Here is a 227,688-nt window from a genome sequence, read left to right on the forward strand (position 1 = left end):
ACACCGGCGGCAACCATGCGCTTGATCCACTTCTTCATGCCACGCTCCTTGTAGGCCTGAGCATTCAGGCCCCGCCAGCATACCTGCCTGGCGAAACGGACGTGTCCGCTCAGGCCTTGACGCTGGAACGACCGACCGCGCGCACCAGTGCCTGGAACAGGTCGGCCGACAGATAGGGCTTGACCAGCAGCACGCCGCTGCGCATCGATTCGGGAATCTGCTCGGCCAGCATGCCGGTGGCCAGCACGAAGGGAACGCCGCATGCCAACAACGCAGCCGCCACCGGTTCGCTGGTTTCGTTGCGGGCCAGACGATAATCGAGCAGGGCCACGTCCGGGCGCGATTCCGACAACAGCTGCAGGGCTTCGGACACGCTTGCCGCCAGCCCGACCACGGTCGCACCAGCATGCACCAGCTGCATCTGCAGCAGGGCCGCACTCATCTCGTCATTCTCGACCACCAGCACCCTCAGGTCCTGCAACGCTGTCATCGGCTACCGCTCCTGGAGGTATTCAAGCCGCCGCAGTATAGCCACCATAGAGCCTATACCGACAGAAAGCGCCCTGATCGGCCTTCCCTCTATGAAAGCCCTGCCGACCTCGGTTACACTCGCACGCTGCCTGCCGGTGTGGCGGAATGGTATACGCAGCTGACTCAAAATCAGCCGGGGGTAACCCCATGAAGGTTCGAGTCCTTTCACCGGCACCACTGCATCAAAGGCCAGGTCCCCGACCTGGCCTTTTGCATATGCAGGGCCCGACGCCGCCCCCGGGCGCGATGCGGATGAACCGAACGCGTCATCCCGCTGAAATACCCGCCTTCTGCTGACAACGTTGCCAGTGAACGAAGTTCACACTTTTCTTGCCAGCCTCACCCGCATCTGCCTATCGTGACCGCAGCCGGAGCTGGGGGCGGGGGAATGCATGACGTTGCGTGCCGCATTGTTGTTCCTGGTTACGCACGCGCTTGTCATCGGCCTGATCGGCCCTGAAGACCCGGTCGGCTCCTACCTGATGCTGATGGCCGCTCCGCTGCTGGCGGCGCTGGCCTGCGCCGGGCGCGCGCGACGCAGCCAGGCCGCCTGCAAGTGGCGCCTGCTCGGCGTTGCCGTCAGTCTGTTCTCATTGGCCCTGCTGGCCCTGCTGTACCGCAGGATGGCCGGTCTGGGGCCTGCACAGATGATGCTGTCAACGCTGGTTCTGTACGTGTTCTACCGGGTCCCGCTGACCTATGTGGCGGCCAGCCCGGGTGGCGGCAACCGCTGCATCCGCGCGGTGGACCTTGCGATCATTGCTCTGCTTTGGCTGCTGTACTTCATGCATACGCGGGCGCTGGCGCACCTGAACACCGCGCTGTGGATGCAGAGCCTGAGCACCCTGAGCATGGTGCAGAACAGCCTGGTGTTCTGCTTCGCGCTCATCCGCTTCCTGGCTGAGGACAATCCCGACCGCCGCGACTTCTTCCGGACACTTTCGATCTACGCGCTGGGCTACTTTCTGCTGGCGCTGTACATCAACACGGTGCAGCCCCGGGCACCCGACGGAGGGTGGACCGACCTGCTGATCAGCGGCCTGTTCGTGCTGCTGGCGGTGATGGCCGGCAGCACCCGGCGCTGGCCGGCGGTGGCTGTGCCGCGCGATCTGCGCCGCGTCGTCGATGCCGGGGTCCCGCTGATGCTGCCGCTGCTGCTGATGATGGTGGCCCTGCTGGTCGCCCGCCTGCAGCCGGTCCTGGCGACGGTGGGCTTCATCGGTGCCATGCTCGGTTACGCCCTGCGCAGCGTGCTGACCCAGGTCGAGATCCAGCGCCAGCGCGATGAGCTGGAACTGCTGGCCCGGCGCGATCCCCTGACCGGGCTGGGCAACCGCCGCAGCTTCGATGAGTCACTGGCCGGCGCTCATCGCCGTGCGCGCCGTCAGGGCCTGGGACTGGCGGTGCTGATGATCGACATCGATCACTTCAAACGGCTCAACGACACCTACGGACATCCGGAAGGCGACCGGCGGCTGCGGGCCGTTGCGGCGATCCTCGAGGGCTGCCTGCAGCGTGGCGACGATCTGCTGGCCCGCTACGGCGGCGAGGAATTCGTCGCTGCCCTGCCCTCGCCCGACACTGCCCACGCAGAGCAGACAGGTGAGCGGCTGCGTGCCGCCGTGGCAGCCGCCGCGCTGCCGGCCGCCGAGGACAGCGTGACGATCAGCATCGGCGTGGCCTGGCAGCCCCCTGGCGCGGAGACCGCGCCGGGTGATCTGGTCGACCGCGCCGACCAGGCCCTTTACCGCGCCAAGCACGCTGGCCGCAACTGCGTGCGTACCGCCACGGCGGCCGCTGACGAACGCTCCGACCGTCGTGCCTAGACCGCGCGCAGGACGGCGCCGCCCTGCGGATGGGCGCTGCTGCCCTGCACGCGGAAACCGGCAACGGTCTGCAGCAGCTGTGCCGACTGCTCCTCCATGCTGCGTGCCGCCGCCGAGGCCTCTTCCACCAGCGCCGCATTCTGCTGGGTACCCTGGTCGATCAGATCGACCGCATGATTCATCTGCTGGATGTCGTCGCTCTGCTGCTGCGAGGCGGTACTGATCTCGCTCATCAGATCACTGACCCGGCGCACGTTGGTCACGATTTCGTCCATGGTGCGGCCAGCGCTTTCGACCTGGGCGGTGCCGGCCCCCACATTGGCGACCGACGCATCGATCAGCTGCTTGATCTCCTTGGCCGCGCTGGCCGAACGCTGCGACAGTTCGCGGATCTCGGTGGCGACCACGGCAAAGCCACGGCCGTGCTCGCCCGCGCGTGCCGCCTCCACTGCGGCATTCAGCGCCAGGATGTTGGTCTGGAAGGCGATGCCGTCGATCACCCCGATGATGTCGACGATGCGCCGCGAGGACGCATTGATCACCGCCATCGTCTCCACCACCTCGTGCACCACGCTGCCACCGCGCGCAGCGACCTCGGCGGCGCCACCGGCCAGCTGGCTGGCCTGGCGTGCGTTGGCGGCGGTGCGCTGCACGGTGTCGGCCAGGCCCTTCATCGACACGGCGGTCTCCTCCAGCGACGCCGCCTGCTGCTCGGTGCGCTGCGACAGGTCGCTGTTGCCCTGGGCAATTTCGGTCGCGCCCACGGCGATGGTGTCGGCGGCGAACTTGATCTGGCTGATGATCGCGGCCATCGCCTCCACCAGCGAATTCACGCCCTCGCACAGTTCACTGATCGGGCCCTGCGTGCCGGCCGTGGCCACGCGCCGGGTCAGATCGCCCTGCTTGGCCGCGGCCACCACTTCGCGGGTCTGCGCCACGGCACGCTGCATGGCCTGGTTTTCATGCACCTGCGCGGTGATGTCGGTGGCGTACTTGACGACCTTGAACGGCTTGCCGTTGAGGTCGAGGATCGGGTTGTACGAGGCCTGGATCCAGACTTCGCGACCGCCCTTGCCCAGCCGCCGGTACTGGCCGGCATCGTATTCGCCGCGCCCGAGCTTTTCCCAGAACTGGCGGTACTCGGCGCTGCTGCGAAATTCGGGTTCAACGAACAGCGAATGATGTTGGCCACGCACCTCGTCCAGGCTGTAACCGGTGGTGGCCAGGAAGTTGTCGTTGGCTGACAGGATGCGCCCGTCCAGGCTGAACTCGATCACCGCCTGCGACTTGCCGATCGCGGCCAGCTGCCCTGCCGAATCGGCCGCCTGCAGCTTCTGCGCGGTGATATCGGTAGCGAACTTGACCACCTTGTACGGGCGCCCCTGGCGATCCAGCACCGGGTTGTACGAGGCCTGGATCCAGATTTCGCGTTGGCCCTTGCCGAAGCGGCGGTACTGCCCGGCATCGAACTCGCCACGCCCCAGCCGCGTCCAGAAGTCGCGGTATTCGGCGCTGCGCGCCTGCTCCGGGTCGACAAACAGGGAATGATGCTTGCCCTGGATCTCCTCCAGCCGATAGCCCACCGCCTGCAGGAAATTGTCATTGGCCTGCAGAATGGTGCCGTCGAGCGCGAACTCGATGACCGCCTGCACCCGATGCAGGGCCGCCACCTGGGCTTCCAGTTCGGAGCGATCGTTCGCTGCCGACTCGGTGCTGGCGCGATGCGGCGGGGCCAAGGCGCCCAGCAGCGCGCGCCACGGCGACCAACGGGTATGCAGCTCGGCCGGCGCCTGCGCGCCCGCCGTGAAGCCTGGAATGAGCATTGTCTGATCCTCGGTGTCCGACAAAGGGTTGCGACCCGACGGGCGGGATGCCCGGCGGCAACTTCAGTTGCTAAGGACTACAGGTGCCGGATGGCACCCCTCGAGCGGCTGGCAAGAACGTCTGGTGCGGGTGCGATCGGCATCTGGAAGCGGCGGAACACACAGCGCGGGCCGCCCATCGGGGGCAGCCTGGGGTCCTGCAGCGGGCGACTGGAGCGGGATCCAGAGGGGATATCGGCGTTGTTGCGGGTGGCTTTAGCCGAATTAGGCGACGCCGGTCGCATCTTCCGGTGCTGCTGCGGGAATGCGGTAGACAACCGCGACATACTTCACAGCTTGCTCACGTGCGACCGGGGCGCCGCCGAGGGATTCGGCCAAGCGCCGGCTGCGCGTGTTCTGCTCGGCCACCGGGTAGCGGAACGCAGCACAGTGCAGCCGCCGGGACGCGTGCGCCCACACCGCCGCCACGGCTTCACGGCCGTAGCCCTGCCCATGCATCGCTTCGGCGATCCAGATGCCCAGCTCCGGTTCCGCATCACCGGTACGATGCAGACCCGCCAGGCCGAGAAACGCCTCATCCTCGTGCCGGCGGATCGCGAACGTGATGTCGCTCGCGTCGGCGATGGTGGGCAACCACGCCTGCCAGACGGCAGCAAAGGCCTGCTCCGATACCGGCGGTTCGAACGCCATGTAGCGGGTCAGCCCCGGCGTGATCGCGGCAAACGCCTGGTCGGCATCGGCCGGGGTGAACGGCCGAAGGCGCAGCCGCCGGCTGTTGATGATCCAGTCGTCAGTGGGCATGTCCAGCTTCGTCACGGTCAATACCCACAGCCTCGCCTGCAACGCCGATGCAGTTCAAGCACAAAAGGTTTGCATGACCAACGGGAGATTCCCCGGCACACGAAAGTGGCCAGCATGCAGCGGACTGCAGGACGTCCATTGACACGGAGATCGCATGTTCCCACGCCTGGCCAGCTTCCTGATCCTGGGCTTGTGCAGCACCGGCACGTTCGCTGCCGATGCCACCTATCGGCCAGACTTCCACCCCGACCAGCTGAAGGGGCCGCCCCCAGGCCGTCCCAACCAGGTGCTGGTGCTGGGCAGCCCGCATCTGTCCGGCCTGCCGAAAACCTTCACACCGGACATCCTGCAGCCGCTGCTGGAGCCTCTGCTCCAGCGCCTGCAGGCCTGGCAGCCCAATGCCATCGCCGTGGAGAACCTGTCCGGCCTGCAGTGCGATTTCATGCGGCGCAACCCGACCCGTTACGCCGAAAGCGTCGAGACCTACTGCATCGACCCGGCGCCTGCGCGGGCCGCTACCGGGCTGGATGTGCCCACAGCCAATGCCGAAATGGAGCGCCTGCTCGCGCAATGGCCGGATACGCCGACGCCGGCGCAGCGCCGCCGGCTGGCCGCCGTGTGCCTGGCCGCAGGCGAGCACGGGTCGGCGTTGGTGCAATGGCTGCGCCTGCCCCCGCAGGAGCGCCGCGCCGCCGACAGCCTGACCCCGGAACTGGTGCAGTTCCTCGACAAGCGCATGACACGCCGCGACGAGGCCGGCATGATCGCTGCTGTACTGGCCGCGCGCCTGGGCCTGGAGCGGCTGTGGCAGGTGGATGACCACACCGCCGATACGCCCACGGCCAAGGACAAGGAAAAGGCCTATGGTGCGGCCCTGCAGGCGGCCTGGGACAATCCGGCAACCACGGCACGCTTCGCCGCCGATGAGGTGCTGTACGCCAACCTGGCCAAGCCCGGCGGAATGCTCGCGCTCTATCGCGACTACAACGCCCCGGGAACGGCCATGACTGTCTACCGCAGCGACTTCGGCGCTGCCCTGGTCGAGCCGTCCACCGAAGGGTTCGGCCGCAGCTATGTCGGCTACTGGGAAACCCGCAACCTGCGCATGGTGGCCAACATGCGCGACGTGCTCGGCCAGCACCCCGGCAGCCGCATGCTGACCATCGTCGGCGCCTCGCACAAGGGCTACTACGAGGCCTACCTCAACCAGATGCACGATGTGCAGCTGGTCAGTGCGGACGCAGTATTGCAGTGAGTGGGATAGGTGCCGGCCGCGTGCCGGCACTATCCTGCAGGGCCCAAGCTGCAGGTGCCGACATGCTGAAAGTGATCGCCGAGGATTTCATCCATCCCGATGCCGTGGACACCGTGCTTCCCCTGTACCGCGAGCTGGTTGCGTGCACGCAGCGCGAGCCGCTCTGCCTCGGCTATGAACTGTTCGTCGACCAGAAGGATCCGGGGCACTTCGTCTTCATCGAACAATGGCCGGACCGCGCCGCGCTCGACCTCCACTGCGCCAGCGAACACTTCCTGCGCCTGGTGCCCCGGATCAACGCCTTCCAGCGTGCGCCGTGCCGGTTCGTGCTGATGGATGCCGCGCCGCTGTAGTGCCCGCATCGATGCCGTTGCGATCACGGTGGCCACCTCGCCACAGCAGCACGCTGGCCACCACCGTGCACGCCAGGGTGAGGACCAGCGAGGCCACCACGCCCTTGTGCAGCAGCGGCAGCATCGCCTGGGCGAGGCGATCGTCGCGCAGCTGTTCCAGGCGCAGGCCACTGGCCAGCGCCAGGCACCAGCCGACCATGGCCGGTGCGTAGGCGGCGACGGCATTCCGATTCCAGCTGATCATCCTGTGCTCTCTTGTCCGGGAAGATGCGGCGATTGTTCCGCCCCTCCCTCTCACAGGTTGAGACCGCCTCCGGCGGCTATCGCGACCAGCCACCGCCCAGCGCCGCCATCAGCGCGGCGCTGGCCTGCAGCTGCCGGCTCTGGATGTCCTGCAGGCCGAGTTGGGCCTGGCGCGCATCGGTCTGCGCACTGACCACGTCCAGGTAGCTGACCGCGCCACCGGCGTAGCGGTCACGCGCGATCTGCTCGGCACGCCGCGCCGCACTCACTGCCTCCTGCTCGTGGCCGTGCTGGGCGTCGAGCTGGCGCAACAGGGTCAACTGGTCTTCCACCTGACGGATCGCGGCCAGCACGGTCGCGCGATACTGCGCCGAAGCCGCATCGAACTCCGCATAGGCCTCGGCCTTGGCCGCCTTGCGCCGGCCGCCATCCAACACCGGCAGCGTCGCCAGTGGGCCCAATGCCCAGTAGCGGTTGCCTGCCTCGAGCAACGCGCTGCCACCGGAGGTCTGTCCCCCCAGCAGGCCGCTCAGGCTGAGCTGCGGGAACCACGCCGCACGGGCCACACCGATGCCGGCGTTGGCGGCAAACACCCGGCGTTCGGCGGCGGCGATATCCGGCCGGCGTTGCAGCAGGTGGCTGGGCAGATCGGCCGGCACCGCAGGCAACGCCGGCAGCGCGGCATCGGCCAGCGCGAATCCGCTCGCAGGTGCGCCGACCAGCTCGGCGATGGCGTGCCGCACCAGTTCGTTGCGTGCGTCAAGCGCGTCCAGGTCAGCCTGTGCGCTGGCCAGCTGATGACGCGCCCGGGACACGTCCAGTTCCGAGGCGATCTCGCCGCGGAAGCGATCCTCGGTCAGTGCCAGCGCCTGCCGGTAGTCCTCGATGCTGCCATGCAGGATCCCCTGCTGCGCCTGGGTACCCCTCAGCTGCAGGTACAACCCGGTCAACTGCTGCGAAAGGCTCAGGCGCGCGGCGGCCAGGTCATCGCCACTGGCCTCGGCGCGCGCCTTGCCCGCGGCGGCGGCGTTGCGCAGGCGTCCCCACAGATCGAGATCGAACGATAACGAGAATGTGGCCGTGTTGCTGTCATAGATGGCCGGCTGGGTGGCACTGCGCAGCGGCTTGTCATCGGATTGGCGCTGACGCACCGGCCCGGTGCTGAAGCCGACCTGCGGCAGGCGCGCCGCCGCCACTTCCCCGGCGGCGGCACGCGCCGCGTCGTAGTGCGCAACGGCCAACGCCAGCGTCGGATTGGCCTGCAGCAACTGCTGCTGCAACCGGTCCAGCAGCGGGTCCTGGAACGCTTGCCACCATGTCTGTGGCAGCGGCGCGGCAGCCGCCGGGGCTTGCACCTGCTCGTAGGCCGCCGGCATCGCCACCGAGGGCGGCTGATAGGTCGGCGCCAGCGAACAACCTGCAAGCGCGGCTGCCGCCATCAGCGCCGCTGTGCGCTCAACCGCGGGCATGCGCAGGCTCCGCGTTACCGGCGACCACGCGCACATGATCGCCCTCGCGCAATGCATCCGGCGGGTTGGGGATCACCCGGTCCCCCGCCTTCAGGCCACGGTCCACGCGCAGCGTGCTGCCCAGGTCACTGGCGATGTGGATATCGCGCAGGTGCACGATGTCCTTGCCATCAACCACCGCCACCTGGGTGCCCTTGGCCCGGAAGATCAGCACCTCGGCCGGCACGCTGACGCCGGCACCGCCGCCCTGCAGCGGCAACGATACTTCCGCGTAGCTGCCGGGCAGCAGTGCGCCATCGGTGTTGTCGACCACGAACTGCGCCAGCAGCGTGCCCGAGCTGCGGTCGATCGCGCTGGAATCACCCTGCAGGGTAGCTGTGAAATGCCCCCCGTCCTGGCCCGGCACCTGCAGCGTGGCCTGCAGTCCGGGCCGGATGCTGGCCGCGCTGTTCTGCGGCACCGGCACCATCAGGCGCAGGCGGCGGGTATCGGCGATGGTGAACAGCTCGCGGCCACTGTCATCGGCGCGGATCAACTGGCCGACGTCGGTCTGTCGCGACGTGACCGTGCCGTCGAATGGCGCCCGCAACGTGCGGTAACGGCCCAGCTCCTGCAGCCGCGCATAGTCGGCCTGTGCCGCTTCCACGCTGGCCTGCGCCGCCACCGCATTGGCCTGCTTCTCGTCCGCCTCCTGGCGCGATACCGAATGGCTGCCCAGCATGCCCTGCCAGCGCTCGGCACTGACCTTGGCCAGCGCCGCGTCGGCCTGCACCTGCAGCAGGTGGGCGTGGGCCTGGGCGATCTGCTGATCCAGCTCCGGATTATCGATCACCGCCAGCACCTGGCCAGCCTTCACCGGCTGGCCGATGTCGGCACTCCAGGATTTCAGGTAGCCGCCCACCCGGGCATGGATCGGCGCTTCGGTCCAGGCACTCAGGTGCGCCGGCAGGGTCAAGGTACCGGCAGCGCCCTGCTCTCCCGCAGTGACCACCTGCACCGAAGAAACCGCTTGGCGCTCGGTCCACTCGACCACCGCGTGTGCCTGCTGTGCGCGCAGGGCCAGACCGGCGGCCACCAGCACCAGCGCCACGGCGGCGGCCATGAGCAAAGGACGGCGCAGCGAACGCTGCGGCAGCGAAGACTCAGACATGCAGGGGTTCTCCGGCAGGAGCAGTACGGGTTTTACGGGAATGGGCCAGCGCGAACACCACGGGCACGAAGATCAGCGTGGCGCAGGTTGCCAGCAGCAGGCCACCGATCACCGCACGACCCAGCGGCGCGTTCTGCTCGGTGGACAGTGCGGTCGGCAACATGCCCAGGATCATCGCCAGCGCCGTCATGCAGACCGGGCGGAAGCGGGTGAAACCTGCCTCCAGTGCGGCCTTGGCGGCATCACCGTGTTCGGCCAGACGCTCACGGCAGAAGCTGACCACCAGGATCGAATTGGCCGTGGCCACGCCCATGCAGAGGATGGCGCCGGTCAGCGCCGGCACCGACAGCGTGGTGTGGGTCAGGAACAGCATCCAGACCACCCCGGCCAGCCCGGCCGGCAGCGCGGTGATGATCACGAACGGGTCGGTCCAGGACTGGAAGTTGATGACGATCAGCAGGTAGATAAGCACGATCGCGGCCAGCAGGCCGTAGCCGAGGCCGGTGAAGGCCACATGCAGCGCGTCGATCTGCCCGTGCAGGCCAACCTCGGTGCCGCGCGGACGCTGGCCGGCCATGCCGTCGATGACCTTCTGCACATCGGCCGCCACCGCGCCTAGGTCGCGGCCCTGCACGCTGGCAAACAGATCCAGCGTGGGCTGCACGTTGTAATGGGTCACCACCGCCGAGCTGGAACCGCGCTGGATGTCGGCCAGTCCGCCCAGCACCTGCGGCACGCCACCGCTGCCGGTCACCGGCAACGCCTGCAGCGCGGCCAGGCTGTCCATGCGGTACTGCGGCGTCGCCGCGACCACGCCGTAGGAGATGCCGTTCTTCGGGCTCAGCCAGAACGTGGGGGCCACCTGGCCACTGCCGGCCAGCGAGGCCACCATGCTGTTGGTGACGTCGCGTTCGGTGATGCCCAGGCCGTTGGCGCGCAGGCGATCAACGTCCACCTTCAAGGTGGGATAGCCGTCGGGCTGCTGCAGGCGCAGGTCGACCAGCCCCGGCACGTGGCGCAGGCGGCGCTGCAGTTCCTGCGCATAGGCACGGTTGCCGGCTGCGTCCGGCCCGGCAATGCGGATATCCAGCGGCGCCGGTGAACCGAAGTTGAGGATCTGGCTGCTGGTGTCGGCCGGCAGGAAGGCGAAGCTGGCACCCGGGAATGCGGCCGGCAGCACTTCGCGAAGGTGCTTCTCGTAGGCTGCCGCATCAGCATGACCCGGCTTCAGCGAGACCTGGATGTCACCATCCTGTGGACCGATGGTGCCACTGGCGCTGTAGGCCATGTTGATGCCGGTCATCGGCAGGCCAAGGTTGTCGACGATGGCATCGATCTCGTGCGGCGGGATCTCCTGGCGGATGCGTGCCTCGATGCGATCGAAGGCCGCAGCGGTTTCCTCGATGCGCGTGCCCAGCGGCAGGCGCACATGCAGCGACAGTGCGCTGGCTTCGGTGGCCGGGAAGAAGTCCTGGCCCAATGTCGGCAGAAGCGCGAAGGACAGCAGCACGCAGGCCATGAAGCCGACCAGGAAGCGCCCACGATGGGCCAGCGCCAGGCCCAGCAGCGCGTGGTACAGGTCACGGGTGGCGGAAAAACCGGCTTCGAAGCGCTGCTGCCAGCGCACCATGGTGGCGGTGAAGCGCGCGCGGCGGGGCTGCGGATGGTCACCTTCGTGATGGTTGAGGAAGGCATCTTCGGGATGATGACCGGCGCCTCGCTCCACCCGATGCGGTTTCAACAGATACAGCGCCATGGTCGGCACCAGCGTGCGCGACAGCACGAACGAGCTGGCCATGGCGAAGATCACCGCCAGTGCCATCGGCCGGAACAGGTAGCCGGCAATGCCATCGAGCAGGAACATCGGCACGAACACGATGCAGATGCACAGCAGCGACACGAATGCCGGGCCGACGATCTGCGCGGCGCCGTCCAGAATCGCCTCGCGTACGCCCTTGCCCTGCTCCAGGTGCCAGTTGACGTTCTCGATGGTGACCGTGGCATCGTCGACCAGGATGCCCACCGCCAGTGCCAGGCCGCCCAGCGTCATCACGTTGAGCGTCTGCCCGGCGGCCGACAGCAGCGCGATGGCCGACAGCACCGCCAGCGGAATCGACGCGGCGATGATCACTGTCGAGCGCCAGCTGCCGAGGAACACCAGGATCATCACGCTGGTCAGCAGCGCGGCGATGATGCCTTCGCGGGCGACGCTGCTGATCGATTCGCGCACGAAGGTGGAGGCATCCCCCAGCAGCGAGATCTTCAGCGACGGCGGCAGCGTTTCGCCGATCTGCGGCAGCATGCCGCGGATGCGGCTGACCAGGGTGAGCGTGGAGGCATCGCCGTTCTTCAGCGCGGCCATCAGCACCGAGTGCCCGCCGTTGACGCGCACGATGTTGGTCTGCGGCGGCGCGCCATCACGGACGTGGGCCACCTGGCCAATGGTGACCACCGCACCGTTGACGGTGCGGATCGGCAGATCGTTCAGCGCCTCGATCTCACTGGGGCTGTTGTTGAGCAGCACGGTGAACTCGCTGCTGCCCAGCTTGGCAGTGCCGACCGGGGTGATCTGGTTCTGCGCGGCCAGCGCATTGCCCACGTCCTGCGCCGACAATCCCTTGGCCGCCATCGCCTGCGGGTCCAGATCGAGGGTAATCTGGCGCTGCTTGCCGCCGTACGGCGCGGGAATGGCCAGCCCGGGAATCGAGGTGAGCGGCGGCCGCACGGTGTTCTGCGCCAGGTCACGGATCTGCGATTCGCCCAGGGTCGGGCTGGAGAACGCCATCTGCAGCACCGGCACGGTGGAGGCGCTGTAGTTGAGGATCAGCGGCGGCGTCATGCCGGCCGGCATCTGCTTGACGATGGTCTGCGAGATGGCGGTGATCTGCGCATTGGCGGTGCGGATGTCCACACCCGGCTGGAAGAACACCTTGACCACGCCCATGCCGGCCAGTGACTGCGACTCGATGTGCTCGATGTCATTGACGGTGGTGCTCAGCGCGCGCTCGTAAGGGGAGACCACCCGACCGGCCATCGCATCCGGCGACAGGCCGGTGTACTGCCAGACCACCGCGATGACCGGGATGCCGATATCGGGAAACACATCGGTGGGGGTGCGCAGTGCGCTGAGCGGACCGACGATGCAGATGAAAATGGCCATCACCACGAAGGTGTAAGGCTTGTTGAGCGCGGTCCTGACCAACCCGAGCATGCGGCTCTCCAGCGGTGCCACTGCCCACCGCGGGCAGCGCAGGCCGGCAAGTATCGGCGCTGGCAGCTGAAACAATGCCGTGCTACGGATGAAACATATTTCATGAAAGGGGTGGGTTCGGCAGGGTGGCGCCCTGCACCCGCCGAATCAACGTCAACATCAAAAGCCAGGGCGGTTTGCTGGAGGTTGGCGGGGCACTATGGGTTTGCGGGGACGGCGCAAGTACGTCCCTGTAGCCTTGGTCGCCGCATCCATGCGGCTCACACCCCGCAAACCCACAGTGCCCCGCCTTGGACAGTTGACCGGCGGCCACTAGATCCACGCCATGCGTGGATGAAATCCATCAGGTATCGACAATCAAGAATGGGGTCAGAGGCCGTTGCGCAGCAACGGGCTCTGACCCCAATCGATGTTCCGGCAGATCGCGGGAAATTGTCGGAGGCGGGGTGGGTCCGGTTGCGGGGGCGTGAGCCGCATGGATGCGGCGACCGAGCTTACATGGACGTCCTTGCAGCGTCCCCCGCAACCGGACCCACCCCGCCTACCCACAGGAATCCCGGCGTTTGACGTTGACGTGGACGTTGATTGCAGCAGGTGCAGGGCTGCAAGCCCTGCAAAAGACCACTCCCTACAGCACCTGCGGCCTGCACAGCAGGCTGAATCGAGCGCCGCCCAGCGTGGACTGCCCCACCTGCAGGCGGAATCCGTGCAGCCCGGCAATCGCCGCCACGATCGACAGCCCCAGCCCGAAGCCACCGCCCTTGCTGGCCTCCGCACGATGGAAACGCTGGAACACCAGGCTGCGCTCGGCCTCGGCAATGCCCGGCCCGGAGTCCTCCACCACGATGCAGGTAGCACCCTGCTCCACCCGCGCCGAAAGCTGCACACGGCCGCCTTCCGGTGCGAACCGGATCGCGTTGTCGAGCAGATTGCCGATCGCTTCGAACAACAGGCCGCGGTCACCGATCACGCCCGGCAGATCGGCGGCCAGCTCAAGCAGCAACAGCTGCCCCTTCTCCTCCGCCAGCGGCGCATAGAAGGCATGGATTTCCTGCAGCAGCGCGTTCGGCGCCAGCGTGCTGAAACCGGAACGGCGCTGATGGTCTTCCAGTTCGGAAATCCTCAGCAGCGCGCGGAAGCGCGCCATCAGGGTGTCGGTCTCCTCCAGCACCTGCTCCAGCGCCAGTGACTGCGGATCACCATCGGCCACCTGCTGGCGCATGCGATACAGCTGCGCACGAACGCGCGTCAGCGGCGTGCGCAGGTCATGGGCGATGTTGTCACACACGCCCTTGACCTCGGTCATCAGCTGTTCGATGCGGTCGAGCATCGCATTGACGATGGCCGCCAGCATGTCCAGCTCGTCGCGGCGGTTGGACAGCGGCAGACGCCGGCCCAGGTCACCGGCCACGATGCGGGCGGTGGCCTGCTCGATGGCCTGGATGCGCCGCAGCGGCCGCTGTCGCAGCAAGTGCCAGCCCAGCAGGCCGGGCAGCAGGGTCAGCGATACTCCCCACAACAGTGCATCGAGGATCAGATGGTTGACCTGGTTCAACGGCCCGCTGTAGCGCACCAGCACCAGGATGCGGCCGTCGCGGGTCGGCATGGCCACGCCGAAGCCGCGCTTGCCGCGGGCGTAGGCATCGTTGATCGGCAGCCCCGAAACCGGGTGCGCGCTGCCATCCGGCGGCAGCTGTGCGGGCAGCGACTTCAGCATGCCGGCAAGCGGCTTGCCCTCGGGCGTGAACAGCCCGTAGGCATCAATGCCATGCAGGTCGTAGCGTCGGTTCTCGCGCAGCGCCGCGGTCAACCCGTCACCGGTGAAATGCTCGAACAGGTGTGCGCGCTGCAGCACGGCAGACTGTGCCAGCTCGTCCAGGTACAGCGACACCCGCCAGTACAGCACGCCCAGCAAGGCGCAGGACCAGGCGACGAACAGCAGGCTGTACAGGCCCAGCAGGCGACTGCTGGACGAACGCCAGCCGTCAGACAGTTTCGCTGAGGACATAGCCGCTACCGCGCACGGTACGGATCAGCGCCGGGGCATCGGGGTGGTCCAGCTTGCGCCGCAGGCGACCAATATGGACATCGATCAGGTTGGTGCCGGGGTCGAAGTGATAGCCCCACACTTCCTCGAACAGCATCATCCGGGTCAGCACCTGGCCGGCGTTGCGCATCAGGTACTCCAGCAGCTTGAACTCGGTCGGCAGCAGGCTCAGGCTGCGCCCGCCGCGATGGGCGGTGCGCGCCAGCAGGTCCAGCTGCAGGTCGCCCACCCGCAGCACGGTCTCGTTGCCGGCCGGGCGCTGGCGGCGGCGCAGCAGCACTTCCACCCTCGCCGCCATCTCGTCGGAGGCGAACGGCTTGGTCAGGTAGTCGTCGCCACCGGCGCGCAGACCACGCACGCGTTCGTCGACGTCGGACAGCGCACTGAGCATCAACACCGGCGTATCGATGCCGATCCGGCGCAGCGTGGTGACGATGGCCAGGCCATCCAGGCCGGGCAGCATGCGGTCCAGCGTGATCGCGTCATAGTCACCGCTGGCCGCCCGCACCAGGCCTTCGCGGCCGTCGGCCACCCAGTCCACCTGCAGGCCATGACTGGCCAGTTCCGCCAGGATTTCCTGGGCGGTGATGGCGTCATCCTCGATGGTCAATACGCGCGACATGGGCACTTCGGAAGTCCAGGCTGGCCCATGCTCGCCAAATCGGCCGGTACGGGCAAATGAAACATCCTTCATCCGCACCGGCGGTGCAGGCCGGTTCAGCCGGCCTCACCGTCCTCGCCCGGCAGGTCGGACAGTTCGCCCTGCACCTGCACGTTGTTGCGGCCCATCGCCTTGGCCCGGTAGCACTGGGCATCGGCGGCGGCCACCGCCTGGTCCACGCTCATGCCGCCGGCCAACGGCGCAATGCCGATGCTGGCACCGACCCGCAGCCGGTGCTGGTCCCAGGGAATGGACAGCGACGCCAGCGTGTGCAGCAGTTCGCCACCGATGCGGGCAGCGCGGCGCGGCGTGCAGCCGGACAGGATCACCGCGAACTCATCGCCGCCCAGGCGTGCCACCACGTCCGAATCACGCACGCCGTGCCGCAGCACGCTGGCCACCGCCCACAACACGGCATCGCCGGCCAGGTGCCCCCAGGTGTCGTTCACCGGCTTGAAGCGGTCCAGGTCGATATACATCAGCGATGCGGCCTGCCCGGTCCGTTCAACGCGGGTGATCGCCTGCTGCAGATGCACCTCGAAGCCACGGCGGTTGCTCAGTTCGGTCAGCGGGTCGATCTCGGCCAGGTGGCGGGCCTCGCGCTGGCGTGCGCGCTGCTGGGTGTCATCGCGCAGCACCCACACCGCGCCGCGCACATGGCCTTCATCGTCGCGCAACCAGGCACGGGTCAGATCCGCCGGCACCGTGGCGCTGCCCAGGCGCAGCAGCAGATCGGCATGCAGGTCCACGGCGTTGCTTTCCGGGTCCAGCAGTACCGATACATCCAGCACCGAGCCGGGCGCATATTCGGTGGTCAGCGACAGCACGTCCTGCACCTTGTGCCCGGCCAGCGACAAGGCGCCATCGCCGGCCAGGGTGCGCACCGCCGCCGCATTGGCGTAATCGATGCGACCATCAAGGTTGACGCTGAGCACCAGGTCGGCCACCGCATCCAGGGTGATGCGGCTGCGCTGCTCGCTCTCGAACAAGCGCTGCTCGCTGCTGCGCTGGGCGGTGATGTCCTGGATCTGCGAGACGAAATGCAGCGGTTCGCCATGCTCGTTGCGCACCAGCGAGACCGACAGGCGCGCCCAGATGGTGTGGCCATCGCGGTCCAGGTAGCGCTTTTCCATATGGTAATGGCTGCGCCGGCCCGCCAGCAGGTCCTGCACCAGGGCCAGATCGGCCTGCAGGTCATCGGCATGGGTCAGGCGCTGGAAATCGACCTGCAGCAGTTCCTCGCGCGGATAGCCAAGGATCCGGCACAGCGCGTCGTTGACGTCCAGCCAGCGCCCTTCCAGCGACACCAGCGCCATGCCCAGTGCGGCGGAGGTGAACGCGCCGGCGAACTTCTCCGCCGACAGGCGCGCTTCGGCACGTGCCTGCAGGATCTCGGTGATGTCGATGGCCATGCCGACGTAGCCGATGCGCAGGCCGTCAGCCCCGTCCATGCGGCTGATCGACAGCCGCACCTGGCGCGACTGGCCATCCTTGCGCAGCAGGGTCCATTGTCGTGAATACGTCTGGCCGTCGGCGCGCGCGCTGAGCGCCTCGAACACGCCCGGAAGCGTGCCATCGGCCGCGGCCTGCGGTTGCAGCCAGGCCGTGAGCTCCTGCGGGTCGTGGAAGGCATCGAGCCTGCGCTGGCCGACCACCTCAGCGGCGCTGTAACCCAGCAACCGCTCTGCGCCGGTATTGAACAGGGTGATGGTGCCATCGGTATCGGTGGCGATCACCGCCACCTCGTCGGAGGCATCGACCACGGCCTGCAGGCGCTGGCGGGTCTCGGCCGCGTCATGCCGGGCCTGCTGCAGTTCGGTCACATCGGCATGCGCGCCGGCCATCCACAGCGGCCGCCCCTGCCCATCCCATTCGAACACCCTGCCCCGGTCCTGGATCCAGATCCATTGGCCATTGCGGTGGCGCATGCGCAGCAGGCAGGCATAGTTGTCGCTGCGCCCTTCGAAGTGGTCTTCCAGCGCCGCATCGGACAACGCGATGTCATCGGGATGGACCAGCTTCAGGAAGGTCTTCTGGCAGACCGGCTCCAGCTCGTCCAGGCGATAACCGACGATTTCGGCCCAGCGCGCGTTGACCCGCATCTGCCCGGTCTGCACGTTCCATTCCCAGGTGCCGGCCGCTGTGCCGTCGATGATCATCGCCAGCCGGCGGCGCTCCTCGGCCAGCTCGTGCAGGCGTCGCTCCAGCATCCCGTTGCCGTTGTTGCCCTGGCCCGCCATCAACGGGGCGCCTCGCAGGCGCAGGCAGGCGCGGGCCGCAGCGAAAGGCTGCAGCCGCCAATGAAGACGACGGGTCGTGCTGGCGTCATGGCCCTCCCCAGCGACAGCGGGGTGGCCAAACGCCGCCCCTGTTGCGCAAGTGTGCGCAATCACGGGGAAAACCGACAAGTCCCCCGCCACACATCAAGCGTGACGGGGGCCAGGAACCTCAGCTGCGCTTGGCGCGTGCGAACGCCTCGGCCAGGGCGTTGTTGGCCGGCGGCGCCGCCTGCCCGCCCCGGTTGCCGGCGCCCTGGCCGCGGCCGGGCCCACGGCCCTGTCCCGCCGCATCACGGCGTGCCGGCTGGCCCGGACCGCGTTCCTCGCGGCTGCCGGGACGGCTGGTGGCCTGGCCGGGGGTGTCGTCCAGGCGCCGGGTCAGGGCGATGCGCTTGCGCGCCACGTCCACCTCCAGCACCTTCACCTTGACGATATCGCCGGCCTTGACCACCTCGCGCGGGTCCTTCACGTAGGTGTCGGACAGGGCAGAAATGTGGATCAGGCCGTCCTGGTGCACGCCGATGTCGACGAAGGCACCGAACGCGGCCACGTTGCTGACCACCCCTTCCAGCACCATGCCCTCGCGCAGGTCCTTGATGTCCTCCACGCCCTCGGCGAAACGTGCGGCCTTGAATTCCGGACGCGGGTCGCGGCCGGGCTTCTCCAGCTCCTTCAGGATGTCGCGCACGGTCGGCACGCCAAAGGATTCATCGGTGAACTGCTCGGCCTTCAGACCGCGCAGGAAGCTGCCGTCGCCGATCAGCGCCTTGATCGGGCGTGCGGTGCTGGCCACGATGCGCTCGACCACCGGGTAGGCTTCGGGATGCACCGCCGAGGCATCCAGCGGCTGTTCACCGTCGGCGATGCGCAGGAAGCCGGCGCACTGCTCGAAGGTCTTTTCGCCCAGGCGCGCGACCTTGAGCAGGTCCTTGCGGCGTTTGAACGGGCCATTGTCATCGCGGTGGCGCACGATGTTCTCGGCCACCGTGGCCGACAGGCCGGACACGCGCGACAGCAGTGCGGCCGAGGCCGTGTTCACGTACACGCCCACCGCGTTCACGCAATCCTCCACGCGGGCGTCCAGCGCCCGCGCCAGGCGGTACTGGTCCACATCGTGCTGGTACTGGCCGACGCCAATCGCCTTGGGCTCGATCTTGACCAGCTCGGCCAGGGGATCCTGCAACCGGCGTGCGATCGACACTGCGCCGCGCAGCGACACGTCCAGGCCCGGAAATTCCTTGGCCGCGAACTCGGAGGCCGAGTACACCGAGGCACCGGCCTCGCTGACCACCACCTTCTGCAGCTTCGGGTTGGCCGCGGCCTTGATCGCTTCACCGGCCAGCTTGTCGGTCTCACGGCTGGCGGTGCCGTTGCCGATCGCGATCAGCTCCACGTTGTATTTCGCGCACAACTGCTTGAGGGTCTGCAGCGACTGGTCCCACTGGCGCCGCGGCTCGTGTGGGTAGATGGTATCGGTAGCCACCAGCTTGCCGGTGGCATCGACCACCGCGATCTTGCAGCCGGTGCGGATGCCCGGGTCCAACCCCAGCACGGTCTTCGGGCCCGCCGGCGCGGCCAGCAGCAGGTCCTTCAGGTTGTCGCCGAACACCGCGATGGCCTCGGCTTCGGCCTTTTCGCGGGCCTGGTTGAACAGGTCCAGCAGCAGGTGCGTGTGCAGCTTGGCGCGCCAGGTCAGGCGGCACGCGTCCAGCAGCCAACGGTCGCCCGCGCGGCCCTGGTCGGCGATGCCGGCCCGGCGCGCCACGCGCCCTTCGGCGTACTGGTGGCCGGCCTCGGCATCGCTGCCCGGATCCAGCTCCAGGAACAGGATCTCCTCGCGGCGCGCGCGGAACAGCGCCAGCAAGCGGTGCGAGGGAATCTTCGCCAGCGATTCGGCATGTTCGAAATAGTCGCGGTACTTGGCGCCTTCGGTTTCCTTGCCCTCGGCCACGCGCGCACGGATCACGCCGGTCTCGCCCAGCCAGGTGCGCAGTTCACCGACCAGCGCGGCATCTTCGCCCCAGCGCTCCATCAGGATCGCGCGCGCGCCTTCCAGCGCCGCCTTGGTATCGGCCACGCCCTTGTCGCTGTCGATGAAGGTGGCGCCGAAAACCTGCGGGTCCTGCGTCGGGTCGGCCAGCAGGCCATCGGCCAGCGGCTCCAGCCCGGCCTCGCGGGCAATCTGCGCGCGGGTGCGACGCTTGGGCTTGTACGGCAGGTACAGGTCTTCCAGCCGGCTCTTGGTATCGGCGGCCAGGATGTCGTTGCGCAGTTCGTCGCTCAGCTTGCCCTGCTCGCCGATGCTGGCCAGCACCGCCGCACGGCGGTCCTCCAGCTCGCGCAGGTAGGTCAGGCGCACTTCCAGGTTGCGCAGCTGGGTGTCATCCAGGCCACCGGTCACTTCCTTGCGGTAGCGCGCGATGAACGGAACGCTGGCGCCCTCGTCGAGCAGGCCGACGGCGGCACGTACCTGGGCGGACTGGGCACCGATCTCCTCGGCGATGGTCTGGGCGATCTGCTGGGCGAGCGCGCTCTGGGCGTTCTTGGCGTCGTGCATTGCTTCAGGTCTGTGCCGCGTTACGGGAAGGCCCCATTCTGGCAACCCGCGGCGCAGCCGAACAAGGCATTGACAGAGGGCGAGGTTCAGCGGCGCAACCGGTAGGGACGCCGGCATCCTGGCGAAGAGAGGGCTCGGACGGGCCCGGGGCTGGGATGCCGGCGCGGGCGCGCGATGGTGGGCGCGCCCTGCCGCGTGTTGCGAAGGTCAGCGGTAGTGGCGGGCGGCGCGCTGCATGACGATCTCGTCACGCATGCCTTCCAGGGCCATCAGGCGGACCTTGCCGACACCCTGCAGTTCCATGAACCGCTCGGTGTAGAACTCCGGCCCCAGCGCGGTGTCGGCGCGGGATTTGCTGAAGCCGTAGGGCACCACGCCCTTCTCGCCATCCTTGCTACCACCGACATAAAGAACGATTGCCATGTGATGTATTCCTCCAAATTGCTACTGCGTACTGCAATCGATGAGCGATGCTGCGAGCTCATCGAGGGAGAGCTTACCGCGTCGAACCTGACTGGAACGTCACGAAGGCTAATGACGATCGGTTGCATGCAGATGACTGCGGAATCGCAGCAGAATGCTTACGGATCTTTAACTTCCGGCTAACGAATCGTGGCGATTCCAGCCAACGGCGCAGCCCCTCGTGGGTGGTCGTGTAACGCGTTTCATGTGATTGGGCCGGGCGGGGTGGGTTCGCGGGACACGCCGTAAACCCGTCCCTGGGGGCTCGATGGCGCCATCCATGGCGCCAACGGTCCCGTGAACCCACCCCGCCCGGCCCCTGACAGTGTTTCGGGCACGTTCACCCACGGAAAAGAAGAAGAAGATCAAAAGCAAAAGCAGCCTGGCCGACCGCTTTTTGTAGAGCCGAAGGCAGCGGCAGGAGCCGCTGCCAACGTCGCGCATGGCGACGGCCCGAAGGGTGCCGGTCAGGACGACCGGCATAGCCCACGCTCGGCTGCCTTCAGGTCAGTCCACGAAGCCGAGCGCAGGCTCGGCTCTACACGAGCAAGCGAAGCGCGCGACCCGCTTCTGCTGTTCTTTTTCTTTTCCGTGGGTGGTACAGGTTTCAGCCATCTGTCAGAGGGCGGTCGGGGTGGGTTCGCGGGGGTGTCCGCGGCATGGATGCCGCGGCCAAGCCCCCATGGACGGGTTCACGGCGTCCCCCGCGAACCCACCCCGACCGACCAGCGCGAGGGTTTTGCATTTGGCGACCAGGCATCACCACCCACGAGGGGCTGCGCCGTTGGCTGGAAACTACGGCCACCAGCCGTGTCCGTACCGGGCGTAATGATCGGCCGCACGCTCGAACGGGTTGCGCGCGCTCACCCCGCCACACAGCAGATACACCGGCAGGTACAACGGCCCCAGCACCAGATACTGGTAGACGTGCGCCCGCTCATGGTCATCCAGGCGGATCAGCGGCTCCACCCCCCACCCTGCCTGGTGGGCGTAAGTCCGGCACGACATGCCGAGGTCGTGCCCGGTGTGCAGGATCACGTTGCCCAGGGTGATCGCACCGCCAGGACCCCATGGCCACCGGTCAAAAACGACGGCACAGTCGGCACCGCTCCAGCGCGGTCTCGCCCCGCCGAGCATGCCCACCACCCCACCCAGCAGTCCGGCCAGCGTGTTGGGCAGGGTCCAGGCCGCGCCCAGCACCTGCAGCGCGCGCAGCCAGACCGGCCACGGTCGTTGGGAGGCGTTCAATCGGCCTCGTTGGGGATCAACAGCCACAGGATCAGATAGACCAGAATGCCCGGGAACGCGGCCGAGGCCACCGATACCAGCACGTAGATCACCCGCAGCAGCGTGGGGCTCCAGCCGAAGCGGTGCGCGATGCCGCCGATCACGCCGGCAATCATGCGGTCGTTGAGCGATCGCGACAGCGTCCTGGGCGTGGTGTTCATGGCGGCGTCTCCTGGCTATCGGAAAGAGCATCGAGCAAGCTCGACTCTACATCGACCCGATGTCTACGGCGTGCGTTGGCGCAGGGCCTGCAGACGTGCGCCAAACCAGGCCGCTGCCGTCTGTTCAGGCTGCCCGGGGCACTGGATGCGGTAGGGCTTGCCACTCATGCTGCTCTGGCTGGCGGCACGCTCGATGAACTGCTCGGCGCTGTCCACCTGGTTCTTCTTCAGCAGGTAGTCGTACTTTCGCTGCAGGTGCGCGCGCGCATCGCTGCCGTCGTACCAGCTGCCATTGCGCTGGAACCGGCATTGCGAGCCGTCCAGGCTGCCGATCAGCTGGGCGATCTCGCGCTGCGCCTGTGGTCCGGGGGCGGCCTGGGCGAGTGGCGCGGCGAGCAGAATGGCCAGCATCAGGAGAGGGTTTCGGGACATTCTGGGTTCCATGAAGTCGAGCAAGCATGAAGTCGAGCAAGCTCGACTCTACCGGTCCCTGGCCTTCAGCCAGCCATCGATGGTGGCAGGGACTTCGCGCTGCGCGCGGCCTGACACGTAGATGCCGATGTGGCCGCCGCGGAAACTGGACTCGGTGTAGTCCTGCGTGCCCAGTCGACCGCGCATCGCGCGCGAGGCATCCGGCGGCACCAGGTGATCCTGCTCGGCGTAGATGTTCAGTACCGGCAGGGTCACCTGCAACAGATCCACCGTCTCCTCACCGATCCGCACCGTACCCTTCATCAAGCCGTTGCCCTGATAGAACTGCTTGATGAAGTCACGGAACGCCTCGCCTGCCAGGTCCGGTGAATCGAAGATCCACTTTTCCATGCGCAGAAAGTCCTCCAGCGCCGCCTTGTCATCGAGGATGTCGAGCAGGCCGACGTACTTTTGCACGTTCAAACGGAACGGCTTGAGCATCAGGTAGCTGGCGTTCATCAGGTCGGCCGGGATGTTGCCCAGCGTATCCACCAGCAGGTCCACATCCACCTGCTGTGCCCAGTGCGAGAGCATGTTGTCGGCGGTCTGGAAATCGACCGGGGTGACCATGGTGATCAGGTTGCCCAGCTTGTGCCGGCGCAGCGCGGCATAGCACAGCGCGAACACACCGCCCTGGCAGATGCCGAGCAGGTCCGCCGGCCCGCCACTGCGTGCGCACAAGGCGTCCACCGCGCCATCGATGTAGCGCAGCAGGTAATCCTCCAGGGTCTGGAAACGCTCGGAGCGGTCCGGGTAGCCCCAGTCCAGCACGTAGACGTCCTGGCCCAGCGCCAGCAGCTTCTGCACCAGCGAACGATCGGCCTGCAGGTCCACCATGTACGGCCGGTTGACCAGCGCGTAGACGATCAGCAGCGGCGTGCGCCGGGTCGGCGCCTGCTCACCGACAAAGCGGTACAGCACCACCTTGCGATCGCGCCAGACTTCCTCGCGGGCGGTCACGCCATAGTCGACGTCCTCCACCTGCGGCAGCAGCTTCAGCCCTTCCATCAGCTTGCGCTGCATGGCCAGGGTTTCCTGCATCAGATCATCGGCGTTGAAGCCCAACGGTCCTTTCATCAATTGCGCGCCCGAGCGGAAGCGCGAGGAGCGGCCGTCTTCGCAGATGTCTTCTTCGCAGGCGGCTTCTTTGCCGGCGCAGCCTTCTTCGCGGCCGTGCGCGCGGCTGGCTTCACCTTCGCCGGCGCCGGCTGCGCGACCGGATCGACCGCAGCGGTTCCGGCCAGCACCGCCACCTGCGCCTGCAGCCGGCGCAGGCTGCGCTCCAGCTCGGCGATGCGGCGATGGGCCGTGTCCATCTCGCTGCGGGTCGGCAGGCCGATGCGTTCACTCATCTGTTCAATCTCGCGCTGCAGGCCGGCGCGCAGGCGCATCTGGGCGTTGCCCAATGCGGCGTAGACCTGCTGGAACGGTTCGGAAAGGGCAACCTTGGCGTAGGCCTCTTCGGCCACCTCGATCCACAGATCGAACATCGCACGGGCGCTGGTCAGTTGGCTGCCGGGCTGCTCGTGCTGGGCCAGGCGCTGTTCGAACAGGGCAAAGGCCTGCTCCAGTACCTGCTTGATCTGTTCGACGTAGGCGCGCGAGTGCTGCTGGTAGTCCTCCTGCGCACGCAGCAGCGCCTGCCAGCGCGCCTGATGCTCGCGGCCGGGGCCGAATGCGGGGCTCTGCAGCCACGGGCCGGCCTGCAGCTGGAACTGCTGCAGCCACGCGGCGAATTCGGGCACGGCGGCACCGGCCTGGGTACTGCCGCGGGCGCCCTGCAGCATCCACTGCAGCAGGCCCTCGCCCTGCCCCTGCACCGCCTCACGCCAGGCCTGCGCCACCTCGGCACTGCTGGCATCGCGGCCGGCGAAGCGCGCGGCCACCTCCTGCATCGTGCCGTACCAGCTGCCGGCCTGCTCACGGAAGCGGCGCACCGCATCTTCCGGTGCGCCCTGCCCCTGTTCCGGCAACAACTGGGCCCAGCCGTCAAACAACCGCTGCCAGCTGCCGGGGTCGCCGCCGCCCGGCGCGCCGGGGGTGGTCGCATGCCGCAGCGCATCGCCCCAGGCACCGAAATACTGCCGGGCCAGGGTCTCGAAATCGCTGCTGCCGGCGTCGTGGGCCGAGCTGGTCATCGCAGGCCTCCGCAGAGCAGGTTCATGGCTTGGGAATACGCAGGGTCTTGCTGATCATCAGCGACCCGGACAGCGCGAACAGCAGCACCATCGGATGCAGCTGCCACGGCCCGATCTGCCACTGGCCGAACCAGATGTCCTGGCCGATGGCATCGGTACCGGCGGCGATGGCCAGCACGATCACCAGCACCAGGCTGGTCGGAATCGGCGTGCCCTCGAAGTACTTGACCTTGCCCTCCTCGCCGGCCAGTGCCTCGGCCGTGACGTTGTAGCGCGCCAGGCGGCTGACACCGCAGCAGACGAAGTAGCTCAGCACCAGCCAGTCCCAGCCGCCCTGCATGCCGCAGGCATAGGCCAGCGCTGCCGGAGCCACACCGAAGGAGATGACATCGGACAGCGAATCCAGCTCCCGCCCGAGGGTGGAACTGGACTTGCGCCAGCGTGCGATGCGCCCGTCCAGTGCATCGAAGATGAAGGCCAGCGGGATCAACGCCATGCCGAACAGCAGGTAGCCGCGCTCCCCGTCCTGCAGGAAGCGCATCGCGGCAAACACCGCACCGGTGCCGCAGAAGGCATTGGCCAGGGTGAACCAGTCCGCCAGCTGGAATTCGCGCAGCATCGAGAAGTGACGTTTCATGGGGTCTCACGGAGCATCAAGGCCCACAGGTTACCGCGAGCGCCGCCGCTGGCGACAGCACCGGCACGGCGCCGCCTTCACCGCGCCCTCACTCCTCATCACCAGCGGTGAATTTTTCGCCACCCATCTTGACAGCCTAGGGGGGTGGCGCCTGTCGCGGCTTATCCACAAAGTTGCCCACGCGTAATCCACACCCCCTGTGGACAACCAGATCTCACCGACTGCGACTCTGGACATTTCCTGATCACCCGGCAGCGGGGTTTACCTACTTCCCAAGCCGCCGGGACGGCGCTATGGTCGTCGGCGGACCCGCCGCCGCCACGTCCGATTCTTTGTGACGGACGATGATGATGCTGGATGCTTCCACCCTGGCCGCGCAGCTGCGACGGCCCCATGGCGACGCTGCACTGGCAGTGGCCGACTCGATGAACCGCAGCAACGGCGCGCTGAACCAGGCCGCGATCGGGCTGCTGGCGGTGGCGGCCGGCGAACGCATTCTGGAGATCGGCCCCGGCAATGCGGCCTTCGCGCCGCAACTGCTGCAGGCGCCAGCAAGCCAGTACCTGGGCATTGAACTGTCCGCCGCCATGGTCGAGGCCGGCAACCAGCGTCTGGCCAGTGCCGGCCTGGGCGGCCGGGCGGCGATGCGGCTTGGCGACGCCCATGCGCTGCCGGTGGACGAGGCATCCATGCGGTCAACACCCTGTACTTCTGGCCCCACCTGGCCCCGGTGCTGGACGAGCTGGCGCGCGTACTTCGCCGGGGAGGCCGGCTGTGCCTGGCGTTCGGCGATGCGGCCTTCATGCGCAGCCTGTCATTTTCCGCCGATTTCCAGTTGCATGAGCTGGATGCGGTGGAGCTGGCACTGCGCGTGTCGGGATTCAACGTCTCGGCCTGGCGCAGCCACCGGGAAACCGCGTCGAGCAATGACGGACAGATGCGCGACAAGCATTTCCACCTGCTGCTGGCACATCGGCGCTGAACCTGGCGGTGGTAGTGCCGGCCGCTGGCCGGCTGCCCCGGCAACGCGGCTTTGCCGGCCAGCGGCCGGCACTACCGGTCATACCCTCGCCAGGGATCGTCGCCGCCACCGGGCGAAACAGATCACCTGCATCACCAGCATTGCCATCAGCCCCAGCGGCCACGCCCACCACAGGCCGGTCAGCCCGTGCCGCGCCTGCAGCCACATCGCCAGCGGCAGCTCCAGAAGCAACACGGCAACCAAGCCCAGCAATGCCGGCAACAGCACCGTGCCACTGCCCCGCATCACGCCGACCAGCACCGCACTGCCTCCCATCGCCAACACCCCCCACACCACCGTGCGCAACTGCTGCGTGGCCAGTTCGCGCACGTCCGTGGCCGCCAGGATCAGGCCGCTCAGCCAGGGCGCCAGCGCCATCACCAGCAGCAGCACCACCGCCAGCATCGCGCTGCCGAGCAGCAGGCCGGTGCGGGCGATGGCCGGCAGCCGTGCCGTACCCCCCGCCCCCATCGCATGCGCAGCGAGGATGGTGGCGGTGATGCCCAGCGACATCGCCGGCAGCTGCACCCAGCTCATCAACTGGTTGACCGCACCGTAGGCCGCCGTGGCGGTATATCCGTAGCGATTGATCCAGCCCAGCAGCACGATCTCGGCCACGGCCAGACTGAGCATCTGCAGCGAAGACGGCACGCCGATACGCAGCATCGAACGGATCAGTACTCCATCGAAGCGGATCGCACGCAGCAGTTCGCGCCCCGGTGCCAACGGGTGCCCCGTCCGCTGCCAGCGCCACGTCAGCCAGACCAGGGCCAGCAGGGAGGCCAGCGCCGCCGAGACGGCCGCACTGGCCGGGCCCAGCCGCGGCAGACCGGCCTCGCCCAGGATCAGCAGCGGCGTGCACAGCAGGCCGACCAGCGTCGCCAGCAGCAGCGCATGCAGCGGCGTTTTCGCATCGCCCACCGCACGGCTGACCGCCGTGGCCAACCACAGCAGGAAGAACACCGGTGCCGCCAACAGCAGGACGCGCGCATAGACGACCGATTCGCCAAGGATCGGCGCTGGCGTGCCGAGGGCCGCCAGCAGCTGAGGCGCGAAGCCGCCACCCACGGCCATCACCAGCACCGACAGCGCCAGCACCAGAGCCACCGCACTACCGGCAATGGCGCGCGCCTGGTGCGGGCGGCCCGCACCCCAGGCTTGGCCGATCATCACCATCGCACCGGTCGCCAGCCCCATCACCAGGGCCAGCAGCAGGAAGAAGACCGGGAAGAACGCAGCGGCCGCCGCCACTGCCTGGGTACCCAGCAGATGGCCCAGGTAGATGTTGTCCAGCGTGCCGGCGGCCAGCTGCAATGCATTGGTCAGCAGCATCGGCAGCAGCAGGGTCAGATAGGTGCGCCACAGCGGTGGCGCGGCCGAGGCGGTGGCAGGTGCAGGCGTGTTCATGGGTTTTCTCGGGGCAAGGCGCTGCCCTGCCAGGCGTTTACGCCAGCAAAGCAAGCACAAGGGAAGCGGGCCTTGGCCCGCGATCAGAGCGCGCGGTCGCTCAACGACAGCGTGTTGGCTCAGCCGTCGGCGCTGTCTACAGGTTCGTCGAAGGCCAGACGCAGCGCGTGGCGGCGCACGTCCTCGGGCCAGCGGCGCAACGCCGCTTCCAGGCCTGCGCGGTCATGCGCGAACAGCAGGCGGATGGCCTCCTCGAAGCCCGGCAGGTCACCGGCGATGGTCTGCAGGAAGTGATAGGCACGCTCGGCATCGCGGCGCCGGCGGTCCTTGTCGGCACCGGCCCGGCTGGCCGCCTCCACCAGTTTTCGCAATGCCACCGAAGCCCCGCCGGGCTGCTCGGCCAGCCACGCCCAATGGCGCGGCAGCAAGGTCACTTCACGGGCCACCACGCCCAGCTTCGGGCGGCCACGGCCACGCGGGGCAACAGGCGCGTCTTCCGGAGCGATTCCGGCATCGGCCTCCGCGGCCGTTGCAAAGGTATCGGCCAGCCGCGCCAACAGTTCGGCATCGCTGCCGCGCGTGTCGAAATCACGGGTGCGGCCGGTGGCGTTGTCGAACACCAGCAGCGGACCGGCGGCGTGGTCGGCGCGCAGCTGCTTCAGTGCCAGCGCGGCCACTGCCGGGGTACCGGAGGCGACCAGGCGATGGCCGTCGAAACAGCTGAAGGGGGGAAGTGCGGACGCGGGCATGGCGATGGCATCGGGGGCGATGCGCAAATATTGCCCGGGTAATTTGTTCGCGTCAATATTGTCCGGGTATTAATCTGCCGGAAGAGCGCGCCAACCAAGGTTGGCACCCACCCGTTTCGTCGTTGGCACCCAGTCGATTCGTCGGGTCACAGCCGGCTGTAGGACCAGCTGACCATGCGGCCGTCCTTGTACGGCATCACCCCATGGAACGGGCGCGGGTCGGCGTCGAACACCAGCGGCAGGAAGTTGCGATCCCCCTCCCACATCGGCAGCGTGTCCAGCTTGTCCAGGTCCACCCACTCCAGCGTGCCTTCGTGGTTGCCACCGTGCGGGCTGCCCTCGAAGGTGTCGATGACGAACACGAAGCCCAGCCAGTCCTCGCCGTGCTTGCCGAAGCCCGGCCAGCTGAGGGTGCCGCGCAGGCGCATGCCGGTGCAGTCGATCCCGGCTTCTTCCTGGATCTCGCGGCGCATGCTGGCGGCCACGTCCTCGTCCGCCTCGATCTTGCCGCCCAGACCGTTGTACTTGCCCAGGTGATGGTCACCGGGGCGGGTGTTGCGGTGGATCATCAGCACCTGGCGACGATCGGGCGAGAGCACATAGCCCAGGGTGGCGACGATCGGGGTATACGGCATGGGGCAGCATCCAGCAGCAGGTCAGCCTTCGATTATGGCCGATCAGCGCACCAGCGACAGGCGGCGTTCGGCAGGTGTGCCTGCGCCATCAGGGTCACGGCGCAGGGTGGCCACGCCGTGGCCGCGCTCGGCCAGGTATTCCAGCCACTTGCCGAGGAAGGTGTTCATCCGCATGCGGTGGCTGATCAGCTCGGCCGGCGGCGGGTACAGGCCCATGGTGTCCTGCCAGCGGCGGCCCACATAGCAATGGGTGGTCTCGGCCTGGCGCGCGTCACGGTACAGCCGCACATAGGCCGAAGGATCCGGCTCGCCGGTGACCGGGTCGGCCAGGTCGTAGGTCAGGCGCAGTTCCACTGTGTAGCGATGGCATTCGATGACGTCCAGGCGCACGTCCAGACCGTCACCGATCGAGGAAATGTAGCTGCCCGCCACCAGTCCGGCCGGTTCGAACAGGCGCACCAAGTGCCGGTAGTTTTCCGCATACAGCCCCATGAGCCAGCTCAACCGGCTCAGGCGAGGAATGCGATTGGTACGGGGCAAGGCTCGGGCCATGGGTCGATCCTACACGTTGGTGCTTCAACGTGGGGGCGCCTCGAGCCACAGCCAACCCGTCGGTCGCTTTCATCGCGGTAGTGCCGGCCGCTGGCCGGCAGCCCCGCAGCGCCGGAAAGGATCAATACAGCTCGCGCTGCAGCCCCAGCGTGGCCAGCACCTTGCTGGAGATCTCCTCGATCGAGGTGTGGGTGGTGCTCAGGGTCGGGATCCGCTCCATCTGGAACATCACCTCGGCCGCGGCCACCTCGCGCTTGCAGGTGTCCAGGTTGGCGTAGCGCGAGTTCGGGCGGCGCTCCTGGCGGATCTGCTGCAGGCGGTCCGGGTCGATGGTCAGGCCGAACAGCTTGCGCCGGTAGTTGCGCAGGCGCGGCGGCAGGCGGTCGCTTTCCAGGTCCTCGTCGGTCAGCGGGTAGTTGGCCGCACGCACCCCGTAATGCAGGGCCAGGTAGATGCAGGTCGGCGTCTTGCCGGCGCGCGACACCGCCACCAGGATCACGTCGGCGTCGTCGTAGTTCACCGCGATGCCGTCATCGTGGGTCAGAGCGAAGTTCATCGCATTGATGCGGCGGTGGTAGGTGTCGAAATCGACCATGCCGTGAGCCTGGCCGACCCGGGCCAGGCGCGGGCTGGCCAGTTCACGCTCCAGCGGCTCGATGAACGGCGCGAACACATCCAGCATCAGCGCCCCGCTGTCGGCCAGGATCAGGCTCAGGCTCTGGTCCACGCAGGAGTTCACCACGATCGGCCGGACCTGGTAGCGCTCCCCCGCCGCCTGGATCCGGGCGCAGGCTTCACGCGCCTTTTCGGGGTCATCGACAAACGACATCCGGTCGGTAATGAAGCTGAACCCGGAGAACTGGGTCAGCAGGCTATGCCCAATGGTTTCAGCGGTGATACCGGTTCCATCGGAAACGTAGAACACCGGACGGATGGTCGACATGCGCGCTTTTACCCCCTACGAAGCTTAAAAAGGCCGCCAGCACAAGCTTGTGCCGACGGTGCTCTGCCCGGCATCATATCGGCTTCTTCCTACGGACGCGGCCACTCAGCCCGCCTCGGGCGATGGCCAAACGGAGCATCGCGCTTGAACGAGAACATCCTGTGGTTGCACGAACTGCGTCTGGCCGATCTGGCCCGCGTAGGCGGCAAGAATTCGTCGCTGGGCGAGATGATCGGCAACCTGGCCGGTCTGGGCGTTTCGGTGCCGGGCGGTTATGCCACCACCGCTGAAGCCTTCAAGGACTTCATCGCGCACAACGACCTGTCCAAGCGCATCTTCGACAAGCTGGCCACGCTGGACGTCGAGGACGTCACCGCGCTGACCGCCGCCGGCAAGGAAATCCGCACCTGGGTGATCGATGCGCCGCTGCAGCCGCAGCTGGACCAGGACATCCGCACCGCCTACGCCAAGCTGAGCGCCGACAACGGCGGCGGCGACGTGGCCGTGGCCGTGCGCTCGTCGGCCACCGCCGAGGATCTGCCGGACGCTTCCTTCGCCGGCCAGCAGGAAACCTTCCTCAATGTCACCGGTGCCGACGACGTCGTGCACAAGGTCAAGGAAGTGTTCGCCTCGCTGTACAACGACCGCGCCATCGCCTACCGCGTGCACCACGGCTTCAAGCATGAAGACGTGTTCCTGTCCGCCGGCGTGCAGCTGATGGTGCGTTCGGGCGTCGGCTCCTCCGGCGTGCTGTTCACCCTGGACACCGAATCCGGCTTCCGCGACGTGGTGTTCGTCACCTCCTCGTTCGGCCTGGGCGAAATGGTCGTGCAGGGTGCGGTGAACCCCGACGAGTACTACGTCTACAAGCCCACCCTGCAGGCCGGCAAGCCGGCGATCCTGCGCCGCTCGCTCGGCAGCAAGGCAATCCGCATGGTGTACTCGGATGTCCCCGGTGAGCGCGTAAAGATCGAGGACACCCCGGTCGAACTGCGCAGCACCTTCTCCATCAGCGACGAGGACGTGCAGGAACTGTCCAAGCAGGCGCTGGTCATCGAAAAGCACTACGGCCGCCCGATGGACATCGAGTGGGCCAAGGACGGTGTCAGCGGCAAGCTGTTCATCGTGCAGGCGCGCCCGGAAACGGTGAAGTCGCGCAGCCACGCCACCCAGATCGAGCGCTTCGCGCTGACCGAAAAGGGCGGCAAGGTGCTGGCCGAAGGCCGCGCCGTCGGCGCCAAGATCGGCTCGGGCGTGGCCCGCGTGGTCAAGACCCTGGACGACATGAACCGCGTGCAGCCGGGCGACGTGCTGATCGCCGACATGACCGACCCGGACTGGGAACCGGTGATGAAGCGCGCCTCGGCCATCGTCACCAACCGTGGTGGCCGCACCTGCCACGCCGCGATCATCGCGCGCGAGCTGGGCGTGCCGGCCGTGGTCGGTTCGGGCAACGCCACCAAGGTCATCGAAGATGGCCAGCTGGTCACCGTCAGCTGCGCTGAAGGCGATACCGGCTTCATCTACGAAGGCAAGCTCGGCTTCGAGCGCACCACCACCGATCTGGGCAACATGCCGCCGGCACCGCTGAAGATCATGATGAACGTGGCCAACCCGGAACGTGCCTTCGACTTCGGCCAGCTGCCGAACGCCGGCATCGGCCTGGCCCGCCTGGAAATGATCATCGCCAGCCACATCGGCATCCATCCGAATGCGCTGCTGGAATACGACCGCCAGGATGCGGCGACCAAGAAGAAGATCGACGAGAAGATCGCCGGCTACGGTGATCCGGTCAGCTTCTACGTGGACCGCCTGGCCGAAGGCATCGCCACCCTCACCGCCTCGGTCGCACCGAATGCGGTGATCGTGCGCCTGTCGGACTTCAAGTCCAACGAGTACGCCAACCTGATCGGCGGCAGCAACTACGAGCCGCACGAAGAGAACCCGATGATCGGCTTCCGCGGCGCCAGCCGTTACGTCGACCCGAGCTTCTCGGCCGCCTTCGCGCTGGAGTGCAAGGCCGTGCTGCGCGTGCGCAACGAAATGGGCCTGGACAACCTGTGGGTCATGATTCCGTTCGTGCGCACCCTGGAAGAAGGCCGCAAGGTCATCGAGGTGCTGGAACAGAACGGCCTGAAGCAGGGCGAGAACGGCCTGAAGATCATCATGATGTGCGAAGTGCCGTCCAACGCACTGCTCGCCGATGAGTTCCTGGAGATCTTCGACGGCTTCTCGATCGGCTCCAACGACCTGACCCAGCTCAGCCTGGGCCTGGATCGCGACTCGTCGATCGTTGCGCACCTGTTCGACGAACGGAACCCGGCAGTGAAGAAGCTGCTGTCGATGGCGATCAAGGCCGCGCGCGCCAAGGGCAAGTACGTTGGCATCTGCGGCCAGGGCCCGTCCGATCACCCGGATCTGGCCGAATGGCTGATGCAGGAAGGCATCGAGTCGGTGTCGCTGAACCCGGACACCGTGGTCGATACCTGGCTGCGCCTGGCCAAGCTGAAGGCCAACGGCTGATGCGCTGAAGGCCGCAGACTGACGTCGTGTTCATCGGCGTCAGCCCATACTGCTGCTGCACGCAAGCCCCGCCTCTGCGGGGCTTCGTGTTTCTGGCGTCCATGGACGCCCTGCCCTTCGCAGCAAAGGACGTCCGCATGATCGCCGCCGCAGCACCCGCCGCCCCCGCCACAATGCCCTGGTTCCACTCACTGGACTGGGAGCGCCTGCTGGAAACCTATGGCGTGCCGTTGCTGGCCGCGGTCGTCGTGCTGCTGATCGGACTGTGGATCGCTCGCCGCATCTCCAATGCAATGCCGCGTGCCACCTCACGCATGGGCGTGGATCCGATGCTGGGCAGTTTCCTGCGCAACGTGGTCTACGCCGCGGCGCTGGTGATCGTGGTGGTGCTGGCGATCGCCACACTCGGCGTGCCGATCTCGCCGCTGCTGGCCGTACTCGGTACCGCCGGCCTCGCCGTTGGCCTGGCCCTGAAGGATTCGCTGTCCAACATCGCCTCGGGCGTGATGCTGGTGACGCTGCGTCCGTTCCGTGTCGGCGACGTGGTCACCATCGCCGGGCAGACCGGCACGGTGCGCGAAGTGCGCATCTTCCAGACGGTGCTTACCGGCGCCGACAACCAGCACACCACCCTTCCGAACACCCTGATCACGGCCGCGCCGATCATCAACCTGACCGCCGAGCCGACCCGCCGCGTCGAACTGGTGATCGGCATCGGCTACGAGGACAACATCCAGCTGGCACGCGATACCGCGTTGGCACTGATGAAGGCCGACCCGCGCGTGTTGCAGACGCCAGCGCCGGACGTGGTGGTGTACGAACTGGGTGCACACGCGATCAACCTCGGCATCCGCTGCTACGTGAAGTCGCCCGACTGGTTCGGCACCAAGGTCACGCTGCTGGAGCAGCTGAAGCTGGGCTTCGACAAGGCCGGCATCAACATTCCGTATCCGCAGCAGGACATGCACCTGTACCTGCATGGCAAGGATGGCGGCGTAGTTGAGGCCGACGCGCTGGTGCGCGACAAGCCCTGAGCCATTCCGGTAGTGCCGGCCAACGGTCGGCCCCCACCCAACCTGATCCATTCCCGGGATGCCGGCCCGCGGCCGGCACTCCCCCTCCTCGTGGACCCTGGTAGTGCCGGCCGCTGGCCGGCATCGCCGTCAGGCCTCAGCAACTTCTTCCAGCACCGGATAATCGGTGAAGCCCTCGGCGCCTCCACCGAAGAACGTGGCACGATCCGGTGGATTCAGTTCTGCACCGGTACGCAGGCGCTCAGGCAGATCCGGGTTGGCGATGAACGGCCGGCCGAACCCGATCAGATCCGCCCAGCCTTCCGCCAACGCCTGCTCGGCGCGCTCGGCGGTGTACTTGCCGGCATAGATCAGCGTGCCCGGGTAGACCATGCGCAGCGCCTGCTTGAACGCCACCGGCATCAGCGGCGCATCCTCCCAGTCGGCTTCGGCAATGTGCAGATAGCCCACACCCAGCCCGCCCAGCAGATGCGCAGCGGCCAGATAGGTCGCCTGCGGCGTGTCGTCCACCGCGCCCTGCAGCGTGGTCAGCGGCGCCAGCCGCACACCCACACGTTCCCCCCCCATCACCGCCACCACCGCCTGCACGACCTCACGCAGGAAACGCAGGCGATTCTGCAGCGAGCCGCCATAGCCATCGGTACGCTGGTTGGCCTGCGAGTCGATGAACTGATTGATCAGGTAGCCATTGGCGCCGTGCAGCTCGACACCGTCGAAGCCCGCCTCCAGCGCGTTGCGCGCGGCCTGTGCGTAATCGGCAACGATGCCCGGAATCTCGTCCTCGCCCAGCGCGCGCGGCATCGAGTGCTGGATCATCTCGCCCACGCCCGCTTCCGGGCCGGCACCGGCCGGGTCAACGAACACCTTCACACCGTCGGCCAGCAATGCCGAGGACGATACCGGCGCGGCACCACCCGGCTGCAGCGCCACATGCGAAACGCGGCCGACATGCCACAGCTGCGCGCAGATGCGGCCGCCGGCGGCATGCACCGCATCGGTCACCTGGCGCCAGCCCCGCACCTGTTCGGGGCTGTGGATGCCCGGCGTCCAGGCGTAGCCCTGGCCCTGCGCACTGATCTGGGTGCCTTCGCTGACGATCAGGCCGGCGCCGGCACGCTGCGCGTAGTAGGTCGCCATTTCGGCGGTGGCGACGTTGCCGGTGGCCGCACGCGAGCGGGTCATCGGCGGCATCACGATGCGGTTGGGGAGGGTCAACCCGCCGAGGTGGTGAGGGGTGAACAGCATGGCGGCACTCTCTTGCGGGGGAAGTGCCGGCAAGAATGGGGATCGCCTGGGACACGCAACAGGCGTGCTGCGGCAAAACAGTTGTGCCCGGCAGGCAAGGATGGCTTGGCCGGGGGTCGGATCCCTTTGCAACGCAAAGGGCTCTGACCCCAAAGCGACCCCAACGCCGGTTACACCGTCGGCTCGATCAACACGCCACCATGTGCCACCCGGTCATAGCAGGTGCGCACCACGTCTTCGCCGTACTTCAGCTCCAGCCGGCGCACGATGAAGTGGCCACGCGCCATGTCCTGGTAGTAGTCGGTGAACATGGTATTGAGCGTTGCACCGGCGGCGGCACCGACGATCGGCACCGCCTGCGCGGCGAACTTCTCGGTGACCACCACGCCGAAGCGCGCCGCCACCTTCTCCACCAGCTTCGCCAGCAGCTTGCCGGCTTCCTTCGGTGCCACGCCCAGGGTCAGGTCGCGGCCGGTCACCACGCGCCCGGCGAGCTCGGCCGACAGATGCCGCATCACGTCGGTGGTGAAGCCACGGGCCAGGTAGTAGCCGGTCTCGCTGGCGTCATCGCGCGGCGAGTTGCCGCCCAGCGCGAACACCTCCAGGCAGGCCTGGCGGGTGCTGAACTCGGACAGATCGAAGCCTTCGCTGCGGGCCACGTCGGCCACCGCGCGCATCATGATGGTGGTCGACACCGGCAGTTCGATGAACAGCGCGGCGAAGCCGAACGCCCCACCCACCGCACCGGAGGTGGCGGCCGCCAGTTTGTGCCAGCGGGTGGAGGCGCCCTTGCCGGGCGTGTTGTCCATGCTCCACAACGCGGCCTGCGCCGATTTGGACAGCGCCGCCTGCACCGCGCCATGGATGCGGCCGGAGACTGCCTTGGGCAGCGCTTTCACCGCGAACTCCAGCGGCGTGCCGACCAGGTTGGCCATGCGCGCGGTCAGGGTCGGCGCTTCCAGCAGCGCCACCGCCCGTTGCAGGTCGGACCAGTCGCGGGCGTCATGGGCGATGTCGCGGGGAAGCAGGATGGGCTCGTTCATGGCGCCGATCTTAGCGCCGGGGAGTTGAACGGGAAGTAGTGCCGGCCGCTGGCCGGCAACCCGATACACCTCACGAAAGCGCCCGGATTGCCGGCCAGCGGCCAGCACTACCCGGTCGTGTGTCACCCGGCGGCGTCGTTCAGGCAGCCGGCAACCCCGACAGCGCCCCCATGAACCGGCGGTAGTGGCGCAGCTCGGCAATCGAGTCATGCACATCGCTCAGCGCGGTGTGGTTGCTGTTCTTGCCGACACCGGCAGCCACGGTCGGTGCCCAGCGCTTGGCCAGTTCCTTCACCGTGGACACGTCCAGGTTGCGGTAGTGGAAGTACTTCTCCAGCCGCGGCATCTGCCGGTGCAGGAAGCGGCGGTCCTGGCAGATCGAGTTGCCGCACATCGGCGACAGGCCTGAGGGAATCCATTGCGCCAGGAAGTTCACCGTCTGCGCCTCGGCCTGGCCCAGGGTGACGGTGCTGTCCACAACGCGCTGCCACAGGCCGGACCGGCGGTGCTGGTTGCGGTTCCACTCGTCCATCGCTTCCAGCGTTTCCAGCGGGTGGTGGATGGCGAACTCCGGACCCTCGGCCAGCACGTTGAGCTGCGCGTCGGTGACCACCGTGGCGATCTCGATGATCGAATCGTTGTCGGTATCCAACCCGGTCATTTCCAGGTCGATCCAGATCAGTCGCTCGTTGGCCGCGCCGTTTTCCGCCATGGTGTCGCCTCGTTGCTGGGCAGGCGCGCGGCCCACCGGGAAAGGAAAGAGGCGCCCATCATACCCCTTCGCCGTTCAGCCCTCGTCGGCGTGGTCTTCCAGCAGCAACGGCGGCTTGCCACGCTTGGCGCGGAAATAGTTGGTCAGGCGCGTACTGGCGTCCTTGGCCAGCACACCGCCATGGATCTCCACCCGGTGGTTATGGCGCGCGTCACCGAGCAGGTCGAACACGCTGCCGCAGGCGCCGGTCTTGGGGTCGCTGGCCCCGTAGACCAGGCGCGAGACACGCGCATGCACGATGGCCATCGCACACATCGCGCACGGCTCCAGGGTGACGTACAAGGTGCTGCCGAGCAGCCGGTGATTGGCCAGTCGCACACCGCCGGCACGCATCGCCACGATCTCGGCGTGCGCGCTGGGATCGTGCGAAGCGATGTTGAGGTTCCAGCCTTCGCCCAGCAGCTGGCCGTCGGCACCGACCAGCACCGCACCGACCGGGATCTCGTCGAACTCGCGCTGCGCGCGCTCGGCCAGCGCCAGCGCGTGGCGCATCCAGTGTTCATCGGCGTCGTGCACCGGTACACCCAGGGCATCGGTCATGGCGGTTCTCCGGTATCAACAGGGCCAGGCTGGCCGCCGGGGCGGTAGTGTACGCCGGCGGCCGTTCATGCGCTGCTAACGTGCGTCGAAGCGCTCGCGTGCCGCGTCCAGCACCGGAAAGTTGATTTCCGCCCAGCGGTCGAGGCTGGCCAGCGTAGCCACCAAACCCCGCGCGACCTCGGTCAACCGGTACTCCACGTGCAGCGGCTTGCGCCCCAGCTCGCAGCGCTCGACCAGACCGTGACGCTCCAGCTGCCGCAGGGTCTGGGTCAGCACCTTCTGCGAGATGCCCTCGATCTTCCGCAGCAGTGCGCCATTGCGCTGCGGGCCGTCAGCCAGCGCAGGCAACACCAGCATCACCCACTTGCCGGAGATCAGCGCCAGCGCATCGCGCGCCGAGCAGTCCGCCGCATAGACATCGCCGGGATGAGCCATGGTTACCTCAAGGTGCGTAATTGCCGGGGCGATCCGGCGTCGCGAGGATGGTCGCACATCCCTCGCCGAGCCCACCCCATGCGCGCGCTGATCGTGCTTGCCCATCCCGAACCGCGGTCCTTCAACGCCCATCTGGCCACGCAGGCCGCCGAACAGCTGCGTCGCGCCGGCATCAGCGTGGAGGTGGTTGATCTGTACGCGGAGGGCTTCGACCCCTGCGAGGCCGCCCACCACCATCGGCAGCGCCTGCAACCGGAGCGCTTCGATGCCCAGCGCGAGCAGCGGCACAGCGCCGAACTCGGCACCCTGCCTGCCGATATCCAGCGTCACCTGCAACAGCTGCACGCCGCCGATCTGCTGGTCCTGCAGTTTCCGCTGTGGTGGTTCGCCGCGCCCGCCATTCTCAAGGGCTGGCTGGATCGTGTGCTGGTCTATGGACCGATGTACAACAGTCGGCAGCGCCACGAACACGGGGTGATGCGGGGCAAACGTGCACTGCTCAGCGTCACCACCGGCTCGTCGGCTCGGGCCTGCGCGGTCGATGGGCGCGAAGGCGATACCGGGCTGCTGCTGTGGCCGTTGATGTACAGCCTGCGCTACATCGGCTTCGAGGTGATGCAGCCGCATCGGGTGCATGGCGTGCGCTCGGGGCTCGCGGCGCAACGCGTGCAGGCGCACGACGACGCACTCGTCGCCGCCGTCCAGGGTTACCGGGAACGGCTGGCGCACTGGCAGCACTGGCCGACCGTGCCCTTCAACGACAGCCAGGACTTTGAAGACGGCATCGTGCTGCGCGCGCAGGCGGCCGCGCACAGCCCGTTCATCCGCCACCGAAGCGGTGAGTGAAACCCGGCCTGTACAGACGCGTGCAAAGCCTCATACTTCGCCTTACTCCAAAGCACCTTGGTGACCCCATGACCACCCTGCGCCCCTCGCGCGCCGACGACGGCGCGGCCCTCGTCGATCTCTGGCGCCGCGCTGTCGACGCCACCCACGACTTCCTCAGCGCCGACGACCGCCAGGCCATCGATGCCGAAGTGGCCGGCTTCCTGCCACAGGCGCCCTTGACCGTCGCCGTCGATGCCCAGGACCGTCCGTTGGGCTTCATGCTGATCGATGGCACGCACATGGAAGCGCTGTTCATCGACCCGGAGGTGCGTGGCACCGGTATCGGCCGTCGGCTGCTGCAGCACGCACTGGCGCTGCATCCGCAGCTGAGCACCGACGTCAATGTGCAGAATGCGCAGGCAGTGGGGTTCTACCTGCGCATGGGCTTCGTCGAAACCGGCCGCTCAGCGCTGGATTCGCAGGGCCGTGCCTATCCGCTGATCCACCTTCGGCACGCGGGCTGAGCGCCTGCGGTCAGGCGGTCGCATCGAACGCCGGTGAGTAGCGCACCTGTCCCTGCGCCAGCGGCGGTTGCAGGCACAGCGCCTGGAAGTACCCGGCAGGCACGCCCGGCAGTACCAGCCCCGGTTCGGCGCGGAAGCCGAACCGGCCGTAGTACGCCGGCTCGCCCAGCAACACGCAGCCGCGCGCATGCTGCTGGCGAAGGGCGTCGATGGCCGCGCGCATCAACGCGGCCCCGATGCCCTGCCCCTGCCGCGCCGGCAGCACCGAGATCGGTCCCAGGCCATACCAGCCGCTGCTGCCATCGGAAACCGTCACCGGCGACACCGCCACATGGCCGAGCAGCAGCCCGTTGTCCACGGCCAGCAGCGAAACCGACAGTTCACCGCGTGCGCGCAGTGCGTCGACGATGAACTGCTCGGTGTGGCTGCTGTGTTCGGCCGTGGCGAAGGCCGCAGCCGTCAGCGCGTGGATGCCGTCGATGTCGGCCGGAGTTTCAGCGCGGATGATGAAATTCAAAAGGCACCTCGTTCAGTGCGGCGGACCCGGCCAGAGGGCCCGCGGGAAGGGAAAAGAGTCGATACGACGTGCATCAGCGATTGTCCAGCTGCGGGCGCACCGCGACCAGCCCGGCGCGGTTGATCCGGTAGGGTCGACCGTCCTGCGAACTGATCAGGCGCTTGTTCTTCAGCTTCTTGAAGACGGCCAGGGTGCAATCGCTCAGCAACAGGCCTTCACGGTTGAAGCATTCAACACTGCGGACACGGCCTGAGCCGTCACGGCTGAACGCAATGCAGCCGCCCTGGGCGAGGACGTGCAGCGTCCTCTGCTCCGCTCGGGAGATATTCATGGAAAAAGAGATCCTGCGTAATCGGAAATGCGGACGACGCGGGCGGCCAGCGGCGCCCGGTCACGGAACCACGCATTTGATAACCGCTCCCGGCAGACACACGGGAAGGGTTATCCGATGACGACAATCTCCAACATGAAAAACCACACTCGGCAGGCGCCTGCGTGCTGCAGGCACGCGCACGTTACCCAGCCCCCTGCGGCGGGTCAACCTCGGCAGCGCTGTGATTGGACGATAATTTATCTTCCAGCAGCAGGAGGCAACGATGGACTGGGTCGTACAGGCACGCACATTGGCAAACCAGGCCCATGCCGGGCAACAGGACAAGGCCGGACAGCCCTACATCGAACATGTCGCGCGCGTGGCGGCCGCGATCAATGACGATGACACCGCCAAAGCGGCGGCGTGGCTGCATGATGTCGTGGAGGATTGCCCGCGTACGCGCCGCAGCTGGCGGCCTTTCCGGCGCCGATCCGCGACATCGTGACCCTGCTCAACCGGCACAGCGCCGCCGATGCCCCGCATTACTACGCGGCGATCCGTCAGCATCCACGGGCATTGAAGGTGAAGCTGGCCGACATCGCCGACAACGCCCATCCACGCCGCTTTCTGCAGCTGCCGCCGGAGGTGGCCGACCGCCTGCGTGGCAAATACGCCGCCGCATTGGCCGCCCTCGGCACCCGCAGCGCATCCGCCACCGTGCCCGATCCGGCATCCACCCGCCTGCGCTCGCTGATGGAGGCGGCACGTACCCTGGTTCAGCTGGCCGACGAGGCCGGTGCACACGCCTCTGCCCGTGGCGAGGATCCCTCCACGCATGCGCAGGCGCTGATCAGGGTGCGTGACATCGTGCTGGCCGAGCTCGAAGCGCAGATGACGCCGGAAGCGTTCCTTCTCTGGAGCGACATGTACACGCTGGCCTGATCCGCCCTGGGGCGCGGTCGGCACCACCTGCCAAACGCTGATTCTTGGCAGCGGGCGCTGATCGCTGCTGCGCTGCAGCAGTACAATAGGCGGCTCCCCGCCCCATCGCGCCCCCGCATGAGCCCCAACTCTTCCCTGGCTGCGCGGCTGACGCCCCGCCAGCGCACCCTGATCATCCTCGCCCTGTCGCTGGGTGGCTTTGCCATCGGCACCAGTGAATTTGCCAGCATGGGTCTGATGCTGGAGATCAGCCGTGGCCTGGCGATCTCTGAGACCCAGGTCGGCCACCTGATCAGCGCCTATGCCATCGGCGTGGTGGTCGGCGCACCGGTCCTGGCCTTCGTCGGTGCCAGCTTCCCACGCCGCAAGCTGCTGCTGGCGCTGATGGGCTTCTATGCGGTGGGCAACCTGGCCAGCGCGCTGGCGCCGAACTACGCCACCATGCTGGCCGCGCGCTTCGTCGCTGGCCTGCCGCACGGTGCCTACTTCGGTGTGGCGATGCTGGTGGCCGCGGCGATCAGCCCGGCCGGGCAGCGTGGCCAGGCGATGTCGCGCGTACTGCTGGGCCTGTCGATCGCCATCCTGATCGGCAACCCGTTGACCACCTGGCTGGGCCAGCAGCTGAGCTGGCGCACCGCCTTCGCGCTGGTCAGCGTGCTGGCCATCGCCACCGTGGCGATGATCGCCCGCTTCCTGCTGCCCGACCCGGACGAGGTGCGTACCTCGCCGATGCGCGAACTGCGTGCATTCAATACCACCCAGGTGTGGCTGGCACTGGCGATCGGCGCGGTCGGTTTTGCCGGCATGTTCTGCGTGTTCACCTATCTGGCGCCGACCCTGGTGCAGGTCACCGGCGTGGCCGAATCGTGGATGCCGCTGGCGGTGGGCGTGTTCGGCATCGGCGCGATCATCGGCAACATCGCCGGCGGCTGGCTGGTGGACAAGTTCCACTTCAAGGCCGCCGCCGTAGTGCTGCTGTGGTCGATCGTGATGCTGCTGCTGTATCCGCTGGCCGCGCAGTCGGTGTGGACCATCGGCCCGATGATCATCACCGTGGGCACCATGGGCGCACTGGCGGCGGTGCTGCAGACGCGCCTGATGGACGTTGCCGGTGAAGCTCAGACGCTGGCGGCAGCCTCCAACCATGCCGCCTTCAATACCGCCAATGCGCTCGGTCCGTGGCTGGGCGGCATGGCCATCAGCGCCGGTTTCAGCCCGGCCAGCACCGGCTATGTGGGTGCCGCCACTGCCGTCGGCGGCCTGCTGCTGTGGGGTCTGGCGGTGATGCTGGACAGCAGGCGCAAGGGCGGCGTCGCCGGCAGCCGCTGAGCCTCGCGTCGGGGCATCAGCCATTGCCGGTGCGACGGCGATGCAGGGATCGGCAGCTACCGCGCGGGCAGGCTTCTCTTCGCCGCAGTGTTGGCCCACCATCTGCATGATCGGCGGCAGCCCCCCGTCGATTGCAGCATGCAGAAGGAACCGACGTGACAGCCGTACCGACCCGAAACCGTGAAAAGCTGCTCGATGACCTGCTCTCGCTGGGCCGCAACTGGGCGCTGGCGATCGCCATCGCAGGTGCCGGCGCCGCCGTCCACTACAGTGAATCGGTGTACGAAGCCGGTCTCTGGCGTGGCCTGCTGCCCACGCTGTGCTTCCTGGTCGCGATCATCTGGATCGTGCTCAGCATCATCCGCTTCGACCTGACCATCCAGCAGCACTTCGCGCGCAAGCGGTCACGCTGGCTCAGCCGCCTGTTGTATGTGGTGCTGCTTGGAACCGGTGTCACGGCCGTCTTCTTCGTCACCGAGCTGGCTGCCAGCAACCATATTGCGCGGATGTGCGACTCGGTGGCCAATGAGCCGTCCAGCCGTATCCACCGATCGGCCGAGTGCCAGCGGCTGTACCAGCATCGGGCGGCCTACCGGCAGCGGTTGGAGTCGGCCGAGGGCGAGTTCGACTGAATCATCGTCGTCGCCGAGGCATCCCGCCGATGAACACATTCCGTGGATATGGCGTTGGGCACAGTGTGGGTGACATCCCACGACCGGCCAGCACGGAGCCGCCATGCATCACCCCTCCGCCCCCGCCCGCCACGACGCCATCGCCCTGCAGGCGGGCGTGCTCGGTAGCGTGCTGGGTCTGGGGCTGTTCAAGGCCATTGCATTGTCGGCGCTTGCGAGTGGGTCGCTGCTGGTGATCGGCATTTGGCTGCTGACCTGCGCCGTGCTAGCGGCGTGGGCCCTTGCGGCGTGCCTGGCCTGCCTGGCGCTGAGCCGGCGCGTATTCGTGCTGATGCTGGTGCTGTGCAGCCTGCTGCTGATCTGCGTCGCCTGATGCGGGGCGCCGCAACAGTCGTCTTGGCTTGATCCGCCGCATGCACGCAGCTGACTGCGCCATCACCGCCCATGGGCAACGATGCGGCATTGTTTCCTGCCGAGCTGTCCATGCCTGACGCGATCCACCCTGTCATCAGCGCCTTTGAGGCCGTGTTCAACCTGTCCGGTGGAATCGAGCGCATTACCGCGCTGACCATCACCTGCCGCCATTGCGCGGAAACCACTTCTGCCGGCGAAGACAGCCTGCTGCATCTGCCCGGCGGCGCCCTGTTCCGCTGCGAGCGGTGTGGTTGCCATCAACAGGTAAGCCATGCACGGGTGGCCGATTGGCCTTTACCCACGTTGCTGGGCGTGTGATGCACTGAGGCCGCGTACGAGTGTGCAGGCCGTGCAGACATCCGCTCAGCTATGCTGCGTGACCTCCCCGCGCTGTCGGCCATGCATCCTTTTCCCCTTTCCGTCTCCACGCCCGACCAGCTGGCCTACCGCCTGCTGCAGGACAGCGACTGGGCGCGCTCTGCCGCCGCAGCCAGCGCCCCGCCCGAACTGCGTACGCTGCTGGCGATGATTCTCGACTCTCCCGAGCCGCTGTGGATTGCCTGGGGCCACCAGGACAAGACGTTCTTTTTCAACGATGCCTACCTGCCGCTGCTGGGCGGCAAGCTGCACGGGGCCATGGGCAATGGCCTGGAACAGGTGTGGGCCGATGTCTGGCAGGTGGTGGCACCGGCGATTGACGATGCGTTTGCCGGCACCAGCCGCAGCTTCAACAATCTGCCCCTGATGATGGACCGCGACGGCACGCTGCGGGAAACCTTCTGGACGTTTTCCTATTCGCCGCTGCGCGTTGGCAGTGGCGCAGTGGCCGGCATCATCTGCGTGGTCAGCGAACAGACCGAGCGGGTGATCGAGCGCGACCGGCACAACCGCCAGGTCGCGGCCATCACCGAACAGGCACGCGAGGCGCATCTGGAGCTGGTACGCGCGCGCGAACAGCTGCGGCAGTCGCAGAAGCTGGAGGCCATCGGCCAGCTCACCGGCGGCGTCGCCCACGACTTCAACAACCTGCTGCAGGTCATCACCGGTTCGGTGGACATGCTGCTGCACACCTGGCCTGGCGACGATCCGCGCCTGCGCTACATCCAGGCCATCGGCAGCGCCTCGGACAGGGCCACGCGGCTTACCGCGCAGCTGCTGGCATTCTCGCGCCGGCAGAGCCTGTCCCCGGAGGTTTTCGATCTGTGCGAGAGCGTGCAGGCACTATCGGACATCATCACCACCGTGCTCGGTGCGCGCATCACGATGCGGGTGAACCTGCCTGACACGCCGTTGCCGGTGCTGCTGGACCGCACGCAGCTGGATACCGCCCTGATCAACATCGCAGTCAACGCACGCGATGCCATCGATGGCCAGGGCAGCGTGACGATCCAGGTCGAACAGGTCACCGCAGTGCCATCGATCCGCTTTGCCGCACCAATGAAGGGCGTGTTCGCCGCCATCAGCGTGACCGACACCGGTAAGGGCATCGATCCCACCGTGGTCGACCGCATCTTCGAGCCGTTCTTCACCACCAAGGATGTCGGTGCAGGAACCGGGCTCGGCCTCAGCCAGGTGTTCGGCTTCGTCAAGCAGTCCGAGGGCGAGGTGGATGTGAGCAGCGAACCCGGCACCGGGACGCGTTTTACGCTCTACCTGCCGCTGGCCCAGTCCAGCGGCGCACTCCCGCGCCCGCTGTCACAGCCAGGCCTGGTGCATGGCCATGGGCTGTGCGTGCTGGTGGTGGAGGACAACGTGGACGTGGCCGAGTTCGCGGTCGGTGCGCTGCGCGAACTCGACTACACCGTGGTGCTGGCGCGCAATGCAGACCAAGCGCTGGCTGCGCTGGAACAGGATGCTGCGCGCTTCCATGTGATGTTCAGTGACGTGGTGATGCCCGGCACCAACGGACTGGACCTGGCCCGCAACGTCCGCAGCCGGTTCCCGGATCTGCCGATCATCCTCACCAGCGGCTACAGCGAACTGCTGGCGCGTGACCCGGGGCATGGCTTCACCCTGCTGCGCAAACCCTATTCGCTCAAGCAGCTGGCGGCGGTGATGACCGAGGCCGGGCGACAGCGTTCGCCTGTGCCGGTGCGGGTGTAGCGCCGCCTCTGCCGGGCACACCGAACCAGCGTTGCAGCGCCTCGGACAGCCCCGTCGCATCGCCACCGGCATCGCAGGCCCAGGCCACGATGCCGTCGGGCCGGACCAGCACCGCGCCCAGACCAAGTGTGTCGTGCACCGGCGAAGCCATGCAGGTGAGGCGATGCAACGCGCCGTCAATGCCCTCGCAGAGCGCGGAATCGGCGTCCAACACCAGCAGCACCCCGCTACCGGCGCGCAGCAGTTCGCCCATGCGACGGCCATCGCCCAACTGCAAGTCCGGCACGCTGCGGCCGACCAGCGGATGCCCTTCACCCAGGTCCAGCTGTTGCGCAACACCCCAGACCCGTTCGGCCAGGTAGGTCGCGCCATCGCCGGTGTCGGCCAGGTCGGCCATGACCGCCGCCAGCGCACGCGAGCCCGCACCGGGTCGCATCAGCGCCACCTGCGCGCGCGACCAGTCCAGCACCCGCGCGCCGATCGGATGCCGCTCGGCGCCATAGCTGTCCAGCAGCGTGCTGTCGGCCTCACCGTGCACCACGGCCGCCAGCTTCCAGCCAAGATTCATCGCATCGCCGATGCCCAGGTTCAGGCCCTGCCCGCCCAGCGGCGAATGCACATGCGCGGCATCACCGGCCAGCAGTACGCGCCCGTTGCGATAGTTCGTCGCCTGGCGCGCACCATCGGTCCAGGTGCTGTGCAGCTGCAGCGCGGTGAGGGTGGCCTCTCGCCCGGAAATGCGCCGCAGCAGGGCCTGCGCCGCCTCTCGATCAAGCAGCGTGCGATGGCCTGCGCCACCATCGAAATCAGCCAATGCCAGCACGCCGGGCGGATTGAAATTGCACATGCCGTGCGCGGTGTACTGGCGGCCCGGCGTCAGCACCGAAGGGTCGTCCAGTTCCACCAGCAACGAATGCCCGGTGAACTCCGGGTCGGTGCCGGCGAAGCTGAAGCCGCACTGCTTGCGCACGGTGCTGCGGCCGCCATCGCAGCCGACCAGCCAGGCGGCGCGCACCGGTCCAGCGGCGGTCTCGATGGACACTTCCGCGTCGCCCGCCTGCACGGCCTGCAGCGCGCAGCCACGTTCGATGCGCACCCCCAGCGCGACCGCGCGTTCGCTCAGTACGGCTTCCAGCGCTTGCAGTTCCACCGCCATCTGGGTGCCAACCGGTGTAGCGAGGCGATACGGCCAGCGCGCGCGGTCAACGTTGTCCAGAGCGAACGGGATGCCGGCAAAGTGACCGCCCAGCGGCCGCGACTGCGCCAACCAATGCGCGGTACCGGGTGGCGGTGCGCCCTTGTCGGGCTTGAGCACCTGGGTCGCGGCCACCGCCTCGAGCAGGCCACGCCGGTCCAGCGCCTCCAGGGTCGGCGCATTCAAGCCGCGCAGGCCGAACGGCAAGCGCTTCAGCGGCGACTGCGGCGATGCGGCCGCTTCCAGCACCAGCACCGAACAGCCGGCCAGGGCCAGCTCGCAGGACAGGAACAGGCCGACCGGACCCGCTCCGGCAATAACCACGTCGTACCGCATGAGGATTCCTCGTGAGCACCGGGCCGGCGCTCTGGCGGTCACAATGTTACACTCGGTGTACGTTTTCACAAGTGAGCCGCCGATGACCCCGCCCCCTGGCCGCCGTGAGCAGCGCAAAGCCGAGACCCGACAGGTGATTTCCGACGTCGCCACCGGGTTGATCATCGAGCGTGGCTTCGAAGCGGTGTCGATGTCGGACATTGCCGAGGCCGCCGGCGTCTCGCGCAAGACGGTGTTCAACTACTTCGCCAGCAAGGAAGACCTGGTCTTCGACCGCGACGAAGAGGCGCGCGCACTGCTGCGCGAAGGCATGGCCGAGCGCAGCAGCATGACGCCCCTGGCCGCGTTTCAGTCGCTGCTATGCAGCCTGCTGCACAGTGGCCACCCCCTGCTGCGGATCAACGCTGGGGCCGCAGCGTTCTGGGCCACGGTGGCCGACAGCCCGGTGCTGATCGCGCACGCGCGGCGCCTGCAGGCGCAGCTCACCGACGATCTGGCGCAGTTGATGGCCACCGCGGCCGGTCGCCCAGCCCAGGATGCCGAGGCCCGGCTGGGCGCGGCGATGCTGCTGGCCTCGGTGGTGGCCGCCTACGAAAGGGGCCTGGCCCGCCAGGCGCTGGGCGAGGATCCGCGCGAGGCGATGCTGCAGTTGATGGTGCGCGGCGCCACCGGCGTGCTGGTCGCGCTGGCCGGTACCCCCTACACCGACCCCGGCGCACGTCCATAGCGCATTCGGGGGATAGGTCACGAGGTGTTGCAAATGCTACTCTTTCTCATTTGCAGCCACCTCCCCGCACGCCATGCCCTCTCCCCTGCTCCGCCCGCACGCCCTGTACTTGGCGCTGATGCTACCCCTGGCCACTCTCTGCCAGGCAGCCGAACCCTCCCCTCCAGCCGCTACAGCGCTGGACAAGGTGGAAGTGCGTGGCCGTGCGCAGACCCTGTACCGGGTGGACGATGCCGCGGTCGGTACCCGCACCGACACGCCGCTGGAGCTCGTTCCGCAATCGATCCAGGTGGTACCACGCGAGCTGATCGACGATCAGGCGGCACGCCAGGTCACCGACCTGTACCGCAGCATCAGCGGCATCAGCTTCTTCAGCTATGCCGGCGTCACCCTGCGCGGCTTCCGCCAGGAGAACGTGCTGTACGACGGCCTGCGCGGCGACCCGTACGCCGGCTTCTCGGTGCCGCAGCTGTTCAACATCGAACGGGTGGAGGTCCTGAAGGGACCTGCCGGGGCGCTCTATGGTGGCGGTGATGCCGGCGGCGTCATCAACTACGTCACGCGCAAGCCGAAGGCCAGCGTCGAGCGCCGCATCGAAGTGCAGATGGGCAACAAGGATTTCCGCGCCGGCTCCATCGAAGGCACCGGCCCGTTGAACGCCGGTGGCAGCGTACGCTACCGCGCCGGGCTGTATGCCGATACCGAGCAGGGCGTGCGCTGGAACGCCGACAGCCAAAGCGTGATCGGTGATGCCTCGCTGGCCTTCGATGTCGGCCAGACCGGCGAGCTGGTGCTGCAGTTCACCGACATCACCCAGAACCTGGGCGGCAACCGCCTGCGCGGCGTGCCGGTGAACGATGCCGGCACCTTCCTGACCGACCGCCGCTGGAACCACAACGAGGCCAGCGACTTCCTCGACATGCGCGCGAAGGTGGCGTTGGCGCAGTACCGTTTCGCGCCGCGTGACAACCTGGATGTGGACCTCGCCGCACGCTGGTTCAGCAACAACGAGCACCAGATGTACCACGAGCCGATGGGTCTGATCGACCGCGACCGCGATGGCGTGGCCGAGTGGATGACCCGCCAGCTGCGCAACCAGGTCCGCGACAACGAGGCGTTCACCGCGAGCGGTAATGCCGTGTGGCGCCTTGACACCGGCCGAATCGGCCACAAGGTGCTGTTCGGCGCCGATGTGTACCAGCTCGACGCCGACTTCACTGCACAGACGGCCAACAGCGCTGACCTCGCGCGTGGCGCCGGCCCGGTGCGTGGCATCGACCTGTTCCACCCGGTGTACGGCGCCAACACCTGGCACGACTACAACCTGGCCGCCCTGCCCTGGCGCAGCACTTCAACCCGCAGCACACGCTACGGCGCCTACCTGCAGGACGAACTCGCACTGGGCCAGCGCTGGCACGTGCTGGCCGGGCTGCGCTGGGATGGCTTCAAGGATGAGGATCGTCTCGGCGCCAGCAGTGTCGATGGCAACGATCTGAGCTGGCGGCTCGGCAGCACGTTCACCGTTCGCCAGGGGCTGAACCTGTATGCCAACGTGGCCAGTGGCTTCGTTCCGCAGAGCGCGGCGAACCAGAACCCGGCCGCCGGCGGTCCGTTCGACGCCGAGCGCAGCAAGCAGTGGGAAATCGGCCTGAAATCGCTGCTGGCCGAGCGCGTGAGCGTGAACATGGCGGCCTACCGCATCGACCGCAGCAACATCGTGCAGGCCACCGGCGAGGTGATCGGCGGCGTGAACCAGCTGGCCGCGCTGGGCCTGGTGCGCAGCACCGGCATGGAGCTGGACCTGCTGGCCGACGTCACCGAGCGCTGGGTGCTGAACCTGACCTACGCCTACAACGATGCGCGGGTGAAGGACGCCGGCCCGGGCGGCATCACCAACGCCTCCGGCGACCGCTTCGCCAATGCGCCGCGCAACAAGGTGGGGTTGTGGACGCGCTACGACCTGCCGGCGATCAACTCCGCCATCGGCTTCGGCGCCGACCATGTCGGCGAGCGCGTCAGCCTCGACGGGCAGACGGTGAAGGCCTATACCGTGTTCGACATGAGCTGGAAGACCACCTGGAAGCAGTGGCAGTTCCAGGCCAACGTCAAGAACCTGTTCGACAAGGTGTATGCCGCCAGTGGCTTCATCGCACGCAACGGGCACTTCCCGGGCGAACCGCGACGGGTGTATGTGCAGGCCGCTTACACCTTCTGAGCGGCGGCCCTTGTCGGGCCGGGCCCAGACCCGGCTGCACCCGGCGTGATCTAATGGCCTCCCCATGGATGAGGCCTGATGCAATGACACGGATCCGTACCCTGCACCAGCGTGCATTGCCCTTTGCGCTGCTGCCCCTGCTTGCCGCGTGCCAGAACGAACAGGTCAGTGCATTCTTCAATCCTCCGCAGGACGTTCAGGCCAGCAGCGAATTCCGCATGAGTACCCCGCCGGGGCTGGTGCACAACAACCTGCTGTCCTCGGCAGCGGTGAACGACGGCCAGGCCCGGGTGGATTCGGACGGGCCGGGCTATCTCGATATCCGCTTTTTCCCCATCACCCATGCCGATGCGCTCGATACCATGGGCCCGCAGTGGCCGTCCTCGCAGCGCGACAGCGATCCCGATCTGGGCAACGTCGATTTCAGCAGCCACTTCGTGTTTCTGGTGGCGCACCCGGAACTGACCGGCTACGCCGCGATGCGCAGCGGTCAATACGCCACGTTCTTCAGTTCGGTGAAGGTTTCCTACCTGGACGACCGCGTGGTGGTGCATCTGGATGCGTCGCGGCTGGGCGACATCAGCCCGATGGCACTGCTCGGCAGCCCGTGGGCGGGCAAGCTTTACACGCTGGAACGGCGTGGCCGGAAGCAGCTGGAAGTGAAGCTGTACGACAACCGCTACCAGTTCACGTTGGTGCCGGAGGTGGTACCGGAAGTGGTGTCTGAGATTCCGCCGCCCAGGGTGAGGTGAGGCCCTCAGCGTGACACCGATGCGCCGGAGCCCGAGCCCCGGCGCAGACGGCAGCGGTTCACGGCACCAGACAACGCTCAACCTGCAGCGAAAGCGCTTCGCAGGCGTCGAACAGGCCATCAACCAGTGATGCGGACGGACAGCTACGCGGGTCATCGTTCTCACGCGCGACGTGTGCGGCATGCAGCACGGCGCTGAGTGCGGCAATGCCTGACGCACTGCGCGTGGCCAAAGCAAAGTCGAACGCACGCGCAGGCGTCAGCCGGGTTTCCGTCCACGCCTCGCCGTCGGCGCGACGTTGCTTGCCGTAGCGGTCCAGGAAGGCGAAGAACGCGGAGCGCGGAATGGACTCGGCCGCATCGCTGAGGGCATCTTCCATCTTCTCGGCCAACGCATTGGGAAGATCGCGCACGGCATCGCCGAGCAGAGCATGCAGGCGGGGATAGTCGGGGAGCAGGTCGGACATGACGGCAACCTCACGGGTATGGCCACCTGCAGGCGCAAGGTGGCGGACGGTGCGGGTTGGCGTGCCGGATACATGCCGCAAGAAGCCGGCGGATCAATGATCCCCACGCACCGTCCACCATGGGCTGGCAGAAGGTGCATTGTCACGATTGCAGCTTCCGCTACAACCGCGACGCCGCGCGACATGTAAGTTCGGGACGCCAATCCCGGCCAGGGCGGGTGCCTTGGCAGCGCCATCGTTGGCGCGTTGCTTCGCTGCTGAAAAGTAGGGAAATTCCGCACCGGACCGTTATCGCGCCGGGTGCGTCAAAAGATGGCGAATGGACATCGGATGGCGCTCGGCTCGATCGCCTCCTCTATCCGCCCCCGTTCTCGCAAGCAAGGCAAACGCGACACTTCACGGTTGCTCGCCATTTCCAGATGGGCCGCTGCGCGTTCCGTTGCAGGCATACGCGCATTGCTCAGGAACTGTCGCAACTGACAGAGCCGCACGTCGCAATCGAGCCGCTCGCGTCAAATTTCCTGACGCAGAAGCGTCGCGCTCTTCACGCGCCGAAAGCTGAAACACCTTGCCACAGCTGGTTTTTCCCGCATGCATGACCTTTGCACGGCCGCACGCGCCTCCGAACTGGATCGCATCCTGCATTTCGTTCTGGAACGGAAGCGAATCATGGCAAGGAACTGGATTGTGGTGGGTGACCCGACCTCCAGCGGCGGCCGCGTGATCACCGGCTCAAGCAGAACCGACATTGACGGCATGAGCGTTGCCCGCGTCGGTGACAAAGCGACCTGCCCGACGCTGCATCAGGGCGAGTTCGCCATCGTCGAAGGCGACATCACGACCACCATCGACGGCCAGCCTGTTGCACTGCATGGCAGCGCGCTGGCCTGTGGCTGCCGTGTCCTGTCTACCCAACAGACCCGGGTGTACGTCATCACCAACGGTGGCGACGGCCGGACGCTCGCAGGTAATGCCCGCCCAACAACCGAACTCACCTCCGCCCTGCAACCCGCAGCCTCGCCATCTCCCCGCACTTTCGACCAGGCAATCCGATTTGTCGGCAGCCGAGGGAACCCGCTGGCCGAACTGCCCTATACGTTGTATCTGGACGATGGCAGGGCATTCTCCGGCACCACCGATGCACAGGGCGGTACGGCGCGGATCTCGACCGCGCGGAGCCAAGCCGTGGTGCGCGCGGAACTACGTCCGCCTACGGTGCTGGCAGGGTGCTGTGTGCGCATGGCGCCCGGCACCGCTGATGCACCGGAGATATTCGATCTCGAGGGTGTGATCACCACGTCACAGGACATGGGAGTTTCGGTCGTGGAGGTGAGCGCCCCCGGCCATGAGCGGAGCCTTACGCTCGGCGAGATCGAGATGGCGCGACTGGTGTTTGGCGACTCGGTCGACTACAGCCGAGTGAAGGTTCACAACCATGGCTACTGGCTGTTGTTTGGATTCCAGCACGAGAAAACAGCGGTTACCCCTAATGGGGAGATGTACTTTCCAGAGAATATTTACTTCGACGACTACTCAGCTGTCGACATAGGATACCAGCAGCTCTTCATCCACGAGATGACGCATGTCTGGCAGTATCAGCTCGGCTACAACGTCAAGCTGGTTAGAGGACCGAGACCTGGCATGAGCTACGACTATATCCTCGACGAATCAAAACGCCTCCACAACTACAACATGGAAGCTCAGGGCGACATGCTGGCGGACTATTTCCTTGTCATCTTCCGCAGTTCGCAGGAGAAGATGAACAACCGCCGCTATCATACGACAGCTGGAATCAGCGCGCAGTTGGAGCGCGCCCTTTCAGGTTTCCTTGCCGACCGCAGCAATGAGGACAATCTACCGAGGACAACTCAATGATGAAGTTGCAACTGCCTGTAGCTCAATTGGCACTACTGCTCCCGATGATGGCCAGCTGCTCGTCTCCCAGTGGACGCTATCAGGAAGCAATAGTCCAAGAGCGCGATGGTGTACCGTGTTTTGGTGTCCCAGACACTCACGAAACGCGCTCCCGACCGCCGCTTGTCACCAGCGTTTCCGTCACAGAGCTTGGGAAAGGCAACTCGCCCGTATGGGAGCGCATCTTCATTGGCCCCGACTCTACCGAGCCCGCACTCTCACCGGAGCAGTGCATCCTCTATGGTGAAGGCGGAACGGCCGCATTGTCCCTGCAGTCAGGCGTGCGATACCAAGTGGTCATTTCGGGAGGCACACCCGACATGCCGGCGAATGAAGGTAGAGCACAGAAGCGCGTTTTCGGCACCTGCTTTCATGTAGTGGAGGACGCCAGCAAACACCTGATCAGACCCGTGCAGGAGGATTGTGCGACCACGCTCTCTTCCGTGCCTCAACGCTAACGCACAGGGGACAAGTAATGCACCTTCTGAAGAGCAACGTCCGATGACGCGAACGCAACTGCCGCTGGCTCTTCTGGGACTGCTCCTTACGATGCTGGCCAGCTGTTCGTCACCACCCGGGCGCAATCAGCAGGCGGCGATACATAATCGCGATGGTGTGCCGTGCTTCGGAGTACCCGACACCAAAGAAGCGCGCGCCAACCCGCCACTGATCACCGCGATTTCGGTGACCGAGATTGGCCGGCAGCGAGCCAGTATGGGAACGCGTCTTCCAGCGCCCTGGATCCACCGAACCGGCTTTACATCCGAATCAGGGCCTCACTTACGGCCAAGATGGAGAGCCTGCACCGGCCCCGCCGCTTCGAAGCGGCAAGCGCTACCAGGTTGTTATTTCGGGAGGAACGCCCGGCGAGCCAGGTCAGGAACAGGCGCGGGTTTTCATCGTTTGCTTCTATATGGTGGAAGCCGCTGATAGGAGCGCGATGAGAGCCGTTCTATCGGATTGTTCGACCGCGCGGTCTGCCGGGCCACCGCCTGTTCGGATGGAAGACAGATAGCGAAGGCCCCACAGAGAGAACTCCATGAAACGACTACAAGCATGGATGCTGTCAGCTCTGCTGTTGCCGATGATGGCCATCGGTTCAGCGCCCCCTGGCCGCTACCAGCAAGCAACGATTCGGGACCTCGATGGCATGCCATGCTTCGGCGTAGCCGACACGCGCGAGGCACGTTCCGACCCGCCTCTGATCGCGGGCATTACCGTGATGGAGGTGGGTTCGGGGAGCACGCCAATCTGGGAGCGCATCTTCCTGCGCGCCGGAACTACCGAGCCCGCGCTGGGTCCCGATCAGTGTATCGGCTACGGTTCGGGGGGAACGCCCGCCGGCCCCTTGCGCATGGGCGCGCACTATCAAGTGGAAATCTGGGGTAGAACGCCTGGCACACCAGGCAATAGTGGCGAAGCGCAATCACGCTGGTATCACGACTGCTTCCATGTAGCGGAAGTCATTGGCAAGAATGAAATAAGAATGGCGATATCCGATTGCTCGACCGCACGCTCGTCTGGACCACCAGCGACGCACTTGTACGGGAAGAATAGGATATCCGGTTGACTACCAGGTGGTCCTTTCCGGATATACGCCAGACAACCCAGAGAATGGAGCGGTGGGACAGAAGCGTGTATTCAGCGCCTGCTTCCACCTGCGTCAACCCGCCGATGGCCGCGAGTTGAAGCCTGTCGTGGTGAGCTGTGGGGAGGTGCCTCCATCTCCGCTGCCCCCGTCATGAGCGAAGGGCCAATGGTTTGCGCGGGACAGAGCACGATCGCATGAATCGCTGCGGCAGAAACTTCACCGCACTTCCGGCCTCACCGGCGCTCAGCCTTCAGCGTTCCCCACGCGCGCTCTGGTAGCCGCGATAGGTTTCACCCCACTCCCGCATCGCCAGCAGCACCGGCACCAGCGTGCGCCCGAATTCGGAAAGCTCGTATTCCACCTTGGGCGGCACCTCGGGATAGACATGGCGGATCACCACCCCGTCAGCCTCCAGCTCACGCAGCTGACTGGTCAGCATCGACTGCGTGGCGTTGGGCACCCGACGCGTCAGTTCCATGAAACGCCGCTTGCCCGTCATCAGGTGAAAAAGAATGATCGGCTTCCACACGCCACCCATCACCGACAGCGTGACTTCCACGGCACAACCGCTCTTGCCATCCCAACGCCTGCTACGCATGCATACTCCGGAAAACCATAGTACCTATGAAAAAACATCGTTCTTGTTGCGATAACGGTGCGAGCCTAGCATGGGCCCATCCACTGAACGTGAGGCCTTTCCATGAGTTTCAAGGCACTACTGACCCGTAAAACCGACGACGGCGTTTCCACGCAACTGGTCGATTTCGATGACGCGGACCTGATGGACGGCGACGTGCTGGTGCAGGTCGAGTACTCCACGCTCAACTACAAGGATGCGCTCGCCCTCACCGGCACGCGTCCAGTGATGCGGACGTTCCCGTTGATTCCGGGCATCGACCTGGCGGGCGTAGTACTGGAATCCGGCAACGCCGGTTTCCAGCCCGGTGACCGGGTCGTGTTGAACGGGTGGGATCTCAGCATGGGCCACCACGGTGGCCTGGCCCAGCGCGCCCGCGTGCGCGGCGAATGGCTGAACAGGATTCCCGGCAACCTCACCACCCGCGATGCCATGGCCATCGGCACTGCCGGCTACACCGCCATGCTATGCGTGCTGGCGCTGGAGGACGCGGGTGTGACCCCGGAAAAGGGCGATGTGCTGGTGACCGGTGCCAATGGCGGCGTGGGCTCGATTGCCGTGGCCATCCTTTCCCGGCTGGGCTACCGGGTGGTGGCCGCCACCGGGCGCCCGCAACACGCCGAGTATCTGCGCAGCCTGGGTGCAGCCGAAATCATCGACCGTGCACAGCTTTCAGAACCGCGCGACCGACCGGTCAGTGCCGAGCGCTGGGCGGGCGTGGTGGATGTGGCCGGCGGCCCGACGCTGGTCAATGCCATCGCCGAGACGAAGTACCGCGGCGCCGTGGCGGCCTGCGGCCTCGCCCAGAGCGATGCACTGCATGGCTCGGTGCTGCCCTTCATCCTGCGCAACGTGACCTTGGCCGGCGTGGATTCGGTGAACGCGCCGCAGCACGTTCGCCAGCGCGCCTGGGATCGCCTCGCCACCGATCTGGACCCGCAGAAACTGGAAAGCACGGTGCAGCAGATCGGGCTTGCCGAAGTGCTGGACGTCTATGAGCAGATCATTCCGGGCAAGGTGCGTGGGCGGATCGTGGTCGACGTGAACGCCTGACGCCTGTTACGCCACCGCTGGCAGCTGGCCTGCCCGGCCAGACGCCCTGCGCACGGCACCAAGCCCCCTTATTATGGGGCTGTAAGGGCGCTTTACGCCCAGTGACGTACGCAAGGCAGTATCTGGATGTCTATGGAATGGCGCCCCTCCGGCTGGGGCCAGCGTGTGACCCGCTCGCCGGACTGGCGACTGCGGCTGGATGGCGAGCATGTCGAGCTTCTGATTGGAGGCCGGCAGTACTCGCAGCGCGTGGATCACAACCAGCGCGTGCGGGTGCTTCCGGGCGTGTTGTGGGCCAAGGTGGCGCTGCAGACCGAGGACGGCCAAACGCTGTCCGTGGATGGCCTGCCGAACCGCCAGGCTTCCCACCTCTCGGCTGCTGTCCAGAACGTGCTCTTTGCGCGCACCACGCGCGGGCGCAAGGCGCTCTTTGAGGAGATCCTGGAGCAGATCCAGTCATGGCTGAGCGCGGCGGACGCGCTGACCGATCGGGGTCACGCCAGCCGCCGCTGGATCACCCACGAGCAGCAGCAGGCGCTGCTGGCTGAACGGCCTGCTCTGCCACTCTCCCCAGATGAGCTGGAGAGACTGTTTCTCGATGCGAACGTGCACGACGACCTGCGCTCCAGCCGCCATCTGGCCGCGCTGGAAGCGCTCAATGACTGGCATCGGGATTGGCCCGCTGCCTGGGCCGAGGCCAACGAGGCCATGACCCAGCGCGAGCTGGTGCTGGCCAAGGACCTGCTGGACCACGTCGAGAGCAGGCCACTGACCGAAGAGCAGGCGCGCGCGGCCATCTGCTTCGACAACCGGGTACAGGTGGTGGCCTCGGCCGGCTCCGGCAAGACCTCCACCCTGGTTGCCAAGGCCGCCTACGCGATTGATCGCGGCTTCGTCGAGCCCGAGCGCGTGCTGATGCTCGCCTTCAACAAGGACGCAGCCGAGGAACTGGAAGCGCGTGCGCAGCGCGCGTTCCAGCGGCTTGGCATGACCGACGCCGTGGTGGAAGCGCGGACCTTCCACGCGCTGGGCCTGGCCATCATCGCCAGGGCCACCGGTCGCAAGCCCGACATTCCAGAATGGGCCATCGACGCCACCTTGGGCTTCAACAAGCTCGCCGAACTCGTGGACGACCTGAAGGACCGTTCGAGCCACTTCCGCACCCAGTGGGACATGTTCCGGCTGGTGTTCGGCCGCGACCTTCCCCCGTTCGGCGCCGAGATGCTGGCCGACGGCTACGACCGCGATGGCATGCCCTACATCCGCACCCTGCAGGGTGAGCGGGTGAAGAGTCTGGAAGAATGCGTCATTGCCGACTGGCTGTTCTACAACGGCGTGGCCTACGACTACGAGCGGCGCTACGAGTTCGATACCGCGACCGACACCCACCGCCAGTATCGCCCGGACTTCTATTACCCCGACGCCGCGCTGTATCACGAGCACTTTGCGCTGGATGCCGACGGTCAGCCGCCGAAGCACTTTGCCAACTACAGTGAAGGCATGCACTGGAAGCGCCAGCAACATGCTGCGCGCGGCACCTCACTGGTCGAAACAACCTCGTTTGGCCTTCGTAGCGGCCATGCGCTGCAGCACCTGGCGCGGGCGCTTGGCGAGTCTGATGTCGAACTGGACCCGAACCCGGACCGCGCGCTTCCCGAACAGGGCGCAAAGCCGATGCCGGACGCTGACCTGATCGGGCTGATGCGCACGTTCATCGCCCATGCCAAGAGCAACTGCCTGACGCTGGAGGACATGGCCGGGCGCCTGCGGCAGATGCCCGAAGACCAGTTCAAGGAACGGCACCGGCGTTTCCTGGAGATCGCCGGGCCGGTCTTCCAGGCCTGGGACAACGCGCTGGCCGACGAGCGCGGCATCGACTTCGAAGACATGCTCAACATGGCCGCAGAGCTGCTGGAACAGGGCCGCTACGAGTCACCCTATGAGCTGGTAATGGCCGACGAATTCCAGGATGCCTCACGTGCCCGTGCCCGCCTCTGCCGCGCGTTGGTCAGCCAACCCGGCCGCCATCTGTTTGCCGTGGGCGACGACTGGCAGTCGATCAACCGCTTCGCCGGTGCCGATGTCTCAGTGATGACCGGGTTTCAGGAGTGGATGGGGCAAGGCCAGGTACTCAAGCTGGAACAGACCTTCCGCTGCCCGCAAGCGCTGTGCGATGTCTCCAGCCGCTTCATCCGCCGCAATCCAGCGCAGATGGCCAAGGCAGTTCGCTCCGCGACACCGGCGGTGGGCCCGGTGCTGCAGGCGTTCCAGCTGGCCCGCCGTGAGGAAGTGCAGGACGGGGTTCGCCAGTACCTGGCCACGCTGCACCAGCAACTGCTGTCCGGCGCATTGCCTCGCGGCCGCACCGGTCGCGTGACGGTGTTCATTCTGGGCCGCTACCGGAATGAGCGCAGTGCCTTGCCTGCGGACTGGAAGACCGTGTTTGGCAGCACGATGGAGGTCGAGTTCCTGACCGCGCATCGTTCGAAGGGGCGCGAGGCCGACTACGTGATTCTGCCGGGGATGGTGAATCGTGGCTTCCCGAGCCTGCGCTCCGATGATCCGGTACTTTCGCTGGCGATGCCCGAAGGCGATGCCTTCCCGCTGGGCGAGGAGCGACGGTTGTTCTATGTGGCGCTGACGCGTGCGCGGCGCTCGGTGGCGATGTTCACCCTGCAGGGCAAGCACTCGCCGTTCCTGGATGAGCTGGTGCAGGACGGCGTGGTGGAAGTGACGAGCCTTTCGGGTGTGGCGATCAATGAGGAACGCTGCCCGGTATGCAAGGTGGGGGTGTTCGTGGAGCGGAATGGGCCGCATGGGGCTTTCAGATCGTGCTCCAGCTATCCGTTGTGCCATAACAAGCCCAAGGGTGGCCGCCGCGCATGAGTGCCTCTTTCTGTCTCTTCGTGGCGATGCGTGTACTGGCCTCACGATCATTCTGAGCTTCGCCCACGCCGGAGATCGACCCTCCATTCCGGCTGCTAGACTTTGCCGACTTTCAAACGGACGACCCCATGGAACGGTGGTATCTGGCAACACTGCTGGCGTTGATCCTGCACCAGATCGATGCCGCGTTCTGGCAGGAGTGGGCCCTGTTCGGTGTTCCCGGCGGCGTCCAGGGATTTCTGGTTTTCAACCTTATCGCCGTCGGCGCGCTGCTGCATGGCTACCGCCAGGTGGTGCTGGCCAAGCCCTCGGCGCGGGCCTATGCCCGTCTGTGCGGAGCAGTGGGCGCCGGCACCGCCATGATCCATGTGGGTTTCGCTGCGGCCGGCCGTGACGAGTTCCTGCTTCCTCTCTCCGTCGCAACCCTGGCGGCATGCCTGGTGGCCGGTGTCGGCCTGCTCGTGCAAAGCCGCCGTGCTACGGCTCGCGTGCAGGTCGAGGGCTTGGACTGAAGAAACGAAAACGCCCCTGCATGCAGGGGCCTTTTGCAAAGACTGGCGGAGAGAGTGTCTGAATTTAGGGCGTTCCCTAGCTTCCGTGCGCCTTCGTGAAACCAGTCTCAGCCTTTGCGCCAGCTACGTTTCACCATCCGGTCTGGTTCGTACGCCTTCGCGGAAAGCCGCGCTCGCTGGGCGGGTACATGGATGGGTAGGAAATGGGATTGAAGATCAATCGCCTGACGGCGAGACGGGTGGCGACGATCGTCGAGCCAGGCTACCACCCGGACGGTGGCGGCCTATACCTCCAGGTGACCGCGTCTGGTGCCAAGAGCTGGGTGTTCAGGTATCGATTTGAGGGGAGGCGCCCGGAAATGGGCTTAGGCCCGCTGCACGTGATCGGCTTGGCCGAGGCGCGGGAGGCGGCAGGGGCCGCGAGGAAGATGGTGCGGTCCGGTCAGGACCCGCTCGCAGGCAGGCGCGCTGCGGCCCTGGCCACGGCCAGCATCCCAACGTTCTGGGAGGCCGCGACCGCATACATCGCAGAGCGCGAAGCAGGCTGGACCAATCCGAAGCACGCCGGTCAGTGGACCAGCACGCTAGAGACGTATGCCAAGCCTGTACTTGGAGACTTGCGGGTGAATCGCATCGAGACCGAGCATGTCCTGGCCGTGCTGCGGCCAATCTGGACCACCAAAACGGAGACTGCCAGCCGGGTTCGGCAACGAATGGAGGCTGTGCTTGATGCCGTGACCGTGCAGAAGAAGCGCAGCGGGGAGAATCCGGCGCGATGGCGCGGGCACTTGGCGGTGATCTTGCCGAAGCCCACCGCGGTGACCAAGGTGGAGAACTTCGCCGCCCTCCCCTATGCCGAACTCCCTTCTTTCATGGCCGCCCTGGGGTCCAGGCACGGCGAAGCTGCCCGTGCCCTCGAGTTCACTATCCTCACTGCGGCCCGGACGGGGATGACGCTGGGAGCCGTGCCAGGGGAGGTCGATCTGGCCGCCAGCACGTGGACCGTGCCGGGCGGCCGAATGAAGGCCAAGGTGGAGCATACGGTTCCGCTTTCTAAGCCTGCGCTGGCGATCGCGCGGACGCGCATGAACCGGGATCTGCTGTTCCCCAATGACCTCAGCAATGATCACCTCAGCGAGAACGCCATGCTCGCCCTACTGAAACGCATGGGCTATGGCCACATCACGGTTCATGGGTTCAGATCGACCTTCAAGGACTGGGCCAGCGAAACAACAGACTTCCCAGATGATCTTTCAGAAGCCGCCCTCGCACACAGGATCCGAGACAAAGCAAAAGCCGCTTACAAGCGCGGAACTATGCTCGAGAAACGGCGAATTCTGATGGAAAAGTGGGCAGCCTATGCCGTTAGCCTCGCCCGATGAAGGGCGAGGCCAAACTCGCGCAAGCGGAAAGATCTTCCCTAAACAGCTAAGATTTAGAACAATTTCTTTTTAATCTGGGCAAATGCATTTTTGCCGGTGCGATGATCACTGCTCGTCTTCGAGAGAATGAACGGGAAACGCTCTTCACCTCTAAATATAATCTTACAGTGTTTACCCTCCTGATCAACCTCAAAACCAAGCGACTCAAGCTCCCTGCGCACAACCGGACTCATTGATTCATACTGGCTCAAAATATCCTTGAGTTTCGCAGTAATAATATCCCGCTCACCTTCATTGCGATTTGATTCAATTATCGCAGCCAATATATGGCGCCTGCGGGAGTTGGCTTCCGCCGAATCGGCAGCGTGCTGGAGCGCGTCTAATACTGCCGAGAGCTGCTCCCCCTGATAGAGATCGCGCTCAGACGAAGCGAGCTCTATCGTAGACGCAACATCGCCTGCTGCTGATTCCGTAGTCCAGCCCGAGAACTTCCCCAAACTCAGCCGAGCCTGCAAGCGCCGTATTTCCTCGCCCTGCTCCGCCATTTTCTTGCGCTGCTCGGCAATTTCACTATCGAAATGTGCCATGTACTCGTCAAGGCTGCCAGCGCCAGACTTGCGCACCTCTTCAAACTTATCGTTTGCTACACACTGCTGAAGGTGAATCCAAGTGCACTCCTGACGAATGCGGTGGTAAAGCAGCGAACTCCTCACTTTGCGAGCAATCGCAGACTGGAGTTCGCCAGGCTCCTTCCACCGATCGGGAAGATAGAGCCAGCGTCCAATTCCATCAGGCCAATAGATAGCGACCGCCCCACCATATGGGTTCTCACCGAAAACCTCTCTGGAGAGTGCGGTTGAAAAAGAACGCGAGGGCTCGACCACCACATGTGCCATCGCCGATATCCACTCCGCCAGACGCTTGGGATCGACGGAAAGGCTGCCATCCCCATGTCTACTGACATACACAACCGGCATCGCACTTCCAGCGCGCGCGCAAATGATGTCCGCCGCCAGGTCCTGCTGCTCCTCAGACAAGAAGAGAGGCAGATCGTCGACGACAAGGCCGCCATCCTCCCCGCCCGAGAACCTCTGCATTAAAAGCTTAAGAATATATGGCCGACGGCCCTTATCCAGCTTTTCGACAGGAACTTCCGCGTCGACACTAAGCTGAACTGAAACAAGGAACTCGCCAGAAGTAGATTTACAGCCGACCACTTCAGTCGTCCAATGGATGCCCTCATTATCAGCCTTTTCGTATCTCACCCCCCCAAGCTGATAATCGGAACCGTCAGAGGCAAGAAATTCCGCCCTTTCACCGTCGACCTCGTGGATACCCACTGGACCAGCGTCTTTCAATCCACTAAGCAGGGTGTACGGACTACCAGTGATCCACTCCCTACAGCATTTCATAAAATCAGCCATTTCCACGTCGGAGCGAAGTGGAAACTGCGTTCTAAAAGTAAGCACTTAAATCCCCCTGATGATCCTTCAAATCCCATACTCCTGTATCACCGCCAACTGCCGGCTATATCGCTGTCAGTTGGTGACCGTAGCATCGCACCGGGCAATCGGTCTCGGCAAGGGTTTCAAGCCCCAGCGCGCCATTCGATTTCTATGAACGGCTGTACTGCCACCGGAGCCCCATCCGAGCACCTGTCGAATCCTTAGTCCAACCCCTCTTCACTGGCGGCACCAGGCGCGGCTCCAGCGCTTCCTTGACCCGCTCCAGCTCCTTCTTGCCCGCCTCAGCCAATCTGCCCAGCTCTCACTCTGGCCTTAGTCGGGACCTCGCCTTGGTCTTGCTCACCGCCGGCGGCCGGCGTGGCTGCTGAGTAGCTATCCCTAAGAGACAATGGCCAACACCAATGCCACGATCAGCGCTGAAGTCAGCATAAACGAGGCAAGTACGAAGCCAAACGCTGGCAGATGCCCTCCTCCGTTAAGCGCGACGAATGTCTTTGTCCGAGCCCACAAGTACCACGCCACTGCCGCGACCCCAATCGACGGCCCAAGAAGCTCCCACCCCTCCGCCCCTGCCGATGTCGCCGCCTGGGAAATGGCGAGCATGATGACGAAGGGACAGGCGATGAAGGCCTGAATGGAGAAAGGCTCCCTCAGCGTCTCTCTATTCACTGAGAGGCGCTGCCTCCATAGGGTGCTCAGCGCCGCACCCAGCGCATAGATGCAGAAGATGGCGGACCTGGTCAGCAGCAGGCCCTCCTCGCTGCCAAAGAGCAGCTTGCCGACAGGGCCGGAGACTGCCAGCGGAGCCATCCGCATCGCCATCTCAATGGCGTGGGCTATCGCCACAGACAGAATCAACATCAGGACGGGGCTGATCGCGTCCGCAAAGCGCTGCTCCTGATCCTTCGCGAACTCCCGGCGAGTGTACTTAGCGACCTCGCCAGGCCGAACCAGCACACGCCAAAGCGTTCGGGGATAGAACACGAGCCAGCCAACTAGCTCGTACAGAAACTCCTCAAGGGATCGGAGAAGTCGTATCAAGTCCATTGGATCGAGTACGCCGAGGAGTGGTTGGACCAAGCTTACAAGTTAAGCAGCCATGACATGGAAGGCCCGTGCATTCATCTACCCCCATCAACTGAGTGTCGCCTTGCCCGCTCTGATCCACGCCCTGATGGGACCCCTCGCCCTGGGCTTGGTCTCCGCCGGCGGGCGGCACAGCTCAAGCGCTTCCCTGATCCGCGCGATCTCTCCGGCCCCGGCCTCTACCAGCCGCCGGGCCTGTTGCTTCTGCTCGGGTGTCGGCGGTAGGCCGGGCAGCGGGTCGATCGAGTCGGATGGCGTGGTATCCAACAGCCGGGCCACAGCCGCGCGAAGACGCATCTCCGGGTATAGCCTAGCCGCGCACCAGCGTTCGGCGTAGCGCTTGCCCTGGGCGATGCTGGCGGCGCGCTCATCCTTGGCCTGCCACATCTTCCGGGCGTCGAGGCGCACACGCACGCCACGGTCCTTGGCCGACCTGACCTGGGCAATCTGTCGTCCACTCCACCACAGCACCCAAGCGTCGCCCATCTGGACCCAGCCAGAGGGTGGCGGTGGTGTGCGGAAGCCTTGGTAGCCATGCGAGGGAAGCATGGCCGGAAGGATACGACCGGCCGTCGCAGATCCTGCGAACGAGAGGGCGACCTGTCTGAATCGTTCGGGATGGCTACTGGCGTGGCGCAGTTCATCCGCTCCGGGTTGAGCTGCTTGCCGGCCAAGCATCCGTCGAAGAGAATATGTCCAGCACGAAGTTCTTAACGATTCATGCTGTATGGTCAACGCATCTGGCTCCTCTCAGGCGCGAAATCCTTTGCCCCCGTGTCTAGCCCCTCACAGGCACGACACATGACAACCCCGACCGCTTTCCTGATCCTTCGGATCCGCCCTTTATTGCGCCTAAATGGGACTATCGAGCGAGTCGAGACTCTTCAGGCTAAGTGCGGCGCATGCGGGGACGAATCGCGTATGTCCCGCGGCATGGGGCTTGTGGACGTGGAGGATGGTGTAAAGCTCACCTGTCCAGCCTGCAAGGTGACGGGGACGCTCACCACCGACCAGGCGTGGCTCCTCTGGGGCGAGCAGATGAGGAAGGATCGAATTTTGGCGTTAGCAGGGCTGGCGCCCGACGATCTATATCGGCCCTAGATCCTGGATCACCGCCTGCCCCTTGCGGAGGACGGCGGCCATAAAGCGCAACGAGATCCCTAACGACCAAGAAGAGGACGCAGAGACCTCGGGTCAGTTCCTATCCCATATCCACAACCACCAAGCCGTAGCTGCAAGCACCAATCCAACCGCGAGGGTGGTCCAAAGAAAGTATGGGGATCCCCAGTACAGGAACTGCTCAGCCATACCTCGAACAACGAAACTCTCAGGGGTAAGGGACGCCTTCTCTTGGACAGCAGGCCATAGAGCCCACCACACCCCTGGGAACGCGAACGGCCATGGCAAACCACGCCCCATACCCCAGGTAATCCACGATGCCGCGCCGAGCAGGATCGTGACCAGCACGAGGCGAAGGACGCACTGTCCCACACTCTCCATGCTCACTCCTGCTGCCCGGGAAATTGCCCATATGCAGGCCAGGGCCAGCCCCATCAGCACCAAAGTCAGCCCACCCACAACATCATTACGCATGTTGATCAACTCTCCAAGCCCATTCGTCCTGTTCTCGGCAGAAGCCTCAGAAACTTGAGAGCTGCGTGGTGACCGGCGGAAGGGCTAATAGCACCTGGGCACCAACTGGCCTAAGCCGGTAGTCGGACGAAGTGGCGCCTACAGGCCGCTCACGTCCACCACCATCACGTCCATTCCGTTGCCGACCGCCACTGGCGCGGGGTGGCCGAAAGCGGCATAGGTCCCCTCCCCGCTGTTCCAGCTCTCAATGTCGTATCCGTCGCCGCGGGAGTACACGAACCCGGCAGAGCACGCCCATTGCCAAGGTGCGGTAGGCGTGACCTGAACCCCATGCCATCGGTAAGCCGGGCGCGTGACGGCATAGGCGTACTGGCCACTACCCGCAATCCGCACCTGTGCGCTGGGGGACACACCTGGCGTAGTACGGAAGTCAGCCACGCGCATGTACTTTCGCGTCGAGTCGTAGACGATCCGCCCCTGCGCATCAAAGGTCTGCATGCCATACAGGCCAGTCGCATGCGGTCGGTCGAAGACGAACACCTCAATCGTGTCGCCCGGTGCCGCGCCGGCGCCGTGCCGGCTGATGAACCCAAACTCGAATCCGCCGACGACCGGACGGGCCCGGCAGACCGTGAATGGATGTGCGCAGCGCGCGGCGACTATTGGTGCATCACCCTGCACGGTCAAGAACGCCTGATTCCCGTAACCGCCAGTGACCGGTCCACCGGCATTCTGAAACACCAACGTGTGCTTGCTGATCAGCGCGTAGTTGAAGAACCTCGAATCGATGATGACGTGATTGTTGGTGTTGATGATCTCAAATCCGCCCTCTGCCATCAGTAGGTCCCATAGTAGAAATCGGATTCAAATCCCCAAGACACCGTGGTTCCGCTGAAGGTCACCTGCCCGAACTCTTTGGGGTACATCAACCCGTTCTGATCCAGGATCGGAAAGAAGAAGGGCTGCCCCTGCGCCAGCGCTGCGTCCTGCGTAGAGCCATTCTGCGAGGAAGTGACCCTCCCGAGAAGCCGCGTCATCCTTGAGTTGACAGAAACCTCAAGCTGCCCTTGCGGGCCGAATGCCTCAAATCCAGCGGGCATGTCTATACCTCCAAACCGATGAGGGGCGACCCCGCAAGGCCGCCCCATTCCAATCAACCCGAGTTTCCCCAGACACCGAAGCGCGCCCGCATAACCCCGTATTCGTCGTAGCAGCGCCAGTGCCCGTCGCTGTACTCGGTGCGCCGGCCACCGGACGGAGAGGAAACGCGGAACACTTCAGCGAGCACGTCGAAGGCGCTCACCTGCCCATTGACGCCCAGCTTGATCCCGCCAATCTTGGCTCCCGCCTGCACATCCACCCGCCACTCGGCGGAAGACTCCAAGCCGCCAGGCGAGTAAGGCGACGGCTGCGTTTGACCTTCCCTAGCCTCCTCAAGCATCACGTTCGTGTGCCAGAAAAAGCCATCGTTCGCCGTCTGCCCTTGCGTCCCGCCCCACAACTCCACCATGGCGAACACCGCGCCTGCCGGGGCCTGCATGATGACGAAGCCACGAGCCCAGCTCGCCAGCGACCTGCCGCCCTGTGCCGTAACAGGCTGCGAGTAGATTGCCGCCACCTGAGTGCCTGCGGCGTTGTAGAAGCCGAGACCGATGTGAGCACCGGCACGATGCGCAGCCATGTATGCCGAGAAGATATAGAACTTTCCAGCGACAATCGGTATGCGCTGCTGATTCCCATACACGCACCACTGGTCATTGCCAGGAGCACCCGCGCGCGTACCGCCAATCGACTTGCCGCCTTCCGGATCCCAGTCGGCGCCCGCAGGGGACACGGAGCCGCTCCATCCACCGGGATTCCAGGTGATGGCCCAGCCGGCCGAACCACTCCGGAAGGCGGAATTGGTCAGGAGGTTGCCACTACCGGCCTGCGAGGCCCGCATGGTCTGAACAACAGACGCGTCGGCCTTGCCATCCAGTGAAGTCCGCACTCCCTGAATCGCAGTGGCGTTCGTCTCAATGTTCTGGCCATCCTGGACAACTTGCGCCTTGAGCTGGTTGAACCCAGCTGCACTAACGTCCCCGACCTGGGTCTTGAGACTGGCCAGATTCTCCGCAGTCGCATCCAACTTGCCTCCCTGCTGGGTGACAGTGGCACTCAAGGCGGTGAGAGCCGAGGCGTTGGCCGAGATGGTGATCTCGTCCGTCACATCGTAGAACTCGATGCGATCAAACAACACCGTCGCGTCTGCGGTGCCCGCCCCCTTACCGACCCATACCTGGCACATGACTTCGGATCGGTCGTCGCCTACGGGGTGCTCCAGTTCAAAGCGCTGCCACGCCGCCGAAAGCGTGGTGATGGTCTGATCACTGCTGCCCTCGCCACTGCTACCGCGTATCCGGCAACGTGCGGTGATTGTCGGCGTGCCTGCGGCAGCCCGAGCCACGATCACGCTACGCAGCCTTCTGCCGCTTCGCCCCACCTTGAGCGGTATCCAGGCACCGTCGTTGGCGTAGATAGTCGGGGAAGCGGCTGATCCGACCTTGTTGGTGATGCTGGCCGCACTACCTGTCTGTCCGCCGCCGGATACCCACTCAACGAGCCCGTTCGTAGCGCTGGCGTTCGCCACGCGCCACGGGTAGAGAGACCCGTCGAACAGCGCATTGGTGTTGAGATTCTCCCCCCGGTTGAACGTCGCAGCGAGGCCCGAGCGCAGGTCAGTGATCTGCTGCGCCGTCGCGTCGATCCTCCCCTCCGTCGAGGTCAGGCGTGTGGTCAGATTGGAAATTGCCGCCGAGTTGGCGGTCGTTGCGCTGATGGCCTCCTGCCCACTCGGTCGGTACTCGCCCGCAACCAGCCCCCTCTGCAACATCACGTTGTCGAGTTCCAGGGCACAACCTCCGGGAGCACCACGCGCGAACATGCGCCCAACGAACACTCGCGCGGTCACGGCATCGGCCGGCGCCTTCATCGTGAGCACTGCGCGCTGCCACTGGGAGGTGAGGACCAGGTCCGGCATCGTGCTCGTGGCAGCGACGCTTCCGTCCACCTTCATCCACTGCACATACGTGCGCGCAATGTTCCCCTGCGTACCGCGCAGGTAGGTAGAAAGGACGTAGTCCTGTCCTCCTTGGATCGGAACGCGCTTGTCGCTCGCGTTCGGCGTTGCCAGACCTACGTACTGATCCACCGCGGTACTGGTAGCGCTGATGCGGAACGCACGGCCTCCACCTGGAAGAGACGACGGGACGTAGGAGTAGCTGACGGCCGTCATGGTCCCTTCGGTCTGCCAACCCGTCGGCACACTGGTGTCAGTCGGCGAAACCTCATAGCTGCTGTTTGACAGCAGATTGTCGCCGCCGATCCCGTCCAGCTGACTGCTCAACTTCGTCACGCTGGAACTGACGGTCTCAATCCTGCCTTCAGCACTCGTGACCCGATTGCCAAGCTGCTGCAACGCCTCCGCGTTAGCGTTGGTACGGCCACCCACGTCGGTTACATCGTTGCGCAGAGCAGTGATCAACGACGATTGGGAATCGACGGTCGATCCAAGCTGAGTGACGGTTGAAGTCATCCCTGACAGCGCCGAAGCAGTCGCGTTGATCGTGCCCTGCAGCTCATTGGTGCTCGCCGCCCACTGCGTTGCCACTTCACCCTGCTGGAACTGCACGTTGTCCCAGTCCATCTGGACGGTGATCGCAGCGCCGCTGTTGGGCAGGACCGTGCGGTAGTAGACGCGGGCAAATGCCGCGTTTGCCGGCGCGGCGCGCGGCGTGCTGACGATGCGCCTCCAAGTGTTCTCATTGTGGGTGAACAAATCCTGCGCAGCACTTCCAATCGTTGCCCCGTTGGCATCGAGGAACCAGATGATCAGCGTGGGCGACGCCGGGCCTCCGCCATTTCTAACGAAGGCACTGGCTACGTACTTCTGCCCTGGGGAGACCTTGAGGGCCTTATCCGGGGTACGCGTCTCGATGTACTGTCCCGCCGCGGCAGTGGCCACCGACGCGACGCGAAGCGCCTTCACCGAACCCGGCAGGTCGGAGTCGACGTAGCTGCGTGTGGTCGAAGGCGCGTTGCCGCCCCACACCCACCACGTCGGTGGAGAGGTGTCGTTCGGCCGATCCTCGAAGCTGCTGTTGGGCAGCAGGTTGTCCCCGCCAATGTTCTGGAGCGAGACGTTGATGCTGGTGATGGACTGCGCCAGCGCGTTGGTCGTGGTGGCAGTTGCCTCCTGCAGCCCCGTAACGGCGGCCGAGGTTGCCAGCGAGCCGGTTCCGGCCGGCATGCGGGCTTCCATCGTGCTGATGCGCTGCACCTGCGCCTGGTCAGCAGCCACACGGGCCTTCAGCTCCTCGTAGGCCAGCCCTGCAGTCAGCTGCAGCGGATCCGTTCCGGTGTAGTTGCCTCGCATCTGAACGGCCAGCGTGTTGCGCTGGAGAGCCTCGGCGGCGTCGGCAGTGATACGGGCCTGCGTCTCCTCCTGCACCAGCGCCACCGAGGCGCCGGGCTGAGGCCGCCCCACCGCGATGTAGTCGACCAGGTAGTAATCGGCCACGGTCTGCGCCGGGCCCAGCTGCAAGCGGATCGCGTCAACCGTCGCCGGCCACCAGGCAATGTCCTGCACATCAACGGTGGCTACGCCGTTCACGTCCCACGCCGGCTCGGCGATAGCGGCACGCTTCTGCGCGTTCCACGCCTGATCCGTCGTGGTGATCCACTGCAGGAAGCCACCCCATGCCGGCGCGCCCACCCTCTTCACGCGCAGCTTGACGAAACGGTAGGCGCTGCCATCAATGGCCAGCGCCACCGGAGACTGTACCCACGGCGCAGAGGCATGGTTGGCAGGCCGCAGCCAGCCATCCACGAGTGTCGGGGCACCATTGCCCGTCCACCCTTCTACGGTCTGATTGAACGGCCACAGCTTGATGCTGTCGAACTGTGTACCGCTGCCGGCGGCCACCTCCGAAACAGCGCGCGCCAATGACTCATCGGCACTCTGCCGCAGCTGCTCCTCCCGGGAAATGGACGCCTCGCGAGCCAGCTTCTCGTTCAGGATCGCGTCGATACGAGCCTGGGCCTCTGCGCTGATTGCCTGCAGGGCTTCGCTCACGCCCTGCTGCCGCAGCAGTGCCTCGGCTACCAGGTCCTGTGCCGCCTGCGCCAGCCCGGCGGCACGCGCCGCCGCCTCATCTGCAATAGCCTGGATGCGAGCGCTGATCTCGGCAGCCAGCTTGGACTGCTGCTCTGCGAGATCCGTGGACGTGGTCGGCGGGGTGACGCCCACCACGGTCCCCGCTCCGGTCTTTCCTCGCACGGTCGGGGTGATCTGGAACCACCAGGTGTTCCCGCTCCCGTCGTTGTAGACGTAGCGGGTCTCGGTGGTGCGGTGGATCTCCAGCCATGGCCCGTTCTGGCTCTCGCTCCGCGAGATAACGTAGATCACACCCTCCAGATCGACGGCATCCCATTCAAGGACGACGCCGTCGGCAACGGGGGTGGGATTGACCCCGTTGGCCGGCGGTACATCCGGCGCCTTGAACGGCACCGGAAACCATGTAGAGAACCGCGGCGCCACCGGAGACGCGGACGGCAGCCCGCCCACGCCGATTTCCACCAGCGTGAGTTTCCTTGCTTGCATTGCTGATTACCTCGCGTTGAGTGCTTCGCGCAGCGCTGAACTGCTGGCGTTGCGTACGCCCTGGGTAGTGGTAGACACGAGCTGGCGGAGCAGCTGGTTCTGCTCGGCGAGCAGAGCGTTGCCCTGCTGTACGGCGGCGGTGGTTTGCGTCTGGGCCTCGTTGTTCACAACCAGGTCGAACACGGCCCGGCTGAAGTTGTCCGGCAGCGCCTCGATGGCGTCTGCCAACGCCCCCATGCTGGTTCCGTCCGGCTGATTGAGATCTCCGACCTTCATGCCATCGATGAGGGCGGTGACTCGGCCATACAGGCTGTTGTAGTCCTGCCCGCTGGCGTACAGGTTCCGACCGAAGCCCAGCGCGGCCTGAGCTGCCGCCTGCGCGGCGCTGGTGTCGCCACCGGACACTGCCCGCTCCAGCTCCTTCATCGCCTCGCCTAGCTTCTCCTGGTCCGTCAGCGGCGACAGATCGCTGATCGACAGGCCGTACTGCATGGCCTTCTTGTCCTTGTCGATCTGCGCCTGCAGCTTGCCCATGTTCGTGGCGCGTAGTGCCTCGATCTTGGCCAAGTCCTCCGCGCGCGCGCCCGAGAGGCCGAGCGCCTTGGCGTAATCGTTGGCCGACTTCACCTGTTGCCGATACGTGCGCTCAATCGACAACGCCTGCGACTGGTACTGCGTCAAGTTGGCCGTCATCAGCTGCGTGCTCACGTCGGCCATGAGGCTGGCGTAGTTCCCCAGCAGCCCGGTCACCTTCTCGATCTGCGTGGCCAGGTCCGTGCCGGCAACGTTTGCCAGATCCTGGAAGTAGTCGACCGCCTTGTTGACCTTGTCGACCTCCAGTCCATTGAGCGCCCGTCCCAACTCGTCGGCGTTGCCAACGGCCAGCGCAATCGAAGCACTGAGCGCGGTGAACACGTCCGATGCCTGGAAGTAGCCGTCCAGCTGGCCATCAAACCCCGCCGCCTTGACCGCCTCGCTGTACAGTCGGTCGGTCATGTCGCCGAGGTAGGCTTCCAGCTGTGCCTTGGCCTCGGTGGAGTTGGCCGACAACTGGAGCTTGCCGAGATCGACGCGGACGGCACCCAGCTGCTTGGTAAGGTCCACGCCCAGTTGCTTGGCCAGATCGGTCGCAGCACCGCGCACCTGCCGCGCGGCCATATCGAAGGTCCGATCAATCCCCGGGTCCAGCGCGCCGTACTGCGTCCACTTCTTATCGCTACGGAACAGTCCTCCCTTGGCCTTGATATCGGCGTAGCTCTGCGCGTCCATTCCGCCGAAGCCGTAGCTGCCGACGATGCCCTGCCCCGTGACCTTGGGTGCCTGGCGGCCGAACAGCTTGGCGTGGATGCTGGACCCGGACAGGATAGAGGCGACTTTGTCGTTGAAGCCCAGACCACGGAACGCCTTGTCGGCCAATCCGACCGCGCCGGCCGTGGCGATCTTGCCGGCCCAGCTCTCACCGTTGGCGATGTTCCAGCCCTGGTCGAACAGCTGGGCGTTCTTCATCATGCCGGCCACGATCCAGCCGATGATCGGCACCGCCGCTGCGGCCGAGCTTGCAGCACCTGCTGCCCCAGCCCCCGCTCCTGCACCCCCACCACCGATCAGACCGGAGAAGCTGGAGCCGGTCATGCCGGCCATGCTCGTCACGTCGCCGAAGCCGGTCAGGGTTCCCGCCGCAGCGCCGGCCGAGCGGCCAAAACCGAACAGGCCCTGGCCCTTGGAAAGCAGACCGGCAACGGTGCTCACGTTCTGCCCACCGGCCGCCGAGCCGTTGCCGCCGAACAGGCCCATCAAACTCTGCAGGTTCAGGCCACCACCCTGTCCGTTGGCCGAATTCAGAATCTGCGTCTGGATGGGGATTACCAACTTCTGCTGCAGGAACTCGCGGGTCAGGTCCCGCAAGGCGCGCTTAGCTGTGTCCGCCAGGTCATCCCACAGGTTGTCGAAGTCGCGCAGGCCGCTAGCGGCAAAGTCGGCCAATGCATCGGCAGCGTCGCCCACGCCGTTGACGACCACGCCTGCCCAAGCCTCAACGTTGGCAGCAGCCTCCTCGACGTGTAGCGACAGATCAGCCGCGGCACTGGCCGCTGCAAGCATGGACTGCTCGTATGCCTCGTAGGAGGCAACCCCCTTCCTCCTGGCCAGCTCCTCCTTGCTGCCCGCCGCCTCCACGGCCCTCTGAAGCTCCTGCCGCATGTCGCGCTCGTTCATCATCTGCCGGCGCGACAGTTCCCGCGCGCGCCCGACCTTGCCGAGCATGGCGACCTCTGCGTCCATCGTCGCCAGCAGCGATTCCGGACTGGCCAGCGCCATCTCCACCTCGGCCGCCACTTTCGAGTACTCGATGGCGCTCTGAGCCATCAGTACATTGGCGTCAGCTTGCGCAATGTTTCCCTTGGCGAGCAGGCTGTTGTACTCGGACATGTTGCCAAGGTGCTTAGCCATGGCCTCGGCCAACGGCCCCTCCATAGCCCCAGCAGCTTCCTGCGCTTGGCTGCGATAGCGGGCAATCTCATCTGCGCGCCGCTTCGCCTCCGCGTCGGCCTTGTCCCGTGCGCCCTTGTCAATGTTCCCCGTTGGCCGGTAGCCCACGGCGTCAGGCTTCAGTGCAGATTCCGGCAACGGCTGCCCGTTGTCGATAACAACAACGGAGTCGGCCAAGTCCTTCATTCGTCGACGCTTCAGAGCAGCATCAACGCGTTCCAATTCTGCTTCTCGGTCACGGACATACTTGTCCCATGACTTGGCGTTAGCTTCGCTGTTCGTGTTCTGGAAAAGCCCTCCTTCCCACCATGATGCGTTCCCGGCGCGGGCCCGGGCAGCGACGTTCTTTGCGCCGGCAATCTGCTCCTCAATCCGCATTCGTTCCTGGATCAGGCCGTCATAACTTTTGTCGCCTACCGGCTTAAATCCCTGCGCCACCAAAACGGAGAGGTTCCCAATCATCGACGCAGCTTCTGCTGCCTTGGTCGTGACTGTGGCCAAACCCTGGACGATTACCCCGAATCCCTGCCGGAAATCAGGGTCATTCAAGAGTTCAGAGAAGTCCGACAGCGCCGGAATGATTTCCTCAGCTACGCTTACCTTCAGGCCCTTGAACGCCAGATCTGCCTCAAGTGTGACTTGGCGAAGACGCTCGGTTGCCTTGTTGGTTTTTCCATCGATGATGGCTCCCGCCGCTTGCGCGGCGTTACCCCATTGCTGGAATCCGGCGCTGTTATTGCGCAACAACGGAATCAGCGCCGATGCATCGTTGGCGATGGCCTCCATGTAGAAGGTCAACTCTGTCTGCGACAGGTTCGCCCTCTCCAGGCTTTTGAAGTAGAGGCCCAACGCATCCGGACCCGACAGCTTTCGCATTTGCTCGGCGGTAACACCAGTACGCTTGGCGATGTTGTCGAAGAAATCCGCCAGAGCACCGCCGCCGGTCTGGACATAGTCGCCAATCTTGTCCTGAACATCCTTGAAGATATCTGCCAACTTCTCGTGGCTCATCCCGACAGCGTTGGCACCGGCCGCCATACGTTGAAACTGTTCCGAGGTGGTCCCCGATAGCTTTCCGAGCTTGTCGTACTCCACGCCAAGATCGGCAACCTGTCGCGTCCACTGAACCATGGCGGCCGCACCAGCCGTGACACCAGCCGATATCGCCAAACCGGTCGCCGTACCTGCACGCCGGGCGGACGCCTGCATGCTCTGCATCCGCTGCTCAAACTGGCGGGCTGTCTTTCCGCCATCGCGCTCGAACGATCCGGTCTTGAGCAGAAGATCAACAGTGAGAGTGTAAAGGCTCATGGATTCCCCATAAAAAAAGCCCGCTCTGGGCGGGCTTCATAAACATGCATTTCACCGACAGCCGTAAGCGCTAGCGGGCGACGGCTGCCTTGCAGCTATCCAACTTCTCGGCCAGCCCTGAAAGATTGAACTCTCGAATCACCTCTGATTCATGCGGCCACTCGTAAGCACCAACAAGCAAGACATGCCCTCCAGACCTAATTTGTGCAACGAGAGCCTGGGCCCTCTGCTGTGTCAGGCCATCAACCTCGGAGATTGCACGATTCTTGTCCACTCTGAATGTTGTTCTCTTGCCAGGAAAGTTGCCGCCTACCACTTCGACTGAGAACCCCTGTATGGAGTGGTAGAAGAACATCGGATAGGGCATGCGATCGGTTTTAGGCGTGACATGGCACGACACAGCGTCCGTCATGCGGTCCTTTTCACTAGCCACTATCCAGCTCGTTGCTGGCGCCTGGGCAAAGTCGACACCATATGCCTTCGCGTCCTCTGCCTCGATTTCCCCAGTGCTACGCAGATAAGCGGCAGAGCAGTCCTCAACAAGGACCTCCCTGGCGTATGCCCCTGCCTCCCGACCGATCTTCCCCTTCTTTCCCGAGTATTCCTCAAACGGAAGACTCTCAAAACCATCCACAGTCTTTGAGAAGCTCTGGAAACCATACTTGCGATAGACCTCATCGCTAGAGAAGGTGAATTCCAAGCCATCGAACTGTGAGTAGTCGCAGTACTTCCCTGAATAGGGTGCAGGACTTGCTGCTTCCTCCAAAGCACGCTTCCAGACAGGCTGAAATTGACTCTCTTGCGCTTTCAGAGGAACCGCTTGCGCGAGCGCGCACGCAAGTAGGAAGCAAAGGCGATATGTCCTCATGGATCTTCCTTGATAGGCGATTCTGCCATTCCAGCATCATGCAGGGATTTCTTCAAACTCCATGTATCCGGTGAAGTACTGCCGGCTGATGTTCTCCGCCGACGGCAGCTGGGCCGGGAAGCCGTAGAGGGCGGACCGCGCCGCTAATGCTGGATCGAACGCCTTGGTCACCATATCCCGGTACTGGGGCACGACACAGGAGCGCCGACGGCCAGAGAGTGCGGCCCCGATCATCTCCCAGTCCATGCCACCGAGGCCGTTCCCGCGCACGACCGGTGTGGATCGGCCGGACAGCGTGCAGTTCAGGCGTCGGTACAGTGCGCCGGGAACCGTATTGACCTGGCTACCCTTTGTCCGAGCATGGACACTGGCGTCGATCATTGTCACGGCCCAGCCGTCCTTGATACCAACGTCAACTGCCCGGAAGATCGCAATCTCACCCACGTCCACGTTGGTGGCGGTGGTGACGATCTCCACCGACACCGTCGAGACCAACGCCGCAGCCTGCGGGAACAGCCAGGCGCATACGCTTCCGCCCGGCAGGCGCACGGTGGTCCCGGTCGCGCCGGCGGCGCTAACTTGCACGCCAGGCGGGATGTTGAGGCCGAGAACCGCAATGATGCCTGGGACGACAGCGTCGGCCAGGGTGACCGTGATCGCCAGTGAACCGGTGCGCCGGATCCGCGACGCGCGGCCCGGCTTCCCGTCGAAGAGTGCCGAGCCCTGATCAGCACTCAGCCAGGTGCCACCGGTGAGGGTCACTGTCGTGACTGCCGGCATGCCGTATCCAATCAACACGTGATCATCCCCACACCGTCAGCACCACGTCCCCCGTGGCAGGGTTGCGCTCTACACGGCGCACTAGCACCGCCTTGCCGTCTTCGAGGTCGTATCGTCCGTAGGTGATCCGGCCGATCTGTCCCGGCAGCGGCGCCAGATCCTGATCACCACGCACCGCCAGCTGGTAGAAGTTGCGCTGCACCTGGTACATGCCCAGCACGCGCTCTATCTCCTGCTGCGCGTCGGCCGCGTGCCAGAAGAGCGAGATTATGGGATCAGCAGCCTCTGCCCGCTGGTAGTGGGCGTGCAGCGGACCAGCGCCATACACCTGCCCTCGGTAGAGGCCAGTCAGTTCATCGCGCCGGGGCTGGGGCACATCGACAACGTCGGTGACCAGGTCCGATGCGCCCAGCGCCTGCCCATTGGGTCGGTAGGCCATGCGCCGAGTCAGGTTTGGAGCATCATCGGGCACCATGACCAGATCAGCCGCCAGATCATCCTCCGACAGGTCGAAGGCGAACGCGCCGGCATGGGCCTCGGGTGCGGTCACGCGGACGAAGCGCAGCACTCCAGATGGGTCCTGGTAGCAGCCGGCGCCATAGCTGGGCAGGAGCGCATTCAGCGCAGCGCGACCGGTGATGGCTGTTCCGGCGTAGTAGCCAATGCCCATGTAGCCCGTGGCTTGGTCAATAACCGCGCAGTCGCTGGCCGACCATGCAGCCCGCCCCAGCCGAGTCATCACGTCACCCACTGCCTGCTCCAACCGCGCCGGCATCATGCCCGCGCCGATACTGGATGCGTCAACCACCACCGGCGTCACCGGGGGCGACTTCAGGAGCAGCTGTTGCCCGTCAGGGGCCTCGTTGTAGGTGTTGATCTCCATCAAGTCGCCGCGGTCCAAGACAGCGTTGATGTAGACCCGGCTGTCAGCGACGAACATTGATGTTGCGTCCGAGTTGGCGCCCATGGCCGGGATGCTTGCCACCGCGCCAATCACCACCGGCTGAGGCTTCCACGCCAGTGACGCCACATTCGGAAGGAACACGCCCCGATTGATGGTCTCGTCCAGGTAGTCGTGCGCATCGCGCAGGTGCAGCGTCTTGGTGCCGTCGCCGTTGATCTCGATCTGCTCGATAGCGCACCGGAAGGCCGGGATCGCGTCGGCCCGCATCCCGGTCTCGGGCGCAAGCAGGATCTGCACCGAACTGCCTGAGACGCCAGTGCCTGCCATTGCGTCCAGCAGGCCATCCGCATCGACCACGATGCACTCGGCGGCCGCTGCCTGGGATACCGGATCACCGCCCCATGGCCAGAACGCCAGCTCTTGGATCAGGTTGACGCCCTCGGCCACCAATCCCTCGTAGCGAACGTTCGCCGGGCTGTCGCCGGGCGCCGACAGCCAGTCCACGTCGGCCAGCCGGGTCGGGCTGACGGATGCAGAGGGCAACCGCCAGCCTGCAGCTGCCGCTTCGCTGCGCGGCCCCCACTGCCCTGCGTTGACCGCAAGGCACAGCCCACCAGCCTTGGTGCCGGCAAGCGACGCGGCGAAGAAGAGCGGCCCGGACAGCTGCAGCTCACGCGCAAGGATCTGCGCGCCGTTGAGGTAGAGCCGCAGTTGGCGAGGGGTCGAGAACACGACCTGCAGCCCGACAATGTCGCCGTGGGTCACCGCCGGCAGGCCAGTGGCGATCGCTCCTCCAGCCTGCAGCAGGCGCCCGGCGGCGAGGTCCCAGCCGATGCTGGCGAGATCCGCACCCAGCGCATTATTCAGCGCTGCGGGGCCGGTGGCGAAGCCTACGAGGGCTCCAACAGCGTCATCGCCCCACACCGCGAACTCCACGCCCACCGTCCCGGCATCAAGGCTGAAATCGGAGCGCGCGTGGCTGGCCAGCGTGGTGGGCCCGGTGGTGGCCAGGGTAAGCCCGCCATCTCGCGCAGCGAGTACCGGGCCAATGGGTGTGGCGGCGAACCGCCCGAAGGTGTCGGTCATGGTCATCCCAGTCCGTCGAACCAGTCCTGCGCCTCGTCCTCATCGGACCGTGGCACCAGGGCGTCGAGGTAGTGCTGCAAGGAGCGCTTGTTCCCGCCCTGGCTGTGCGAGGCGGTGATGTATGCGGCGAAGGCAGCGGGCTTGATGTGCAGGCTCACGGGGTCGATGGGGTTCCGTTTGTGGAACTCCCACCATTCCAGGAACTCGCGGCGCGACATGGTGGCCCGCAAGTCCGACACCGGCCGGTGCAGGTGACCGGCGAGGACCTTCCAGAACCAGTCCTCGCCACGCTGCCTTAGCCGTTTCCCGCGTCGGCCTGAGCCTGCGCGGCATCGTCACCGAACCCGGAGTGCTTCATGGCCACGCGCTGCAGCTCAGCGGCCACCAGAGGCTTGAGCTGGGCGGCCTGCGTCACGTTCATGACCGGCTTGCCGTCTTCGTCGCAGATGGTTGCCGCGATCAGCTTGGCGCGGTCGCCCTCGCCCCACAGCTTGCGGAACTCCGCATCCGGCAGCTCGCGCACGTGGAACTGTGCCTTGGCGCCGTTCGGCAGGGTGATCGTATCGGCATGCGCGTCCCTGGACGCGAACATGCCCAGGTCGGTGAACGACTGCAGGATGCTCACGGGCTGCTGCGGCTGGGTTTCGGTGGTTTCGCTGGTCTTGCTCATTGGCCGTTTCCTTGAATGGCGACAGGGCGCGCGGGCCGCGCACGGCTAACGCGCGGAGGATCCGCGCGCCCTGTCAGAGAGATGGCCCGCCGTAGCGGGCCTGGGTGTGCGCCGTTGCCGCAGCCTTACTGCGTCGGGCGGTGCGTGGTGACGGCGCCGGAGCCGCGGATGGTGATCGTCGCCTTCCACACGTCGTTGTCCTGGCTGGTCACCGCGAAGTTCTGCACGAAGCCGTCGAACTGCTTGGACAGCACGGTGTCCGGCGGAGTGATCTTGCCGGCGACGGCGTTCGGCTTGGCCACGCCTTCGGTTTCCGACAGCGGCGCGGTCACCAGCCAGTTCACGACGGCACCGGTCTCGTGCAGCTCCTCCAGCTTCTCGTGGTCGACGCTGTCGTAGATGATCTCGATGCTTGTGCTGCCTGTCTGCTTGCGGCCGGCGACGAACTGGTCCCAGTCGTCGTCGTAGTCGGAGATATCGATCTCCGATGCCTGGCCATCGGGGAAGCCGACCGAACGCAGTCGGGTCACCTTGATGACCTCGGCCGCGGCGATGGCGACGAACAGCTGCGAGTGCTTCGACTTGATTACCTGTCCCATAGGGTTTTCCTTGCGTTGCGCCCGTCGCCGGGCATGAAAAAGGCCCCTTGCGGGGCCGGTGGGTTGCCGTTGTGTGGATCAGCGCAGCTGCAGGAGCCGCACGTCGAATGAAATGCCTACCGCATCCGTGCCGTCGCTGTCGGGGGTCGGGTTGTACGACTCGATGCTGCCCACGCGCTCCACCACATCGCGGATAGCGACGGCAACGCCGTTGGCTTGGCTCATGACCCCACCCCATACGGTCATGCGGACCCGCCAGCCGTCCGCCGGCGGCGGATCGGACAGCATCGCGGTTGGCGAGCCGTTGACCACCTCCCACGTCGCGTAGGGGAGCGGCGTGTTCTGAGGCGCGCTCCCCAAGAACAGACGGACCGGGTCGCCGAGCACTTGCCGGATGGTTGCGTCGTCTTCCAGCAGGGATTGGATCAGGGGAACCATCATTTCCAGCCATCCTTCTTCAGCTGCTTATCGAGCGCCGCCCAAGTCTCATTGATGATTACCTGCGCCGCCTCCGGCCCCTTGGCCTCGCCCGCTGGTGTGAGAAAGGGCGAAGCCCGCATCTTCTTGGTGCCGAACTCCACGAACCGCCAGTAGTAGGCCCAGCCCGCCTCTTCGTAGAGCTTCCCAACGCGACCACGGCGCCGGTTGCGCTTGGTGTTGGCGTACTTGCGGCGGCGTCCCGTCTTTACGCCTACGGTGAAGTACTCACCGCCTTGGCCTACAGCTGCGTGCTGTCGGCTCCTGGCGTTGGCCCGGCGGGTGACGATCTGCGAGGCCAGGAACCCCGATTCTTTCGGTGCGCGGCGCCTGGCGTCGTCCCGGATGACATTGCCGCCCTTGCGCATGCCGGCCTGGACCGCCCTCCCGTGGATGGCCTTCGAGGCCTCCCGCAGCGAGCGCAACAGGCCATCCAAACCCTGAATTGACACTTGCTCAGCCATTGCTCAACCCCGCTACGGCAATGATCGCGATCTCGCTACGGTCGTTGCTGGGTGCGATGCTCTTGATATCGAAGGAGCGGCCACGAAACACGATCCGCCACTGAGGATCAAGGTCACGTGGGCGGATATCGAACCGAACCTGCTCCCGGTAGCGTTCGGCACCGGCGGCGACCGCTTCCGTCGTTGCCGCAAGATTGTTGGTGGTCTTGGCCCACACGCTCACAACCTCGACCCACCCCGGCTTACCTGGGCCGCCCAGAGGGTCGCGCCCATCTGCTTTGCGCTCGAATCGGATACGGTGCTGCAGGTCGCCATCTAGAAGCGTCATGGCATCATCACCCTTCGGTATGGACGCAGAAGACTCTTGGCGCCGTTGGGAAGCTCTACCGCCTGAGCACCTACAATCACGTCCGTGCGGTTCGCGTAGAGATGACCGAGCGTCAGCAGGATGGCAGAGAAGATGCTGGGATTCGCAACAACGCCGTGGATGCAGGCATCCGCCTCTGCCGTCGCTTCGCGGTGGGCAACGCCTGCCAGTCGTATCGCGGCAGTGCGCTCGTCTCCATCCTCAATGAACATCGCGTCTGCCAGCGCCTGGCTTTTTGCAAGCGCAGCGGCCTTCATCGCAGCTGTGTAGCTGCTCCTTGCCAAAGCCAGCGCGGCGGCGTCTTGGTAGATCCGTCGATTGAGGTATCCCTGTGCAGCATCCTGCGCGCCGGCAATAGCTTCCTGCAGCTGCTCCTCGGGGTAGTCCGCCTCAACCCGCACATGCGAGCGGGCTTGTGCGAGTGAGACGATAGGCATATCAGTCCTTCTTCCCTTCAGCCAGTGCGGCGGCCAGCTTCTCGGCGCCCCAGCGCTTGTCGAATGGGATGCCAGCGGCTTCCAGCTGCGCAATCAATGCGGGCTTATCGCCAGCAGCGACCTGGCCCTGATCGTCATCGCCAGACAGCTTGTCGACGGTTTCGGCGATCAGCGCCTCGCGTGCACTGTCCTCGAGCGCATTCCAGTCCCCCACCGACAGACCCGAGGCTGCGTGTGCGCGGCCAACCACGTCGCCCAACGACAGGACACTGCCATCGGAAAGCTCGAAGCTCTCCGGCTGGACACTGGACCCCACCAGGAACGGGGTCGGTGTATCGGCCATCAGGCTGAGCGCACCGACAGAGAGTGCGCCGGCCTCCAGCTCGGGCGGGCAGTCATCGCCGGCAACGAATTGGACGGGATAGATCTCGCCTTCCGGCACACCACGGAAGGGCTTGATGAACTTTGCCATTGCGGCTCCTCGATCACAGGTTGGATGCCGGGCGGCACGAGGCCGCCCGACGGGTGGGTGATCAGGCCGAAGCCGCGATCTTGAGGGCGCGCATCGGCTCCGGGTTGTGCACACCGCCGCCCACGCGCTTGGTGGTGTAGAACATCACGTAGGGCTTGTTGGTGTACGGGTCGCGCAGCACGCGTACACCCTTGCGGTCGTACACGGTGTAGGTCTGCTTGAAGTCACCGAAAAGCGCGGCGATGGAGTTGGCCGCCACGTCCGGGATCGCGGCTACGTCCTGCACAGCGAAGCCCGCCAGGGTCGACGGCTGACCGGCCACCAGCGACGGCTGCCACAGATAGTTGCCCTGCGCATCCTTCAGCTTGCGGACGACGCCCTGGGTCTTCCGGTTCAGCGCAAACTTGGCGCCCGCGGTGAATGCCGATGGCAGGTCATAGACCATATCCAGAATGCTGTCACCGTTGATGCCGGCCGCCACCCCGCTGTTCACGACCTTGATCGCACCGAACGGATGCTTCGCGGCATTGGCGCCACCGTCCACGTAGGTCAGGATGCCGAACGGCTTGTTGACGCCGTTGCCGGAGAAGAACGCATCGCCCTCCTGCTTGGCGAACTCCAGCTCGACCTCGCCGGCCAGCCATGCCTCCAGGTCAATCTCGGCATCGTCCAGCAGCTGCTGGGTCGCCGCCGGATTGGCGTAGATCTCGCCCCAACCGAAGCTGAGCGGACGCAGCTTCGCTGTTGCGGTCTCCGGGCGGGGATCTTCTTCGCCCACCCAGCCCGACGAAGTGCCGCCGGTGTTGTAGAGCTTGGTCAGGCCCGCCCCGGAGCACGGCTGCACATTGGCCAGCTGGCGCATGTCCGAGACGATGACCAGACGGTCGGTGATCGAGCGGTCCCATTCGACCGGTGCCAGATAGCCGCCCTCATCCGCTGCGCCCTTGTTGAGGGCCGCCTGCACTTCACCCTTGCGGAAGTGTGCACGGAACGAATCGGTGTACTCGGCGTCGGCCACGCCGCTGCCGGCGCTGCCGCCGCCCATCTGGAACGCGGCCATCTGGGTGTTGGCCTGGTCGACCGCGGCCTGCAACCGGGTGATATCGGCGTTGATGTTGTCGACCTTCAGGGCCTGCAGTGCATCGCCGCTGCCCTTCTTGATCTCTTCCAGCTGCTTGGTGTGCTCGGCCTTGAACTCGGCAAACGCCTTGTTCAGCGACTCCACCAGCGCTTTCACGTCGGGCTGGCTGCCGCCATCGGCGTGCACGGAAACGAGGCCGCGCGGGACGCGGCCGTGGGTCATCTTGGTCATGTGTTGGCCTCTTAGGCTTTGATGTTGTCGAGAAGGCCCTGCAGCAGGGCCGAGGTTTCGTTGCCGCCAGCGCTCGGCGTAGCGGACCCGGCAGCGCTCGGCTTGCCGTTGAACAGCGATTTCAGGGTGTCGCGTCGCATGGATCGGGAGTGGCCTGCCTTGGCCATCGCCGCCTCGACCAAGGCCAGAGCCTTGCGACCACCCGATGCCTGCTTGGCATCCTTCGTGGCTGCAGCTCCGTCCAGCAGGCCATCGGCAAAGCCGTCCTCCACCGCCTGAGCCGCGCCGATCCAGGTCTCTTCGTCCATCATCCGGGCCGCCTCGGCCTCGGTGACGCCCGAGCGGGCCGCGTAGACCTTTGCCATGGCCGTGTCGAAGGGCTCCAGCAGCCTTGCCGCGTCGGCCATATCGTGCCGATTGCCGATGGCCACCGCCCAAGCGTTGTGGATCATCAGGAACGATCCGTCGCCCATCAGGATCTCGTCGCCCGCCATCGCGATCACGGACGCCGCCGACGCGGCCAAGCCCATGACTTGGACAGTCACCTTGCCCTGGTGCTGGCGCAGCAGGTTGTAGATCGCGACACCTTCGAAGAAGTCACCACCGGGCGAGTTGATATTCACCACCACGTCTTTCTCGCCGATGGCGCGAAGGGCGGCGCTGATCCGCTTGGCGGTGACGCCGGTTCCCTCCCAGTTTTCGCCGATGGAGTCATAGATCGAGATGCTGTTCGCGTCGTTGCCAGCGGCGCGGACTTCGGGCTCCCAGCGATCAAGAGCGTCGGGGCGCATGTCGAACTGGGCGGCGCCGAGCCGTCGCTCGGCACAGATCTCAGGCAGCTGCCGAAGGCTCATTGCTCTTTCCCTTCTGTGTCATGGGGTTGATCAGGTCGTTGGCCCCGGGCTGATCCGATTCGGGGTAATCCAGCAGGTCGCGGACCTCGTTCTGCGTATGGAACGGCGCTGTACCACCCGAGCCAAGGGCGGCCTTGAAGAAGTCGGCCTGATCCTTGAGCGTGCCGCGCATCAGCGCCCGCACGTTGAACTTGGGCTGGTAGCGCTCCAGGTCCCGCTCATCGATCAGTGATCGCGCGACCGCCTGCTCCCAGTTGGTGAAGTGCTCCAGCATCGTGTACTGCAGGAAGAAGATGCCCAGCTGCTCGATGCCGGTGCCCCAGCTGGTATCGCTCAGGAACAGCAGCGGGCGGGGAACACCGTAGAGCCTGGCCACCTCCTCCACCTGTGCGCTCCGGTTCTCGACATGCTGGGCCTCTTGGGCGGTGCTGCCGAACTTGTTGGCCTTGGCGTTCTCCTCCAGCAGCATCCAGCGCTGCGCCGCGGCTGCGCCCGCATATTCGGTGTCGAGGGACGTGCGCATGCGCTCGTAGGCCACGTCGCTAAGCGCATTGGGCACCTCGATGGCGCCACCGGCCATGTTGCCGGTCTCAAAGATCCGGCTGGCTGCCTGTTCCGCATCCAGCGCCAGGCGGATAGCCCGATCTGCCAGCTTCATCCTGGACAGGCTCGTCACACCGTCCACGGATAGGTCGCGGATGTGCAGCACTTCCTCCTGCTTGAGAATGACCTCTCCACGCTTCTTACTGTTGAACCGATAGAGCATGCGCCAGTCGTCGCCAAGCTCAGCCCTCACCGCTAGGGAATCCAGCGGGATCAGGTGGATTGGCCGACCTGCTGACCACACGATCCGCGCGTAGGCGTCCCCGTGCCGCTGCCGGGTCAGCTCCATCTGCCGCTTGAACTCCAGCGGCGTCTGCCATGGATTCGGCTTGATCTTCAGCAGACGATGCGCGGGATGCTCGTCGGCTATCCGCTTCTTCCTGCCCGACTCGACCAGGTTCAGGGGCAGCATGCCGATGGTTCCGCAGATCAGGGACAGGCAGCGGAGTACCGCCATATTGCGCAGCTGGTAGCCACCGCCGCCGTGCCCACCTTGCGATCGAATGAACTCCAATAGTGCCGGGTCGTCCATTCCAGTGAACTGGCCAGCTTGGGCCCGCGCAGCTTGTGGCGCAGGCGAATCGAGGACCGGCGGAGGGTTCCAGTACCGGTCCAGAGACGCCAGATCTTCGGCATTGAAACGAGACATGAGGTTCCTTATAGGAATCGGATGCCGTGGCTCTCGTAAACGGAGGTGCCGCGAGCAGTGGGATTGAGTGCCATCAACGAAACCGCGTTGAACAGCGCCATCAGCGGATCGATCTTTGCCGTTCCGCTGACCTGCTTGGTAATCGTGATGGCGTTACCGGCTGGAACCACCTTCGCATTGCCTACCGACCACGCCATCAGGGGTTGCCCGGCGTGGACCAGATCGCCACCGGCCAATGCGCGTTCGGTCGTCTTGATGGCGCCATTGAGCTTCCAGCCTTGGGAGACGGCCACGATCTGCTTGAGATCGATGCCTCGAGCCTCGGTGGTCAGCTCATCGACAATCGCCCCGATTCCTGCCGGGTCCACTCCGATGCCGTTCTCTTCAGGCAGCAGTCCCGCCTGCTTGATCCGGCAGATGGCATCGGCCACCTGATCCACATCCTGCCCAGGCAGCTTGACGATGGTGAGGTCACCTGCCCGCTCGAACTCACGAAGCTTGGTGACGATTTCCTTGCGCCGCTCCAGCACGATCTCGTGCGCCCAAGCGTGAACCCAGGCCAGCCACTTGCGTGTTTCCCGTTCACGCCCTACCGCTGCCAAGCCCAGCAGATCGTCCAGCCCACCACCATCGATCCCGGTGGTGATCACCTCGCAACGCTGCAGAAGATCATCCAGCGTCGCCACAAGCTCCGGACGGGCTTGCTGTTCCCAGAAGTCGGCGCCCGCCCAGCGATCCGAGCGCAAATTGAGCCCGACTTCGACATTTGCATGCTTGGCCAGAAAGCCCCTTAGCGAATGCTCGCCAGCCTGTTCGGCCTTCTCGTATTCCCGTCGCAGGAACTCCGAGTCCACCGACACCCCGAAGTTGGGATTGACCAGCGGCATGTTCTCCAGCTTCAGGTGATCGCCAGCGGCAACCATCTCAGGTGGGTGCTCATAGAGAACCGGCAACGACTGAGGGTCCACGATCTTGCCATCACGCACGTCCCGCATGCGCTGCAGGTCCTGCTTGAACACACCCGCCGGCGGCTCATCGGACTGGGTGGTCAGCTTGATGACGATCCCTTCCGGGCGCGACGCCAGGCCACCGACCGCTTCGCGGAACATCGCCTCGGCATTGGGACGCTTGCCGAACAGCCACTCCTCATCGATCAGAACCCAGCTGGCTTTCTTGCCACCGACTGTTTCGCTATCGGCCGCGACCACCTTCAAGGTGGCCCCCATCGTCCGATGGGTGATGGTGCGTACATGGTCCTGCACGTGGAACAGTTCGGACAGGTCGTCATCGACCTTGATCATGTCCCTGGCCGGCGCGAACGCGTTGTTGGCGATCTCCACGGTCGGCGCCAGGATGATCATCTCCGCTGACACACGCCAGTTCAGGATCAGGGCAGTCACCATGATCCCGGCTGCCAGCGTGGACTTGCTGTTCTTCTTCGGGATCAGCATCAGCACCTCACGAATCAGCCGTCGGCCGGTCTCCGCGTCGTAGGCGCCAAAGATGGCCGCCACAAAGTCGAACACCCATGGCTCGCAGGCTTCCCCAAAGGTCGGGCTACCTGGTGCATCCACGATCCGCAGCTGCTTGAAGACCTGCAGTGCCTCTTCCGCCTGACTTGGGTAGATCGGCGGCGGGATGATGCTCTTTCCCGCACGCAAGCGATCCACCCAGTCCAGGCAGGCAGTTGTGTATGCGATTCCCATCTCAGTTCATCCGAGGGCGGGGCGGAGCGGACGGGGCGAAGCGACCGGCCACGGCCTGGGCCTTCTGCTGCCGCTCCTCCTTCTTGCCGCCCTCGCCCTTCTTGGCGTGGGTGTAGGGCAACGCCGCCGAGGCCGCTTTCACCTGCAGTGCAGTCGCGACCACGCGCCCCAGCGCAATGTCCTGGAGAAGGGTCAGCATGTCCTTGTCCTCTTGCTCAACCGGCACTGACTTAGTGCGCTTGAGAGCGCCACCACCGGGTTGGGCTTCCAGAGAGACCTTCACCGCCGAGGCCTTGGTATTTGCTGATTCCTTCGCGGGAACCGGAACCGGTTGCTTGGGCTTTCGACCGGCGCCAGGCCTTGCGCCGCCTGCGTTCTTGCGCGGGCCGCCGCTCTTGCCTTTGACGCCTGCCATTTGCTGATTTCCTTTCCTGAGGGGAATTTTTTCCGTGCGTGGGAGGGTGCGCGGTCTAGGTCCGAATCGGCTCCATACTTTTGACACCCCCTCCGTACGCTGGCGCCGCGAGTCTGTGGAACACTGGCCGACTGTCTCTTGGTCAGGCTGGTTTCACGCTCATGAAATGGAGCGCTCAAGCCTCTGCTTGGCGCTGTCGTGGCAGGGCTTGCAGAGCGGCTGATGGTTCTTCGGATTCCAGAACAGGCGGTGATCACCCCGATGCGGCGTGATGTGATCTACGACCGACGCCGCCACTACCAGGCCCAGCGCCCCACACATAACGCACAGTGGATGCGCCTCAAGAAAGCGCGCTCGATATTTTTGCCACCGGTATCCGTAGCCACGCTTGGTGCTACTCGTCTCCGTGCCACGCCAGCTTCCTGGCGTCACACTCTTGAGCCGTGGAGATATCCCGCCGACGCGCGGAGGGACCGTGCGAAGGCGCGCCATCAGTAGGGCTTCCCGTCCATGTCGACTCGCTCCGGCTCGGCACCTTCGTCCTGCACAGGTGCACCGGCCTCCTCGCCCAGCAGCTGCGCCACCGCCTGCACCAGCAGGCCCACATGCATGGCCAGCTCGGCGATCTGCTTGCCCTGCTGTTCGATGATCCCGACCAGTCGGTCGATGCGACTGTCGGTGCTGCCCTCAATCAGCGCCGCCAGGGCAGCGACAGCAGCAGCGCGCGCCACCTCTTCAATCCGTGCAGCGTCCATCACCTACCCTCGTCGTTCGCAGCACCAGGCCGCGGCGTTTCCACCATTCGACCCGCTCCCAGTCCGGTTCCATGCCCGTGGCCTGGGCAAACCACACCACCGCAGCCAGATACCACCGAAGCCACCACCGCATGCGTATCGACGCCCGCACTGTCGCAGTCATCAGAATTCCTCCACTGCCCAGCCGCCGCCATCCCGTTTCGGCTTGGCCTTCACCGCAATGAAGCGGAATGGGTACATGGCTGCGGCAATCTTGATCTTGGCCCTGGCATCGTCCTGCCAGTGCCCTTTCACCTCGTGGCACTCCATGACGCCGTCGGCAGCCATGACTGCAAAGTCCGGGGTGTAGACGTGTTGTCCGCCAGGCGCAGCTTCATGCCCTCGAACCGGTGCCATAGGACCTTACCCACGGCCTGCAGCGCGCGCAGGTGCTCGGCATACGCTGCCTCTGTCCTGTTCATCTCCCCGGTCTTCAGGCGGCCAAGGGCCAGCATCCGGCGGTTCATTCCGTCACCGTTTGCCGGTCGGCCGCGATTACTGCTTGGCTGGCGTGGACGTGGTCGTCGGCGTCGCGGCCGATTTGAACAGCAGCTCCCGCAACCTCTGCTCGTAGTTCGGCGTGCGCATCACGTTCGACGGCGCCGGCGACGGCTTGGGACAGGAGGCTGGTGCTGCAGGTGGCGAGGTCGTCGCGCAGCTGGAGACGACCAGCGCGCAGGTCAGCCACAACAGCAGCAGGGAGGGTCGCGGCCGCAGTGCGGTCTTCTTCATGCTTTGCTCCAATGGTGGCCAGTGTCTCGGCCTGGGCGTGCTCGATGGCACGGGTCCGGTTGACCTGCTGCACCTGAGCGGATCTGGTGCTGGCCTGCTGACGAGCTTCGGCGCCCTCAGCGCGATCATCGCGCCAGGCCCAGCCAACGCCGACCATGGCACCGGACCACAGGACGAAAGCGGCGCCTGCGATGACTAAGCGGTTCACTCCGATCCTCCTGCCCTGATCGTGTCGCTGTCCGGATCGAACGGCGGTGGCTCCAACCCCGCCGCACGCATCAGCCCTTCGAGGCGGTAGATGTGGCGAATGAGCCGAAGCTCCCTGGCTTCCATGCGGCCAACCCGTTCGCCCAGCCGGGTCACTTCCTCGCGCATCAGCTGGATCACGTTGACCTCGGCCCCTTCCCTGGCTGTCTCTACGAACTGTTTGCGCCACCACAGCGCTACACCGCCGGCACCTACCATCAGGCCGCCAACCGCCGTGCCAATGGCCTGCCAGTCCACGTCGACCCCGATCATGGCGCCACCGTCCCGCCGGCCTTGCGGTACACGGCCAACTGGTCGGCAAGCTTCTGTTCGTGCTGGCCGTAGCCCGCGCCGGGCAGGCTCGCCCAGATCTTGCTGACGGCCTTGATAGCCTCCTCGATCTTGCCTGCCTGGATCAGCGGTAGCGCGCGGCGCTCTCGGATCTGCTGCAGCGCAATCAGGTCCTGGCTCAGCGGCGAGAAGTCCTTCAGGCCCAGCGTCTTCTTGTACGCGTCGAAGTAGCGGCGCAGCAGCTGGTAGCGGCCGGCGGCGGTGGACTGGATCCCGAGCTTGGGCAGGTCCACCAGCACACGCGGATGGTCCGCATAGCTCTTGAACAACTGGCCACCGACGATCACGTCATAGCCGCTGTCCTTGGTGGCCTGCTTGCCGTTATCCGTGCCTTCGGACCATGCCAGCATGTCGAGGAAGGCCACGACGTTCACGCCGCCAGCCTGTTGGGGAGTGATTTGCGCCATGACGTCTCCGTAAAAGAAAAGCCCCTGGCTTTCGCCAGGGGCTTCTATGTCATCGTGCCCTAAGAATGCCGCTATAGGTGTACACCTGTCAATAGGCAATAATTCCGAAATACATGGGGGGCACATGGATTCAGAGAACGCATGGTCAGTGATGACCTCACTGCTATCGGGCATCACGGTTTTGCTGGACTTTTTGAAGTCAGCGCTAGGCTCTTTGGCTTGGCCAGCGACCGTCATGACAGGCATGTGGCTCTTCCGAAAGGACATCGTATTGCTTCTTTCGAAGATCGCTGCAATCAAAGCGGGAGGCTTCGAGGCGTCGTTCGCGCATCAGATGCAAACGATGGAGCCTCTTGATACGGTCGAGCCGTCGCCTGCCGACGAATCCAATGCAGACACGGTCGAAGCGGCACACGCTGAACAGGCAAAAAGCAACGGGGAGGACGCGGAGAGTTCAGTCCGCCCCCCAGACCTATCACCGGACATTGATTTGGAACTGCGGCGTGCTACCGAATCGCTGCTTGAGCGCACGTTCCTTCGCCGCCGCGCGAGGGATTCGAGCGCGCTTGATTCGCTTTCGCCCCTGGCCAGACGCGACTTCAGGGAGGCTCGACTGGTTGCATCGAATTCTCCCAGCGCAGCGGTTCTCCTCGCTTGGCGAGCCGTCGATGGCATTCTTAGGGACATCGGCTTGTGCTTGGAGCTCGAAGAAGCCGTTTTTCCACGCGCAACCACTCCCTACTCACCGCGAGGGGTTATGAGAAGCCTCTACCGGAACGAGCACATTGATTCAGATGTCTTTGATCGTTACCACGACCTAGTCAAGCTTCGTAATGAAGTCGCCAATGCACAGAACTTTGCGCCAAAGCCAGATGACGTTGAAGAGTACATAGACCGGGCTCAAGAGCTCGGAGTTACACTAAGCAACGTTCTAAAGAAAATCGAACAGAGAACTACGCGGCAAGTGCCAAGCCCTCAAGGCGACCTCGCACTCTCTGATGGCCGAGCTCCACAAGAATGAAGTACTGACGCGCTGACACAGGTGCAACACCACAGTTCGCCATGAGCAAGTTCGCAATTTCGAAACGCTCTACCTTCTTTCGCCCTTTTCCACAGTGGTAGCCGCGAAGCGCGCAGACTATAGCGACATTGTCTATGGCGATACTTCGCACGATGTCCTCAATCGCCTGAGCTCTTTTATCCGAATTGATCGGCTTGTAGCCCTGCGCGTTGCTTGGCATGTCCCCTTTGTTCTCAATCAGGACCGCTAGTAGGTTCTTCGTTGAATATCCCAAATAGTCGCAATCCCTGTGCAGGGCATATTCCCTACCCCAGTGTTCCATCTCTGCACGTACATACGCACCAAACGTGTCAATCTGCATCCGATTGCCCCCATGCGACCACCAGGCGCTGCACTTGTCCACCGCGTGCCTCGAACTGCTCCACTGTCTCGGCCGGGCCGTCAGCGACCGCACGCGCCCTGACTCGCTTTGGCCGGGATATCGTGTTGTGGTCCATCCGCCGCTCGCGGGGCGCACGCTGGGGATTGATCCTCGGCACCATGGCCTTCGTCTTCTTCATGCTGCCGCCCTCAGTTCGTTGATGTAGGTCTGCTGTGCGATCAGGTCGTCGTCGGACCCGAACGCCTCGTGGAATCTCTTTGACCAGTGCAGAGGTGGGCCCCAGCGGGCCACCATTTGCTTTTGCGTCATGTGTTCGGTTCGGTAGCGCTGGTGATGCCACTGGCACAACGCGTAGCCGAAGAAATGGCCGCGCCGGATATTTCCCGACTTGGCGTGGTTGTATTCGCAGCCGTAGATCACGTGCTTCTTCGCCATCAGTCCCTGCGCGTAGCGAACGAGGCATGCCATGCACGGCCCGGTCTTCGCCAGTTCGATGCGTGCTGCCTCCGCCTCGGTCGGCGGCGGTGCGTTCGACCACATCAGCGCAGCTCCGGGATCGGGCCGGCATAGCGAGTGATAGGGATCCGCCGCATGCCGTCGCGCCAGACAGTCATCCCGCGCGTCGCGTAGACCACCAGCGGCTTGATCCCGTAACCGTAGGCCAGATACCAACCCGCCTCCGCAACCGGCTCGCTCACAAGGCGCACTTCGAAGTTGAAGTGATCTGGGCTCATGCCGCCTTGCCCTCCAGCAGCGCCACGATCTCGGCCAGGCGCGCACGGGTGCGGTCATCCGCTGTCGGCGATGCCTCAACCGTTCCGGCCAGCAGCGCTACCGGATTGAACGCCGGAGTAGCTGGCGGCAGTCCCAGGTAATCGGCCACCTGCGCCTCCAGCAGTTGGCCCGCAGCCACTGCTTCTCGCAGGATGCTATCCCGGCCGGACACGTCACCGCCAAGGGACAGCTGGTAGGTGGCGATCCGGTGCGCAGCGCGTGCCTCCTTCACCAACCGGGTGTAGACCTCCAGGAATGCCGGCCGAGCCGCGATCTTGTCGCCCGCCTGCACCAGCGGCAGGGCGGCGGCCCAGGCATTGCGCGTCTCCTCTGTCCAGACCACAGTTGCGCCTTCGTCGGCGGCGCGGATCGCGTTGGCCCATGCCTCGTTCGGCGCCGGGTGGCCGTCCTCGATGCGTTCGAGGATCGAGGCCAACGACAGCCGCGCCTTCAGTTCCCGTCGGCACGAAGCCAGCGCGCGCTCCAGCATCGGGAGTGGGTACTGCGCCAGGTCCGAAACCATGTAGGCGGCGGCGTTCGGGCTGAGCTGGTCGCCAATCACCTCGGCGGTGGCTACCAGCAGATCGACCAGCCGATCCTGCTCCTGATCACCCAGCATGTGCCGCCCTCCGCTGTGCCAGTAGAGCCTTGGCTGCGTCGGCCGCGCCAAGGTTCGTCTGCGTCTTGTCCGTCTGTCGGGCGGCTTCCTCGGTCACCTGCCGACCGGTGGCCCACTGCGTGCGGTATGCCTCGCACTTCGTCAGCAGCGCGCCCAGGTCGTGCATGTTCTGCACCACATAGCGCTCGTTGACGGTCAGGAACCACGCGGCGACCAGCGGCGCCTCGGTGTGTCCGAGTCGCTGCACAATCTGCCGGACGTTGCTGTTCACCTTTGCGTTGCGGACAGGCGCCACCCCGTGGCGGGTGCGGTAAGCGCTGGCGTACGCCGCCCAGGTAGCGCGGCACGCGGCCTGCAGGTCGGTCTCGGAATCCACCGCCAGCGGCGCGGCCGGCAGGCCCGCCGGAAATGACGGTTCTCCTGACGGTTCATTGAGGGTTATATGACGGTTAGGCGGCACGGGGCGCACCCCTAGACCTGCGCCCGGTGCATCCCCTCCTGCATGGGGCGCATCCCCTCCTGCAGCGGGCGCACCCCCTGCATGGGGCGCAGCCCCTGCGCCCGGTGCAGTACCTGCCTTTCCAGCCTTACGGCCAGCCTTCGACGGCGCGGCGGCCTTGTCGAAGTTGGCCGGAGTGACCTTGTAGACCGTGCTGCTGTTGAAGCGGCGGTCACGGGTCAGCAGACCGACGTCCTCCAGATGATCCATTGCCGTACGCACAGCGCGCGCAGACATACAGCAGCGCGCGGCGATGGTGCCCACCGCCGGCCAGCACACGCCGTCGTCGTTCGCCTGATCAGCCAACGAGATCAGCACCGCCTTCTGCGTGACGCTCAGGCCCTGCAGCGGCCAGCACTGCGACATGATGATGGTCGACATTTCAGAGCCCCAGCGTCAGGTTCTCGCCCGGCGCAACCGGCCACCAGGTGCATGCGGGCTTGCCGGTGGTTGCGCAAGGCGCGATGGGGCCGCGCCAAATGCGTCCCTCGCGGGCCAGCTCAGGCAGTCGGCGACCCAACATGTGGCGGTCAAGGCCAGTCAGTGTCGACAGGTGCAGGCTGCTCTGGCTAGGATGGCGGATCACCGCAGCCTCGGTCATGGCGTGCTGCACACGAAGTGCACCGCTTTCAGCAAGGGCGCCGGCGGCGATGTGACTGGACTGCGGATCAGTGGGGCGGGCCGGATGGTTCATTGGCGCGCCCTCCCCTTTGCCGCAGCGCGCGACACGTTGCGGATGAGGCGGTGGGCCATCGTGATCAGCGAGTTGGCCTCTTCCACCATCAGGCGTGCTTCGTCGCTGTCGATCTGGCGATCAGCAATCGCATCCACCGCAGTGCCCGACAGGCGCCCTACCCGCGTGGTGATTTCCAAGAGCTTCGTCTGGATGGCGCCAATTTCATCTGACCAACCACCCTCGGGCGGCGGCGGGACCGTGGCGACGGCCATGCCGAACTGCCCGGCCAGCGCCTGCATCCAGTCGAGGGCGTAGTCGTTGCCGCCGGCCTTCTCCTGCATCCACTCGGTCAGCAGTTCGGCAATTTCCAGCGTGACCGATTCACCCTCCAGCCCGCGCAACTTCGCGCGCAGCGTTTCAGGGTGCATGGACTTGCCGCGACGGTCGGCCAGGAAAGCGGCTGCGTCCACGACACCGCCGGGCGTTTTGCGCACGGAGTTGTAGAGAACGTCGAGCCAGTTGAGGGGTGAGGTGCGGCAGGTCATCGGGTCACCTTGGGAGGGACGGCTTTTCAGGGTTTCGGGCTGGGCCCGCGCGGCGCACGATGGGCGCCATGGACAAAGACAGATCAGGGACGAAGGCGAGGGATGGCCTTTCAGGCGGTGTCGACCGGGGCGATGCGGCCGGCGTCGGGATCGTCGTTTGCGGGCGCAGCAGCTGGCTGATGCGCAGCGCCGAGCAGGCGCTGGATCTGCGGCAATGCGGGCAGGACGCCCTCTTCCGGCCAAGCCTCTACTTCCTCGACGGGAAGCTGCAGCAGGGTGGCGAGGTGCTTGTCGCTGGCCATACCAAGCTTGGCGCGCAGCGCGCGCTTGCTCATACGGCTATCGATTTCTGCACGCAGCTGCGCGACTGCCTCGGTTTGAGATTCCGCAGGATCTGGTCCAAAAACGTCTGGGCGGAGCTGGTGGCGGGAGACGCCGGTGGCCAGCTCGATTGCGATGCAACGTTCTGCGGGAACGCGACAGCGGTCATACCAGCCGGATACCGACGGCGGTTTGATGCCGAGAAGCTGAGCAAGAGCCTGCTGGCTCCCTGCCGACTGAACTGCTCTATCTAGGGCTGACATGTTCATGGCATCCATTAGTCCACAGCTAACACCTTATTGCAAGCTGGCAGCTGCACGAATTGGATTAGTTACCAGCTAACCTGCCGCGATGGACATTCGAGAGATCCGCAGCCGCAACTTTCGCCACCTGATCGAGGCCCTTGAACTGAAGGGGATCAAGGGACGCCGAGACCAAGGCGCCCAACTGGGCGGGTTCTTGTCCGCGTCCTATGTCTCCCAGCTTCTAGGCGGGAAGTACATCGGCGACGACGTGGCCAAGAAGATCAGCATCGCATTGGGGAAGGACCACGGCTGGATGGACCGGCCCCAGTGGAGTGGAGACGGAGAGGTTTCTGTCTCACCAATCCCGGAGAATGAGACGCCTCCCGGCTATGTTCGCTTCGACTTGTTTGAAGGGGGTGCAGGGATGGGGGCAGGGATGGTCAACCAGGACTACCCAGAGGTGGTGAAGACCATCGAGGTCGCAGAATGGGAAGTCCGCAGGAAGCTCGGTTACCTACCTAAGCCAGGCAGGATCCAGATCATCACCGGCCGCGGGCCGTCCATGAAGCCAAAGCTCGAGGACGGCGACATTGTCTGGATCGACACCAGCTGCGACTACTTCGACGGTGACGACTACTACCTGATCAACATCGGCGGCGAGACGCAGATCAAGATGCTGCAGAAGCGCGGCGACGGTCTCTACGTCGTGAGCGTCAACACCGACTTCCCGGCATATAGGCCAGACCCTGGCGATGTGAGCATCCTGGGTAAGGCGCTTATCCATGCAGGCCTTCGAAAATTCTAGATAGAACCCGACCCGTAAAAATGAAAAAGCCCCACTGCAAAGTGGGGCTTTTTCTGATAAGCGCTTATCTAGATTACGTCGACGGGAGCCGGCGCGGAGGTGCTCGCAGGGGTTCCGATGACTGCGTCGATCTGGAGGACTTTGGATAGAACCATCCGAGCCCTGTCAATCTGCTGAAGGGCTTCGTTGTAGCTCAGTGTAGCCGCCAGTCGATAGTCAGCCACTTCACGTGTTTGACGCAAAGCACGAATGGCCATTGCCAATTGTCCGCCAGTGACTCTCATTGCCTGAAGCTTTGGAGATACTCCGCTGACATGCCACTCCTTAAGCCGACGCCCCATCTCACGATGGCTCAAATGAGTTGCGCCTACCTCCTGGATGCTAGACACGGGAAGCTTCTCTGCAAACGGTAGAACAGCATGATATGCCGCATAGTAAGCGCGACTAGCCGACGCTCTAAGGGTCGCCTCATCTGCGCCTTCAAGGCATGCTTTTTTTGCGAAATCCTGCAAATCCCTTGCATCAACCGGCATTTACGCCCCCTGTGGCAACCAGCGCAAAGCTGACATCTTCATTGTCCAGCACGTCGGGGAATTCCGACGTCAAATGGCCGAAGAGATCCCACTCAATCGCACTCCCGCTCTCAGCGTCAACATCGACAAAGAAGTTGACGATGATGCCTTGCCTCCCACCTTCTTGCGGCACTGGCGAAGGCCGAACGGCGATCACGTCCGTGTGTCGATCCAGCAAGAACCGCAATGAGGCGCCAACTCGTTCAGCGATCCACTCCTCAGATATGCCGGTGGCCTCCAATGCTCCATGCGACATATGCAAAGAACTCAGTGAAGCCGAAACGCCCGGCGCCGCTTCACTGTCGTGATGACTGGATTTCGGTGGCAACACCAGACCCTCAATCTCTGCACTAGAGGTCAAGGCCATGCCCGCCTCTTTCATTGCAAGACGAATCATCGTGGACTCGGCAGCCCAGCCGCTAAATCCCAGCGCAGACGCCACGTACTCCCGAGCATCGGGGTCCAGCTCCTCAATACAGACGTAGCGGCGATAAAAATCAGCTACGGAAGAGGATTGTCCAACGAGACCAAGAACCATCATTCCCCGGACGAGCACATCGAAACGACGACCGGAAGCTTCGATCGCCCTCTCGTACTCAGCAACTGCGGCGGGCATATCTCGTTTGATCAGCGAAACCATGGCTGAGATTTCGCGTGCTTCGACTGGGTCCGCGTTGCGCAGATCTTTCGCCTCTGAGGCAAGCCGCGCAATGTCGATCTGAAGTCCGCCCCGCCTCAAGAGCCGGTCAGCCTTCTCGTAAAGATCTCTAAACTTCGTTTGAGCAACAGCTCCGGTCACGTCAAGGCCCTCCTGAGCCGAGTATCGCAACACCACCCTATCAGCGACCCGCTGAATCAGGGTTCAAAATCAAAAAAGCCGCGCATTGTAGCTCAGCCTAGCTAGTTCGCAACAGCCCGCTTCCCTTGCCTAGCCACTTTCGCATGCCAACGGCTGCGGGGCAAGGCGCCCACGCCCTCATCCGGCAAACTGCGCTCCTAAAGCAGAATTGCAGTATCCCGGCCTGGCTCAGCCGTATCACTTGCAGGGGGGGCGCTCATCCGGCCCACGCAGCCCATGCATTAGGAACTCCGTTCATAAAATTGTTAGCTAATAGCTGTTGACTAACAATTAGTGCGCAGCTAACGTTATCTCCAGTCGCCCAACACCATCCCATCCCGGGGCCGGGCGCAGGAGATCACGCATGGCCACCCTTTCCCTGGGCGTCAGCAAGGCGCCCCCCACTGTCGTCGCAATGCCCACCCTCGGTGTGGTCGCCATCAAGGTGGGCGCTGCCAGCCTCTACATTGAACTCGGAGAGGCGGACCGCCTCTCGGTGGAGATCCAGCACGCCGCGCATCAGCTTCGCGGCGAATGCCAGGACGCCGCCGCATGAGCGCCGTCATCGCCCACCACTCCAACGCCCAGCGCGCGGCAGCCGCCGCCGGCATCGTCGCCCGCGCCGGGCGCCGATGGGGCCTCCTCCCCTACCAGGTCGTCGTCGCCGCCAGCATCGCCGCCAATGCCGTCCTGCGGCATGGCCAGAGCGCGGCAGGCGCCGTCGCCGCCGTTCGCCGCGCAGCGCACGCACAGGCGGGTGCTGCATGAGCTGCCCTGTCGATGTGCTAGCGGTGCTCGATGCCCTCTGCGAACGGGCGGCTTCCGGTGACCCGGCCGAGTATCGCGAGGTCAACTCGCTGCGCAACGCAGTCACCGAGCTCATCGCTGCCGATTCCGAATACGATCGCGCGCGCGACGCGTGGCTCGCAGCCCCCTCGAAGCACCACGAATTCCTTGCGGCACGCGCGGCATGGAAGCGTCGCGCTGCTGCCCTTGCCCGCGTCAAAGGCGGTGCCGCATGAACGACCACGACTTCTTCGCCGCCATGGCCGTCGGCATCCCGCCCATCACCCCGCCCGTCGGCCCGGTGACCGCGCCGGCCGAGTCCATCTCCAAACAGGAAGCCGAGTAATGCGCCACCTGGCCCTGCCCTTCTACTGCGCTTTCATCGTCGGCCTGATGCTGGCGCTGCTCGCGCGCGCCATCTACACCGGCGCCCATTCGTTCGTGTGGGTCGCCCTGGTTGGTATCGGCTACTTCGGCCCGGCATGTGTCATCGAAACCCACCGCTGCTGGCCGGCATTCCGCGCCGAAATTCAGCGGCGCTCGGCCGCACGACAGCGCGCGCCACTACATGCCGACGACACCCACTGACCCCCTGCCCTGCGCTCGCCCCCTGTAGCGCAGGGAACCCGCGCCGGCCGGGTTCCACCAGCCGGCAACCCATTCCAGGAGTCCAGCGTGCGTAACCAGCTCGACATCTTCGACGACGATCCAGCCCGCATGGCAGTGGCCAACCGCGCCGCCGCCGAGCGCGCATTGCTCGACGTGCAGCTCGCCGCCACCGTCCGACAGGAACGCCACGAATTCTACCTGCGCGAAGCCGAACGCTGGGAACACCTCGCCGCGCACAGCGTGCGCTCCACCACCAGCAAGGACATGCAGGCATGAGCAACCACAAGACGACCCAAGCGGACGTGTGGCTCGGTGGGACGGTCAGGCGGAAGCTTGTGCTGCCACCGCTACCGTGGACGACCTACAAGGCCTACAGCGACGCAAGCGACCTTTCTTCCGTATGGCTTCAATGGCTCTCACCAACGCCGCCATGGAGTCCACCACGGCCTCTTCTTAGGCCCCGCGAATATACGTGCGTTGATCTCTTCGAGGGCTTTCCCCAGCTCCGTGTCCGCAGTCTCCAGATGCGTGTCCAGGATGTTCAAAATCAGAATCCGATCTTCAGCGCCAGGTCGCAGCGCACTTCTAACTTGGTACTTCATTTTCCTGGCCGCGACAGCGCAGGCCACCGCGACCGCAAGTCCTTGGGCCGCTTTGTGCAGCTCGTGGATGCGATGGAGGTTTTCTCGTACGGAAGCCGGAGCTTGAAGAACGTCACCGCCCTCTGCCTCAAAGCTCTCATTAATCGCTTGGGCGTGATCGTGTTGGATGTGGCTCCGCAACTTCCGAATGCGCTCGTGCCATTCCTGAACGTCGGGTTCCAAGAGCGTGGACAGCCCAAGAGCGCGTTCCAGCGCTTCTTCCCTTCTGCGTCTTTGTTCTCGAAGCGATATTTGCAGCGCCAGAAATGCGGCAAAGAACGTCCCGATAGCCGACCATGCCTCCCAATCAACGAAACATTTATTGCTGAGCCACCAGCACTGACTTACGCCATCCAGCATGCTAATTCCCTGATCCCCCTGTGGACTCACCGGCATTCTGCCATGCCGTCGCGGCGGGCGGAGAACTGACATGGCTGACCAGATGCTCACCGCTGCACCATCGAAAGGCAAAGGCGTCATCGATCAAAATCTGGCGCTAAAGGTCGCCAACAGCATCGTTTCGCGGAGACTGGTCAATGGATGGTCGCGTCAAGCCATCCTATGCAGCATCGAGGGAGGTCCATCGCCATGCGGGCGTGCGTTCTATCTGATGCGCGGCGGCGTCATCGTCGTCGCCCTCTTCCCGATGACGCAGCTGAGCGATATGAACGGTCGCGGGTACTGGTACACAATCCGCGACCTGTTCCCGCCGCTTCCTTATCGCAGCCATGCAGGTACTGAAGATCTGCAGCCGTTCCAGGTCGGTGACAAGGTCTGGGCTTGGTACAAGGACGAGCCCAGGGCTGATTATGGCCAACCCGATCAGCCGGGCGACGACACAAACTGGAGTCGGTGCTTTCCGCTGTTCACCGTCAAGAGCGTGACGGGTCCACACCTTGAACCGGCAAAGTTCGCCGGTAGATCGCACTACCAAGTGCAGCTCAGGTATCGCGAAGGGCCACCGGCCACTCACTACGACGCGGGCTACCACGACGTTTGCCCGATCAAGGGGCGTCCCTGGCAGATGCGCGGAGACGGCGATTACCTGCAGTTAGTGCGCCGTGCACCGCCTACGGCAAAACCACGCCGTGCTGCTGCAGTGCCGGCGCCCACCTCCACCCTGCCGCCGCCATTGCCGGCCCAACTGGACCTGTTCGCATGACTGCACCACTGCCAGTATCCCCGGCCACCGTGGTCGAGGCCACCAAGGCATCCTCGCCCGTCGCCGCAGTCGTAACCACCATGCGCCGCCTGGGCGCCGCCGGCGCGCCAATCTCCGCCGACCAGGTTCGCGAGTGGAGCGACACCCTCCTGCAGGAGCTGTACTCGCAACCGCCCGTGCGCTGGGAGTACCGCAACAAGAACGACGTGGGGCCCGGGTGCTGGGTGACTGCCACCCCTGAGCACTTCTATCACGCCGCCAAGCGCGGCTGGGTCGTGCGCGCTCTGTGGGAAACTCCGCGCGTCGTCCAGCCGGAACGCGACCACCACTTCAAGGGCGGAACCTGCACCAGGTGCGGCGAATCCATGGACTGGTCCGGGCCCGACTGCATCCCGCGACTCAGACCCGTGGACCCGCGCGCAAAGCTGCCATTCGATCCCCGATGGCTGCTCCAGCCCCTGCGGTGGCTGCGTGACGCCAAACCCGGCGCCCTCAACCGCTACGACCGCGAACACCGCGCCAAGCAAGCCGCCTTCCTGATCGAGCGGCTTGAGGCCCAATACCCGGAGTGCCAGAAGCCATGACCCAGGAACATATCAGCCACCCGGAAGGGTTGCCGAACTGCGCCGCCGGCCACCGCGCGCGCCACATCCACGACAAGCGCTGTGCGGCCGCCGGCGGCGGCCACCTGGTCGAGTGCGCGTGCAGATCGACCAGCAAGCATGCCGACGCAGAGAGGGCCATCGCCTCATGGCGGCGACTCAATCGCCCCGCGCGCAGCGCGCGCCAGGCGCCGGCACCGACAGTCGGCGACAACGTTCTGCAGTTCCAGCTTGGGCTGGCCGACCGTCCTACGAAGGCTCGCCGCATCGGAGGACATCATGGGCGCGGCTGAAAGACTGGAAGAGCTGCTGTCGCTCGATCGAGTGCGCCAGATGACCGGCATGGGCACCACCTTCATCTACGGAGAGATCAAGGCTGGCCGCTTCCCGCGCTCTATCCGCATCGGTCGCCGCGCACTCTGGATACAATCCGAGGTGCAAGGCTGGGTTCGGCAGCAGATCGCGCAGAACCGACCTTTGCAGGTGGATGGGTAAGCGGGCGGGTAGCGAAGGCTGTAAAAACGAAAAAGCCCCTATTTCTAGGAGCTTTTTGCAAAGACTGGCGGAGAGAGTGGGATTCGAACCCACGGAAGGTTTAACCCTTCGCCGGTTTTCAAGACCGGTGCCTTAAACCGCTCGGCCATCTCTCCAATCGGGTCCCGGTCGCCCGGGCAGCGCCGTATTCTCGCACGTGAAGGCCATTTGCCCAAGACCACCCTTGCCCCCGCCCCTCGCATCCGGCACGGTGGAGGCTCGACTGCATCCGGAGCCCCCATGGCCCACCTCGACCTGGCCAACCTGCGCACCACCCTGCTGGACGACACCCAGTTGGCTGCGGTGGCCCTGCATCGCACTCTGGCCGGCCACCTGCCGGTCAGCAGCGGGCAGTTGGTGATCTGCGATCCGCTGGTCCAGGCCGAGGCGCCGGCGCTGGCCGACTACACCGCGCCGGCCGGCCGTCATCCGGTGGAGATCATCGTGCACAGCGGCCGCCCGGCGCTGGCCGTGGCCTGGTTCAAGCCTCGCCAGGCTCTCACTGCATCGGCCCTGCATTGGCAGATGGCGCGCTGGACCACGCAGGACCTGACCGGCCTGGATGAGGACAGCTTCATCGGCTATCCGGTCGACGCCGGCATCGGCTGCTTCATGGATACCGACACCCAGCAGGCGCTGCTGGCCCTGATCGAGCAGGCCGATGGCGAGGAAGGCGGTGCGTGGTCCAATGCACTGGTCGATCATGACGGCCTCGACGAAGGGGCCGAGTACCGCCCGTGGGGCGAGGATTCGCCGCATGGGCTGGTGGTATTCACCAGTGGCTGGGGCGACGGCGTGTATCCCAGCTATTGGGCGCTGGATACCTCGGGCCATCCGGTGGCGCTGGTCACTGATTTCCTGTGCATCCAGAACGGTGACGGACGCGACGAGCGTGAGATCGCCGACCAGGCCTATCGCGACAGCCTGCCACCGGAAGAAGCCGAGGCCCTGGCGCGACTGGTGGCCGCCGTCGAACGCGATGATGCCAACGCATTGCGTGTTCTGCTGAAGGACGCACCACAGCGCGCCAATCAGATCGAGCCCGGCTGCGGTGGCACCGCGCTGTTCGAGGCGATCCGCCTGGATCGACCGCAGGCGCTGCGGGTGCTGCTGCAGGGTGCTGCGCTGCCGGCGATGCCCGAGCGCCTGCACATGAGCAGGGTCACCAGCTATCTGGAGTACGCGCGTTTCCTGAAAAAGCCGCGCAGCGCCGAACTGATGGCGGTGTTGGAAGCGCCGGTCATCGCGGATCGGCCAGAACCGGTGGCAGCGCCGCGACGCAGCTTCTGGGTCCGGCTGTTCGGGCGGAAGTGATCGGCGCCGGATACAGCAACGCCGGGCATGGCCCGGCGTTACCGTTCATCCTTCTCAGCCGGCATCCACCGCCAGCGCGCCCAGCGCACTGGCCTTGATCCGCTCCTTGGCCTTCTCGCACGCACCATCGCAATGCAGGCGCGAGGCCTCCAGCTGCGGCGGCAGGTGCTCGGCCAGGAAGTCGATGAACACGCGCACCGCCGGCAGCAGGCCGCGACGCGAGGCGAACACGGCATGGCACACGCCCTGCGGCAGCGACCAGTCCGGCAACACCACTTCCAGTTCGCCATTGCGCACGGCATCGGCGCACACGGTTTCCGGCAGCATGGTGATGCCGAAGCCATCTTTGACCATGCTCTGCAGCAGCGGGAAATCGAAGCCGGCCACGCGCGGCTGCAGGTCGACCCGACGCACCTCGCCTTCCGGGCCATGCAGCTCCCAGCGCTGGCGCGCTTCGTCTTCGCTGATGCTGAGGGTGACGTGCTGGGCCAGCTCCTCCGGGTCCTTCGGGCGACCGGCGCGGTCCAGATACTTCGGGCTGGCCACCAGCAGTTCCTGCACCTGGCCGAAGCTGCGCATCACCAGGCTGCCGTCGTCGTCCAGCCGCGAGCGCACGCGCAGGGCCACGTCGTAGCCTTCATTGATGATGTCCACGCGGCGGTTGCTGATGTTCAGCTGCAGGCGCACCTTCGGGTACTGCTCAAGGAACTTGGGCAGCAGCTTGGGCAGCTGCATCTGCGCCAGCGACACCGGCACGCTGGCACGCACCACGCCACGCGGTTCCGCACTGAGGCGGTCCACCACTTCGCGCGCAGCCTGCGCCTCGGCCAGCATGGTCTGGGCGTGGCGGTGCACGCTGGTGCCGACGTCGGTGACCGCGAAGCGACGCGTGGAGCGCTGCAGCAGACGCACGCCCAGGTCGGTCTCCAGCTGGCTGATGCGGCGGCTCAGGCGCGACTTGGGGATGCCCAGGGCGCGCTCGGCGGCGGCGAATCCGCCGTGGTCGACCACCATCGCGAAGTAGTACAGATCATTAAGGTCATGCATGCCCGAGTTCCATATCTAGAACAATACGTGGCATTCAACCACCTTTATCCCGCCTTTGCAACAACCTATCGTTCTCTTCGTCGGCGGGACCTACCCGCTTCTTCCTTCCAGAACATAGGTGACTGCCATGAAGCTTCTGCATCTCGACGCCAGCGTGCTTGGCGAGAACTCCGTCTCCCGCCACCTGACCGCCGCCGTGGTGGCCCGGTTCAAGCAGCAGATCGAAGGCCTGCAGGTCGATTATCGCGATCTTGACGCCAATCCGGTACCGCATCTGCGCAGCAGCTCGCTGGCCAAGGCCGACGCGGCCGAAGCCGCCGATGCTGAACAGGTGCTCGAGCAGTTCCTGGCAGCAGACGTCGTGGTGATCGGTGCGCCGATGTACAACTTCAGCATTCCCTCCACCCTGAAGGCCTGGATCGACCGCGTGGCCGTGGCCGGCCGCACCTTCAAATACACCGAGAACGGCCCGGTCGGCTTGGCCGGCGGCAAGCGCGTGATCGTGGTCAGCAGCCGCGGCGGCATCTACACCGATTCGCCGGCCGACTTCCAGGAGCCGTTCCTGCGCCAGACGTTCGCCTTCTGGGGCATCAATGACATCGAGTTCGTGCGTGCCGAGGGCATCGCCTACTCGCCGCAGCACCGTGAAGACGCCATCGCCGGGGCGCTGGCGGCCCTGCCGTCGCATGAAGCGGCTGAAGCCGTCGCTGCATAAGCGTTCCAGCGTTCGGCGCCGCTCTCTCCTCGTCGAGGCGCTGAACGCGGGCCGGGATCCCCTCCCCCATCCCGGCCCACCCTGGCGGCCCCGCTCTGCGGGGCCGTTTTTCTGTGGACCGATTCCCGCCCGCCGGGCCATGGCCGGCGGGAACGGTACAGTGGGTCATGGACTACATCGTGACGGCTGCACACCGCAGCGAATTTCCGCACCCGATCACCCTGCGCCGAGGCCAGGCGCTGGTGGTGGGCGAGCGCTACGCAGGCCCGGAGGGCTGGGAGGATTGGTTCCTGTGCCAGACCGAGGGGCAGCAACCCGGGTTCGTGCCGGCACCGGTGATCGGTCGTGATGCGCAGGGTGACGCGTATGCCACCGAGGCTTACTGCGCCCGGGAGCTGGATGTGGATCCGGGGCAGAGGCTGCGCGGGCTGCGCACACTCAATGGTTGGGCGTGGTGCGTGCCCGAGGCGGGCGAACCTGGATGGGTGCCGCTGGAGAAGCTGCGGGTCGTGGGGTGATCGCGGGGTTCATCCACGCATGGCGTGGATGTAGCCCGCATTGTAGATCCATGTCATGCGTGGATTCGGTGCCATGCAAGCATGGCACCCACCCGAGCCGGTTGTCAGGCGATGGTTTCCAGGCCGCCCATGTACGGGCGCAGGGCCTCCGGCACGGTGATGCTGCCGTCGGCGTTCTGGTAGTTCTCCATCACCGCGATCATCGCGCGGCCGACCGCCACGCCCGAGCCGTTCAGGGTGTGAGCCAGTTCCGGCTTGCCGGTGGCCGGGTTACGCCAGCGCGCCTGCATGCGGCGGGCCTGGAAGTCACCACAGTTCGAGCACGAGGAGATCTCGCGGTAGGTTTCCTGCGACGGCAGCCAGACTTCCAGGTCGTAGGTCTTGATCGCCGAGAAGCCCATGTCGCCGGTGCACAGCAGCACCTTGCGGTACGGCAGGCCCAGCTTTTCCAGCACCACTTCGGCGCAGCGGGTCATGCGCTGGTGCTCGGCGTCGCTGTCTTCCGGGCGGCTGATCGACACCAGCTCGACCTTCTCGAACTGATGCTGGCGGATCATGCCGCGCACGTCGCGGCCGCCGCTGCCGGCCTCGGCACGGAAGCACATCGAATGGGCGGTCATGCGCAGCGGCAGCTGCTCGGCATCAACGATCTCGTCGCGCACGATGTTGGTCAGCGGCACTTCCGAGGTCGGAATCAGGTAGCGCGTGGAGTCACCCACCGCAGTCTTGAACAGGTCGTCCTCGAACTTCGGCAGCTGGCTGGTGCCACGCAGCGAATCGGCGTTGACCAGCAACGGCACGTTGGTTTCCTCGTAGCCGTGTTCGCCCGTGTGCAGGTCGACCATGAACTGGGCCAGGGCGCGGTGCAGGCGCGCGATCGGGCCGCGCAGCACGGTGAAACGCGAACCGGACAGCTTGGCCGCGGTCTCGCCGTCCAGCCAGCCGTTACGCGCGCCGAGCTCAACGTGGTCCAGCACCTTGAAATCGAACTGGCGCGGGGTGCCCCAGCGCGACTGCTCGACGTTGTCGTTCTCGTCGGCACCGGCCGGCACGTCATCGGCCGGCAGGTTCGGGATGCCCATCGAGATCGCTTCGATCTTCTCGCGCAGCTCGTCCAGCGCCACTTCCGAGGCCTTCAGCTCATCGGCAAAGGCGGCGACCTCGGCCATGATGGCCGAGACGTCCTCGCCCTTGGCCTTGGCCTGGCCGATCGCCTTTGAACGGCTGTTGCGCAGGCTCTGCAGCTCCTGGGTTCGCACCTGGATGCGCTTGCGATCAGCCTCCAGGGACTCCAGGGCAGACACGTCGAGCTCGAAGCCGCGGCTGGTGCGCAGGCGTTCGGCGAGGTCGGCGGGCTGGTGGCGGAGCAGGGCTGGATCAAGCATGGCAGGTGTCGTGGTGGGTATCAGGGATGGGATTATCGCCTGTTATACGGATTTCTGCCGCCCGGTTCATTCCCGGCGTGGCAGAATCGGGGCATTCCGTACTGGTCCGGTCCATGTCTGCACCCCGCTCGTCGTCCGCCAAGTCGTTCACTGTGCATATCCCGCGCAACGCGCTGAAGATCGCCGGCATCGCCTTCTGCGTCGGCGTGCTGCTGTTCGTGGTGGTCTGGCTGACCGGCCGCGACAAGGAATTCTTCCGCGCCGACCCGGCCGCTCAGACCCCACAGGAGACCGCCCAGGTGGAACCGCTGCCGGAACCGCTGGCCGCCGCCGCCGGGTCCAGCGACATGCCCGATGCCAAACCGGCGCCAGTGGAAGAAGAAGCGCCGAAGCTGGTGGAAACCGCCCCGCCGCCGCCGGCCCCCGTGGCCGAGGCAGCCCCGGCCGCTACGGGTCCGGCGCCTGCCGTGGCCGCCAGCAGCCAGCCGATGCCGATTGCCGGCCAGTCGCCACCGCCGACCTACCCTGCCGCTGCCCTGCGCGCCGGTGAGACGGGCAGCGTGGTGGTACGCGTGGATGTGGACGCCACCGGCTATCCCAACAACGCCACCGTCATCCAGCGCAGCGGTTCACGCGAGCTCGACCGTGCCGCCACCGATGCCGTGCGCCGCTGGCGCTTCACGCCGGCACACAGCAATGGCCAGCCCGTTCCGGGCAGCATTGAAGTGCCATTCGACTTCAAGACCCAGTAACTGAATGTAGCCCGGCAGGCAAACTGAACCCTGCCGGTGGTGTTGACGCAGCACTGACACTTCCGCACGGCGACTCGGGCAACACTCTGCACGTCGTCAATTGACGGAAGGAGTTTGCGATGACTGCCACCACCCACGAGAACCTTCATTCGACGCACGACAGCCACGCACAGCAGCGGCCGACCTCGCCCTGGATGTGGATCGCACTGATCGTGGCGATGTTCGCGGCTGCACTGCTGTGGCTGCGCCACGCCAATCAGGACGACGTGGCACCGGCGCCGGTGGGCGAGCGGATGCTGCCCGCTGCGGAGCAGCCGCTGGTCGATGCGGCCGTGCCTGCCAACGGGCAGGCGGCTCCGGCCGCTACCCAGCGTCGGGCAGCGCCGGCGGTGCGTAACCGCGAGGCGCGCCCGCTGGCCAGCAACAGCAAGCCGACCTACCCGGCCACGGCACTGCGCAATGGCGTGCAGGGCAGCGTGGTGGCCAGCCTCAATGTCGATACCCGCGGCCATGTGACCAATGCGGCGATTGTTTCGCGCAGTGGCGAACGCAGCCGTGATCTTGATCGTGCGGTGCTGAGCACCGTGCAGAACTGGAAGTTCCAGCCGGCCATCCATGAGGGCCGTGCGGTAGCGAGCGTGGTGCGGGTCCCGGTGGACTTCCGCACCGAGCAGCGTTGATCGCGGACGAGGGGTTCGTGATGTTTCGACGGAGGCTTCGGCCTCCGTCCTTTTATGCGGAGCATCGTGCCAACCAAGGTTGGCACCTACCGGGTGCGTCATTCGTGTCGACCCAGGTCGGCACCTGCCGGGCGATGCGGTGCAGCGCTTGAAGCGCCGGTCAGGCCAGATTGAACCCGGCGCTGCGGGCCAGGCCGTCGAAATCCGGGAACGAGGTGGCGACGTTGGCGATGTCGTTGATGCGCACTTCGCCATCGCTGATCTGGCCGGCAATGGCGAACGCCATGGCGATACGGTGGTCACCGTGGCTTTCGATGGTGCCGCTGCCCAGGCGCACACCGCCGTGCAGGGTGGCACCGTCTTCGGTTTCATCCACCTGCATGCCCAGCGCGCGCAGGCCGGTGGCCATCGCCGCAAGGCGATCGGATTCCTTCACCCGCAGTTCGGCCGCACCGGTCACCACGGTCTGGCCTTCGGCGGCCGCCGCCGCCACGAACAGCGCCGGGAACTCGTCGATCATGTCCGGCACCAGCGCTTCCGGAATGCGGGCGCCCTTCAGCGGCGCGTAGCGCACCACCAGATCGGCCACCGGCTCACCGCCCTGCTCGGCCGGATTCTCTTCGGTGATGTCCGCGCCCATCAGGCGCAGCGCGTGCAGCAGGCCGGTACGACGCGGGTTCAGGCCGACCTGCTTCAGGCGCAGCGCGGAACCGGGAATGATGCTGGCGGCCACCAGATAGAACGCCGCCGAGGAAAAATCAGCTGGCACCACGATATCGGTGGCGCGCAGGCGCTGGCCGCCGCGCAGGCGCGCCTTGCCCGGTGAGAATTCGATGTCCACGCCGAACGCCGACAGCATGCGTTCGGTGTAGTCACGGGTCGGGTGCGGCTCGGTCACCGTGGTTTCGCCCTGTGCGTACAGGCCAGCCAGCAGCACCGCCGACTTGATCTGCGCGCTGGCCACCGGCGAGGCGAAATCGATGCCGTGCAGCGACTGCCCACCATGCACGTGCAGCGGCGGCGTGCCATCACTCTCGGTGTCGATCTTTGCGCCCATCTGCGAGAGCGGGCCGGTGACGCGCCGCATCGGGCGGCCGGACAGCGATTCATCGCCGATCAGCGTGCAGTCGAAGGCCTGGCCGGCCAGCAGGCCGGCCAGCAGACGCATGCCGGTGCCGGCGTTGCCGCAGTCCAGCGCCGCATCCGGCGCCTGCAGGCCGTCGATGCCGACGCCGTGCACGATGCGCTGCGACGGGCTGGGCGTTTCGATGCGCACGCCGAGCTGGCTGAAGATACGTGCGGTGGCGCGGGTGTCTTCGCCTTCCAGGAAGCCGTCGATATGCGAGGTGCCATCGGCCAGCGCGGCAAACATCACCGAGCGGTGCGAGACCGACTTGTCGCCGGGAATGGTCAGGCTGCCCTGCAGCGGCTGGCCCTTGCGGGCAATCCAGTGTTGCGCGTTGCTCATCGTTCGATCATTCCGTAAACGCCGGCCGCGCCGGCGATGCATCAGGGGGCAGCGGCCACGGCCGCCGGGACAGCAGCGCTCAGGGCACAGCCACCGGATAGGAGCCGAGCACCTTGATCTGCGCCGAGTGCGCTTCCAGTTCGGCCAGCGCGGCCTGCATCGGGGCGTCGTCGATATGGCCGGCCAGGTCGATGAAGAAGCCGTATTCCCACTTGCCGTGGTGCGACGGGCGCGACTCGATGCGGTTCATGCTGATGCCGTGACGGGCAAACGGGCTGAGCACATCGAACAGCGCGCCGGGCTTGTCATGGATGAACACCAGCACCGAGGTGCGGTCGTGCCCGGAGGTCGGGAAGATGTTGCGGCCCACCACCAGGAAACGCGTGGTGTTGTCGGCATCGTTCTGGATCGGCTTGGTGACCACCTTCTTCAGGCCGTACACGTGGCCGGCGCTCTCACCACCGATGGCCGCCGCGTCGTCGGCATTGCGCGCACGGCGCGCGCCTTCGGCGTTGCTCGACACCGGGATCTTCTCGGCTTTGGGCAGGTTGGCGCGCAGCCAGGCCGAGGTCTGCATGAACGACTGCGGATGCGCATAGATGCGCTCGATATCCTCGATGCGACCGCTGCGCGACATCAGGTACTGCTGCACGCGCAGTTCCACTTCACCGCAGATCTTCAGGTTGGAGGTCAGGAACATGTCCAGGGTGATCTGGATGGTGCCCTGCCCCGAATTTTCCACCGGCACCACGCCGAAATCGGCGTTGCCGGCTTCCACTTCCTGGAACACTTCCTCGATGCTGGCCATCGGCAGGCCCAGCGCCGAGCGGCCGAAGTGCTTGAGCACGGCCTGCTGGCTGAAGGTACCTTCCGGACCGAGGTAGCCGATCTTCAGCGGCTCCTGCTGGGCCAGGCAGGCCGACATGATCTCGCGATAGACGTGCACCAGCAGCTCGTCGCTGAGCGGGCCTTCGTTGCGGTCGACCACCATGCGCAGCACCTGCGCTTCGCGCTCGGGGCGGTAGTAATCGACGGCGGCGGCCAGCTTGCCCTTGGCCTTGCCGACCTGGTGGGCGAAGCGCGCGCGCTCGGCGATCAGGTTCTGGATGTCACGGTCGATCTGGTCGATCTTCGAACGCACATCGGCCAGTGCCAGCGGCGCCAGCGTCGGCGCCGGGGTCGAGGCGGCCTTGGACTTCGCCTTGCTCTTGGGCGCTGCACTGCCCTTGGCCGGTTCGGCCTTGTTCGGCGCCTTCTTGCTGGATTTGCTGCTTCCCATCGGAATTCCTTGTTGCGGGGCACGCACCCGACGGTGCGCGCCGTTCATTGCTCAACCGTGACGCTGCTGGAAATCGGCCATGAAGGCGACCAGCGCCTCGGCCCCGGCCAGCGGCATGGCGTTGTACAGCGAGGCCCGGATGCCGCCGACCACCTTGTGCCCCTTCAGTGCCAGCAGGCCGGCGGCCTTGGCTTCGGCCACGAAACGGGTATCCAGATCGGCGTTGGGCAGGAAGAACGGGATGTTCATCCGCGAACGTGCGGCGTGCGCGACTTCGTTGCGATAGAAGCCACCGGAGCCATCGATGGCGCCGTACACCAGCGCGGCCTTGGCGGCGTTGCGCCTGGCGAACTCGACCACGCCACCTTCGGCCAGCATCCACTTGAACACCAGGCCGGCCAGGTACCAGTTCCAGGTCGGCGGGGTGTTGAGCATCGAGTCGCGGGCGACGTGCGAGCGGTAGTCGAAGATGTCCGCGCGCGGCTGACCGCTGCGCTCGAGCAGATCGCGGCGGATGATCATCACCGCGATGCCGACCGGGCCCAGGTTCTTCTGCGCGCCGGCGTAGATCACGCCGTAGCGGCGCACATCCAGCGGCTCGCTGGCGATGGACGAGCTGAAATCGGCGATCAGCGGGACGTTGCCGGTGTCGGGCACATCACGGAACTCGACACCGTGGATGGTCTCGTTGGCGGTGATGTGCACGTAGGCCGCATCGGGCGAAAGCTGCCAGTCCGCGCGCGGCGGCAGCGTGCGGTAGCCATCGGCCTCGCTGCTGGCGGCGATGTTGACGTCCACGTAGACCCCGGCCTGCTTGACCGCGGTCTTGCCCCAATGGCCACTGACCACGTAGTCGGCACGCTGGCCGGGGCTGGCGAAGTTGAGCGGGATCAGCGCCTGCTGGGTGGTGGCGCCACCGGACAGGAACAGCACCGCATAGTCGTCGGGGATATCGAGCAGGCGGCGCAGGTCGGCCTCGGCCTCGGCGGCCACGGACATGAATTCCGCGCCACGGTGGCTCATTTCCACGATCGAAGCGCCGGACCCGTGCCAGTCCAGCATTTCCGCCTGCGCCTGGCGCAGGACCGATTCCGGCAAGGTTGCAGGGCCGGCACTGAAGTTGAACGCGCGCGTCATGTCACACCTGTGGGGCAAGACCCCTAGTATGCCGCACTGCACCAGCCTTGCGGCCTTGTAGCGCAAGGGAAATTTGGTTGCATTCGTATCCATTGGCGACGCAGGTGCGGCCGATGCGGCCGTAGCGCGCGAGGGCGGATGACGCTCTGGTAGCTGCCGACCTTGGTCGGCCTGCGGAAAGCGTGCCGACCAAGGTCGGCACCCACCAAAGCCAAGCGTGCGTAGCGCCGGGCCAGACCCGGCGGACGCAGGGTTCAGCGTGCGCCGAACCAGAGCAGCAGACTGAGCAACGCCGCCAGCAGCAGCGCGCTGACCAGTAGCCACGGCCAACGCCGGACCCTGCGCGGCGCGACGGGCAGCACCGGCGCCTGCTCGATGTCCTGGCTGGCCTCATCCTCGTCCGGCAATGGGCGCCGGCGCGGGTCGTGCGGAACCTCCAGCACGAACCGGTGCTGGCCATCGAACACCACCTGATCGCCGGCCTGCAGCCAGCAGTGGCGAACGGCCACGCCGTTGACCCGGGTGCCATCGGCACTGCCCAGGTCGCGCAGCAGCACGCGCTCGCCATGCACTTCCACGCGAGCGTGCTGTTCGGCGAACGCGGGGTCGTCGATGGCGATGTCGGCGTCGTTGCCACGACCGATCAGGCGCGCCCGCGACAACGTGAAGCTGCGCCCATGATGCAGGCCACCGACGCCACGCAGCAGGCGCTGCTGTTCATCGCTGCCCTCGTCACTCTTCGGCGCAGGCGCCTGCAGCAAGCTCTCGACCTCGCCCTGCAGCACCATCTCCACGCCATCGACGTACACCGCGTCGCCTGCACGCAGCAGGGCCATCCGCCGTACCGGCCGTCCGTTCACATGGATGCTGCGGATGCCGTTGCCGACCTGCAACCACAGCCCCCGGTCATCCATGCAGAACTGCGCCAGCAGCAGGGCGCCATTGCCGCCCTCGCCCAGCCTGACGCTGCCGTTGGCCTGGCGCACGATACGCTGCACCCCGGGCCGCAGGGGCTGGTCGGGCTGTTGTTGTTGGCTGAAGTGGACAAGCAGGTTCTGCACGCGGCGCAGACTAGCAGGTTGCTCGCCAACGAAGAAGAACCGGTGATGAGTGCTTGGCGCGAAGGCCCCCGATGCGCACAATGCTCGCCCTCATTGATCATCCCCGCCCTGCGCCAGGAGCCTGCATGTCCACCATCGATGTCCGCCACGCCCACGCCCTGCCCGACGCACAGGCACGCGCGGCGATCGAACAGGTCGCCGCCAAGTTGTCCGAACGTTTCGGCCTGAAGTCGTCCTGGACCGCCGACGTACTGAATTTCTCCGGCAGCGGCGTGGACGGTGCGATCGAGCTGCAGCCGGGCGCCGTACGTGTCACCGCCAAGCTGGGCTTCCTGCTGTCGGCGATGAAAGGCATGGTGGAAGGCGAGATCCAGCGCGTGCTGAAGGAAAAGCTGGGCTGAATCCCTGCGGCGGCCGTCACGGTCGTGCAACGCCATCGCGCGCTACTCTCGGGGCAGGCCCAACTCCCACGGGAAGTGCGATGAACCGTTACGAAAACGATGACCGCCGCGACGACGACGCCTCGTTTGGCGACCAGGCCGAGCGCTTCTCGCGCAAGCTGAGCGATTCGGCCCAGCAGGTCTGGCTGGCCGGGCTGGGTGCCCTGGGCCGCGCCCAGGCCGAAGGCAGCCGCTTCTTCGATGGCCTGGTGAAAGAAGGCGAAGCCTGGGAAGCCCGCCGCCGCGAGCGCCAGGGCGACCAGGGCCCGGGCTGGCGCGACAACGTTGAATCGTCACTGGACGACGCGCGTGAAAAAGCCTCCGGCACATGGAACAGGGTCGAGAAGGCCTTCGACGACCAGGTGCAGGGGGTGCTCAAGCGCCTGCATGTGCCCACCGCCGACGAAGTGACCGCGCTGGAAGCCCGCATCGACGCCCTGCATGCGCGCCTGGCCAAGCTGGAGACCCGGGCCGCTTCGGGCAGCGACGCGCCCGCGCCAGGCAGCCACCAGTCGCCGGACAGCGTGCCCTGACCGACGATTGTTGCAATGCAATAAAATCTGGTTGACAATCGCGAGCAACCCGCCAATCGCTTCGGCTGCCGTTTGTTCCCTCCCCTCACGGCTTCAGGATTGGCGGGTTTTTCGTGCCTGCACTACGCCGATCTGAGCGTTTGATCACATTTGGTGTCAGGAACCTCCTGACCCAGCGGGGCGGCGCGCCGATTACACTGTCGTCTTCCGCATTCGCCCCTTCCGCGCACCTCCCGCATGCTCCCCTGGATCCTGGCCCTGCTGTCGGCCCTGCTTGTCTGTTCCCTGGCCGTTGTCTATCTGTGGTGGATCAAGCGACGCCAGAAGGAGATGCAGCTCGGCCTGCAGGCCCTGGCCGGCATGCACTGGCGTGAGTTCTCGGTACTGGTCAAGCGCATGCTGCGCGAGCAGCGCGGGCTGCGCGAACTGAACGATCCGGCCGAGGATGCGCGGGAGCCGAGCAGCGATTTCGTGCTCAGTGACGGCCCCAACCACTGGCTGGTGTCGTGCAAGCATGGCCTGGCCTATCGCATCGGCACCGCCGCGGTGAACGAACTGGGCGCCGCCGCACGCCTGGCCGGCGCCAAGGGCGGCATGCTGCTGACCGAAGGGCGGATCGAACGCGACGGCCGCGCCGCCGCCGAAAAGCAGGCCGTTGAAGTGCTGGACGGCCCGCGCCTGTGGCCCCTGTTGCAGCCTTATCTGCCAGGTGACATCGACACGCGCGTGCGTGCCGGTGCGCGCCACGAAGCGCTGCGCCGGATCGCCATCGCCGCGCTGGGCTCGGTGACGCTGGGCTTGCTGGTGGGCGTGGGTCTGCAGGGCCTGCATGTGGACCGCGCCGAGCCCGTTGCCGCGGCGCCGGTCACCCCGACCGTGGCCGCTGAAGCGGCCCGCGAACCCGCTCCGGTGGCCACGCAGGCCGCCCTGGCAGCGCTGCCCGCGCCGGCCCCCACGGCCGCGCCGGGAACCCTCGATGCGCGCAGCAATCCCAATCCGGATACGGCCACGCTGGACCGATTCCAGGCGGATCTGTCGCGCGCGCTGGCTGGCAAGCCCGGCATCGCCAGTGGCGTCTGGTTGACCCGCCAGACCCTGGCGATCAACCGCACCGGAGAATTGGATGCGGTATGGCCGCAGGTCTGCGAGGAAGTGCTGCACTACCCGGCCCTGCGCAATGTCCGCATCCAGCTTAATGCCCGCCCCGGCGTGGACGAGCCGGTGCGCTGGCGGCAGTGCGCCACGTATTGATGGGCACCGACATCCACGCATGGCGTGGATGCCCCTGTAGCGTCGAGCCAAGCTCGACTCATCGCACATCGCGCGAACAGCAGCCGAGCGTGGGCTCGGCTCTACATCGCGCCTGCTCAGCCCAAGGCAGCGAGATGGGCGATGTAGCTGGAGCGGGATTCACCCGCAGCTCTGGCCTGCGCATCCAGCCTCGCCAGGACTCGACGTGGCAGGCTGATGTTGACCCGCTCGATGGTGTCGTCTAGCAGCGCCGGATCAATGCAGATGTAGGCAAGAATCCAGGTCGTATCGCTGGAGGCCTCGGCAACGATCTTCTGCGGCGCAGAAGGATTGGGAATCGAGCGCCCCTCATCCAGGGCCGCGTCGATCCAGGCAAGCGCAGATTCCTCGGCCGCGCTGAGTGCATCGTCAAGCGTGTCGGCCGCCGAGAAGCACCCCGGCAGATCGGGAACGATGACATCCCACGCGGTGTGTTCATCGCCGGCCTCAATCAAGACTGGATAGCGCATGGGACCTCCTACCTCAGTCCTGCTTCCGCAATGCCTGAACCAGCCCTTGCCGCCTCCAGATCCCGGATGAGGTCCCTGCTCTTGATGCAGGGGCGATACACGTCGTACACACGCATCAACAGAGTTCAAGACGACAGCCGTTCCAGACCCGTTGATCCACGCCATGCGTGGAGGGAGCCCCTACCGCGCGCCGGGCGCGAAGCGTGCCACCAGGTCCCAGGCGTCTCCCAGGAACACCTGGCGCACGCGGGTGATCGGCTGTTCGCCGCGCCAGGTCAGGCGCTCGATCACCAGGCAGGCGGTGCCGGGCTTCACATCCAGCAGCCTGGCGCTGGCAGTGTCCGCGCCCCATGCGCTGATGCGGTGCTGCGCGCGCGTCCACGACACGTTCTGCAGCAGCCAGCTGCCCGGCGCGGTGGTATTGAAATCAACCTCCAGCACTTCGGGCACGCCCACCGGGCTGATCAGGCGGTGCTCCAGCGCCAGCGGACGGCCATCGGCCAGATGCAGGCAACGCATCGCCAGCAGCATTTCCTGGCCAGCCAGCTCGATCTCGCCGGCATTGCCGGCCTCGGCCCGGCGCAGCTCGCGTTGCAGCAGGTGATAACCGTACTGATGGCCGCGCGAGCCAACCTCCATCGCGATATCCGGAATTTCCAGCGCCACCTGCTCCAGATGCGGCGGCTGCCGCGCCACGAACGAGCCTGCACGGCGGCGGCGCTCGATCATGCCGCTCTCGGCCAGCGCGGTGAGTACCTTGTTCACCGTCATCCGCGAGCAGCCGTACTGCTCCATCAGCTCGTGCTCGTACGGGATGCGGAACCCCGGCGCCCACTCTCCACTGAGAATGCGGCTTTCCAGATCGCTGCGGATACGCTGGTTGAGCGTGGCGGACTTGCTGGCCTTCACGTGGTGGGGTCTCGGTGGCGGGAGGCGATCAGCCCAGCACGCCCTTCAGGGCGGCGGCGAAGGCGGTGGTGATCGCCTCGCGCTGCAGGTGGCGGCCTTCGGCCACGCACTGGCGGCCATGGCGCCAGACCGATCGCAGCGCGCCATTACGTGCGGCGAACACCCAGCTGTCAAGCCATGCGTCACCCTGTCGCGCCTGCAGTGCCGGGTGCGCGGCGTCCAGTTCAACCAGATCAGCACTGGCGCCGACCTGTAGGCCGGCGGCCACGCCCAGTGCCTGCGCACCACCGTGCAGTGCACCTTCGAACAGGAAGCGGCCGGTGCTGCGGGCGGCATCCGGGGCCAGCACGTTGCGCCCGCGCAGGGTCAAGCGCTGGCCGTATTCGAGCAGGCGCAGCTCTTCGGCCGCGTCGATCAGCACATTGGAATCGGAGCCGACGCCGAAGCGCCCGCCCTCGCGCGCGAACGCCTGCATCGGGAACAGGCCGTCGCCCAGGTTGGCTTCGGTGATCGGGCACAGCCCGGCCACGGCGCGGCTGGCCACGATGGCCGCGCGCTCGTCATCGGTGATATGGGTGGCATGCACCAGGCACCAGCGCGTATCCACCGGCGCATGGTCGTACAGCCACTGCACCGGGCGCTGGCCGCTCCAGGCCAGGCAGGCCTCGACTTCGCGCACCTGCTCGGCGATATGGATATGCACCGGGCCATCAGTCAGCGGCAGCAGCGCGCCCAGTTCCTCACCGGTGACTGCACGCAGGCTGTGCGGGGCGATGCCGAGCACAGCGTCAGGCAACGCGGCCAACGCCGGCTTGGCGGCATCCAGCAACTGCGCGAAGCCGTCCACATCGTGGATCAGGCGGCGCTGCGCCGGATTCGGCGGCGCGCCACCGAAATCGGCGTGGGCGTAGAACACCGGCAGCAGGGTCAGGCCGATGCCGGTCTGCGCGGCGGCAGCGGCGATGCGCGCGCTCATCTCGGCACGGTCGGCGTACGGCTGGCCGTCGGCATCGTGGTGCAGATAGTGGAATTCGCCGACGCGGGTGAAGCCGCTTTCCAGCATTTCCATGTAGGCCTGGGCGGCGATGGCCTGCACCGCGTCCGGGCGCAGACGGGCCAGGAAGCGGTACATCAGCTCGCGCCAGCTCCAGAAGCTGTCACCGTCACCGCCGCCGATCTCGGTCAGGCCGGCCATGCCGCGCTGGAACGCGTGGCTGTGCAGGTTGGGCAGGCCCGGCACCAGCAAGCCGACGCGGGTATCACCGTCCTGCGCGCCCTGCCCGGTGCTGATCGCGGCGATGCGGCCGTCCTGCACCTGCAGGCGGACATCACGGGCCCAGCCCTCGGCCAGCAGGGCGTGGGCGGCATGGAAGCAGTGCGGGGAACGAGAATCGGACATGGCTGGACAACCCGAAATGGACGCCTATATTGTATAGACATATAAGCACAGCCGCGTTGTGGATGCCATGCACGTCGATACCCTCTGGTCCAACGTCCACCTGATCACCCTCGATGGCGACGGCCTGGGTGTCATCCGCGATGGCGTACTGGCCTGCAGCGAGGGCCGCATCGTCCACGTCGGTGCCGCCGGCAGCGATGCGCACCTGCAGCCGACCACCCGCATCGACGGTGAAGGGCGCTGGATCTCGCCGGGCCTGATCGACTGCCACACCCACCTGGTCTACGCCGGCAACCGCGCCAACGAATTCGAGCAGCGCCTGCAGGGCGTCAGCTATGCCGAGATCGCCCGCGCCGGCGGCGGCATCGTCTCCACTGTGCGCGCCACCCGCGCCGCCACGCCCGAGCAGCTGGCCAGCGAGAGCCGCCCACGCCTGCTGGCGATGCGCGCCGAAGGCGTGACCACCCTCGAGATCAAGTCCGGCTACGGCCTGACCCTGGCCGACGAGCGCAAGCAGCTGCAGGTCGCACGCGCATTGGGCGAGGAATGCCGGGTCAACGTGGTGACCACCTTCCTCGGCGCGCACGCGATTCCGCCAGGCCGCGAGGCACAGGAATACACCGACGAGGTGTGCAACATGATGATTCCGGCCATCGCCGCCGAAGGGCTGGCCGAGGCGGTGGACGTGTTCTGCGAGAACATCGCCTTCTCGCCCGCGCAGGCGCGGCAGGTGTTCGAGGCCGCCCGCGCGAACGGACTGGCGGTGAAGATCCACGCCGAACAGCTGAGCAACCAGCACGGCGCCGAACTGGCCGCGGGTTTCGGCGCACTGTCGGCCGACCATATCGAACATCTGGATGACGCAGGCATCGCCGCGATGGCCGCCGCCGGCACCGTCGCCGTGCTGCTGCCGGGCGCGTTCTATTTCACCCGCGATACCACCCTGCCGCCGATTGCCGCGCTGCGTGCGGCCGGCGTGCCGTTGGCGCTGGCCACCGACAGCAACCCGGGCACCTCGCCGCTGACCAGCCCGCTGCTGGCGATGAACATGGGCGCCACCCTGTTCCGCCTGACCGTGGACGAATGCATCGCCGGCTTCACTCGTGAAGCGGCACGCGCACTCGGCCATGGCGAGCGCATCGGCCGCCTCGCCGCCGGCATGGACTGCGACCTGGCGATCTGGGACATCGACGCCCCCGCCGACCTGGTCTATCGCATTGGATTCAACCCGCTGCACGCGCGCGTGGTGCGCGGGCAGCCCGACCTGCCTGCCTCCTGGAGCAACACATGAGCAACACCCTGGTTCTTCGCCCCGGCCATGTCACTCTCGCCCAGTGGCGGCAGGTCTATCGCGGTGTGCCGCTGGCACTGGACCCGGCCGCATTGCCGGTGGTGCGCGCCAGTGCCGCCGCCGTGGCCGCCATCGTCGCCAAGGGTGCGCCGGTGTATGGCATCAACACCGGCTTCGGCAAGCTGGCCAGCGTGCGCATCGAGCGCGAGGACCTGGCCACCCTGCAGCGCAATATCGTGCTCTCGCATGCAGCCGGCGTGGGCGAACCGATGCCGGCCAGCGTGGTGCGCCTGATGATGGCGCTGAAGCTGGTCAGCCTGGCGCAGGGCGCTTCCGGCGTGCGCGAGGAAACCCTGCTGCTGCTCGAAGCAATGCTCATCAAGGGCGTGCTGCCGGTGGTGCCGGCGCAGGGCTCGGTGGGTGCATCGGGCGACCTGGCGCCGCTCTCGCATCTGGCCAGCATGATGCTGGGCGTCGGCGAAGCATTCATCGGTGATGAGCGTCTGCCGGCCACCGACGCACTCGCACGTGCCGGCCTGCAGCCGATCGAGCTGGGCGCAAAGGAAGGCCTGGCGCTGCTCAACGGCACCCAGTTCTCCACCGCCTATGCGCTGGCCGGCCTGTTCGAGATCGAGACCGTGTTCCAGGCCGCGCTGGTGACCGGAGCGCTGTCGGTGGAAGCGGCCAAGGGTTCGGACACCCCGTTCGATCCGCGCATCCATGCCATCCGTGGCCAGCGCGGGCAGATCGCCACCGCCGCGGCCCTGCGCACCCTGATGCAGGGCTCGGACATCCGCGAATCGCACCGTGACAACGACGTGCGCGTGCAGGACCCGTACTGCCTGCGCTGCCAGCCGCAGGTGATGGGCGCGGCGCTGGACATCCTGCGCCAGGCTGCGACTACGCTGGAAATCGAAGCCAACGGCGTGTCCGACAATCCGCTGGTGTTCACCGATACCGGCGAAGCGCTGTCCGGCGGCAACTTCCACGCCGAACCGGTGGCCTTCGCCGCCGACATGCTGGCGATGGCGGTGTGCGAGATCGGTTCGATCAGCGAGCGGCGGCTGGCGATGCTGGTGGACCCGGCGCTGTCCGGCCTGCCCGCCTTCCTGACCCCGCGCCCGGGCCTGAATTCCGGCTTCATGATTCCGCAGGTGACCGCCGCCGCACTTGTTTCGGAAAACAAGCAGCGCGCCTACCCGGCCAGCGTCGATTCGATCCCGACCTCGGCCAACCAGGAAGACCATGTGTCGATGGCCGCGCACGGCGCGCGCCGCCTGATGCAGATGGCCGAGAACGCCGCCAACGTGATCGGCATCGAGCTGCTGGCCGCCGCGCAGGGCTGTGATTTCCACGCGCCGCTACGCTCCAGCGCCGCGCTGGAATCCGTACGCGCCACCCTGCGTGCGCAGGTTCCAACGCTGGAAGAAGACCGCTACTTCCACCCGGACATGGTGACTGCCACCCACCTGGTGCGCAGTGGCGCGCTTGCACACGGTCTTGCCGACCTGCTGCCGACCGTGGAACCGCAGGCATGAATGCCCATCCCGAATGGCTGACGGTGCACGAGGGCGATGCCCCGTTGATCGTCAGCTTCCCGCATACCGGCAGCGAGCTGCCGCACGACCTGATCGGCCACTACCATTCGCCGTGGCTGGCGCGCCGCGATGCCGACTGGTGGGTGCACGAGCTGTACGATTTCGTGCGCGGCATGGGCGCGACCACGGTGCGTTCGGCGATCTCGCGTTCGGTGATCGACCTCAACCGCGATCCCAGCGGGGTCTCGCTGTATCCGGGCCAGAACACCACCGGCCTGTGCCCGCTGACCACCTTCGACAACCAGCCGCTGTACCACGCCGGGCGCGAACCGGATGACGCCGAAATCGCGCGTCGCCGCGATACGTACTTCCTGCCTTACCACGATGCACTGGCCGCGCAGATCACCCGCCTGCGTGCACGCCACGGCACCGTAGTGGTGTACGACGCGCATTCGATCCGTTCGCATATTCCACACCTGTTCGACGGCGAGCTGCCGCAGTTCAACCTCGGTACCGCCGGCCCGTCCGGCGCGCCAGACACCTCCTGCGACAACGCATTGAGTGATGTTGTGGAGAACCTGCTCAGGATCAGTGGCATGAGCCAGGTGCGCAACGGCCGCTTCAAGGGTGGCTGGATCACCCGCCACTACAGCAACGTCGCCGGCGGCGTGCACAGCCTGCAGATGGAACTGGCCTGCCGCGGCTACATGCACGAGCCGCTGCCCGACCAGGTGGACGAACACAGCTGGCCCACCCCGCTCGACCCTGACCACGCCGCACCGCTGCGCCACACCCTGGCGCAGGTGCTCAACGCCTGCCTTGAATTCGCTACGAACCGGAGCGCCGCATGACCCGCAACGACCCGTCCCGCACCATCGCCGCGCCGACCGGCACCACGCTCAACGCCAAGAGCTGGCTGACCGAAGCGCCGCTGCGCATGCTGATGAACAACCTGCACCCGGACGTGGCCGAGCGCCCGCAGGAACTGGTGGTGTACGGCGGCATCGGCCGCGCCGCGCGCGACTGGGAGAGCTTCGATGCCATCGTCGAAACGCTCAAGCGCCTGGACGACGATCAGACCCTGCTGGTGCAGTCAGGCAAGCCGGTGGGCGTGTTCCGCACCCACGCCGATGCACCGCGCGTGCTGATCGCCAATTCCAACCTGGTGCCGCGCTGGGCCAACTGGGACCACTTCAACGAGCTGGATAGGAAGGGCCTGGCCATGTACGGCCAGATGACCGCCGGCAGCTGGATCTACATCGGCGCACAGGGCATCGTGCAGGGCACCTACGAGACCTTCGTGGAAATGGGCCGCCAGCACTTCGGTGGCGACCTGACCGGCAAGTGGCTGTTCACCGGCGGCCTCGGTGGCATGGGCGGCGCACAGCCACTGGCCGCAGTGATGGCCGGTGCTTCCTGCCTGGCCGTCGAGTGCCGCAAGAGCAGCATCGACATGCGCCTGCGCACCGGCTACCTGGACACCTGGACCGACAACCTGGACGAAGCGCTGCGCCTGATCGACGAATCGTGCAAGGCCGGCACCCCGAAGTCGGTAGGCCTGCTGGGCAATGTGGCCGACGTGCTGGCCGAACTGCTCAAGCGCGGCGTGAAGCCGGACCTGCTGACCGACCAGACCTCCGCCCATGACCCGGTGAACGGCTACCTGCCGCAGGGCTGGACCGTCGAGCAATGGGACGACAAGCGCGTGTCCGCGCCGAAGGAAGTGGAGAAGGCTGCACGCGCCTCGATGGCCAACCACATCCGCGCCATGCTCGGCTTCCACGCACTGGGCGTTCCCACCGTGGACTACGGCAACAACCTGCGGCAGATGGCGCTGGAAGAAGGCGTGGCCAACGCGTTCGACTTCCCCGGCTTCGTGCCGGCCTATATCCGTCCGCTGTTCTGCCGCGGCATCGGCCCGTTCCGCTGGGCGGCGCTGAGTGGCGACCCGGAAGACATCGCCAAGACCGATGCCAAGGTGAAGGAGCTGATTCCGGACAACCCGCACCTGCACCGCTGGCTGGACATGGCCGCCGAGAAGATCAAGTTCCAGGGCCTGCCGGCGCGCATCTGCTGGGTCGGCCTTGGCGACCGTGATCGACTGGGCCTGGCCTTCAACGAGATGGTCGCCAACGGTGAACTGAAGGCGCCGGTGGTGATCGGCCGCGACCACCTGGACAGCGGCAGCGTGGCCTCGCCCAACCGCGAAACCGAGGCGATGGCTGACGGTTCCGATGCGGTGTCCGACTGGCCGCTGTTGAACGCCCTGCTCAACACCGCCAGCGGCGCGACCTGGGTGTCGCTGCATCACGGCGGCGGCGTCGGCATGGGCTTCTCGCAGCACGCCGGCATGGTCATCGTGTGCGACGGCACCGAGGCAGCGGCGAAGCGGATTGGCCGCGTGCTGTGGAACGACCCGGCCACCGGCGTGATGCGCCACGCCGACGCGGGTTATGAGATCGCGATTGAGTGCGCGAAGGAAAAGGGGCTGGATCTGCCGGGAATTCTGGGCTGATCCAGGGGTGCCGGCCAGCGGCCGGCACTACCAGAAACACCGGGTTCTGCCGGGCATTGTCGGCTGTTCCACGGTTGCCGGTCAGCGAATGCGTGGTAGTGCCGGCCGCTGGCCGGCATAGCACCCACCCACCGATGGCCCTTGACCGGGCCACGATGGGGTTTCCATAGTGCGGCCTCACCCTTGGGTTGATGCGCCATGAACCGACAGCTTCGCCATAGCGTTGCCCTGCTGTGCCTGCTTCCGGGCGTCGCGTTCTCAGCCCCGTCCGGCGTGGCCACCCGGTTGGACACGCAGTTGCAGACCAACCGCGAGCGCTACGGCATCGCCGGCCAAGCGGTACTGGTCGCACATAACGGCCAGGTGCTCTACCAGGGCGCCAGCGGCGAGCGTGACCCGGCCATCCATGCGCCGGCCACCGTCGATTCCATTTTCACGGCGCAGTCGATGGCCAAGCTTCTGACCAGCACGCTGGTGATGCAACTGGTGGACCAGGGCAAGGTGGATCTGGATGCACCGGCCAGCCGCTACGTGCCGGACCTGCCGGCCGCATGGCAGACGATCAGGGTGCGTGACCTTCTCAACCACAGTTCGGGCATCGCCGAGTACTACGACCGGGTCGACAATCGCTGGGTGAGCAAGGGCTACAGTGGCGTCGCGCCGGATCTTGCGGCCGCGCTGAAGGTGGCGGCCGCCGCGCCGATGCAGTTCGCCACCGGCAGCCGCGTGCAGTACACCCAGGCCAACTACCTGGTGCTGACGGCGTTGCTGGAAGCGCATTACCGCAAACCCTATCCGGCCATCGCGCGCGAGCGCATCCTGCAGCCGCTGAAGATGACCAGCACCTCGTGGGGCGTGGCCAGCGTGCCGGCCCAGCGCGCGGCGGTTCCGTACATCGGCAAGGACGGCGCATTGCAGCCCGCCAATGAAGACCCGTGGCCGAGCTACGGTTGGGGCCATGCCGACCTGCAGACCACCGTGGGCGACATGAACCGTTTCCTGCAGGCACTGGCCGCCGGCAAGCTGCTGCGCACGGCCACGCTGGAAACGCTCTGGCAGCCACAGACGCTGAGCGGCGGCGGCAGCAATTTCTTCTCCACCGGCTGGGACACCACCCGCAGCGATGGCTACACCCAGGTCGGCCACGATGGCGGCACCCGTGTGCGTGCGCGGCTGGCCTACAAGGGCACGCTGGCCGACGGCTACTGGGTGTTCGTGTACCTGACCAACGGCAGTGCGCGCAATGTGTGGTCGAGCACGTTGGTGGAAAGCACGATGGCGGTGGCCGCACCGGGGGAATTCCCGCATGCGGTGCTGTCCGAGCGATTGATCGCTTATGCGCTGGATGATGATGCAGGCGCTGCGCACGCCCTGCGCGCGTGGTTGCGCGACAGCAGCGGCATCGCGGCCAGCGAACTGGAGCGGGCGATCAACAGCGACGGCTACGCCATCCTCGCGAGCCTCGGCGCGCGCAGGGCGCTGAAGGTATTCACGCTCAACACCGAGCTGTATCCGCAGTCGGCCAATGTCTGGGACAGTCTGGCCGAGTGCCATGCCGCGCTGGGTGACAAGGAAACGGCAGAGCGGCTCTACGCGAAGTCGAAGGCGCTGGCGAAGCCTTCGCCGTAACCCTGCTGTAGAGCCGAGCCCATGCTCGGCTGCTCTTCATTGCAACAGCAGAAGACCCACGCTGCGGGCGACAGCCGAGCATGGGCTCGGCTCTACATGGATGCCGTGGGCGGCCATACGCTGCCGATGGGTGACGTGGCGCGCCCGACCTGTTAACTTGCGCGCCACTTTTGTGGTTTACAGCATTTCGCATGTCGCTCTCGTCTCACCGCCCCACCCCGTCGCTGCTGTTCCTGGCCGTTTCCTTCAGCCTGCCCGTCACTGCCCAGGCCGCCCCGCAGGCCACCACCCTCGATGCCGTACAGGTCACCGCCGCCGATGCCAGTGCGCAGGCACGCGCGGAACTGAAGCGCGTGCCGGGCGCCAGCAATGTCATCGACGTGGCCAAGGCCGACGGCCGCCTGTCCAGCAGCGCCGATGTGCTGGCCTACCAGCCCGGCATCAGCGCGCAGTCGCCAGGCAACGAGGGCACCAAGGTCTCGATCCGCGGCTCGGGCATCAATCGCGGCCCGGGTGCGCATGCCTCGGGCATTGCAGTGTCGATCGACGGCCTGCCGCTGACCGGTCCGGGTGGCACGCCCTACGAACTGTTGGAACCGCTGTGGCTGTCGCGCGTGGAGGTACTGCGCGGGGCCAACGGTTTCGAACGCGGCGCGATGGCGCTCGGCGGCGCCATCGATTACGTCAGCCGCAGCGGCCGTGATTGGGCGGGCGTGCAGTTGCATTACGAGGCCGGCAGCCGTGGCTACCAGAAGCGTGGCCTGAGCTGGGGCGGCGTCAGCGGTGATGTCGACTATTTCCTGGCCTACACCGATACCGAATTCGACGGCTACCAGCGCCACGCAAGCGGCGATGGCAAGGGCGCGATGGCGAACATCGGATGGCAGATCACGCCCGGCCTGCAGACGCGCTTCTTCGTGCGCTATCGCGAAACCAACCACGAAACACCCGGGCGCCTGACCCGTGACCAGATCCGCAACGATCCGCATGCGGCGAATCCGGCCAACCTGGCCATCGATGCGCGCCGCCCGCAGCCGGGCAGCACCTGGCTGGGCAATGTCACCACGCTGCAGATCGATGAGGATTCGTCGCTGCAGGCCGGGCTGGTCTATCACAAATATCCAATGGACCTGAACGAAAGCCTGTACCGCCAGCAGCTGGACTACGCCAACTTCAACGCCACGCTCGATTACCGCCATCACCACACGCTGTTCGGGCTGGACAGCGACACCACGATCGGCCTGCGCGTCACCCATGACCTCGACGCCGACGTGCGCGAGTCGCTGCGCTTTGCCAGCAACGGCTATGCCGCCGGCACGCGCACGCGTGACTTCCGCCACCACGGCACCGACAGCACGCTGCACGTCAGCAATACCCTCACCTTAAATGACCGCCTGCGCATGCAGACCGGGCTGGCACTGATCAACACTCGCCGCGACGTACAGGTGACCTGGCCCAGCAGCGGCGGCCGCCTGCGCGATCATGACTGGGACTATGCGCCGCGACTGGGCTTCACCTGGCAGCACAGCGCGCAGACACAGTGGTTCGGCAACCTCAGCCGCTCGGTGGAAGCGCCGCATCCGTGGTCGATGATCTGGGGTTCGAACCAGTATTTCGGGCCGGGCAATGGCCCATCCACGGGCCGCCAGCGCGCGCCGGTGCGGATGCAGAACCAGACCGCCACCACGCTGGAACTGGGTGCACGTGGCGACGCTGCGGTCGGTCGGTGGGAACTGACCGGCTACTACGCGCATGTGAACCACGAACTGCTGAGCGTGGAGCTGCAGCCGGTGCCGAACCTGTTCATCGCAGAGAACAACGCCAGCCCCACCGTGCACCGTGGCATCGAAGCCGGCCTGGACAGCACGCTGTGGCAGGCCGAGCCGGGACGCTTGTCGCTGCGTCAGGCGTACACCTTCAGCGATTTCCGTTACCGCCACGATGCACGCTTTGGCAGCAACCGCCTGCCGGGCCTGCCGCGCCACAGCTACCAGGCCGAGCTGCGCTTCGATCACGCGTCCGGTCTGTATGCCTCGCTGAACACCGAATATGCCTCACGCATCGCGGTGGACTATGCCAACAGCTACTGGGCCGACAGCCATGTGATCTTCGGCAGCCGCATCGGCTACGACGCACCCGATGGCCGCTGGCAGGCGTGGGCGGAGATGCGCAACCTCGGCAACCGTCACTACGCCGCCACGGTCACGCCGGGCTATGACGATGCGGGCAAGGATGTGGCGCGCTCGACGCCGGGCGAAGGCCGTGGCGTCTATGCGGGTGTGCGTTGGCGCTTCGATTGAGCCAGGCCACGGCGCGATCACAACCCGCGGAAAACTTCCAGCAGGCTGGCCGCGCCCGGTACCAGCTGCTGGGCCAGCCAGCCCACGATCGCAAAGAACAACAGCAGGCCCAACAGCGGCCAGATCGTGTGCGTCACGCATACCCGCCACCAGCCCTGCTCCTGCATGCCTTGCATGCGCCGGTACAGGCCACCGGCGATGGCCGCATCCACCAGCAGTTCGGCCATCAGCAGCGGCGCTGACCATACCACCCATGCGCTGACCAGCACGACCGCTGCGCCCACCGCGACGATGCCGAGGACGGCCAGCAATGGCAGCCCGGCTTCGTCTTCGGCCAGTCCGGCCAGCGGCACCTCGCTCACCTCAACCCCGCTCTGCGCTGCCGACTCATTCCACGAGGCAGACGCACCGCCACCACCGGAACGGCCGCCGACATCACTCCACGGCGATTGAGCGGCGCTGCCGTGTGCCGATGGGGTGCCTCCGCCCACCTCCGACGACAGCGCATCGAGCACGTTGTCCCAGCGCCAACGGATCCAGACCCACATCAGCAGCAGGAACACGCCGTAGGCCAGCAGTACCGCCAGCGGGTAGCGCAGCAGCATGGCCTCTACACCGGCCAGCCGCAGCAGATGTGAGACGAGGAACCCGGCGGCGCCGGTCAGCGCAACGATCAGGGCCATCTGCAGCCGCGGCCAACCACGCTGCTGCAGGTGCCGCCGCGCACGCACGACTTCGCTGCCACGGCTCCTGCGCAGCTTCAATGCAGTGGTGAAAGAATGGCGCGGGTTCTTCATGCCGCCCCTCGTAGGCGGGAGGCAACGCGGTCAGCGACCTCGGAAACCTGATGCTGCATGCGGACGTCCTTGCCGGGCACGCGTAGACGGTGATGGCTGGATTCTATCGCCACGCGCCGCGTCCAGAGCGCGCACAGCTTCATTGATCAGGCAGCACCGGGCGTTACGCGCTCATCCACGCGTGAGGTGGATCTACCGGATACGGCCGGATCAGGGCGGCGTAGCGGCTTTCAGCAGCTGCGCGGCCACCTGGTCGAACGGGGCGATATCCTGCAGCGCGCGGCTCATCGCCACCGCGCCTTCCACGCCGGCAATCACCAGGCTGGCCAGGCCGGCCGCGGCGTTCGCGTCGTGGCCATCGGCGACGAAGGCAGCTGCCAGGTGCCCCTGCCAGCGCACGAACACCTCGGCGGCGGCCACGCGTGGCTGGCTCGGTGCGGCATCCATCGGCTCTTCCACTGCGGCCGCCAGCACCGGGCAACCGGCACGGAACTGCGTGCGCAGCAGGCGTTCGCGCCACATCGCCAGGAACTGCTGCAGGCCTTGTGCCGCGCCGCCCTTCAGCAACTCCACCAGCAGCGCCTCCACCTTGTCGCCGGCCATGTGCGTGGCGCGTGCCAGCAGTTCCTGCTTGCCGCCCGGGAAATGATGGTAGGTGGAGCCCAGCGGCGCGTCGGCCAGCTTGGTCACCTCGCGGATGCTGGTCGCGTTGAGGCCGACCCGCGCCAGCATCTGTGCCGCAGCATCAATCACCCGTTGCGGGGCGTCAGAGGGTCGCGGGCTCACGGCGGGGTTCCTTGCCAGGACAGTTGTCATAGATTAGCGTACCGACCGTTCTATAACAGTCGTCATAAACATGAATCTCTGGTTCCGCCTGCTCCACCTGCTGCTGTGCAGCCTGTTCCGGCCGAAGCTGGAAGCCCCGTTCGGGGTCTCGCGGCTGCAGTTCCGGGTGCTGCCCAACGACCTGGACAGCAACCTGCACATGACCAACGGCCGCTACTGGAACATCTTCGATCTGGGCCGGCTGGACCTGATCCTGCGCATGGGCCTGGGCCGGGTGGCGCTGCGTGAGAAGTGGGCACCGATCGTCGGCGCCGGCACCATCCAGTTCCGTCGCGAACTGAAGCCGCTCCAGCGCTTCACCCTGGAAACCCGCCTGGTCGGCTGGGTCGGCTCGCGCGGCATCATGGAGCAGCGCGTGCTGATCGGCCCCGAGCAGAAGATCGCCACCCGTGCACTGCTGGTCACCGGCATCTACGACCGCCGCGCGCGCCGGTTCCTGGGCATGCCGACGATGATGGGAGCCATCGGCGTGGTCGCACCGCCGTCACCGCCGCTCAGTGCCGCCGCCGAAGCGCTGCTGGCAGCCGATGCGGCGCTGAAGCGGGATGACACCTGAGCCGCATCAGACCCTGGGCATGTTCTTGGTCACGCAGTGGATGCCGCCACCGCCGCCGGCAATCGCGTCGATATCCACCTGCTCGATCACGCGGCCGGGGTACAGATCCTCCAGCAGTTCGCGGCAGTAGCCATCGGCCGCATCGTCACCGAACTGCGGCGCCACCACCGCGCCGTTGATCGGTAGATAGTTGATGTAGCCCATCGCCAGATCGTCGTTGTCACGGGTATGCACGTTGTCGCGCCCGTCCAGCGGCGGCGGCAGCGTGTGCACCTGCAGGCGCCGGCCATCGGCGTCGGTCGCATCGCGCAGTATCTCAAGATGCTCGCGGGTCAGATCGTAGTCGTAGGACTCCGGATCATTGTCGAGGTTGGCGATCACCACGCCCGGGCGCACGAAGCGCGCATAGAAATCCACGTGCGCATCGGTGATGTCCTCGCCGGCGATGCCGGGCAACCAGATCACCTTGCGCAGGCCCAGGTGATGCTTCAGCTCGGCCTCGATATCCGCGCGCGACCACTCCGGATTGCGGTTGCGGTTCACCCAGCAGCTCTCGGTGAGAATGGCCGTGCCGTGGCCGTCGACTTCGATGCCACCGCCCTCGCCGACCAGATCGCTTTCCAACAGCGTCGCACCGGTCACCTGCGCCAGCCACGGCGCCACCGCGCCATCGTTGCGCGCGCTCTGCTTGCCGCCCCAACCGTTGAAGTTGAAATCGACCAGGCCCAGTCCGCCCTGGCCGTCGGTGACGAAACACCCGCCGTAGTCGCGCACCCAGATGTCATCCAGCGGCACCTCCAGGAATTCGATGTTGTCGCGACCGCAGCGGTCCTGCGCCTGCTTCCGCTGCGCCGGGCGGCACAGCACGCTGACCGGCTGGTGGCGGGCGATGGTACGGGCCAGCCGCGCCACAGCGCTGTTCACCGCATCGGCCTGCGCGCCCCACACCCGCGGCTGCGCCGCGAAGGACAGGAAAACGCGCTCCTGCGGGCCATGTTCATCGGGCATGCGCCAGACACCCGCGCTTGGGGCCGCTGCCGCAACGCGCCCCGGCAGGCCGGCCAGGCCCAGTGCCGCCAGGCCGCCAAGCCCGGCCGCACCGGCCAGCTGGGTAAGGAAGTGACGACGGGTAGACATGACGGGCTCCACGGGTTGGGGGTCAGACCATGCTGCGCTTGCCAATCCATAAGAACAAACGATAGATTCAGCTATCAATTGAACAGTTCTGCTTATCTGAAATGCTCAAGCACTGGCCCCCGCTGAACGCCCTGCGCGGCTTTGAAGCCGCCGCTCGGCTGGGCAGTTTCCAGGCCGCGGCCGAGGAACTGCACCTGACCCAGTCGGCGATCAGCCAGCAGATCCGCGGCCTGGAGGCCTCGTTGCAGCAGCCACTGTTTTTCCGTCAGGGCCGTAGCGTCACGCTGACCGACGCCGGCATCGACCTGCTGGAAACCACCCAGTCCCTGCTGCGGCAGCTGGCCAGTGGCATCCGCCGGCTTGATCAGTACCGCAAGCCCAATCAATTGATCGTCAACACCAGCCCGGCCTTCGCGCGGCATTGGCTGGTGCCACGCCTGGCACAGTTCCATCGCCTGCATCCCGATGCCGACCTGTGGCTGCTGACCAGCGAAGAAGCGCCCGACATGACCACGCAGACCCTGGACATCGCGGTACGCGATGACCTCGATTCACAGGCGCACTGCCAGCACCGCGTGCTGCTGCAGGACCGCCTCTATCCGGCCTGCCACCCGGCACTGCTGGCCACGCCGGTGCATGAGCGCCTCACCCTGCACGGCGAGCGTGAGATGGACTGGAGCCAATGGCAGGTGCAGGGTGGTGCCGACGTCGGCCAGCGCCGCGAGGGCATGAACTTCTCCGAGCCGGGGCAGCTGCTGGACGCCGCCTGCCAGGGGCTGGGCATTGCCCTGGTGAGCGAGCTGCTGGCCGCGCGTGCCTGCCAACAGGGACAGCTGCACGCACTGGATGACGCGCGCGTGCGCGGCCCGCGCTGGAGCTGGCTGGTGCATGAGGACAGCGCGGCCGATCCGCTGGTGATCGGCTTCTGCGCGTGGTTGCAGGCCAGCCTGTCCGCTTCTACTTCTGTTTCAGTGCGCGGCTGACGGCCGCTTCTGCCAACGGCGCCATGCGCGCATAGCCCTGCGCCGTCGGATGCACACCGTCCTCGGCCAGCTGCGGATCGAGGCCGCCGGCCGCATTGGCCATCGGCGTGTAGTAGTCCAGATAGACCAGCTGCTTCGCCTCGGCGTAGCGCTTCAACGCCGCGTTCAACGCACGCACCTTCGGTGCCGGCGTGATGCCCGGCATCCACGGGTACTCGCTGACCGGCAGCACCGAGGCCAGCACAACGCCGATGCCGTGCGCCCGCGCCAGATCCACCATCGCATGCAGGTTGTCTTCGATCATCGCCTGCGTGGATGGACCGGTATTGCCGGCGAGATCGTTGGTTCCGGCCAGGATCACCACCACCTGCGGCTTCAGCGCCAGCACGTCCTGCGGGAAACGCAGCAGCATCTGCGCCGTGGTCTGGCCACTGATACCGCGGTTGAGCCAGCCCTTGCCGGGAAAGAACGAGGCGCTGCCTTCCCTGCCCCAGCCTTCGGTGATGGAATCGCCGTAGAACACCACGCGTAGCTGCCCGGGCACAGCGGCAGGCAGCGCAGCGTTGGCGTCGCGATAGCGCTGCAGCTGCGGCCAATCGGCGAGCTGCTGCTGCATGAAGCGCACTTCGTCCGGGCGCAGCTGCTCGACCGGCTTCAGCAGCAGCGGATTGACCGCCGTAGGCTCGGCCGCCTTCAGCGGGGCGCTCAGCGCCATGGCAACGGTGATGGCAGCGGCAAACAGCATGGATCCACGCATGCGGGTCCTCCAGGAAACCAGACCCGCAGTCTAGCGCTGCCAGCCCGCTTCATCGCGAGGCCGAGCGCGCCGCCACACCGGTCACCTTGGCCGGCATCCACATGCCCGGCGTCCAGCCGCTGGCGGCCAGGATCGCCTTCGGGTCATCCTGCTGGACCAGCGCACGCACCGCCTCGCGCTTGTCCCTGGCCTGCAGGTAGTACGCCTTGGCGATGCGGTAACCCACCCAGTAACCCAGGTCGTAGGGTTCCTGCGAACCGGGCGTGTAGTTGTACAACCACGGCGACAGGTCGGTGCTGTCCAGGTCGAGTGCGAATGCGCTTTCGATATGCACTTCGCGGCCGCGCGTCCACGCCGCGTGGCGCCCATTGCCGACGTTGCCGGAGATCAGTTCGGTGATGAACTCGGCGATCCCTTCGCCCAGCGAAATGCGCAGCACCGTCGCGCGTGGATCACCCGGTTCGACATCGATCAGGCCGGTCTGCTGGATGTGCACGTACTCGTGCGCGATCACGTGCACGAAGCGATCCTGCACGTTGGCATTCATGAAATCGGCCGCACACAGCGCTTCCAGGCCGATGATCACGCCACTTTTCGAGGTCAGTCCGACCGGCCGGCCGCGGCCCACGGCGATGGTCACCGGAGGGAATGTGGTCCGCGGGTAGATCGCCTGCAGGTTGGCGAACACCTGCACCAGACGCTGCTTCACCGCCGGCAGCTCGGCCAGGCAGCTTCGTCCCTGCGCGTACAGCGCCGGCTGGTTGGCGATGGCCTCGGCGATGCGTTCAGCGGTGACCCGGCGCGCCTGGGCCAGCTCGGCCAGACCGCTTGACCCCTCGGCCAGGTAGCCGCGCAACTGGGCAACGCTGGGCTTGCCGCCCGCGTCATCGTAAATTGCATAGAAACGACCGACATCCTCGGTGAGGATCTGCGGCCCCGCCGGTGCAGCCGCCGCGGCCGCGCCTACCGCCCCGGCACAGGCCAGGGCCAGCAGGCCGCGCAGAATCATGTACATCGCTCCGTCCTTGGTGGTGTGCATGCAAGGCGCGCAATTTACCACTCTGCCCGAGCCGCCGCAGCAGGTGGATGCGGCGCCCCCTGGGCTATGCCAGACTCCCCCTGGGCAGCCAGCCACGGATGACGGAGCACGCACCATGATGATCGTTCCCGCCTACTGGGCCGAAGCCCGCGTACAGGCCCGCTTCCGTGGCCGCGCGCTGGTCGTGCGCCGCTTCGGCTGGTCCGATGAGGGCCCCGCCGAAGCCCAGGCACATGCCGATGCCCGCGCCAACGAGGCACTCAACGCCATCGTTGCCGGGCAGCCGCTGCCGCGCCGCGAGGTGCGCAGCAATTACGGCGTGGAAGGCGTGCCGATCCGCGAACAGATCGTGCAGCGCGATGGCGACGTGGTGATCACCCGGAACAGCTACGGCGCGTTGTGCCTCAACAGTGCGGATGTGTTGTTCGCCGACATCGACCACGCCCCTGCGCCGGGCGGTTGCGTGATGCCGGCCCTCATCGCCGCCTCGGTGCTGCTGGCCGGCGCCATCACCGGCACCCTGCTCTGGCATTGGCTGGTCGGACTGGTGCTGGGCGTGGTGGCACTGCTGCTGGTCAACGCGGCAGTGCTGGCACGCCGGCGGCAACGCCTCGCCGCCGCCGGCGGTGCCGAAGGCATCGCACTGCAGCGGGTGGCGGCCTTCAGCGAACAGCACCCGGACTGGCACCTGCGCGCCTACCGCACCCCGGCCGGCCTGCGTCTGCTGGCGATGCACGCGACATTCCTGCCCGAAGACGAGCAGCTGCAGGGGTTGTTCAAGGCCCTCGGCACCGATGCACTGTACGCACGCATGTGCCGGTTGCAGCACTGCTTCCGTGCGCGGCTGACCCCCAAGCCATGGCGGGTCGGCTTGAAGTACCGCATCCGGCCGCCGGTGGCGGCCTGGTCCGCCGAGCAGGCCAGCAACCCCGACCGCCTGGCCTGGATCGCCGAGTACGAGAAGAAGAGCGCCGGCTTCGCGGCCTGCGCCTATCTGCGCAGCTTCGGCGATACCACGCGGGTGCATGCCAAGGCCGAACATGTGCGCGAACTGCACGACCGGCTGTCGCACGCGCAGGACCGCCTGCCGCTGGCATGACGGCGGCGCAGGCTCAGTCGGCACCCTGCACGAACGGCTGCCCGGCCAGGGTCATGCCCACCCGCACCGCAATCTGCTGGCCGCTCTTTTCGAAGGTCGTCGCACACTGCGTGCCGCCCTTCTGGCATCGAACCTCCGGAAAGCCTTCCAGCGGTTCGGCAGCGCCCGCCGCCGCCGCGGGCTGCCACCCGGCAGCATCCAGCAGGCGCTTGGCCTTGGCGTAGGGCATGCCGGCGATGATGCCCAACTGCGCCAGTTCGGCGGGCAGCGGCTGGGCGTGAGCAGGCGCCTGCGCCACCATCAGTAATGCAGCAAGAACCACAACCTTCATCGGTGCGCCCCACAACGTGCGTTGGAGCTACAGGGTAGCCCAGTGGCGGCCGCTGTCGGCGCATGGATCACCCCTTGTTACGCGATCCAGGCAGGCCGATACCTGGCGTTACCGTTCGGTCAATGCTCTCCCCGCCGAAGCCCATCGCCCCAGCGCGCCCGCAACGGCCCCTGCTGCCGGAACCGTTGCGGGCAAGCCGCCTCATGCGCAGGCCGGATCAGCCCGGCACGAGCGTGGCGCGCGCCTCCTGGCGGTGCAGTGCCCCCGCCCACAGGGATGGATCGACACCGCCCAGCTGCGCAGGCGCATCGCCAGCGAGCCCCGTGTCAGCACCCGCCTGGAACGCGCCCATGGCCCCCACCAGATGCTGAAGTTCCGCCTCCAGTGACATGGCCTCCGGCGCGGACGCGGCGGCGGAGGTCATGCTGGTGCGCAGCGCGGTCATCGGCGTCAACTGACTGGCAATCTGATCTGCAGTGATGGCGTAGCCACCATCGCCAGGCTGCACGAAGGCAATGGCGTACTGTCCACCCTGGAAATGGCGGAGCACACGCATCTGCTGCCCGGCGCTGCCATCCACCCTGACGACCAGATCATCGCCATCACGGTGATAGCTCAGGCGGCTGCGATCGATGCCATCGAAGTACAACCAGTCGGTACCACCGCCGGTGTTGTCCACCGTATCGGCGCCCGACCCGGCCCGGTAGAAGTACGTGTCGTTGCCCACTCCGCCGATGAGCATGTCATCGCCATCTTCGCCTACCAGTTGGTCGTCGCCGGCGCCACCGATCAGGATGTCCTTCCCGGACCCGCTGAAGCTGCCGTTGCCACCGGACAGGTAATCGTTGCCATCACCGCCTTCCAGCTTGTCATCGCCCCCCATGCCAAACAACTTGTCGTCGCCGGCAAGACCCTTGATCAGGTCACGCCCACTGGTACCAACCAACTGCTCGGCGTTCGCCGTACCGTTGATCTTGGAGGGGTAATCGGCATCGTTTCCGGTCCCCGGCGTACCTCCGCCGTCGCCACCGCCATTGCTGACCAGCGCATTGATGGCCGCCGTGCTGAGCGCATTGCCGGTGGCAGCCTGCAGATAGTCGAGCGCCCAGTCACCGCCCAGGAAGTGATTGGTCACCGTGACGCGTTGGTTGGCATTTCCGTTCACAACGATCACCAGGTTGTCACCTTCGCGGGTGAAAGCCAGCTGTCCGGTGGTAATGCCGTTCTGGAAGAACAACCAGTCGACGCCTCCCCCTGTGTTGTCGATCACATCGTTCCCGCCGCCATGGATGTACTGGTCATCGCCGCTGCCACCCAGAAGCACGTTGTTACCGTCCTGGCCGCGCAGGGTATCGTTGCCTGCGCCTCCCTCAAGCCGGTCATTGCCCGAGCCCGCAGCGCTGCCATTGCCGCCCGCAAGCTGATCATTGCCATCGCCTCCGCGCAGCGTGTCGTCGCCTGCCATACCGAACAGCGTGTCATCGCCGCCCAGACCCTCGATCAGGTCCTTGCCCGCGGTGCCCACCAGCTGCTCTCCTGCCGACGTCCCGGTGACGGTCTTGTCGAACCCGCCCCCACTGCCGCCGCTGACCAGCTGGTTGATCTGGGCTGCGCTGAGTGAACTGCCTCCATCAGGCTGAACCTGATCGATGGCCCAGTCCCCACCGAGGAAGTGATTACGCACGCGTACCGCCGGCGTAGCTCCCTGGTCGATCCGGATCAACAGGTCATCCCCATCGCGGGAGAAGCTCAGCCGTTCCCGGGTGACCCCATTCTGGAAGAACACCGTATCGTTGCCGCCTCCGGTGTTGTCTACGACATCACTGCCTGAGTTCGCATCGACCAGATAGGCGTCGTTGCCAGCGCCGCCCAGCAGGGTATCGTTGCCCGCCCCACCACTGAGCGTGTCGTTGCCGCCTCCCCCATTGAGCGTGTTGCTGCCACTGTTGCCCGCCAGGTAGTTGGCCAACGCATTGCCGGTCCCGTTGATGTCGGCACTTCCGGTCAGGAACAGGTTCTCCAGATCCGCCGACAGCGTGTAGGAGGCCGAAGACTGCACCTGGTCCGTGCCCCCGCCGGCAAGCTCGATGATCGTGTCCGCCGTGTTGTCCACGATGTAGATGTCATTGCCTGCGCCACCACTCATCTGATCGGCACCGCTGCCGCCATCAAGATAGTCCGCACCATTGTCACCGCGCAGGACATCGTCACCGCTGCCACCCCAGAGCTGGTCATCACCGTCGCCGCCAACAAGGGTGTCGTTGCCGTCCATGCCGCTCAGCTTGTTTGCCGCGGCGTTGCCATTGATGACATTGTCCAACGCGTTGCCGTTGCCGGACACGATGCCGTTGGCCAGGATCAGGTTCTCGACATTGTCGGCCAGGATCAGGTTGGTCTCGAAGCGACGCTCGATGGTATCCAGACCGCCGTCTTCGTCCTCGAACACACGGTCCTGGGCCGATTCGATGATGTACAGATCGTCGCCCAGGCCACCGTACAGACGATCGGCACCGAGGCCGCCCTCGAGCCGGTTGTTGCCATCGTTGCCATACAGCTCGTTGTCCAGGCTGTTGCCAACTCCGCTCAGGTGGCCGGAGCCGGTCAGCACCAGATTCTCCAGATGGTCGCCCAGCTGCCAGTCCAGCGCCGCCTCGACCGTATCGACGCCTTCGCCGGCCACCTCGATGACAACATCGCCGGCGCTGTCGACCACGTAGGTATCATCGCCGGCACCGCCGACAAGGCGATCTTCGCCGGCCGCGCCATCAAGCCTGTTGTCGCCCTGGTTGCCTACCAGCGTGTTGTTGCCCTGGTTGCCGATGCCTTCGTATGCACCGTCGAGCAGCTCGAGCCGCTCGACGTGATCGCCCAGCACGTAGCGATGACTGCCACTGCGGACGGTGTCGTCGCCTCCGCCGGCCAGTTCGATCACCTGCTGGCTCGGATCATTCACCACATAGATGTCGTCGCCCTCGCCGCCATACAGGCGATCACCGGCGCCAGCGCCATTCAACACGTCATTACCTGCGCCGCCATGCAGATCGTCACGGAACTGGGTGCCGGCAAGCACATCCGCGCCATCGGTACCCCGCAGCACGTTGCGCACATTCACCGTCAGCCAGGCCGTGGTGCGCTGCCCCCAGCTGTCGGAAGCAATGATCTCCAGCGAAAGATCCGCACCGCCATTGGGCGGTGTGCCCGTCAGCTGCCCGGTAAGCGGGTCGATGACCAGCCAGGCCGGCGCATTCGCACTCAGTGAATAGGTCAGCGTGTCCTGGGCCTCGTCCTGGAACATGCCCGAGGGAATCTGTGCCGAGAAGGCCGCATCACCAATGGCCTCGAACTCGACGAACGGGATCAGCGTGATCGGAGGCTTGTTGGTGTACGGCAGCTGGTGAAGATCGCCGCGACGCACGGTGCCATCGGCGAACAGGAAGTGGTCGACCACCCCACGCACCACCAGACTGCCGCTTTCCTCATACCAGTAGTTGCTGACCGTGAGCTGATCATTCTGATCGCTGCCGACCTGCACGATCAGGTCCAGCCCACTGCGGCTGAAGGTGACGTCGTCCGGGTCGATGCCTGCGCCAAACACCACGCGGTCGCGCCCGGCACCCGGCTGCGAATCCACCGTATCGCGGCCATCGCCGATTCCGTAGTGGAAGTCGTCGTCGCCATAACCGCCCCTGAGCATGTCATCGCCGGTACCGCCATGCAGGTCCGCACCGCCCTGGCCTGCGATCAGCTGATCATTACCCTCTTCACCATAGAGGTAGTCCCGGCTGGCCTTGTAGACCGTGTTCGGCTCGCGATCGCCGCCCTTGAGGGTATCGTTGCCTCCGCCGCCGCGGATTTCGTTGCTGAATCCGTTTCCGGTCAGGACGTTGTCACCGGCATCGCCGCGCAGGTTGGCGTGGAACGCGCCCCCGTTGATGGTGCCCGCGCCGCGTCCGTCAGGCACCAGGTTGTTGCCCAGCTCCAGGTTCTCGACATTTGCGAAGTTTGCCACCTCGAACCACTGGTTCTGGGGCGCGCCATCTTCGAGAGCGTCGATCACCACGGTATCGTTGCCTTCCCCGGCCAACTCCACCACTGTGTCGTTGGCACTGATGATGTAGCGATCATCTCCCATACCACCGTACAGATGGTTGGCGCCGGTCGACGTGCGGCCGTTGAGCGTGTTGTCGCCCGCATTGCCCCAGCCCGACCAGTCGCCGCTTCCGACCAGTTCCAGGTTCTCGATGTTGACCAGGTTGGCGATCGAGTAGGACAGGCTGGCACGCACCGTGTCGATGGAGAAGCGGTTGTCCCAGCCCCAGTCACCCTCGATGATCACATCGCCGAGGCTGTCGACCACATAGGTTTCGTTGGCCTGGGTTCCGATCAGCGTGTCATTGCCGGCGCCACCATCAAGCACGTAGTAGCGTCCACTATGGCTGCCCATATAGGACGGCTTGCCAAACTGGATGATGTTGTCCAGGTCGTTGCCGACCAGGGTGCGGGGAATGTGCACGATCCAGCCAGGATAGGACGGGTTCTGCCAATGCCAGGTGTTGCTGTTGAAGACGCCCACCAGATTCTCGACATTGGCCGTCAGGGTGTATGAGAAGGACTCGGCAAAGACGGTGTCCACGCCTTCGCCTTCCAGTTCGATGACCGTGTCCGGGGAAGAGGCGTACTGGTAGCCGGTGCTGATGTAGTAGCGATCATTGCCAGCACCGCCCCGCAGGATGTCCGGGCTGCCATCACTGAATTCGTTCGCATACAGCATGTCATCGCCGGCACCGCCATCAAGCAGGTCCGCACCGCCATCGCCGTAGATCACATCATTGCCATCACCGCCGAAGAGCTGGTCATCGCCTTCGCCACCGAAGATTCGATCGTTGCCCCCCTTTCCATGGACGATATCGTTGCCGGCACCGGCGCGCAGGTTGTTGCCTTCGTCGGTCGCTTTGTACGTATCGTCAGCGTCGGTACCAGTCCAGCTTCGCGCCGTCTCGACAAAGTCCTCGGCGCTCATCCACGTGCCGTCGTCGAACTGGATGATGTGGCTGCGGTTGCTCCCGGCAAGGAATCCATCCAGGCTCAGCGACTGGAACCCGGCACCGGTGAAGAAGGCGAGCATCAGGTCATCGCCGGAGACCTGGATGTTGTTGATCATCGCCCGTGTCAGTCCAGGGCCGATACGGATGATGTCCGTGCCGGCAGCGGCGCTTCCCAGGTTGATGATGCGGTCATAACCATGACCAAAATCGTAGTGATAGATGTCATTGCCGGCGCCGCCGTCGAGCACGTCGTGGCCAAGACCGCCGATCAGCAGGTCATCGCCGGCGCCACCGAACAGCCGGTCGTTGCCCTCCAGGCCCATCAACGTATCGTTGCCGTCAGCGCCATACAGACTGTCGTCACCGCTGGTGCCCAGCATGCTGTCATCACCGCCTGTACCGAAGACAAGCGTCGGCACCTCCAGTTGTTCCTCCAGGCGTTCGCGATCGGTGACATCAATACCGCCCACCGCAATGCCACCGGAACCAGAGGATGCAAAATAGTTGTGCACCACCACGGTATCAGTCCCGTCGCGGTGGCGAATGATCAGATCCAGCCCGTACGCCTCGTAGTGCAGATCGGTCTGATTGATGCTGGTACCGAAGGTGATGCGATCACTGCCCGGATTGCCCTCCTGCAGGTAGACATGATCGATACCAAACCCCGCTTCGAAGTGGTACTGGTTGTTGCCGGTGCCACCGTAGAGCAGGTCATTGCCGCTGCCGCCATCGAGGAGGTCATCGCCGGCACCACCGGACAGCAGATCATTGCCTGCGCCACCGCGCAGCGTATCGTTGCCACCCGGGCCATTGTCTTCATCACCGTACAGCCTGTCATCGCCGGCACCACCATTGAGCTCGTCGTGCCCGCCCTGCCCGAACAGCACGTCGTTGCCGGCACCGCCGTCGAGATAATCATTCCCAGCCGCACCGGAACTGCCCGCGCCGCCATCGCCAGCCAGGACGTCATCACCGGCGCCGCCATACAGACTGTCGTTGCCATCCTCACCAAACAGACGGTCGGCGCCGCTGCCCCCGTTCAAGGAATCATTGCCGGCACCGCCCTGCAGCTCGTCGTCGCCATCGCCGCCGTCGAGGGTGTCGCGCCCATCACCTCCCATCAACAGGTCGTTGCCCGCACCACCGGCAAGCACATCGTCACCCGCTTCGCCACGCAGGGTGTCGGCCCCCTCACCACCGGACAGTGTGTCCTTGCCGGACCCACCCCACAGTTCATCGTCGCCCTGGCCGCCCATGAGCGTGTCATCGCCTTCGCCGCCAATCAGCACGTCCTTGCCGGCGCCGCCATCAAGATGATCGTTGCCATCGCCACCTTCCAGATGATCGGCGCCCTCGCCGCCCAGCAGAACATCATTGCCATCCTGCCCGAACAGCCGGTCGGTGCCATTGCCGCCGTCGAGAGTGTCGTCGCCATCTTCGCCCTGCAGCTCGTCGTCACCGTCTTCGCCCATGAGGCGATCGTTGCCGGTGCCGCCAACCAGAAGATCGTTTCCGATACCGCCTGACAGCAGATCATCGCCGGCCTGACCGGACAGCTGGTCGTTGCCGGCGCCACCACGCAGGATGTCATTGCCGCCCCCGACGATTCCGGACTGCGGGTAATAGTCCCCCCAGATCAGATCGTCACCGTCTCCGCCGTCGATCAGATCATTTCCACCTTCACCCCACATCTCGTCGTCGCCGGCGCCGCCGTCAATGCTGTCGTTGCCGTCTCCGCCTGCCACCTGGTCGTTGCCGGCTCCGGCCAGGATCACATCGTGGCCGCCTTCACCACTGATCGCATCGTTGCCATCCCCACCATCGAGGTAGTCGGCTGCACTGCTGCCACCGAGCTGGTCGTTGCCGTCTTCGCCAAACAGGCTCACACCGCTGGTATAGGTGATACCCGAGCCCTCCTCCGTGGTGATCCGTCCCTGGCCCAGCGCAATGCCATCCGGCTCGGTGGCGCTGCTATAGACAAGGGTGTAGGTATCATTGTCCAGACGACGGAATCTGAACGTCCAGCCCGGCGCCACCGAGGCGCCACTGAAATCGAACATCCCCGACAGGCCATAGTTGAAGCCGATGGCCAGGCTGCCATCATCGCGGCGCCCCAGACGCTGCATTGCAGTCCAGCTGAAGAAGGCCTCCACGTCGCGCCAGATGCCGGATTCGGTGATCGGCACACGTGAATTCGTGCGCACATCAAAGCCGAAGTTCCACTGCGCATTCAGGACATCATTGCCCTCTCCGCCATGCGCGATCGTCTCCGATCCCAGGCCAGAGATGAAGTCGTCGCCGACACCGCCGGTGATGATGTCGGCGCCACCGCGACCATTGATGATGTCACTGCCTTCACCGCCATCCAAGGTGTCACCGCTGCCGAACGCGGTTCCCCAGATCATGTCGCGGCCATTGCCACCGGACAGGTTGACCGCACCACTGGGCGCGCTGTTCACGAAGGGATTGAGGAAGTCGGCCAGCCCGGTTCCGCCCGTGCCTGCCTGGCCCGGCTTGAACTCCGGAAGCGTGATGCCCAGATGGCCCTGGCTCCAACCGTCGACCATCACACTGCCGGTGTCGGTGCCACTGCGGATGATCAGCTTCGACCCATTGGCGATCGAGTGGCTGACCTTGATCTGGCCATCGGCGCTCTCCCAGGTGGTGGCCGACGTTGCGATGAGCCCGTTGGCCCAGGCCCCGTTGCCATTGATGACCACGGTACCGTTGCCGTCGGTGTCAACGATCGTATCCAGATCGCCGGCCAGGCCCGTGCCGATGGTGTAGGTGTCAAAGCCCATCCCGCCGCGCAACGTGTCGCTGCCGATGCCGCCGTCGAGCGTATCGTTGCCGGCGCCACCGAACAGCGCGTCATTGCCGGCGCCGCCGTTCAGGGTGTCGTTGCCGCTACCGCCGTCGATCACATCGTTGCCGGCCAGACCAGACAGCACGTCCGCGCCTTCCTGGCCGAATATGACGTCGGCTTCATCGGTACCGTCGATGGCATCGCCCTGCAGCGAGCCATAGGCGGTCAGTCCGCTCCCTGGCTTCACCGACAGCTTCAGCACGTCCGGCAGGGCATTGAGGAACTCGCGGATCTGGTCCTTGTTGAACTCTCCGTCCTGGGCATCCAGCATCAGCGCGCCAGTGAAGAACAGGAAGGGATCCAACGGGCGGGCAGCCCCTCCGGTACCGTCCTCCAGCATTTCGGTGCTCAGCCGTGCCAGCCATGCCGAGTACACGTCATCGTTCATGCCCAGACGCCAGAACCATGAACCGGCTCCCATGGGATCGTTCTCTGCGTTCTTGACCACCTCGACCAGCAGTTCGATGCCGGCCTTGGTATCCCACGGCAGACGACCGTTGCTGTTGAGCATCGAGTCCCAGATGGCATCGCGTTGCTGCTGGTCCAGAAGTCTGAAGGGCGTATTCAACGTCCAGGAATCAACCGGCAGGTTCAGTTCGGTGAAAATGCGGTTATGGAAGGTCCAGGCTTCGTCGGCGGTGATCTCACGAACAACGTCGCCCGCCGCATCTGCGATCTGGTCGAGCATGTCCAGGAGGCCCCGGGCCATGCCCGCGCGCACCGCCTGGATCTTCGCATCGTCCACGGGAACGCCATGATCCTTTGCGGTTTCCTCCAGAAACTCCAGTGCAGTCAGACCGGAGAACATGTTGCCCACGGCCACGCCACTGGCCAACCGGGCATAGCGATGCCCGAAACCGGCGATGAACTGGTACACCTCCTCGATCTTGCCGCTGTCGAGCATCGCCCGCGCCAGTGCACGCTGTTCGGCTGTCATCGTTTCAACCACGTTCAATCTCCTTCACGTTCCGGTGTGTAGGGCAATGGGACCTGATGCGTTGCAGATAGGCCTGGACATCGGCCTGGATCTCCCGCCAATGCGGCAGCAGGTTCTGACGGTAAACAATGGTGGTGCGTACATTCAGCAGCCCAGGCTGCTCAAGCGAGGCCTCGCACAGGGGCGTCCACTGCGGAGGTGCGTATTGCGGTCCGGTCATGCAGCGGATCAGGACAGTGGGTACGCGTGCTGGGTCCAGGCTGTCGGTATAGGTGATCCGGTTCCAGTTGAAGCTTCGGCGCTCCGACAGCGCCGGTCGGGCCATCTCCAGTCCAAGCGCTGCGTCACGACCGAAATCGAATGTGACCTCGGCGGGCAGTTCCTGATGGTGCAGGCGATACAGTCCCCAGTCCCGTATCTGCTGCAGCGTGATGTTCTCGCCCTCGCCGGCCTGGTTCAGGCCGATGTCGATCCAGTTCGAATCGCCGTTACCCACCGAGTCACGCCGGTCGTAGTCCTGTCGGGTCTGCGCGTTGCGCGGCGCCATCTCCGGCCAACGCAGCTGGATGGAAACACTGCGCAATGTCACGCCGCAGGTGGACGCGGGCTCGGCCTGCGTGTCCCGATCCGTCTCCCATATCCACACATCCTGCCTGGGCACCTCCAGCGCGACACCACCGATGCGCCCCTGCAGTCGTGCAGCTTCTGGTCCTTTCCTGTCGGACCCGCATCCCACCAGCACGAACGACAACGACAACCACAGCAGCACGCCGAACCGCAGCCGGCACACGCTCGCCAACCATCTGCCAGCCGCCGCTGGATCGGCCTCAGCGTTCACGCAGCGCCTCCTGCGCGTGCTGCTGCAGAGGGCTGAGCAGATAGTCGATGACCCGTCGTCGCCCCGTCTTGATCTCTGCGGACAAGCTCATGCCAGCACTCATCCTCACCTTGACGCCGCCGATGTCCAGCTCGGGACGGTCCAGGCGGATCCGTGCCGGAAACACCAGGCCCAGCTGCTCATCCTGTGCGGCATCATGGGAGACGCTCACGACGGTACCGGTGAGATAGCCATAGCGGGTGTAGGGGAAACTGTCGATCTTGATCGTGACCGCCTGGCCCGGCCGCACGAAGCCGATGTCCTTGTTGAGCAGCGTCGCTTCCACTTCCATGCCATCGCCACTGGGCACCACCACCAGCAGCGGTTGTGCCGGCGTCACCACGCCGCCCACGGTGTGCACGGCCAGCTGCTGCACGGTCCCGTCCACCGGTGCGCGCAACGTCATCTGTCGATTGCGCTGACCGGTCTTGGTCACTTCCGGCCCCATCTGCCCGATCTGCTCCTGGGCCTTGCGCAGTTCATCAAGGGCCTGTTGCCGGGTGTCGGTGAGCAGCACGCGCAGTTCTTCCCGTGCCGCCAGCAGCGCCGAGCGCAGCTCCTGCACCCGATTGCGCTGCGTGGCCAGGTCGCGCTCGGCGGCGATGCGTTCCTGTTCGCGCAACAGATAGTCGTGGCGCCCAACGTAGTTGCCTTCCACCAGGCGTGCATAGTCCGCCGCGCGGGTGCGCGCGATCTGCGCCGAATCACTCAACGGCTGGATCAGGCCCTCGGTGGTGTGAAGCTCTGCCTGGCGCTGCTGGATGCCGGCCTGCAGGCCATTGCGCCGTGCCCGGAAAGCATCGAACTGACTGCGCACGAGCACCTGCTCGTCCGCCAGCCGCTGCGCGGGAAGGCCGCTGTCCAATGGCAACTGCGGCTGGCTGCCCGTGTCGAAGGCCACCAGCAGAGCATCCAGTCTCAGTGCCGCCAGCCGGGCGTTGGTCAAGGCTTCGCCGGCCTGGGCGAGCTCTGCCCCGGCGCCCGCCCCCTCCAGCTCGATCAGCAGCTCACCGGCTTTGACCGCCTGCCCGTCGCGCACCAGGATGCGGCGGACCACAGCGGTCTCGGCTGGCTGCACCACCTTGGTACGCGAGTTGACGACGGTCTTGCCGGGCGCCACCGCTACGATGTCGAGCTGGCCGATGCATGCCCAAAGCAGTGCCACGCAGAACAACGCGATGATGATCCGCATGCTCCAGCGCGACGTTGGCGAAACCGGCGTCTCGATCAGCTCCAGGTGGGCAGGCAGGAAATCGCGCTCATCGGCTGTTCGCTGCGGCGATTCCATCTGCGCACGGGCCTTCCACGCCGCACTCGCCACCCGTGCGTACCGACCCAGAAAATCGCCTGCGGCCTGGAATCGATGCTTCATGCGACCCCCGCCTGCAACCGCTGCAGGTGGGCATAGAAACCATCGGGCAGGCGCATCAGTTCCTCATGTGCGCCGGCCTCGACGATCCTTCCCTTCTCCACCACCACGATGCGGTTCGCATGGCGCACCGTAGACAGCCTGTGCGCGATGATAAGAACCGTGCGGCCCTTGCATATCGCGCGCATGTTGGACATCACCGCATGCTCGGACTCGTAGTCCAGCGCACTGGTTGCCTCGTCGAAGATCAGGATGCGCGGATCGGTGATCAGCGCCCGGGCGATGGCGATGCGCTGGCGTTGGCCACCGGAGAGTCCTGCACCGTGTTCACCCACCTTGGTGTCATAGCCCTCGGGCAGCTCGACGATGAACTCATGCGCGCCGGCAAGCATGGCGGCCTGGATCACCCGTTCCAGCGGCATGCCGGGTTCGCCCAGCGCGATGTTCTCGCGCACCGAGCGGTTGAACAGGAAATTCTCCTGCAGGACTACGCCGAGCTGACGACGCAACCACGCCGGATCAGCCAGTGCCAGATCGTGGCCATCGATCAGTACCCTGCCATGCTCAGGCGAATAGAGGCGCTGCACCAGCTTGGTCAGCGTGCTCTTGCCCGAACCTGAGCGGCCGACGATGCCGATCACCTCGCCCGGTCGAACATCCAGCTCGATGTCATTCAGCACGGCGGCGGCGTCGGGACGATAACGGAACCCAACGCGCTCGAACGTGATCCGGCCCTGGATTGGCGGCAATGCCATCCGGCTTCCCGGCAGCTCGGTGCGCGTATTGAGGATATCGCCCAGCCGTTCGACCGAGATCCCGACCTGCTGGAAGTCCTGCCACAACTGCGCCAGACGGATGATGGGCGCTGCCACCTGGCCGGACAGCATGTTGAAGGCAATCAGCTGACCCAGAGTCAACTTGCCATCGATGACCAGCTTCGCACCCCAGAACAGGATCGCAACGGCCACCAGCTTCTGCACCAGCTGTACGCTCTGTTGGCCGAGTGTGGCGATCTTGGTGACGTTGAAGCCTGCACTGACATACCCGGCCAGCTGGCTGTCCCAGGTGCGGGTCACCCTCGGGTCCACTGCCATGGCCTTGACCGTTCCGATCCCGCTGACGGTCTCCACCAGGAAGGCCTGGTTGTCCGCGCCTCGCTGGAACTTGTCATTCAGACGCCTGCGAAGCACAGGTGTCACCAGCGCCGAAATGAGCGCGTACAGCGGCAGCGACAATGCCACGATCAGCGTAAGCCAGCCGCTGTAATGGAACATCACGGCCAGGAAGACAACCGTGAAGAACAGGTCCAGCACTGAGGTCAACGCCTGCCCGGTGAGGAAGCTGCGGATGTTCTCCAGTTCCCGCACGCGGGCGATGGTGTCGCCCACCCGTCGCGATTCGAAGTACGCCAGCGGAAGCGCCAGCACGTGCCGGAACAGGCGCGCGCCGAGTTCGACATCGATCTTGCTGCTGGTGTGTGAGAAGACGTAGGTGCGCAGGCCTGACAACACCACGTCGAACACCGCCATCGACACCAGGCCGATGGCAATCACATCCAGCGTGGTGAGCCCGCGGTGCACCAGCACCTTGTCCATCACCACCTGGTAGAACAGGGGTGTAACAAGAGCAAACATCTGGATGAAGAACGAGACGATCAGCACTTCCACCAGCAGGCGCCGGTACTTGATCACCGCAGGGATGAACCAGCTGAAATCGAACTTTGCCAGTTCGCCCAGCACCGAGGCACGCGAGGTCACCTGCAGCAGGCGCCCTGCATAGCGCTGCGCCAGTTCGTCCAGCGTGAGTGTTCGCGGCCGCTTTTCGGCCAGGTCGTGGATGAGTACCTGACCGGCGTCGACCCGTGCAATGATGAAAGGGTGTGCGCCTGCCAACGCCAGCGCCGGCAGCGTGACCCGGGAAAGGCGCCGCAGCGGCGTTGCAGAGATCCTCGCCTTGAGGCCAAGCCGGCTGGCGGCCAGCAGCAGGGCCGTCTCGTCAAAAGCTTCGCCGTTGCGCCCATGCGCATGCGCAAGCTGTTCCGCATCCGCAGCGATGCCATGGAACTGCGCAAGCAGTACCAACCCCCGCAATGCCAGATCCGGCTGGGCGTGAAGCACGCGCTCGCGTGCGACGCCCGGACTGGCTACCGTCCCCTGGTGCATGTCATCCCTGAATGCGTTTTCCCCGGCCCGATCATCGGATGGGCCTCCCGCGGATGTCAAGACCGCGTGATGTGCACCTGACCAACGCTCCCACTGCGCCGGCTACACCCCATCCCTGCCGTGGGGCTGACAGCACAGGGCCGCCCGCAGGCGGCCCTGTGCTGCGCCGTCGAGCAAGCTCGACGCTACCTGGCGTTCTTGTCGAGCAAGCTCGACGCTACTTGGCGTTCTTCACGTAGGTGTCGAACCAGTTCAGCATTTCCGCCACCAGCTGCTCGTTCGATTCCAGCGCGGTGTACCAGTGCGGCTCGTTGGGCAGCATCACCAGGCGGGTGGTGCCGCCGTTACCGCGGATGGCCTGGTACAACTTGCGCGACTGGAACGGCTCGGTGCCCGGGTTGGCATCGTCCTCGCCGTGGACCAGCAGCAGCGGCAGCTTGATCTTGTCGGCATAGAAGAACGGCGACGCCTTCAGGTACACGTCCTGCGCCTGCCACACCGAGCGGCGCTCGTTCTGGAAACCAAACGGGGTGAAGGTCTTGTTGTACGAGCCACTGGTTGCCACGCCGGCCTTGAACAGGTTGGTGTGCGCGATCAGGTTGGCGGTCATCAGGCCGCCGTGGCTGTGGCCGGTCACGCCGATGCGGTTGCGGTCGACCACGCCCATCTCCACCGCCTTGTCCACCGCCGCCTTGGCGTCGGCTTCCAGCTGCTCCAGGTAGGTGTCGTAGGCGTTCTTCGGGTCGCCCACGATCGGGAAGGAGGCGTTGTCGATGATCGCGTAGCCGGCCAGCAGCATCAGGCGGTACGGCTGCAGACGGGTGAAGGTCTGCTGCGAACCGGACACCTGCCCCGCCTGTGCCGCGTTGGCGAAGTCGGCCGGGTACGCGTACAGGATTGCCGGCACGCGCTGGCCTTCCTTGTAGCCCGGCGGCGTGTACAGGGTGAACGACAGGTCCACGCCGTCGGCACGCTTGTAGGTCACCAGCTGCTTCTTGATCTGGCGCACTTCCGGGGTCGGGTCGGCCAGCTTGGTCAGCGCAGTAGCACTGGACGCGAACTGGGCCTCGCCGGCCTTCGCATCAGCCACAGCGTCACCCTGCTGGCGGATGAAGGCATTGGGCGGATCGATCACCGACTGGTGCCAGGTCAGGTAACGGCCCGGCGTGTTGCTGAAGCCGAGGAACTGCTCGTACGCATCGGCGCTGCTGCGGAACAGGCGTTCGCTCTTCAGCGAGCCCAGGTCCAGGCGGTCCAGGAATGGGCGGTCACCCTGCGGCGAGGCGCCGCGCCCGCTGAGGAATACATGGTTGCCGTCCTGGCGCACGACCTGTGCACCGGTGGGCAGGCGGGTGAAGACCAGGTTGCCGGGGTCGCCGTACAGCTCATCACTGGACATGTCCCACAGCAGGCGGCCTTCCTTCTTCGGCTGGTCCACATCGACGATGCGGGTCTGCACCCAGTGGCGGTTCTCGTCATTCTCGTACTGGAACGCCACCGCCGGATCGGCGGTCCACGCGTAGCCTTCGAAGCGCTGCGCGGTGCGGGCGATTTCCACCGGCTTGCCGTTGAACGGTGCCTTCAGCATCAGTACGCGGTCGCGGTGCGGCACGCTGACCTTCCAGTCACCCTTGTCCAGCGCTTCGGCATAGACCAGGGTAGCCGGATCGGTGGCGCGCCAGTCGAAACCACGCGGACCTTCCGGCACACCGTGCACCGGCACGCGGTCGGCCAGCGGCAGGCTGGCAATCGGCGTGGCCTTGCCGCTGGTGATGTCCAGCACGGCCACGTCGTTGGCAAAGCGCTGGTAGGTCACCGCATGCGAGTACGGTGCCTTGATCGATTCGGTCAGCACATGCACGCCGTCGGGCGCAGCGCTGACGTCGTTGAACAGCGCCGGCTGCCCGACCGGGCGCACGCTGCCGGCGGCGGTGTCGACCACGGCCAGCTGCGAGGCACCGTAGTAGGCGAACAGCTTCTCGTCATGCACGCTGGTCAGCGTATCGCGCGCCTCATAGGTGCTGCTCTCGCCGCTGCTGCCCAGCGATTCCTGCGCATCCGGGCCGGTGGGTACACCGCCGTTGGACGGTGCCGGGCCCTGGTTGGCCGGCACCAGCTTCACCAGCAGTGTCTGGCTGCCGCCCAGCCACTGCACGGTGTTGCCGAAGATCGGATTCAGCTGCACGTTCGGGATCTGCTTCACCTGCCCCGTGCTGGCATCGCCCACCCACAGCTGCACGCTGGTATCGACCGCATTCTGGAAGGCGAAATGGCTTCCATCGGCCGACCACAGCGCGCCGGTGGCGCAGCCCTGCGGCAGGTTGACCTTGGTTTCCTTGCCGCTGCCGATATCAACCAGGGTGAAGTCGGCCACGCACGCCGGGATGCCGTAGCCACCCGGGGTGTCATGGCGGCTGCGGTTCTTCGGCTCCAGGCGCACGCCGGCCAGCTTCAGGTACGGCTGGGCGACGCGGCTGATCGACGGATAGGTCTGCGCGGTGGTCAGCAGCAGGCGCTGGCCACCCGGGGCCACGTTCGGCGCAGGCGGCGGCGGTGCCTTCAGCACCCTGAGCAGGTGCTCCGGCGGTTTTGCGTAATCGGCAAGCGCCGGGCCAGCGGCCAGCAGGCCGGCAGTGGCAACGGCAACCGCCGCCGCCAGCGAGGTTCGACGGATCAGCATCCTTATCCCCTGCAGTGTGAATGGAGCCCGAGGACGGGCAAGAGCCCGAATCTAGCACCGCAGCAGGTGGGGGGAATGGGCCGGAAGGGCTAGTGGCCGGATGCAGCAAAGTCGAACACACCCGGCGAGGCCGGCAGCGGGCCGGCATCTGCCAGGCGTGGGCCGTCATCACTGCTGGGCGTGCAGATCCCAGGCGGTCAGGTAGTCGGGGTCGACCACGATCATGCCGCTGTTGCGCATGCGGTATTCGCCGGGCGCGGCCCGCTTGTACTGGTCAAGCATGGGCGGCAGGTAGTGCTCATGACCATCATCTTCGTCGGCCAGCACCACGCCCTCATCGGCGCTGATGCGCAGCACGGTGCCGGCGTACTGTTCCAGACCCTGCACCTGGCCGTCGCCGCCATAGCGGGTGACGCCGACCAGCACCACCTTGCCGATCATTTCCTCGGCCTTGGCATCGTCCAGGGGCGGCAGCATGGGAGTGAATGGGTCGCTCATCGGTGCACCTCCAAAGCCTGTGGGGACATCGTGGATTCGGCAGTCTCCCGCGTTGCCAATGCCGACGGCGACGCAGGGGTCCATCTCGGGGCGCAAGTACGTGGATCGCAGGACCGGCCGGGCCATGCCGGGGTCGCGATGTGTGAAAAGTATCTGAAACTGCGGGGAAACGGCCATCCGTGCCGGGGGCGTGACCGTGTCAGGTCAAGGTCAACACCATGCGTTGCGTTGCATACAGGGTGAAGCATGACAGCTGCACTTTAGCGGCATGACGGCCTCCTGCTGAAGGTCACACGCGGGCGTGTTGCTCCGTTGAGACGAATGCTGCCACCCGGCCCGGAACGAAGAAGTGAAGATTGCAGGCGGCCGCTACACGATGTTTCGCGCGCTACCTGTTCGTTAAGCATGGGCCCTGCTCGGCCCCGGCGCGACGGCCCGGGCGCCACGCTAGAATGCGCCCATGCGCACCGTACATGCCCTCCGTTACATTACCCCGCTGCGGGAAGGCGGCTCCCTGCCCGCCGTGGTCGAGACCGACGACGACGGCATGGCCGTACTGAAGTTCCGCGGTGCCGGCCAGGGCCCGAAGGCGCTGATCGCCGAGCTGATTGCCGGCGAGATGGCGCGCACGCTGGGCCTGCCGATTCCGGAGATCCTGTTTGTCGAACTGGACCGCGAGTTCGCCCGCACCGAGCCGGATCCGGAGATCCAGGAGCTGATCCGTGCCAGCGAGGGCCTGAACCTGGGACTGGATTACCTGCCCGGCGCGATCAACTACGACCCGGCCGCGATGCCGGTGGACTCTGACCTGGCGTCGCGCATCGTCTGGTTCGATGCATTCACCAGCAATGTCGATCGCACCACGCGCAATCCCAATCTGATGGTGTGGCACCGCCAGCTGTACCTGATCGACCACGGTGCGGCGATGTACTTCCACCACGACTGGGCCAATGCCGGCGATGCCTGCGAGAAACCGTTCGTGCTGATCCGTGACCATGTACTGCTGTCATTCGCCAGCCGCATCGCCGAGGTGGATACCGAACTGGCTGCACGCCTGACCGATGCCGAGATCGAGCGCATCGTCGGCCTGGTGCCCGACAGCTGGCTGGTGAACGAGCCGGCCTTCGACAGCCCGCAGGCCTATCGGCAAGGCTACATCGACTATCTCAAGCATCGCCTGAAAGTGCGTGCGGTGTTCGTGCAGGAGGCCATCCGTGCCCACGCTGCACACGTATGACTATGCGGTCATCCGCGTGGTACCGCGGGTGGAACGCGAAGAATTCATCAACGTCGGGGTGATCGTGTCCTGCCCCGGTGCACGGCACCTGGAAGCGGCCATCGAGATCGATCCGGCACGCCTGCACGCGTTCGCGCCAACGCTGGACCAGGAGGCGCTGCAGCCGTGGCTGGATGCGATCGTGGCGATCTGCCGCGGCGATGCCGGCGCTGGGCCGATCGCGCAGCTGCCGGCGCGTGCACGTTTCCACTTCCTCACCGCCAAGCGTAGTTCGATCGTGCAGATGTCGAGCACGCACGTGGGCCGCACCGCCGATCCGGCAGGTGTGGTGGAGCACCTGATGACGAAGATGGTGCGGGTACCGGCCCCCGATCGGATGACGTCGACCGGGTGACGTCCACTGGGTAGAGTCGACTGTTGGTCGACTGCCGTTCGCGGAAGGATCGAAACGCCCGCGCTTCGCGCGAGAGTCGACCAACGGTCGACTCTACATCCATCGCGCCCACGCTCACTGCAACGGCAACCGCCGCGCGATGTAGTTGACCACGTTACCGATCGCATCCGGATCGACGTTGGCCAGGCCAACGATCACATAGCCCTGCGCAGGCATCACCACGAGGGCACTGTTCGATCCCGGCGCACCGCCTTCGTGGCCGTACTGGTGCTCCCTGCCCTCGCCCTGCACCACGAAGCCAAAGCCATACCAGCGCTTGTGATTCTGCGCCGTGGTGGCCTGCTGCAGCAGTGCCGGCGAGACCAGCCTTCCGCCGCGCAACGCCTCGGCGAACTTCAGCATGTCGGTGGCCGTGCTGTAACCACCGCCGGCGGACATGCCGCGCCAGGGCAGCGACTTCGTTTCACGCACCCATTGCCCGTCCTTCTTCGTGTAGGCAACGGCACGCTGTGGCACCTTCACTGTTTCCGGTTCGAAGCCGGTGCCGGTCATGCCAGCCGGTCGCAGGACGTGCTGCTGCACATAGGCATAGTACGACAGTCCTGAAACGGCCTCGATGAGGCGCCCAAGCACGATGAAGCCATAGTTGGAGTAGCTGTCCTGGCTGCCGGGCGTGAACTGCGGTGCATCCTTGGCGAAGCGCTGCACGTAGTCGTCCAGCGTCTTCAGCGAGGCCGAGTACTGTTCGAAATCATCGCCGAAAAAGTCGCCAAGGCCACTGGTGTGGGTCAACAACAGGCGGACGGTCACCTCAGCGGCGACGGCCTTGTTCGGGTAGTCGGGCAGGTGCTTGCCGATCGTATCGTCCAGCCCCAGCTTGCCGGCCTGCACCAGCTGCAGGATGGCCACCGAGGTGAACATCTTGTTGGACGACGCCAGCCGGAAGCGCGTATCCGCCCGCACCGGAATACCGCCTTCGCGATCCGCCCGGCCGCCCCGCCAATCCAGCAGCACCTGGCCGTTGCGTGCCACCAGCAGCGCTCCCGACAGCGCGTCCTGTGCGCGCAGCGCGTCCAGCGTCGTCCTGGCGTCAGCCATCAGGGCCGGCAACGCAACACGCTCCGGCTTGTACTTGTCCGGTACCTCGGTGCCTTCGATCTGGAACAGCTTCAGGTGGGCCGGATGATCCGGGTCCATCTCCGCCGTCACCCACATCGCACGCTCGTTCAGCTGGCCCATCACCAGCAGCTTGGCGTGATCAGGCGTGCCCTCGCGCGTTTCCAGCACGCGCAGCGGGCCGGTACTCCCGCGGAACTCGAGATAGTCCCCGGGGCCACTGCCTTCCTTCTTCGCATACTTGTCGGCGAAAGCCTGCAACGCATCGAGGCTGCCTGCGTTGAAAGCTGCAAGCCAGTCATCGATAGCGTCCTGCGCATGCGGATGTGCAGGCCCGGAGGTGGTTGCGCCAATCGCAGGAAAAACCGGCACGGCCGTCAGAAGCGGACAGGCCAGCGCAGCGCACAGCAGCAGACGTCCAACCGCCATCATCGCAGTTCCTTTGCAGGGATCCCTGCACGCATCCTAGAGCAAGCATGCGCCTGCCGCATCCACGCTACGGGCTCTGCCGCGTCACCTCCACGGTGACGTTGAATGCTTCGATGCGGCGCCACTCGCTGCGCGGATGCGGCAGCGACTCCACGCCCATCCCGATCCGGTACCTCACCGTGTCTGCACCTTCGCGCCAGCTGTAGGGCCCGCCATTGCTCCAGCCACAGCAGGTGTAACGCAACATCGGCATTCCGAACGTCTCATGCAGATACGCTTCGACACGCCGACGGCAGGATGGAACGGCGGAATGGACGTCACGGGGCGATCCTTCGCACAGGGGCGCCGGAATGCTACCCGATGCCCGCGCTAGCGCCGCGCCATGCTCTGCTCATTGAACCGCGCCACGCAGAAATCCAGGAAGCTGCGCAGCTTGGGCGTCAGCTGGCGATCACGCGGGTACACCAGGTTGATCGAGGTCGACACCGGCACGAAGCCGGGCAGCACTTCCACCAGTTCACCGCGCGCGAGTGCGGCGGCCAGCATCTCGTGCGGCTGCAGGATCAGCCCCAACCCACCCACCGCAGCGGTCAGCAACGGCTCGGCCTGGTTGACCATGAAGCGGCTGGACACCGGCACGGTCAGCACACCGCCGTCGGCATCGAGGAAGCTCCAGCGGGTGCGGATGATCGAATGGGCGAAGCCCAGGCATTCGTGCCGGCTCAGGTCGCTCGGGTGGGTGATGGGTGGACGCGAGGCCAGATACCCCGGTGCCGCGCACAGCACCAGCGGATACGGACCCAGCCGCCTCGCCACCAGTCCGCTGTCGGCCAGATCACCGGTGCGGAACACCAGGTCGTAGCCGTCTTTGACGATGTTGACCAGGCTGTTGGACAGATTCAGATCAACCTGCACGTCTGGGTAGGCCTGCATGTAGGCCACCACCGCCGGGCCCAGCGCATGCACGCCGAAGGTGACCGGCGCGCTGATGCGCAGGCGCCCCATCGGCCGCCCGCGCGCCACTTCGGCCAGCTGTTCGGCGCCCTCCACTTCCTCCAGGATCACCCGCGCCCGCGCCAGATAGGCCTGGCCGAAGTCGGTCAGGCTCTGCTTTCGCGTAGTGCGGTTGAGCAGGCGAACGCCCAGGTGCTGCTCCAGCGCCTGGATGTGCTTGCCGACCAGCTGCGGCGACAGGTCCAGCGCGTCGGCGGCAGCGGCGAACGAGCCGACCTCGGCCACCTTGGCGAAGGTCCGGAGCGGAACGATCAGGTCCATTGCAAACGGATGTTTTCCAATGAAACGCCAGATTACCCCTTATTCTGGATGCAGACCACGCGCATAGTGGCCGCCACGCCCCCGCCGGCTCGCGCGCCGGCCCTTCCCAGGAGCCCCCATGAGTCAGGTTGTCCGCATCCACGAATATGGCAATGCCGATGTGCTGCGCATCGACGAGATCGACGTTCCCGCCCCCGCCGCCGACGAGGTGCAGATCCGGGTCAAGGCGATCGGCCTGAACCGCGCCGAGGTGATGTTCCGCAACGGCGCCTATCTGCAGCAGGCACAGTTCCCCAGCCGCCTGGGCTACGAAGCGGCCGGCGTGGTCGAAGCGCTCGGCAGTGCAGTGAACGGCTTCGCCGTTGGCGATGCGGTCAGTGTGGTGCCACCTCTGGATATCGCCCGCTGGGGCACCTACGGCGAGCTGGCCAATGTGCCGGCGCGGCTGGTGGTCAAGCATCCGCAGGCACTGGATTTTGAAACCGCGGCGGCCGTGTGGATGCAGTACGTCACCGCCTGGGGCGCGCTGCTGGAGCAGGCGCATCTGACCGCCGGGGATTTCGTCATCATCACCGCGGCCAGCAGCAGCGTCGGCCTGGCCGCCATCCAGATCGCCAACGCCGTAGGTGCCACGCCGATTGCGGTGACGCGCGGCGCAGGCAAGCGCCAGGCCCTGCTCGACGCAGGCGCCGCCCATGTCATCGCCACCCAGGATCAGGACCTGGCTGCCGAAGTGGCGCGCATCACCGACGGCGTCGGTGCCCGCGTGGTGTTCGATCCGATCGGCGGCCCGCAGTTCAATGCACTGACCGATGCAATGGCGCGCGGCGGCATCCTGCTGGAGTACGGCGCGCTGAGCAGCGAACCGACGCCGTTCCCGTTGTTCAACGTGCTGGGCAAATCACTCACGCTGAAGGGCTACCTGTACTCGGAAATCGTCGCTGATGATGCCGCGCTGGCGCGGGCCAAGGCCTTCATCGTCGACGGACTGGACAAGGGCATGCTGGTGCCGATGATCGCAAAGGTGTTCCCGTTCGCGCAGATCCAGGAAGCACACCGCTATCTGGAATCGAACGAGCAGATCGGCAAGGTGGTGGTGACGGTGTGATCCGATGCCATGCAATGGGGGCGGCCGATGGCCGCCTCTATTTCTGCCCTGCCGGCAACGCAAATGCCATCACGTAATCGCCCTTCGGGGTTTCCATGAAATGGTGTCCGCCGGCCATGATCACCACATACTGGCGGCCGCCCTGTTCGTACACCATCGGGTTGGCCTGACCACCGGCCGGCAACTTGGCGTGCCACAGCTCCTTGCCGGTCTTCAGATCAATCGCGCGCAGCAGATCATCGGTGGCGGCGGCGATGAAGATCAGGCCGCTGGCGGTGATCACCGAACCGCCATTGTTCGGCGTACCGATTTCGATCGGCAGGCCGGAGCGGATGCCGAACGGCCCATTGCCGCGTGCACTGCCGAACGGGCGATCCCACAGCAGCTTGCCGGTACGCAGGTCGATGGCGCGGATGCCGCCATAGGGTGGTTGCTTGCACAGCAGGCCGGTGAACGGCAGCCGCCAGCCGGCGTTGACCTGGATGGCATACGGCGTGCCCACCTGCGGATCACCGGCGCCCTCGCCACCGCCCTTGTCGGCGCGGATCTTCTCGCGCGGCAGCCAGCCCCGCCGGTCGGCCTCCGCACGCGGTACCAGCCGGTTGTAGTTGGGCATGTCGTTGTAGTTGGCCACGATCACGCCACGCCGCGTATCGATGGAGACGCTGCCCCAGTCCGAACCACCGTTGTAGCCGGGATACTCGATGGAATGGCGGTCGCTGCTCGGCGGCGTGTAGAAGCCTTCGTAGTAGGCCTTGCGGAACTGGATGCGGCAGACCAGCTGGTCGATCGGGGTCAGTCCCCACATGTCGCGCTCGGTCAGGTCATGCTCGCGCCGTAGCGTGTGGTACAGCGAGAACAGCTGGGTGGGCGAACGCTGTTGCGGTTCGACACCGCCAACTGGAACCTTGCGCTCTTCGGCGGCGCTGAGCAGCTGACCGTTGCGGCGATCAAGGATGTACAGGTCACCCTGCTTGGTCGGCAGCAGGATCGCCGGCACCTTGCCGGCCGCGGTCGGGTAATCGATCAGGCTGGCCTGCGAACCCAGGTCGTAATCCCATACATCCTTGCGCACGGCCTGGAAATGCCAGACCGGTTTGCCGGTGGCCACATCGAGGGCCACCAGCGAGGTGGAATAACGGTTCTGCGCTTCGCTGCGCGAGCCGCTCCAGTAATCGCCGGCGGCATTGCCCAGCGGCAGATAGACCAGGCCCAATGCCTCATCACCGGTGGCGGTGGTCCACATGTTCGGCGTACCGCGCGTGTAGGTCTGTTCGCGTGGCGGCAGGCCGTTGCGCTCGGGCTGGTCCATGTCCCAGGCCCAGCGCAGCTTGCCGCTGATCGCGTCGTAGGCCTGGATCACCCCCGACGGCGCATCCCGGCGCTGGCCATCGAGCACCTGGTGGCCGGTGACGATCACCCCGCGCACGATGGCCGGCGGCGAGGTGATCGACACATAGCCCGGCGGCACCTCGCCCATGCCCAGGGTGATGTCGACCTGGCCGTTGTTGCCGAAGCTGGCGCAGGGGCGGCCGCTGTCCGCATCCACCGCGATGATGCGGCCGTCCAGGGTGCCCTCGATGATGCGCGCCCAGCAGGCCGGATGGCTGCCGGGTGCGGCATTGCGGGTGACGGTGGGCGGTGGCTCGGGCAGCGCCAGATCGGCGGCCACGTCGGCCAGCACCGTATCGGCGATGGTCGGCGTGCTGGGTTGTTCGTAGTAGCTCACGCCACGGCAGGCGGCGGTATAGGGAATCGAAGCGTCCCTGACCTTCGGATCGAACCGCCACAGCTCCTTGCCGCTGCCGGCATCGAGGGCGATCAGGCGGTTGCGCGCGGTGCACAGGTACAGGCGGTCGCCAATCTTCAGCGGCGTGGTTTCCGCGCCCCAGCGCTTCTTCGGCAGATCACCGGTTCGGAATTGCCAGGCCAGCTGCAGCGTGCCGACGTTGGCCGGCGTGATCTGCTGCAGCGGCGAGTAACGGGTGGCGGCGTTGCTGCGGCCCCAGGCTGGCCAGTCGCCGTCGGCAGGCTGGTCGGCCGGCTGCAGCCCGGTGGTGTCACGGGTCGGTTCCAGGCCGGCGCTGACCGCGCCTTCCGGGAACGGCTGATGCCCATCCACCTTACCCTGCGGCGCAAACGCCAGACCGAAGGCGGCCACGAACACCAGCAGCAGCACAGCGGCCACCGCACGCGAGAGCCGCCTGGAAACCGGCGTACGCAGGGTCGGCGCCAGCAGCGCCAGCACGATGCCCAGTGCGGTCACCAGACCCAGCCGCGGCACCCATCGCCAGTAGTCGCTGCCCGATTCCCACCCGGTCCACAGCAGCGTTCCGATGAACACCAGCGCGTACAGCGACGCGCCACTGCGCCGGTTGCCGAACAGCAGAATACCGCTGGCCAGCAGTCCGGCGCCGGCGATGGTGTAGTACGCCGAACCTCCCAGGCAGAGCAGCCACGCGCCGAGGCCGCCGATGACCAGGCCAAGCACGACCAGCAGCAGCGACAGCACGGTCACCAGCGGATGGCGGGATACAACGGGGGCGGCGGACTGCGGCGTGGCGGACATCGTCGATCTCCGGGGCAGCGTGACCTGTTATCCCACCGTCGCTGTGAAGTGCGCGTGCGGTGAGCGCCGGATACAACAACGCCGGCACGAGGCCGGCGTTGTTGAGGTGGCGTGGCGAGGCGGACTTACGCCTGCGGAGCGTCCTCGCCCGGCGCGGGGGCTTCGGCCGGGGCGGCGGCAACCACCTCGTCCTCGTCCTCGTCGATCGAGGCATCCATGCGCTCCACCGCCTGCAGCTTCTCGTCCTTGGACAGGCGGATCAGGGTGACGCCCTGGGTGTTGCGGCCGACGCGGCTGATTTCCGAGCCGCGGGTACGCACCAGGGTGCCGCCGTCGGAGATCAGCAGGACCTCGTCGCTGGAGCCCATCAGCACCGCGGCCACCAGCTTGCCGTTGCGCTCGGTGGTCTGGATGCCGATCACGCCCTGCGTGCCACGGCCCTTGCGCGGGTAATCCGGCAGCGGGGTGCGCTTGCCGTAGCCGTTCTCGGTGGCGGTCAGGATGTACTGAACGCTGGCGTCGTCGGCGCCGTCGATCACCGCATCGCCATTGGCGGCGGCTTCCTCGACACCGTTGTCGTCCTCGTTCTCGTCCTCGATGCCACCGGCACTTTCGGCCACGATCAGGCTGACCACTTCCTCGCCGGCCGGCATCTTGATGCCGCGCACGCCGGTGGCGGTGCGGCCCATCGAGCGGACCTTGTCCTCGCCGAAGCGCACGGTCTTGCCGTTGGAGGCGAACAGCAGGATGTCGCGCTCACCGTCGGTCAGGCCGACGCCGACCAGCGCATCGCCCTCGTCGAGGTTGATCGCGATCTTGCCGCGGGCCAGACGGAAGGCGAACTCGCCCAGCGGGGTCTTCTTCACCGTACCGTTCTTCGTAGCGAAGAACACGAACTGGCCATCGGCGTACTCGCGCACCGGCAGCACGGCCTGCACGCGTTCGCCCGGTTCCAGCGGGATCCAGTTGATGATCGGGCGGCCACGGGCGTTGGAACCCGCTTCCGGCAGCTGGTAGACCGGCAGCCAGAACACCTTGCCCGAACTGGTGAAGGTCAGCAGCGTGTCATGCGTGTTGACCAGCCACAGCTGTTCGATGAAATCCTCTTCCTTGGTCGCCGCCGCACTGCGGCCACGGCCACCGCGGCGCTGCGCGCGGTACACGCTCACCGGCTGGCGCTTGACGTAGCCGGCGTGCGACACGGTGACCACCACGTCTTCCGGCGCGATCAGGTCGAGGATGTCCAGGTCTTCTTCGCTGTGGCGGATCTCGGTACGACGCTCGTCGCCGAACTCGGCCTTGACGCTGACCAGCTCTTCGCGGATCACCTGCAGCAGGCGGTCGGGATCTTCCAGGATGTGGATCAGCCCGGAGATCACTTCCAGCAGCTGCTTGTACTCGTCGGTCAGGCGGTCCTGCTCCAGCCCGGTCAGGCGGTGCAGGCGCATTTCCAGGATCTGGGTGGCCTGGATCTCGGTCAGCTGGTAGCCGCCTTCGATCAGGCCCACGCCCTTGGGCAGATCTTCCGGACGCGACGCTTCGGCACCGGCGGCGCCCAGCATCGCACCGACCAGGCCCGGCTCCCACACGCGTGCCAGCATGCGCTCGCGGGCTTCGTTCGGGTTCGGCGAGGTCTTGATCAGTTCGATCATCTCGTCGATGTTGGCCAGCGCGACAGTCAGGCCTTCCAGCACGTGGGCACGGGCGCGCGCCTTGCGCAGCTCGAACACGGTGCGGCGGGTGACCACTTCGCGGCGGTGGCGTACGAACGCCTCCAGCATCTGCTTGAGGTTCATCAACTGCGGGCGGCCATCGACCAGCGCCACCATGTTGATGCCGAACACCGATTCCATCTGCGTCTGCTGGTACAGGTTGTTCAGCACAACCTCGGCAGATTCACCGCGCTTGATCTCGATGTAGATGCGCATGCCGTCCTTGTCGGACTCATCGCGCAGCTCGCTGATGCCTTCGATCTTCTTTTCCTTGACCAGCTCGGCGATCTTTTCGATCAGACGCGCCTTGTTCACCTGGTAAGGAATTTCAGTGACGATGATCGATTCGCGGCCGTTGTCGGCCACTTCGATATCGGCCTTGGCACGGATGCGCACGCGGCCACGGCCGGTGCGGTAGCCGGCGACGATGCCGGCGGTGCCGTTGATGATGCCGGCGGTCGGGAAATCCGGGCCCGGGATGTACTCCATCAGGCCATCGACATCGATGTCCGGGTTGTCGATCAGCGCGATGCAGGCGTTGATCGATTCGCTCAGGTTGTGCGGCGGGATGTTGGTCGCCATGCCCACCGCGATACCGGCCGAACCATTGACCAGCAGGTTCGGGAACCGGGTCGGCATGACCGTCGGCTCCAGTTCCTTTTCATCGTAGTTGGGTTGGAAATCGACGGTTTCCTTGTCGATGTCGGCCATCAACTCATGCGCGAGGCGCGACATGCGCGCTTCGGTGTATCGCATCGCTGCCGCCGAGTCGCCGTCGATCGAACCGAAGTTACCCTGGCCATCGACCAGCATGTAACGCAGCGAGAACGGCTGTGCCAGGCGCACCAGCGTGTCGTACACCGACTGATCGCCATGCGGGTGGTACTTACCGATGACGTCACCGACGATACGCGCCGACTTGAAGTAGGGCTTGTTGCTGTGCGCGTTGAGTTCATTCATCGCAAACAGCACGCGGCGATGCACCGGCTTGAGGCCGTCGCGCGCATCCGGGAGCGCGCGGCCCACGATCACGCTCATGGCGTAATCGAGGTAGCTCTTGCGCATCTCGTCTTCCAGGTTGACCTGGATGATTTCCTTGGCGGTTTCTGCCATTCGGGTTCCGTTGTCTGGTAGCGGTCCAGTCCGGCGCAGCCCTCTGCGGGAGGGGGTAACGCCGGAACCTCGATTCAACCTGTGGATACTACCACAACGGACCGTTTCCCGCCGCCTTTTACGGGGATTTTACCGGCACAAATCAGGAACTTAGGGGGTTCAGCCGCCCCTGTAGAGCCGGGCCCATGCTCGGCTGCGGCGGATTCCCCGGCGGAGCCAAGCATGGGCTCGGCTCTACAGGCATCCTCGCCCCTGTCCCCCCTCAACCGCCGAAGGCGGCGCGCATGTTCTCGGCGGTCGGGTTCAGGATCACCCCGCGTTCGGTCACGATGGCGTCGATCAGCTCGCCCGGGGTGACGTCGAACACCGGGTTCCAGGCGGCGATGCCTTCGGCCACGGTGCGGGTGCCGCCCACGCCATACAGCTCGCCCGGGTCACGCTGCTCGATCTCGATCTGGCTGCCATCCACGGTGTCCATGTCCACCGTCGAGGACGGCGCCACGACCATGAACTTCACGCCGTGGTGGCGGGCGGCGATGGCCAGCTGGTAGGTGCCAATCTTGTTGGCGGTATCGCCGTTGGCGCAGATGCGGTCGGCACCGACGATGACCCACTGCACAGCGCCGGTCTTCATCAGGTGCGAGGCCGCCGAGTCGGCGATCAGGGTGGCGTCGATGCCGTCCTGCTGCAGCTCCCACACGGTCAGGCGCGCGCCCTGCAACCACGGCCGGGTCTCGCCGGCGAACACCCGGGCAATGCGGTGCTGGGCCATGCCGGCACGGATCACGCCAAGCGCGGTGCCAAAGCCGGCGGTGGCCAGCGAACCGGTATTGCAGTGGGTCAGCACGCCGCTGCCGGCCTCGATCAGGCCCGCACCCAGCGCGCCCATGTGGCGGTTGGCGGCCAGATCCTCTTCGGCGATGGCCTGCGCTTCGGCCTCCAGCAGCATCTTCCAGTCGGCGCCTGCGGCACTCAGGCAACGGCGCATGCGCGCCAGCGCCCAGGCCAGATTGACCGCGGTCGGGCGCGAGGCGTTCAGGCGTTGCAGTGCCGGCTCCAGCTGCTGCAGGGCATGCGCGCCATCGGCGGCCTGCACCCCGCGTGCCGCCAGCACCACGCCCCAGGCCGCGGCAATACCGATGGCCGGCGCGCCGCGCACGGTCAGTGCGTGGATGGCCGAGGCGACCTCGTCACTGTCATGGCAGACCACGTGCTCGACCACGAACGGCAGCTTGCGCTGGTCCAGCAGTTGCAGGGCATCGCCGGTCCAGAGGATCGGGCGGATGTGGTCGTAGCGGGCGTAATCGATGTCAGGGGCAGTGTTCATGGGCCCATTGTAGGGCCACGTCCTGCGCGGTTGGAGCCCGCCGGGGCTCAATTCACCGAGAATTCGGCGCGGCAGCCGCCGTCCACCCAGATCCCGTTGCGGCTCCAGCCCCAGGTGCTGCCCTCCTCGCAGGGCGTGCTGGACAGCTGCTGGGACACCGCCGCGCCGACGGAGATGCTCGCCCCGCAGAAGCGCCGCTTCTTCGATTTCGATTCGCAGGTCAGCCGGCGCGGCATATCGACGAAGCGGCCCTGCTCATCGGCCACTTCGAAATCGCCCTGGCAGCCACGGCTGGTCCACACTTCGTTGCGCTTGTAGCCCCAGCCCTGCCCTTCGCGGCACGGCAGTACGGACAACTGGCGCAGCAGGCGCACCGGCGCCCCATCCAGGCGGACCGGGCAACTCTGCGGGCGACCATTGGACTCGCAGCGCACCACGCGGCGGAACTGGCGTTTGCCGTCGCTGCCGGCCGCTGCCGCGGCCCCCGGCGCACGGCGCGCACGGAACTCGGCGCGACAGCCAAGGGTGACCCATACGCCACTGCGATCGGTCCCCCACTCGCTGCCGCGGATACAGCTGTTGCTGGACAGCTGCCGGATCAGGTCGACGCCATTGGCGACCTCGATATCGCAGTGCACCCAGCCCATGTCGCGTGATTCGCAGGTGACCACTTCCTCGTCATAACCCGGCTGCTGGGCGGACGCGGAGAACGGCAGCCAAGCACCCCAGAGCGCGATGGAGTAGACCGGTACCGCAACAACCGCAAACCACTTGACCAATGCCTTCCCCAACAGGAGTGGACGAATTCCGATGCCAGTGTCCCGCATCGCCCGTGATAAGAGCATCATCCTGCTTGCTGAAGCAAGCGCGTGGAACCGGCAATCCGTTCAGTCTTCGATGTCCGGCAGCAGACGATGTTCATGCATGGGCGAAATCGAACGCCAGCACATCGGCGATGCGCGGCGTGCGCTCCATCGCCATCAGCAGGCGATCCACGCCTACCGCCACCCCTGCACACGCCGGCATCGACGGCAATGCGGCCAGCAACGCCTCATCCAGCGCCGGCTGCACCTGCCCGCGTGCATGACGCCGCTGCTGGTCACGCAGGAAGCGTGCACGCTGCTCGTCGGCATCGTTCAGCTCGTGATATCCGTTGGCCAGCTCGACCGTGCCCAGGTACAGCTCGAACCGTTCGGCCAGTGCCGGCGAACCGGGGCGGATGCGCGCCAGCGCTGCCTGGCTGGCCGGCCAGTCATGAACCACGGTCATGACGCTGTCATCGAAGCCAGGCTGGATGCGATGGGTCATCAGCAGGTCCAACCAATCGTCTCGGGTCAAGCCGACCGGATCGATGTGCACCTCGCCCAGCGCGGCGCGCAGCGCCGATTCATCGGCATCGAACGCGTCGATGCCCAGGTAGTGCTGGAACAGCTCCCGGTAGCTCAACACACGCAGCGTCGCCGTACGGCCGACCAGGGCCAGCGCCTGGTTGACCAGCTCGGCAGTTTCCTGCACCAGACGATGGTGATCCCAGCCCACCCGGTACCACTCCAGCATGGTGAATTCGGGATTGTGGCGGCCGCCGGCCTCGCCGTTGCGGAACACCCGGCCCAGCTCGTAGCAATCGCCGACACCGGCCGCCAGCAGCCGCTTGAGCGGATACTCCGGCGAGGTCCGCAACCAGCGACGGCGGCCACCGGCATCGACATGCCCACTGAAATCGGTGTGGAAGCTGTCGATGTTCGGCTCGGTATTGCCCGCCACCGACAGGATCGGCGTTTCCACTTCCAGCACATCGCGCTCGGCGAAGAAGCGGCGCACCAGTGCGTTGAGCGCAGCACGCTGGCGCAGCGCATGCAGCAGGGCCTGGCTCACAGGATGCCCTCCGGGCGCGGGTGGTCCAGCGGCAGGGTCAGCAGGTCGCGGGTGTCATCGATGTAGCCGCTGGCCAGGTACAGGCGGCGGGCCAGTTCGTTGTGGTGGTTCACTTCCAGGCGCAGGCGGCTGACGCCACGGCCACGCGCACGCTGTTCGCAGATGGCCAGCGCCTGCTTGCCGCGGCCACGACCGCGCGCGCGGTGGGCCAGGTACAGCTCGTCCAGCAGCATGAAATGGCCGCCCTGCTCCAGACTGAAGCCCATCGCGATCACCGCGTAGCCGACCACCTCACCGGCCTCGTCCAGCCACAGCAGCACCTCGCCGTTGCGCGGGTCGGCCAGCAGCGCATCCACGCCGCGGCGCACGCGTGCGTCGTCAAAGTCGATCCTGTCTTCGGCGTAGAACTCGCGCATCAGCGCGATCAGCCGCTCTTCGTCGGCACGGGTCGCCAGGCGGAAATCCAGCGGGGCGGTCTGCATCGGTCATCCTCTGTGCTTCATGCCGGGCGGCAAACGCCCGGCGGGGTCATCACTCGTGTTCGGCCAGGTAGGCCAGCAGGCGGTCTTCGTCCCACACCGGCACGCCCAGTGACTGCGCCTTGTCCAGTTTGGAGCCGGCCTCGGTGCCGGCCACCACGAAGCTGGTCTTCTTCGACACGCTGCCGGAGACCTTGGCGCCGAGGGCCTCCAGGCGTTCCTTGGCGGCATCGCGGGTGAGCTGGGCCAGGGTTCCGGTCAGCACCACGGTCTGCCCGTCCAGCGGACCGGCCACGATCTCGGCCAGCGCCGGCGCCTTGGCCAGGATCTGCTGCATCGCCGTCTCGGCAGCCAACAGCATCGCACCATGGCCGTCCGTGTCCAGCCATTCGGCCAGTCCACGCGCGGTGTCATCGGGCAGCCCGGCGTTGACGAACTGGCCATGCTCGGCATCGAGCACGGCCTGCGCGCCGGGAAGCGCGGCCACCAGCTTTTCCGCACGCAGGCGGGTGATGCCGGGAATCTCCGATTCGACCAGCAGCTGGGCCAGATCCAGCCCCTCGCGCAGCTTGGCACTGGGCGCATGCACATCACTGATGCGGACCTGGCCGACCTGCAGCAGGTCATCGATGGCCTGCTGGTTGCCCTGCTGTTCGAAGAAATGACCCAGCGAACGAGCCACTTCGCCGCCGATGTCCGGCACGCGCTTGAACAGCGGCCACGGCAGGTGGCGGATCAGTTCCAGATCACCAAACCACTGCGCCAGCGCCTTGGCGGTGCTCTCGCCGACGTGCTCGATGCCGAGCGCGAACAGCAGCCGTTCCAGCGTGGCGGCACGGCTGGCATCGATCGCCGCGATCAGGTTGTCGGCCCACTTGGTGGCGATCTTCTTCGTGTTCCACTCGAAGCTGGCCGGCTGTACCAGTGCCTGCGCGCGCCACGCCGGATCGCTGCCATCCAGTCTGAGCACCGCGTTGAGCACCGCACCACTGCCCTCGGCGGGCAGATGCAGCTTCAGCGCCGCTGCCAGTGCCGACGGATCCTCCGCATCCAGCACCAGCTTGAGGTGCAGCAGCGTATCGCGGCTGAGCCGGTACAGGTCGGCCACGCTCCTGACGATGCCGGCATCGACCAGGGTTTCGATGTACTTGTCGCCCAGGCCGTCGATGTCCATCGCGCGGCGCGAGGCGAAATGAGCAATGGCTTCCTTGCGCTGTGCCGGGCAGGACAGCTCACCCGAGCAGCGCCATGCGGCCGCGCCTTCTTCGCGCACGATCTCCGACCCGCACACCGGGCAGCGCGTCGGCATCTGCCAGGGCGCGGTGCCCTGCGGCCGACGGTCGAGGATGACGCTGACCACTTCGGGAATCACGTCGCCGGCGCGGCGCACGATCACGCTGTCGCCGACACGCACATCCAGGCGCGCGATCTGGTCGGCGTTGTGCAGCGTCGCGTTGGATACGATCACCCCGGCCACCGCTACCGGCGCCAATCGTGCAACCGGTGTTGCGGCACCGGTGCGGCCGATCTGGATCTCGATCGCCTCCACCGTGGTGCTCTGCTCCTGCGCCGGAAACTTGTGCGCGATGGCCCAGCGCGGTGCACGCGAGACGAAGCCCATGGCCTGCTGGCCGGCACGATCATCGAGCTTGTAGACCACGCCGTCGATGTCGAACGGCAGGCCGTCACGGCGCTCGCCGATATCGCGGTAATAGCCGAGCAGGCCGTCGGTGCCCTCGACCACCTTGCACAGTGCACTGACCGGGAAGCCCCAGGCGCCCAGCTGCGCCAGCGTAGCCGAGTGGGTATCGGGCAACTCACCGCCCTGCACTTCGCCGGTGCCGTAGGCGAAGAAGCTCAACCGGCGCTGTGCACTGATCTTCGGGTCGAGCTGGCGCAACGAGCCGGCCGCGGCGTTGCGCGGGTTGGCCAGCACCTTGCCGCCCTGCTGACGCGCACGTTCGTTGTAGGCCTCGAAGTCGGCGCGGGCCATGTAGACCTCGCCCCGCACTTCCAGCACGTCCGGCCAGTCCTTGCCATGCAGGCGCTTGGGAATGTCGCCGATTTCACGCAGGTTGGCGGTCACGTCCTCGCCGGTGCTGCCATCGCCGCGGGTCGCGCCGAGTACGAAATGACCCTCCTCGTAACGCAGGCTGATCGCCAGCCCATCCATCTTCGGCTCGGCCGAGAACTGCAGGCTGCGACGGCCCAGCCGCTCGTCGATGCGGCGTACGAAATCGGCCACTTCCTCGTCGCTGAAGGCATTGGACAGCGACAGCATCGGCACCGCGTGGCGCACTTCCGGGAAGCGACCGGACGGACGCGCACCGACCTGCTGGGTCGGGCTGTCGGCACGGGCCAGTTCCGGATGCTCGCGCTCCAGCGTTTCCAGCTCGCGCACCATGCGGTCGTAGTCGACGTCGGGGATCTCCGGCGCATCCAGCTCGTGATAGGCGCGGTTGGCCTGGGCGATCTGCCGGCGAAGGTCTTCGGCGCGTTCGGCGGGGCTGGGGCTCATCGGGATCCGGTGGTTCTGGGATGGCCGGGGATTCTACCTCGCCCGGCCGTCAGGCCCTGTAACGCCGCCGCCCTTGTAGCGTCGAGCTTGCCGCGCGCCACCACCAGCGCTAGCGTGCCCGGGCTGCCCTTCGGAAACCCTGCCCGTGACCCTGCCTGCCTCCCGCCGCCACTTCCTGCAATTGGCCGGTGCCGGCCTCGCCCTGGCCGGCGCCAGCCTGCCCCGCCTTGCCGGTGCTCAACCCGCTGCAGCTGCAACGGTGCCCTCCGCACCCGGCGAAGGCGCCGTGCTGCTGAACTTCAACGAGTGCCCGTATGGCCCCTCGCCTGCAGCCCAGCAGGCTGCGCGCGACAGCATCGCCGGTTGCGGCCGCTACCGCTTCGCCCTGGCCGGCCAGGTGCGCGACGCCTTCATCGAGCAGGCGCGAATTCCGGCCGACCATGTCCGCCTCTACCCCGGCTCCAGCGAACCCCTCAATCGCGCAGCGGTCGTATGGACCGGCCCGCAGGCCGGGCTGGTAGTGGCCGACCCGACCTTCGAGACGCTGGGCGAGGTGGCCGCCGCACACGGCGCGCACGTGCAGAAGGTGCCGCTGCGAACCGACGGCGCACACGACCTGCGCGCGATGGTCGCTGCCGCGCATGCGCGGCCGACCGGGTTGCTGTATGTGTGCAACCCGAACAACCCGACCGGCTCGATCAGCCCGCCGGCCGAACTGGCCTGGCTGCTGGCGCACAAGCCCACCACTACCCGCGTGCTGGTGGACGAGGCCTACCTGCAGTACAGCGATCAACCGAGCCTGATCGCCGAGGTGGCGCAACGCGATGACCTGATCGTGCTGCGCACGTTCTCCAAACTGTATGGCATGGCCGGGCTGCGCCTGGGCGTGGCGGCCGCGCACCCCGACCGCCTGCGCGAACTGGCCGGCCTGGGCGACAACCCGCTGCCGGTGCCCGCGTTGGCCGCAGGCTTGGCCAGCCTGCAGGATCGGCAACTGGTTGCGCAGCGCCGCCTGCAGAATGCCAAGGCCCGGCAGGCCACCATTGCCTGGCTCGGCAAGCGCGGTTTCAGCTGCCTGCCTTCGGAGGCGAACTGCTTCGTGGTGGACGTGCAGCGCGACGGCGCCGCGTTTGCCAAGGCAATGGCAGAGCACGGCGTGGTGATCGGGCGCAGCTGGCCGATCTGGCCGCAGCGCGTGCGCGTGACCGTGGGAACCGAGGAAGAGATGGCGGCATTCCGCGGCGCGTTCGCCAAGGTGGCCGGCGTCCCGTCGTAAACCGCATCCACGCATGGCGTGGATCTACCGGGGATTGCCGATGGGGTGGGTGCCGACCGTTGGTCGGCACGTCAGGCATTACCAGCGCGGCGTCTTGGTCAGCGGCGGCGCCTGGTGCTGGCGGTCGTAGGCGCGCAGTTCGTCACGGATGTGCGCGATGCGCTGGCGGCCGAGCGCATTGCGGCTGTCATCCAGCACCACGCCGTCAAGCAGTTCGGCCATACGCTGCACGGTCGGCAGCATCTTCTCCCAGGCGTCCAGCGCGGTCAGCGGCGCCGGCAGGGTCAGGAAGAAAGCGATGGCCGGGGTTTCCATGGCACGGATGTTGGCCATGTCGAAGCTTCCCGGCTTCATGATGCTGGCCATGGAGAAGATCGGGCCGCGCTCGGGGTGGCCTTCCACCAGGCGGTGGAACACGTTCATGTGGCCGAACACCAGGCCGGTCTTCTCCGCTGCCACCACGATGTCTTCGCCACGCAGCTGTTCGCCCGCGCGGGCGGCCACGAACAGCGAGACGATCTTGTCGAAATCCTGGGTCGCGCGCTTGCCCAGGTCGCTGGCTGCGCCTGCGTCGGTGTCGGCCAGGCCCAGTTCGGCCTGCTCGCCCTCTCCGCCCATGCCGGGTTCGAGGCGGCCACCGGCCACGGCGACGCCATCCTCACCCAGGACCGGCTCGCGACGCTCGCCGCTGGTCGGTTCCGCGCCTTCCACGCGGCGCCCCTGGGGCTTCTTCTTCGGGCGGCCAAACAGGAAGATCGCGGCGATCAACAGCAGGCCGGCGGCCAGGATGCCGATGCGCAAAAGTGCCGTGTCGGACATTCGATAGGTTCTCCGGCTGGTTCATTCAGGTAGTTAGGATGGCACGTCAGGCCGCGCCCGCCAATCGTGCGGCCTCTTCCAGGTCGACACTGACCAGCCGGCTGACACCCGGCTCGCGCATGGTCACGCCCGACAGCTGGTGCGCGGCCTCCATCGTCGCCTTGTTGTGGCTGACGAACAGGAACTGCACCTTTTCGCTCATTTCCTTGACCATGTTGGCCAGGCGACCGACGTTGGCCTCGTCCAGCGGCGCGTCCACCTCGTCCAGCAGACAGAACGGCGCCGGGTTCAGCTGGAAGATGGCAAACACCAGCGCCACCGCGGTCATCGCCTTCTCGCCGCCGGACAGCAGCGAGATGCTGGACACGCGCTTGCCCGGCGGCCGCGCCATGATGGTCACGCCGGTATCGAGCAGGTCCTCGCCGGTCAGCTCCAGATACGCATGGCCGCCACCGAACAGGCGCGGATACAGCGCCTGCACGCCGGCGTTGACGCGGTCGAAGGTGTCCTTGAAGCGGCCACGGGTCTCGCGGTCGATCTTGCGGATGGCATCTTCCAGCGTTTCCAGCGCGGTGGTCAGATCCACATGCTGGGCATCCAGGTACTCCGAGCGCTGCGAGGCCTCGCCGTACTCGTGGATGGCGGCCAGGTTGACCGGCTCCAGCCGGCGCATGCGGCCATCGATCTGGTGCACGGCCTGCTCCCAGTCGCCCAGGCGGGCGTCCTCGGGCAGGGCGTTGAGCACGTCCTGCATGACGAAACCGGCTTTCTCCACAGCGCCCTGCAGGGTCTCGGCACTGAGCACCAGGGCCTGCTGGTCCAGCTTGCGCTGCGAAATGCGCTCGCGCTGCGCCAATGCCTGTTCGTCGCGCTGGTGGCGGGTCTGCTCGTAATTGCGCAGCTCGGCGTCGATGCCATCGAGCAGCGTGCGCGCCTCGGTCAGCACGCGGTCGGCGCGCACGCGTTCTTCCAGCGCATTCTGGTGCTCGGCCTGCAGCGATTCGACCGGTGAATCACCTTCATCCAGCTGCAGGTGCAGCTCACCCAGGCGCGAATCGAGCTGGCCACGCTGGGTGCCCATGCGCTCCAGTGCCTGGCCGAGTGACGCCAGCTGCGCCCGCTGCGATTCCAGGGTCAGGGCCAGCGAATGCGCGCGCTCGCGCACCCCACGTGCGGCATCGCGTGCGAGGTCGCGGGCCTCGGTCAGCTGGCGGCGTTCGCCTTCCAGCCGCTGCCGGGTCGACTCCAGATCGCCCATGCTGCTGACCGCGTTCTCCAGCCGCGAACGGGCTTCACGCGCCTGCTCGCTGTTGGCTTCCAGCGTTTCCTGCAGCTGCTTCAGTTCGCCTTCGATGCGATCGATGCGGGTGCGCGCGGCCTCGACCTTGCCCTGCTGGCCCTGCAACTGGCCAGCCAGTTCGGACACCGCACGATGCGCCTGGTACAGCGTGCGCTGCGCGTCCTCGCGCTGCTGCTCGGCCGCCAGCAACTGCTCGCGGAAGCCCGACAGCTGCTCTTCCAGCGCGGCCTCGCGCTCCTGCAGCTGCTCGATCTGCTCGCGCAGCTCGTTGATCTCGCGTTCGCGCAGCAGTGCACCCTGCTGGGCCGCACCGGAGCGCGACACCCGCAGCCAGCCCTGGCCCAGGCGTTCGCCACCCTGGGTGATGATCGAATCGCCCTCAGGCAGGCCGGCCTGCAGCGCCTTGGCCTCGGCCAGATCCCGGGCGCCATGCAGAGGCGCCAGCAGCCGGCGGATCGCCGCCGGGCCGCGCACGCGTGTGGCCAGCGAGGTCGGCGCGACCTTCAGCTCGGCATCGTCATGGGCAACCAGCGCGATATGACCCTCGCCGAGTTCGCCCAGTGCATCGACCAAGCGGCCCGGGTCATCGACCAGCACGCCCTCGATCAGCTCGCCGAGTGCGCTTTCCACTGCGTTTTCCCAGCCGGCATCGACCTCCAGGCGCTCGCCGACGCGTGCCGCCGAATCCAGCCCACGGGCCTTCAGCCAGGCGACGGCCGCGCCCTGCTCCTGGCCAAGCGCGGCCTGCTGCAGGGTTTCCAGCGATGCCAGCCTGCCGCGCAGGGCGTTGGCCTGCTTGCGCAGCTCGGCCAGTTCGTTCTGGCCCGCACGCTGCTGTTCCTGCACGGCGGCGACACCTTCCTTGCGCTGCTCGACTTCCTCGGTCAGCTCATCCAGTGCGGTCTTCTGCGTGTCGTGCTGCAGGTGCAGCTGCTCGAAGGCTTCTTCCAGCGCATCCACGTCCAGCCCGGCGCGCTCGGCGGCCAGCGCCTCGCGGCGGCGGTCGGCGTCGAGGATCTGCTTGTCCAGGTAGTCCACGCGGGTGCGCTCGACATCGCCGGCGCGCGAAGCTTCCGAACTCTGCGAGGTGTGCTGTTCCCAGCGCTGCTGCCAGCCGGCCAGACGGTCCTCGGCCTCGCGCAGGCTTTCCTGCTTGATCTCGTTCTCTTCCTGCAGCGCTTCCAGCTGCGGACTCGCGGCCTCCACCGCCTCGCGCAGCACGCCCAGCCTGGCCTCATCGCCGCTGATGTGCTGGCCCAGTTCGGCCAGCGCCTGCTGCGTTTCATCGCGCGCCTTGTGCAGGCGCTGCGACAGCTCGCGCTGATGCTGGATCTGCTGCTCCAGGCGCGCCAGCGTGCTGCCCACCTGGTAGACCGCCGCCTGTGCGGTGTTGAGCGCATCGGCAGCCTCTTCGCGGCGCACGCGCGAGGTCTCGATACGGGCCTCGGCGTCGCGCTGGTCAGCAATCAGCTGCTGCAGCCGGGTCTCTTCCTGCGACAGCCCTTCGCGCAGCTTCGACAGGCGACCGTCCAGGCCCCGGAACTCCAGCGCCTTCCACTCGGCATCCTTGACCCGGCGCTCTTCCTGCAGCGCCTGGTACTGCTCGGCCTGCCTGGCCTGGCGCTTGAGGTGTTCCAGCTGTTTGCTGATCTCGTCGCGCAGGTCACCCAGCCGGTCCAGGTTCTCGCGGGTGTGGCGGATGCGGGTCTCGGTCTCCTTGCGGCGCTCCTTGTACTTGGAGATGCCGGCGGCCTCTTCCAGGTACACGCGCAGGTCTTCCGGGCGCGCCTCGATGATCTGGCTGATCATGCCCTGCTCGATGATCGAGTAGCTGCGCGGGCCCAGGCCGGTACCGAGGAACAGGTCGGTGATGTCGCGGCGGCGGCACTTGGTGCCGTTGAGGTAGTAGTTGCTGGTGCCGTCGCGGCTGACCGTGCGCTTGACCGAGATTTCGTTGAACGAGGCGTACTCGCCGGAAATCGTGTGATCCGAGTTGTCGAAGATCAGCTCGACGGTCGCCTGCGAGACCGGCTTGCGGGCGTTGGAACCGGAGAAGATCACGTCGGTCAGCGAGTCGCCGCGCAGGCGGCTGGCCGAACTCTCGCCCATGACCCAGCGCACGGCATCGATGATGTTCGACTTGCCGCAGCCATTGGGCCCCACCACGCCGGTCATGTTGGTCGGCAGGTGCAGGGTGGTCGGATCGACGAACGACTTGAAGCCGGACAGCTTGATCGTGGAAAGACGCATAGAGGTTCCGGACTGGGGCCGGCGAGCGGCCTGCATTTACCCTCCAAGTCATTGATCCTGCTGGGATCGCTGGCCGTGGAACAGGTGTGACGCCTTGAGTATACCGATGTGGCCGTGTTCTACGAATGGGGGTGGAGTCCGGGCCCGCTTCCAGCCAGCGGCCGGGCCCACAAAACAAAACGGGCACCCTTGCGGGCGCCCGTTCTGCGGTGATGCCAGGCCTTGCGGCGTGGCATCAGGCTTCGGCGACGATGACGACCTTGACGGTGGTCTCGACGTCGGCGTGCAGGTGAACCAGCACGTCGTACTCGCCGATGTTGCGGTAAGCACCTTCGCCCAGGATCACTTCGCTCTTTTCCAGCGGCAGGCCGGCAGCGGTGAAGGCTTCGGCGATATCGCGCGGGCCGACCGAGCCGTACAGCTTGCCTTCGGTCGAAGCATTGGCGGCGATGGTCACGCTCGCGCCTTCCAGCTTGGCCTTGCGGCTCTCAGCGTCGGCGTGGATGGCCTGGGCCTTGGCTTCGTATTCGGCGCGCTTGGCTTCGAACTCGGCCTTGTTGCTCTCGGTGGCCGGCACGGCCTTGCCCTGCGGCACGAGGAAGTTGCGGCCGTAGCCCGGCTTCACATCAACCAGGTCGCCCAGGTTGCCGAGGTTGGTGACTTTCTGCAGGAGGATCAGCTGCATGGTATTGCTCCAGATGAGTTATTCGTTAGCGAGGCGATGCCCCGCAACAAAGGCTGTCCGAATAGCTGGCACAGCGGGGGCGGCACCGGGCCGCCCCGCCGGCATCAGACGTCGTGGTTGTCGGTGTACGGGATCAGGGCCAGGAAGCGAGCGCGCTTGACGGCGGTCGCCAGCTGGCGCTGGTACTTCGACTTGGTACCGGTGACGCGGCTCGGCACGATCTTGCCGTTCTCGGTCAGGTACTGGCGCAGGGTGTTGAGATCCTTGTAGTCGATCTCCTTCACACCTTCAGCCGTGAACTTGCAGAACTTGCGGCGACGGAAGAACTTGGACATGGGAAGGCTCCTTAGGCGGCAGAAGCGGCGTCGTCGCCGGCTTCGTTGTCAGCGGTGGTGGTGGACTCGCCTTCTTCGTCGTCACGACGACGGCGCTCACCGCGCTCCGGCTTGTCACCCTTCTCGTCCTTGCTCTTCATGATCAGCGACTGCTCGGTGTCAGCCTCGTCACGCTTGATGACCAGGTTGCGCAGCACGGCGTCGTTGAAGCGGAAGCTTTCGGTCAGCTCGTTCAGAACGGTCTGGTCGGCTTCGATGTTCATCAGCACGTAGTGGGCCTTCACCAGGTTCTGGATCGGGTACGCCAGCTGGCGGCGGCCCCAGTCTTCCAGACGGTGGATGGTGCCGTTGCCGTTCTCGACCAGCGACTTGTAGCGCTCGATCATGGCCGGGACCTGCTCGCTCTGGTCCGGGTGGACCATGAACACGATTTCGTAATGACGACTCATGTTTTTTCTACCTTTCGGATGTGGCCTTGCGGCCGGACAGCCCCCCGCCGTTGAGACCGCGGTGGGGCAAGGATTCCCGCCAGGGAGGCAGGAAGCCGCGCATTATGGCGTAGATGGGCGTGGCGGGCAACCAGGCGGCCCATGCCGCCGTGCCGACCAAGGTCGGCAGCTACCCTAGGCAGGTAGCGCCGGGCCATGCCCGGCGAGCGTACTCAGCCCAGATCGACGTGAAGGCGGTGCTGGCCGCGCTCCAGGCACTCACCTTCTCGGGTCAGGTGTTCCAGCACCCAGCCGGCGTCGCCCGGGTTGACCTCGGCCACGTCCGGCCGGACCTGATCCCGAATGGGCAGCAGGTCCTCGCCAGCGGTGTAGAACGGCCCGCGGCAGCGCAGCGTCCGCGGCTGGCCGCAGCCGCCTCAGACCCATCGGCCGCTTCGAAGGCGGTCGCGTAGGCGTTGGGGTGATAGGTGAAAACCGGGCGCTCCATCCGTGGGGCCTTCGTGCCGACCAAGGTCGGCACCTTCCAGGCGGGCGCCGGGCCGTGCGTCAGGCCTTGTCGGCGTCGGTGGTGAAGCTCTCGCCGCAACCGCACTCGGCCGTGGCATTGGGGTTGCTGAACGTGAACGTCTCGCTCAGCCCGTGCTTGCCGAAGTCGATCACGGTGCCGTCCACCAGCGCCAGGCTCTTGGCGTCGACATAGATCTTCACGCCGTCCTGGTCGAACACGGTGTCGCCCTCGCGCTCGTCGCGGGCCAGGTCGGTCACGTGGCCCCAGCCGGAACAGCCGGTCTTGGTCACGCCGAAGCGCAGGCCGAGCGCGCCGGGGGTCTGGGCGACAAAGCGCTGCACGCGCTCGAAGGCAATGGGGGTCAGGCTGACGGCCATGGGGCTACTCCAGAGGTACGGGGACATTATAAGGAGCCGTTGCCACGAAAAATGCCTCGCAAGCGGAACGCTGCAACCGGTAAACTCCCGTGTTCACAGATCGAGTCGATCAGCAGAGGATTCAAGTCATGACGGTGGTCAGCGTTGAACATGCGCTTGCCGGGAAGATCCCGGAAGGCGGCGAAGTCACGGTACGCGGATGGGTGCGCACGGTGCGCGGTTCAGCGAATCTGGCCTTCGTGAATGTGAGCGACGGCTCCTGCTTCGCCCCGATCCAGGTCGTGGCCAACGACACCCTGGCCAACTTCGACGAGATCAAGCGCCTGACCAGCGGCTGCTCGGTCATCGCCACCGGCACCCTGGTGAAGTCGCAGGGCAAGGGCCAGTCGTTCGAGATCCAGGCCAGTGCGCTGGAAGTGGTCGGCTGGGTGGAAGACCCGCTGACCTACCCGATCCAGCCCAAGCCGATGTCGCCGGAGTTCCTGCGCGAAGTGGCGCACCTGCGCCCGCGCACCAACCTGTTCGGCGCGGTCACCCGCATCCGCAACTGCCTGGCCCAGGCCGTGCACCGTTTCTTCCACGAGAACGGCTTCAACTGGATCAGCACCCCGATCATCACCACCTCCGACGCCGAAGGCGCCGGCCAGATGTTCCGCGTGTCCACCCTGGACATGGTGAACCTGCCGCGCGACGAGAAGGGCGCGATCGATTTCAGCCGCGACTTCTTCGGCAAGGAAACCTTCCTGACCGTGTCCGGCCAGCTGAACGTCGAGGCCTACTGCCTGGCGCTGAGCAAGGTCTACACCTTCGGCCCGACCTTCCGCGCCGAGAACAGCCACACCACCCGCCACCTGGCGGAGTTCTGGATGATCGAGCCGGAAATCGCCTTCGCCGACCTGGCCGAAGACGCGCGCCTGGCCGAAGAGTTCCTGAAGTACCTGTTCCGCGCGGTGCTGAACGAGCGTGGCGACGATCTGGCCTTCATCGCCGAGCGCGTGGACAAGAACGCGATCACCAAGCTGGAAGACTTCATCAATGCACCGTTCGAGCGCATCGACTACACCGATGCGGTCAGCCTGCTGCAGAAGTCCGGCAAAAAGTTCGACTTCCCGGTCGAATGGGGCCTGGACCTGCAGACCGAACACGAGCGCTGGCTGACCGAGGAACACGTCGGCCGCCCGGTGGTGGTGACCAACTATCCGGAGCACATCAAGGCCTTCTACATGCGCCTGAACGACGACGGCAAGACCGTTGCCGCGATGGACGTGCTGGCCCCGGGCATCGGCGAGATCATCGGCGGCAGCCAGCGCGAAGAGCGCCTGGATGTGCTGGATGCGCGCATGGCCCAGTTCGGTCTGGATCGCGAGCACTACAGCTGGTACCGCGATTTCCGCCGCTATGGCTCGGTGCCGCACGCCGGCTTCGGCCTCGGCTTTGAACGCCTGGTGGTCTACGTCTGCGGGCTGTCCAACATCCGCGATGCGATCCCCTACCCGCGCGCCCCGGGCAGCGCGGACTTCTAAACCCACACGAGCACGGAGGTACTGCCCCCATGACCCTGTTCTTCGCCCTCTGTTTCGTCGGCGTTGCAGTGGCCGGGTTCAGTGCCTTCGTGATCTTCTGGCCGCTGACCCTGGTGCACGTGCGCGATCGCCATCCGGCGCTCGCCGCGCGCTTCGGCAGCGGCGCCTTCCTCAAGCCCGACGCCCTGGGCTGGCTGTTGCGCCGCGACTATCGCCAGCAGCCGGACCGCTCGCTGTCCGGGCTGGCGACACCGGCCTGGGTATCGCTGCTGACCCTGCTGGCTGGACTGGGCATGGCCGCCCTGCTCTGGCTGGCCTCGCTCTGGTAATACGCTCATGAATGACATCACCGCCTCGCGCGACAGCTGGTGGCTTGCCAGCCTCGGCAACACCCTGATCTGGGCCCGCCTGCGCGTGCGTCCGGCCGGCACCGCCGAAGTGCTCGACAGCGATGGCAACACTCTCAGCTACGACAGCGAGGACACCGCCCGCGCGCAGCTGTTCGACGCCGAATTCGTCGAGTTCGACGGCCTGGACGAGGAAGACGCGCTTGTGCGCGGCTTCAGCCTGCACGAGGTGCAGCCGCCGCACGCCGACGGTGACGAAGGCCTGCGTGGCCGCATGGTGCAGTCGCTCGGCGGGCGCGCCTGAGCCGGACATGTTCACCCCGCGCGCCTTCGCCGAGACCGACCTGCTCTGGCTGGACCGACTGCTGGCGCGCGACCCGTTCGTCACCGTACTCACCCCCGGCAGCGATGGCCTACCCGAACTGACCCGGATGCCGGTGCTGTACCAGCGTGACGGTGACCGCATCGAACTGCGCGGCCACTGGGCCCGCGCCAACCCGCAATCACGTTATCGCGGCGCGGCCAAGGTGCTGGTCGATGGCCCGCATGGCTATGTGTCTGCCAGCTGGTATCCGGACAAGGAACCGGCCGCGCGGGTGCCGACCTGGAACTACGCCGCCGCCGAACTGCGTGGCCAGCTGCAGACATTCGACGATACCGCTGCGCTGGCCGATCTGGTCGGAGCGATCAGCGACCGTTTCGAAGCCAGCGTCGGCCAGGCCTGGCAGTTCGATGCCACGCGCGCCGAGCATGGCCCTGAGCTGCGCGCGATCGTCGGCTTCCGCTTCCAGGTCGAGCACGTGCAGTTGAAGCTCAAGCTCAGCCAGAACCATCCGGAGGCCAACCAGCAGGCGGTGATCGCCGCGCTGGAGGCACTGGCCACCCCTTCTTACCAGGAGCTGGCGCAATGGATGCGCTGGCACCGCGAACAGGCTGCCCGCAGCGACTGATCGCCCCTGTTCCCGCGACGCTGCGGCCGGATGGCTGCGGCGAGCCCCCACCCGACGCCAGGGATACCGCACATGAAAGACATCCATCGCCTGCTGCAGAACAACCGCGACTGGGCCGACCGCATCGCCCAGGAAGATCCGGAGTTCTTCCACCAGCTGGCCAAGCAGCAGCATCCGGAATACCTGTGGATCGGCTGCTCCGACTCGCGCGTGCCGGCCAACCAGATCATCGGCATGGCACCGGGTGAAGTCTTCGTGCATCGCAACGTCGCCAACGTGGTGGCGCACAGCGACCTGAACTGCCTGAGCGTGGTGCAGTACGCGGTGGACCAGCTGAAGGTGAAGCACATCCTGATCGTCGGCCACTACGGCTGCGGCGGCGTGCATGCCTGCCTGCACAACACCCGCGTCGGACTGGCCGACAACTGGCTGCGCCACGTCGGCGATGTCGTGCAGAAGCACCAGGGCATCCTCGATGCGATCGAGGATGACGAGCTGAAGCATGCACGCCTGTGCGAACTGAACGTGATCGAGCAGGTCGCCAACCTGTGCCGCTCGACCATCGTCGAGGACGCCTGGGCGCGCGGCCAGAAGCTGATGGTGCACGGCTGGGTCTACAGCCTGAAAGACGGCCGGGTCAGCGAGATGGGCATCGACGTCGGTGCACCGGAAGAGCTCAAGCCGGCCTACGAAAAGGCCCTGTCCTACGTGCCGCGCCAGGGCCGGCGCGACTGACCTCACTACGGACCACGACCATGCTCGCCTCGCCGATCAACCTGCACGCCTGGATCGAAGAACATCGCCACCTGCTGAAACCGCCGGTGGGCAACAAGATGATCGACAACGGCGACTTCATCGTGATGGTGGTGGGTGGGCCGAACTCGCGCACCGACTACCACTACGACGAGGGCCCGGAGTGGTTCTACCAGCTCGAGGGCGAGATGGTGCTGAAGGTGCAGGAAGACGGCGCGGTGCGCGACATCCCCATCCGCGCCGGCGAGATCTTCCTGCTGCCGGGCAAGGTGCCGCACTCGCCGCGGCGCCCGCCCGGCGGTGTCGGCCTGGTGGTCGAACGCAAGCGCCTGCCACATGAACGTGACGGCGTGATCTGGCACTGCGAGCGCTGCAACCACAAGCTCTACGAAGAGTACTTCACGCTGCAGAACATCGAGACCGATCTGCCCAAGGTCTTTGCCAGATACCAGGCCAGCCTTGAACTGCGCACCTGCAGCCAGTGCGGGCACGTGGACCCGTTACCGGCGCCGGCGGCGGGCTGATCTCCTGCCCCTGTAGAGCCGAGCCCATGCTCGGCTGTGGGCCCGCGCAGCCGAGCATGGGCTCGGCTCTACAGGTTCGGCGGCATGCACGCATCCCTGCCACCGGGTGCGCCATCCCAGGCGCTACACTGGCCGTCCCGTTGCAGCCTGTTGCCAACCATGTCCGACCTGCTCAGCCGCACCCACGCCATTGCCCTGGACGCCGCCGATCCGCTGCGCCCGCTGCGTAACGAATTCCTGATTCCGCGCCATGGCGGCGGCGAACAGACCTACTTCGTCGGCAACTCGCTGGGCCTGCAGCCGCGCGGTGCGCAGGCCGCGGTACAGGAGGTGATGAAGCAATGGGGCGAGCTGGCGGTGGAAGGCCACTTCACCGGCCCCACGCAGTGGCTGTCCTACCACCGCCTGGTGAGCGCGCAGCTGGCCCGCGTGGTCGGTGCACTGCCCAGCGAAGTGGTGGCCATGAACACGCTGAGCGTGAACCTGCACCTGATGATGGTCAGCTTCTACAGGCCGACGATCGAGCGCCCGGTGATCCTGATGGAAGCCGGCGCGTTCCCCACCGATCGCCATGCCGTTGAGGCACAGATCCGCTTCCACGGCTTCGACCCCACCGAGTGCCTGGTGGAGGTACAGCCGGATGAGCCCAATGGCACGATCTCGCAGGTGGCAATCGAACGCGCCATCGCCGAACACGGCCCGCGCCTGGCGCTGGTGCTGTGGCCGGGCGTGCAGTACCGCACCGGCCAGGCCTTCGACCTGGACGCGATCACCCGCGCGGCGCGACTGCAGGGCGCGCGCATCGGCTTCGACCTGGCGCATTCGGTGGGCAACCTGCCACTGCGCCTGCATGAGGTGGCCCCCGATTTCGCCGTGTGGTGCCACTACAAGTACCTCAACAGCGGCCCGGGCGCGGTTGCCGGCGCGTTCGTGCACGAGCGCCACCACCGCGACACCACGCTGCCGCGCTTTGCCGGCTGGTGGGGCCACGAAGAGAGCACCCGCTTCCAGATGGCGCCGCAGTTCACCCCGGCCATCGGCGCAGAAGGCTGGCAGCTGAGCAATCCGCCGATCCTCGGACTGGCACCACTGCGTGCCTCGCTGGACCTGTTCGAGCGTGCCGGCATGGACGCGCTGCGCAGCAAGTCGCTGGCGTTGACCGGCATGCTCGAGGCACTGGTGCGTGCGCGCCTGTCCAACGTGCTGGACATCATCACCCCGGCCGAGCCGCAGCGTCGTGGTTGCCAGCTGTCGCTGCGCGTGATCGGTGGCCGCGAGCGTGGCCGTGCGCTGTTCGAACACCTGCGCGGCATCGGCGTGCTCGGCGACTGGCGCGAACCCGATGTCATCCGCATCTCGCCCACCCCGCTCTACAACCGCTACCTGGACGTGCACCATTTCGTCGAGGAAGTGGAAGCCTGGGCCGGCCTCTGAGCCGCCCCTCCCCTACTGCTGGACAGTTCGTTGATCGCACACGCTTCCCGCTCGTTGAGCATTATCGGCGCCGGCCTGGCCGGATCCCTGCTGGCCATCCTGCTCTCACGCCAGGGCTGGCGCATCACCCTGTACGAACGCCGCGGCGATCCGCGCATCGCCGATTACGAGAGCGGCCGTTCGATCAACCTGGCCCTGGCCGAGCGCGGACGCAACGCACTGCGCCAGGCCGGCGTGGAGGACGAGGTGATGGCGCGCGCGGTGATGATGCGTGGGCGCATGGTGCACCCGCGCGAAGGCGAGCCGCAGCTGCAGCGCTATGGCCGCGATGACAGCGAAGTGATCTGGTCGATCCACCGCAGCGACCTCAACACCACGCTGCTGGAGCTGGCCGAACAGGCCGGTGCCACCGTACACTTCCACCGCCGCCTGCATACCGTGGATTTCGATGCCGGCTACGCACGCTTCATCGACGACCGCGATGACAGCCCGCATGACATCCACTTCGACACACTGATCGGTGCAGACGGCGCCGGCTCGGCGCTGCGGGCGGCGATGAACCGGCGCGCACCGCTGGGCGAGGACATCGCCTTCCTCGACCACTCCTACAAGGAGCTGGAGATTCCGCCGGCCGCCGATGGCAGCTTCCGTATCGAACGCAATGCGCTGCACATCTGGCCGCGCGGCCACTACATGTGCATCGCCCTGCCCAACCACGAAGGCACCTTCACCGTCACCCTGTTCCTGCCCAACCAGGGCGATCCCAGCTTCGCCACGGTCAACACCGGAACGCAGGCCGAAGCACTGTTCGCGCACGAGTTCGCCGATACCCTGCCGCTGATCCCGAACCTGCGCACAGACTGGGAACAGCACCCGCCGGGCCTGCTCGGCACGCTCACCCTGGAACGCTGGCACCAGCAGGGCCGCGCGGTGCTGATCGGCGATGCCGCCCATGCCATGGTGCCGTTCCACGGCCAGGGCATGAACTGCGCCTTCGAGGACTGCGTGGCACTGGCCCGCCATCTGATGGAAGCGGATGACCTGGAAGGCGCCTTCGCGGCGTTCGAGAGCGAGCGCAAGCCGAACGCACGTGCCATCCAGCAGATGGCGCTGGAGAACTATCTGGAAATGCGCGACCGCGTGGCCGATCCTGCGTTCCTGCTGCAACGCGAGCTGGAGCAGGAGCTGCAGCGGCGCTGGCCGACCCGCTTCGTGCCGCACTACACCATGGTCACCTTCCTGCACACGCCGTATGCCGAAGCACTGCGCCGCACCGAACTGCAGCGCGACATGCTGGTGGCGGCCACTGCCGGCCACGATTCACTGGACAACATCGACTGGGCTGCACTGGAAGCGCAGATCCATGCGCAGCTGCCGGTGCTGGAGGGCGCGCACTGATGGCTGACAGCTTCCTGTTCTACGACCTGGAAACCTTCGGCCAGGATCCACGGCGCACCCGCATCTCGCAGTTCGCGGCGATCCGCACCGACGCCGACCTCAACGAGATCGATACCCCGGTCAGCTTCTTCGTGCGCCCGGCCGATGACCTGCTGCCCTCGCCGATGGCCACCCTGGTCACCGGCATCACACCGCAGCAGGCCCTGGCTGAAGGCATCAGCGAGGCCGAGGCGTTCGACCGCATCAATGAACTGCTGTCGCGGCCCAGCACCTGCGCACTGGGCTACAACACGCTGCGCTTCGATGACGAGTTCGTCCGCTACGGCCTGTTCCGCAACTTCCACGACCCGTACGAGCGCGAGTGGCGCAACGGCAATTCGCGCTGGGACCTGCTGGACATGCTGCGGCTGATGCGCGCGATGCGCCCCGATGGCATCCAGTGGCCGCTGCGCGAGGACGGCGCCACCTCGTTCAAGCTGGAACATCTGGCCGAAGCCAACCACGTGCGCGAAGGCGATGCGCACGAAGCGCTTTCGGACGTGCGCGCCACCATCGGCATGGCGCGCCTGTTCAAGCAGTCGCAACCGCGCCTGTGGGACTACGCACTGAAACTGCGCGACAAGCGCTTCGTCGGCAGCCTGCTGGATGTGGCCGCGCTCAAGCCGGTGCTGCATATCTCCATGCGCTACCCGGCCAGCCGCCTGTGCGCGGCGCCGGTGCTGCCGCTGGCGGTGCACCCGACCATCAACAATCGGGTGATCGTGTTCGACCTGGACGGCGACATCGACGACCTGCTGGAACTGCCCGCCGAGGTGATCGCGCAGCGGCTGTACATGCGCGCCAGCGAACTGCCCGAGGGCGTGGCACGGGTGCCGCTGAAGGAAGTGCATGTGAACAAGGTGCCGGCACTGATCGCCTGGAACCACCTGCGTGCCGATGACCATGCGCGGCTGGGCCTGGACGTGGCGGCCATCGAGGCCAAGGTCGAGCGCCTGCGCGCGTTCGCCCCGCAGCTGGCCGAGAAGGCGCGCCAGGTCTACAACCAGCCGCGCGCGGCCACCGTGGCCGACGTCGATGCCTCGCTGTATGACGGTTTCCTCGGCAACGGCGACAAGCCGCTGCTTGCGCTGGCCCGCACCATCGCGCCGGAACAGCTGGCCGCGCTGGAAGGCCGCTTCCGCGACCCACGCCTGCCCGAGCTGCTGTTCCGCTACCGCGCGCGCAACCATCCTGGCAGCCTCGCGCCGGCTGAACGCGAACGCTGGCAGGATTACCGCCGCCAACGCCTGCTCGGAGACAGCGGCCTGGGCGAACTCAACCTGCCCCAGTACTGGCAGCAGCTCGATGCACTGGCCGCCGATGCGCCCGACGACGCGCGGCGCCAGGCCCTGCTGCAATCGCTGCGTGACTGGGGCCAACATCTGCAGGAGACGTTGTGAGTACCTATTTCTCGGACGCCAGCTTCAGGTTCCTGCGCAGCCTCGCGCGGCACAACGACAAGGCCTGGTTCAACGACCACCGCCAGCAGTACGAAGACCACGTGCGGCAGCCGTTCCTGCGCCTGCTGGGCGATCTGCAACCGGCGCTGGCCGAGGTCAGCGAGCACTTCCGCGCCGATACCCGCGGCGTCGGTGGCTCGCTGTTCCGCATCCATCGCGACGCACGTTTTTCCAACGACAAGTCGCCCTACAAGACCTGGCAGGGCGCGCGTCTGTTCCATGAGCGCCGCCGCGAAGTGGCCGCGCCCTCGTTCTACGTGCATCTGCAGCCGGGCGAGAGCTTTGTCGGCGCAGGCCTGTGGCACCCGGAGCCGGAGACCCAGCGCCGCGTGCGCCATTTCATCCTCGACAACCCGGGCAGCTGGAAGGCCGCCGCGCATGCACCGGCCCTGCGCAAGCGCTTCGATTTTGAGGAAAGCGAGAAGCTGGTGCGCCCGCCGCGCGGCTTCCCGGCCGACTTCGAGTTCATCGACGACCTCAAGCATCGCAACTGGGTGATGTGGCGCTCGCTGGACGACGCCACGATGACCGGGCCGCGCCTGTTGTCCACGCTGGGCAAGGACCTGGCCGGGCTGGGCCCGTTCGTCGACTACCTGTGCGCGGCATTGGACCTGGAATTCTGATGTCGCCGCAGTCTGCGCTGGCGCGCCAGCGGCGAGTGCTGGGCCGTACAGGCCTGGCGGTTTCACCGGTCGGCCTGGGTTGCTCCGGGTTCTGGGGCCATCGCCGCTTTCCCGAAGCGTCGGCGGCAGCCGTGGTCGCCCATGCATTGGCCCATGGCGTGAACCTGCTGGACACCGGGCACAACTACTCCGGCTTCCATGCCGAGCCGCGCCTGGGCCGCATTCTTCGCCCGCTGCTGAAGCACTACCCGCGCGATGCGCTGGTGATCTCCAGCAAGGGCGGCACGCTGACCGGCCAGGCCGGCATCAGCGGTGCCGAGCAGCGCAACTTCTCGCCTGCGGCCATCACCGCCAGTTGCGAAGCCTCGCTGCGCAACCTCGGCCTGGACCATCTGGACATCTACCAGCTGCATGGCGCCAGCGAACACGACATCAACGACGATCTGCTGGCCGCGCTGCAACGCCTGCGCGAGCGTGGCCTGATCCGGCACACCGGCATCAACACCCACTCCGCATCGACCTTGCGCTGGATGATCGCCCACCCCACCGCCTTCGATGTGGTGCTGCTGGACTACAACGCCCTGCAGCAGGACCGCGAACCGCTGATCGACCAGCTGCACGCCGCCGGCATCGGGGTGCTGGCAGGCACGGTGCTGGCACAGGGCCACCTGCTGCCCGCGCGCCCGCGCCTGCCGCGGCTGGCCGATGGTTGGTACCTGGCGCGTGCCTGGCTCAAACCCAGCAGCCGGCAACTGATGCACAGCGCCCGCAGCATGCGCAGCGCCGTGGCCGCGATCAACAGCCAGCGCCCGGCGCAGACCGCCTTCGCCTACGCGCTGGGCCACCCCGGCGTGGCCAGCGGGATCCTCGGCACCACCCGCATCGGCAGCCTGGATGAAGTGCTGGCCACACGGCCGGAGGCGCTGAGCGCTGCCGAGCGCCAGCAACTGGTGGACGCCTTCGGAGATGGCCGCGGCTCCCCCAGTCATTGAGTCTTCACCCGGCACGGCCGCTGTTGCGGCAGTCTGGGGGCATGAAAAAGCTCACTGCCCTCGCAATCCTGCTGGTCCTGGCACTGGCGGCCTGGTGGTTTGGTGGCCCCTACATGGCCGTCAACGGCCTGTCCAAAGCCATCGAGCAGCGTGACACCGCGCGCCTTGAGCGCTACGTGGACTTCCCGCGCGTTCGCAGCAGCCTGCGCGCCCAGCTCAACGACTACCTGGTACGCCAGGCCGGTCCGGATGTGGCGGCCAGCCCATTCGGCGCCCTCCTCTACGGCCTGGGCGACCAGCTGGGTGGTGCCGCCGTGGACACCATGGTCACCCCGGCCGGGATCGGCGCGATGCTGCAGGGCCACGTGCTGTGGAAGCGCGGCCGCAATGAGCTGCAGGGCGGCGATGCCTTCGGCCCGACCGAGCCGGCGCGGCCATTGAAGAACGCCGAGCACCATTTCGAAGCGCTGGACCGCTTCGTGATCGACGTCGATCGCGGCCCCGGCCAGCCGCCATTGAAGGTCGTGCTGGAACCGCGGGGCCTGCGCTGGAAGGTGGTGGACCTGCAGTTGGGGATGTCGGGCAGCCCGTAGCCCCGCTGCCCTGCGCTCGCCGGGCAGGGCCCGGCGATGGTCACCCCTCGTTGGCGACACCGTGCGGGACGTGACCGGCGGCCACGTGTTCGCGCGCGCTGTCGATGTTGTGCTGTGAATCGTCGAAGAAGATGTCGGCACCGAAGGCCTGCAGGAACGGCCCCTTGTGGCGCCCACCGAGGAACAGCGCCTCATCCAGGCGCACGCCCCACTCACGCAGGGTGCGGATCACCCGCTCGTGCGCCGGCGCCGAACGCGCGGTGACCAGCGCGGTGCGGATCGGTGCGCTTTCCCCGGCCGGGAACACTTCCTGCAGCGTATGCAGGGCCGACAGGAAACCACGGAACGGACCGCCGCTCAGTGGCTCGCGCGCCCGCTCGCGCTCGTGGCGGCCGAACGCTTCCACGCCCTGTTCGCGCGAGATGCGCTCGCTTTCATCGCCGAAGATCACCGCGTCGCCGTCGAAGGCGATGCGCAGCTGGCCGGCCGGGCGGCCGATGTCGATCTGGTCGGCTGCCGCCGCCGCGGTCTCACCCGGTGGCTTGGGCAGGATCGTCGCTGCGGCGATGCCGTGGCGCAGCGCGCTGCGCACCGATTCCGGGTTGGCCGACAGGAACAGGTCGGTACCGAACGGCTTCACATACGGCCAGGTCGGCTCGCCGGCGGTGAACGTCGCGCGGATGATGCCCAGGCCGTAGTGCTGGATCGAATTGAAAATGCGCAGGCCGGTATCGGCCGAGTTGCGCGACAACAGGATCACCTCGACCCGCGGGTTCTCCGGGCTGGCGCCCTGGTTCAGCGCCAGCAGCTTGCGCACCACCGGAAAGGCCACGCCCGGGCCGAGGATGTCGTCCTCATGCTGGCGCTGGAATTCGGCATAGGCCGCCACGCCATCGCTCTCGAACAGCGCATGGCTTTCTTCCAGATCGAACAGCGCGCGCGAGGTCACCGCGACGGTCAGCAAACGGGGGGAGTTGTCGCCCATCGGTGGGGGTCCTTCAAGCGGTCGGCGGGGCCGGCGGCCTATTGTCCTCAAAAAACGAACTGTTCGCTCAGGATCCGGTCTTCCAGATTGTGCTCCGGGTCGAACAGCAGCGTCACCCGGCGGTCCTTCGACTCGCGGATGGTCACCTCCACCACATCACGGGTCTCGTGCGAATCGGCGGTGACACTGACCGGGCGCTTGTACGGATCGAGCACGCGGAAGCGCACCTCGGTGTCGGCCTTGAGGATCGCGCCGCGCCAGCGCCGTGGCCGGTACGGGGCCAACGGCGTCAAGGCGATGGTGTGCGAACCCAGCGGCAGCACCGGGCCATGCGCGGAATAGTTGTAGGCAGTGCTGCCGGCCGGGGTGGCCACCAGCACGCCGTCGCCGATCAGCTCGGCCACCCGCTCCTGGCCGTTGAGGTCGATGCCGATGTGTGCCGCCTGCCGGGTCTGGCGCAACAGCGAGACATCGTTGTACGCCAGCGAACCGGTGCTGGTGCCCGATTCGGTCATTGCCACCATTTCCAGCGGGCGCAGATGGGCCGGCTCGGCGCGGGCGATGCGGGCATGCACGTCATCGTCGCCGCGGTACTGGTTCATCAGGAAGCCGACGGTGCCCAGCTTCATGCCGAACACCGGCTTGCCCAGGTGCCCGTGCCGGTGCAGCGTCTGCAGCATGAAGCCATCGCCGCCCAGTGGGCACAGCACGTCGGCCTGCTCGGGAGCGTAGTCGCCATAGCGCGACACCATCGCCGCACGCGCCATCTGCGCCGGTTCGGTGGTGCTGGCCAGGAAAGCGATGCGGGGGGTGTCGCTCATCGGTGGATCCGGGGAGGTTTGATGGAGAGCATAACCGAGCGCCGGGAGTTGGACCCCGTGGGGCGGATGACCGGCAGGCTCACGGTCGGCGTCCGGTCAGGGGGTAGCAAAGGTCAAGGGCAGAAACAGAACGGCCCCGCTTTCGCGGGGCCGTTCCGGTTCACGCATGCCAGGCGTGCCCTGGCACTACTTCAGTTACGCACCATGTGCCGCCAGCTGGCCCAGGCGCTGCACCGCGACCGAGACGGTCGGGTAGTCCAGGGTCTTCTGCTCGGCCAATTCGGCCAGCATCGCCAGGGTGAAGCGCAGGCTGTTGTCGTCACGGCCCATCCAGGCTGCAACCTTGGCCTCCGCGCTGCTGCCCTTGGTGCCCAGCACCTGGCCGGCCAGGTTGCGGTGGTTGGCCGCCAGTTCGTCACGCAGCACGCCACGTGCCACCGCGTGCCAACGACCGTTGACCTCCAGCGCGTCGACCTGCTCGAACAGCCACGGCAGCTGCAGGGCGTCGCCAAGGCGGAAGTGGACCTTGGACACGTCCACCGGCTTCAGCTTGCGGGTGCGGGCCAGTTCGATGATGTCGAACGCCGGCTCCAGGAAGTGCAGTTCGGCCAGCTGCTGCGCCAGCGCGGACGGCAGGCCCTTTTCCTTCCACTCGGCCACCAGGGCTTCGTAGGTCGGACGCTGCGAATCCGGCAGCACGCCCGAGGCGACACGGATGTCGTTGAACGGACCCTGGTAGCGGTTGACCGCTTCGGTGATGCCCGGCATCGCGCCCGGGCGCGACAGCAGCCAGCGCACGAACGAACGCTGCAGCTTCCAGATCACTTCCAGTGCGTCGATCTGCACCGACTCCGGCACCTTGCCGTCGAGCGCATCGATCTGCGCCCACAGCGCGCGTGCATCCAGCGTTTCGCGGCTGATGGTGTAGGCCTTGGCCACCTCGGCGATGGAACGGCCGGTGTCTTCCTGCATGCGCATCAGGAAGGTAGCGCCCATGCGGTTGATGGTCTGGTTGGTCACGGCCGTGGCGATGATTTCACGCTTCAGGCGGTGACGCTCCATCGCGTCGGCATACTTCTTCTGCAGCGGGGTCGGGAAGTAGCGCTGCAGTTCCTTGGACAGGTACGGGTCTTCCGGAATGTCCGAATCCAGCAGCTGGGCGAACGCCACCAGCTTGGAGTAGGACAGCAGCACCGACAGTTCCGGACGGGTCAGGCCCTGGCCGCGTGCCTTGCGCTGGGACAGCTCGGCATCGGACGGCAGGAACTCGATCTGGCGATCGAGCAGGCCCTGCTGTTCCAGGGTGCGGATGAAGTGCTGCTTGGAGCCCAGGCGCTTGACCGCCATCCGCTCCATCAGGCTCAGGGCCTGGTTCTGGCGGTAGTTGTCGTTGAGCACCAGCTCGGCCACTTCGTCGGTCATCGACGCCAGCAGCTTGTTGCGCTGTTCAACGGTCAGCTTCTTGGCCCGCACCACATCATTGAGCAGGATCTTGATGTTGACTTCATGGTCGGAGGTATCCACGCCGGCCGAGTTGTCGATGAAGTCGGTGTTGAGCAGCACGCCGGCCTGGGCGGCTTCGATACGGCCCAGCTGGGTCATGCCCAGGTTGCCGCCCTCGCCCACCACCTTGCAGCGCAGCTCACCACCGTTCACGCGCAGCGCATTGTTGGCACGATCGCCGACATCGCTGTGCTGCTCGCTGGCAGCCTTGACGTAGGTACCGATGCCGCCGTTCCACAGCAGGTCGACCGGTGCCTTCAGGATCGCGCTCATCAGATCGTTCGGCGACAACGCCTTGACGCTGTCGTCCAGGCCCAGCGCTTCACGCACCTGCGGGGTGATCTCGATCGACTTCAGGCTGCGCGGGAAGATGCCGCCGCCCTTGCTGATCAGCTTGGCATCGTAGTCGGCCCAGCTCGAACGCGGCACGGTGAACATGCGCTCACGCTCGACGAACGAGGTCGCCGCATCCGGGTTCGGGTCCAGGAAGATGTGGCGGTGATCGAAGGCGGCCACCAGGCGGATATGGCGCGACAGCAGCATGCCGTTGCCGAACACGTCGCCGGACATGTCGCCGACGCCGACCGCGGTGAAGTCCTGGGTCTGGCTGTCACGGCCCAGCGCACGGAAGTGGCGCTTGACCGACTCCCACGCACCGCGTGCGGTGATGCCCATGCCCTTGTGGTCGTAACCCACCGAACCGCCGGAGGCGAAGGCATCGCCCATCCAGAAGCCGTGCGCGATGGCCAGGCCGTTGGCGATGTCGGAGAAGGTCGCAGTGCCCTTGTCGGCGGCCACCACCAGGTACGGATCGTCCATGTCGTGGCGCACGACATCCACCGGCGGCACGATCTTGTTGTTGACGATGTTGTCGGTGATGTCCAGCAGGCCCTGGATGAACAGCTTGTAGCAGGCCACGCCGTTGGCGAAGACCGCATCGCGATCACCGTTCACCGGCGGCATCTTGGCGAAGAAGCCACCCTTGGCGCCGACCGGCACGATCACGGTGTTCTTCACCATCTGCGCCTTGACCAGGCCCAGCACTTCGGTACGGAAGTCCTCGCGGCGGTCCGACCAGCGCAGGCCGCCACGGGCCACGGCACCGAAGCGCAGGTGGGTACCTTCCACGCGCGGGCCGTACACGAAGATTTCGCGGTACGGGCGCGGCTTGGGCAGGTCCGGCACCAGCGCCGAATCGAACTTGAAGCTGATGACATGGCCGTGCTGGCCATTGGCATCGGTCTGGTAGTAGCTGGTACGCAGGGTCGCGTCGATCACGCCCATGAACGAGCGCAGGATGCGGTCCTCGTCCAGGCTGGACACGCGGTCCATCAGCTTCAGCAGCGCATCACGCGCGGCCTGCATCTGTGCATCGCGATCACCCTTGCGGGCGTCGACCACGGTCTTGAGGACCTTCAGGGTGGCCTCGTCGCCGGCAGCCAGCACATCGAGGTGGGCCTTCAGCTGGGCCTGGCCAGCGGCGATGTCATCCTTGCTCTCGTGGCCGGTGGCCGGATCGAAGCGGGCTTCGAACAGTTCCACCAGCAGGCGCGCCAGCAGCGGGTAACGGGCGAAGGTGCCTTCCACGTAGGCCTGCGAGAACGGCACGCCGGTCTGCAGCAGGTACTTGCAGTAGCCACGCAGCATGGCGACCTGGCGCCAGTGCAGGCCGGCGGCCAGCACCAGGCGGTTGAAGCCGTCATTCTCGGCATCGCCGTGCCAGACGCGGGCGAAGGTCTCACCGAAGGCTTCATCGACGCTGGCGGCATCGATTGCACCGGCGGTCGATTCGACTTCGAAGTCCTGCACATACACCGGCGCGTTGTCGACCGACAGACGGTACGGACGCTCGGCGATCACGCGCAGGCCCATGTTTTCCATCATCGGCAGCGCGTCCGACAGCGGAATGTCGTCCAGCTGGCGGTACAGCTTCAGGCGCAGGCCATCACCGCTTTCGCGCGGCACCGCCTGCAGGCTCAGGCGCAGGTCGTCCGGGCCGGTCAGCGCGTCGAGCTGGCTGACATCGTTGGCGGCAACGGCGGTGCTGTTGTCTTCAATGTAGCCGGCCGGCAGCGCCTTGCCGATGCGGGCGGCGATGCGCAGGCCTTCGGTTTCGCCATGGCGCGACACCAGCGCTTCACGCAGGTCGTCCTGCCAGTTGCGCAGCACCTGGGCCAGCTTCTGTTCCAGTTCGGCGGTATCGACGTCGAGCATTTCGCCCGGCTTCGGGCGCACGATCAGGTGCACCTGGGCCAGCGGCGATTCACCCAGCACCACCGAGCTGTCCACGTACTCACCGTGCAGCGCGTCCTTCAGCATGGCCTCGATGCGCAGGCGCACGTCGGTGTTGAAGCGCTCGCGCGGCAGGTAGACCAGCGCGGAAATGAAACGGCTGTACTTGTCGCGGCGCAGGAACAGGCGGCTGCGCACGCGCTCCTGCAGGCCCAGCACGCCCATCGCGGTGCGCAGCAGTTCGTCCTCGCTGGACTGGAACAGCTCTTCGCGCGGCAGGGTTTCCAGGATGTGGCGCAGCGCCTTGCCACTGTGGCTGGCCGGGGCCAGGCCGGACTGCTTCATCACGTGTTCGTGGCGCTGGCGCACCAGCGGGATTTCCCACGGGCGGCGGTTGTAGGCGCTGGAGGTGAACAGGCCAAGGAAGCGCTGCTCGCCGATGATCTTGCCCTTGGCGTCGAATTCCAGCACGCCGATGTAGTCCATGTAGCCGGCGCGGTGCACGCGCGAACGGGCATTGGTCTTGGTCAGGATCAGCGCGTCCTTCAGCCCGGACGTGGCGTTCAGGCCCTGCGCGGCCAGGGTCTTGACCGGACGGGCGGCGGACTTGTCCTTGCCGCGCATCAGGCCCAGGCCGGTGTCGTTCAGCGGCGCCAGCACGTCTTCCTTGCCCTGCTTCTCGACGCGGTATTCGCGGTAGCCGAAGAAGGTGAAGTGGTTGTCGGCGGCCCAGCGCAGGAACTCCTGTGCTTCCTTGCGCGAGGCATCGTCGACCGGCAGCTGGCGGCTGCCCAGGTCGTCGGCCAGCGCCAGTGCCTTGTCCTTCATCGGCTGCCAGTCGCGCACGATCGCACGCACTTCATCCAGCGCCTTGTTGATGGCCTGCTCGATGGCGGCCATGGCTTCGGCGGGCTGGCGGTCGATCTCCAGCAGCATCACCGACTCGGCATCACCCTCGCCGACCTTGAGCAGCTTGCCGGCCTTGTCGCGACTGAAGTGCAGCACCGGATGGCCCAGCACGTGGACGCCCACGCCCTGCTCGGCCAGCGACATGGTGACGGTGTCGACCAGGAACGGCATGTCGTCGTTGACGATCTGCAGCACGGTGTGCGGCGATTCCCAACCATTGGCCTTGGCGGTCGGATTGAACACGCGGACGTTGGCCTTGCCGGCCTTGCGGGCACGGGCGAATTCCAGCGTCTCAGCCGCGAGAGCGGCCCACTCTTCAGCGCTGTGGTGCGGGAACTCGTCCGACTCCATGCGCTTGTAGAAGCCAGTGGCAAAGGCCACTGCTTCGGCCTGTGCGGCCGCGGGGTAGCGCTTGCGCAAGGCCGTGTACACCGGCTCCAGGGAGAAACCAGCGGTCACTGCGACCTCCGACTCTGCTGGTTTGGTCTTGTTTTTCACGGTCTTGGCTGCGGTTTTTTGCGGTTTCATGGCAGAGCGATGCGCTTGCTCAGTTGGGAAAATGAAATTGTAGCCCTACCGCACGAAAAGGCCTTGCTGCAGGACGGAATAAGCAGATTCGGGTTTGCTGCGGTTTAGACGCCTATTCAGTTCGCACCGGTATGGTCCCTGCGCCCTCCGCAGCACTGCCGACAGGATCGGCAAAGCGTGTTACCGGAAGACACACGCAGCCACACCCATTCGATTCCACAATGCTGAACTGGACGGTATAGTCCACCGCGTGAACCCGCCCTGCCCCCCCGCTGCCCTGGACGCGCGCGATGAGCGTGTGTTCGATGCCGTGCGCGAACTGCTGGCCCAGCAGGGCATGCAGATGAGCATGGACGCGGTGGCCCAGCACGCCGGCTGCTCCAAGCAGACCCTGTACTCGCGCTATGGCAGCAAGCAGGAACTGCTGCGCCGGGTCATGCAGCGCCATGTCGGCCACGCCACCGGCGCCATGCTGCGTGCACTCCGCACTGACGACCTGCGTGCCAGCCTGCTCCAGTTCGCCACCGACTTCCTGGAGCATTTCAACCAACCGCACGTGGGCCAGGCCTGTCGGCTGATCGCCGCCGACGCCGCGCAGTTTCCTGAAGAGGCGCGTACGCTGTACCGGCATGGCGCCGGCGCACTGACGCTTCATCTTGCTGAATGGATTGAAACCGTTTGCATGCAAGGCCGGCTCCGCCATGACGACCCGCACTACATGGCCGAACTGCTGCTGAGCATGATCGCCGGTCAGGATTTCGACAAACAGCGCTTCCATACCGCCCATCGTGATGACGCGCAGCTGCGTCGGCGCTGGGCAGAGTTCTCCGTCGACAGCTTCCTGCGCGCGTTCGCGCCACAGCCGTCGCCGGCCCCGTCTACAAACCAACCCCGGAGTTCCTCCTGATGACCGCCCCACTCCGCACCCTTGCCTTGACGTGCGCCGTTGCTGTCGCGCTGGCTGCCTGCAAGAAGCCGGAACAGCAGACGCCCCCGCCGCCGGAGGTGGGCGTGATCGACGCCAAGCCGCAGACCCTGCCGCTGCAGCGTGAGCTGGTCGGCCGCCTGTCGCCGTTCCGCAGCGCCGACGTCCGCGCACGCGTACCCGGCGTGCTGCTCAAGCGCGTTTACCAGGAAGGTTCGCAGGTCAAGCAGGGCCAGACCCTGTTCCTGATCGACCCGGCGCCGTTGCGTGCCTCGCTCAACGCCTCCGAGGCCCAGCTGGCTTCGGCCCGCGCCACCTACGCCAATGCCAAGGTCGCCGCCGATCGCGCGCGCTCGCTGGCGCCGCAGCAGTTCGTCTCCAAGTCCGACCTGGACAACGCCGAATCGGCCGAGCGCACCGCCCTGGCCGCCGTCAAGCAGGCCGAAGCGGCAGTGACCTCTTCGCGGATCAACCTGGGCTACGCCGAAGTGACCGCGCCGATCAGTGGCGTGGCCAACAAGCAGCAGGTCACCGAAGGTGCGCTGGTCGGCCAGGGCGATGTGACCCTGCTGACCACCGTCGACCAGCTCGATCCGCTGTACGTGAATTTCTCGCTGAGCGTGGACGAACTGACCCAGCTGCGCGCGCAGCAGGCCAAGGGTGCGCTGGCACTGTCCGGTGACGGCAAGGCGACGGTCAACGTCAAGCTGGCCGATGGCAGCACCTACAGCGAGCCGGGCACGCTGGACTTCTCCTCGACCACGGTCGATCCGGCCACCGGTGCGGTGTCGCTGCGCGCACTGCTGCCCAACCCTCAGCAGATCCTGCTGCCAGGTGCCTTCGTCAGCTTCCAGGCCAACCTGGGCGAGCGCAACAACGCCTACCTGGTGCCGCAGCAGGCGCTGCTGCGCGACACCACCGGCGGCTATGTGATGGTGGTCGGCGCCGACGGCAAGGTCATTCGCAAGAACGTCAAGACCGACGGCGCGCAGAACGGCAACTGGCTGGTCAGCGACGGCCTGGCCGCCGGTGACAAGGTCATCGTGGCCGGCGTGCAGAAGGTCAAGGAAGGCGCACCGGCCGTGGCCAAGCCGTGGACCCCGGGGCAGGACGCCAACGGCAAGCCTGCCGCAGGCGGCGCTGCACCGGCAGCCGCGGCTCCGGCTGCAGGCAAGGCACCGGCCGACGCGGCCAAGCCCGAGCAGGCCGATGCGGCCAAGCCGGCCGCCACCGAATCGAACAAGCAGTAACGGGAACCTTCCGTCATGCCTAAATTTTTCATCGAGCATCCAGTCTTCGCCTGGGTGGTTGCGATCCTGATCTCGCTCAGCGGCGTGATCGCGATCCTCAACCTGGGTGTGGAGTCCTACCCCAACATCGCCCCGCCACAGGTGACCGTCTCGGCCACCTACCCGGGCGCCAGTGCCGACACCACTGAAAAATCGGTCACCCAGGTGATCGAGCAGCAGCTGACCGGTATCGATCACCTGCTGTACTTCAGTTCCTCGTCCGCCTCCAACGGCCGTGCCTCGATCACCCTGACCTTCGAGACCGGCACCGATCCGGACATCGCCCAGGTGCAGGTGCAGAACAAGGTCTCGCTGGCCACGCCACGACTGCCTTCGGAAGTAACCCAGCAGGGTGTGGTGGTGGCCAAGGCCAACGCCGGCTTCCTGATGGTGATCGCGCTGCAGTCCGATACGCCCACCATCAATCGTGACGCCCTGAACGACATCGTCGGCTCGCGCGTGCTCGACCAGGTCTCGCGTATCCCCGGCGTCGGCAGCACCCAGCAGTTCGGTTCCGAGTACGCCATGAACATCTGGCTGAACCCGGAAAAGATGCAGGGCTACGGCCTGTCGGCCAGCCAGGTGCTGGCCGCGGTGCGCGCGCAGAACGTGCAGTTCGCCGCCGGTGCGCTGGGTTCGGACCCGTCGCCGGAGGGCCAGCACTTCACCGCCACGGTGTCGGCCGAAGGCCGCTTCAGCTCGCCGCAGGAGTTCGAGAACATCATCCTGCGCGCCAACCCCGACGGCTCGCGCGTGCTGCTCAAGGACATCGCCCGGGTGGCCTTCGGTGCCAACAACTACGGCTTTGACACCCAGTACAACGGCAAGCCCACCGGTGCCTTCGCCATCCAGCTGCTGCCGGGCGCCAACGCCCTGAACGTGGCCGATGCGGTGCGCGCCAAGATGGACGAACTGCAACCCAGCTTCCCGTCCGGCGTGACCTGGTTCTCGCCGTACGACAGCACCACCTTCGTCAAGATCTCGATCCAGGAAGTGGTCAAGACCCTGTTCGAAGCAGTGTTGCTGGTGTTCCTGGTGATGCTGATCTTCCTGCAGAACTTCCGCGCCACGCTGATCCCGACCCTGGTCATTCCGGTGGCCCTGCTCGGTACCTTCCTGGGCATGTGGATGATCGGCTTCACGATCAACCAGCTGACCCTGTTCGCGATGGTGCTGGCGATCGGCATCGTGGTCGATGACGCGATCGTGGTGATCGAGAACGTCGAGCGCATCATGACCGAGGAAGGGCTGGCGCCGAAGCCGGCCACGCAGAAGGCGATGACCCAGATCACCGGCGCGGTGGTGGCGATCACCGTCGTGCTGGCCGCGGTGTTCATTCCGTCGGCACTGCAGGGCGGTGCGGCCGGTGAGATCTACAAGCAGTTCGCGCTGACCATCGCCATCTCGATGGCGTTCTCGGCGTTCCTGGCACTGGGCTTCACCCCGGCGCTGTGCGCGACCTTCCTGAAGCCCACGCACAACGACAACCCGAACATCGTCTACCGCACCTTCAACAAGTACTACGACAAGATCAGCCACACCTACGTGGGGCATATCACCTCGGCGGTGCGCCACGCCCCGCGCTGGATGATCCTGTTCGTCGTGCTGACCGCGCTGTGCGGCTTCCTGTTCACCCGCATGCCCGGCAGCTTCCTGCCGGAAGAAGACCAGGGCTATGCGCTGGCGATCGTGCAGCTGCCGCCGGGATCGACCAAGAGCCAGACCAACGAAGTGTTCGCGCAGATGCGTGGCGTGCTGGAAAAGCAGGACGGCTATGAAGGCATGCTGCAGGTGGCCGGCTTCAGCTTCGTCGGTTCCGGCGAAAACGTGGGCATGGGCTTCATCCGCCTGAAGCCGTGGGAGGAACGCAAGTTCACCGCGCCGGAGTTCATCCAGAACATGAACGGCGCGTTCTACGGCATCAAGGAAGCGCAGATCTTCGTGGTCAACCTGCCGACCGTGCAGGGTCTGGGCCAGTTCGGCGGCTTCGACATGTGGCTGCAGGACCGCAGCGGCGCCGGCTACGAGCAGCTCACCCAGGCACGCAACATCCTGCTCGGCAAGGCCGCACAGAAGCCTGAAGCGCTGGTCGGCGTGCGCCCCAACGGCCTGGAGAACGCGCCGCAGCTGCAGCTGCACGTCGATCGCGTGCAGGCGCAGTCGATGGGCATGTCGGTGTCGGACGTGTACAGCACCATCCAGCTGATGCTGGCGCCGGTGTACGTCAACGACTTCTTCTACGAAGGCCGCATCAAGCGCGTGACCATGCAGGCCGATGGCCCGTACCGCACCGGCCAGGAATCGCTGAAGAGCTTCTACAGCCCGTCCAGCCTGACCACCAATGCCGATGGCACCAACGCGATGATCCCGCTCAACACGGTGGTCAAGTCCGAGTGGGTGTCGGCACCGCCGTCGTTGAGCCGCTACAACGGCTATTCGGCGATCAACATCGTCGGCTCGCAGGCCCCGGGCACCAGCTCGGGTGAAGCGATGCAGACGATGGAGAGCATCGTCAACGACGACCTGCCGGCCGGCTTCGGCTACGACTGGTCCGGCATGTCCTACCAGGAAATCCTGGCCGGTAACGCTGCGACCCTGCTGCTGGTGCTGTCCATCGTGGTGGTGTTCCTGTGCCTGGCCGCGCTGTATGAAAGCTGGTCGATTCCGGTGGCGGTGCTGCTGGTGGTGCCGCTGGGCGTGCTGGGTGCGCTGGGTCTGTCGATGCTGCGTGGCCTGCCCAACGATCTGTTCTTCAAGATCGGTCTGATCACCGTGATCGGCCTGGCGGCGAAGAATGCGATCCTGATCGTGGAGTTCGCGGTGGAGCAACGCGCAGCCGGCAAGAACCTGCGCGATGCCACCATCGAGGCAGCGCGCCTGCGCTTCCGCCCGATCCTGATGACCTCGTTCGCGTTCATCATGGGCGTCATCCCGATGGCGATCTCCAGCGGTGCCGGCGCCAACTCCCGTCACGCCATCGGCACCGGCGTGATCGGTGGCATGCTGTTTGCCACCCTGCTCGGCCTGCTGATGATCCCGGTGTTCTTCGTGGTCGTGCGGCGCATGCTGGGCGACAAGCTCGATGAACCCTCCAAGGAGTTCATGGAACGCCAGCGCGATGCCGATGCCGCGCACCGTCCGGATCGCTGATCCGGCCGAAAGCTGAAACGAGAAAGGCCCCGGAGCGATCCGGGGCCTTTTTTGTTGCTGCTTTTGAATCCATGCCAACCAGGGTTGGCATCTACCCAAGCAAGGGCATGCCCGGTAGCCGCCAACCTTGGTTGGCGCTCTCCAGGGGGTCTCAGCGGAGCAGTGCAACCAGCACGCATACAACCACAATCACCGAGGCCACCCACTGCATCGGTACGAAGAAGAAATGATGGGGCGCGGCTTCGCCTTTCTTCCGGGGCATGCGATTGACCCACAGGCCCAACAGTACGTTCACGGTTGCGCCGATACCCGCACCCAGGAGAACCTGCTGCAACGGAATGTTGCCTTTGGGGCCATCATGCGGATAAAAGTACGCCAGCAGCAGGATCACTGCGATCGGCGTCACCAGCGTCATCAAACCCCAGCCGCGATGGATCATCGTGCAGACCCTTGAGAAAAACGGCCTGCATTGTAGCGGGGTTTTGGAAGGGCGCTGCACAATGAAATTGATGGCGGTGCGCGGGTTGCCGCTCTGTAGAGAACAGCGCATCCACGCATGGCGTGGATCTACTGGCCGCGCCGCCGTTGCAGCGGCGCGGCCCTTGCCACTCAGCGCAGCCCGGTCTCGTTGCGTGCGATCACCAGGCGCTGGATCTCCGAAGTGCCCTCGTAGATCTCGGTGATCTTGGCATCACGGAAGTAGCGCTCCAGCGGCATTTCCTTCGAATAGCCCATGCCGCCATGGATCTGCACCGCCTGATGGGTGATCCACATCGCCGCCTCCGAAGCGGTCAGCTTGGCGATGGCCGCTTCATTGCTGAAGCGCTTGCCCTCGCCCTTCACCCACGCCGCGCGCAGGGTCAGCAGCAGCGCCGCGTCCAGCTTGCACTTCATGTCGGCGATCTTGGCCTGGGTCATCTGGAAGGTACCGATGGCCGCGCCGAACGCCTTGCGCTCCTTCACGTACTCGATCGTAGCTTCATAGGCAGCGCGGGCAATGCCGATCGCCTGCGAGGCGATGCCGATGCGACCAGCATCCAGCACGCCCATCGCGATCTTGAAGCCCTCGCCTTCCTGGCCCAGCACGTCCTCGGCCTGGGCTACGTAGTCGTTGAACTCGATCTCGCAGGTGGCCGAGGCGCGGATGCCCAGCTTCGGTTCGGTCTTGCCACGGCCAAAGCCGGGCTTGTCGGTGTCGATCAGGAAGGCGGTGATGCCGCGCGCGCCCTTGTCCGGCTCGCTCATTGCAAACAGCACGATGTACCTGGCCACCGGGCCGGAGGTGATCCAGCTCTTCTTGCCATTGATCACGAAGCTGCCATCGGCCTGCTTGACGGCCCGGCAACGCATGGCCGTGGCGTCCGAGCCGGACTGTGGCTCGGTCAGCGCGAACGCACCGATGGCCTCGCCCTCGGCGATGGCACGCACGTATTTCTGCTTCTGTGCTTCGCTGCCATGGGTCAGGATGCCGTTGCAGAACAGCGAATTGTTCACCGACATGATGGTCGAATGCGCAGCATCACCGGCGGCGACCTCCACCATCGCCAGCACGTACGCAATCGGGTCCATGCCCGCGCCACCGTATTCGGTCGGCACTTCGATGCCCATCAAGCCGTTCTCGCCCAGCAGGCGGATGTTGTCCAACGGGAACTCGCCGGTGCGGTCATGGTGCTCCGCGCTGGGGGCGATCTTCTCCTGCGCGATGCGACGCGCAACGTCCTGCAGCATCAACTGCTCTTCGGTAAAGCTGAAATCCACAACACCCTCCCGGGTACATGAAGTTATGGGCCGCGTACGGCGCGCCCAGGTAGCTCGATTGTACCGGGGCGTGAATGGTTCCGTACGCCAGCGACTTGACCCTGGCAGGCCTTCTCGGCGAATATATCTCTATATCGCGATAGGTAGATATTTATGGATCTGGAAGACTGGTCGACCCGCCTGAAGGTGTTCGCCGATGCCACCCGCGTGCGCCTGCTGGCACTGCTGGAACAGGAAGAGCTGACCGTGGCCGAGCTGTCGGCGATCACGCGGCTGGCGCAGCCCCGCGTGTCGACCCATCTGGCGCGCCTGAAGGAAGCCGGGCTGGTCCGCGACCGCCGTGCCGGCGTATCGGCCTACTACCGCTTCGACGAGGCCCAGCTGGACCCAGCGCAGCGCGCATTGTGGCACGCATTGAGCAACGGAAGCGACGATCCGCTGCTGCGCCAGGATGCTGAACGGGTGGCCGCCGTGCTGGCCCACCGCGCCTCCGACCAGAACTGGGCCGACAGCGTGGCAGGCGACATGGAACGCCACTACTCCCCGGGCCGCACCTGGGAGGCGCTGGCACGCACCGCGTTGCCGCTGCTGGAAACCGGCGACGTGCTCGACATCGCCTCCGGTGACGGCGTGCTGGCCGAACTGGTCGCCCCGCACGCCAAGCGCTACGTCTGCATCGACACCAGCGCGCGCGTGGTCGCCGCCGCCAGCGAGCGCCTGCGCCGCTTGCCCAACGTGGAGGTACGCGAGGGCGACATGCATGCGCTGCCGTTCAAGGACCGCAGCTTCGACCTGGTGGTGCTGATGCACGCGCTGACCTACGCCAGCAAGCCGGCGCAGGCGGTGACCGAGGCCGCACGCGTGCTGCGCCCGGGCGGCCGGCTGCTGCTGTGCAGCCTGGCCCGCCACGAGCACAAGGCCGCCGTCGAGGCGTATGGCCACGTCAACCTCGGCTTCAGCGACAAGGAACTGCGCAAGTTCGTCGACAAGGCCGGCCTGCAGGTGTCGAGCCTGGAGACGGTCACCCGCGAGAAGCGCCCGCCGCATTTCGAAGTGATCTCGCTGATCGCCAACAAGCCCTGAACCCGAGTCCGCCATGTCCGCGCTGCCCTGGTTGCATCCCGATCGTGCCAACGCCCTGCTCGTCGCCCTGCGCGAGCGCATCCTGATCATCGACGGTGCCATGGGCACCATGATCCAGCGCCACGGACTGCAGGAGCAGGATTATCGCGGCGAGCGCTTCGCCGGCGGCTACGACCACGCCCACGGGCCGGGCTGCGACCACGGTACGCCCGAGGGTCACGATCTGAAGGGCAACAACGATCTGCTGCTGCTGACCCGGCCGCAGATCGTCGCCGACATCCACACCGCCTATCTGCTGGCCGGCGCCGACCTGGTGGAAACCAACACGTTCAATGCCACCTCGGTGAGCCAGGCCGATTACCACCTGCAACACCTGGTGTATGAGCTGAACAAGGCCGGCGCGGCCGTTGCACGCGCCTGCTGCGATGCGGTGCAAGCGACCACGCCGGACAAGCCGCGCTTCGTCATCGGTGTGATCGGCCCCACCAGCCGTACCGCCTCGATCAGCCCGGACGTGAACGATCCCGGCTTCCGCAACACCAGCTTCGATGAACTGCGCGATACCTACCGCGAAGCGATTGAAGGCCTGATCGACGGCGGCGCCGACACGCTGATGGTCGAGACCATCTTCGACACGCTCAACGCCAAGGCCGCGCTGTATGCGCTGGAAGAAGCCTTCGATGCACGCGCTGCGCGCCTGCCGGTGATGATCTCCGGCACCATCACCGATGCCTCCGGCCGCACCTTGTCGGGGCAGACCGCCGACGCCTTCCACGCCTCGCTGGCGCATGCGCGGCCGCTGTCGATCGGCCTGAACTGCGCGCTGGGCGCCGACGCGATGCGCCCACATGTGGAGACCCTGGCGCGCGTGGCCGACTGCCATGTCAGCGCACACCCCAACGCCGGCCTGCCCAATGCCTTTGGCGAGTACGACGAAACGCCCGAGGAAATGGCAACCACGCTGCGCGGCTTCGCCGAGGATGGCCTGCTGAACCTGGTCGGCGGCTGCTGCGGCTCCACCCCCGAGCACATCCGCGCCATCGCCCAGGCCGTGGCCGGCCTGCCGCCCCGTCCACTTCCCGGCGCGCAGGAGCAGGAGGCCGCATGAGCACCGCCCCCTACACCCGCCTGTCAGGCCTGGAACCGCTGGTCATCACCCCGGACCTGCTGTTCGTCAATGTCGGCGAGCGCACCAACGTCACCGGCAGCGCGCAGTTCCGCAAGCTCATCAAGGAAGGCCGCTACGAGGAAGCCGTGGACGTGGCCCGCCAGCAGGTGGCCAGCGGCGCGCAGATCCTCGACGTCAACATGGACGAAGGCCTGATCGATTCAGAGGCAGCGATGACCCGCTACCTCAACCTGATCATGTCCGAGCCGGACATCGCGCGCATCCCGGTGATGGTCGACTCCTCCAAGTGGAGCGTGATCGAGGCCGGGTTGAAGTGCCTGCAGGGCAAGAGCGTGGTCAACTCGATCTCGCTGAAGGAAGGCGAAGCACTGTTCCGCGAGCACGCGCGCAAGGTGCTGCGTTACGGCGCAGCTGCGGTGGTGATGGCGTTCGACGAGACAGGCCAGGCCGACACCTGCGCGCGCAAGGTGGAAATCTGCACCCGCGCCTACCGCATCCTGGTCGATGAGATCGGCTTCCCGCCACAGGACATCATCTTCGACCCGAACATCTTCGCCGTCGCCACCGGCATCGAAGCGCACGACAACTATGCGGTGGACTTCATCGAAGCTACCCGCATCATCAAGCAGACCCTGCCGCACTGCCATGTCTCCGGCGGCGTCTCCAACGTGTCGTTCTCGTTCCGCGGCAACGAAACGGTACGCCAGGCCATCCACTCGGTGTTCCTGTACCACGCCATCGCCGCTGGCATGGACATGGGCATCGTCAACGCCGGCGCGATGCCGATCTACGACGAGCTGGAGCCTGAGCTGCGCGAACGCGTGGAGGATGTGATCCTCAACCGCCGCAGCGATGGCACCGAACGCCTGCTGGAGATCGCCGAGCGCTACAAGGGCAAGAAGGGCGCGGCCAAGACCGAGGATCTGGGCTGGCGTGAAAAGCCCGTGGCACAGCGCCTGGCGCATGCGCTGGTGCACGGCCTGGATGCCTGGGTGGAGGAAGACACCGAATTGGCCCGGCAGGGCTCCAGCCGCCCGCTGGACGTGATCGAAGGCCCGCTGATGGACGGCATGAACGTGGTCGGCGACCTGTTCGGCGCCGGCAAGATGTTCCTGCCGCAGGTGGTGAAATCCGCACGGGTGATGAAGAAGGCCGTGGCCTATCTGCTGCCGTACATCGAGGCCGAAAAGGCCCGCAGCGGCGATACCGCCAAGAGCAACGGCAAGATCATCATGGCCACGGTGAAGGGCGATGTGCACGACATCGGCAAGAACATCGTCGGCGTGGTCCTGGCCTGCAACAACTTCGAAGTGATCGACCTGGGCGTGATGGTGCCGGCGCAGAGGATCCTCGACGCCGCGCGCGAGCACCATGCCGACCTGATCGGCCTGTCCGGGCTGATCACCCCCTCGCTGGAAGAAATGAGCCACGTCGCGCGCGAAATGGAACGCCAGGGCTTCGACCTGCCACTGCTGATCGGCGGGGCAACCACCTCGCGCGCACACACGGCCTTGAAGATCGACCCGCACTACAAGGCGCCCACGGTGTGGGTTAAGGATGCCTCGCGTGCGGTCGGCGTGGCCCAGTCGCTGATCTCGCGTGATCTGCGCGATGCCTTCGTCGCCGCCAACGAGGCCGACTATGCCGAGATCCGTGCGCGTCACCGCAACCGTGGTGATGCCAAGCGCCTGGTCTCGCTGGAGCACGCACGCGGGCAGAAGTTCCAGGGCGACTGGGCCAACTACACGCCACCTGCACCGCGTCAGCCCGGCCTGCACGTCTTCGATGATTACCCACTGGCCGAACTGGTGGACTACATCGATTGGACCCCGTTCTTCCAGGCGTGGGAGCTGGCCGGAAAATTTCCGGCCATCCTCACCGACGAGATCGTCGGCAGCCAGGCCAGCGAACTGTACCGCGACGCGCGCGCGATGCTCGACCGCATCGTCGGCGAGAAGTGGTTGACCGCCAAGGCGGTGTTTGGCCTGTGGCCGGCCAACAGCGTGGGCGACGATGTGCGCGTGCAGCACCCGGCTGGTGAAACCACCCTGCACTTCCTGCGGCAGCAGGTGGACAAGCCGGCCGAGCGCCCGGACTTCTGCCTGGCCGATTTCATCGCACCTGCCGACAGTGGCCGCGACGACTGGATCGGCGCGTTCGCGGTGACCGCCGGCATCGGTATCGACGCGCACGTTGCACGCTTCGAAGCCGAGCATGACGACTACAACGCGATCCTGCTGAAGGCACTGGCTGACCGCTTCGCCGAAGCGCTGGCCGAGCGCCTGCACCAGCGCGTGCGCACGCAGTTCTGGGGCTACGACCACGCCGAGACGCTGGACAACGAGGCGCTGATCGACGAACAATACCGCGGCATCCGCCCGGCGCCGGGCTACCCGGCCTGCCCCGAGCACAGCGAGAAGCGCCGCCTGTTCGACCTGCTGCAGGCCGAGGCCAACGCCGGCATGGAGCTGACCGAGAGCTTTGCGATGCTGCCCACCGCGGCAGTATCCGGCTACTACTTCAGCCACCCGCAGAGCCAGTACTTCGTGGTGGGCCGGCTCAGCCGTGAACAGGTCAGCGACTACGCCCGCCGCAAGGGCGTGGACCGCGCGCAGGCCGAGCGCTGGCTGGCCTCCAACCTCGACTACGACCCCGAATAGACAAAGGGGACGGATCCGCGTTCAGCGCTGCAGCAGCACCTGCTGCAGCGAAGGCAACAGCAGGCGATTGCCCTGCGCACTGAGGTGATCGCCATCAAAGAACAGCGGCCGGCCATCACGCTGTGCCGGGCACAGGCGGTCGTCGCACAGGGCCGGCAACGGATCCCAGAGCACGCCGCCGGGCAGGCCGTCGACCACCTGGCGCAGGCTGCCCAGCATGGGCGCGCGCAGCGTCTCCATCGCCTCGCGCGTGCTGTCCAGGCCATTGCGGCAGACTTCGTTGTGCGCGTTGAAGCTGTCCGAACAGCGATACGGGGGCGCCGGCAGCACCGGCTTGGGCGCCTCCAGCACGATGCGCACGCCCCGCTCGGCCAGCGGCCTCCACTGCGCGATCGCCTCGGCCACCTCAGTCTTGCGCCCGACGGCAGCTTCGGCGGTCAGCTCACCGGCCAGCTGCGCCTGCGCGTCGAACAGCACGAACTGATCGGACAGGCGCGGAACCCGCAGCGACACCAGCACCACCGCGTCACCCGGTTGCGCACGGCGTGCGATGTCCGCGAACACCGCCGCATCGAATCCGGCACAGCCCGCACCTGCACCGCGCCACTTCTGCAGGCTCACCTGCGGGCATCCGCCACGGCCATACAGCGACACTTCCGCGCCGGTTTCCAGCGCCAGGCGTTGCAGCAGTTCGATGTAGGCCATCGCATGCGAATCACCGGCAACGAACACCCGCGCCGGCGCACCCGCCGGCACCGCACGGTCGCAGTTTCCGCGGGCATAGGTGCGCGCACTGCCACCCTCGAAGCGATGCTTGGCCGTCACCAGGGCACAGCCGGGATAATCGCCGGCCACGCTCTTGCCGTCGGGGTACCAATCGGCGGGATGCCGGCTGACGGTACTCAACGACAGCTGTGGCGCCTGCCGGTAGAGCAGTGTCTGCAGGCCGGCAGCGAGCAGCAGCGCAACCGCGCCGGCCAGCACCCACCGCTCGGGGCGCAGGCGCTGCGCCAACCTGCCGCGGAAGGGTTGTTCCACCCAGCGCCACGACAGCCACGACAGCAGCAGCACCAGCGCCATCGCAGCGATCATCTGCGCCGGTGTCTGCAGGCCCACGGTCCAGCGCATCAGCACGAACACCGGCCAATGCCACAGATACAGTGAATACGACAGCAGGCCGACACGGCGCATCGGAGCACTGGCCAGCAGGCGCGCGACCCAGGCCTGCGGATGATGATGCAGCGACCACAACAGGCCTGCGGTGGCAAAGGCCGGCAGCAGACCATCCGGCCATGGCGAATGCCCTGCACGCGCGGACCACAGCGCCCACCCCAGCAGGGCCAGCGCCACCACCGCCAGCAGGGAGAATACGGGGGCCGTGCGCTTCGGCGCCTGCCCCGTTGCGCACTTCAGCGACGTGCGCAGGTGCAGCCACTGGAACAGCAGCACCCCCACCCCCAGCTGCCACAGGCGCGTGCTGGTGGCATAGAACGCCCACGACGGCGCCACGTCGCGCATGCCCAGCAGCGCTGCATGCAGCAGCGACGCCACACCGACCAGCGCAAACAGGCCCAGGCTGATCCAGCGCCCACGCGCACCGCGCGCCCAGGCCAGGAACAGCAGCGGGAAGATCAGGTAGAACTGCTCCTCCACCCCCAACGACCAGGTATGGGTATAGGGATTGAACTCGGCCCTGGGGGCGAAGTAATCGTTGCCGATCGCTGCCAGCACCCAGTTGCTGAAGCCGAACAGGGCCATCAACCCGGTCTTGTCACTGGCCTCGCTGAGCCAGGACTCGGGAATGAACAGCACACTGGCCAGCGCGGTCAGCAACAGGCAGGTCAACAGGGCGGGCGCGATTCGGCGGATGCGACGCGCATAGAAGCGCAGCATCGACGGCCCCAGCGGAAGCGGTGGCAACCGGTGTACCGATGCGCTGACCACGAAGCCGGAGATGACGAAGAACACGTCCACACCGGTGAACCCACCCGGCAGCCAGGCCGGGTCGAGGTGGAACACGATGACGGCCAGCACGGCAATCGCGCGCAGGCCGTCGATGTGCGGTACATAGCCGCGGCTTGGATCTGCGGTCATCCCTTCCCCCACCGCCGCGACGGCCGTGGGCCCGCAGCATTCACGCGTTTACCAGACCAGGTCGTCCGGCACCTGGTACTGCGGATCGGCGTACGGATCTTCCTCGGCCGGCGCGTTCGGATCGACCTTCAGCGCCACCGATGCGGCGAACACCGCCTCGGACTGCGCCAGCACCTCGGCGGTCACCAGCAGGTATCGGCCATTGAGCTGGACCACACCCAGTTCACCGGCATTGAGCGCGGTCAGCTGTTCGGCGGTCACGTAGATGCGCTTGATCTTGCCGCCGTACGGGAAGTGGCGGGCGATGTCCGCGTCCTCGGCATTCAGGCTCTTGTCCTTCAGCAGCTCTTCCAGCTTGGCCTTGGCCTCGCGGCGAACGCGCGCCTCTTCCTGCTTCAGGCGCTCGGTCTCGATGCGCTCTTCCTTTTCCCGCTGCGCACGGATGGCGTAGGCCTTGGCCAGGTCCATTTCCTCGGCAGAACGCGGCTTGCGCGGGCCTTGCTGGCCGGGCCCACGGGACTGCCCGGGCTTGCCTGCACCCGCGTGGCCGTGGCCACCTCGGCGCTCGCCGGGCTTGTGTTCGCCCTTGCCGGCGCCCTGCGGCTTTCCATTGCCATTGCCACCCTTGCCCTGCGGGCGGCCATCACGGCGGGGGCCATCATTCTTGCGCTCGGGCTTGGGCGCGGGCTTGAAGCCCAGGCCCATCAGCTGGTCGCGGAGGGTATCGCTCATAGGATTCGGATCAGTAGTGCGGCGGCGGCGGTTCGCTCGCCGGATCGGAAGAATTCAGTGCGTTGCGGACCTTGCCCAGGTCTTCCAGCAGGACGCGCAGCACGTCGGCATTGCGCATGCCCTGCATGCGGGCATCGGCCAGCGCATCGCTCAACTCGGCCAAGGCCTGTTCCTGGAAGGACACGCGCATTTCCAGTTCGACCAGACGCGCTTCAAGCGCCTGTTCGCGTTCGGTGGGCAGCTCAGACATGCAGCGAACGCCCCCGGCCGATACCGTAGTACGCCACGCCCGCGGCTTCCACCTCGGCTGGGTCGTAGAGGTTGCGCCCGTCGAACACCACTGCGTCCTTGAGCTGCTCGCGCAGTTTCTGGAAATCGGGGCTGCGGAACTGCTTCCACTCGGTCACCACCACCAGCGCGTCGGCGCCCTGCAGGGCCTCATCGGCACTGTTGCAGAACACCAGGTCATCGCGCTCACCGAAAATGCGCTGCGATTCGTGCATCGCTTCGGGGTCGTAGGCGCGCACCGTCGCACCGCCCTCCCACAGTTGCGCCAGCAGGCGGCGGCTGGAGGCTTCACGCATGTCGTCGGTGTTGGGCTTGAACGCCAGGCCCCACACGGCAAAGGTCCTGCCGCGCACGCCCTCGTCCTCCCCCTTGTCGTAGTGACGCTGGATGAGCGCGAACAGATGGCCCTTCTGCGCATCATTGACCGCTTCCACCGCATTCAGCAGCTTCGGTTCCAGCCCGTACTGCTGGGCGGTGCGGGCCAGCGCCTGCACGTCCTTGGGGAAGCACGAGCCGCCGTAACCGGCACCGGGATAGATGAAGTGCCAACCGATGCGCGGATCCGAACCGATACCCTGGCGGACCTGCTCGACGTCGGCACCCACGCGTTCGGCGATGTTGGCGATTTCGTTCATGAACGAAATCTTGGTCGCCAGCATGGCGTTGGCCGCGTACTTGGTCAGCTCGGCCGAACGCACGTCCATTTCCACCACGCGATCGTGGTTGCGGTTGAACGGCGCGTACAGGCGGCGCATCATCGCCACCGATTCGTCGCTGCTGGCACCGATGATGATGCGGTCCGGGCGCATGCAGTCGGCCACCGCATCGCCTTCCTTCAGGAATTCCGGGTTGGACACCACGTCGAACGCGATGTCCTCGCCGCGCGCAGCCAGTTCTTCGGCAATGGCGGCACGCACCTTGTCGGCGGTGCCCACCGGCACCGTCGACTTGTTCACCACCACCGTTGGCACCGCCATATGGCGGCCGATGGTGCGGGCCACGGCCAGCACGTACTGCAGATCGGCACTGCCGTCTTCGTCGGGGGGCGTGCCCACCGCGATGAAGACCACCTGTCCATGGCCGATGGCGCTGGCGCCATCGGTAGTGAAGGACAGCCGCAGCGCGGCATGGTTGGCCTTCACCATCGGCTCAAGGCCGGGTTCGTAGATCGGGATGATGCCCTGGTTGAGCCCATCCACCTTGGCCTGGTCGATGTCGACGCAGACCACCTGGTGGCCTACGTCGGCCAGGCAGGTGCCGGTCACCAGACCGACGTACCCGGTACCGAAAATCGCAACGCGCATATCCGTGCTGGCTCCGTGATCGCTTACGGCAGGACGCCCAGCAGCTCGACGTCAAAGGTCAGCGTGGCGTTCGGGCCGATCGGGCCACCCGGGGTGCCGTTCTCGCCGTAGGCCAGTTCGCCCGGGATCCAGAAGCGGTACTTCGAACCGACCGGCATCAGTGCCACGCCTTCGGTCCAGCCCTTGATCACCTGGTCCAGGCCGAATTCGGCCGGCTGGCGGCCGTAGGAACTGTCGAACACGGTGCCGTTGAGCAGCTTGCCTTCGTAGTTGACGCGCACCTTGCTGCTCGGCAGCGGACGCTCGCCACTGCCCGGGCGGATCACCTGGTACTGCAGGCCCGACGCGGTGGTCACCACGCCCGGCTGCGTCTTGTTCTTGGACAGGAACGCATTGCCTTCCTCACGGTTGGTCTGCGCGGCGGCGGCGGCCTTGGCCTGCATTTCGGCCTGCTTGCTGCCCATGAAGGTCTGGATGGTGGCGGTCGCGTCAGCTTCCGTCATCTTGGGCTGGCCCTTGCTCAGGCCCGTGCTGATTGCGTCAAACAATGCGGCAACGTCGATGTCGTCCTTCAGCTGTGCCAGCGACGGACCGACCGAGTAGGAACCGATCATCTGCGCGACCTTGACACGATCGACCTTCGGCGGCTGCGTGCCCGGCGCCATGCCCGGCACCTGCTGGCCGCTGCGCGCCATCACCACCTGGCGCAGCGCAGCGTCGGTGGCCTTGGCCTGTTCCTGGGTGATCTGCGGCTGCAGGCCTTCGAAGGAGCGCTCCACGGCGGTGCGCAGCGCGGCCACATCGATCTCATCGGCGATCGGGGTGAACGACTTGGCCACGTCCAGGCCGATGGCATAGCCCAGCTTCTGCTTGGGGGAATTCAAGGTTGCGGTCTCCTTGGCGGCTGCCGGAGCAGCCGGTTGTTGCGACAGAGCGACACCCGAAGTGCCCATCGCCAGAATCAGAACCGACGCCGCGGCGCCGCGCATTCCCATCTTCATTCGCTGCATTCCTGGAAGTGTCTGGGCGCCGACGTCGGCGCGAAAAGAACCATTGTCGCACGCATGCCCCCGATGTCGAGGCATCCGTGCCGGATATCAATGCTGGGCGGCGGCCAGGGCCTTGTCGATGGCCGCCGTCAACTGCGGATCGTCCGGCGTCACCTTGCTGGCGAACTGGGCGATGACCTTGCCATCGCGGCCGACCAGGTACTTGTGGAAGTTCCATCCCGGCGCCACGCCGGTGGCCGCGGTCAGCCGCTGGTACAACGGCGTGGCCTGCGCGCCAACCACATGCACCTTCTCGAACATCGGGAACCGGACCCCGTAGGTCAGCGTGCAAAACTCCTGGATCTGCTTCTCGTCGCCCGGCTCCTGGCCCTTGAAGTCGTTGGACGGAAAACCGAGCACGGCAAAACCACGGCCGGCGTAGCGCTTGTGCAGGGCTTCCAGACCTTCGTACTGCGGGGTATAGCCACACTTGCTGGCGGTATTGACCACCAGCAGCACCTGCCCGTGATAGCGCTGCTGCAGATTGATCTGCTGCTTGCCCGCCAACGGACGGTACGACAGGTCAAGCAGATCGGCGGCCAGGGCCGTGGCCGGACCGGCAACGCCGGCAACCATCAGGGCCAGCAGGGAGAGTCCACGCAGGCGGCGCAGGGAAACGGTCGGCAGAGGCATCAAGGTCAGTCCGTAGTGGCCTTTTACAGGGCCCGACCGGTACGGGCCGGGGATCGGCCGAACTATAGCACCGGGCCTGCGCTGCCCCGGCCGGCGCAGGCCGGACCGGCTTTGCGCGGTATGGCGCCTTTGCCGGCGGTCGCCGGTGCACGGCTCAGGAATGACACGACATCCACAATACTGAATGCAAGGGCGATCTCGAGCCCCGCCTGCGAAATTCTTATTTTCATTGAAAAACAATGAGTTGAATGAATATTTCGGCCATATGACCCCCCGTGCCATCAGTTGGGTCCGGCAAGGGCTTGCGCGGCGGCGTGCCGGTGTTATAGTTGCATACAACACCAGTCACCTGAGACAGGGGGAAGCCATGAACGCTCGGATTCGTCGCACTCTCACCGCACCCGCGGTCACGGCCGTTTCGACGCTGCTGGTGCTGGCCTGGCTGGCCATGCCCGCCCCCCCGGCCTCGGCCGACAGTGCGCAGGACGCGACCGTTTCACCGACAGGGACTGCCGCCCCCTCCCCCCCTCCCCCGCGTCGGCTGCACAGCTCCCTGTCCATGCCGTATTTCTCGTTCGCACAGCCGCTGACCCCACGGAGCTGAACATGAGCGACATCCAGTGGAGCGACGGCGCTCCGATCTATCGTCAGTTGAAGGAGCGCGTGATCGCCATGATGCTCGACGGAATCCTCAAGCCGGGCGATGCCCTGCCCTCGGTGCGCCAGGTCGCCGCCGACTATCAACTCAACCCCATCACCGTTTCGCGTGCTTACCAGGAACTGGCTGATGAAGGCCTGGTGGAAAAGCGCCGCGGCCTGGGCATGTTCATGACCGAGCAGGCGGCCACGCAGCTGCGCAGTACCGAGCGCGACCGCTTTCTCAACGAAGAGTGGCCGGCCGTACTGGAACGCATCCAGCGCCTGGGCCTGAGCCTCGACGAATTGCTGCCCCAGGGGAATGTCTGATGAATAGCTCCGCAAGTGAATCGGTGATCACCGCCCGAGGCCTGCGCAAGGCCTACAAGACCACGGTCGCGCTCGACAATGCCAGCTTCAGCATTCCGAGCGGGCGCATCGTCGGCCTGATCGGCCCCAACGGTGCCGGCAAGACCACCGCGTTGAAGGCCATCCTCGGCCTGACCTCGGTGGAAGGCGAGTTGAGCGTGCTCGGACGCGACCCACGCCTGCACCGCGATGAGCTGATGAAGGACATCTGCTTCATCGCCGATGTTGCCGTGCTGCCGCGCTGGTTGAAGGTACGCGAGGCGATCGATTTCGTCGCCGGCGTGCATCCGCGCTTCGACCGCGCCCGCTGCGAGCGCTTCCTGGCCAACACCAAGCTGCAGCCCAAGCAGCGCGTGCGCGAACTGTCCAAGGGCATGATCGTGCAGCTGCACCTGGCGCTGGTGATGGCCATCGATGCCCGCATCCTGGTGCTGGACGAACCCACCCTGGGCCTGGACATCCTTTACCGCAAGGAGTTCTACCAGCGCCTGCTGGAAGACTACTTCGACGAACAGAAGACCATCATCGTCACCACACACCAAGTGGAAGAGATCGAGCACATCCTCAGCGATGTGATGTTCATCCGCGATGGCCGCATCGTGCTGGATGCGGAAATGGACGACGTCGGCCAGCGCTACACCGAGCTGCTGGTGAACGCCGACCAGCTGGAAACGGCGCGCGCCCTGAAGCCGATCGACGAGCGCAGCCTGGCGTTCGGCAAGACCGTGATGCTGTTCGATGGCGTGCCGCGCACCCAGCTTTCCACCCTCGGTGAAACCCGCAGCCCGGGCCTGGCCGATCTGTTCGTCGCCATCATGAAGGGGACCTACGCATGAATGCCGTCAACCACCCTGTCGGCCCGATGGGCACCCTGCGCTGGCTGCTCAAGCGCGAGTATTGGGAAAACCGCGGCGGCTTCCTGTATGCCCCGCTGATCGCCGGCCTGATCTCGCTGGTGATGAGCACCGTGGGCATCGCCTTCGGCCTGTTCGCCCTGCATCGTGCCGCCCGCGATGGTGGCCTGCACATCGACGGCGAGGACGTGAACATCAATGGCCTGGACCTGGCCCTGCTGACCCGCGACATCAGCGCCAAGGATCTGACCGACCTCGGCAATGGACTGGACCTGACCCTGGTACTCAGCTCGGCCTGGCCGTTCCTGGTGCTGGCCTTCGTGGTGTTCTTCTACTGCCTCGGCGCACTGTATGACGACCGCCGCGACCGCAGCATCCTGTTCTGGAAATCGCTGCCGCTGTCGGACAGCCAGACGGTGCTGTCCAAGGTACTCAGCGCGCTGATCGTGGCGCCGCTGATCGCCGTGGTGGCCGGCATCATCACCATGTTCGGTTTCATGCTGGTCATCAGCATCGTCGCGCTGATGCACGGCGGCAGCCCGATGACCCTGATCTGGGGCCCGGCCAGCCCGCTGACCCTGGCCGCCGGTCACCTGGCCTGGATTCCGGTCTATGCCCTGTGGGCGCTGCCGACCGCCGGCTGGCTGCTGCTGTGCTCGGCCTGGGCCAAGAGCAAGCCGTTCCTGTGGGCGGTGATGCTGCCGCTGTTTGCCGGCGTCATCGTCAGCACCACCAAGGTCATGCCGCTGGTTGGCCTGAGCACCGGCTGGTTCTGGCAGAACATCGTCGGCCGCCTGCTGCTGGGTGGCGTGCCGGGCATGGACCTGCTCTACCGCCTCGGCGCCGATGACAACGCACGCCGCGACCTGGACTCGGTGGTCAGCCTGATGTCGCCGGCCTCGCAGTTGAAGTCACTGGCCATGCCGGAACTGTGGATCGGTGCGGTCGTCGGCGCACTGTTCATCTTCCTCGCCATCCGCCTGCGCAAGCGCGCCGGCGAGATCTGATCCCATCCCTCTGGAGGCACCACCCATGCGTTCCCTGCTCGCTTGTTCTGCGCTGTTGCTGTTGCCACTGTCGGCGCTGGCCGCCGATGCTCCGAACTGCAAGTTCACCGCTGCGCGCGCGTTGAAGCTGGACGTGGCCGGTGCCAAGGCGGTGGTTTTCGAAGTGAACCAGCATGACCTGAAGGTCGTCGCCAGTGCCGGCGGTGGCCAGCTGGACGGCCGGGCCTGCGCCTCCAGCCAGGAATGGCTGGACCAGCTGGTACTGGACCAGCGCCGGGTGGGTGACAAGCTGGTGGTGAGCCTGCGCCGCGAAGGCCGCACCAGCGGCATCAACCTGGGTAACAGCTATGCCTGGCTGGACATCCGTGGCAGCGTGCCGGACAACCTGCCGTTGCAGCTCAAGGTCGGCTCCGGCGACGCCAGCGTGGAGAACGCGCAGTCGCTGAGCGTGGACGTCGGTTCCGGCGATGCCATTGCCCGCGGCACCCGCGGCAGCATCCATGCAGCCGTGGGCTCGGGTGATCTCGACATCGATGGCGGCAGCTCGCTGAACCTGCTGTCGCTGGGTTCGGGCGACGTCAACGTGCGCAATATCGGCGGCGATGCCAGCACCGGTACGGTGGGCTCGGGCGACCTGAAGATCAGCGATGTGCGCGGCAATGCGCGGCTGGACACGGTTGGCTCCGGCGACATCGAGTTCAAGCGCGTGCAGGGCAATGTGGAGGTCGGCGTGGTCGGCTCCGGCGGCGTCGATCTGGATGACATCGGCGGGAGCGTGCACGTGCGCAGCCACGGCTCGGGCGACATCCGCGTGGACGGCGTGCGCGGCGCGCTGACCGTCGACCACAGCGGCAGTGGCGATGTGGAGCACCGCAACGTCAGCGGCAAGGTCACCCTGCCGCGCAACAAGTAACCACCTTCCAACCGGTTCGAGGGGAATGCCATGAAGCTGTTGCGCCTGCTGCCCGCCACCCTGTTGTGCCTGCCGCTGATCGCCTGCGGCGGCCCCGCCTCCACCCCTGACAGCTCGGTCGGCAAGAGCGTGGCCGACGCCACCAGCGGCGTCAGCCAGACGGTGAAGGAGACCATGGACGATGCCCGCCGCGACATCGCCCAGGGCAACATCAAGATCTCTGCCAACAAACAGCCGCGTGCGGAAATCACACCGGACGGCCACCTGCTGATCGATGGCAAGGATGTTCCGGCCAACGATGCACAGCGCCGCCAGCTGCTGGCCTACCGGGGCCACGTGGTCGCCATCGCGATGGACGGCATGGATGTCGGCCTGGCCGGCGCCAAGCTCGGTGCCAGCGCGGCCGGCGAAGCGCTGAAGGGCATCTTCAGTGGCGACAGCGAAGGCGTCGAGAAGCGCATCAACGCCGAGGCCGCCAAGATCGAGGCACAGGCCAAGCGCATCTGCCAGCGCCTGCCGGCCATGCTGGCCAGCCAGCAGGCCCTGGCCCGCGAACTGCCTGCGTTCAAGCCCTACGCCACGATGGACCAGAGCGACGTGGATGACTGCGGCAAGGACACCGTGGTCCTGCGCTAGGCCGGTGGCGGGTCTGCGCATCCGGCCGGCAGTGACCTCACGCTGCCGGCCGGCGGCCCTACAATGACGGCCCCGGACGCCGGCGAACCGAAGCCATGATCAAGCCATTGCTGATGGCCGCCCTGCTGTCTCTACCGTTGCTGGCCTGCGACGACAGCGCCGACAACGCCGGCAAGGGCCTGGGCACGCGCGCGGCCGAGATCTCCGGCGGACTTGGCCAGAAGGTCAGGGACGCCACCGATGAAGCCCGCAGGAATCTGATCCGGGACAACACCGCGCTCCACGCCGAGGGGCAGCCGCGCGCGGAAATCACCGCCGACGGCCAGCTGTTGATCGACGGCAGGCCGATCCCCACCGATGCGGCACAGCGCCGCCAGCTGCTGGATCATCGCAACCTGCTGATCGCCAGTGCCTCCGACCGCCTGGACGCGGATCAAACCTACGCCAATGCCGCCGACGCCACGTTGAAGGGACTCCTCGGCAACGGCGGTGATGTCCGGAAACAGGTCGGCGCTGAGTACGACCGGCTCGAAGAGAAGCTCAAACGCATCTGTGCCCGCATGCCCGCGCTGTTGGCCAGCCAGCAGGCCCTGGCTCGCGACATCCCGGCCTTCAAGGCCTACGCGACGATGACACAGAATGACGTTGCCACCTGCGGCAAGGGCGACGGCTCGCTCTCGATCTCGTTCGACGACTGAGACATTTCAGCGCACCCTGCCGGCGGCGGGCTGCCGAAGCCGGCCGTTCTGCGGCGACCCGCTTACAATGGCAGCCCCGGACGCCCCCGAACCGACGCCATGAAGAAGCTGTTCCTGCTGCTGGCCGCCCTGCTCTGCCTGGGCCTGGCCGGCTGTGACAAGGATTACCGAAACCACCGCGCCGAGCGCGGCAAGCCCAAGATCTCCGTCAGCGAAGGCATGGTGACCGTGCGTCGCCCGCCGGCACCGAACATCATCATCCTCGGCGATGGCACGATGAAGGTGGACGAGATCCAGATCCCGCTGGATGACGGCCAGAAGCAGATGCTGCAGACGATGTTCGGCAAGCTGCAGGTGCTGCGCCAGAACACGCTGGTGGCCGCCCCGGCCGACCCGAACATGCAGCCGGTGAAGATCCAGCCACCGGAAGGCATGGAAGTGATTCCGGCCGACCTGATCCAGCGCATCCCCGAATTCAAGGATTACACCGACACCTTCGGCAACATCGTCGCCGACCGTCGTTGAATACAGAAACGCCGCCCAAGGGCGGCGTTTCTCATTGACCCGGTAGCGCCGGGCCACGCCCGGCGACTGTAGTGTTCGGTCCGCCAGCATTCCGCCGGGCACGGCCCGGCGCTACCCAACCGGGCGATCAACCGCCGCCGCCGCCACCGCCCGCCTGGATGCCACCGGCGGTCAGCGCGGTCGGGTCCAGCAGGCGACGCAGCTCGGCCTCTTCAAGCCCGCTGTCTTCCAGCGCCACATCCAGCACTGGGCGCTGTTCCTTGTAGGCGCGCTTTGCAATCGCGGCGGCCTTCTCATAGCCGATGATCGGGTTCAGCGCGGTGACCAGGATCGGGTTGCGCGCCAGCGCCTCGGCCACGCGGTCCTCGCGCACCTTCAGGCCGGCGATGGCACTGTCGGCCAGCAGCGTGGACACGTTGGCCAGCAGGCCGATGCCATCGAGCAGGTTCACCGCAATCAGCGGCAGGGTGACATTGAGCTGGAAGTTGCCGGTCTGCCCGGCCACGGTAATCGCGGTGTGGTGGCCGATCACCTGCGCGCAGGCCATCACCGTCGCTTCAGGGATAACCGGGTTGACCTTGCCCGGCATGATCGAGCTGCCCGGCTGCAGCGCCGGCAGTTCGATCTCGCCCAGCCCGGCCAGCGGACCGGCGTTCATCCAGCGCAGGTCATTGGCGATCTTGATCAGCGCCACCGCCAGTGCATTGAGCTGACCGGACAGTTCCACCGCGTCGTCCTGTGCGGCCAGGCCTTCGAACTTGTTCTCGGCGCTGTCGAACTTGAAACCGGTCTGCTGTTTCAACGCCTTGGCCACCTGCGCGCCGAAACGCGGGTCGGCGTTGATGCCGGTGCCGATGGCGGTGCCGCCCAGCGGCAGGCGGCGCACGCGCTTGAGGCTGTCCTCGATGCGCTCCTGCGCCGAGGCCAGCTGCGCCGACCAGGCACCGAACTCCTGCTCGAAGGTCAGCGGCATCGCGTCCATCAGGTGGGTGCGGCCGGTCTTGACCACCTTGCGCAGGCTGCGGCCCTTCTTGTCCAGGGTCTTGCGCAGGTGCACCAGCGCCGGCAGCAGCTGCTCGTGCGTGGCCAGCACCGCCGACACACGCAGCGCCGTCGGGATCACGTCATTGGAGCTCTGCCCCTGGTTGACGTGATCGTTGGGGTGCACGGCGGTCTTGCCGGCCTTGCCGGCGCGGTTGGCCAGGGTGGCGATGACCTCGTTGGCGTTCATGTTCGACGACGTGCCCGAGCCGGTCTGGTAAACGTCGATCGGGAAATGCGCGTCCCAGTCACCAGCGGCCACTTCAGCGGCGGCGGTCTGGATGGCCTTGGCCACGGTCTTGGGCAGGTGGCCCAGCTCGGCATTGACGCCGGCGGCGGCGCCCTTGACCAGGCCCAGCGCACGGATGAAACCGCGCGGCATGCGCTGGCCCGAGACCGGGAAATTCTGCACAGCGCGCTGGGTCTGCGCGCCCCACAGGGCATCGGCAGGCACCTGCAGCTCGCCCATGCTGTCATGTTCGATCCGGAACCCGGTGGTTCCACCCTTGCTTGCAGCTTTGCTCATTGCATCTACTCCGCACTACTTCAGTTGGGGAAAGGGAAGCGGCGGCTGGCAGGGTGTCGCTTCCCGGGCTGGCGGCTGCGCCCACGATACTCCCTTGCCTGCAGTGCGGGATGACGAGCACGGGCCAGATCGTTTCATCCGCAGGGCCGTTGTGGGCGCACGAGGGGTAGTGCCGGCCGCTGGCCGGCAATCCATGGAATCGTCGGCCGGGCGTGATTGCCGGCCAGCGGCCGGCACTACCTCACTGGCACGTCGTAGAATATTGGCCCCGCCGCTCGCCCCAGCCCTGCCGACATGTCCGATTCCGCCCTGCTCGCCCTGTCCCCGCTCGATGGCCGTTACGCCGGCAAGGTCGACGCCCTGCGCCCGATCTTCTCCGAATATGGCCTGATCAAGGCCCGTATCGTGGTCGAGGTGGAATGGCTGCTGGCGCTGGCCGCCGAGCCGGGCATCGTCGAACTGGCGCCGTTCTCCGACGCAGCCACCGCCCGCCTGCGCGGGCTGGCCGCCGGCTTCAGCCCGGCCCAGGCCGCGCGCGTGAAGGAGATCGAGCGCACCACCAACCATGACGTCAAGGCGGTGGAGTACTTCATCAAGGAACAGCTGAAGGACGACGCCGAGCTGGCCCCGGCGCTGGAATTCGTGCACTTCGCCTGCACCAGCGAGGACATCAACAACCTCAGCTACGGCCTGATGCTGGAACAGGCCCGCCGCGAAGTGCTGCTGCCGACCCTGGACGGCATCGCCGCCAGCCTGCGCACCCTGGCCCACGCCCAGGCCGGCCAGCCGATGCTGTCGCGCACCCACGGCCAGACCGCTTCGCCGACCACCCTGGGCAAGGAGCTGGCCAACGTGGTGGCTCGCCTGGAGCGTCAGCGCAAGCAGATCGCCGCGGTCGAGCTGACCGGCAAGATCAATGGCGCTGTCGGCAACTACAACGCGCACGTGGCCAGCTACCCGGACGTGGACTGGCCGGCCTTCGCTGAGCGCTTCGTGACCGGCCTGGGCCTGGTGTTCAACCCGTACACCACGCAGATCGAACCGCACGACAACGTCGCCGAGATCGGCGATGCCGCACGCCGCGCCAACATCATCCTGATCGACCTGGCCCGTGACATCTGGGGCTACATCTCGCTGGGCTACTTCAAGCAGCGCCTGAAGGAAGGCGAAGTCGGTTCGTCGACGATGCCGCACAAGGTCAACCCGATCGATTTCGAGAATGCCGAAGGCAACTTCGGCATCGCCAACGCACTGTTCGAGCACTTCAGCGCGAAGCTGCCGATCAGCCGCTGGCAGCGTGACCTGACCGATTCCACCGTGCTGCGTGCACTGGGCACCGCGTTCGGCCACAGCCAGGTAGCACTGGACTCGCTGGCCAAGGGCCTTGGCAAGCTGGAAGTGAACCCTCAGCGCCTGGATGCCGATCTGGATGCGGCCTGGGAAGTGCTGGCCGAAGCCGTGCAGACGGTGATGCGCCGTCACGGCCTGCCGAACCCGTACGAGCAGCTGAAGGCGCTGACCCGTGGCCAGGGCATTACCGCTGAGTCGATGCGTGCGTTCGTGCAGGGGCTGGAGCTGCCGGCGGATGCGAAGCAGCGTCTGCTGGACATGACCCCGGGCAGCTATACGGGTCTGGCCGAGTCGCTGGCGAAGAAGATCTAAGGGGTTTCCTTTGCGGCGGCGGCCGCGGGCGCTGCCTGCGGCAGTCAACAGCAACGGCAACGTCAAAGGCGGCTCTGGGTTTCTGCCGTGCTTGGCGGGGCGGGCTGGGTTCGCGGGGGACGCCGTAAACCCATCCCTGGGGGCTTGGCCGCGGCATCCATGCCGCGGACACCCCCGCGAACCCAACCCGCCCCGCCTCTGACAGATTCACGGTGACGGATCGAAGAGCATTGGGTTGTCGGGACGGAATTTGAAAGAGGGACGCGGCTTCGCCGCGTCCCTCCTTTGTTTTGGCATGAGCAAGCGCAGCGCGCGACCCGCTGTTGCCTTTGATTTTCTTCTTTCCATTCCGTGGCGGGCCGCGCAGGAAACTGTCAGGGGCCGGGTGGGGTGGGGGCGCGGGACCGTTGGCGCCATGGATGGCGCCATCGAGCCCCCATGGATGGGTTCACGGCGTGTCCCGCGAACCCACCCCGCCCGGCCCAACCCATGAAGCCAGCGTTTTACGCGACCAGCCCCCGCCACGAGGGGCTCCGCCGTTGGCCGGAACCCCGCGACAAACCACCGCACGTGCGCAATCCCAACGAACGTCGGACAATGGAACCCTTGGCGGCCCGCCACGCCGCCCCTCCCGCTTTCCGCTGCAAGGATTCCCCCATGGCCGCCCGCAAGTCCTCCGCTCCGCTCATCGAAGTCACCGCCCGCCCCGGCCAGCCGCTGGGCATGGCCCCGGCCACCTTCCTGCGCGATTTCTGGCAGAAGCGCCCGCTGCTGATCCGCAACGCCTTCCCCGACTTCCAGACTCCGGTGCAGCCGGAAGACCTGGCCGGCCTGGCCTGCGAGGAAGGCGTGCTGGCGCGCCTGATCGAACACAACAAGGCCCAGGACAGCTGGCGCGTGCGCAGCGGCCCGTTCCAGGAAGACATCTTCCCCGCTCTGCCCGACCACGACTGGACCCTGCTGGTGCAGGATGTGGACAAGTGGGACAAGGACGTGCGCGCCCTGATCGAGCACTTCCGCTTCCTGCCGCGCTGGCGCATGGACGATGTGATGATCAGCTTTGCCGCCACCGGCGGCTCGGTCGGCGCCCATGTCGACCAGTACGATGTGTTCCTGCTGCAGGCCCAGGGCCATCGCCGCTGGCAGATCGACGCCAGCGAATCGATCAAGGGCAAGCGCCCGCCGCTGGGCTTCCGCCCGGACGTGGAACTGAAGCTGCTGCAGGTGTTCAAGCCGACCCACGACTGGGTGCTGGCGCCGGGCGACATGCTGTACCTGCCGCCGAACGTGCCGCACCACGGCGTCGCCGAAGATCCCTGCCTGACCTTCTCCTTCGGCATGCGCGCACCGGCCTCGGCCGAGCTGATCAGCGACTACCTGGACACCCTGATCGCCGATGCCGACGAGAACATCCGCTACCAGGATGCCGACCTGAAGGTGCCGGCCGACCCGAACGAGATCGACACGGTGGCGATGGCGCGGGTGATCACCGCGCTCAATGCCATCCGCATGAACGACCCGGACAAGCTGGGCGACTGGTTCGGCCGCTTCATCACCACCTACCGCGCCGCCGGCGAGGTGATGGCCCACCAGGCCGCGCCGGCCCAGGAAGAGGTGGTCGAAGCGCTGGCCTCCGGCCTGCTGCTGCAGCGCCACCCGTGGGCGCGGCTGGCCTGGCGCCGGGCCAAGCGTGGCGCCAGCCTGTATGTCAGTGGCCAGGATTTCGCGCTGCCGGTGAAGGACGCCCAGCGCCTGGCCGGTGCCGAACAGCTCGACGCCGCCGCCTATCGCGGCCTGTCCGACAAGGGCCGCGCGGTGGTCCAGCAGCTGCTGGTCGGGGGCGTATTCCAGCTGATCGATCCGAACGAGATGTACGAGGCCGAAGACGAAGATGAAGACGACGGCGAAGACGCCGTGGTGCTCGGCGAGGTGGTCGAAGGCCGTGACCGCGTCGATGCGATCGACGCCGATGCGGTGTCCGACGATGTCCACTCCGTGACCGTGCATGACGACGGTATCGAGGTCATCGTCAGCTTCGACGACGAGGACGAGGACGACAGCAACGACGGCCGCGCCTGAGCCCTGCCATGATCCGGGTCCAGCAGGTCAGCCACGCCGACGCCCACGTCGCCATCCACGACGTGCGGCAGCGGGTATTCGTGCAGGAACAGGGCATCGCCGCTGAACTGGAGCGCGACGCGCTGGACCCGGTCAGCGCCCATGTGCTGGCCCTGGACGCCGACGGCCAGCCGGTCGGCACCGGCCGCCTGGCCCCGGATGGCCGCATCGGCCGCATGGCGGTGCTGGCCAGCCACCGCAGCCAGGGCGTCGGTGAAGCCCTGCTGGACGCGCTGGTCGAAGCCGGGCGCCGGCTCGGCCTGGCCGAACTGCATCTGCACGCCCAGCTGCCGGCCCGCGACTTCTACGCCCGCCAGGGCTTCCTGCCCGAAGGTGAGGTGTTCGAGGAAGCCGGCATCGGCCACCAGCAGATGCGCCGCCGGCTGGGCGTGGCCAGCGCCATCGACAGCCGCGCCGAGGCGCTGGCCATCACCACCGCGATCATCCACCGTGCCCGCCGCCAGCTGTGGCTGCACAGCCGCCAGCTGGACCCGGGCCTGCTGGACGCGCCACCGGTACAGGCCGCCCTGCGCCGCTTCGCCACCGCCCGCCACGACAAGCAGCTGCGGGTGATCGTGCACGACGCTGCCGCCATCGCCGCCGCAGGGGCACCCCTGCTGGCGCTGGCCCAGCGCCTGCCCAGCGTGATCCAGTTCCGCGAAGTGACCGACCCGATCGACCGTGCACTGGCCTCGGCCTGCCTGCTCAACGATGCCGGCGACTTCTACTTTCGTCTGATCGGGCATCGCCTGGACGGTGAGGCCGGTATCGCGCTGCCGGCACGTTCGCAGCCGTTCGAACAGCAATTGCAGCGTGTCTGGGACCGTTCGCGCGAATGCAGCGAACTTCGCGCGCTCGGCATCTGAGCCGACAGCGCCGCCCCAACCTGTCTGGAAGCGGCATCGGGGGACGCAGGATGCCGCCGCTGCTGCCCCTTCGTGTCCGGATGGGGGTACAATTTGGCTGTTTGAACGCGCCCGTGCAGGGCTATTCATGTTCCTGCCGGGTCCTTCTGAAGCCATACCCCACAAAGCGAATCAGCACCCTCCATCGTGGACAATCTACTGAAGCAGTTTGCGCAATCTTCGCAACTCGCCGGCGGCAACGCCTCCTATGTCGAGGACCTGTACGAGCAGTACCTGGTCTCCCCGGATAGTGTCGATCCCAAATGGAAGACCTACTTCGACGGCTTCAAGGGCCGTGAAGCAGGTGACATCCCGCACTCGGCCGTCATCTCCCACATCGCGGAAGCGGCCAAGGATGCGCTGAAAGCCGGCACCGGCACCGGTGCGGGCGACGAGCGTGAGCGCAATGTCGGTCGTCTGATCACCGCCTACCGTTCGCGCGGCCACCTCGATGCGCGCCTGGACCCGCTGGGCCTGACCAAGCCGGTCAACACCCCGGACCTGGGCCTGCCGTTCCACAGCCTGTCCGATGGCGACCTCAACAGCGAGTTCAGCACCGGCGGCGTCGGTGGCCAGCCGCGCATGAAGCTGCGCGACCTGCTGGCGCGCCTGAAGGCGACCTACACCGGCTCGATCGGCGCGGAGTTCATGCACATCTCCGAGGTCGAGCAGCGCCAGTGGATCTACAAGAAGCTGGAACTGGCCGGTGGCAACTACCAGCTGGACGCTGACACCCAGCGCCGCACCCTTGAGCGCCTGACCGCAGCCGAAGGCCTGGAACGCTACCTGCACACCAAGTACGTCGGCCAGAAGCGCTTCTCGCTGGAAGGCGGCGACTCGCTGATCCCGATGATGGACACCATCATCCGCAGCGCCGGCAAGGATGGCGTCAAGGACGTGGTGATCGGCATGGCCCACCGCGGCCGTCTGAACGTGCTGGTCAACACCCTGGGCAAGAACCCGCGCAAGCTGTTCGACGAATTCGAAGGCAAGTTCGAGCACGACGAGCACGCGTCGGCCGGCGACGTGAAGTACCACATGGGCTTCTCCGCCGACGTTGCCACCGACGGCGGCCCAGTGCACCTGGCGCTGGCGTTCAACCCGTCGCACCTTGAAATCGCCGACCCGGTCGTGGCCGGTTCCGTGCGTTCGCGCCAGGAGCGCCGCAAGGACACCGCCCGCAAGCAGGTCATGCCGATCCTGATCCACGGCGACGCGGCCTTCTCCGGCCAGGGCGTGGTCATGGAGCTGTTCCAGATGTCGCAGGCCCGCGGCTTCGCCGTCGGCGGCACCGTGCACATCGTGGTCAACAACCAGGTCGGCTTCACCACCTCCAACCCGCTGGATACGCGCTCCACGCGCTATGCCACCGACGTGGCCAAGATGATCGCCGCGCCGGTGCTGCACGTGAACGGCGATGACCCGGAAGCGGTGGTGTTCGCCGCGCAGCTGGCCTTCGAGTTCCGCCAGACGTTCGCCAAGGACGTGGTCATCGACCTGATGTGCTACCGCCGTTGGGGCCACAACGAGGCCGACGAACCGGCGATCACCCAGCCGCTGATGTACCAGGTGATCCGCAAGCACCCGACCACCCGCGAGATGTACGCCGAGCAGCTGGAAAAGGCGGGCGTGATCGCCGCCGGCGCCGGCAAGGCGATGGTTGATGCCTACCGCGAGAAGCTGGATGCCGGTGAAGTGACCACCGAGCTGGCCAAGGTCGAGAAGACCCCGCCGAGCAGCCCGCTGTTCGTCGATTGGCCCAAGCTGCTGGAAGGCAAGCTGTCCGATCCGATCTCGACCAAGGTCGAGAAGAACAAGCTGGTCGAACTGGCCAAGCTGATCAACACCATTCCGGACGAAGTGCAGCTGCACTCGCGCGTGGCCAAGGTCTACGACGACCGCCGCAAGATGGCCGCAGGTGAGATCCCGGGCGACTGGGGCTTTGCCGAGAACCTGGCCTACGCCACCCTGCTCGACGAAGGCAATGCACTGCGCCTGGTCGGCCAGGACGTCGGCCGCGGTACGTTCACCCACCGCCACGCGATCCTGCACGACCAGAAGACCGACAACTACTACATGCCGCTGCGGCAGCTGGTGGATTCGCCGGAGAAGGCCACCGTCATCGATTCGCTGCTGAGCGAAGAAGCGGTGATGGCCTACGAATACGGCTTCTCCACCACCGATCCGAACACGCTGTGCATCTGGGAAGGCCAGTTCGGCGACTTCGCCAACGGCGCGCAGGTGGTCATTGATCAGTTCATCGCCGCCGGTGAAGCCAAGTGGGGCCGCATTTCCGGCCTGACCCTGCTGCTGCCGCATGGCTACGAAGGGCAAGGCCCGGAACACAGCTCGGCGCGCCTGGAGCGCTTCCTGCAGCTGTGCGCGCTGGAAAACATGCTGGTGGTGGTGCCGTCCACCCCGGCACAGGCCTTCCACATGCTGCGCCGCCAGCAGCACCTGACCACGCGCAAGCCGCTGGTGGTGATGTCGCCCAAGTCGCTGCTGCGCCACAAGCTGGCCGTGTCGAGCCTGGACGAGCTGGCCAACGGCGAGTTCCAGCACCTGATCGGCGACGCCAACGCCGACGCCAAGAAGGTCAAGCGCGTGGTGCTGTGCTCGGGCAAGGTCTACTACGACCTGCTGGAAGACCAGACCAAGCGTGGCCAGGACGACGTTGCGATCATCCGTGTGGAGCAGCTGTATCCGTTCCCGCGTGCGCTGCTGGCTGCCGAACTGAAGAAGTACGGCAAGGCCACCGACGTGGTGTGGACGCAGGAAGAACCGCAGAACCAGGGCGCGTGGTACCAGATCCGCCACCACCTGCAGTTCTGCCTGGCCGATGGCCAGAACCTGCACTACGCCGGTCGCGCACGCTCGGCTTCGCCGGCTGCCGGTCACATGGCTGACCACGTCCGCGAACAGCAGCAGCTGGTCGCCGATGCACTGGTCAACCCGTTCAACGACACGTTCGCTGAATAATCCTCCCCCTATTTAGAAGACAAACCAGGAAGCTCCCGCATGGCCACCGAAGTCAAAGCCCCGGTACTGCCCGAATCCGTCGCCGACGGCACCATCGCCACCTGGCACAAGAAGGTGGGCGACGCCGTCAAGCGCGACGAAAACCTGCTTGACCTGGAAACCGACAAGGTCGTCCTGGAAGTGCCGTCGCCGGTCGACGGCGTGATCAAGGAAATCAAGTTCGCCGAAGGCTCGACCGTGACCTCCAGCCAGGTCGTGGCGATCATCGAAGAAGGCGCCGTGGCCGCTGCCCCGGCTCCGGCCGCTGAAGCCGCTCCGGCTGCCGCTGCTGCTCCGGCCGCCGCTGCTGCTCCGGCCGCCGCTGCCGCTCCGGC

Annotated in this window: 208 protein-coding genes, 2 tRNA genes and 1 pseudogene (2 of these 211 cut by a window edge); 89 read left to right on the top strand and 122 right to left on the bottom strand. The window is 66.0% G+C overall.

Features of this window, described 5'->3' with window-relative positions; translation table 11 throughout:
• Together AC5YGJ_RS09260 and AC5YGJ_RS09265 are read right to left on the bottom strand one after the other, a co-directional pair.
• On the bottom strand, nt 1-38 hold the start of the coding sequence (locus AC5YGJ_RS09260) for a hypothetical protein (protein WP_010484956.1). The gene continues 160 nt to the left of window position 1, outside the view; 38 of the gene's 198 nt are visible here — the first part of the coding sequence; its start codon is at nt 36-38; the stop codon falls past the left edge of the window.
• A 71-nt stretch (nt 39-109) separates the two neighbouring features.
• The gene (locus AC5YGJ_RS09265) at nt 110-490 is read right to left on the bottom strand and encodes a response regulator (protein ID WP_249843665.1); all 381 of its coding nucleotides are present in this window, start codon (nt 488-490) and stop codon (nt 110-112) included.
• Between the two features lie 132 nt (nt 491-622).
• Here AC5YGJ_RS09265 and AC5YGJ_RS09270 point away from each other — a divergent pair.
• Together AC5YGJ_RS09270 and AC5YGJ_RS09275 are read left to right on the top strand one after the other, a co-directional pair.
• A tRNA-Leu gene (locus AC5YGJ_RS09270) sits at nt 623-708 on the top strand.
• 215 nt (nt 709-923) lie between these two features.
• Nucleotides 924-2,357, top strand: a complete 1,434-nt coding sequence (locus AC5YGJ_RS09275) for a GGDEF domain-containing protein (protein ID WP_496186337.1) — start codon at nt 924-926, stop codon at nt 2,355-2,357.
• Here AC5YGJ_RS09275 and AC5YGJ_RS09280 read toward each other — a convergent pair.
• Nucleotides 2,354-4,180 carry a methyl-accepting chemotaxis protein gene (locus AC5YGJ_RS09280; protein ID WP_496186338.1) on the bottom strand — a complete coding sequence of 609 codons (1,827 nt, stop codon included), beginning with the start codon at nt 4,178-4,180 and terminating at the stop codon, nt 2,354-2,356. The two genes, AC5YGJ_RS09275 and AC5YGJ_RS09280, sit on opposite strands and share 4 nt — an antisense overlap.
• 264 nt (nt 4,181-4,444) lie before the next feature.
• On the bottom strand, nt 4,445-4,981 hold the full coding sequence (locus AC5YGJ_RS09285) for a GNAT family N-acetyltransferase (RefSeq protein ID WP_496186339.1): 537 nt from the start codon (nt 4,979-4,981) through the stop codon (nt 4,445-4,447).
• Between the two features lie 154 nt (nt 4,982-5,135).
• Here AC5YGJ_RS09285 and AC5YGJ_RS09290 point away from each other — a divergent pair, with 154 nt between their 5' ends.
• Complete coding sequence (locus AC5YGJ_RS09290; protein ID WP_496186340.1) at nt 5,136-6,236, top strand: DUF5694 domain-containing protein; 1,101 nt, start codon at nt 5,136-5,138, stop codon at nt 6,234-6,236.
• Nucleotides 6,237-6,298: 62 nt separating this feature from the next.
• Nucleotides 6,299-6,589, top strand: a complete 291-nt coding sequence (locus AC5YGJ_RS09295) for a putative quinol monooxygenase (protein ID WP_249843660.1) — start codon at nt 6,299-6,301, stop codon at nt 6,587-6,589.
• On the opposite strand, the gene AC5YGJ_RS09300 is transcribed toward AC5YGJ_RS09295, so the two are convergent.
• The 15 genes from AC5YGJ_RS09300 to AC5YGJ_RS09370 all read right to left on the bottom strand — a co-directional run bounded on the left by AC5YGJ_RS09300 (nt 6,531) and on the right by AC5YGJ_RS09370 (nt 25,362).
• Nucleotides 6,531-6,833 carry a hypothetical protein gene (locus AC5YGJ_RS09300; protein WP_249843659.1) on the bottom strand — a complete coding sequence of 101 codons (303 nt, stop codon included), beginning with the start codon at nt 6,831-6,833 and terminating at the stop codon, nt 6,531-6,533. The two genes, AC5YGJ_RS09295 and AC5YGJ_RS09300, sit on opposite strands and share 59 nt — an antisense overlap.
• 76 nt (nt 6,834-6,909) lie before the next feature.
• The gene (locus AC5YGJ_RS09305; protein ID WP_496186341.1) at nt 6,910-8,301 is read right to left on the bottom strand and encodes an efflux transporter outer membrane subunit; all 1,392 of its coding nucleotides are present in this window, start codon (nt 8,299-8,301) and stop codon (nt 6,910-6,912) included.
• Nucleotides 8,288-9,451, bottom strand: a complete 1,164-nt coding sequence (locus tag AC5YGJ_RS09310) for an efflux RND transporter periplasmic adaptor subunit (protein WP_496186342.1) — start codon at nt 9,449-9,451, stop codon at nt 8,288-8,290. Before AC5YGJ_RS09310 ends, AC5YGJ_RS09305 begins: the two co-directional genes overlap by 14 nt.
• Nucleotides 9,444-12,662: an efflux RND transporter permease subunit gene (locus AC5YGJ_RS09315; protein WP_496186343.1), complete on the bottom strand. Its 3,219-nt coding sequence runs from the start codon at nt 12,660-12,662 to the stop codon at nt 9,444-9,446. Before AC5YGJ_RS09315 ends, AC5YGJ_RS09310 begins: the two co-directional genes overlap by 8 nt.
• Nucleotides 12,663-13,290: 628 nt before the next feature.
• Nucleotides 13,291-14,670, bottom strand: coding sequence for a sensor histidine kinase (locus AC5YGJ_RS09320; RefSeq protein WP_249843655.1), 1,380 nt, complete (start codon nt 14,668-14,670; stop codon nt 13,291-13,293).
• On the bottom strand, nt 14,648-15,331 hold the full coding sequence (locus tag AC5YGJ_RS09325; protein WP_279920110.1) for a response regulator transcription factor: 684 nt from the start codon (nt 15,329-15,331) through the stop codon (nt 14,648-14,650). The genes AC5YGJ_RS09320 and AC5YGJ_RS09325 overlap by 23 nt, the downstream gene beginning before the upstream one ends.
• Before the next feature lie 95 nt (nt 15,332-15,426).
• A complete protein-coding gene (locus tag AC5YGJ_RS09330) occupies nt 15,427-17,610 on the bottom strand; it encodes a PAS domain S-box protein (protein ID WP_496186344.1) in 2,184 nt (727 codons plus the stop codon).
• Between the two features lie 208 nt (nt 17,611-17,818).
• A complete protein-coding gene (locus AC5YGJ_RS09335) occupies nt 17,819-20,206 on the bottom strand; it encodes a Tex family protein (RefSeq protein WP_496186345.1) in 2,388 nt (795 codons plus the stop codon).
• A gap of 207 nt (nt 20,207-20,413) precedes the next feature.
• Entirely contained in the window at nt 20,414-20,629 is a 216-nt protein-coding gene (locus AC5YGJ_RS09340) for a hypothetical protein (protein WP_005410085.1), read from the bottom strand.
• An 834-nt stretch (nt 20,630-21,463) separates the two neighbouring features.
• Nucleotides 21,464-21,916, bottom strand: coding sequence for a hypothetical protein (locus AC5YGJ_RS09345; RefSeq protein ID WP_496186346.1), 453 nt, complete (start codon nt 21,914-21,916; stop codon nt 21,464-21,466).
• Complete coding sequence (locus tag AC5YGJ_RS09350; protein WP_107233155.1) at nt 21,913-22,116, bottom strand: PspC domain-containing protein; 204 nt, start codon at nt 22,114-22,116, stop codon at nt 21,913-21,915. The genes AC5YGJ_RS09345 and AC5YGJ_RS09350 overlap by 4 nt, the downstream gene beginning before the upstream one ends.
• A 63-nt stretch (nt 22,117-22,179) precedes the next feature.
• Nucleotides 22,180-22,548, bottom strand: a complete 369-nt coding sequence (locus AC5YGJ_RS09355) for a YfeK family protein (RefSeq protein ID WP_249843650.1) — start codon at nt 22,546-22,548, stop codon at nt 22,180-22,182.
• 48 nt (nt 22,549-22,596) lie between these two features.
• The gene (phaC, locus tag AC5YGJ_RS09360) at nt 22,597-23,664 is read right to left on the bottom strand and encodes a class III poly(R)-hydroxyalkanoic acid synthase subunit PhaC (protein WP_496186347.1); all 1,068 of its coding nucleotides are present in this window, start codon (nt 23,662-23,664) and stop codon (nt 22,597-22,599) included.
• Nucleotides 23,664-24,725 (bottom strand): class III poly(R)-hydroxyalkanoic acid synthase subunit PhaE, encoded by a 1,062-nt coding sequence (phaE, locus tag AC5YGJ_RS09365; protein ID WP_496186348.1) that lies wholly within the window; start codon nt 24,723-24,725, stop codon nt 23,664-23,666. The genes phaC and phaE overlap by 1 nt, the downstream gene beginning before the upstream one ends.
• 22 nt (nt 24,726-24,747) lie before the next feature.
• Entirely contained in the window at nt 24,748-25,362 is a 615-nt protein-coding gene (locus AC5YGJ_RS09370; protein WP_409460183.1) for a CDP-alcohol phosphatidyltransferase family protein, read from the bottom strand.
• A 344-nt stretch (nt 25,363-25,706) separates the two neighbouring features.
• Here AC5YGJ_RS09370 and AC5YGJ_RS09375 point away from each other — a divergent pair.
• Nucleotides 25,707-26,344, top strand: a pseudogene (locus AC5YGJ_RS09375) (class I SAM-dependent methyltransferase).
• Nucleotides 26,345-26,422: 78 nt separating this feature from the next.
• On the opposite strand, the gene AC5YGJ_RS09380 reads toward AC5YGJ_RS09375, so the two are convergent.
• The 5 genes from AC5YGJ_RS09380 to ppsR all read right to left on the bottom strand — a co-directional run bounded on the left by AC5YGJ_RS09380 (nt 26,423) and on the right by ppsR (nt 30,669).
• Nucleotides 26,423-27,790, bottom strand: a complete 1,368-nt coding sequence (locus tag AC5YGJ_RS09380) for an MATE family efflux transporter (RefSeq protein ID WP_496186349.1) — start codon at nt 27,788-27,790, stop codon at nt 26,423-26,425.
• A 119-nt stretch (nt 27,791-27,909) separates the two neighbouring features.
• Nucleotides 27,910-28,539: a DUF2239 family protein gene (locus AC5YGJ_RS09385; RefSeq protein WP_496186350.1), complete on the bottom strand. Its 630-nt coding sequence runs from the start codon at nt 28,537-28,539 to the stop codon at nt 27,910-27,912.
• Nucleotides 28,540-28,685: 146 nt separating this feature from the next.
• A complete protein-coding gene (locus AC5YGJ_RS09390; RefSeq protein ID WP_107233147.1) occupies nt 28,686-29,174 on the bottom strand; it encodes an NUDIX hydrolase in 489 nt (162 codons plus the stop codon).
• Between the two features lie 42 nt (nt 29,175-29,216).
• Nucleotides 29,217-29,726 carry a DUF1249 domain-containing protein gene (locus tag AC5YGJ_RS09395; protein ID WP_309337846.1) on the bottom strand — a complete coding sequence of 170 codons (510 nt, stop codon included), beginning with the start codon at nt 29,724-29,726 and terminating at the stop codon, nt 29,217-29,219.
• Nucleotides 29,727-29,847: 121 nt separating this feature from the next.
• Nucleotides 29,848-30,669 (bottom strand): posphoenolpyruvate synthetase regulatory kinase/phosphorylase PpsR, encoded by an 822-nt coding sequence (ppsR, locus tag AC5YGJ_RS09400; RefSeq protein WP_006452040.1) that lies wholly within the window; start codon nt 30,667-30,669, stop codon nt 29,848-29,850.
• A gap of 144 nt (nt 30,670-30,813) precedes the next feature.
• Here ppsR and ppsA point away from each other — a divergent pair, with 144 nt between their 5' ends.
• Together ppsA and AC5YGJ_RS09410 are read left to right on the top strand one after the other, a co-directional pair.
• Entirely contained in the window at nt 30,814-33,192 is a 2,379-nt protein-coding gene (ppsA, locus tag AC5YGJ_RS09405) for a phosphoenolpyruvate synthase (RefSeq protein ID WP_496186351.1), read from the top strand.
• Between the two features lie 137 nt (nt 33,193-33,329).
• Nucleotides 33,330-34,226 carry a mechanosensitive ion channel family protein gene (locus tag AC5YGJ_RS09410; protein WP_496186352.1) on the top strand — a complete coding sequence of 299 codons (897 nt, stop codon included), beginning with the start codon at nt 33,330-33,332 and terminating at the stop codon, nt 34,224-34,226.
• 129 nt (nt 34,227-34,355) lie between these two features.
• On the opposite strand, the gene AC5YGJ_RS09415 is transcribed toward AC5YGJ_RS09410, so the two are convergent.
• The 5 genes from AC5YGJ_RS09415 to AC5YGJ_RS09435 form a co-directional block, all read right to left on the bottom strand.
• Nucleotides 34,356-35,471, bottom strand: coding sequence for an alkene reductase (locus AC5YGJ_RS09415; RefSeq protein WP_496186353.1), 1,116 nt, complete (start codon nt 35,469-35,471; stop codon nt 34,356-34,358).
• A 170-nt stretch (nt 35,472-35,641) separates the two neighbouring features.
• Nucleotides 35,642-36,514 (bottom strand): EcsC family protein, encoded by an 873-nt coding sequence (locus AC5YGJ_RS09420; protein WP_496186354.1) that lies wholly within the window; start codon nt 36,512-36,514, stop codon nt 35,642-35,644.
• A gap of 139 nt (nt 36,515-36,653) precedes the next feature.
• A complete protein-coding gene (orn, locus tag AC5YGJ_RS09425; protein ID WP_496186355.1) occupies nt 36,654-37,226 on the bottom strand; it encodes an oligoribonuclease in 573 nt (190 codons plus the stop codon).
• Between the two features lie 75 nt (nt 37,227-37,301).
• Nucleotides 37,302-37,826: a tRNA adenosine(34) deaminase TadA gene (gene tadA, locus AC5YGJ_RS09430; RefSeq protein ID WP_249843637.1), complete on the bottom strand. Its 525-nt coding sequence runs from the start codon at nt 37,824-37,826 to the stop codon at nt 37,302-37,304.
• A 75-nt stretch (nt 37,827-37,901) separates the two neighbouring features.
• The gene (locus tag AC5YGJ_RS09435; RefSeq protein ID WP_107233138.1) at nt 37,902-38,261 is read right to left on the bottom strand and encodes a winged helix-turn-helix transcriptional regulator; all 360 of its coding nucleotides are present in this window, start codon (nt 38,259-38,261) and stop codon (nt 37,902-37,904) included.
• Between the two features lie 78 nt (nt 38,262-38,339).
• On the opposite strand from AC5YGJ_RS09435, the gene AC5YGJ_RS09440 reads away from it, so the two are divergent.
• Together AC5YGJ_RS09440 and AC5YGJ_RS09445 are read left to right on the top strand one after the other, a co-directional pair.
• A complete protein-coding gene (locus AC5YGJ_RS09440) occupies nt 38,340-39,107 on the top strand; it encodes an NAD(P)H-dependent oxidoreductase (protein WP_249843635.1) in 768 nt (255 codons plus the stop codon).
• Nucleotides 39,108-39,175: 68 nt separating this feature from the next.
• Nucleotides 39,176-39,613 (top strand): acetyltransferase, encoded by a 438-nt coding sequence (locus AC5YGJ_RS09445; RefSeq protein WP_496186356.1) that lies wholly within the window; start codon nt 39,176-39,178, stop codon nt 39,611-39,613.
• A 10-nt stretch (nt 39,614-39,623) separates the two neighbouring features.
• Here AC5YGJ_RS09445 and AC5YGJ_RS09450 read toward each other — a convergent pair whose 3' ends face one another.
• Both AC5YGJ_RS09450 and AC5YGJ_RS09455 read right to left on the bottom strand, forming a co-directional pair.
• Nucleotides 39,624-40,130 carry a GNAT family N-acetyltransferase gene (locus AC5YGJ_RS09450; RefSeq protein WP_496186357.1) on the bottom strand — a complete coding sequence of 169 codons (507 nt, stop codon included), beginning with the start codon at nt 40,128-40,130 and terminating at the stop codon, nt 39,624-39,626.
• Nucleotides 40,131-40,203: 73 nt separating this feature from the next.
• Nucleotides 40,204-40,461, bottom strand: a complete 258-nt coding sequence (locus AC5YGJ_RS09455) for a YjhX family toxin (RefSeq protein ID WP_309337823.1) — start codon at nt 40,459-40,461, stop codon at nt 40,204-40,206.
• Nucleotides 40,462-40,726: 265 nt separating this feature from the next.
• Between AC5YGJ_RS09455 and AC5YGJ_RS09460 the strand changes: the two genes are divergently transcribed.
• The 7 genes from AC5YGJ_RS09460 to AC5YGJ_RS09490 all read left to right on the top strand — a co-directional run bounded on the left by AC5YGJ_RS09460 (nt 40,727) and on the right by AC5YGJ_RS09490 (nt 45,863).
• A complete protein-coding gene (locus AC5YGJ_RS09460) occupies nt 40,727-40,948 on the top strand; it encodes an HD domain-containing protein (protein ID WP_496186358.1) in 222 nt (73 codons plus the stop codon).
• Nucleotides 40,945-41,385, top strand: a complete 441-nt coding sequence (locus AC5YGJ_RS09465; RefSeq protein WP_496186359.1) for a hypothetical protein — start codon at nt 40,945-40,947, stop codon at nt 41,383-41,385. Before AC5YGJ_RS09460 ends, AC5YGJ_RS09465 begins: the two co-directional genes overlap by 4 nt.
• Before the next feature lie 117 nt (nt 41,386-41,502).
• A complete protein-coding gene (locus tag AC5YGJ_RS09470) occupies nt 41,503-42,714 on the top strand; it encodes an MFS transporter (protein ID WP_309337817.1) in 1,212 nt (403 codons plus the stop codon).
• A gap of 155 nt (nt 42,715-42,869) precedes the next feature.
• Nucleotides 42,870-43,346 (top strand): hypothetical protein, encoded by a 477-nt coding sequence (locus AC5YGJ_RS09475; RefSeq protein ID WP_496186360.1) that lies wholly within the window; start codon nt 42,870-42,872, stop codon nt 43,344-43,346.
• 103 nt (nt 43,347-43,449) lie between these two features.
• Nucleotides 43,450-43,719, top strand: coding sequence for a hypothetical protein (locus AC5YGJ_RS09480; protein WP_496186361.1), 270 nt, complete (start codon nt 43,450-43,452; stop codon nt 43,717-43,719).
• Nucleotides 43,720-43,790: 71 nt separating this feature from the next.
• Entirely contained in the window at nt 43,791-44,078 is a 288-nt protein-coding gene (locus tag AC5YGJ_RS09485; RefSeq protein WP_249843627.1) for a hypothetical protein, read from the top strand.
• 81 nt (nt 44,079-44,159) lie between these two features.
• Nucleotides 44,160-45,863: an ATP-binding protein gene (locus AC5YGJ_RS09490; protein WP_496186362.1), complete on the top strand. Its 1,704-nt coding sequence runs from the start codon at nt 44,160-44,162 to the stop codon at nt 45,861-45,863.
• Here AC5YGJ_RS09490 and AC5YGJ_RS09495 read toward each other — a convergent pair.
• Nucleotides 45,796-47,394, bottom strand: coding sequence for an FAD-dependent monooxygenase (locus AC5YGJ_RS09495; protein ID WP_496186363.1), 1,599 nt, complete (start codon nt 47,392-47,394; stop codon nt 45,796-45,798). The two genes, AC5YGJ_RS09490 and AC5YGJ_RS09495, sit on opposite strands and share 68 nt — an antisense overlap.
• 82 nt (nt 47,395-47,476) lie before the next feature.
• Here AC5YGJ_RS09495 and AC5YGJ_RS09500 point away from each other — a divergent pair, with 82 nt between their 5' ends.
• The 3 genes from AC5YGJ_RS09500 to AC5YGJ_RS09510 all read left to right on the top strand — a co-directional run bounded on the left by AC5YGJ_RS09500 (nt 47,477) and on the right by AC5YGJ_RS09510 (nt 51,088).
• Nucleotides 47,477-48,121, top strand: a complete 645-nt coding sequence (locus tag AC5YGJ_RS09500) for a TetR/AcrR family transcriptional regulator (RefSeq protein WP_496186364.1) — start codon at nt 47,477-47,479, stop codon at nt 48,119-48,121.
• A 73-nt stretch (nt 48,122-48,194) separates the two neighbouring features.
• On the top strand, nt 48,195-50,336 hold the full coding sequence (locus AC5YGJ_RS09505; RefSeq protein ID WP_496186365.1) for a TonB-dependent siderophore receptor: 2,142 nt from the start codon (nt 48,195-48,197) through the stop codon (nt 50,334-50,336).
• Between the two features lie 83 nt (nt 50,337-50,419).
• Complete coding sequence (locus AC5YGJ_RS09510; protein ID WP_496186366.1) at nt 50,420-51,088, top strand: hypothetical protein; 669 nt, start codon at nt 50,420-50,422, stop codon at nt 51,086-51,088.
• A 58-nt stretch (nt 51,089-51,146) separates the two neighbouring features.
• On the opposite strand, the gene AC5YGJ_RS09515 is transcribed toward AC5YGJ_RS09510, so the two are convergent.
• Nucleotides 51,147-51,554, bottom strand: coding sequence for a hypothetical protein (locus AC5YGJ_RS09515; RefSeq protein ID WP_496186367.1), 408 nt, complete (start codon nt 51,552-51,554; stop codon nt 51,147-51,149).
• A 591-nt stretch (nt 51,555-52,145) separates the two neighbouring features.
• On the opposite strand from AC5YGJ_RS09515, the gene AC5YGJ_RS09520 reads away from it, so the two are divergent.
• Both AC5YGJ_RS09520 and AC5YGJ_RS09525 read left to right on the top strand, forming a co-directional pair.
• Complete coding sequence (locus tag AC5YGJ_RS09520) at nt 52,146-53,429, top strand: PAAR domain-containing protein (RefSeq protein ID WP_496186368.1); 1,284 nt, start codon at nt 52,146-52,148, stop codon at nt 53,427-53,429.
• Nucleotides 53,430-54,507: 1,078 nt separating this feature from the next.
• A complete protein-coding gene (locus tag AC5YGJ_RS09525; protein ID WP_496186369.1) occupies nt 54,508-55,038 on the top strand; it encodes a hypothetical protein in 531 nt (176 codons plus the stop codon).
• A gap of 271 nt (nt 55,039-55,309) precedes the next feature.
• Here AC5YGJ_RS09525 and AC5YGJ_RS09530 read toward each other — a convergent pair whose 3' ends face one another.
• Entirely contained in the window at nt 55,310-55,657 is a 348-nt protein-coding gene (locus tag AC5YGJ_RS09530) for a winged helix-turn-helix transcriptional regulator (RefSeq protein ID WP_496186370.1), read from the bottom strand.
• A 102-nt stretch (nt 55,658-55,759) separates the two neighbouring features.
• On the opposite strand from AC5YGJ_RS09530, the gene acuI reads away from it, so the two are divergent.
• The 4 genes from acuI to AC5YGJ_RS09550 all read left to right on the top strand — a co-directional run bounded on the left by acuI (nt 55,760) and on the right by AC5YGJ_RS09550 (nt 61,529).
• Nucleotides 55,760-56,749: an acrylyl-CoA reductase (NADPH) gene (gene acuI, locus AC5YGJ_RS09535; RefSeq protein ID WP_496186371.1), complete on the top strand. Its 990-nt coding sequence runs from the start codon at nt 55,760-55,762 to the stop codon at nt 56,747-56,749.
• 132 nt (nt 56,750-56,881) lie between these two features.
• Nucleotides 56,882-59,635 carry a UvrD-helicase domain-containing protein gene (locus tag AC5YGJ_RS09540; protein WP_496186487.1) on the top strand — a complete coding sequence of 918 codons (2,754 nt, stop codon included), beginning with the start codon at nt 56,882-56,884 and terminating at the stop codon, nt 59,633-59,635.
• Between the two features lie 128 nt (nt 59,636-59,763).
• Complete coding sequence (locus AC5YGJ_RS09545) at nt 59,764-60,147, top strand: DUF6713 family protein (RefSeq protein WP_496186372.1); 384 nt, start codon at nt 59,764-59,766, stop codon at nt 60,145-60,147.
• Between the two features lie 203 nt (nt 60,148-60,350).
• Nucleotides 60,351-61,529, top strand: coding sequence for a tyrosine-type recombinase/integrase (locus tag AC5YGJ_RS09550; RefSeq protein ID WP_496186373.1), 1,179 nt, complete (start codon nt 60,351-60,353; stop codon nt 61,527-61,529).
• A gap of 53 nt (nt 61,530-61,582) precedes the next feature.
• On the opposite strand, the gene AC5YGJ_RS09555 is transcribed toward AC5YGJ_RS09550, so the two are convergent.
• From AC5YGJ_RS09555 to AC5YGJ_RS09695, 29 genes are all read right to left on the bottom strand, one after another.
• Nucleotides 61,583-62,869, bottom strand: a complete 1,287-nt coding sequence (locus AC5YGJ_RS09555) for a hypothetical protein (protein ID WP_496186374.1) — start codon at nt 62,867-62,869, stop codon at nt 61,583-61,585.
• A gap of 504 nt (nt 62,870-63,373) precedes the next feature.
• The gene (locus tag AC5YGJ_RS09560; protein ID WP_496186375.1) at nt 63,374-64,042 is read right to left on the bottom strand and encodes a hypothetical protein; all 669 of its coding nucleotides are present in this window, start codon (nt 64,040-64,042) and stop codon (nt 63,374-63,376) included.
• An 87-nt stretch (nt 64,043-64,129) separates the two neighbouring features.
• Nucleotides 64,130-64,630 (bottom strand): hypothetical protein, encoded by a 501-nt coding sequence (locus tag AC5YGJ_RS09565; protein ID WP_496186376.1) that lies wholly within the window; start codon nt 64,628-64,630, stop codon nt 64,130-64,132.
• A 1,182-nt stretch (nt 64,631-65,812) separates the two neighbouring features.
• Complete coding sequence (locus AC5YGJ_RS09570) at nt 65,813-66,511, bottom strand: hypothetical protein (RefSeq protein WP_409461002.1); 699 nt, start codon at nt 66,509-66,511, stop codon at nt 65,813-65,815.
• Nucleotides 66,511-66,774, bottom strand: coding sequence for a hypothetical protein (locus tag AC5YGJ_RS09575; protein ID WP_496186377.1), 264 nt, complete (start codon nt 66,772-66,774; stop codon nt 66,511-66,513). Before AC5YGJ_RS09575 ends, AC5YGJ_RS09570 begins: the two co-directional genes overlap by 1 nt.
• A gap of 53 nt (nt 66,775-66,827) precedes the next feature.
• Nucleotides 66,828-71,291: a hypothetical protein gene (locus AC5YGJ_RS09580; protein WP_496186378.1), complete on the bottom strand. Its 4,464-nt coding sequence runs from the start codon at nt 71,289-71,291 to the stop codon at nt 66,828-66,830.
• Between the two features lie 30 nt (nt 71,292-71,321).
• Nucleotides 71,322-75,113 (bottom strand): phage tail protein, encoded by a 3,792-nt coding sequence (locus AC5YGJ_RS09585; RefSeq protein WP_496186379.1) that lies wholly within the window; start codon nt 75,111-75,113, stop codon nt 71,322-71,324.
• A gap of 70 nt (nt 75,114-75,183) precedes the next feature.
• Nucleotides 75,184-75,879, bottom strand: coding sequence for a hypothetical protein (locus AC5YGJ_RS09590; RefSeq protein ID WP_496186380.1), 696 nt, complete (start codon nt 75,877-75,879; stop codon nt 75,184-75,186).
• Between the two features lie 138 nt (nt 75,880-76,017).
• Nucleotides 76,018-76,779: a hypothetical protein gene (locus AC5YGJ_RS09595; RefSeq protein ID WP_496186381.1), complete on the bottom strand. Its 762-nt coding sequence runs from the start codon at nt 76,777-76,779 to the stop codon at nt 76,018-76,020.
• A gap of 4 nt (nt 76,780-76,783) precedes the next feature.
• Complete coding sequence (locus tag AC5YGJ_RS09600; protein WP_496186382.1) at nt 76,784-78,751, bottom strand: SPRY domain-containing protein; 1,968 nt, start codon at nt 78,749-78,751, stop codon at nt 76,784-76,786.
• A gap of 2 nt (nt 78,752-78,753) precedes the next feature.
• Nucleotides 78,754-78,969 (bottom strand): hypothetical protein, encoded by a 216-nt coding sequence (locus AC5YGJ_RS09605; protein ID WP_496186383.1) that lies wholly within the window; start codon nt 78,967-78,969, stop codon nt 78,754-78,756.
• Nucleotides 78,970-79,046: 77 nt separating this feature from the next.
• Nucleotides 79,047-79,421 (bottom strand): hypothetical protein, encoded by a 375-nt coding sequence (locus AC5YGJ_RS09610; RefSeq protein ID WP_496186384.1) that lies wholly within the window; start codon nt 79,419-79,421, stop codon nt 79,047-79,049.
• 125 nt (nt 79,422-79,546) lie between these two features.
• The gene (locus tag AC5YGJ_RS09615; protein ID WP_496186385.1) at nt 79,547-80,020 is read right to left on the bottom strand and encodes a phage tail tube protein; all 474 of its coding nucleotides are present in this window, start codon (nt 80,018-80,020) and stop codon (nt 79,547-79,549) included.
• Between the two features lie 78 nt (nt 80,021-80,098).
• On the bottom strand, nt 80,099-80,461 hold the full coding sequence (gene gp17, locus AC5YGJ_RS09620) for a tail completion protein gp17 (RefSeq protein WP_496186386.1): 363 nt from the start codon (nt 80,459-80,461) through the stop codon (nt 80,099-80,101).
• Entirely contained in the window at nt 80,458-80,961 is a 504-nt protein-coding gene (locus tag AC5YGJ_RS09625) for an HK97-gp10 family putative phage morphogenesis protein (RefSeq protein ID WP_496186387.1), read from the bottom strand. The genes gp17 and AC5YGJ_RS09625 overlap by 4 nt, the downstream gene beginning before the upstream one ends.
• Complete coding sequence (locus tag AC5YGJ_RS09630) at nt 80,954-81,289, bottom strand: phage head closure protein (protein ID WP_496186388.1); 336 nt, start codon at nt 81,287-81,289, stop codon at nt 80,954-80,956. Before AC5YGJ_RS09630 ends, AC5YGJ_RS09625 begins: the two co-directional genes overlap by 8 nt.
• The gene (locus AC5YGJ_RS09635) at nt 81,286-81,765 is read right to left on the bottom strand and encodes a head-tail connector protein (RefSeq protein WP_409460991.1); all 480 of its coding nucleotides are present in this window, start codon (nt 81,763-81,765) and stop codon (nt 81,286-81,288) included. Before AC5YGJ_RS09635 ends, AC5YGJ_RS09630 begins: the two co-directional genes overlap by 4 nt.
• Nucleotide 81,766: 1 nt before the next feature.
• Nucleotides 81,767-82,237 carry a hypothetical protein gene (locus tag AC5YGJ_RS09640; RefSeq protein ID WP_496186389.1) on the bottom strand — a complete coding sequence of 157 codons (471 nt, stop codon included), beginning with the start codon at nt 82,235-82,237 and terminating at the stop codon, nt 81,767-81,769.
• A 61-nt stretch (nt 82,238-82,298) separates the two neighbouring features.
• Nucleotides 82,299-83,549, bottom strand: a complete 1,251-nt coding sequence (locus AC5YGJ_RS09645) for a phage major capsid protein (protein WP_496186390.1) — start codon at nt 83,547-83,549, stop codon at nt 82,299-82,301.
• 11 nt (nt 83,550-83,560) lie between these two features.
• Entirely contained in the window at nt 83,561-84,403 is an 843-nt protein-coding gene (locus tag AC5YGJ_RS09650) for a head maturation protease, ClpP-related (protein WP_496186391.1), read from the bottom strand.
• Nucleotides 84,381-85,655: a phage portal protein gene (locus AC5YGJ_RS09655; RefSeq protein WP_496186392.1), complete on the bottom strand. Its 1,275-nt coding sequence runs from the start codon at nt 85,653-85,655 to the stop codon at nt 84,381-84,383. The genes AC5YGJ_RS09650 and AC5YGJ_RS09655 overlap by 23 nt, the downstream gene beginning before the upstream one ends.
• Nucleotides 85,656-85,663: 8 nt before the next feature.
• Complete coding sequence (locus tag AC5YGJ_RS09660) at nt 85,664-87,361, bottom strand: terminase large subunit (protein ID WP_496186393.1); 1,698 nt, start codon at nt 87,359-87,361, stop codon at nt 85,664-85,666.
• Between the two features lies 1 nt (nt 87,362).
• Nucleotides 87,363-87,776, bottom strand: coding sequence for a hypothetical protein (locus AC5YGJ_RS09665; RefSeq protein ID WP_496186394.1), 414 nt, complete (start codon nt 87,774-87,776; stop codon nt 87,363-87,365).
• A 159-nt stretch (nt 87,777-87,935) separates the two neighbouring features.
• Entirely contained in the window at nt 87,936-88,268 is a 333-nt protein-coding gene (locus tag AC5YGJ_RS09670) for an HNH endonuclease signature motif containing protein (RefSeq protein WP_496186395.1), read from the bottom strand.
• The gene (locus tag AC5YGJ_RS09675) at nt 88,268-88,531 is read right to left on the bottom strand and encodes a hypothetical protein (protein WP_496186396.1); all 264 of its coding nucleotides are present in this window, start codon (nt 88,529-88,531) and stop codon (nt 88,268-88,270) included. Before AC5YGJ_RS09675 ends, AC5YGJ_RS09670 begins: the two co-directional genes overlap by 1 nt.
• Before the next feature lie 162 nt (nt 88,532-88,693).
• On the bottom strand, nt 88,694-88,858 hold the full coding sequence (locus AC5YGJ_RS09680; protein WP_496186397.1) for a hypothetical protein: 165 nt from the start codon (nt 88,856-88,858) through the stop codon (nt 88,694-88,696).
• A 175-nt stretch (nt 88,859-89,033) separates the two neighbouring features.
• Nucleotides 89,034-89,510 (bottom strand): lysis system spanin subunit, encoded by a 477-nt coding sequence (locus AC5YGJ_RS09685; RefSeq protein WP_496186398.1) that lies wholly within the window; start codon nt 89,508-89,510, stop codon nt 89,034-89,036.
• Nucleotides 89,507-89,821, bottom strand: coding sequence for a hypothetical protein (locus AC5YGJ_RS09690; RefSeq protein WP_032129818.1), 315 nt, complete (start codon nt 89,819-89,821; stop codon nt 89,507-89,509). Before AC5YGJ_RS09690 ends, AC5YGJ_RS09685 begins: the two co-directional genes overlap by 4 nt.
• Nucleotides 89,818-90,306: a glycoside hydrolase family 24 protein gene (locus AC5YGJ_RS09695; protein WP_496186399.1), complete on the bottom strand. Its 489-nt coding sequence runs from the start codon at nt 90,304-90,306 to the stop codon at nt 89,818-89,820. The genes AC5YGJ_RS09690 and AC5YGJ_RS09695 overlap by 4 nt, the downstream gene beginning before the upstream one ends.
• Nucleotides 90,307-90,430: 124 nt before the next feature.
• Here AC5YGJ_RS09695 and AC5YGJ_RS09700 point away from each other — a divergent pair, with 124 nt between their 5' ends.
• Nucleotides 90,431-91,327 (top strand): hypothetical protein, encoded by an 897-nt coding sequence (locus tag AC5YGJ_RS09700; protein ID WP_496186400.1) that lies wholly within the window; start codon nt 90,431-90,433, stop codon nt 91,325-91,327.
• 350 nt (nt 91,328-91,677) lie between these two features.
• Here the strand turns inward: AC5YGJ_RS09700 and AC5YGJ_RS09705 are convergent, their stop codons facing one another.
• The 8 genes from AC5YGJ_RS09705 to AC5YGJ_RS09740 all read right to left on the bottom strand — a co-directional run bounded on the left by AC5YGJ_RS09705 (nt 91,678) and on the right by AC5YGJ_RS09740 (nt 95,421).
• Complete coding sequence (locus AC5YGJ_RS09705) at nt 91,678-91,887, bottom strand: hypothetical protein (RefSeq protein ID WP_496186401.1); 210 nt, start codon at nt 91,885-91,887, stop codon at nt 91,678-91,680.
• On the bottom strand, nt 91,884-92,249 hold the full coding sequence (locus AC5YGJ_RS09710; RefSeq protein ID WP_262091485.1) for a Ref family recombination enhancement nuclease: 366 nt from the start codon (nt 92,247-92,249) through the stop codon (nt 91,884-91,886). The genes AC5YGJ_RS09705 and AC5YGJ_RS09710 overlap by 4 nt, the downstream gene beginning before the upstream one ends.
• Nucleotides 92,249-92,443: a hypothetical protein gene (locus tag AC5YGJ_RS09715; RefSeq protein WP_496186402.1), complete on the bottom strand. Its 195-nt coding sequence runs from the start codon at nt 92,441-92,443 to the stop codon at nt 92,249-92,251. Before AC5YGJ_RS09715 ends, AC5YGJ_RS09710 begins: the two co-directional genes overlap by 1 nt.
• The gene (locus tag AC5YGJ_RS09720; protein ID WP_496186403.1) at nt 92,440-93,102 is read right to left on the bottom strand and encodes a hypothetical protein; all 663 of its coding nucleotides are present in this window, start codon (nt 93,100-93,102) and stop codon (nt 92,440-92,442) included. The genes AC5YGJ_RS09715 and AC5YGJ_RS09720 overlap by 4 nt, the downstream gene beginning before the upstream one ends.
• Nucleotides 93,092-93,982, bottom strand: coding sequence for a helix-turn-helix domain-containing protein (locus tag AC5YGJ_RS09725; RefSeq protein ID WP_496186404.1), 891 nt, complete (start codon nt 93,980-93,982; stop codon nt 93,092-93,094). Before AC5YGJ_RS09725 ends, AC5YGJ_RS09720 begins: the two co-directional genes overlap by 11 nt.
• 1 nt (nt 93,983) lies before the next feature.
• Complete coding sequence (locus tag AC5YGJ_RS09730; protein WP_496186405.1) at nt 93,984-94,295, bottom strand: winged helix-turn-helix domain-containing protein; 312 nt, start codon at nt 94,293-94,295, stop codon at nt 93,984-93,986.
• Nucleotides 94,292-94,822: a phage regulatory CII family protein gene (locus AC5YGJ_RS09735; protein ID WP_496186406.1), complete on the bottom strand. Its 531-nt coding sequence runs from the start codon at nt 94,820-94,822 to the stop codon at nt 94,292-94,294. Before AC5YGJ_RS09735 ends, AC5YGJ_RS09730 begins: the two co-directional genes overlap by 4 nt.
• A gap of 110 nt (nt 94,823-94,932) precedes the next feature.
• Nucleotides 94,933-95,421, bottom strand: coding sequence for a transcriptional regulator (locus AC5YGJ_RS09740; protein WP_496186407.1), 489 nt, complete (start codon nt 95,419-95,421; stop codon nt 94,933-94,935).
• A 73-nt stretch (nt 95,422-95,494) separates the two neighbouring features.
• Here AC5YGJ_RS09740 and AC5YGJ_RS09745 point away from each other — a divergent pair, with 73 nt between their 5' ends.
• Nucleotides 95,495-96,193, top strand: coding sequence for a S24 family peptidase (locus AC5YGJ_RS09745; protein WP_496186408.1), 699 nt, complete (start codon nt 95,495-95,497; stop codon nt 96,191-96,193).
• Nucleotides 96,194-96,715: 522 nt separating this feature from the next.
• On the opposite strand, the gene AC5YGJ_RS09750 is transcribed toward AC5YGJ_RS09745, so the two are convergent.
• Nucleotides 96,716-97,564 carry a hypothetical protein gene (locus AC5YGJ_RS09750; RefSeq protein WP_496186409.1) on the bottom strand — a complete coding sequence of 283 codons (849 nt, stop codon included), beginning with the start codon at nt 97,562-97,564 and terminating at the stop codon, nt 96,716-96,718.
• 403 nt (nt 97,565-97,967) lie between these two features.
• On the opposite strand from AC5YGJ_RS09750, the gene AC5YGJ_RS09755 reads away from it, so the two are divergent.
• The 10 genes from AC5YGJ_RS09755 to AC5YGJ_RS09800 all read left to right on the top strand — a co-directional run bounded on the left by AC5YGJ_RS09755 (nt 97,968) and on the right by AC5YGJ_RS09800 (nt 101,898).
• Nucleotides 97,968-98,159, top strand: a complete 192-nt coding sequence (locus AC5YGJ_RS09755) for a hypothetical protein (protein ID WP_279923429.1) — start codon at nt 97,968-97,970, stop codon at nt 98,157-98,159.
• Nucleotides 98,156-98,371 (top strand): hypothetical protein, encoded by a 216-nt coding sequence (locus tag AC5YGJ_RS09760; RefSeq protein ID WP_496186410.1) that lies wholly within the window; start codon nt 98,156-98,158, stop codon nt 98,369-98,371. The genes AC5YGJ_RS09755 and AC5YGJ_RS09760 overlap by 4 nt, the downstream gene beginning before the upstream one ends.
• A complete protein-coding gene (locus AC5YGJ_RS09765) occupies nt 98,368-98,625 on the top strand; it encodes a hypothetical protein (RefSeq protein WP_496186411.1) in 258 nt (85 codons plus the stop codon). The genes AC5YGJ_RS09760 and AC5YGJ_RS09765 overlap by 4 nt, the downstream gene beginning before the upstream one ends.
• A 109-nt stretch (nt 98,626-98,734) precedes the next feature.
• A complete protein-coding gene (locus AC5YGJ_RS09770) occupies nt 98,735-98,977 on the top strand; it encodes a hypothetical protein (RefSeq protein WP_496186412.1) in 243 nt (80 codons plus the stop codon).
• An 87-nt stretch (nt 98,978-99,064) separates the two neighbouring features.
• Nucleotides 99,065-99,274 (top strand): hypothetical protein, encoded by a 210-nt coding sequence (locus AC5YGJ_RS09775; RefSeq protein WP_496186413.1) that lies wholly within the window; start codon nt 99,065-99,067, stop codon nt 99,272-99,274.
• A complete protein-coding gene (locus AC5YGJ_RS09780; protein WP_496186414.1) occupies nt 99,271-100,068 on the top strand; it encodes a hypothetical protein in 798 nt (265 codons plus the stop codon). Before AC5YGJ_RS09775 ends, AC5YGJ_RS09780 begins: the two co-directional genes overlap by 4 nt.
• A gap of 1 nt (nt 100,069) precedes the next feature.
• Nucleotides 100,070-100,801: a hypothetical protein gene (locus AC5YGJ_RS09785; RefSeq protein WP_496186415.1), complete on the top strand. Its 732-nt coding sequence runs from the start codon at nt 100,070-100,072 to the stop codon at nt 100,799-100,801.
• Nucleotides 100,798-101,385, top strand: a complete 588-nt coding sequence (locus AC5YGJ_RS09790; RefSeq protein WP_496186416.1) for a hypothetical protein — start codon at nt 100,798-100,800, stop codon at nt 101,383-101,385. The genes AC5YGJ_RS09785 and AC5YGJ_RS09790 overlap by 4 nt, the downstream gene beginning before the upstream one ends.
• Nucleotides 101,382-101,696 carry a hypothetical protein gene (locus AC5YGJ_RS09795; RefSeq protein ID WP_496186417.1) on the top strand — a complete coding sequence of 105 codons (315 nt, stop codon included), beginning with the start codon at nt 101,382-101,384 and terminating at the stop codon, nt 101,694-101,696. The genes AC5YGJ_RS09790 and AC5YGJ_RS09795 overlap by 4 nt, the downstream gene beginning before the upstream one ends.
• Nucleotides 101,683-101,898: a helix-turn-helix transcriptional regulator gene (locus tag AC5YGJ_RS09800; RefSeq protein WP_010480570.1), complete on the top strand. Its 216-nt coding sequence runs from the start codon at nt 101,683-101,685 to the stop codon at nt 101,896-101,898. The genes AC5YGJ_RS09795 and AC5YGJ_RS09800 overlap by 14 nt, the downstream gene beginning before the upstream one ends.
• Nucleotides 101,899-101,963: 65 nt before the next feature.
• Here AC5YGJ_RS09800 and AC5YGJ_RS09805 read toward each other — a convergent pair.
• Nucleotides 101,964-102,053, bottom strand: a tRNA-Ser gene (locus tag AC5YGJ_RS09805).
• Between the two features lie 124 nt (nt 102,054-102,177).
• Here AC5YGJ_RS09805 and AC5YGJ_RS09810 point away from each other — a divergent pair.
• On the top strand, nt 102,178-103,251 hold the full coding sequence (locus AC5YGJ_RS09810) for a DUF4241 domain-containing protein (RefSeq protein ID WP_496186418.1): 1,074 nt from the start codon (nt 102,178-102,180) through the stop codon (nt 103,249-103,251).
• A gap of 54 nt (nt 103,252-103,305) precedes the next feature.
• Here the strand turns inward: AC5YGJ_RS09810 and AC5YGJ_RS09815 are convergent, their stop codons facing one another.
• On the bottom strand, nt 103,306-104,298 hold the full coding sequence (locus AC5YGJ_RS09815; protein ID WP_107233008.1) for a LysR family transcriptional regulator: 993 nt from the start codon (nt 104,296-104,298) through the stop codon (nt 103,306-103,308).
• A 127-nt stretch (nt 104,299-104,425) separates the two neighbouring features.
• Between AC5YGJ_RS09815 and AC5YGJ_RS09820 the strand changes: the two genes are divergently transcribed.
• Nucleotides 104,426-105,013: an FMN-dependent NADH-azoreductase gene (locus AC5YGJ_RS09820; RefSeq protein ID WP_409460200.1), complete on the top strand. Its 588-nt coding sequence runs from the start codon at nt 104,426-104,428 to the stop codon at nt 105,011-105,013.
• A 167-nt stretch (nt 105,014-105,180) separates the two neighbouring features.
• On the top strand, nt 105,181-105,531 hold the full coding sequence (locus AC5YGJ_RS09825) for an SH3 domain-containing protein (RefSeq protein ID WP_249843611.1): 351 nt from the start codon (nt 105,181-105,183) through the stop codon (nt 105,529-105,531).
• Between the two features lie 104 nt (nt 105,532-105,635).
• On the opposite strand, the gene serS is transcribed toward AC5YGJ_RS09825, so the two are convergent.
• Complete coding sequence (serS, locus tag AC5YGJ_RS09830) at nt 105,636-106,916, bottom strand: serine--tRNA ligase (protein ID WP_409460202.1); 1,281 nt, start codon at nt 106,914-106,916, stop codon at nt 105,636-105,638.
• Between the two features lie 113 nt (nt 106,917-107,029).
• Between serS and AC5YGJ_RS09835 the strand changes: the two genes are divergently transcribed.
• Nucleotides 107,030-107,668 (top strand): energy transducer TonB, encoded by a 639-nt coding sequence (locus AC5YGJ_RS09835; RefSeq protein ID WP_496186419.1) that lies wholly within the window; start codon nt 107,030-107,032, stop codon nt 107,666-107,668.
• 119 nt (nt 107,669-107,787) lie between these two features.
• Nucleotides 107,788-108,348 (top strand): energy transducer TonB, encoded by a 561-nt coding sequence (locus AC5YGJ_RS09840; RefSeq protein WP_496186420.1) that lies wholly within the window; start codon nt 107,788-107,790, stop codon nt 108,346-108,348.
• 160 nt (nt 108,349-108,508) lie between these two features.
• Here AC5YGJ_RS09840 and aroA read toward each other — a convergent pair whose 3' ends face one another.
• From aroA to AC5YGJ_RS09860, 4 genes are all read right to left on the bottom strand, one after another.
• On the bottom strand, nt 108,509-109,816 hold the full coding sequence (gene aroA / locus AC5YGJ_RS09845) for a 3-phosphoshikimate 1-carboxyvinyltransferase (RefSeq protein WP_496186421.1): 1,308 nt from the start codon (nt 109,814-109,816) through the stop codon (nt 108,509-108,511).
• A 79-nt stretch (nt 109,817-109,895) separates the two neighbouring features.
• Nucleotides 109,896-111,095: a prephenate dehydratase gene (pheA, locus tag AC5YGJ_RS09850; RefSeq protein WP_496186422.1), complete on the bottom strand. Its 1,200-nt coding sequence runs from the start codon at nt 111,093-111,095 to the stop codon at nt 109,896-109,898.
• Nucleotides 111,096-111,146: 51 nt separating this feature from the next.
• Nucleotides 111,147-112,232, bottom strand: a complete 1,086-nt coding sequence (gene serC, locus AC5YGJ_RS09855) for a 3-phosphoserine/phosphohydroxythreonine transaminase (RefSeq protein WP_496186423.1) — start codon at nt 112,230-112,232, stop codon at nt 111,147-111,149.
• 254 nt (nt 112,233-112,486) lie between these two features.
• Nucleotides 112,487-113,293: an FHA domain-containing protein gene (locus tag AC5YGJ_RS09860; RefSeq protein ID WP_249843606.1), complete on the bottom strand. Its 807-nt coding sequence runs from the start codon at nt 113,291-113,293 to the stop codon at nt 112,487-112,489.
• Between the two features lie 125 nt (nt 113,294-113,418).
• On the opposite strand from AC5YGJ_RS09860, the gene AC5YGJ_RS09865 reads away from it, so the two are divergent.
• The 3 genes from AC5YGJ_RS09865 (at nt 113,419) to AC5YGJ_RS09875 (ending at nt 115,517) form a co-directional block, all read left to right on the top strand.
• Nucleotides 113,419-113,694, top strand: a complete 276-nt coding sequence (locus AC5YGJ_RS09865) for a polyhydroxyalkanoic acid system family protein (protein ID WP_005417302.1) — start codon at nt 113,419-113,421, stop codon at nt 113,692-113,694.
• 80 nt (nt 113,695-113,774) lie between these two features.
• Nucleotides 113,775-114,266 (top strand): phasin family protein, encoded by a 492-nt coding sequence (locus AC5YGJ_RS09870; protein ID WP_309337759.1) that lies wholly within the window; start codon nt 113,775-113,777, stop codon nt 114,264-114,266.
• A 237-nt stretch (nt 114,267-114,503) separates the two neighbouring features.
• Complete coding sequence (locus AC5YGJ_RS09875; protein WP_496186424.1) at nt 114,504-115,517, top strand: restriction endonuclease; 1,014 nt, start codon at nt 114,504-114,506, stop codon at nt 115,515-115,517.
• 116 nt (nt 115,518-115,633) lie between these two features.
• Here the strand turns inward: AC5YGJ_RS09875 and AC5YGJ_RS09880 are convergent, their stop codons facing one another.
• From AC5YGJ_RS09880 to AC5YGJ_RS09890, 3 genes are all read right to left on the bottom strand, one after another.
• Nucleotides 115,634-116,026 carry a type II toxin-antitoxin system HicB family antitoxin gene (locus tag AC5YGJ_RS09880; protein WP_496186425.1) on the bottom strand — a complete coding sequence of 131 codons (393 nt, stop codon included), beginning with the start codon at nt 116,024-116,026 and terminating at the stop codon, nt 115,634-115,636.
• A gap of 180 nt (nt 116,027-116,206) precedes the next feature.
• Nucleotides 116,207-116,935: a histidine utilization transcriptional repressor HutC gene (hutC, locus tag AC5YGJ_RS09885; RefSeq protein ID WP_409460206.1), complete on the bottom strand. Its 729-nt coding sequence runs from the start codon at nt 116,933-116,935 to the stop codon at nt 116,207-116,209.
• Nucleotides 116,936-116,963: 28 nt separating this feature from the next.
• Nucleotides 116,964-118,334, bottom strand: coding sequence for a formimidoylglutamate deiminase (locus AC5YGJ_RS09890; RefSeq protein ID WP_496186426.1), 1,371 nt, complete (start codon nt 118,332-118,334; stop codon nt 116,964-116,966).
• Nucleotides 118,335-118,401: 67 nt separating this feature from the next.
• Between AC5YGJ_RS09890 and hutI the strand changes: the two genes are divergently transcribed.
• The 6 genes from hutI (at nt 118,402) to AC5YGJ_RS09920 (ending at nt 127,607) form a co-directional block, all read left to right on the top strand.
• Complete coding sequence (hutI, locus tag AC5YGJ_RS09895; protein ID WP_496186427.1) at nt 118,402-119,625, top strand: imidazolonepropionase; 1,224 nt, start codon at nt 118,402-118,404, stop codon at nt 119,623-119,625.
• On the top strand, nt 119,622-121,163 hold the full coding sequence (hutH, locus tag AC5YGJ_RS09900) for a histidine ammonia-lyase (RefSeq protein ID WP_496186428.1): 1,542 nt from the start codon (nt 119,622-119,624) through the stop codon (nt 121,161-121,163). Before hutI ends, hutH begins: the two co-directional genes overlap by 4 nt.
• Nucleotides 121,160-122,014 carry an N-formylglutamate deformylase gene (hutG, locus tag AC5YGJ_RS09905; protein ID WP_107232991.1) on the top strand — a complete coding sequence of 285 codons (855 nt, stop codon included), beginning with the start codon at nt 121,160-121,162 and terminating at the stop codon, nt 122,012-122,014. Before hutH ends, hutG begins: the two co-directional genes overlap by 4 nt.
• On the top strand, nt 122,011-123,678 hold the full coding sequence (hutU, locus tag AC5YGJ_RS09910) for a urocanate hydratase (RefSeq protein ID WP_249843598.1): 1,668 nt from the start codon (nt 122,011-122,013) through the stop codon (nt 123,676-123,678). The genes hutG and hutU overlap by 4 nt, the downstream gene beginning before the upstream one ends.
• Before the next feature lie 198 nt (nt 123,679-123,876).
• Complete coding sequence (locus AC5YGJ_RS09915; RefSeq protein WP_496186429.1) at nt 123,877-125,307, top strand: serine hydrolase; 1,431 nt, start codon at nt 123,877-123,879, stop codon at nt 125,305-125,307.
• 191 nt (nt 125,308-125,498) lie between these two features.
• Entirely contained in the window at nt 125,499-127,607 is a 2,109-nt protein-coding gene (locus tag AC5YGJ_RS09920; RefSeq protein WP_496186430.1) for a TonB-dependent receptor family protein, read from the top strand.
• Nucleotides 127,608-127,624: 17 nt separating this feature from the next.
• On the opposite strand, the gene AC5YGJ_RS09925 is transcribed toward AC5YGJ_RS09920, so the two are convergent.
• Together AC5YGJ_RS09925 and AC5YGJ_RS09930 are read right to left on the bottom strand one after the other, a co-directional pair.
• Entirely contained in the window at nt 127,625-128,404 is a 780-nt protein-coding gene (locus AC5YGJ_RS09925) for a hypothetical protein (protein ID WP_496186431.1), read from the bottom strand.
• Between the two features lie 210 nt (nt 128,405-128,614).
• Complete coding sequence (locus AC5YGJ_RS09930) at nt 128,615-129,190, bottom strand: TetR/AcrR family transcriptional regulator (protein WP_309337734.1); 576 nt, start codon at nt 129,188-129,190, stop codon at nt 128,615-128,617.
• A gap of 70 nt (nt 129,191-129,260) precedes the next feature.
• Here AC5YGJ_RS09930 and AC5YGJ_RS09935 point away from each other — a divergent pair, with 70 nt between their 5' ends.
• Nucleotides 129,261-129,806, top strand: a complete 546-nt coding sequence (locus AC5YGJ_RS09935; RefSeq protein ID WP_496186432.1) for a thioesterase family protein — start codon at nt 129,261-129,263, stop codon at nt 129,804-129,806.
• A 6-nt stretch (nt 129,807-129,812) separates the two neighbouring features.
• Here AC5YGJ_RS09935 and AC5YGJ_RS09940 read toward each other — a convergent pair whose 3' ends face one another.
• Nucleotides 129,813-130,943, bottom strand: a complete 1,131-nt coding sequence (locus AC5YGJ_RS09940; protein ID WP_496186433.1) for an agmatine deiminase family protein — start codon at nt 130,941-130,943, stop codon at nt 129,813-129,815.
• Nucleotides 130,944-131,044: 101 nt separating this feature from the next.
• Between AC5YGJ_RS09940 and AC5YGJ_RS09945 the strand changes: the two genes are divergently transcribed.
• Nucleotides 131,045-131,926, top strand: a complete 882-nt coding sequence (locus tag AC5YGJ_RS09945) for a LysR family transcriptional regulator (RefSeq protein ID WP_496186434.1) — start codon at nt 131,045-131,047, stop codon at nt 131,924-131,926.
• Here the strand turns inward: AC5YGJ_RS09945 and AC5YGJ_RS09950 are convergent.
• Together AC5YGJ_RS09950 and AC5YGJ_RS09955 are read right to left on the bottom strand one after the other, a co-directional pair.
• Entirely contained in the window at nt 131,901-132,683 is a 783-nt protein-coding gene (locus tag AC5YGJ_RS09950; RefSeq protein ID WP_496186435.1) for an SGNH/GDSL hydrolase family protein, read from the bottom strand. The genes AC5YGJ_RS09945 and AC5YGJ_RS09950 overlap by 26 nt on opposite strands.
• Nucleotides 132,684-132,732: 49 nt before the next feature.
• Complete coding sequence (locus tag AC5YGJ_RS09955; protein WP_496186436.1) at nt 132,733-133,698, bottom strand: DUF2268 domain-containing putative Zn-dependent protease; 966 nt, start codon at nt 133,696-133,698, stop codon at nt 132,733-132,735.
• Nucleotides 133,699-133,837: 139 nt separating this feature from the next.
• Between AC5YGJ_RS09955 and AC5YGJ_RS09960 the strand changes: the two genes are divergently transcribed.
• Entirely contained in the window at nt 133,838-134,821 is a 984-nt protein-coding gene (locus tag AC5YGJ_RS09960) for a hypothetical protein (RefSeq protein WP_496186437.1), read from the top strand.
• Between the two features lie 13 nt (nt 134,822-134,834).
• Here the strand turns inward: AC5YGJ_RS09960 and AC5YGJ_RS09965 are convergent, their stop codons facing one another.
• The 7 genes from AC5YGJ_RS09965 to AC5YGJ_RS09995 form a co-directional block, all read right to left on the bottom strand.
• Nucleotides 134,835-135,152 carry a hypothetical protein gene (locus AC5YGJ_RS09965; RefSeq protein ID WP_496186438.1) on the bottom strand — a complete coding sequence of 106 codons (318 nt, stop codon included), beginning with the start codon at nt 135,150-135,152 and terminating at the stop codon, nt 134,835-134,837.
• A gap of 217 nt (nt 135,153-135,369) precedes the next feature.
• Nucleotides 135,370-144,000, bottom strand: coding sequence for a putative Ig domain-containing protein (locus AC5YGJ_RS09970; RefSeq protein ID WP_496186439.1), 8,631 nt, complete (start codon nt 143,998-144,000; stop codon nt 135,370-135,372).
• 4 nt (nt 144,001-144,004) lie between these two features.
• The gene (locus AC5YGJ_RS09975) at nt 144,005-144,838 is read right to left on the bottom strand and encodes a hypothetical protein (protein WP_496186440.1); all 834 of its coding nucleotides are present in this window, start codon (nt 144,836-144,838) and stop codon (nt 144,005-144,007) included.
• Nucleotides 144,828-146,249, bottom strand: a complete 1,422-nt coding sequence (locus AC5YGJ_RS09980; protein WP_496186441.1) for an HlyD family type I secretion periplasmic adaptor subunit — start codon at nt 146,247-146,249, stop codon at nt 144,828-144,830. The genes AC5YGJ_RS09975 and AC5YGJ_RS09980 overlap by 11 nt, the downstream gene beginning before the upstream one ends.
• Nucleotides 146,246-148,408, bottom strand: a complete 2,163-nt coding sequence (locus AC5YGJ_RS09985; RefSeq protein ID WP_496186442.1) for a type I secretion system permease/ATPase — start codon at nt 148,406-148,408, stop codon at nt 146,246-146,248. The genes AC5YGJ_RS09980 and AC5YGJ_RS09985 overlap by 4 nt, the downstream gene beginning before the upstream one ends.
• Before the next feature lie 217 nt (nt 148,409-148,625).
• Nucleotides 148,626-151,088, bottom strand: a complete 2,463-nt coding sequence (locus AC5YGJ_RS09990) for a S9 family peptidase (RefSeq protein ID WP_496186443.1) — start codon at nt 151,086-151,088, stop codon at nt 148,626-148,628.
• A 168-nt stretch (nt 151,089-151,256) separates the two neighbouring features.
• Nucleotides 151,257-151,586, bottom strand: a complete 330-nt coding sequence (locus tag AC5YGJ_RS09995; protein ID WP_496186444.1) for a hypothetical protein — start codon at nt 151,584-151,586, stop codon at nt 151,257-151,259.
• A gap of 460 nt (nt 151,587-152,046) precedes the next feature.
• Here AC5YGJ_RS09995 and AC5YGJ_RS10000 point away from each other — a divergent pair, with 460 nt between their 5' ends.
• Both AC5YGJ_RS10000 and AC5YGJ_RS10005 read left to right on the top strand, forming a co-directional pair.
• Complete coding sequence (locus AC5YGJ_RS10000) at nt 152,047-152,823, top strand: HipA family kinase (RefSeq protein WP_309337595.1); 777 nt, start codon at nt 152,047-152,049, stop codon at nt 152,821-152,823.
• Nucleotides 152,801-153,217, top strand: coding sequence for a DUF3037 domain-containing protein (locus tag AC5YGJ_RS10005; protein WP_496186445.1), 417 nt, complete (start codon nt 152,801-152,803; stop codon nt 153,215-153,217). The genes AC5YGJ_RS10000 and AC5YGJ_RS10005 overlap by 23 nt, the downstream gene beginning before the upstream one ends.
• Nucleotides 153,218-153,331: 114 nt before the next feature.
• On the opposite strand, the gene AC5YGJ_RS10010 is transcribed toward AC5YGJ_RS10005, so the two are convergent.
• The 3 genes from AC5YGJ_RS10010 to AC5YGJ_RS10020 form a co-directional block, all read right to left on the bottom strand.
• The gene (locus AC5YGJ_RS10010) at nt 153,332-154,765 is read right to left on the bottom strand and encodes a serine hydrolase domain-containing protein (protein WP_496186446.1); all 1,434 of its coding nucleotides are present in this window, start codon (nt 154,763-154,765) and stop codon (nt 153,332-153,334) included.
• A 64-nt stretch (nt 154,766-154,829) separates the two neighbouring features.
• Nucleotides 154,830-155,009, bottom strand: coding sequence for a hypothetical protein (locus AC5YGJ_RS10015; RefSeq protein WP_496186447.1), 180 nt, complete (start codon nt 155,007-155,009; stop codon nt 154,830-154,832).
• Nucleotides 155,010-155,131: 122 nt separating this feature from the next.
• Entirely contained in the window at nt 155,132-156,037 is a 906-nt protein-coding gene (locus AC5YGJ_RS10020) for a LysR family transcriptional regulator (RefSeq protein ID WP_496186448.1), read from the bottom strand.
• Between the two features lie 118 nt (nt 156,038-156,155).
• Between AC5YGJ_RS10020 and AC5YGJ_RS10025 the strand changes: the two genes are divergently transcribed.
• Entirely contained in the window at nt 156,156-157,145 is a 990-nt protein-coding gene (locus AC5YGJ_RS10025) for a zinc-dependent alcohol dehydrogenase family protein (RefSeq protein WP_496186449.1), read from the top strand.
• Between the two features lie 37 nt (nt 157,146-157,182).
• Here AC5YGJ_RS10025 and AC5YGJ_RS10030 read toward each other — a convergent pair whose 3' ends face one another.
• The 7 genes from AC5YGJ_RS10030 to ligA form a co-directional block, all read right to left on the bottom strand.
• Nucleotides 157,183-159,714 carry a membrane-bound PQQ-dependent dehydrogenase, glucose/quinate/shikimate family gene (locus AC5YGJ_RS10030; protein ID WP_496186450.1) on the bottom strand — a complete coding sequence of 844 codons (2,532 nt, stop codon included), beginning with the start codon at nt 159,712-159,714 and terminating at the stop codon, nt 157,183-157,185.
• Nucleotides 159,715-159,839: 125 nt separating this feature from the next.
• Entirely contained in the window at nt 159,840-162,539 is a 2,700-nt protein-coding gene (gene gyrA, locus AC5YGJ_RS10035) for a DNA gyrase subunit A (RefSeq protein ID WP_496186451.1), read from the bottom strand.
• Nucleotides 162,540-162,801: 262 nt separating this feature from the next.
• On the bottom strand, nt 162,802-163,866 hold the full coding sequence (gene mtnA / locus AC5YGJ_RS10040; RefSeq protein WP_249843574.1) for an S-methyl-5-thioribose-1-phosphate isomerase: 1,065 nt from the start codon (nt 163,864-163,866) through the stop codon (nt 162,802-162,804).
• Between the two features lie 47 nt (nt 163,867-163,913).
• Complete coding sequence (locus tag AC5YGJ_RS10045; protein ID WP_249843573.1) at nt 163,914-164,645, bottom strand: DUF3011 domain-containing protein; 732 nt, start codon at nt 164,643-164,645, stop codon at nt 163,914-163,916.
• A gap of 139 nt (nt 164,646-164,784) precedes the next feature.
• Nucleotides 164,785-165,741 carry an EF-P lysine aminoacylase EpmA gene (gene epmA / locus AC5YGJ_RS10050; protein ID WP_496186452.1) on the bottom strand — a complete coding sequence of 319 codons (957 nt, stop codon included), beginning with the start codon at nt 165,739-165,741 and terminating at the stop codon, nt 164,785-164,787.
• A complete protein-coding gene (locus AC5YGJ_RS10055; RefSeq protein ID WP_107232965.1) occupies nt 165,738-166,223 on the bottom strand; it encodes a GNAT family N-acetyltransferase in 486 nt (161 codons plus the stop codon). Before AC5YGJ_RS10055 ends, epmA begins: the two co-directional genes overlap by 4 nt.
• A 49-nt stretch (nt 166,224-166,272) precedes the next feature.
• On the bottom strand, nt 166,273-168,744 hold the full coding sequence (gene ligA, locus AC5YGJ_RS10060; protein ID WP_496186488.1) for an NAD-dependent DNA ligase LigA: 2,472 nt from the start codon (nt 168,742-168,744) through the stop codon (nt 166,273-166,275).
• A gap of 139 nt (nt 168,745-168,883) precedes the next feature.
• Here ligA and AC5YGJ_RS10065 point away from each other — a divergent pair, with 139 nt between their 5' ends.
• On the top strand, nt 168,884-170,014 hold the full coding sequence (locus AC5YGJ_RS10065) for a pyridoxal phosphate-dependent aminotransferase (protein ID WP_496186453.1): 1,131 nt from the start codon (nt 168,884-168,886) through the stop codon (nt 170,012-170,014).
• A gap of 78 nt (nt 170,015-170,092) precedes the next feature.
• Here the strand turns inward: AC5YGJ_RS10065 and zipA are convergent, their stop codons facing one another.
• The 6 genes from zipA to AC5YGJ_RS10095 form a co-directional block, all read right to left on the bottom strand.
• Nucleotides 170,093-170,833, bottom strand: a complete 741-nt coding sequence (gene zipA, locus AC5YGJ_RS10070; RefSeq protein WP_249843570.1) for a cell division protein ZipA — start codon at nt 170,831-170,833, stop codon at nt 170,093-170,095.
• A gap of 46 nt (nt 170,834-170,879) precedes the next feature.
• Nucleotides 170,880-174,383: a chromosome segregation protein SMC gene (gene smc, locus AC5YGJ_RS10075; RefSeq protein WP_496186454.1), complete on the bottom strand. Its 3,504-nt coding sequence runs from the start codon at nt 174,381-174,383 to the stop codon at nt 170,880-170,882.
• A gap of 235 nt (nt 174,384-174,618) precedes the next feature.
• A complete protein-coding gene (rplI, locus tag AC5YGJ_RS10080) occupies nt 174,619-175,068 on the bottom strand; it encodes a 50S ribosomal protein L9 (RefSeq protein ID WP_107232960.1) in 450 nt (149 codons plus the stop codon).
• 104 nt (nt 175,069-175,172) lie between these two features.
• Nucleotides 175,173-175,403: a 30S ribosomal protein S18 gene (rpsR, locus tag AC5YGJ_RS10085; RefSeq protein ID WP_002804494.1), complete on the bottom strand. Its 231-nt coding sequence runs from the start codon at nt 175,401-175,403 to the stop codon at nt 175,173-175,175.
• 11 nt (nt 175,404-175,414) lie between these two features.
• Nucleotides 175,415-175,852 carry a 30S ribosomal protein S6 gene (rpsF, locus tag AC5YGJ_RS10090; RefSeq protein ID WP_107232959.1) on the bottom strand — a complete coding sequence of 146 codons (438 nt, stop codon included), beginning with the start codon at nt 175,850-175,852 and terminating at the stop codon, nt 175,415-175,417.
• A gap of 546 nt (nt 175,853-176,398) precedes the next feature.
• Entirely contained in the window at nt 176,399-176,737 is a 339-nt protein-coding gene (locus AC5YGJ_RS10095; protein ID WP_006452998.1) for a HesB/IscA family protein, read from the bottom strand.
• Between the two features lie 128 nt (nt 176,738-176,865).
• Here AC5YGJ_RS10095 and asnS point away from each other — a divergent pair, with 128 nt between their 5' ends.
• The 12 genes from asnS to AC5YGJ_RS10155 all read left to right on the top strand — a co-directional run bounded on the left by asnS (nt 176,866) and on the right by AC5YGJ_RS10155 (nt 187,373).
• Complete coding sequence (gene asnS, locus AC5YGJ_RS10100; RefSeq protein WP_079222389.1) at nt 176,866-178,260, top strand: asparagine--tRNA ligase; 1,395 nt, start codon at nt 176,866-176,868, stop codon at nt 178,258-178,260.
• Nucleotides 178,261-178,289: 29 nt separating this feature from the next.
• Nucleotides 178,290-178,589 carry a hypothetical protein gene (locus tag AC5YGJ_RS10105; protein ID WP_099490769.1) on the top strand — a complete coding sequence of 100 codons (300 nt, stop codon included), beginning with the start codon at nt 178,290-178,292 and terminating at the stop codon, nt 178,587-178,589.
• Nucleotides 178,590-178,596: 7 nt separating this feature from the next.
• On the top strand, nt 178,597-178,911 hold the full coding sequence (locus tag AC5YGJ_RS10110; RefSeq protein WP_496186455.1) for a hypothetical protein: 315 nt from the start codon (nt 178,597-178,599) through the stop codon (nt 178,909-178,911).
• Between the two features lie 7 nt (nt 178,912-178,918).
• Nucleotides 178,919-179,557: an FMN-binding negative transcriptional regulator gene (locus tag AC5YGJ_RS10115; RefSeq protein WP_496186456.1), complete on the top strand. Its 639-nt coding sequence runs from the start codon at nt 178,919-178,921 to the stop codon at nt 179,555-179,557.
• A gap of 72 nt (nt 179,558-179,629) precedes the next feature.
• Complete coding sequence (can, locus tag AC5YGJ_RS10120; RefSeq protein WP_496186457.1) at nt 179,630-180,292, top strand: carbonate dehydratase; 663 nt, start codon at nt 179,630-179,632, stop codon at nt 180,290-180,292.
• A 20-nt stretch (nt 180,293-180,312) separates the two neighbouring features.
• Nucleotides 180,313-180,834 (top strand): 3-hydroxyanthranilate 3,4-dioxygenase, encoded by a 522-nt coding sequence (locus AC5YGJ_RS10125; RefSeq protein ID WP_496186458.1) that lies wholly within the window; start codon nt 180,313-180,315, stop codon nt 180,832-180,834.
• A gap of 159 nt (nt 180,835-180,993) precedes the next feature.
• A complete protein-coding gene (gene kynU, locus AC5YGJ_RS10130; RefSeq protein WP_496186459.1) occupies nt 180,994-182,268 on the top strand; it encodes a kynureninase in 1,275 nt (424 codons plus the stop codon).
• A gap of 30 nt (nt 182,269-182,298) precedes the next feature.
• Nucleotides 182,299-183,666, top strand: a complete 1,368-nt coding sequence (locus tag AC5YGJ_RS10135; protein ID WP_249843563.1) for an FAD-dependent oxidoreductase — start codon at nt 182,299-182,301, stop codon at nt 183,664-183,666.
• Nucleotides 183,666-185,105 carry an exodeoxyribonuclease I gene (sbcB, locus tag AC5YGJ_RS10140; RefSeq protein ID WP_496186460.1) on the top strand — a complete coding sequence of 480 codons (1,440 nt, stop codon included), beginning with the start codon at nt 183,666-183,668 and terminating at the stop codon, nt 185,103-185,105. Before AC5YGJ_RS10135 ends, sbcB begins: the two co-directional genes overlap by 1 nt.
• The gene (locus AC5YGJ_RS10145; RefSeq protein WP_107232950.1) at nt 185,102-185,788 is read left to right on the top strand and encodes a DUF2461 domain-containing protein; all 687 of its coding nucleotides are present in this window, start codon (nt 185,102-185,104) and stop codon (nt 185,786-185,788) included. The genes sbcB and AC5YGJ_RS10145 overlap by 4 nt, the downstream gene beginning before the upstream one ends.
• Nucleotides 185,788-186,780, top strand: coding sequence for an aldo/keto reductase (locus AC5YGJ_RS10150; protein WP_496186461.1), 993 nt, complete (start codon nt 185,788-185,790; stop codon nt 186,778-186,780). Before AC5YGJ_RS10145 ends, AC5YGJ_RS10150 begins: the two co-directional genes overlap by 1 nt.
• Before the next feature lie 41 nt (nt 186,781-186,821).
• Nucleotides 186,822-187,373, top strand: coding sequence for a DUF2939 domain-containing protein (locus AC5YGJ_RS10155; RefSeq protein ID WP_496186462.1), 552 nt, complete (start codon nt 186,822-186,824; stop codon nt 187,371-187,373).
• Between the two features lie 40 nt (nt 187,374-187,413).
• Here the strand turns inward: AC5YGJ_RS10155 and AC5YGJ_RS10160 are convergent, their stop codons facing one another.
• From AC5YGJ_RS10160 to AC5YGJ_RS10170, 3 genes are all read right to left on the bottom strand, one after another.
• Entirely contained in the window at nt 187,414-188,358 is a 945-nt protein-coding gene (locus tag AC5YGJ_RS10160) for a 5'-nucleotidase (protein WP_019660382.1), read from the bottom strand.
• A gap of 47 nt (nt 188,359-188,405) precedes the next feature.
• Nucleotides 188,406-189,179, bottom strand: coding sequence for an NAD kinase (locus AC5YGJ_RS10165; RefSeq protein WP_496186463.1), 774 nt, complete (start codon nt 189,177-189,179; stop codon nt 188,406-188,408).
• Between the two features lie 195 nt (nt 189,180-189,374).
• Complete coding sequence (locus tag AC5YGJ_RS10170) at nt 189,375-194,351, bottom strand: NAD-glutamate dehydrogenase (protein ID WP_249843558.1); 4,977 nt, start codon at nt 194,349-194,351, stop codon at nt 189,375-189,377.
• 250 nt (nt 194,352-194,601) lie between these two features.
• Here AC5YGJ_RS10170 and AC5YGJ_RS10175 point away from each other — a divergent pair, with 250 nt between their 5' ends.
• From AC5YGJ_RS10175 to AC5YGJ_RS10185, 3 genes are read left to right on the top strand one after another with little or no spacing between them, the layout of a single operon-like run.
• On the top strand, nt 194,602-195,258 hold the full coding sequence (locus tag AC5YGJ_RS10175; RefSeq protein WP_249843557.1) for a TetR/AcrR family transcriptional regulator: 657 nt from the start codon (nt 194,602-194,604) through the stop codon (nt 195,256-195,258).
• On the top strand, nt 195,258-196,526 hold the full coding sequence (locus tag AC5YGJ_RS10180; protein WP_496186464.1) for an efflux RND transporter periplasmic adaptor subunit: 1,269 nt from the start codon (nt 195,258-195,260) through the stop codon (nt 196,524-196,526). Before AC5YGJ_RS10175 ends, AC5YGJ_RS10180 begins: the two co-directional genes overlap by 1 nt.
• A 15-nt stretch (nt 196,527-196,541) precedes the next feature.
• Nucleotides 196,542-199,715, top strand: coding sequence for a multidrug efflux RND transporter permease subunit (locus tag AC5YGJ_RS10185; RefSeq protein WP_249843556.1), 3,174 nt, complete (start codon nt 196,542-196,544; stop codon nt 199,713-199,715).
• A 151-nt stretch (nt 199,716-199,866) separates the two neighbouring features.
• Here the strand turns inward: AC5YGJ_RS10185 and AC5YGJ_RS10190 are convergent, their stop codons facing one another.
• Both AC5YGJ_RS10190 and AC5YGJ_RS10195 read right to left on the bottom strand, forming a co-directional pair.
• A complete protein-coding gene (locus AC5YGJ_RS10190; RefSeq protein WP_496186465.1) occupies nt 199,867-200,154 on the bottom strand; it encodes a hypothetical protein in 288 nt (95 codons plus the stop codon).
• Between the two features lie 170 nt (nt 200,155-200,324).
• Entirely contained in the window at nt 200,325-201,473 is a 1,149-nt protein-coding gene (locus AC5YGJ_RS10195; protein WP_249843554.1) for an acyl-CoA dehydrogenase family protein, read from the bottom strand.
• Between the two features lie 153 nt (nt 201,474-201,626).
• Between AC5YGJ_RS10195 and AC5YGJ_RS10200 the strand changes: the two genes are divergently transcribed.
• From AC5YGJ_RS10200 to metH, 3 genes are read left to right on the top strand one after another with little or no spacing between them, the layout of a single operon-like run.
• Nucleotides 201,627-202,556 (top strand): ArsR/SmtB family transcription factor, encoded by a 930-nt coding sequence (locus tag AC5YGJ_RS10200; RefSeq protein ID WP_057495390.1) that lies wholly within the window; start codon nt 201,627-201,629, stop codon nt 202,554-202,556.
• 13 nt (nt 202,557-202,569) lie between these two features.
• On the top strand, nt 202,570-203,664 hold the full coding sequence (locus tag AC5YGJ_RS10205) for a homocysteine S-methyltransferase family protein (protein ID WP_496186466.1): 1,095 nt from the start codon (nt 202,570-202,572) through the stop codon (nt 203,662-203,664).
• Nucleotides 203,661-206,345, top strand: a complete 2,685-nt coding sequence (metH, locus tag AC5YGJ_RS10210; protein ID WP_496186467.1) for a methionine synthase — start codon at nt 203,661-203,663, stop codon at nt 206,343-206,345. Before AC5YGJ_RS10205 ends, metH begins: the two co-directional genes overlap by 4 nt.
• 21 nt (nt 206,346-206,366) lie before the next feature.
• Here the strand turns inward: metH and AC5YGJ_RS10215 are convergent, their stop codons facing one another.
• The 6 genes from AC5YGJ_RS10215 to AC5YGJ_RS10240 form a co-directional block, all read right to left on the bottom strand.
• Nucleotides 206,367-208,439 (bottom strand): acyltransferase family protein, encoded by a 2,073-nt coding sequence (locus AC5YGJ_RS10215; protein ID WP_496186468.1) that lies wholly within the window; start codon nt 208,437-208,439, stop codon nt 206,367-206,369.
• Nucleotides 208,440-208,487: 48 nt separating this feature from the next.
• Complete coding sequence (locus AC5YGJ_RS10220) at nt 208,488-209,171, bottom strand: DUF2058 domain-containing protein (RefSeq protein ID WP_496186469.1); 684 nt, start codon at nt 209,169-209,171, stop codon at nt 208,488-208,490.
• A 10-nt stretch (nt 209,172-209,181) separates the two neighbouring features.
• Nucleotides 209,182-209,421, bottom strand: coding sequence for a SlyX family protein (locus tag AC5YGJ_RS10225; RefSeq protein ID WP_046982650.1), 240 nt, complete (start codon nt 209,419-209,421; stop codon nt 209,182-209,184).
• A complete protein-coding gene (locus AC5YGJ_RS10230; protein ID WP_496186470.1) occupies nt 209,414-210,763 on the bottom strand; it encodes a UDP-glucose dehydrogenase family protein in 1,350 nt (449 codons plus the stop codon). The genes AC5YGJ_RS10225 and AC5YGJ_RS10230 overlap by 8 nt, the downstream gene beginning before the upstream one ends.
• A gap of 23 nt (nt 210,764-210,786) precedes the next feature.
• Nucleotides 210,787-211,764 (bottom strand): FKBP-type peptidyl-prolyl cis-trans isomerase, encoded by a 978-nt coding sequence (locus tag AC5YGJ_RS10235; RefSeq protein WP_309339959.1) that lies wholly within the window; start codon nt 211,762-211,764, stop codon nt 210,787-210,789.
• A 96-nt stretch (nt 211,765-211,860) separates the two neighbouring features.
• On the bottom strand, nt 211,861-212,445 hold the full coding sequence (locus AC5YGJ_RS10240; RefSeq protein ID WP_249843547.1) for a glutathione peroxidase: 585 nt from the start codon (nt 212,443-212,445) through the stop codon (nt 211,861-211,863).
• A gap of 367 nt (nt 212,446-212,812) precedes the next feature.
• Here AC5YGJ_RS10240 and AC5YGJ_RS10245 point away from each other — a divergent pair, with 367 nt between their 5' ends.
• From AC5YGJ_RS10245 to AC5YGJ_RS10280, 8 genes are all read left to right on the top strand, one after another.
• The gene (locus AC5YGJ_RS10245) at nt 212,813-213,049 is read left to right on the top strand and encodes a hypothetical protein (RefSeq protein ID WP_496186471.1); all 237 of its coding nucleotides are present in this window, start codon (nt 212,813-212,815) and stop codon (nt 213,047-213,049) included.
• A gap of 2 nt (nt 213,050-213,051) precedes the next feature.
• Nucleotides 213,052-213,411 carry a GntR family transcriptional regulator gene (locus AC5YGJ_RS10250; protein WP_107232934.1) on the top strand — a complete coding sequence of 120 codons (360 nt, stop codon included), beginning with the start codon at nt 213,052-213,054 and terminating at the stop codon, nt 213,409-213,411.
• Entirely contained in the window at nt 213,411-214,286 is an 876-nt protein-coding gene (locus AC5YGJ_RS10255) for an ABC transporter ATP-binding protein (RefSeq protein WP_107232933.1), read from the top strand. The genes AC5YGJ_RS10250 and AC5YGJ_RS10255 overlap by 1 nt, the downstream gene beginning before the upstream one ends.
• Nucleotides 214,283-215,311, top strand: coding sequence for an ABC-2 transporter permease (locus tag AC5YGJ_RS10260; RefSeq protein ID WP_249843546.1), 1,029 nt, complete (start codon nt 214,283-214,285; stop codon nt 215,309-215,311). The genes AC5YGJ_RS10255 and AC5YGJ_RS10260 overlap by 4 nt, the downstream gene beginning before the upstream one ends.
• A 25-nt stretch (nt 215,312-215,336) precedes the next feature.
• Nucleotides 215,337-216,224 carry a DUF4097 family beta strand repeat-containing protein gene (locus AC5YGJ_RS10265; RefSeq protein WP_309339957.1) on the top strand — a complete coding sequence of 296 codons (888 nt, stop codon included), beginning with the start codon at nt 215,337-215,339 and terminating at the stop codon, nt 216,222-216,224.
• A 30-nt stretch (nt 216,225-216,254) separates the two neighbouring features.
• Nucleotides 216,255-216,860, top strand: a complete 606-nt coding sequence (locus AC5YGJ_RS10270) for a YggN family protein (RefSeq protein WP_496186472.1) — start codon at nt 216,255-216,257, stop codon at nt 216,858-216,860.
• Nucleotides 216,861-216,955: 95 nt separating this feature from the next.
• On the top strand, nt 216,956-217,558 hold the full coding sequence (locus AC5YGJ_RS10275; protein ID WP_496186473.1) for a YggN family protein: 603 nt from the start codon (nt 216,956-216,958) through the stop codon (nt 217,556-217,558).
• Between the two features lie 99 nt (nt 217,559-217,657).
• Nucleotides 217,658-218,083, top strand: coding sequence for a hypothetical protein (locus AC5YGJ_RS10280; RefSeq protein WP_049458788.1), 426 nt, complete (start codon nt 217,658-217,660; stop codon nt 218,081-218,083).
• Between the two features lie 127 nt (nt 218,084-218,210).
• On the opposite strand, the gene AC5YGJ_RS10285 is transcribed toward AC5YGJ_RS10280, so the two are convergent.
• Nucleotides 218,211-219,650 carry a class II fumarate hydratase gene (locus AC5YGJ_RS10285; RefSeq protein ID WP_496186474.1) on the bottom strand — a complete coding sequence of 480 codons (1,440 nt, stop codon included), beginning with the start codon at nt 219,648-219,650 and terminating at the stop codon, nt 218,211-218,213.
• Between the two features lie 294 nt (nt 219,651-219,944).
• Between AC5YGJ_RS10285 and purB the strand changes: the two genes are divergently transcribed.
• From purB to sucB, 5 genes are all read left to right on the top strand, one after another.
• On the top strand, nt 219,945-221,312 hold the full coding sequence (purB, locus tag AC5YGJ_RS10290) for an adenylosuccinate lyase (protein ID WP_496186475.1): 1,368 nt from the start codon (nt 219,945-219,947) through the stop codon (nt 221,310-221,312).
• 657 nt (nt 221,313-221,969) lie between these two features.
• A complete protein-coding gene (locus AC5YGJ_RS10295) occupies nt 221,970-223,391 on the top strand; it encodes a ribosomal protein uL16 3-hydroxylase (RefSeq protein WP_496186476.1) in 1,422 nt (473 codons plus the stop codon).
• A gap of 8 nt (nt 223,392-223,399) precedes the next feature.
• On the top strand, nt 223,400-224,296 hold the full coding sequence (locus tag AC5YGJ_RS10300) for a GNAT family N-acetyltransferase (protein WP_496186477.1): 897 nt from the start codon (nt 223,400-223,402) through the stop codon (nt 224,294-224,296).
• Nucleotides 224,297-224,482: 186 nt separating this feature from the next.
• Nucleotides 224,483-227,314: a 2-oxoglutarate dehydrogenase E1 component gene (locus tag AC5YGJ_RS10305; protein ID WP_496186478.1), complete on the top strand. Its 2,832-nt coding sequence runs from the start codon at nt 224,483-224,485 to the stop codon at nt 227,312-227,314.
• A gap of 39 nt (nt 227,315-227,353) precedes the next feature.
• Nucleotides 227,354-227,688: the beginning of a dihydrolipoyllysine-residue succinyltransferase gene (gene sucB, locus AC5YGJ_RS10310; protein WP_249843536.1), read on the top strand. 871 nt of this gene lie beyond the right edge of the window; 335 of the gene's 1,206 nt are visible here — the first part of the coding sequence; its start codon is at nt 227,354-227,356; the stop codon falls past the right edge of the window.

It is taken from the genome of Stenotrophomonas sp. CS3K5 (genome assembly GCF_059515225.1).

Bases quoted from the DNA above. Each gene is read 5' to 3' on its own strand.
- AC5YGJ_RS09280 (WP_496186338.1), bottom strand. From the start codon at position 4,180: ATGCTCATTCCAGGCTTCACGGCGGGCGCGCAGGCGCCGGCCGAGCTG.
- AC5YGJ_RS09325 (WP_279920110.1), bottom strand. From the start codon at position 15,331: ATGTCGCGCGTATTGACCATCGAGGATGACGCCATCACCGCCCAGGAA.
- AC5YGJ_RS10160 (WP_019660382.1), bottom strand. From the start codon at position 188,358: ATGGGCGACAACTCCCCCCGTTTGCTGACCGTCGCGGTGACCTCGCGC.
- AC5YGJ_RS09560 (WP_496186375.1), bottom strand. From the start codon at position 64,042: ATGGACTTGATACGACTTCTCCGATCCCTTGAGGAGTTTCTGTACGAG.
- AC5YGJ_RS09265 (WP_249843665.1), bottom strand. From the start codon at position 490: ATGACAGCGTTGCAGGACCTGAGGGTGCTGGTGGTCGAGAATGACGAG.
- AC5YGJ_RS09395 (WP_309337846.1), bottom strand. From the start codon at position 29,726: ATGGCCCGAGCCTTGCCCCGTACCAATCGCATTCCTCGCCTGAGCCGG.
- AC5YGJ_RS09970 (WP_496186439.1), bottom strand. From the start codon at position 144,000: ATGACAGCCGAACAGCGTGCACTGGCGCGGGCGATGCTCGACAGCGGC.
- hutG (WP_107232991.1), top strand. From the start codon at position 121,160: ATGAATGCCCATCCCGAATGGCTGACGGTGCACGAGGGCGATGCCCCG.
- AC5YGJ_RS10300 (WP_496186477.1), top strand. From the start codon at position 223,400: ATGATCCGGGTCCAGCAGGTCAGCCACGCCGACGCCCACGTCGCCATC.
- AC5YGJ_RS09915 (WP_496186429.1), top strand. From the start codon at position 123,877: ATGAACCGACAGCTTCGCCATAGCGTTGCCCTGCTGTGCCTGCTTCCG.
- AC5YGJ_RS09570 (WP_409461002.1), bottom strand. From the start codon at position 66,511: ATGGCAGAGGGCGGATTTGAGATCATCAACACCAACAATCACGTCATC.
- AC5YGJ_RS10255 (WP_107232933.1), top strand. From the start codon at position 213,411: ATGAATAGCTCCGCAAGTGAATCGGTGATCACCGCCCGAGGCCTGCGC.
- AC5YGJ_RS09440 (WP_249843635.1), top strand. From the start codon at position 38,340: ATGCGCGCGCTGATCGTGCTTGCCCATCCCGAACCGCGGTCCTTCAAC.
- AC5YGJ_RS09435 (WP_107233138.1), bottom strand. From the start codon at position 38,261: ATGGCTCATCCCGGCGATGTCTATGCGGCGGACTGCTCGGCGCGCGAT.
- AC5YGJ_RS09445 (WP_496186356.1), top strand. From the start codon at position 39,176: ATGACCACCCTGCGCCCCTCGCGCGCCGACGACGGCGCGGCCCTCGTC.
- AC5YGJ_RS09540 (WP_496186487.1), top strand. From the start codon at position 56,882: ATGGAATGGCGCCCCTCCGGCTGGGGCCAGCGTGTGACCCGCTCGCCG.
- AC5YGJ_RS09615 (WP_496186385.1), bottom strand. From the start codon at position 80,020: ATGGGACAGGTAATCAAGTCGAAGCACTCGCAGCTGTTCGTCGCCATC.
- smc (WP_496186454.1), bottom strand. From the start codon at position 174,383: ATGCGTCTTTCCACGATCAAGCTGTCCGGCTTCAAGTCGTTCGTCGAT.
- AC5YGJ_RS09320 (WP_249843655.1), bottom strand. From the start codon at position 14,670: ATGTCCTCAGCGAAACTGTCTGACGGCTGGCGTTCGTCCAGCAGTCGC.
- AC5YGJ_RS09665 (WP_496186394.1), bottom strand. From the start codon at position 87,776: ATGGCAGGCGTCAAAGGCAAGAGCGGCGGCCCGCGCAAGAACGCAGGC.
- AC5YGJ_RS10010 (WP_496186446.1), bottom strand. From the start codon at position 154,765: ATGATGGCGGTTGGACGTCTGCTGCTGTGCGCTGCGCTGGCCTGTCCG.
- AC5YGJ_RS09520 (WP_496186368.1), top strand. From the start codon at position 52,146: ATGCATGACCTTTGCACGGCCGCACGCGCCTCCGAACTGGATCGCATC.
- AC5YGJ_RS10150 (WP_496186461.1), top strand. From the start codon at position 185,788: ATGTCGCCGCAGTCTGCGCTGGCGCGCCAGCGGCGAGTGCTGGGCCGT.
- AC5YGJ_RS09525 (WP_496186369.1), top strand. From the start codon at position 54,508: ATGAAACGACTACAAGCATGGATGCTGTCAGCTCTGCTGTTGCCGATG.
- AC5YGJ_RS09510 (WP_496186366.1), top strand. From the start codon at position 50,420: ATGACACGGATCCGTACCCTGCACCAGCGTGCATTGCCCTTTGCGCTG.
- AC5YGJ_RS09840 (WP_496186420.1), top strand. From the start codon at position 107,788: ATGACTGCCACCACCCACGAGAACCTTCATTCGACGCACGACAGCCAC.
- AC5YGJ_RS09410 (WP_496186352.1), top strand. From the start codon at position 33,330: ATGATCGCCGCCGCAGCACCCGCCGCCCCCGCCACAATGCCCTGGTTC.
- AC5YGJ_RS09605 (WP_496186383.1), bottom strand. From the start codon at position 78,969: ATGTCGCGCCGCGAGTTCCTGGAATGGTGGGAGTTCCACAAACGGAAC.
- sbcB (WP_496186460.1), top strand. From the start codon at position 183,666: ATGGCTGACAGCTTCCTGTTCTACGACCTGGAAACCTTCGGCCAGGAT.
- phaE (WP_496186348.1), bottom strand. From the start codon at position 24,725: ATGACCAGCTCGGCCCACGACGCCGGCAGCAGCGATTTCGAGACCCTG.
- AC5YGJ_RS09995 (WP_496186444.1), bottom strand. From the start codon at position 151,586: ATGAGCGACCCATTCACTCCCATGCTGCCGCCCCTGGACGATGCCAAG.
- AC5YGJ_RS10265 (WP_309339957.1), top strand. From the start codon at position 215,337: ATGCGTTCCCTGCTCGCTTGTTCTGCGCTGTTGCTGTTGCCACTGTCG.
- AC5YGJ_RS09990 (WP_496186443.1), bottom strand. From the start codon at position 151,088: ATGCTGATCCGTCGAACCTCGCTGGCGGCGGCGGTTGCCGTTGCCACT.
- AC5YGJ_RS09725 (WP_496186404.1), bottom strand. From the start codon at position 93,982: ATGTCGACCATCATCATGTCGCAGTGCTGGCCGCTGCAGGGCCTGAGC.
- hutU (WP_249843598.1), top strand. From the start codon at position 122,011: ATGACCCGCAACGACCCGTCCCGCACCATCGCCGCGCCGACCGGCACC.
- AC5YGJ_RS09960 (WP_496186437.1), top strand. From the start codon at position 133,838: ATGATGATCGTTCCCGCCTACTGGGCCGAAGCCCGCGTACAGGCCCGC.
- kynU (WP_496186459.1), top strand. From the start codon at position 180,994: ATGTCCGACCTGCTCAGCCGCACCCACGCCATTGCCCTGGACGCCGCC.
- AC5YGJ_RS09335 (WP_496186345.1), bottom strand. From the start codon at position 20,206: ATGCACGACGCCAAGAACGCCCAGAGCGCGCTCGCCCAGCAGATCGCC.
- AC5YGJ_RS10020 (WP_496186448.1), bottom strand. From the start codon at position 156,037: ATGGACCTGATCGTTCCGCTCCGGACCTTCGCCAAGGTGGCCGAGGTC.
- AC5YGJ_RS09680 (WP_496186397.1), bottom strand. From the start codon at position 88,858: ATGGCTGCCGACGGCGTCATGGAGTGCCACGAGGTGAAAGGGCACTGG.
- gyrA (WP_496186451.1), bottom strand. From the start codon at position 162,539: ATGGCAGAAACCGCCAAGGAAATCATCCAGGTCAACCTGGAAGACGAG.
- AC5YGJ_RS09455 (WP_309337823.1), bottom strand. From the start codon at position 40,461: ATGAATATCTCCCGAGCGGAGCAGAGGACGCTGCACGTCCTCGCCCAG.
- mtnA (WP_249843574.1), bottom strand. From the start codon at position 163,866: ATGAACACTGCCCCTGACATCGATTACGCCCGCTACGACCACATCCGC.
- serC (WP_496186423.1), bottom strand. From the start codon at position 112,232: ATGACGCGCGCGTTCAACTTCAGTGCCGGCCCTGCAACCTTGCCGGAA.
- AC5YGJ_RS09980 (WP_496186441.1), bottom strand. From the start codon at position 146,249: ATGAAGCATCGATTCCAGGCCGCAGGCGATTTTCTGGGTCGGTACGCA.
- AC5YGJ_RS09795 (WP_496186417.1), top strand. From the start codon at position 101,382: ATGACCCAGGAACATATCAGCCACCCGGAAGGGTTGCCGAACTGCGCC.
- orn (WP_496186355.1), bottom strand. From the start codon at position 37,226: ATGGCGGAAAACGGCGCGGCCAACGAGCGACTGATCTGGATCGACCTG.
- AC5YGJ_RS09630 (WP_496186388.1), bottom strand. From the start codon at position 81,289: ATGACGCTTCTAGATGGCGACCTGCAGCACCGTATCCGATTCGAGCGC.
- AC5YGJ_RS10220 (WP_496186469.1), bottom strand. From the start codon at position 209,171: ATGAGCGATACCCTCCGCGACCAGCTGATGGGCCTGGGCTTCAAGCCC.
- AC5YGJ_RS10170 (WP_249843558.1), bottom strand. From the start codon at position 194,351: ATGAAACCGCAAAAAACCGCAGCCAAGACCGTGAAAAACAAGACCAAA.
- AC5YGJ_RS09420 (WP_496186354.1), bottom strand. From the start codon at position 36,514: ATGAACGAGCCCATCCTGCTTCCCCGCGACATCGCCCATGACGCCCGC.
- AC5YGJ_RS09690 (WP_032129818.1), bottom strand. From the start codon at position 89,821: ATGATCGGGGTCGACGTGGACTGGCAGGCCATTGGCACGGCGGTTGGC.
- AC5YGJ_RS09920 (WP_496186430.1), top strand. From the start codon at position 125,499: ATGTCGCTCTCGTCTCACCGCCCCACCCCGTCGCTGCTGTTCCTGGCC.
- AC5YGJ_RS09670 (WP_496186395.1), bottom strand. From the start codon at position 88,268: ATGGCGCGCCTTCGCACGGTCCCTCCGCGCGTCGGCGGGATATCTCCA.
- AC5YGJ_RS09415 (WP_496186353.1), bottom strand. From the start codon at position 35,471: ATGCTGTTCACCCCTCACCACCTCGGCGGGTTGACCCTCCCCAACCGC.
- can (WP_496186457.1), top strand. From the start codon at position 179,630: ATGAAAGACATCCATCGCCTGCTGCAGAACAACCGCGACTGGGCCGAC.
- AC5YGJ_RS09925 (WP_496186431.1), bottom strand. From the start codon at position 128,404: ATGAAGAACCCGCGCCATTCTTTCACCACTGCATTGAAGCTGCGCAGG.
- AC5YGJ_RS09985 (WP_496186442.1), bottom strand. From the start codon at position 148,408: ATGCACCAGGGGACGGTAGCCAGTCCGGGCGTCGCACGCGAGCGCGTG.
- AC5YGJ_RS09745 (WP_496186408.1), top strand. From the start codon at position 95,495: ATGGACATTCGAGAGATCCGCAGCCGCAACTTTCGCCACCTGATCGAG.
- AC5YGJ_RS09480 (WP_496186361.1), top strand. From the start codon at position 43,450: ATGCATCACCCCTCCGCCCCCGCCCGCCACGACGCCATCGCCCTGCAG.
- AC5YGJ_RS09305 (WP_496186341.1), bottom strand. From the start codon at position 8,301: ATGCCCGCGGTTGAGCGCACAGCGGCGCTGATGGCGGCAGCCGCGCTT.
- AC5YGJ_RS09660 (WP_496186393.1), bottom strand. From the start codon at position 87,361: ATGGGAATCGCATACACAACTGCCTGCCTGGACTGGGTGGATCGCTTG.
- AC5YGJ_RS09935 (WP_496186432.1), top strand. From the start codon at position 129,261: ATGAATCTCTGGTTCCGCCTGCTCCACCTGCTGCTGTGCAGCCTGTTC.
- AC5YGJ_RS09310 (WP_496186342.1), bottom strand. From the start codon at position 9,451: ATGTCTGAGTCTTCGCTGCCGCAGCGTTCGCTGCGCCGTCCTTTGCTC.
- AC5YGJ_RS09770 (WP_496186412.1), top strand. From the start codon at position 98,735: ATGCGCCACCTGGCCCTGCCCTTCTACTGCGCTTTCATCGTCGGCCTG.
- AC5YGJ_RS09965 (WP_496186438.1), bottom strand. From the start codon at position 135,152: ATGAAGGTTGTGGTTCTTGCTGCATTACTGATGGTGGCGCAGGCGCCT.
- AC5YGJ_RS10155 (WP_496186462.1), top strand. From the start codon at position 186,822: ATGAAAAAGCTCACTGCCCTCGCAATCCTGCTGGTCCTGGCACTGGCG.
- AC5YGJ_RS09675 (WP_496186396.1), bottom strand. From the start codon at position 88,531: ATGGACGCTGCACGGATTGAAGAGGTGGCGCGCGCTGCTGCTGTCGCT.
- AC5YGJ_RS09330 (WP_496186344.1), bottom strand. From the start codon at position 17,610: ATGGCGGGCCAGGGCAACAACGGCAACGGGATGCTGGAGCGACGCCTG.
- AC5YGJ_RS10000 (WP_309337595.1), top strand. From the start codon at position 152,047: ATGCGCACCGTACATGCCCTCCGTTACATTACCCCGCTGCGGGAAGGC.
- gp17 (WP_496186386.1), bottom strand. From the start codon at position 80,461: ATGATGGTTCCCCTGATCCAATCCCTGCTGGAAGACGACGCAACCATC.
- purB (WP_496186475.1), top strand. From the start codon at position 219,945: ATGTCCGATTCCGCCCTGCTCGCCCTGTCCCCGCTCGATGGCCGTTAC.
- AC5YGJ_RS09940 (WP_496186433.1), bottom strand. From the start codon at position 130,943: ATGTCTACCCGTCGTCACTTCCTTACCCAGCTGGCCGGTGCGGCCGGG.
- AC5YGJ_RS09490 (WP_496186362.1), top strand. From the start codon at position 44,160: ATGCATCCTTTTCCCCTTTCCGTCTCCACGCCCGACCAGCTGGCCTAC.
- AC5YGJ_RS09650 (WP_496186391.1), bottom strand. From the start codon at position 84,403: ATGAGCCTTCGGCAGCTGCCTGAGATCTGTGCCGAGCGACGGCTCGGC.
- AC5YGJ_RS09695 (WP_496186399.1), bottom strand. From the start codon at position 90,306: ATGGCGCAAATCACTCCCCAACAGGCTGGCGGCGTGAACGTCGTGGCC.
- AC5YGJ_RS10015 (WP_496186447.1), bottom strand. From the start codon at position 155,009: ATGTTGCGTTACACCTGCTGTGGCTGGAGCAATGGCGGGCCCTACAGC.
- AC5YGJ_RS10190 (WP_496186465.1), bottom strand. From the start codon at position 200,154: ATGATCCATCGCGGCTGGGGTTTGATGACGCTGGTGACGCCGATCGCA.
- AC5YGJ_RS10295 (WP_496186476.1), top strand. From the start codon at position 221,970: ATGGCCGCCCGCAAGTCCTCCGCTCCGCTCATCGAAGTCACCGCCCGC.
- AC5YGJ_RS09780 (WP_496186414.1), top strand. From the start codon at position 99,271: ATGAGCAACCACAAGACGACCCAAGCGGACGTGTGGCTCGGTGGGACG.
- AC5YGJ_RS09385 (WP_496186350.1), bottom strand. From the start codon at position 28,539: ATGCCCGCGTCCGCACTTCCCCCCTTCAGCTGTTTCGACGGCCATCGC.
- rpsF (WP_107232959.1), bottom strand. From the start codon at position 175,852: ATGAGTCGTCATTACGAAATCGTGTTCATGGTCCACCCGGACCAGAGC.
- AC5YGJ_RS09485 (WP_249843627.1), top strand. From the start codon at position 43,791: ATGGGCAACGATGCGGCATTGTTTCCTGCCGAGCTGTCCATGCCTGAC.
- AC5YGJ_RS09355 (WP_249843650.1), bottom strand. From the start codon at position 22,548: ATGTCCCGAAACCCTCTCCTGATGCTGGCCATTCTGCTCGCCGCGCCA.
- AC5YGJ_RS09300 (WP_249843659.1), bottom strand. From the start codon at position 6,833: ATGATCAGCTGGAATCGGAATGCCGTCGCCGCCTACGCACCGGCCATG.
- asnS (WP_079222389.1), top strand. From the start codon at position 176,866: ATGACGGTGGTCAGCGTTGAACATGCGCTTGCCGGGAAGATCCCGGAA.
- hutH (WP_496186428.1), top strand. From the start codon at position 119,622: ATGAGCAACACCCTGGTTCTTCGCCCCGGCCATGTCACTCTCGCCCAG.
- AC5YGJ_RS09505 (WP_496186365.1), top strand. From the start codon at position 48,195: ATGCCCTCTCCCCTGCTCCGCCCGCACGCCCTGTACTTGGCGCTGATG.
- AC5YGJ_RS10260 (WP_249843546.1), top strand. From the start codon at position 214,283: ATGAATGCCGTCAACCACCCTGTCGGCCCGATGGGCACCCTGCGCTGG.
- AC5YGJ_RS10215 (WP_496186468.1), bottom strand. From the start codon at position 208,439: ATGACCGCAGATCCAAGCCGCGGCTATGTACCGCACATCGACGGCCTG.
- AC5YGJ_RS09880 (WP_496186425.1), bottom strand. From the start codon at position 116,026: ATGCGCTATCCAGTCTTGATTGAGGCCGGCGATGAACACACCGCGTGG.
- AC5YGJ_RS09955 (WP_496186436.1), bottom strand. From the start codon at position 133,698: ATGTACATGATTCTGCGCGGCCTGCTGGCCCTGGCCTGTGCCGGGGCG.
- AC5YGJ_RS09655 (WP_496186392.1), bottom strand. From the start codon at position 85,655: ATGTCTCGTTTCAATGCCGAAGATCTGGCGTCTCTGGACCGGTACTGG.
- AC5YGJ_RS09315 (WP_496186343.1), bottom strand. From the start codon at position 12,662: ATGCTCGGGTTGGTCAGGACCGCGCTCAACAAGCCTTACACCTTCGTG.
- AC5YGJ_RS09820 (WP_409460200.1), top strand. From the start codon at position 104,426: ATGAAGCTTCTGCATCTCGACGCCAGCGTGCTTGGCGAGAACTCCGTC.
- AC5YGJ_RS09500 (WP_496186364.1), top strand. From the start codon at position 47,477: ATGACCCCGCCCCCTGGCCGCCGTGAGCAGCGCAAAGCCGAGACCCGA.
- AC5YGJ_RS09875 (WP_496186424.1), top strand. From the start codon at position 114,504: ATGCTCCCCTGGATCCTGGCCCTGCTGTCGGCCCTGCTTGTCTGTTCC.
- AC5YGJ_RS09645 (WP_496186390.1), bottom strand. From the start codon at position 83,549: ATGACCAAGATGACCCACGGCCGCGTCCCGCGCGGCCTCGTTTCCGTG.
- serS (WP_409460202.1), bottom strand. From the start codon at position 106,916: ATGCTTGATCCAGCCCTGCTCCGCCACCAGCCCGCCGACCTCGCCGAA.
- AC5YGJ_RS09585 (WP_496186379.1), bottom strand. From the start codon at position 75,113: ATGAGCCTTTACACTCTCACTGTTGATCTTCTGCTCAAGACCGGATCG.
- AC5YGJ_RS09390 (WP_107233147.1), bottom strand. From the start codon at position 29,174: ATGCCGTATACCCCGATCGTCGCCACCCTGGGCTATGTGCTCTCGCCC.
- AC5YGJ_RS09810 (WP_496186418.1), top strand. From the start codon at position 102,178: ATGGCCCACCTCGACCTGGCCAACCTGCGCACCACCCTGCTGGACGAC.
- AC5YGJ_RS09790 (WP_496186416.1), top strand. From the start codon at position 100,798: ATGACTGCACCACTGCCAGTATCCCCGGCCACCGTGGTCGAGGCCACC.
- AC5YGJ_RS09635 (WP_409460991.1), bottom strand. From the start codon at position 81,765: ATGCCTATCGTCTCACTCGCACAAGCCCGCTCGCATGTGCGGGTTGAG.
- AC5YGJ_RS10275 (WP_496186473.1), top strand. From the start codon at position 216,956: ATGATCAAGCCATTGCTGATGGCCGCCCTGCTGTCTCTACCGTTGCTG.
- AC5YGJ_RS10110 (WP_496186455.1), top strand. From the start codon at position 178,597: ATGAATGACATCACCGCCTCGCGCGACAGCTGGTGGCTTGCCAGCCTC.
- AC5YGJ_RS10250 (WP_107232934.1), top strand. From the start codon at position 213,052: ATGAGCGACATCCAGTGGAGCGACGGCGCTCCGATCTATCGTCAGTTG.
- AC5YGJ_RS10025 (WP_496186449.1), top strand. From the start codon at position 156,156: ATGAGTCAGGTTGTCCGCATCCACGAATATGGCAATGCCGATGTGCTG.
- AC5YGJ_RS09765 (WP_496186411.1), top strand. From the start codon at position 98,368: ATGAGCTGCCCTGTCGATGTGCTAGCGGTGCTCGATGCCCTCTGCGAA.
- AC5YGJ_RS10030 (WP_496186450.1), bottom strand. From the start codon at position 159,714: ATGTCCGCCACGCCGCAGTCCGCCGCCCCCGTTGTATCCCGCCATCCG.
- AC5YGJ_RS09735 (WP_496186406.1), bottom strand. From the start codon at position 94,822: ATGACCTGCCGCACCTCACCCCTCAACTGGCTCGACGTTCTCTACAAC.
- AC5YGJ_RS10105 (WP_099490769.1), top strand. From the start codon at position 178,290: ATGACCCTGTTCTTCGCCCTCTGTTTCGTCGGCGTTGCAGTGGCCGGG.
- AC5YGJ_RS09715 (WP_496186402.1), bottom strand. From the start codon at position 92,443: ATGAGCCCAGATCACTTCAACTTCGAAGTGCGCCTTGTGAGCGAGCCG.
- zipA (WP_249843570.1), bottom strand. From the start codon at position 170,833: ATGTCCGACACGGCACTTTTGCGCATCGGCATCCTGGCCGCCGGCCTG.
- AC5YGJ_RS10165 (WP_496186463.1), bottom strand. From the start codon at position 189,179: ATGAGCGACACCCCCCGCATCGCTTTCCTGGCCAGCACCACCGAACCG.
- AC5YGJ_RS09380 (WP_496186349.1), bottom strand. From the start codon at position 27,790: ATGAACACGCCTGCACCTGCCACCGCCTCGGCCGCGCCACCGCTGTGG.
- AC5YGJ_RS09755 (WP_279923429.1), top strand. From the start codon at position 97,968: ATGGCCACCCTTTCCCTGGGCGTCAGCAAGGCGCCCCCCACTGTCGTC.
- hutI (WP_496186427.1), top strand. From the start codon at position 118,402: ATGCACGTCGATACCCTCTGGTCCAACGTCCACCTGATCACCCTCGAT.
- AC5YGJ_RS09290 (WP_496186340.1), top strand. From the start codon at position 5,136: ATGTTCCCACGCCTGGCCAGCTTCCTGATCCTGGGCTTGTGCAGCACC.
- AC5YGJ_RS10205 (WP_496186466.1), top strand. From the start codon at position 202,570: ATGTCCGCGCTGCCCTGGTTGCATCCCGATCGTGCCAACGCCCTGCTC.
- AC5YGJ_RS09740 (WP_496186407.1), bottom strand. From the start codon at position 95,421: ATGGATGCCATGAACATGTCAGCCCTAGATAGAGCAGTTCAGTCGGCA.
- AC5YGJ_RS10285 (WP_496186474.1), bottom strand. From the start codon at position 219,650: ATGAGCAAAGCTGCAAGCAAGGGTGGAACCACCGGGTTCCGGATCGAA.
- ppsR (WP_006452040.1), bottom strand. From the start codon at position 30,669: ATGTCGACCATCCGTCCGGTGTTCTACGTTTCCGATGGAACCGGTATC.
- AC5YGJ_RS09460 (WP_496186358.1), top strand. From the start codon at position 40,727: ATGGACTGGGTCGTACAGGCACGCACATTGGCAAACCAGGCCCATGCC.
- AC5YGJ_RS09720 (WP_496186403.1), bottom strand. From the start codon at position 93,102: ATGCTGGGTGATCAGGAGCAGGATCGGCTGGTCGATCTGCTGGTAGCC.
- tadA (WP_249843637.1), bottom strand. From the start codon at position 37,826: ATGACCGATGCCCTGGGTGTACCGGTGCACGACGCCGATGAACACTGG.
- AC5YGJ_RS10185 (WP_249843556.1), top strand. From the start codon at position 196,542: ATGCCTAAATTTTTCATCGAGCATCCAGTCTTCGCCTGGGTGGTTGCG.
- aroA (WP_496186421.1), bottom strand. From the start codon at position 109,816: ATGAGCAACGCGCAACACTGGATTGCCCGCAAGGGCCAGCCGCTGCAG.
- AC5YGJ_RS09610 (WP_496186384.1), bottom strand. From the start codon at position 79,421: ATGAGCAAGACCAGCGAAACCACCGAAACCCAGCCGCAGCAGCCCGTG.
- pheA (WP_496186422.1), bottom strand. From the start codon at position 111,095: ATGGGAAGCAGCAAATCCAGCAAGAAGGCGCCGAACAAGGCCGAACCG.
- AC5YGJ_RS09890 (WP_496186426.1), bottom strand. From the start codon at position 118,334: ATGTCCGATTCTCGTTCCCCGCACTGCTTCCATGCCGCCCACGCCCTG.
- AC5YGJ_RS10055 (WP_107232965.1), bottom strand. From the start codon at position 166,223: ATGCAGACCGCCCCGCTGGATTTCCGCCTGGCGACCCGTGCCGACGAA.
- AC5YGJ_RS09285 (WP_496186339.1), bottom strand. From the start codon at position 4,981: ATGCCCACTGACGACTGGATCATCAACAGCCGGCGGCTGCGCCTTCGG.
- AC5YGJ_RS10095 (WP_006452998.1), bottom strand. From the start codon at position 176,737: ATGGCCGTCAGCCTGACCCCCATTGCCTTCGAGCGCGTGCAGCGCTTT.
- metH (WP_496186467.1), top strand. From the start codon at position 203,661: ATGAGCACCGCCCCCTACACCCGCCTGTCAGGCCTGGAACCGCTGGTC.
- AC5YGJ_RS09865 (WP_005417302.1), top strand. From the start codon at position 113,419: ATGTCCACCATCGATGTCCGCCACGCCCACGCCCTGCCCGACGCACAG.
- AC5YGJ_RS09470 (WP_309337817.1), top strand. From the start codon at position 41,503: ATGAGCCCCAACTCTTCCCTGGCTGCGCGGCTGACGCCCCGCCAGCGC.
- AC5YGJ_RS09870 (WP_309337759.1), top strand. From the start codon at position 113,775: ATGAACCGTTACGAAAACGATGACCGCCGCGACGACGACGCCTCGTTT.
- AC5YGJ_RS09275 (WP_496186337.1), top strand. From the start codon at position 924: ATGACGTTGCGTGCCGCATTGTTGTTCCTGGTTACGCACGCGCTTGTC.
- AC5YGJ_RS09710 (WP_262091485.1), bottom strand. From the start codon at position 92,249: ATGTGGTCGAACGCACCGCCGCCGACCGAGGCGGAGGCAGCACGCATC.
- rplI (WP_107232960.1), bottom strand. From the start codon at position 175,068: ATGCAGCTGATCCTCCTGCAGAAAGTCACCAACCTCGGCAACCTGGGC.
- AC5YGJ_RS10180 (WP_496186464.1), top strand. From the start codon at position 195,258: ATGACCGCCCCACTCCGCACCCTTGCCTTGACGTGCGCCGTTGCTGTC.
- AC5YGJ_RS09350 (WP_107233155.1), bottom strand. From the start codon at position 22,116: ATGAACACCACGCCCAGGACGCTGTCGCGATCGCTCAACGACCGCATG.
- AC5YGJ_RS09565 (WP_496186376.1), bottom strand. From the start codon at position 64,630: ATGCTTCCCTCGCATGGCTACCAAGGCTTCCGCACACCACCGCCACCC.
- AC5YGJ_RS09825 (WP_249843611.1), top strand. From the start codon at position 105,181: ATGGACTACATCGTGACGGCTGCACACCGCAGCGAATTTCCGCACCCG.
- AC5YGJ_RS10200 (WP_057495390.1), top strand. From the start codon at position 201,627: ATGGATCTGGAAGACTGGTCGACCCGCCTGAAGGTGTTCGCCGATGCC.
- AC5YGJ_RS09705 (WP_496186401.1), bottom strand. From the start codon at position 91,887: ATGAAGAAGACGAAGGCCATGGTGCCGAGGATCAATCCCCAGCGTGCG.
- AC5YGJ_RS09730 (WP_496186405.1), bottom strand. From the start codon at position 94,295: ATGAACCATCCGGCCCGCCCCACTGATCCGCAGTCCAGTCACATCGCC.
- AC5YGJ_RS09295 (WP_249843660.1), top strand. From the start codon at position 6,299: ATGCTGAAAGTGATCGCCGAGGATTTCATCCATCCCGATGCCGTGGAC.
- AC5YGJ_RS10230 (WP_496186470.1), bottom strand. From the start codon at position 210,763: ATGCGCGTTGCGATTTTCGGTACCGGGTACGTCGGTCTGGTGACCGGC.
- AC5YGJ_RS09545 (WP_496186372.1), top strand. From the start codon at position 59,764: ATGGAACGGTGGTATCTGGCAACACTGCTGGCGTTGATCCTGCACCAG.
- AC5YGJ_RS10270 (WP_496186472.1), top strand. From the start codon at position 216,255: ATGAAGCTGTTGCGCCTGCTGCCCGCCACCCTGTTGTGCCTGCCGCTG.
- AC5YGJ_RS09625 (WP_496186387.1), bottom strand. From the start codon at position 80,961: ATGGCTGAGCAAGTGTCAATTCAGGGTTTGGATGGCCTGTTGCGCTCG.
- AC5YGJ_RS09815 (WP_107233008.1), bottom strand. From the start codon at position 104,298: ATGCATGACCTTAATGATCTGTACTACTTCGCGATGGTGGTCGACCAC.
- AC5YGJ_RS10280 (WP_049458788.1), top strand. From the start codon at position 217,658: ATGAAGAAGCTGTTCCTGCTGCTGGCCGCCCTGCTCTGCCTGGGCCTG.
- phaC (WP_496186347.1), bottom strand. From the start codon at position 23,664: ATGAAAGGACCGTTGGGCTTCAACGCCGATGATCTGATGCAGGAAACC.
- AC5YGJ_RS09700 (WP_496186400.1), top strand. From the start codon at position 90,431: ATGGATTCAGAGAACGCATGGTCAGTGATGACCTCACTGCTATCGGGC.
- AC5YGJ_RS09640 (WP_496186389.1), bottom strand. From the start codon at position 82,237: ATGGCAAAGTTCATCAAGCCCTTCCGTGGTGTGCCGGAAGGCGAGATC.
- AC5YGJ_RS09945 (WP_496186434.1), top strand. From the start codon at position 131,045: ATGCTCAAGCACTGGCCCCCGCTGAACGCCCTGCGCGGCTTTGAAGCC.
- AC5YGJ_RS09785 (WP_496186415.1), top strand. From the start codon at position 100,070: ATGGCTGACCAGATGCTCACCGCTGCACCATCGAAAGGCAAAGGCGTC.
- AC5YGJ_RS09800 (WP_010480570.1), top strand. From the start codon at position 101,683: ATGGGCGCGGCTGAAAGACTGGAAGAGCTGCTGTCGCTCGATCGAGTG.
- AC5YGJ_RS09760 (WP_496186410.1), top strand. From the start codon at position 98,156: ATGAGCGCCGTCATCGCCCACCACTCCAACGCCCAGCGCGCGGCAGCC.
- AC5YGJ_RS09370 (WP_409460183.1), bottom strand. From the start codon at position 25,362: ATGAAACGTCACTTCTCGATGCTGCGCGAATTCCAGCTGGCGGACTGG.
- AC5YGJ_RS09550 (WP_496186373.1), top strand. From the start codon at position 60,351: ATGGGATTGAAGATCAATCGCCTGACGGCGAGACGGGTGGCGACGATC.
- AC5YGJ_RS09835 (WP_496186419.1), top strand. From the start codon at position 107,030: ATGTCTGCACCCCGCTCGTCGTCCGCCAAGTCGTTCACTGTGCATATC.
- AC5YGJ_RS10235 (WP_309339959.1), bottom strand. From the start codon at position 211,764: ATGAAGATGGGAATGCGCGGCGCCGCGGCGTCGGTTCTGATTCTGGCG.
- AC5YGJ_RS09515 (WP_496186367.1), bottom strand. From the start codon at position 51,554: ATGTCCGACCTGCTCCCCGACTATCCCCGCCTGCATGCTCTGCTCGGC.
- AC5YGJ_RS10225 (WP_046982650.1), bottom strand. From the start codon at position 209,421: ATGTCTGAGCTGCCCACCGAACGCGAACAGGCGCTTGAAGCGCGTCTG.
- AC5YGJ_RS09950 (WP_496186435.1), bottom strand. From the start codon at position 132,683: ATGCGTGGATCCATGCTGTTTGCCGCTGCCATCACCGTTGCCATGGCG.
- AC5YGJ_RS10125 (WP_496186458.1), top strand. From the start codon at position 180,313: ATGCTCGCCTCGCCGATCAACCTGCACGCCTGGATCGAAGAACATCGC.
- AC5YGJ_RS10240 (WP_249843547.1), bottom strand. From the start codon at position 212,445: ATGCCTCTGCCGACCGTTTCCCTGCGCCGCCTGCGTGGACTCTCCCTG.
- AC5YGJ_RS09530 (WP_496186370.1), bottom strand. From the start codon at position 55,657: ATGCGTAGCAGGCGTTGGGATGGCAAGAGCGGTTGTGCCGTGGAAGTC.
- AC5YGJ_RS09495 (WP_496186363.1), bottom strand. From the start codon at position 47,394: ATGCGGTACGACGTGGTTATTGCCGGAGCGGGTCCGGTCGGCCTGTTC.
- AC5YGJ_RS09575 (WP_496186377.1), bottom strand. From the start codon at position 66,774: ATGCCCGCTGGATTTGAGGCATTCGGCCCGCAAGGGCAGCTTGAGGTT.
- rpsR (WP_002804494.1), bottom strand. From the start codon at position 175,403: ATGTCCAAGTTCTTCCGTCGCCGCAAGTTCTGCAAGTTCACGGCTGAA.
- AC5YGJ_RS09340 (WP_005410085.1), bottom strand. From the start codon at position 20,629: ATGGCAATCGTTCTTTATGTCGGTGGTAGCAAGGATGGCGAGAAGGGC.
- AC5YGJ_RS10245 (WP_496186471.1), top strand. From the start codon at position 212,813: ATGAACGCTCGGATTCGTCGCACTCTCACCGCACCCGCGGTCACGGCC.
- acuI (WP_496186371.1), top strand. From the start codon at position 55,760: ATGAGTTTCAAGGCACTACTGACCCGTAAAACCGACGACGGCGTTTCC.
- AC5YGJ_RS09600 (WP_496186382.1), bottom strand. From the start codon at position 78,751: ATGACCGACACCTTCGGGCGGTTCGCCGCCACACCCATTGGCCCGGTA.
- AC5YGJ_RS10115 (WP_496186456.1), top strand. From the start codon at position 178,919: ATGTTCACCCCGCGCGCCTTCGCCGAGACCGACCTGCTCTGGCTGGAC.